Source organism: Paenibacillus graminis (assembly GCF_000758705.1).
Classification (GTDB): Bacteria; Bacillota; Bacilli; order Paenibacillales; family Paenibacillaceae; genus Paenibacillus_AQ; species Paenibacillus_AQ graminis.
Map to the genome: position 1 here is coordinate 4,724,392 of NZ_CP009287.1, position 230,686 is coordinate 4,955,077.

210 protein-coding genes, 1 pseudogene and 1 riboswitch (1 of these 212 cut by a window edge) are annotated in these 230,686 nt (G+C 52.0%); of the genes and pseudogenes, 45 read left to right on the forward strand and 166 right to left on the reverse strand.

Features of this window, described 5'->3' with window-relative positions; translation table 11 throughout:
• Positions 1–14: 14 nt before the first annotated feature.
• From PGRAT_RS20290 to PGRAT_RS20305, 4 genes are all read right to left on the reverse strand, one after another.
• Positions 15–1,532, reverse strand: coding sequence for a carboxylesterase/lipase family protein (locus PGRAT_RS20290; protein WP_025707414.1), 1,518 nt, complete (start codon positions 1,530–1,532; stop codon positions 15–17).
• Between the two features lie 19 nt (positions 1,533–1,551).
• Entirely contained in the window at positions 1,552–2,706 is a 1,155-nt protein-coding gene (locus tag PGRAT_RS20295) for an AI-2E family transporter (RefSeq protein WP_025707413.1), read from the reverse strand.
• A 159-nt stretch (positions 2,707–2,865) separates the two neighbouring features.
• On the reverse strand, positions 2,866–3,675 hold the full coding sequence (locus PGRAT_RS20300; protein ID WP_025707412.1) for a GNAT family N-acetyltransferase: 810 nt from the start codon (positions 3,673–3,675) through the stop codon (positions 2,866–2,868).
• A gap of 161 nt (positions 3,676–3,836) precedes the next feature.
• Positions 3,837–4,196, reverse strand: coding sequence for a (2Fe-2S) ferredoxin domain-containing protein (locus tag PGRAT_RS20305; RefSeq protein ID WP_036706045.1), 360 nt, complete (start codon positions 4,194–4,196; stop codon positions 3,837–3,839).
• A gap of 221 nt (positions 4,197–4,417) precedes the next feature.
• On the opposite strand from PGRAT_RS20305, the gene PGRAT_RS20310 reads away from it, so the two are divergent.
• Positions 4,418–4,648 (forward strand): YczF family membrane protein, encoded by a 231-nt coding sequence (locus PGRAT_RS20310; RefSeq protein ID WP_025707411.1) that lies wholly within the window; start codon positions 4,418–4,420, stop codon positions 4,646–4,648.
• A 2-nt stretch (positions 4,649–4,650) separates the two neighbouring features.
• On the opposite strand, the gene PGRAT_RS20315 is transcribed toward PGRAT_RS20310, so the two are convergent.
• From PGRAT_RS20315 to PGRAT_RS20360, 10 genes and pseudogenes are all read right to left on the reverse strand, one after another.
• The gene (locus PGRAT_RS20315) at positions 4,651–5,748 is read right to left on the reverse strand and encodes a GerAB/ArcD/ProY family transporter (RefSeq protein WP_025707410.1); all 1,098 of its coding nucleotides are present in this window, start codon (positions 5,746–5,748) and stop codon (positions 4,651–4,653) included.
• A gap of 35 nt (positions 5,749–5,783) precedes the next feature.
• A complete protein-coding gene (locus PGRAT_RS20320; RefSeq protein WP_025707409.1) occupies positions 5,784–6,986 on the reverse strand; it encodes a Ger(x)C family spore germination protein in 1,203 nt (400 codons plus the stop codon).
• Positions 6,983–8,542, reverse strand: coding sequence for a spore germination protein (locus tag PGRAT_RS20325; protein ID WP_025707408.1), 1,560 nt, complete (start codon positions 8,540–8,542; stop codon positions 6,983–6,985). Before PGRAT_RS20325 ends, PGRAT_RS20320 begins: the two co-directional genes overlap by 4 nt.
• Before the next feature lie 180 nt (positions 8,543–8,722).
• Positions 8,723–9,763, reverse strand: a complete 1,041-nt coding sequence (locus PGRAT_RS20330) for an NAD(P)/FAD-dependent oxidoreductase (RefSeq protein ID WP_025707407.1) — start codon at positions 9,761–9,763, stop codon at positions 8,723–8,725.
• Positions 9,764–10,036: 273 nt separating this feature from the next.
• The gene (locus PGRAT_RS20335; RefSeq protein ID WP_042267112.1) at positions 10,037–11,071 is read right to left on the reverse strand and encodes a FecCD family ABC transporter permease; all 1,035 of its coding nucleotides are present in this window, start codon (positions 11,069–11,071) and stop codon (positions 10,037–10,039) included.
• A 2-nt stretch (positions 11,072–11,073) separates the two neighbouring features.
• Entirely contained in the window at positions 11,074–12,132 is a 1,059-nt protein-coding gene (locus PGRAT_RS20340) for a FecCD family ABC transporter permease (protein ID WP_025707961.1), read from the reverse strand.
• Between the two features lie 272 nt (positions 12,133–12,404).
• Positions 12,405–12,749 (reverse strand): annotated as a pseudogene (locus PGRAT_RS20345) (TetR-like C-terminal domain-containing protein); the annotation flags it as partial.
• Between the two features lie 417 nt (positions 12,750–13,166).
• On the reverse strand, positions 13,167–13,376 hold the full coding sequence (locus tag PGRAT_RS20350) for a zinc ribbon domain-containing protein (RefSeq protein WP_020432362.1): 210 nt from the start codon (positions 13,374–13,376) through the stop codon (positions 13,167–13,169).
• Positions 13,377–13,942: 566 nt separating this feature from the next.
• The gene (locus PGRAT_RS20355; RefSeq protein ID WP_025707959.1) at positions 13,943–15,520 is read right to left on the reverse strand and encodes a sigma-70 family RNA polymerase sigma factor; all 1,578 of its coding nucleotides are present in this window, start codon (positions 15,518–15,520) and stop codon (positions 13,943–13,945) included.
• Between the two features lie 450 nt (positions 15,521–15,970).
• Positions 15,971–16,678, reverse strand: a complete 708-nt coding sequence (locus tag PGRAT_RS20360) for a MerR family DNA-binding transcriptional regulator (protein WP_025707958.1) — start codon at positions 16,676–16,678, stop codon at positions 15,971–15,973.
• A 143-nt stretch (positions 16,679–16,821) separates the two neighbouring features.
• Between PGRAT_RS20360 and PGRAT_RS20365 the strand changes: the two genes are divergently transcribed.
• Positions 16,822–17,193 (forward strand): hypothetical protein, encoded by a 372-nt coding sequence (locus tag PGRAT_RS20365; RefSeq protein WP_025707957.1) that lies wholly within the window; start codon positions 16,822–16,824, stop codon positions 17,191–17,193.
• A 63-nt stretch (positions 17,194–17,256) separates the two neighbouring features.
• Complete coding sequence (locus PGRAT_RS20370) at positions 17,257–18,153, forward strand: RCC1 domain-containing protein (protein ID WP_025707956.1); 897 nt, start codon at positions 17,257–17,259, stop codon at positions 18,151–18,153.
• Between the two features lie 182 nt (positions 18,154–18,335).
• Here the strand turns inward: PGRAT_RS20370 and PGRAT_RS20375 are convergent, their stop codons facing one another.
• From PGRAT_RS20375 to PGRAT_RS20385, 3 genes are all read right to left on the reverse strand, one after another.
• Positions 18,336–19,571 (reverse strand): IS110 family RNA-guided transposase, encoded by a 1,236-nt coding sequence (locus PGRAT_RS20375; protein ID WP_025707955.1) that lies wholly within the window; start codon positions 19,569–19,571, stop codon positions 18,336–18,338.
• A gap of 218 nt (positions 19,572–19,789) precedes the next feature.
• Positions 19,790–20,047 (reverse strand): hypothetical protein, encoded by a 258-nt coding sequence (locus tag PGRAT_RS20380; RefSeq protein ID WP_025707954.1) that lies wholly within the window; start codon positions 20,045–20,047, stop codon positions 19,790–19,792.
• Positions 20,044–20,841, reverse strand: coding sequence for a recombinase family protein (locus PGRAT_RS20385; protein ID WP_025707953.1), 798 nt, complete (start codon positions 20,839–20,841; stop codon positions 20,044–20,046). The genes PGRAT_RS20380 and PGRAT_RS20385 overlap by 4 nt, the downstream gene beginning before the upstream one ends.
• Positions 20,842–20,998: 157 nt before the next feature.
• Here PGRAT_RS20385 and PGRAT_RS20390 point away from each other — a divergent pair, with 157 nt between their 5' ends.
• Positions 20,999–21,208: a helix-turn-helix domain-containing protein gene (locus PGRAT_RS20390; RefSeq protein ID WP_025707952.1), complete on the forward strand. Its 210-nt coding sequence runs from the start codon at positions 20,999–21,001 to the stop codon at positions 21,206–21,208.
• 251 nt (positions 21,209–21,459) lie between these two features.
• On the opposite strand, the gene PGRAT_RS20395 is transcribed toward PGRAT_RS20390, so the two are convergent.
• The 25 genes from PGRAT_RS20395 to PGRAT_RS20525 all read right to left on the reverse strand — a co-directional run bounded on the left by PGRAT_RS20395 (position 21,460) and on the right by PGRAT_RS20525 (position 54,565).
• Entirely contained in the window at positions 21,460–22,365 is a 906-nt protein-coding gene (locus tag PGRAT_RS20395; protein ID WP_025707951.1) for a hypothetical protein, read from the reverse strand.
• Positions 22,366–22,498: 133 nt separating this feature from the next.
• A complete protein-coding gene (locus PGRAT_RS31760; RefSeq protein ID WP_025707950.1) occupies positions 22,499–23,107 on the reverse strand; it encodes a helix-turn-helix domain-containing protein in 609 nt (202 codons plus the stop codon).
• A 152-nt stretch (positions 23,108–23,259) separates the two neighbouring features.
• On the reverse strand, positions 23,260–23,547 hold the full coding sequence (locus PGRAT_RS33360) for a hypothetical protein (protein ID WP_155990512.1): 288 nt from the start codon (positions 23,545–23,547) through the stop codon (positions 23,260–23,262).
• A 404-nt stretch (positions 23,548–23,951) separates the two neighbouring features.
• On the reverse strand, positions 23,952–24,503 hold the full coding sequence (locus PGRAT_RS20405; RefSeq protein ID WP_025707949.1) for a hypothetical protein: 552 nt from the start codon (positions 24,501–24,503) through the stop codon (positions 23,952–23,954).
• A gap of 150 nt (positions 24,504–24,653) precedes the next feature.
• Complete coding sequence (locus PGRAT_RS20410) at positions 24,654–25,271, reverse strand: RHS repeat-associated core domain-containing protein (RefSeq protein ID WP_162165098.1); 618 nt, start codon at positions 25,269–25,271, stop codon at positions 24,654–24,656.
• 632 nt (positions 25,272–25,903) lie between these two features.
• A complete protein-coding gene (locus tag PGRAT_RS20420; protein WP_025707946.1) occupies positions 25,904–26,113 on the reverse strand; it encodes a hypothetical protein in 210 nt (69 codons plus the stop codon).
• Positions 26,114–26,224: 111 nt separating this feature from the next.
• Positions 26,225–26,431 (reverse strand): hypothetical protein, encoded by a 207-nt coding sequence (locus PGRAT_RS20425; RefSeq protein ID WP_025707945.1) that lies wholly within the window; start codon positions 26,429–26,431, stop codon positions 26,225–26,227.
• Positions 26,432–26,442: 11 nt separating this feature from the next.
• Positions 26,443–33,390: a DUF6531 domain-containing protein gene (locus PGRAT_RS20430; RefSeq protein WP_244884032.1), complete on the reverse strand. Its 6,948-nt coding sequence runs from the start codon at positions 33,388–33,390 to the stop codon at positions 26,443–26,445.
• A 25-nt stretch (positions 33,391–33,415) separates the two neighbouring features.
• The gene (locus PGRAT_RS20435) at positions 33,416–35,500 is read right to left on the reverse strand and encodes an S-layer homology domain-containing protein (protein WP_025704172.1); all 2,085 of its coding nucleotides are present in this window, start codon (positions 35,498–35,500) and stop codon (positions 33,416–33,418) included.
• Between the two features lie 51 nt (positions 35,501–35,551).
• A riboswitch (cyclic di-GMP riboswitch) is annotated at positions 35,552–35,644 on the reverse strand.
• A gap of 860 nt (positions 35,645–36,504) precedes the next feature.
• Positions 36,505–37,260 (reverse strand): RNA polymerase sporulation sigma factor SigF, encoded by a 756-nt coding sequence (gene sigF, locus PGRAT_RS20440; protein ID WP_025704171.1) that lies wholly within the window; start codon positions 37,258–37,260, stop codon positions 36,505–36,507.
• An 11-nt stretch (positions 37,261–37,271) separates the two neighbouring features.
• Positions 37,272–37,727, reverse strand: a complete 456-nt coding sequence (gene spoIIAB / locus PGRAT_RS20445) for an anti-sigma F factor (protein ID WP_025704170.1) — start codon at positions 37,725–37,727, stop codon at positions 37,272–37,274.
• Positions 37,724–38,077 (reverse strand): anti-sigma F factor antagonist, encoded by a 354-nt coding sequence (gene spoIIAA, locus PGRAT_RS20450; RefSeq protein ID WP_025704169.1) that lies wholly within the window; start codon positions 38,075–38,077, stop codon positions 37,724–37,726. The genes spoIIAB and spoIIAA overlap by 4 nt, the downstream gene beginning before the upstream one ends.
• A 174-nt stretch (positions 38,078–38,251) precedes the next feature.
• Positions 38,252–39,445, reverse strand: a complete 1,194-nt coding sequence (locus PGRAT_RS20455; protein WP_025704168.1) for a D-alanyl-D-alanine carboxypeptidase family protein — start codon at positions 39,443–39,445, stop codon at positions 38,252–38,254.
• A gap of 228 nt (positions 39,446–39,673) precedes the next feature.
• Positions 39,674–40,711, reverse strand: coding sequence for an acyltransferase family protein (locus tag PGRAT_RS20460; protein ID WP_167337234.1), 1,038 nt, complete (start codon positions 40,709–40,711; stop codon positions 39,674–39,676).
• 1,054 nt (positions 40,712–41,765) lie between these two features.
• Positions 41,766–42,728: an ABC transporter ATP-binding protein gene (locus PGRAT_RS20475; protein WP_025703225.1), complete on the reverse strand. Its 963-nt coding sequence runs from the start codon at positions 42,726–42,728 to the stop codon at positions 41,766–41,768.
• Positions 42,725–43,705, reverse strand: coding sequence for an ABC transporter ATP-binding protein (locus PGRAT_RS20480; protein ID WP_025703224.1), 981 nt, complete (start codon positions 43,703–43,705; stop codon positions 42,725–42,727). Before PGRAT_RS20480 ends, PGRAT_RS20475 begins: the two co-directional genes overlap by 4 nt.
• Positions 43,706–44,060: 355 nt before the next feature.
• Positions 44,061–45,344 (reverse strand): M20 family metallopeptidase, encoded by a 1,284-nt coding sequence (locus tag PGRAT_RS20485; protein ID WP_025703223.1) that lies wholly within the window; start codon positions 45,342–45,344, stop codon positions 44,061–44,063.
• A 108-nt stretch (positions 45,345–45,452) separates the two neighbouring features.
• Positions 45,453–47,054: an ABC transporter substrate-binding protein gene (locus tag PGRAT_RS20490; protein WP_042267123.1), complete on the reverse strand. Its 1,602-nt coding sequence runs from the start codon at positions 47,052–47,054 to the stop codon at positions 45,453–45,455.
• 110 nt (positions 47,055–47,164) lie between these two features.
• The gene (locus tag PGRAT_RS20495) at positions 47,165–48,064 is read right to left on the reverse strand and encodes an ABC transporter permease (RefSeq protein ID WP_025703805.1); all 900 of its coding nucleotides are present in this window, start codon (positions 48,062–48,064) and stop codon (positions 47,165–47,167) included.
• Positions 48,065–48,095: 31 nt separating this feature from the next.
• Positions 48,096–49,106 (reverse strand): ABC transporter permease, encoded by a 1,011-nt coding sequence (locus tag PGRAT_RS20500; protein WP_025703804.1) that lies wholly within the window; start codon positions 49,104–49,106, stop codon positions 48,096–48,098.
• Between the two features lie 255 nt (positions 49,107–49,361).
• Positions 49,362–50,888: a PucR family transcriptional regulator gene (locus PGRAT_RS20505; protein WP_025703803.1), complete on the reverse strand. Its 1,527-nt coding sequence runs from the start codon at positions 50,886–50,888 to the stop codon at positions 49,362–49,364.
• A 330-nt stretch (positions 50,889–51,218) separates the two neighbouring features.
• The gene (locus PGRAT_RS20510) at positions 51,219–51,875 is read right to left on the reverse strand and encodes an aspartate/glutamate racemase family protein (RefSeq protein ID WP_025703802.1); all 657 of its coding nucleotides are present in this window, start codon (positions 51,873–51,875) and stop codon (positions 51,219–51,221) included.
• Between the two features lie 50 nt (positions 51,876–51,925).
• Complete coding sequence (locus tag PGRAT_RS20515) at positions 51,926–52,870, reverse strand: aminopeptidase (RefSeq protein ID WP_025703801.1); 945 nt, start codon at positions 52,868–52,870, stop codon at positions 51,926–51,928.
• Positions 52,871–52,886: 16 nt separating this feature from the next.
• Positions 52,887–53,555 (reverse strand): AroM family protein, encoded by a 669-nt coding sequence (locus PGRAT_RS20520; protein WP_025703800.1) that lies wholly within the window; start codon positions 53,553–53,555, stop codon positions 52,887–52,889.
• 59 nt (positions 53,556–53,614) lie between these two features.
• A complete protein-coding gene (locus tag PGRAT_RS20525; RefSeq protein WP_025703799.1) occupies positions 53,615–54,565 on the reverse strand; it encodes a DUF1177 domain-containing protein in 951 nt (316 codons plus the stop codon).
• Between the two features lie 388 nt (positions 54,566–54,953).
• Between PGRAT_RS20525 and PGRAT_RS20530 the strand changes: the two genes are divergently transcribed.
• Both PGRAT_RS20530 and PGRAT_RS20535 read left to right on the forward strand, forming a co-directional pair.
• The gene (locus tag PGRAT_RS20530) at positions 54,954–55,991 is read left to right on the forward strand and encodes a serine hydrolase domain-containing protein (RefSeq protein ID WP_025703798.1); all 1,038 of its coding nucleotides are present in this window, start codon (positions 54,954–54,956) and stop codon (positions 55,989–55,991) included.
• 120 nt (positions 55,992–56,111) lie between these two features.
• A complete protein-coding gene (locus PGRAT_RS20535) occupies positions 56,112–56,567 on the forward strand; it encodes an AraC family transcriptional regulator (protein ID WP_025703797.1) in 456 nt (151 codons plus the stop codon).
• A 538-nt stretch (positions 56,568–57,105) separates the two neighbouring features.
• Here PGRAT_RS20535 and PGRAT_RS20540 read toward each other — a convergent pair.
• From PGRAT_RS20540 to PGRAT_RS20585, 10 genes are all read right to left on the reverse strand, one after another.
• The gene (locus tag PGRAT_RS20540) at positions 57,106–58,437 is read right to left on the reverse strand and encodes a pyrimidine-nucleoside phosphorylase (protein ID WP_025703796.1); all 1,332 of its coding nucleotides are present in this window, start codon (positions 58,435–58,437) and stop codon (positions 57,106–57,108) included.
• Complete coding sequence (locus PGRAT_RS20545; RefSeq protein ID WP_025703795.1) at positions 58,437–59,303, reverse strand: purine-nucleoside phosphorylase; 867 nt, start codon at positions 59,301–59,303, stop codon at positions 58,437–58,439. The genes PGRAT_RS20540 and PGRAT_RS20545 overlap by 1 nt, the downstream gene beginning before the upstream one ends.
• Before the next feature lie 63 nt (positions 59,304–59,366).
• Complete coding sequence (locus PGRAT_RS20550) at positions 59,367–60,191, reverse strand: purine-nucleoside phosphorylase (RefSeq protein ID WP_025703794.1); 825 nt, start codon at positions 60,189–60,191, stop codon at positions 59,367–59,369.
• Positions 60,192–60,229: 38 nt separating this feature from the next.
• A complete protein-coding gene (gene deoB / locus PGRAT_RS20555; protein ID WP_042267130.1) occupies positions 60,230–61,408 on the reverse strand; it encodes a phosphopentomutase in 1,179 nt (392 codons plus the stop codon).
• Positions 61,409–61,598: 190 nt separating this feature from the next.
• Complete coding sequence (gene xerD, locus PGRAT_RS20560; protein ID WP_025708482.1) at positions 61,599–62,492, reverse strand: site-specific tyrosine recombinase XerD; 894 nt, start codon at positions 62,490–62,492, stop codon at positions 61,599–61,601.
• A 153-nt stretch (positions 62,493–62,645) separates the two neighbouring features.
• Entirely contained in the window at positions 62,646–62,879 is a 234-nt protein-coding gene (locus PGRAT_RS20565) for a DUF4227 family protein (protein ID WP_025708481.1), read from the reverse strand.
• Positions 62,880–63,165: 286 nt separating this feature from the next.
• Positions 63,166–63,633 carry a ferric iron uptake transcriptional regulator gene (gene fur, locus PGRAT_RS20570; protein ID WP_025708480.1) on the reverse strand — a complete coding sequence of 156 codons (468 nt, stop codon included), beginning with the start codon at positions 63,631–63,633 and terminating at the stop codon, positions 63,166–63,168.
• Between the two features lie 129 nt (positions 63,634–63,762).
• Positions 63,763–64,395, reverse strand: a complete 633-nt coding sequence (spoIIM, locus tag PGRAT_RS20575) for a stage II sporulation protein M (protein WP_025708479.1) — start codon at positions 64,393–64,395, stop codon at positions 63,763–63,765.
• A 434-nt stretch (positions 64,396–64,829) separates the two neighbouring features.
• Positions 64,830–66,023: an endonuclease Q family protein gene (locus tag PGRAT_RS20580; protein WP_025708478.1), complete on the reverse strand. Its 1,194-nt coding sequence runs from the start codon at positions 66,021–66,023 to the stop codon at positions 64,830–64,832.
• Positions 66,014–66,586, reverse strand: a complete 573-nt coding sequence (locus PGRAT_RS20585) for an NUDIX domain-containing protein (protein WP_025708477.1) — start codon at positions 66,584–66,586, stop codon at positions 66,014–66,016. Before PGRAT_RS20585 ends, PGRAT_RS20580 begins: the two co-directional genes overlap by 10 nt.
• A 77-nt stretch (positions 66,587–66,663) precedes the next feature.
• Between PGRAT_RS20585 and PGRAT_RS33365 the strand changes: the two genes are divergently transcribed.
• Complete coding sequence (locus PGRAT_RS33365) at positions 66,664–66,837, forward strand: hypothetical protein (RefSeq protein ID WP_155990536.1); 174 nt, start codon at positions 66,664–66,666, stop codon at positions 66,835–66,837.
• A gap of 124 nt (positions 66,838–66,961) precedes the next feature.
• On the opposite strand, the gene PGRAT_RS20590 is transcribed toward PGRAT_RS33365, so the two are convergent.
• Positions 66,962–68,089, reverse strand: a complete 1,128-nt coding sequence (locus tag PGRAT_RS20590) for a M20/M25/M40 family metallo-hydrolase (RefSeq protein WP_025708476.1) — start codon at positions 68,087–68,089, stop codon at positions 66,962–66,964.
• A gap of 96 nt (positions 68,090–68,185) precedes the next feature.
• Between PGRAT_RS20590 and prli42 the strand changes: the two genes are divergently transcribed.
• On the forward strand, positions 68,186–68,287 hold the full coding sequence (prli42, locus tag PGRAT_RS33370) for a stressosome-associated protein Prli42 (protein ID WP_020429640.1): 102 nt from the start codon (positions 68,186–68,188) through the stop codon (positions 68,285–68,287).
• A 78-nt stretch (positions 68,288–68,365) separates the two neighbouring features.
• Here the strand turns inward: prli42 and lipB are convergent, their stop codons facing one another.
• From lipB to lpdA, 6 genes are all read right to left on the reverse strand, one after another.
• Complete coding sequence (gene lipB, locus PGRAT_RS20595) at positions 68,366–69,088, reverse strand: lipoyl(octanoyl) transferase LipB (protein WP_025708475.1); 723 nt, start codon at positions 69,086–69,088, stop codon at positions 68,366–68,368.
• Between the two features lie 53 nt (positions 69,089–69,141).
• Positions 69,142–70,584 carry a dihydrolipoamide acetyltransferase family protein gene (locus tag PGRAT_RS20600; protein ID WP_042267132.1) on the reverse strand — a complete coding sequence of 481 codons (1,443 nt, stop codon included), beginning with the start codon at positions 70,582–70,584 and terminating at the stop codon, positions 69,142–69,144.
• A 483-nt stretch (positions 70,585–71,067) separates the two neighbouring features.
• Entirely contained in the window at positions 71,068–71,193 is a 126-nt protein-coding gene (locus PGRAT_RS34680; protein WP_272945716.1) for a hypothetical protein, read from the reverse strand.
• Between the two features lie 28 nt (positions 71,194–71,221).
• Positions 71,222–72,208, reverse strand: a complete 987-nt coding sequence (locus tag PGRAT_RS20605) for an alpha-ketoacid dehydrogenase subunit beta (RefSeq protein WP_025706662.1) — start codon at positions 72,206–72,208, stop codon at positions 71,222–71,224.
• 3 nt (positions 72,209–72,211) lie between these two features.
• The gene (locus PGRAT_RS20610; RefSeq protein ID WP_025706661.1) at positions 72,212–73,243 is read right to left on the reverse strand and encodes a thiamine pyrophosphate-dependent dehydrogenase E1 component subunit alpha; all 1,032 of its coding nucleotides are present in this window, start codon (positions 73,241–73,243) and stop codon (positions 72,212–72,214) included.
• A gap of 238 nt (positions 73,244–73,481) precedes the next feature.
• Positions 73,482–74,903 carry a dihydrolipoyl dehydrogenase gene (lpdA, locus tag PGRAT_RS20615; RefSeq protein ID WP_042267136.1) on the reverse strand — a complete coding sequence of 474 codons (1,422 nt, stop codon included), beginning with the start codon at positions 74,901–74,903 and terminating at the stop codon, positions 73,482–73,484.
• A gap of 166 nt (positions 74,904–75,069) precedes the next feature.
• Here lpdA and PGRAT_RS20620 point away from each other — a divergent pair, with 166 nt between their 5' ends.
• Positions 75,070–75,375, forward strand: a complete 306-nt coding sequence (locus PGRAT_RS20620; protein WP_025706037.1) for a DUF2627 domain-containing protein — start codon at positions 75,070–75,072, stop codon at positions 75,373–75,375.
• Positions 75,376–76,286: 911 nt separating this feature from the next.
• On the opposite strand, the gene PGRAT_RS20625 is transcribed toward PGRAT_RS20620, so the two are convergent.
• The 3 genes from PGRAT_RS20625 to PGRAT_RS20635 are packed head-to-tail and all read right to left on the reverse strand — an operon-like array spanning position 76,287 to position 80,085.
• Positions 76,287–78,134 (reverse strand): ABC transporter ATP-binding protein, encoded by a 1,848-nt coding sequence (locus PGRAT_RS20625; RefSeq protein WP_042267138.1) that lies wholly within the window; start codon positions 78,132–78,134, stop codon positions 76,287–76,289.
• On the reverse strand, positions 78,115–79,860 hold the full coding sequence (locus PGRAT_RS20630) for an ABC transporter ATP-binding protein (protein WP_042267142.1): 1,746 nt from the start codon (positions 79,858–79,860) through the stop codon (positions 78,115–78,117). Before PGRAT_RS20630 ends, PGRAT_RS20625 begins: the two co-directional genes overlap by 20 nt.
• 18 nt (positions 79,861–79,878) lie before the next feature.
• Positions 79,879–80,085, reverse strand: a complete 207-nt coding sequence (locus tag PGRAT_RS20635; protein ID WP_025707379.1) for a hypothetical protein — start codon at positions 80,083–80,085, stop codon at positions 79,879–79,881.
• Between the two features lie 184 nt (positions 80,086–80,269).
• On the opposite strand from PGRAT_RS20635, the gene PGRAT_RS20640 reads away from it, so the two are divergent.
• Entirely contained in the window at positions 80,270–80,839 is a 570-nt protein-coding gene (locus PGRAT_RS20640) for a thymidine kinase (RefSeq protein WP_025707378.1), read from the forward strand.
• A 145-nt stretch (positions 80,840–80,984) separates the two neighbouring features.
• Here the strand turns inward: PGRAT_RS20640 and PGRAT_RS20645 are convergent, their stop codons facing one another.
• Positions 80,985–81,239: a hypothetical protein gene (locus PGRAT_RS20645; protein ID WP_025707377.1), complete on the reverse strand. Its 255-nt coding sequence runs from the start codon at positions 81,237–81,239 to the stop codon at positions 80,985–80,987.
• 47 nt (positions 81,240–81,286) lie between these two features.
• On the reverse strand, positions 81,287–81,805 hold the full coding sequence (locus tag PGRAT_RS20650; RefSeq protein WP_025707376.1) for a DinB family protein: 519 nt from the start codon (positions 81,803–81,805) through the stop codon (positions 81,287–81,289).
• A 133-nt stretch (positions 81,806–81,938) separates the two neighbouring features.
• Here PGRAT_RS20650 and PGRAT_RS20655 point away from each other — a divergent pair, with 133 nt between their 5' ends.
• The 4 genes from PGRAT_RS20655 (at position 81,939) to PGRAT_RS34950 (ending at position 83,981) form a co-directional block, all read left to right on the forward strand.
• Positions 81,939–82,604 (forward strand): hypothetical protein, encoded by a 666-nt coding sequence (locus tag PGRAT_RS20655; protein WP_025707375.1) that lies wholly within the window; start codon positions 81,939–81,941, stop codon positions 82,602–82,604.
• Complete coding sequence (locus PGRAT_RS32540; protein ID WP_081758915.1) at positions 82,585–83,109, forward strand: accessory gene regulator ArgB-like protein; 525 nt, start codon at positions 82,585–82,587, stop codon at positions 83,107–83,109. Before PGRAT_RS20655 ends, PGRAT_RS32540 begins: the two co-directional genes overlap by 20 nt.
• A 134-nt stretch (positions 83,110–83,243) precedes the next feature.
• Positions 83,244–83,579, forward strand: a complete 336-nt coding sequence (locus PGRAT_RS20670) for a LytTR family DNA-binding domain-containing protein (RefSeq protein ID WP_025707372.1) — start codon at positions 83,244–83,246, stop codon at positions 83,577–83,579.
• A gap of 222 nt (positions 83,580–83,801) precedes the next feature.
• Entirely contained in the window at positions 83,802–83,981 is a 180-nt protein-coding gene (locus PGRAT_RS34950; RefSeq protein WP_025707371.1) for a sporulation histidine kinase inhibitor Sda, read from the forward strand.
• Positions 83,982–84,328: 347 nt separating this feature from the next.
• On the opposite strand, the gene PGRAT_RS20680 is transcribed toward PGRAT_RS34950, so the two are convergent.
• The 8 genes from PGRAT_RS20680 to PGRAT_RS20715 all read right to left on the reverse strand — a co-directional run bounded on the left by PGRAT_RS20680 (position 84,329) and on the right by PGRAT_RS20715 (position 91,458).
• Positions 84,329–84,637, reverse strand: coding sequence for a hypothetical protein (locus PGRAT_RS20680; protein ID WP_025707370.1), 309 nt, complete (start codon positions 84,635–84,637; stop codon positions 84,329–84,331).
• Between the two features lie 115 nt (positions 84,638–84,752).
• Positions 84,753–85,412: a helix-turn-helix domain-containing protein gene (locus PGRAT_RS31765; RefSeq protein WP_025707369.1), complete on the reverse strand. Its 660-nt coding sequence runs from the start codon at positions 85,410–85,412 to the stop codon at positions 84,753–84,755.
• Between the two features lie 202 nt (positions 85,413–85,614).
• Positions 85,615–86,049, reverse strand: a complete 435-nt coding sequence (locus PGRAT_RS20690) for an ATP-binding protein (RefSeq protein ID WP_025707368.1) — start codon at positions 86,047–86,049, stop codon at positions 85,615–85,617.
• A 423-nt stretch (positions 86,050–86,472) separates the two neighbouring features.
• The gene (gene spo0A / locus PGRAT_RS20695) at positions 86,473–87,288 is read right to left on the reverse strand and encodes a sporulation transcription factor Spo0A (protein ID WP_025707367.1); all 816 of its coding nucleotides are present in this window, start codon (positions 87,286–87,288) and stop codon (positions 86,473–86,475) included.
• Positions 87,289–87,487: 199 nt separating this feature from the next.
• Positions 87,488–88,621, reverse strand: a complete 1,134-nt coding sequence (gene spoIVB, locus PGRAT_RS20700; RefSeq protein ID WP_025707366.1) for a SpoIVB peptidase — start codon at positions 88,619–88,621, stop codon at positions 87,488–87,490.
• Positions 88,622–88,735: 114 nt separating this feature from the next.
• Positions 88,736–90,463 (reverse strand): DNA repair protein RecN, encoded by a 1,728-nt coding sequence (gene recN / locus PGRAT_RS20705; protein ID WP_025707365.1) that lies wholly within the window; start codon positions 90,461–90,463, stop codon positions 88,736–88,738.
• Positions 90,464–90,507: 44 nt separating this feature from the next.
• Positions 90,508–90,957 (reverse strand): transcriptional regulator AhrC/ArgR, encoded by a 450-nt coding sequence (ahrC, locus tag PGRAT_RS20710; RefSeq protein ID WP_025707364.1) that lies wholly within the window; start codon positions 90,955–90,957, stop codon positions 90,508–90,510.
• Between the two features lie 30 nt (positions 90,958–90,987).
• Complete coding sequence (locus tag PGRAT_RS20715; protein WP_155990491.1) at positions 90,988–91,458, reverse strand: hypothetical protein; 471 nt, start codon at positions 91,456–91,458, stop codon at positions 90,988–90,990.
• A 700-nt stretch (positions 91,459–92,158) separates the two neighbouring features.
• Between PGRAT_RS20715 and PGRAT_RS33375 the strand changes: the two genes are divergently transcribed.
• The gene (locus PGRAT_RS33375; protein ID WP_042267146.1) at positions 92,159–93,889 is read left to right on the forward strand and encodes a hypothetical protein; all 1,731 of its coding nucleotides are present in this window, start codon (positions 92,159–92,161) and stop codon (positions 93,887–93,889) included.
• A 355-nt stretch (positions 93,890–94,244) separates the two neighbouring features.
• On the opposite strand, the gene PGRAT_RS20725 is transcribed toward PGRAT_RS33375, so the two are convergent.
• From PGRAT_RS20725 to PGRAT_RS20825, 21 genes are all read right to left on the reverse strand, one after another.
• Complete coding sequence (locus PGRAT_RS20725; RefSeq protein WP_025708376.1) at positions 94,245–95,123, reverse strand: TlyA family RNA methyltransferase; 879 nt, start codon at positions 95,121–95,123, stop codon at positions 94,245–94,247.
• 46 nt (positions 95,124–95,169) lie between these two features.
• Positions 95,170–97,074: a 1-deoxy-D-xylulose-5-phosphate synthase gene (dxs, locus tag PGRAT_RS20730; RefSeq protein WP_042267147.1), complete on the reverse strand. Its 1,905-nt coding sequence runs from the start codon at positions 97,072–97,074 to the stop codon at positions 95,170–95,172.
• A 98-nt stretch (positions 97,075–97,172) separates the two neighbouring features.
• Positions 97,173–98,120: a farnesyl diphosphate synthase gene (locus PGRAT_RS20735; RefSeq protein WP_042267149.1), complete on the reverse strand. Its 948-nt coding sequence runs from the start codon at positions 98,118–98,120 to the stop codon at positions 97,173–97,175.
• Entirely contained in the window at positions 98,107–98,370 is a 264-nt protein-coding gene (xseB, locus tag PGRAT_RS20740; protein ID WP_025707476.1) for an exodeoxyribonuclease VII small subunit, read from the reverse strand. Before xseB ends, PGRAT_RS20735 begins: the two co-directional genes overlap by 14 nt.
• Positions 98,354–99,727: an exodeoxyribonuclease VII large subunit gene (gene xseA, locus PGRAT_RS20745; protein WP_042267151.1), complete on the reverse strand. Its 1,374-nt coding sequence runs from the start codon at positions 99,725–99,727 to the stop codon at positions 98,354–98,356. Before xseA ends, xseB begins: the two co-directional genes overlap by 17 nt.
• Positions 99,728–99,736: 9 nt before the next feature.
• Positions 99,737–100,600, reverse strand: a complete 864-nt coding sequence (gene folD / locus PGRAT_RS20750) for a bifunctional methylenetetrahydrofolate dehydrogenase/methenyltetrahydrofolate cyclohydrolase FolD (RefSeq protein WP_025707026.1) — start codon at positions 100,598–100,600, stop codon at positions 99,737–99,739.
• 93 nt (positions 100,601–100,693) lie between these two features.
• Positions 100,694–101,143 carry a transcription antitermination factor NusB gene (gene nusB, locus PGRAT_RS20755; RefSeq protein ID WP_025707027.1) on the reverse strand — a complete coding sequence of 150 codons (450 nt, stop codon included), beginning with the start codon at positions 101,141–101,143 and terminating at the stop codon, positions 100,694–100,696.
• A gap of 435 nt (positions 101,144–101,578) precedes the next feature.
• Positions 101,579–101,812 carry a DUF2273 domain-containing protein gene (locus tag PGRAT_RS20760; RefSeq protein WP_042267153.1) on the reverse strand — a complete coding sequence of 78 codons (234 nt, stop codon included), beginning with the start codon at positions 101,810–101,812 and terminating at the stop codon, positions 101,579–101,581.
• Positions 101,813–101,827: 15 nt separating this feature from the next.
• A complete protein-coding gene (gene amaP / locus PGRAT_RS20765; protein ID WP_020426559.1) occupies positions 101,828–102,367 on the reverse strand; it encodes an alkaline shock response membrane anchor protein AmaP in 540 nt (179 codons plus the stop codon).
• Between the two features lie 74 nt (positions 102,368–102,441).
• Complete coding sequence (locus PGRAT_RS20770; RefSeq protein WP_025707934.1) at positions 102,442–102,858, reverse strand: Asp23/Gls24 family envelope stress response protein; 417 nt, start codon at positions 102,856–102,858, stop codon at positions 102,442–102,444.
• A gap of 117 nt (positions 102,859–102,975) precedes the next feature.
• Positions 102,976–104,319, reverse strand: a complete 1,344-nt coding sequence (accC, locus tag PGRAT_RS20775; protein ID WP_025707935.1) for an acetyl-CoA carboxylase biotin carboxylase subunit — start codon at positions 104,317–104,319, stop codon at positions 102,976–102,978.
• 61 nt (positions 104,320–104,380) lie between these two features.
• A complete protein-coding gene (gene accB, locus PGRAT_RS20780; protein WP_025707936.1) occupies positions 104,381–104,890 on the reverse strand; it encodes an acetyl-CoA carboxylase biotin carboxyl carrier protein in 510 nt (169 codons plus the stop codon).
• A 182-nt stretch (positions 104,891–105,072) separates the two neighbouring features.
• A complete protein-coding gene (locus PGRAT_RS20785) occupies positions 105,073–105,996 on the reverse strand; it encodes a SpoIIIAH-like family protein (RefSeq protein WP_025707937.1) in 924 nt (307 codons plus the stop codon).
• Positions 105,997–106,055: 59 nt separating this feature from the next.
• Positions 106,056–106,700, reverse strand: coding sequence for a stage III sporulation protein AG (gene spoIIIAG / locus PGRAT_RS20790; protein WP_025707938.1), 645 nt, complete (start codon positions 106,698–106,700; stop codon positions 106,056–106,058).
• A gap of 41 nt (positions 106,701–106,741) precedes the next feature.
• Positions 106,742–107,539 carry a stage III sporulation protein AF gene (gene spoIIIAF, locus PGRAT_RS31770; RefSeq protein WP_052415722.1) on the reverse strand — a complete coding sequence of 266 codons (798 nt, stop codon included), beginning with the start codon at positions 107,537–107,539 and terminating at the stop codon, positions 106,742–106,744.
• Positions 107,540–107,619: 80 nt separating this feature from the next.
• The gene (spoIIIAE, locus tag PGRAT_RS20800; RefSeq protein ID WP_025703760.1) at positions 107,620–108,870 is read right to left on the reverse strand and encodes a stage III sporulation protein AE; all 1,251 of its coding nucleotides are present in this window, start codon (positions 108,868–108,870) and stop codon (positions 107,620–107,622) included.
• A 49-nt stretch (positions 108,871–108,919) separates the two neighbouring features.
• Positions 108,920–109,309 (reverse strand): stage III sporulation protein AD, encoded by a 390-nt coding sequence (spoIIIAD, locus tag PGRAT_RS20805; RefSeq protein WP_025703761.1) that lies wholly within the window; start codon positions 109,307–109,309, stop codon positions 108,920–108,922.
• Between the two features lie 9 nt (positions 109,310–109,318).
• Positions 109,319–109,522 (reverse strand): stage III sporulation protein AC, encoded by a 204-nt coding sequence (gene spoIIIAC, locus PGRAT_RS20810; protein ID WP_020426549.1) that lies wholly within the window; start codon positions 109,520–109,522, stop codon positions 109,319–109,321.
• Between the two features lie 13 nt (positions 109,523–109,535).
• On the reverse strand, positions 109,536–110,054 hold the full coding sequence (spoIIIAB, locus tag PGRAT_RS20815; RefSeq protein ID WP_042267155.1) for a stage III sporulation protein SpoIIIAB: 519 nt from the start codon (positions 110,052–110,054) through the stop codon (positions 109,536–109,538).
• Entirely contained in the window at positions 110,047–111,051 is a 1,005-nt protein-coding gene (spoIIIAA, locus tag PGRAT_RS20820; RefSeq protein ID WP_025705503.1) for a stage III sporulation protein AA, read from the reverse strand. The genes spoIIIAB and spoIIIAA overlap by 8 nt, the downstream gene beginning before the upstream one ends.
• An 83-nt stretch (positions 111,052–111,134) precedes the next feature.
• On the reverse strand, positions 111,135–111,398 hold the full coding sequence (locus tag PGRAT_RS20825) for a YqhV family protein (RefSeq protein ID WP_025705504.1): 264 nt from the start codon (positions 111,396–111,398) through the stop codon (positions 111,135–111,137).
• 311 nt (positions 111,399–111,709) lie between these two features.
• On the opposite strand from PGRAT_RS20825, the gene PGRAT_RS20830 reads away from it, so the two are divergent.
• A complete protein-coding gene (locus PGRAT_RS20830; protein WP_025705505.1) occupies positions 111,710–112,576 on the forward strand; it encodes a YitT family protein in 867 nt (288 codons plus the stop codon).
• A gap of 510 nt (positions 112,577–113,086) precedes the next feature.
• Positions 113,087–113,524 carry a VOC family protein gene (locus PGRAT_RS20835; protein ID WP_025705506.1) on the forward strand — a complete coding sequence of 146 codons (438 nt, stop codon included), beginning with the start codon at positions 113,087–113,089 and terminating at the stop codon, positions 113,522–113,524.
• A 227-nt stretch (positions 113,525–113,751) separates the two neighbouring features.
• On the opposite strand, the gene PGRAT_RS20840 is transcribed toward PGRAT_RS20835, so the two are convergent.
• The 4 genes from PGRAT_RS20840 to PGRAT_RS20855 all read right to left on the reverse strand — a co-directional run bounded on the left by PGRAT_RS20840 (position 113,752) and on the right by PGRAT_RS20855 (position 117,764).
• Positions 113,752–115,005 carry an aspartate kinase gene (locus PGRAT_RS20840; RefSeq protein WP_025705507.1) on the reverse strand — a complete coding sequence of 418 codons (1,254 nt, stop codon included), beginning with the start codon at positions 115,003–115,005 and terminating at the stop codon, positions 113,752–113,754.
• Positions 115,006–115,530: 525 nt separating this feature from the next.
• The gene (efp, locus tag PGRAT_RS20845; RefSeq protein WP_025705508.1) at positions 115,531–116,088 is read right to left on the reverse strand and encodes an elongation factor P; all 558 of its coding nucleotides are present in this window, start codon (positions 116,086–116,088) and stop codon (positions 115,531–115,533) included.
• A gap of 42 nt (positions 116,089–116,130) precedes the next feature.
• A complete protein-coding gene (locus PGRAT_RS20850; protein ID WP_025705509.1) occupies positions 116,131–117,198 on the reverse strand; it encodes a M24 family metallopeptidase in 1,068 nt (355 codons plus the stop codon).
• A gap of 74 nt (positions 117,199–117,272) precedes the next feature.
• Positions 117,273–117,764: a YqhR family membrane protein gene (locus tag PGRAT_RS20855; RefSeq protein ID WP_025705510.1), complete on the reverse strand. Its 492-nt coding sequence runs from the start codon at positions 117,762–117,764 to the stop codon at positions 117,273–117,275.
• Between the two features lie 206 nt (positions 117,765–117,970).
• On the opposite strand from PGRAT_RS20855, the gene PGRAT_RS20860 reads away from it, so the two are divergent.
• Both PGRAT_RS20860 and PGRAT_RS20865 read left to right on the forward strand, forming a co-directional pair.
• A complete protein-coding gene (locus tag PGRAT_RS20860; RefSeq protein WP_154969167.1) occupies positions 117,971–118,918 on the forward strand; it encodes a DUF1385 domain-containing protein in 948 nt (315 codons plus the stop codon).
• 7 nt (positions 118,919–118,925) lie between these two features.
• The gene (locus PGRAT_RS20865) at positions 118,926–119,267 is read left to right on the forward strand and encodes a hypothetical protein (protein ID WP_025705512.1); all 342 of its coding nucleotides are present in this window, start codon (positions 118,926–118,928) and stop codon (positions 119,265–119,267) included.
• Positions 119,268–119,337: 70 nt separating this feature from the next.
• On the opposite strand, the gene PGRAT_RS20870 is transcribed toward PGRAT_RS20865, so the two are convergent.
• The 3 genes from PGRAT_RS20870 to mntR all read right to left on the reverse strand — a co-directional run bounded on the left by PGRAT_RS20870 (position 119,338) and on the right by mntR (position 122,635).
• Complete coding sequence (locus PGRAT_RS20870; RefSeq protein ID WP_025705513.1) at positions 119,338–120,285, reverse strand: patatin-like phospholipase family protein; 948 nt, start codon at positions 120,283–120,285, stop codon at positions 119,338–119,340.
• 57 nt (positions 120,286–120,342) lie between these two features.
• Entirely contained in the window at positions 120,343–122,031 is a 1,689-nt protein-coding gene (locus PGRAT_RS20875; protein WP_025705514.1) for a family 10 glycosylhydrolase, read from the reverse strand.
• A gap of 178 nt (positions 122,032–122,209) precedes the next feature.
• On the reverse strand, positions 122,210–122,635 hold the full coding sequence (gene mntR, locus PGRAT_RS20880) for a transcriptional regulator MntR (protein WP_019909637.1): 426 nt from the start codon (positions 122,633–122,635) through the stop codon (positions 122,210–122,212).
• Between the two features lie 192 nt (positions 122,636–122,827).
• Here mntR and splB point away from each other — a divergent pair, with 192 nt between their 5' ends.
• The gene (gene splB / locus PGRAT_RS20885; RefSeq protein WP_042267158.1) at positions 122,828–123,904 is read left to right on the forward strand and encodes a spore photoproduct lyase; all 1,077 of its coding nucleotides are present in this window, start codon (positions 122,828–122,830) and stop codon (positions 123,902–123,904) included.
• A gap of 25 nt (positions 123,905–123,929) precedes the next feature.
• On the opposite strand, the gene PGRAT_RS20890 is transcribed toward splB, so the two are convergent.
• From PGRAT_RS20890 to PGRAT_RS21010, 25 genes are all read right to left on the reverse strand, one after another.
• Positions 123,930–124,643 (reverse strand): cytochrome c biogenesis CcdA family protein, encoded by a 714-nt coding sequence (locus tag PGRAT_RS20890; protein WP_025706750.1) that lies wholly within the window; start codon positions 124,641–124,643, stop codon positions 123,930–123,932.
• Between the two features lie 109 nt (positions 124,644–124,752).
• Positions 124,753–125,556 (reverse strand): metal ABC transporter permease, encoded by an 804-nt coding sequence (locus PGRAT_RS20895; protein WP_025706751.1) that lies wholly within the window; start codon positions 125,554–125,556, stop codon positions 124,753–124,755.
• A 426-nt stretch (positions 125,557–125,982) separates the two neighbouring features.
• Positions 125,983–126,732, reverse strand: coding sequence for a metal ABC transporter ATP-binding protein (locus PGRAT_RS20900; protein ID WP_025706752.1), 750 nt, complete (start codon positions 126,730–126,732; stop codon positions 125,983–125,985).
• Positions 126,733–126,764: 32 nt separating this feature from the next.
• The gene (locus tag PGRAT_RS20905) at positions 126,765–127,745 is read right to left on the reverse strand and encodes a metal ABC transporter solute-binding protein, Zn/Mn family (RefSeq protein ID WP_025706753.1); all 981 of its coding nucleotides are present in this window, start codon (positions 127,743–127,745) and stop codon (positions 126,765–126,767) included.
• A 559-nt stretch (positions 127,746–128,304) separates the two neighbouring features.
• A complete protein-coding gene (metG, locus tag PGRAT_RS20910; RefSeq protein ID WP_042267163.1) occupies positions 128,305–130,329 on the reverse strand; it encodes a methionine--tRNA ligase in 2,025 nt (674 codons plus the stop codon).
• 346 nt (positions 130,330–130,675) lie between these two features.
• Positions 130,676–130,939: a membrane protein insertion efficiency factor YidD gene (yidD, locus tag PGRAT_RS20915; RefSeq protein WP_025707147.1), complete on the reverse strand. Its 264-nt coding sequence runs from the start codon at positions 130,937–130,939 to the stop codon at positions 130,676–130,678.
• A 1-nt stretch (position 130,940) separates the two neighbouring features.
• On the reverse strand, positions 130,941–131,402 hold the full coding sequence (locus PGRAT_RS20920; protein ID WP_025707148.1) for a Fur family transcriptional regulator: 462 nt from the start codon (positions 131,400–131,402) through the stop codon (positions 130,941–130,943).
• A 159-nt stretch (positions 131,403–131,561) separates the two neighbouring features.
• The gene (locus PGRAT_RS20925) at positions 131,562–133,859 is read right to left on the reverse strand and encodes a stalk domain-containing protein (RefSeq protein WP_025707149.1); all 2,298 of its coding nucleotides are present in this window, start codon (positions 133,857–133,859) and stop codon (positions 131,562–131,564) included.
• 376 nt (positions 133,860–134,235) lie between these two features.
• Positions 134,236–135,027 carry a response regulator transcription factor gene (locus PGRAT_RS20930; RefSeq protein WP_025707151.1) on the reverse strand — a complete coding sequence of 264 codons (792 nt, stop codon included), beginning with the start codon at positions 135,025–135,027 and terminating at the stop codon, positions 134,236–134,238.
• Entirely contained in the window at positions 135,005–136,873 is a 1,869-nt protein-coding gene (locus tag PGRAT_RS20935) for a cache domain-containing sensor histidine kinase (RefSeq protein ID WP_025707152.1), read from the reverse strand. The genes PGRAT_RS20930 and PGRAT_RS20935 overlap by 23 nt, the downstream gene beginning before the upstream one ends.
• 28 nt (positions 136,874–136,901) lie before the next feature.
• Entirely contained in the window at positions 136,902–137,732 is an 831-nt protein-coding gene (locus PGRAT_RS20940) for a carbohydrate ABC transporter permease (RefSeq protein ID WP_025707153.1), read from the reverse strand.
• Positions 137,732–138,616 carry a carbohydrate ABC transporter permease gene (locus tag PGRAT_RS20945; protein ID WP_025707154.1) on the reverse strand — a complete coding sequence of 295 codons (885 nt, stop codon included), beginning with the start codon at positions 138,614–138,616 and terminating at the stop codon, positions 137,732–137,734. Before PGRAT_RS20945 ends, PGRAT_RS20940 begins: the two co-directional genes overlap by 1 nt.
• Positions 138,617–138,812: 196 nt before the next feature.
• Entirely contained in the window at positions 138,813–140,222 is a 1,410-nt protein-coding gene (locus PGRAT_RS20950; protein WP_042267165.1) for an extracellular solute-binding protein, read from the reverse strand.
• A gap of 296 nt (positions 140,223–140,518) precedes the next feature.
• Positions 140,519–141,256, reverse strand: a complete 738-nt coding sequence (gene pflA, locus PGRAT_RS20955; protein ID WP_025705546.1) for a pyruvate formate-lyase-activating protein — start codon at positions 141,254–141,256, stop codon at positions 140,519–140,521.
• A gap of 132 nt (positions 141,257–141,388) precedes the next feature.
• On the reverse strand, positions 141,389–143,650 hold the full coding sequence (pflB, locus tag PGRAT_RS20960; protein ID WP_025705545.1) for a formate C-acetyltransferase: 2,262 nt from the start codon (positions 143,648–143,650) through the stop codon (positions 141,389–141,391).
• 262 nt (positions 143,651–143,912) lie between these two features.
• Positions 143,913–146,534, reverse strand: coding sequence for a bifunctional acetaldehyde-CoA/alcohol dehydrogenase (gene adhE / locus PGRAT_RS20965; RefSeq protein ID WP_042267167.1), 2,622 nt, complete (start codon positions 146,532–146,534; stop codon positions 143,913–143,915).
• A gap of 376 nt (positions 146,535–146,910) precedes the next feature.
• Complete coding sequence (locus tag PGRAT_RS20970; protein WP_025705402.1) at positions 146,911–148,374, reverse strand: ABC transporter substrate-binding protein; 1,464 nt, start codon at positions 148,372–148,374, stop codon at positions 146,911–146,913.
• Positions 148,375–148,507: 133 nt separating this feature from the next.
• Entirely contained in the window at positions 148,508–149,380 is an 873-nt protein-coding gene (locus PGRAT_RS20975) for a carbohydrate ABC transporter permease (RefSeq protein WP_025705403.1), read from the reverse strand.
• A gap of 1 nt (position 149,381) precedes the next feature.
• Complete coding sequence (locus PGRAT_RS20980) at positions 149,382–150,209, reverse strand: carbohydrate ABC transporter permease (protein ID WP_155990378.1); 828 nt, start codon at positions 150,207–150,209, stop codon at positions 149,382–149,384.
• A gap of 211 nt (positions 150,210–150,420) precedes the next feature.
• Positions 150,421–151,749 (reverse strand): response regulator, encoded by a 1,329-nt coding sequence (locus PGRAT_RS20985; RefSeq protein ID WP_025705405.1) that lies wholly within the window; start codon positions 151,747–151,749, stop codon positions 150,421–150,423.
• 16 nt (positions 151,750–151,765) lie between these two features.
• Complete coding sequence (locus PGRAT_RS20990; protein WP_042267170.1) at positions 151,766–153,559, reverse strand: cache domain-containing sensor histidine kinase; 1,794 nt, start codon at positions 153,557–153,559, stop codon at positions 151,766–151,768.
• Between the two features lie 784 nt (positions 153,560–154,343).
• Positions 154,344–155,141 (reverse strand): alpha/beta hydrolase, encoded by a 798-nt coding sequence (locus tag PGRAT_RS20995; RefSeq protein ID WP_025702925.1) that lies wholly within the window; start codon positions 155,139–155,141, stop codon positions 154,344–154,346.
• 84 nt (positions 155,142–155,225) lie between these two features.
• A complete protein-coding gene (pgmB, locus tag PGRAT_RS21000; RefSeq protein ID WP_025702927.1) occupies positions 155,226–155,855 on the reverse strand; it encodes a beta-phosphoglucomutase in 630 nt (209 codons plus the stop codon).
• 78 nt (positions 155,856–155,933) lie between these two features.
• On the reverse strand, positions 155,934–158,243 hold the full coding sequence (locus PGRAT_RS21005; protein ID WP_238326717.1) for a glycosyl hydrolase family 65 domain-containing protein: 2,310 nt from the start codon (positions 158,241–158,243) through the stop codon (positions 155,934–155,936).
• Positions 158,240–160,543, reverse strand: a complete 2,304-nt coding sequence (locus tag PGRAT_RS21010; RefSeq protein WP_025702932.1) for a glycoside hydrolase family 65 protein — start codon at positions 160,541–160,543, stop codon at positions 158,240–158,242. Before PGRAT_RS21010 ends, PGRAT_RS21005 begins: the two co-directional genes overlap by 4 nt.
• 364 nt (positions 160,544–160,907) lie before the next feature.
• Between PGRAT_RS21010 and PGRAT_RS21015 the strand changes: the two genes are divergently transcribed.
• Positions 160,908–161,627 carry a Crp/Fnr family transcriptional regulator gene (locus PGRAT_RS21015; RefSeq protein WP_379161824.1) on the forward strand — a complete coding sequence of 240 codons (720 nt, stop codon included), beginning with the start codon at positions 160,908–160,910 and terminating at the stop codon, positions 161,625–161,627.
• A gap of 263 nt (positions 161,628–161,890) precedes the next feature.
• Here the strand turns inward: PGRAT_RS21015 and PGRAT_RS21020 are convergent, their stop codons facing one another.
• From PGRAT_RS21020 to ric, 5 genes are all read right to left on the reverse strand, one after another.
• Complete coding sequence (locus PGRAT_RS21020) at positions 161,891–162,709, reverse strand: formate/nitrite transporter family protein (protein ID WP_025702934.1); 819 nt, start codon at positions 162,707–162,709, stop codon at positions 161,891–161,893.
• Between the two features lie 42 nt (positions 162,710–162,751).
• Positions 162,752–163,072, reverse strand: a complete 321-nt coding sequence (gene nirD, locus PGRAT_RS21025; protein WP_025702936.1) for a nitrite reductase small subunit NirD — start codon at positions 163,070–163,072, stop codon at positions 162,752–162,754.
• Between the two features lie 30 nt (positions 163,073–163,102).
• Complete coding sequence (gene nirB, locus PGRAT_RS21030) at positions 163,103–165,529, reverse strand: nitrite reductase large subunit NirB (protein WP_025702938.1); 2,427 nt, start codon at positions 165,527–165,529, stop codon at positions 163,103–163,105.
• 213 nt (positions 165,530–165,742) lie between these two features.
• Entirely contained in the window at positions 165,743–166,444 is a 702-nt protein-coding gene (locus PGRAT_RS21035; protein WP_025702940.1) for a hypothetical protein, read from the reverse strand.
• Positions 166,445–166,616: 172 nt separating this feature from the next.
• Positions 166,617–167,348 (reverse strand): iron-sulfur cluster repair di-iron protein, encoded by a 732-nt coding sequence (gene ric / locus PGRAT_RS21040; RefSeq protein WP_025702943.1) that lies wholly within the window; start codon positions 167,346–167,348, stop codon positions 166,617–166,619.
• Between the two features lie 221 nt (positions 167,349–167,569).
• Between ric and PGRAT_RS21045 the strand changes: the two genes are divergently transcribed.
• A complete protein-coding gene (locus tag PGRAT_RS21045; protein ID WP_025702944.1) occupies positions 167,570–167,818 on the forward strand; it encodes a hypothetical protein in 249 nt (82 codons plus the stop codon).
• Positions 167,819–167,838: 20 nt separating this feature from the next.
• The gene (locus PGRAT_RS21050) at positions 167,839–168,027 is read left to right on the forward strand and encodes an LPXTG cell wall anchor domain-containing protein (protein WP_025702946.1); all 189 of its coding nucleotides are present in this window, start codon (positions 167,839–167,841) and stop codon (positions 168,025–168,027) included.
• Positions 168,028–168,487: 460 nt separating this feature from the next.
• On the opposite strand, the gene PGRAT_RS21055 is transcribed toward PGRAT_RS21050, so the two are convergent.
• From PGRAT_RS21055 to PGRAT_RS21070, 4 genes are all read right to left on the reverse strand, one after another.
• Entirely contained in the window at positions 168,488–169,210 is a 723-nt protein-coding gene (locus tag PGRAT_RS21055) for a hypothetical protein (RefSeq protein WP_025702948.1), read from the reverse strand.
• A 242-nt stretch (positions 169,211–169,452) separates the two neighbouring features.
• Positions 169,453–169,770 (reverse strand): winged helix-turn-helix transcriptional regulator, encoded by a 318-nt coding sequence (locus PGRAT_RS21060; RefSeq protein WP_025702950.1) that lies wholly within the window; start codon positions 169,768–169,770, stop codon positions 169,453–169,455.
• Between the two features lie 101 nt (positions 169,771–169,871).
• Entirely contained in the window at positions 169,872–170,189 is a 318-nt protein-coding gene (locus tag PGRAT_RS21065; RefSeq protein ID WP_025702951.1) for a protein YxiS, read from the reverse strand.
• Positions 170,190–170,214: 25 nt separating this feature from the next.
• Complete coding sequence (locus PGRAT_RS21070) at positions 170,215–171,150, reverse strand: Gfo/Idh/MocA family protein (protein ID WP_042267174.1); 936 nt, start codon at positions 171,148–171,150, stop codon at positions 170,215–170,217.
• Between the two features lie 141 nt (positions 171,151–171,291).
• Here PGRAT_RS21070 and PGRAT_RS21075 point away from each other — a divergent pair, with 141 nt between their 5' ends.
• Positions 171,292–171,906: a TVP38/TMEM64 family protein gene (locus tag PGRAT_RS21075; protein ID WP_025704768.1), complete on the forward strand. Its 615-nt coding sequence runs from the start codon at positions 171,292–171,294 to the stop codon at positions 171,904–171,906.
• Between the two features lie 102 nt (positions 171,907–172,008).
• Positions 172,009–172,995 (forward strand): peptide-methionine (R)-S-oxide reductase MsrB, encoded by a 987-nt coding sequence (gene msrB / locus PGRAT_RS21080; protein WP_042267177.1) that lies wholly within the window; start codon positions 172,009–172,011, stop codon positions 172,993–172,995.
• 278 nt (positions 172,996–173,273) lie between these two features.
• On the opposite strand, the gene PGRAT_RS21085 is transcribed toward msrB, so the two are convergent.
• Positions 173,274–174,416, reverse strand: a complete 1,143-nt coding sequence (locus tag PGRAT_RS21085) for a DUF4349 domain-containing protein (RefSeq protein ID WP_025704770.1) — start codon at positions 174,414–174,416, stop codon at positions 173,274–173,276.
• 343 nt (positions 174,417–174,759) lie between these two features.
• On the opposite strand from PGRAT_RS21085, the gene PGRAT_RS32550 reads away from it, so the two are divergent.
• Positions 174,760–174,912 carry a DUF1540 domain-containing protein gene (locus PGRAT_RS32550; protein ID WP_081758705.1) on the forward strand — a complete coding sequence of 51 codons (153 nt, stop codon included), beginning with the start codon at positions 174,760–174,762 and terminating at the stop codon, positions 174,910–174,912.
• 71 nt (positions 174,913–174,983) lie between these two features.
• Here the strand turns inward: PGRAT_RS32550 and metE are convergent, their stop codons facing one another.
• The 5 genes from metE to PGRAT_RS21110 all read right to left on the reverse strand — a co-directional run bounded on the left by metE (position 174,984) and on the right by PGRAT_RS21110 (position 181,961).
• On the reverse strand, positions 174,984–177,272 hold the full coding sequence (gene metE / locus PGRAT_RS21090) for a 5-methyltetrahydropteroyltriglutamate--homocysteine S-methyltransferase (RefSeq protein ID WP_042268233.1): 2,289 nt from the start codon (positions 177,270–177,272) through the stop codon (positions 174,984–174,986).
• A 277-nt stretch (positions 177,273–177,549) separates the two neighbouring features.
• Entirely contained in the window at positions 177,550–178,410 is an 861-nt protein-coding gene (locus tag PGRAT_RS21095) for an undecaprenyl-diphosphate phosphatase (protein ID WP_025705270.1), read from the reverse strand.
• A 218-nt stretch (positions 178,411–178,628) separates the two neighbouring features.
• A complete protein-coding gene (locus tag PGRAT_RS21100; protein WP_025705271.1) occupies positions 178,629–179,252 on the reverse strand; it encodes a DedA family protein in 624 nt (207 codons plus the stop codon).
• Between the two features lie 14 nt (positions 179,253–179,266).
• On the reverse strand, positions 179,267–181,216 hold the full coding sequence (locus tag PGRAT_RS21105) for an ABC transporter permease (RefSeq protein ID WP_025705272.1): 1,950 nt from the start codon (positions 181,214–181,216) through the stop codon (positions 179,267–179,269).
• Positions 181,191–181,961 (reverse strand): ABC transporter ATP-binding protein, encoded by a 771-nt coding sequence (locus tag PGRAT_RS21110; protein WP_025705273.1) that lies wholly within the window; start codon positions 181,959–181,961, stop codon positions 181,191–181,193. The genes PGRAT_RS21105 and PGRAT_RS21110 overlap by 26 nt, the downstream gene beginning before the upstream one ends.
• A 220-nt stretch (positions 181,962–182,181) precedes the next feature.
• Between PGRAT_RS21110 and PGRAT_RS21115 the strand changes: the two genes are divergently transcribed.
• Both PGRAT_RS21115 and PGRAT_RS21120 read left to right on the forward strand, forming a co-directional pair.
• Positions 182,182–183,219 carry an NADH:flavin oxidoreductase/NADH oxidase gene (locus PGRAT_RS21115; protein ID WP_025705274.1) on the forward strand — a complete coding sequence of 346 codons (1,038 nt, stop codon included), beginning with the start codon at positions 182,182–182,184 and terminating at the stop codon, positions 183,217–183,219.
• Between the two features lie 339 nt (positions 183,220–183,558).
• A complete protein-coding gene (locus PGRAT_RS21120; RefSeq protein ID WP_025705275.1) occupies positions 183,559–183,993 on the forward strand; it encodes a MarR family winged helix-turn-helix transcriptional regulator in 435 nt (144 codons plus the stop codon).
• 199 nt (positions 183,994–184,192) lie between these two features.
• Here the strand turns inward: PGRAT_RS21120 and PGRAT_RS21125 are convergent, their stop codons facing one another.
• Both PGRAT_RS21125 and PGRAT_RS21130 read right to left on the reverse strand, forming a co-directional pair.
• A complete protein-coding gene (locus PGRAT_RS21125) occupies positions 184,193–185,167 on the reverse strand; it encodes a sensor histidine kinase (protein WP_025705276.1) in 975 nt (324 codons plus the stop codon).
• Position 185,168: 1 nt separating this feature from the next.
• Positions 185,169–185,867: a response regulator transcription factor gene (locus PGRAT_RS21130; protein ID WP_042267180.1), complete on the reverse strand. Its 699-nt coding sequence runs from the start codon at positions 185,865–185,867 to the stop codon at positions 185,169–185,171.
• A 510-nt stretch (positions 185,868–186,377) separates the two neighbouring features.
• Between PGRAT_RS21130 and PGRAT_RS21135 the strand changes: the two genes are divergently transcribed.
• The 3 genes from PGRAT_RS21135 (at position 186,378) to PGRAT_RS21145 (ending at position 189,674) form a co-directional block, all read left to right on the forward strand.
• On the forward strand, positions 186,378–187,112 hold the full coding sequence (locus PGRAT_RS21135) for a class I SAM-dependent methyltransferase (protein WP_025705279.1): 735 nt from the start codon (positions 186,378–186,380) through the stop codon (positions 187,110–187,112).
• A gap of 1,285 nt (positions 187,113–188,397) precedes the next feature.
• Positions 188,398–188,784, forward strand: a complete 387-nt coding sequence (locus PGRAT_RS21140; RefSeq protein WP_025705280.1) for a MerR family transcriptional regulator — start codon at positions 188,398–188,400, stop codon at positions 188,782–188,784.
• 65 nt (positions 188,785–188,849) lie between these two features.
• Complete coding sequence (locus PGRAT_RS21145) at positions 188,850–189,674, forward strand: NAD(P)-dependent oxidoreductase (RefSeq protein WP_025705281.1); 825 nt, start codon at positions 188,850–188,852, stop codon at positions 189,672–189,674.
• Positions 189,675–189,925: 251 nt separating this feature from the next.
• Here PGRAT_RS21145 and PGRAT_RS21150 read toward each other — a convergent pair whose 3' ends face one another.
• From PGRAT_RS21150 to PGRAT_RS21205, 12 genes are all read right to left on the reverse strand, one after another.
• Positions 189,926–190,717, reverse strand: a complete 792-nt coding sequence (locus PGRAT_RS21150; RefSeq protein ID WP_025705282.1) for a TIGR00266 family protein — start codon at positions 190,715–190,717, stop codon at positions 189,926–189,928.
• 229 nt (positions 190,718–190,946) lie between these two features.
• The gene (locus PGRAT_RS21155) at positions 190,947–191,618 is read right to left on the reverse strand and encodes a YitT family protein (RefSeq protein ID WP_025705283.1); all 672 of its coding nucleotides are present in this window, start codon (positions 191,616–191,618) and stop codon (positions 190,947–190,949) included.
• A 341-nt stretch (positions 191,619–191,959) separates the two neighbouring features.
• Positions 191,960–192,460, reverse strand: coding sequence for a Crp/Fnr family transcriptional regulator (locus tag PGRAT_RS21160; RefSeq protein ID WP_025706712.1), 501 nt, complete (start codon positions 192,458–192,460; stop codon positions 191,960–191,962).
• Between the two features lie 148 nt (positions 192,461–192,608).
• A complete protein-coding gene (gene cysC, locus PGRAT_RS21165) occupies positions 192,609–193,160 on the reverse strand; it encodes an adenylyl-sulfate kinase (protein ID WP_025706713.1) in 552 nt (183 codons plus the stop codon).
• A complete protein-coding gene (locus PGRAT_RS21170) occupies positions 193,157–194,029 on the reverse strand; it encodes an STM4011 family radical SAM protein (protein ID WP_025706714.1) in 873 nt (290 codons plus the stop codon). Before PGRAT_RS21170 ends, cysC begins: the two co-directional genes overlap by 4 nt.
• Positions 194,026–195,411, reverse strand: a complete 1,386-nt coding sequence (locus PGRAT_RS21175) for an STM4012 family radical SAM protein (RefSeq protein ID WP_025706715.1) — start codon at positions 195,409–195,411, stop codon at positions 194,026–194,028. Before PGRAT_RS21175 ends, PGRAT_RS21170 begins: the two co-directional genes overlap by 4 nt.
• A gap of 37 nt (positions 195,412–195,448) precedes the next feature.
• A complete protein-coding gene (locus PGRAT_RS21180) occupies positions 195,449–196,234 on the reverse strand; it encodes an STM4013/SEN3800 family hydrolase (RefSeq protein ID WP_025706716.1) in 786 nt (261 codons plus the stop codon).
• On the reverse strand, positions 196,231–197,475 hold the full coding sequence (locus tag PGRAT_RS21185) for an STM4014 family protein (protein WP_042267182.1): 1,245 nt from the start codon (positions 197,473–197,475) through the stop codon (positions 196,231–196,233). Before PGRAT_RS21185 ends, PGRAT_RS21180 begins: the two co-directional genes overlap by 4 nt.
• Positions 197,475–198,320: an STM4015 family protein gene (locus PGRAT_RS21190; RefSeq protein ID WP_042267184.1), complete on the reverse strand. Its 846-nt coding sequence runs from the start codon at positions 198,318–198,320 to the stop codon at positions 197,475–197,477. The genes PGRAT_RS21185 and PGRAT_RS21190 overlap by 1 nt, the downstream gene beginning before the upstream one ends.
• A gap of 602 nt (positions 198,321–198,922) precedes the next feature.
• Positions 198,923–200,854: a PTS fructose transporter subunit IIABC gene (locus PGRAT_RS21195; RefSeq protein WP_042267186.1), complete on the reverse strand. Its 1,932-nt coding sequence runs from the start codon at positions 200,852–200,854 to the stop codon at positions 198,923–198,925.
• Between the two features lie 39 nt (positions 200,855–200,893).
• Positions 200,894–201,805: a 1-phosphofructokinase gene (pfkB, locus tag PGRAT_RS21200; protein WP_025702911.1), complete on the reverse strand. Its 912-nt coding sequence runs from the start codon at positions 201,803–201,805 to the stop codon at positions 200,894–200,896.
• A gap of 32 nt (positions 201,806–201,837) precedes the next feature.
• The gene (locus PGRAT_RS21205; protein ID WP_025702914.1) at positions 201,838–202,599 is read right to left on the reverse strand and encodes a DeoR/GlpR family DNA-binding transcription regulator; all 762 of its coding nucleotides are present in this window, start codon (positions 202,597–202,599) and stop codon (positions 201,838–201,840) included.
• A gap of 406 nt (positions 202,600–203,005) precedes the next feature.
• Here PGRAT_RS21205 and PGRAT_RS21210 point away from each other — a divergent pair, with 406 nt between their 5' ends.
• Positions 203,006–203,302 carry a hypothetical protein gene (locus PGRAT_RS21210; RefSeq protein WP_025702916.1) on the forward strand — a complete coding sequence of 99 codons (297 nt, stop codon included), beginning with the start codon at positions 203,006–203,008 and terminating at the stop codon, positions 203,300–203,302.
• An 18-nt stretch (positions 203,303–203,320) separates the two neighbouring features.
• Here PGRAT_RS21210 and PGRAT_RS21215 read toward each other — a convergent pair whose 3' ends face one another.
• Entirely contained in the window at positions 203,321–203,794 is a 474-nt protein-coding gene (locus tag PGRAT_RS21215; RefSeq protein ID WP_042267189.1) for a general stress protein, read from the reverse strand.
• 163 nt (positions 203,795–203,957) lie between these two features.
• Here PGRAT_RS21215 and PGRAT_RS21220 point away from each other — a divergent pair, with 163 nt between their 5' ends.
• On the forward strand, positions 203,958–205,058 hold the full coding sequence (locus PGRAT_RS21220; protein WP_025703846.1) for an AI-2E family transporter: 1,101 nt from the start codon (positions 203,958–203,960) through the stop codon (positions 205,056–205,058).
• 90 nt (positions 205,059–205,148) lie between these two features.
• On the opposite strand, the gene PGRAT_RS21225 is transcribed toward PGRAT_RS21220, so the two are convergent.
• The 4 genes from PGRAT_RS21225 to PGRAT_RS21240 form a co-directional block, all read right to left on the reverse strand.
• On the reverse strand, positions 205,149–205,553 hold the full coding sequence (locus PGRAT_RS21225; RefSeq protein WP_025703847.1) for a hypothetical protein: 405 nt from the start codon (positions 205,551–205,553) through the stop codon (positions 205,149–205,151).
• 31 nt (positions 205,554–205,584) lie between these two features.
• Positions 205,585–206,253: a uracil-DNA glycosylase gene (gene ung, locus PGRAT_RS21230; RefSeq protein WP_025703848.1), complete on the reverse strand. Its 669-nt coding sequence runs from the start codon at positions 206,251–206,253 to the stop codon at positions 205,585–205,587.
• 80 nt (positions 206,254–206,333) lie between these two features.
• Entirely contained in the window at positions 206,334–206,996 is a 663-nt protein-coding gene (gene rnhA, locus PGRAT_RS21235) for a ribonuclease H (RefSeq protein ID WP_025703849.1), read from the reverse strand.
• A 153-nt stretch (positions 206,997–207,149) separates the two neighbouring features.
• A complete protein-coding gene (locus PGRAT_RS21240) occupies positions 207,150–207,731 on the reverse strand; it encodes a TetR/AcrR family transcriptional regulator (RefSeq protein ID WP_337588155.1) in 582 nt (193 codons plus the stop codon).
• 71 nt (positions 207,732–207,802) lie between these two features.
• On the opposite strand from PGRAT_RS21240, the gene PGRAT_RS21245 reads away from it, so the two are divergent.
• From PGRAT_RS21245 to PGRAT_RS21255, 3 genes are all read left to right on the forward strand, one after another.
• Entirely contained in the window at positions 207,803–208,366 is a 564-nt protein-coding gene (locus PGRAT_RS21245; RefSeq protein WP_025703851.1) for a hypothetical protein, read from the forward strand.
• A gap of 86 nt (positions 208,367–208,452) precedes the next feature.
• Positions 208,453–209,814: a metallophosphoesterase gene (locus PGRAT_RS21250; RefSeq protein ID WP_042267192.1), complete on the forward strand. Its 1,362-nt coding sequence runs from the start codon at positions 208,453–208,455 to the stop codon at positions 209,812–209,814.
• A gap of 420 nt (positions 209,815–210,234) precedes the next feature.
• Positions 210,235–211,137: a manganese catalase family protein gene (locus PGRAT_RS21255; RefSeq protein ID WP_025706622.1), complete on the forward strand. Its 903-nt coding sequence runs from the start codon at positions 210,235–210,237 to the stop codon at positions 211,135–211,137.
• 310 nt (positions 211,138–211,447) lie between these two features.
• On the opposite strand, the gene PGRAT_RS21260 is transcribed toward PGRAT_RS21255, so the two are convergent.
• From PGRAT_RS21260 to PGRAT_RS21275, 4 genes are all read right to left on the reverse strand, one after another.
• Positions 211,448–211,999 carry a hypothetical protein gene (locus tag PGRAT_RS21260; RefSeq protein ID WP_052415723.1) on the reverse strand — a complete coding sequence of 184 codons (552 nt, stop codon included), beginning with the start codon at positions 211,997–211,999 and terminating at the stop codon, positions 211,448–211,450.
• A 94-nt stretch (positions 212,000–212,093) separates the two neighbouring features.
• Positions 212,094–213,209 carry a DNA alkylation repair protein gene (locus PGRAT_RS21265; protein ID WP_025705678.1) on the reverse strand — a complete coding sequence of 372 codons (1,116 nt, stop codon included), beginning with the start codon at positions 213,207–213,209 and terminating at the stop codon, positions 212,094–212,096.
• 238 nt (positions 213,210–213,447) lie between these two features.
• A complete protein-coding gene (locus PGRAT_RS21270) occupies positions 213,448–214,008 on the reverse strand; it encodes a hypothetical protein (RefSeq protein WP_025705679.1) in 561 nt (186 codons plus the stop codon).
• A gap of 42 nt (positions 214,009–214,050) precedes the next feature.
• Positions 214,051–214,581 carry a hypothetical protein gene (locus tag PGRAT_RS21275; protein WP_025705680.1) on the reverse strand — a complete coding sequence of 177 codons (531 nt, stop codon included), beginning with the start codon at positions 214,579–214,581 and terminating at the stop codon, positions 214,051–214,053.
• A 227-nt stretch (positions 214,582–214,808) separates the two neighbouring features.
• On the opposite strand from PGRAT_RS21275, the gene PGRAT_RS21280 reads away from it, so the two are divergent.
• The 8 genes from PGRAT_RS21280 to PGRAT_RS21315 all read left to right on the forward strand — a co-directional run bounded on the left by PGRAT_RS21280 (position 214,809) and on the right by PGRAT_RS21315 (position 223,852).
• The gene (locus PGRAT_RS21280; RefSeq protein ID WP_020428986.1) at positions 214,809–215,027 is read left to right on the forward strand and encodes a hypothetical protein; all 219 of its coding nucleotides are present in this window, start codon (positions 214,809–214,811) and stop codon (positions 215,025–215,027) included.
• 205 nt (positions 215,028–215,232) lie between these two features.
• Positions 215,233–215,439, forward strand: a complete 207-nt coding sequence (locus PGRAT_RS21285; protein ID WP_025705682.1) for a hypothetical protein — start codon at positions 215,233–215,235, stop codon at positions 215,437–215,439.
• A gap of 415 nt (positions 215,440–215,854) precedes the next feature.
• Positions 215,855–216,856 (forward strand): LacI family DNA-binding transcriptional regulator, encoded by a 1,002-nt coding sequence (locus PGRAT_RS21290; RefSeq protein ID WP_081954760.1) that lies wholly within the window; start codon positions 215,855–215,857, stop codon positions 216,854–216,856.
• A gap of 841 nt (positions 216,857–217,697) precedes the next feature.
• A complete protein-coding gene (locus PGRAT_RS21295) occupies positions 217,698–219,119 on the forward strand; it encodes a tagaturonate reductase (protein WP_042267198.1) in 1,422 nt (473 codons plus the stop codon).
• Between the two features lie 27 nt (positions 219,120–219,146).
• Entirely contained in the window at positions 219,147–220,634 is a 1,488-nt protein-coding gene (locus tag PGRAT_RS21300; RefSeq protein WP_025703632.1) for a UxaA family hydrolase, read from the forward strand.
• Between the two features lie 33 nt (positions 220,635–220,667).
• Complete coding sequence (gene uxaC, locus PGRAT_RS21305; protein ID WP_025703631.1) at positions 220,668–222,092, forward strand: glucuronate isomerase; 1,425 nt, start codon at positions 220,668–220,670, stop codon at positions 222,090–222,092.
• Positions 222,093–222,164: 72 nt separating this feature from the next.
• Entirely contained in the window at positions 222,165–222,860 is a 696-nt protein-coding gene (locus PGRAT_RS21310; RefSeq protein WP_025703630.1) for a rhamnogalacturonan acetylesterase, read from the forward strand.
• Positions 222,861–223,009: 149 nt separating this feature from the next.
• On the forward strand, positions 223,010–223,852 hold the full coding sequence (locus PGRAT_RS21315; RefSeq protein WP_025703629.1) for a sugar phosphate isomerase/epimerase family protein: 843 nt from the start codon (positions 223,010–223,012) through the stop codon (positions 223,850–223,852).
• 187 nt (positions 223,853–224,039) lie between these two features.
• Here PGRAT_RS21315 and PGRAT_RS21320 read toward each other — a convergent pair whose 3' ends face one another.
• The 3 genes from PGRAT_RS21320 to PGRAT_RS33380 are packed head-to-tail and all read right to left on the reverse strand — an operon-like array spanning position 224,040 to position 228,649.
• Complete coding sequence (locus PGRAT_RS21320; protein ID WP_042267200.1) at positions 224,040–227,348, reverse strand: alpha-mannosidase; 3,309 nt, start codon at positions 227,346–227,348, stop codon at positions 224,040–224,042.
• A gap of 50 nt (positions 227,349–227,398) precedes the next feature.
• The gene (locus PGRAT_RS21325; protein WP_042267202.1) at positions 227,399–228,439 is read right to left on the reverse strand and encodes a LacI family DNA-binding transcriptional regulator; all 1,041 of its coding nucleotides are present in this window, start codon (positions 228,437–228,439) and stop codon (positions 227,399–227,401) included.
• A 36-nt stretch (positions 228,440–228,475) separates the two neighbouring features.
• A complete protein-coding gene (locus PGRAT_RS33380; protein WP_155990547.1) occupies positions 228,476–228,649 on the reverse strand; it encodes a hypothetical protein in 174 nt (57 codons plus the stop codon).
• A 163-nt stretch (positions 228,650–228,812) separates the two neighbouring features.
• Here PGRAT_RS33380 and PGRAT_RS21330 point away from each other — a divergent pair, with 163 nt between their 5' ends.
• Positions 228,813–230,686, forward strand: the 5' portion of a protein-coding gene (locus PGRAT_RS21330; RefSeq protein ID WP_042267204.1) for an NAD(+) synthase. It continues 64 nt past the right edge of the window; only the first 1,874 of its 1,938 coding nucleotides appear in the window; the start codon lies at positions 228,813–228,815; its stop codon lies off the right edge, out of view.

Genomic DNA, 230,686 nt, shown 5'->3' on the forward strand with positions numbered 1-230,686 from the left:
GCCCCTCTAACCAGTCATCCCCGTGAATCGCTGGCCCCGGCGGAAAAAACCTTAGGCCAGTTGGCCTGCGCAGAAAACAGACGCCGGCGTTTGTCTGCATCCGGGTCCTGCACTACCCGTGTCTCCCTGTCAAAAATAAGGGTCGCACGCGAGTCCCTTCTGTACTGCGGCCATTCCAGATTGGCAATGGAAGGATTTCCATGATGCGCGAATGCCGTCCAGGTCTTCTGCATCACCTCGGACAGCCTTTGCATTTCTGGAGTTACCGACAAGCCATATTGCTTCAGCAGATGCAGATTGCCGAACACGTACAGAATTTCAGCGCCGTGAACCGCCTTCTCCAGCAGCGGATGGCCTTCAACCGTCCAGTCGAAGCGGTACATCCATACAGGTGCTGCCGCAGACTGGCTCTCTGCGAAGGCAATCGAGCTGCCCCAGAAAAAAAGGTCGGTCAGGAACTCAGCCTGTCCCTCCCAGGACTTCGGGTAACCGTCGGCAAGCTCCGCCAGATCGTCAATGCCCATCAGCAGCTCCAGCGATTTCAGTGACTGCCCGAAGCTTTCACCGGGGCGTTCTTCCCGGAAGAACAGGTTCCCTTCATGGAGGTTGGTGCCAATCAGCAGCGGAATCCCCCGCGCTGCTCCGCCCGCTACAGCTTCAGCAGGATCGGCCGGCAAGGTGGCAGGCTCCACGACCGGCTGAAAAAACATGCTGAGCGCTTCACCGGACAGCTTATAGGTCATCCGCGCCGCCGCTTCCATAATCTGCTCCGCCGGAAGGTGGTCCAGGAGCTGGGGATCGCTGCCTGGGGTAAGCCCCAGCTCAGCGAGCAGCGCAGCGGCGATCTCTTGCGCCTGCTGCGGCGGCAGGCTCTGGGCGGCACCGCTCTCCATGATCGCGCCTGCGAACAGGCCGCTTGCAGCAGGCATCGCCAGCAGTGCAGCGATGCTCATACTGCCAGCGGATTCCCCAAAAACGGTAACGCGCTGCGGATCCCCGCCGAAGGCGGCAATATTGCCCTGTACCCATTCCAAGGCAGCAATCTGGTCCAGGAGGCCAGCATTGGAGGCAAAGTCCCCGCCAAACGGGGACAGATGCAGAAATCCGAATGGTCCCAGCCGGTAATTCACTGTAACCAGAACGACGTTGCCGTTACGGGCCATGCGGGCACCGTCGAACATCGGCTGGCTTCCAGCTCCGGTCACAAAGGTCCCCCCGTGTATCCAGACCATCACCGGCAGGCTCTCCCCGGCTTCAGCAGGCGACCAGACATTCAGGTAGAGACAGTCTTCAGAATATTCCGGAGATAAACCGCCAAACCGGGTGCTGCTGGTGCTCACAGGCTGATGGCTGACCGGACCGAACGAAAAGGCTTCTCTGACGGAATCCCACGGCTGCGGCGGCTGCGGTGCACGGAACCGCAGCTTCCCGACCGGCGGAGCGGCAAAAGGAACCCCGCGCCACACCTTCACGCCTTCCTCCTCTGTACCCTGCAGCTTTCCATATGGAGTGGTAACCAGTGTTGCTGTCATATCTATCTACCTCTTCCCGTTATTCCTTGGTTTCTTCAATTTGCTTATAGAGTCCGGAGCGGAATCGGAACCACTGGAAGACATGGGTAACGACCACTTTTAGCACAGCATAACCCGGTACGGCCAGAATGATTCCGAGCACTCCGAACATTTTACCGGCAAAAATAATGACAAAGATAATCGTAATCGGATGAATCTTCAGCGATTTGCCCATGATTTGCGGGGAGATGAACTTGCCTTCGATCAGTTGAACAGCGGTCCACACGAACACCATTTTCAGCAGCATGAACGGAGAGGTCACTAGCGCAACGATCAGGGCCGGAGTAATCGCAATTGCCGGACCCAGATAAGGCACAACCGCTGTACAGGCAGCGACAACCGCCAGCACCAGCGAATATTCGAGTCCGATAATCAAATACCCGATGTAGAGCAAGGCGCCGATACAGCAGCTTACAATAATCTGCCCGCGGATATAGGAAGCCACCTGGCTGTTCATCTCCGACATGACCATGCGGGTCTGCGGCCGCAGTGCGGTTGGGATGAACCGCATCAAATAGTCCGGCAGCCTTTTGCCGTCGCGCAGCAGATAGAACAGAATAAAGGGAGTGGTCACCAGTGCCAGCACAATTTCCGTCAGCGCGCCCACGAAATTCCCGACGCCGTTCACGGCATTGTTCAGGAAAGAGGTACCCCAGCTGGTTACCTTGCTGGTGATGTCTGTGAAATCCGTCCCTACATTCTCCTGAATTTGTCCGAACAGCTTACTGCCGGTCAAGTCGATAAATTCCTGTTGGATCTGGTCACTATATTTAGGGAAATTATCAATCAGTCCAACCAGCTGGGTGCGGATCATAGGTATTACCGTAAGCAGAATCAGCGTTATGATACCGGCGATAAGCAGAAAGAGAATGACGATGCCGTAAGGGCGTCTGATCTTGCTCCTTTTCTCCATCCGGTCAACCAGCGGATTCAACAGATAGTAGGCAATTCCTGACAGCAGCAGCGGTGCGGCCACGGTATGCAGCAGGACTGAAATCGGTTTGAAGATAAAAGGAATTTTGGCAAACACCAGAATATTTACTCCGATCAGCAGCACAATCAGCAGTGTTACCACAAATCTGTTATTAAGAAAAAACTTCTTGAACTTCTCCGGCCATACCTGCAGCCTCTCCATCACTCCCGTCCCCCTTAACACAAAAGCCTTTTTGTATGTGTGATTATTTGCACTTTGTATTAGCATAGTCAACATGGGGGCAGCAAGTCAAATTTACGGCAGGACAGTGAAACCTGGAATTCCCTGCTGTCCGGAACCTCCACTTAAGTGCGTGTAAGCTTAGTCGAACTTGAGATCTGCAATTTGTCCCGCGTGCTGAAAGCCGATCGACTGATAGACCTTGTTGGAGTCCGGATTCTTGCCGTCCGCATAGAGTACCGGCGTTAACCCTTCGTCCAGCAGCCTGCCGCACAGGGCAGCAACCAATGCGCTGGCATAGCCTTGCTTGCGGTGGCCGGAAGGGGTATATACATCATTTATCCGTGCATGTCTGGCGGAACGGTGGGTGATTTTGGCCATCGATACGGGAGTATGATCTGCCATCCACAAATACAGATTGCCGGACGCGGCATTCTCCTCTGCAATCGTCAAAAAATCCTCAGCCCGAAGCCTTTCGCCAAACGCATCTTTCATAAAACCGGCCAAAAACCCGGCAATTACCGGGACATGCCTGTCCTCGGCCTGCTCCAGGCCTCCCCTCACCCCAGCGGGCTTCCGCACCTTCTGGCACTGATAGGCCTCCAGCATCATATGCATATGGTAACGCTTGCCCCTGCCTCCGCAAAAAGCTTCCGCAAACGCCCTCGCCGTCTCCGGCCGTGCGGAAATCCCCGGAAATTCATAAGTCCGCACCCATTCCGCCAGCTGCTGCAACAGCTCGGTCTGCTGTCCTTCGTGAAGTTCTCCAGACACCCACAGCCAGGGGTTATGTCCCTGGGATTGCGTAAAGATCAGCTTGCGGTCTGCCGTGGTCAGACGGATCGCTTCGGGATATTCGGTAATCCGGTGGATCAGATTATACCGCACCTCCTCCTGCATGAACGCCCCGCTTTGCAGCACCCTATCCCCCGTCTCAAAGCTCTCAAACATCACAGTTCCCCCTTAATTTTCCTGTTTCTTTTATCATAGACCTCCCTTTTGCAAAAATAAATAGCCCGCCGCCAATGGATTTCTGGCAGCAGGCTGCATAGAACGGCGAATCCCTTACCCTGGACCAGAATCCGGCCGTTTCCCCCTTATTACTCCTTTTTTCATTTCTTCTTTTTACCCTTGGCGCCTTTTTCGGTCTTCGCCTGCAGCCCGCCATCGTAGGTATAGAGGATATGATCTTCAAGCTGCTTCCCTTTGAGAAGCTTCCGCACCAGTTTTTTACCTGCCTTGGGCGTCATCTCCCTATACCAGACGCCTTCCGGATAAGCGATAACAATACAGGCATCCGAACATCTTCCATTGCACTCGGTCACTGTGGTATGTATTTTGCTACCTGCCCCTTGCTTCTCAATTTCATCCTCAATGGCTTCTGCAACTTCTTCGCCGGTATTCTTCCTGCAGCTGCTGCCGCCGCAGATCAGCAGATGGTGGAGCGTTCCTTGCAAATTCCAGGTCGTCATGAATGCCATACCCCCTTCTGAACACTAATACCCCGCATACGGATCAATCTAAACTCTAGCGATTCCTTGGAGGACCGTCAAGAAGCGTGGTTATCTTTTCCGCCTTGAATCCTCATCCCGGAATCTTGGTTATCCGCCTCATTGGATGGGGATAATACCGTTAGCCCGCCAGATCTATAAGGGTTTATCTTTGATGAATAGGAAGAAGGAGAACAACACCCATGAAAATAAAAATCCTCTTGATTTACGCCGTGCTTGCCATACTGGGCTTGTCCATCGTGATTTCGATAGATTGGTTAACCGGAACCCCGTTTTCCCGGTCGTTCAGCTTCCTCACCTCAATCTTAGTCACTACAACCTTTCAGGAACTGGTGGTGATCATTGTATTTCTTTTTCTTCCAGTGATCCAAGTAGCGCTAGAGGCCCGCCAAAAGAAGAAACAACGCCAATAAGGCTACCTGTACCAGCCAAACCGCTTCCGTATGCGATGGACAAGGAACAAAAGAATCGGTACAACCGCACAAATAGCGGGGAGGAAGTACTTCAAAAACACTTTCCCCTCATTCAAATGGCTGGTGTAATTCTCCACACTGATAAACGAAATGAACAGTACAATGACTCCCATAGGCACAACCAGCCTCCGGTAATCTTTAACCTTGAACAGATCCGCTGTGATGACGGTCGCCGCAAAACAATAAATTGACATTTTGAAGAAAACCCCGATAATCAGGGTCAGGATCACAAACGCATCCAGACGTTGGATAAAATTAGCAACGTTAACCAGTGTTATAGTCGTATATATGGGAAAAGCTGCTCTGCTGTAAATGTCTACTCCGAGAACGGATATTTCAATCGCATGGGTGAAGCAGAGCAGAAATCCGCTTAGAATGATCGCGGCAACGCCTGTTTTTTTCGATTTTCCGGATTTCTTTAAATAGGGCAAAACCGTTGAGAAGCAAACCAGCTCGCCGAAGGGGAATATCCAGATGTTCGGATATGCGGAAGTCAAGGCATCCACCCAATCATTGTAGTGCAAGGGAAACAGATTTTTATAATCCACCAGACCCGCGATAATCACCACTCCATTGCATACCAGGCCCATGATTATCATTATCCAAAAATAAATCTCTGCGGTTCTGGCAAATACCTCAATTCCCTTGTTCAGAATATACATAACAGCAATGACCATAATGGAATTAATGATCAGGATCGGCGTTCTGTCGTAGGAGGCCGAGATTAGAAGATCTCCCGCCTCCCGCAAATTTCTGGAGCCGTTGAACATAAGCACCGGAATATACAGCAAGCTAAGCGGCCAGCCGATGAATTTGCCAAGTATTTTCCGGGTATAGCCGCTGATAATCAAATCCGGAAATTGGCGGTAGAGATCATTGTAGATCAGATACAGCATAACCCCACCGGGCAGTGCCATCAGAATTGACAGCCATACCGCATGGCCGCTTTCCAGTCCAATGGGAATAACTAATGCGGTTCCCAGTTCAAACAGCACAATCATAGCAAATAATTGACTGGGGCCGATGACCTCTTTTTTCATATAGCAGTCTCCCTATCCTATTCAATCAGCATCGGTTATTCCGGGGCCTTCAGCGGGGTCAGCCGCATCCCTGTAGCCCGGATATAAGCTTGAACCTGAACATCCAGTTTGCCTTTGGCAAAAATCTGATTCCAATCCTTCTCAACTTTTTTCCATTCCGCCGGATTAACGCGTTTGAATTCATTGGCAAAGTTGAAATAATCGCACTCTAACCTTTGTGCGGCTTGAAAAGCTTCCCGGACTTCCTTCTTCGTTAATTCCTCCATCTCTGCCTCCAGCTTTTTAATTTCCTGGTTTTTGCTCAAATCTACATCGCTTTCCGTCTCATTGAGATTCCCTTCCTCGCTGATGTAGACTTTAAATACAGGCAGCCCGTCACGCATTTCAACCTTGATCCTGGTATTGGAGTATACCACGTTTACGGCAACGGCCTTAGCTTGATCCCCGGAATCAATATTCAAATTAGTTTCGACAATTTTGTCGAGAATCCACTGGGTGCCCCTCGCTTCAGGCCCGTCGATCCAATTCTCAAGCTTTCCCTTTTTGAATACGGCCTGGCCGCTGATCAGGATTGAGGTTTCCGCCTTCGTTTGCTCCAGGCTTGCCTTTTTCTGTCCTTCCTCCACGTTGCCGCGCATCCGGACACCGCTGATCGTAAACCCTCCGCCGCCTGTAATTTCCTTGACCGTTTCAAACACACTGACCTGTGGTGTTTCCCCCCAGACCTTGGAGGTATTTTCTGCCTTTTTGCCCAACCCGATAGAGGGTACGCTCTCCTGAGGCAGCAACACCTTCATGATGGACTCTGCATCCGTGCCTCTTGATACCAGTACAGTTGTATTCAGCCGAAGCTCATGGGATCTTTCAAAAATATCAAGCACATCGTTCATACCGCTTTCTGCGAGCGATTCTCCTATCACCAGAAGCTGAGCATGGGCAAAAAAAAGCTGACGGGTCGCCTGCTTAGAAGCTCTGCGGAGCGCCCCAAATACTGTCCGGTCATTGACTGAGTAAATGGAGATTGGCGACTGGCTGGTGCTCGCTCCCTGGGTAGTGGCGGTAGCAGACGGATTCACCACCTGGAAGGTAACCCGAAGCTCACCCGTGTCCATAAGCCGGTCAACGCCAATCCCGCTTACGATCGCAAGCTCGTTCAGCTCCCTGCTGTTCCAGCATCCGGCCAGGTTAAGAGACAGAACGGCAAAGAGAATAAGAACAGACAGGCGTTTTGTCTTCATGCCTGGTTCCCCTGTTTTTCCTTGTCCGCTTTCTTGCGCACATTGCTTTTGTCTGCCAGACGCGGCCGTATCTTCATAAAATGGATCGGTGACCGGATCAGGGTATCCTTCTGGGCCTCAGGGTCAAAGGGTCCCAAAGGAGACATATACGGAACGCCGAGTGACCGCAGGCTGCATAAATGCGCGATCATCATCAAGGCCAGAATTACTATGCCGTACAGGCCCATGAACGCGGCCACAAACACTATAACAAAGCGCAAAAAACGTACGGAGAGCGCCATATTAAAAGCAGGTGTAGTAAAGCTGGAGATCCCCGTTAAAGAAACCACAATAACCATGGCAGGTGAAACAATGCCCGCCTGTACTGCGGCCTGCCCCAAAACCAGACCTCCAATAATCGAGACGGTCTGTCCGATTGGCGAAGGCAGGCGGATTCCCGCCTCACGGATAATTTCAAAGGTGACCTCCATCATCAACGCTTCAACAAAGGCGGGAAAAGGAACCCCTTCCCGTTGTGAAGCTAAATTAATGAGCAGCGGAGTAGGGATCATCTCCTGATGAAAATTAAGCGCGGCAACAAAGATAGCAGGGCCAAACATCGAAATAAGAAAACAGAGAAAACGCAATAAACGGATCAATGTAGCGATATCAAACCGCTGATAATAGTCCTCCACAGTATGAAAAAACATAAAGAAAGTTGCAGGGGCTATAAGTACAAAAGGGGTTCCATCCACAAAAACGGCAATTCTTCCATCCAGTAAATTCCCGGCCACGCTGTCCGGCCGTTCTGTGTTGTACAGTGTCGGAAAAGGGGTGTACCCGCTCTCTTCTATTAATTGCTCAATGTATCCCGATTCCAGAATGGAATCCACTCTGATCTCCTTCAGCTTCTCCTTCAGCTTCTGGAGCACATCTTTATCAGCTAACCCCTGGATATACATAATCGCAACATTAGTCTGCGTCACAGCACCCAGCTTCATCGGTTCTACCCAAAGATTCGGATTTTTAATTCTTCGCCGGACCAGAGAAATGTTGACACTTATCGTTTCGGTAAAGCTTTCCTTGGACCCCCGGATCGAAACCTGCGTCCCTGCCTCAGAGACTGGACGGACCTCGCCTCCGCTTGTATCGCCGCTGAGTGCTTCTGGTACACCTTCAACCAGTACAAGTGTGTTGCCGGACAAAAGGGCTTCATACAGCCCATTCCTGTCTGTGAGCGACTGGCTTTTGCCCGGAGTCAGTGCTTTTTCCTTGATATAGTTAAAAACCTCCTGGACGGTCGACAGCTTCCGCCCTTCCTCACCAACGGATTGATAGGACAATGCATGGGAGATGAAGTCATCTACTAACTCCTTATCCGTAAGGCCTTCCATATAAATAACAGCAACCTGGGGTGCCGGATTTATCATTTTGAAACGGCGAATGATCAGATCCATACTGTTCCCCAGACCTTGCCCGATGAGCTGTAAATCTTCTTCCAGGTTCCCGGAGAGCGGGGAGCTTAGATTGCTATCAGCCGATTGAGACTGTTTTTTTTCTTTTGTTTGAGCAGCCATCGCAAGCACCTCCTGCACATACTATTTGCCCGCTATCCTTTTTTTATGCAGGTTATGGAATAGCCGGACGCTTGCCCTGCCTTAGTGAAACCATCGGGTATATACAGCACAAAGAGGCTGGCCGCGCAGAATTTCTGCATAAGGCCAGCCTCTATTCGCTGATAATTCATTAATAGCCTGCTAGTGTTCATCCGCTACGCCAAGCGCCTTGTTCTTCTCCTTAAAACGTTCATTATGCGAGGAGACGTAAGCCACCTTCGGTGCATCAGGGTCTATATACAGCTTGGCGCTGTTCAGAGCCAGAACCGCATCGGTGAACGTTCCGGCGATCAGCCGGACCTTGCTGCTGTAATCCACGAAATCTCCGGCGGCAAAAACACCAGGAAGGTTGGTCTCCAGCCTGCTGCTGACATTGGCCCACCACTCGCCCATGTCCAGCCCCCAGTCCTTAAGCGGACCAAAATCACTCTTCAGCCCGTGGTTCACGATCACTGCATCGACCTCAAGCTGCTCGGATGCGCCGGATTCCATATGGCTAATCGTAACCTGGTCTATCTTCTCCCCGTCGCTGCTGTGCAGCTGGCTGACTGTATGCGGAACCCGCACTTGGACTGACGAAGCTTTCATGCGGGCAATGTTCTTCTCATGTCCGCCGAACTGCTCGCGCCGGTGCACGATTGTCACGCTTGCGGCAATCTGCTCCAGTTCGTTAGCCCAATCCACCGCCGAATCACCGCCGCCAGAGATCAGCACCCGCTTGCCGCGGAAAGGCTCCAGCTCCTGTACAGTATAATGAAGGTTTGTAACCTCATATCGGTCCGCTCCCTCTATTTCCAGCTTCGCCATTTGGAGAATGCCATACCCTATGGTCAGAATGATAGTACGTGTCCAGTGCCGTTCACCGGTCGCCGATGTCAGAATATATGTGCCGTCCTCCTGCCGCTCCTGGCCAATAATCTGTTGACCCAGCACGATGGCCGGATCAAAGGTCCGGGCCTGCTCGGCAAGCTGATCAATCAATTTACGGCAGAGAACCGGGGTGACTCCCCCCACATCCCAGATCATTTTCTCGGGATAAATGAGCATTCTGCCGCCCAGCTCTTCCTTAGCCTCTATCAGTTTGGTTTTGAGATCCCGCATTCCGCTATAAAAGGCTGTATACATGCCGGCAGGACCGCCGCCAATAATCGTCACATCGTATAATTCCAGCTCTTTGCTCATATTTTCCCCTCCAAGGTGTATTGGTATTTATAGCAGTATAAACTGAACTTTGTGTTTTCTATTTGGGGACTGGCAATGACTACAGAGAATCTTTCGATTTCCGGCCGCTGTTGTCTACAGATTTCTTGAATTGCTGTTCATAGTGGAAATCCGTAGACAAAGGCGGACGCTACCGCTCCGCTCCTACAGTTCCAGACTTCTCCTTCGTCACTTTTCCCTTATTTTTAATTTTTCAAGTACAATCTATATTCTCAAAAAATTTGTTTCTGCTCATCAAGATTTGGTACGGGCCAGCAAATACAGAAAATAAGGCGCACCGATTACAGCGACAACAATGCCCGTCGGTATTTCAGACGGCTGCAGAATCCAGCGGCCAATGGTATCCGCCGTTAGGACAAGCAAGGAGCCCAGCAGTGCCGAAGCGGGCAGCATCAGCTGATGCTTCGGCCCCACCAGGCGCCGGGCCAGATGAGGGCCGATCAAGCCCACGAACCCGATTCCGCCGCTTACGGCTACACTGGCCGCTGCCAATCCTACTGCAGCCCCGAGCAGACGGAATTGTTCCTTGGTTACTGCCGCCCCCAATCCGGTTGCAGTCTGATCGCCGAGATTCAATACATTCATCACTCTTGCCTTATAGATCACATAGGGCAGCAGAATGAGGATCCAGGGCAGCAGGGACAGCACGAACTTCCAGCTGGTTCCCCAGATACTGCCCGCCAGCCAGGTGGCAACAAATTGGTATTTATCCGGATCGAGGCGCAAGGTAAGCACAATCATCGCTGCACTCATCCCGGCAGCAACCGCTACACCGGTCAGCAGCAGGCGGATCGGCGAAATTCCCTGGTGCCGCTTATAGGCAAGTGCATAGATCATTGCCGCAGTACATGCAGCCCCCACAAAGGCCACCAGCGGAAGCATAAAGACCGGTGCCGCAGACGTTGCCGGATAAAAGGATATCAGCAGCATGACCATAAGTCCCGCTCCGGCATTGATCCCGAGAATGCCGGGGTCGGCCAGATCATTGCGGAAAACGCCTTGCATTACCGCTCCTGAAACCGCCAGACCGGCTCCAATCAGAATCGAAATCACAATCCGCGGCAGACGGAAATCGAAAAGAATGAGCTCTTGCTTATCCGTCCCCCGGCCAAGCAGGGTGTGCAGCAGCTCCAGCGGTGTCAAACGTATGTATCCTGTATTCACACTGATAATAAAAGCAGCAACAATCAAGACAGCAATGACTGCCAGCACCCGAAATCCGCGTTTGCGTCTAACTTCATCAAAACTTATGGCCGTTGTCTTGGACATACTCACAGCTCCCTTCTCTCTTTACGGGCCAGATACAGAAAGAAAGGCACACCAATCAGTGCAAGAACGGCACCGAGCGGTGTTTCATGCTGCGGAATGATGGTTCTGGCCGCCAGATCAGCGAGCACCACCAGCAGACTGCCAAGCACAGCAGAGCACGGAATAATCCACCTGTAATCCACACCGACAAGATACCGCGTCAAATGGGGGATGATCAGACCAATAAAACCGACAGCTCCTACTACAGATACCGATGAACCGGCAAGAACCAGGACAATCAGAGCACCTGCCAGCTTCACCAGGCCTGTACGCTGCCCAAGCCCTTTGGCAACATCGTCGCCCAGGCTGAGCATGGTAATGGAGCGGGACAACGCGATGGCCCCAAGAACCGCCGCAAAAACCCAGGGAAACATAATTTTCAGCTGGAACCATTTCGTTCCGGCTATGCCTCCTGCATACCAAAAGGCCAGATCTTGTCCGATTTTATAGTACAAAGCCACGCCTTCGCTTAACGCCGAGAGCAGCGCACTCAAAGCCGCACCGGCCAGCACCAGACGGGCTGGAGTCAATCCGCCTTTAGCCAAGGACCCGACACCATACACAATCGCCGCCCCCGCACCTGCACCCACAAAGGAATACAGGATCAAACTCATGAATGGCAGATTAGGCATAAATGCGAAACAAAGCGCCAGCGCAAATCCTGCCCCCGAATTAATGCCCATCAGCCCGGAATCCGCGAGCGGGTTGCGGGTCATCCCTTGCATAACCGCTCCTGCCACAGCAAAGCTGGCACCGATCATCACACCGCCAAGCACACGGGGCAGCCGAAGCTCCCGGATAATCTGGTGATCCGTAATATCCGGATTGAAATGAAAAATAGCGTTCCATACCACCGGCAGCTGAATATCCGCAGCCCCGAACGAGACCGATACTGCAATACCCAGCGCCAGGGCAACCAGACCGCCAACCAGGATCAGCGTAGCCGCCCAAGGCCGCGAACGAAGCTTCACCTCATCCAGCCGCCCTAGGGGACCTGTACCGGCTGCTGTCTGTTGACTCATATCTTCCACCTTTTTCTTATGAAATTGATAATCATTATCATTATCACATTGTAAAGGAAAAAGCCTTCTTTTGGCAATGGATAAATCTAATTCGTTACTTTAAAAAAAGCCAGAACCCCGGCAAGCATCCTGTAAAAGCGACGATTGCCGGGGTTCTGAAATAAGTGTTACGTATGAAATCAGATGCGGTAGTACGATCACCGCAATGGTCAGCTCCAGCAGCCTCACAGCGGTTACGCATCTGCGGAAGATTGGATCATGATAGCCTGATTTCATTTGAGCGAGGTGGTATGATAGTTGGCCAGCCCCCGGGAGATGCTTCCGTCCATAATCCGGGCAACCTTTGCCACAATCCGGGCCGGGTCAGAGTTCGCCCCTGCTTTTAGCCAATTAATCACCTGTCCAAGAATAGCCAATGTATAGAAATCAGCAATCTCCTGCTTGGCCTGCAAGCCCGCCCGTTCCGGTTCAAGCGCGTCCAGTTCTTCCACGACCTGGATCATTACTCCATAAACCACCCCGTACAAAAAGCTCTCCAAATGCTCCCGGCCCAGCGAATGGAAGGTATTCAGGCAGATGGTTTTATTGCTTTGTGTATAATATAGTACGCTCAGAAACCCCTGTTTCCAGCCTCCACCATCATCGTACGAATGTTACCATATCAGGCAGGGAGGAATTCGCTTGCATACCAGAAGGTACGGGAAAACGGGGATCCGACATTGTCTTTGAGGCGTGGCAGCGGGGGAACAACTGAGGATTGGGAAGCTACGGAGAATTCGTCCGCTATCCGGCTGGTGCATGACCGGCTATATCGATCCGGTGTGTTCATATTGTGAATATAAGCACAAGACTGGCGGGCAGAAGTTCAAGTATGTCCGCCAGACTACTCCACACTTGCAACAATAGCAAGTAACAGGCAAAAGGTCTCGCTTCAAGCATAATTTTCAACCGCTGGACGAATATTTTCATCCGTCAATGAACTCCGTTTTATATCCGGGATGGCCTGCAGATATGTAATTCAAGGGAATCTATTTCTAATTCATTAAGAAGTCCAATATATTCATGCCGCTTGCCGTATTGGACTTGTATAATTCAGTATAGCCGCATTCCCGGCAGCTGATGGTAATGAATTTTTTGTTCTGGACATCAAAAAGCTTAGCAAAGTTGCCGCCGGTTGCCTGAAACTGATCCACGGCATACTCTTTACATCCGCATTTACTGCAAATAAATTGTTTCTTAGCCATGGTACTCTCTCCTCCAAAGGTTTCTCTGGTTCATCTAAGGTTTCGTCTGTTACGTATTACATCGGTTAAACCGAGGCGGAAAATAAACTAATTGCGTACATTGATGCTTAAGGCGCAGAGCTATACTTGGATTCGCCCTCTGGTCTAGGCCGTTTTTCATGACCCGCTGAAAAAGGTATCCCCATCATACCACCCATAATTTTCCTTAACCAGCAAACCGGATAAATGAGTAAAAAAGACCCACTTGCAGATACAAGAAGGGCAGGGTATATATTTATTTTATTCCGAAATGTTACAGGAGTTCATTTATTTGTATCCAAACGTATAAAATGAGTCCGGTATCCGCTGGTTTCACTGATATCCAGACCCTTCCCTTTGTCTCATAATACAGCGGCTGCGAACTTCAAAATCCAGATGATGTTTGTATCGCAGCGGATCTTTTCGAGCTTTGCCCTTCAGCACATAAAGACCAGAACAATAATTATACGTCAAAAATCTTATTTTGTTATGGTCAGCGGCAAAAAACAATTTTTAAAACGTTCCCGGCAGCCATCTTTACTGTTAATTTATTCGCTGCGGACCAGTTGCCCAGCCTCAGTATCCCACCGCCACGGCACCTCATGCCCCTGCATGTGCAGGCCTCCATACCACTCATCTATTCCTTGGACCAGGACGCGGTCCGCCGCTCCTTCCTGTATCTGCTGCCCCAGCGCTGTCTCCGTAACCCTGCGGTTCAGGAACTCCGGAATCTGCCGGAAATCCGTGTACGCCTCAGCACCTTCGATGTGCAGCAGAGGCTGCTCCCCTGCCGTGAGCGCACGCAGAACCTTCCAATATTCGAGATCCCCCATTCCGAGCACATGCAGCGCGTCGGTCACCTGACGGAATAATTCCAGCGGCGTATTTGCCCCGGATGCAACAGCTTGAAGTGTGGTCTGTTCCACAATCCCAAGGCCATTCTGTACCGAAGGCAGGCGCATGAGATGCGTTCGGAAAGCATCAGAAGCATAAGGCAGGCCGGATGCTGCGAGTTCTGCCTTCTTTTGATCCAGTAAATCAGCCATTCGGGCGGGATCAGGAGAAGCATACGCCTGCCACACCTCACTTCCCAGCTCTATTTCTTGCCGCCCAATACTCCGCCAGGTCCCGGATAACGTTCCAAGCTGGGCCGGAGTGAGCTGTCCCAACCCATGAAACCGTTCAATTCCCGGAAACTCTCCAATGCACAGCAGACTAAGCTTGGTCCGGCCCAGCTTCCGCCCCTTGAACCAATGAAGCAGATAGGCAAGCATACTCTGGTCGAACAGATCATGCTCAAACCACAGTACGACTTCATCGTATTGGGTATATTCACAAAGTTTCCGCTCTTGTTCCTCACAGTTTGTGATATACTTATCGGCCGGAATTCCCAGTGCTGTTTCCAGCACCCGCGCGCGCTCGGCCCGTTCCCGGGACCCGGAGAGATTTGCAAATATAGGCCCGGAAGAGTATATCTCCCTCCACACCAAAACATCACCTTGAACAATGCCATGCTTCAGCATGTTACCCACAACATCTCCATTCACAATATGCAGCATATTTCTGCCTCCTTCATACAAATGATTGAACACGGATGCCAGATCGGCTACCGGAAGTGTGCCCTTGAGCTTTTGGCGGGCATCGTGAAGCCGCTTCTTAAGGGTCTGCACCGGAGTTCCCAGATATCCGGAAATCTCCTGAAGGGAATAGCCGTAGAAATAAAACAGCTGCACCGGAACTCTAAGCTTGGCGGATAATGCTGCCACTGAGCTTTGCAGCACCTGCTCTGCTTCCTTCCGTTCCAGGATGTCTGCTGCACCCGGCTCATTCTGCAAACCTTTCAGAGCTTCGTCCAGAGGGAGCAGGGTATGGCGCTTGCGCCGCAAGGCCCGCTGGCATTGCCTCACCACAATCGTCCTGAACCAGCCGGGAAAAGCGGCCGGCTCACTCAGCTTATGCAGATTCAGAAAAGCTTCAAGGAACGCCTCCTGAACCGCATCCTCCGCCAAATGGACATCCTTCAGCATGTCGCAAGACACTGCATACGCCATCCCCCGGCAATGCGCCATCAGCTGGGCGAACGCCTCCGTATCCCCCTGTCTCGCCTTCTCTACCCACTGCCGCATACGCCGCCAGCCTCTTTTCTCTCATGTTCTTAATCTATAGGTGCCATTGTTAAGGGAAAAGGTTACATCCATTGGATTTATTTCGCTCATTATGAAGTCTTCCAATCGTTTTTATAACACCTAATTCATCAAAACATACATAACAATGGCTTTACTCCTAAAAATTGAAGTTGTTTTTGGGCATAAAAATACCGCGGACAAGCAGCCTCCTAAGCAGGTGCTGTATCGCGGCGAAAAGCCAAAAAACCGGCTTATGTTCACAAAGGGGTACGACCTTCATCGTATCCCGCTAACAGCAGAATCACGAAACAGTTACTGTTTACGGCATAGCAAAAAACACGGGTGATAATCCTGTTTTCTCTCATTCCAAGTTAATCAAGGATGGGAATTTACTATGCCCGATATTCGGTTAAATTTTCGCAGAAGGTGCAACGGCGCAATTTGAACCAGTTACTCCATTTTGCAGAATTGTATATATCTCATCATTTCCGCTATGCCATTCATTTGCTTTTCCAATTGCTCATTCAGTTTTTGAAGAGCCACTTTGAAGGAGCGTTCAATTGTAGTTAGATCATGTATCTCTAAAGCTTCAAGCAACTGTTTCATGCTATCAATGAAAAAGACGGTTTTCCTTAAACTGCTCAGCACAATAATCTTTTTTAATTCACGGGATGTAAAGACTCTATACCCGTTTTCCGGATTCCGCTTGGCGCGGATAAGCCCCTCCTTTTCCCAATGGCGGATAGCGGACGGGTTTACACCAGTGATTGCGGCAACCTCCCCGATTTTCATCTCTTCCGTTACCTGCACATTCTTGTACTTGGAAAAGCCGGTTTTTTGAATTAAGCTCATGACCTCTTCAACCCGTTGTTTCTCCATCTGGATGTTGTACTGATGTGAATTGATTTTCCAAAGTGCCTGTTCGACGTGACCTTTTTTTAACAGACTCATGACATCGTAGCTGACAGGAATACCGAATCCTTGTATCAAGGTACGTAAAGCAATGAATGCTTGAACATGGACCGGTGCATAAAATCTTCTATTACTGGCTGTTCGAGGTACGTCAGGTACCAAATCGAGATCTTCATATCTTCGCAAGGTTGTAGTGCTGATCTGAAGTCTCATTGCCATCTGTTTCGGCGTAAAAGTTTTGTCCACCTGCGGCACCTTCCTTAAAGTCAAACTCTAAAGTATAGCAACAATATTATAAGAAACAATAGCCGTCCAGACAAGGATTCCTGGTAGATCAAACGAAATATTGCATGAATGTTGTATGATCGATGCAGGAGGGTGATTTGTTCATGGAAAATTTGACAGCAGAAGAAAAGCAGCAGTCGGTTGAAGCGTTTAAGTCGATTATTCGTAAATCGGAAAAGGCGCTCTCTCATATGAAAACAGATGCACCACAGACGAGGTTGCTCCAGAGGCGAATGAAGGCTGCCCAGATTGGCGCGGAAACGCTTCTTGCACGTTGGGAGGGCCGGGAAACGGATATCTGCAAAACAGACTTAATTGAAGCAAAAAAGGAGCTGGAGAGTTTGCTGCTGACACTTCCTTCTTTTCTTAAGAAATCCAAAGAGGGCAGTGGGCAGCAGACCTACATTACGAGAAGGATAGCGGCAATAAAAGTTGCCGTTTTTTATATGGGCTATTTGATTGAAAAGGTCGAATAAGCGTAATTGACAAGAGTTGTGGCTTATTTACTCGGCGTTATGATTGTGAATAGGAGGAAAGACATGGATTACATTACACCGAACCAGGCGGTCCTAAAGGCGAAACAGTACCCTAAAGATAGCATAGCGGCGGGTCGTCGTCATACCGCCCTGCTTAAATCTGACGGTACGGTAGCAGCTGTGGGTGATAATAAATCCGGCCAATGTGATGTGAGCGGCTGGTGCGATATGGTGGCGGTTGCGGCTGGTAATGTTCATATGGCGGCGAACACGGGTAATGCTCATACCATCGGTCTTAAATCTGACGGTACGGTAACCGCTGTGGGTTGGAATAAGCATAACCAATGCGATGTATACGACTGGCGCGATATTGTAGCGGTTGCAGCAGGCTGGTGCCGTACCATTGGGCTTAAATCGGATGGCACGGTGCTTGCTGTGGGCCGAAATCATGAAGGGGAATGCAATGTAAGCGGCTGGCATGATATTGTGGCGGTCACCGCCGGTGACTGGCATACCATCGGTCTTAAATCGGACGGCACGGTGACGGCTGCGGGAAATAACCGGTATCGCCAATGCGATGTAAACGGTTGGGGCGGCATAGTTGCGGTAGCTGCGGGTTACCTTCATACCGCCCTGCTTCAATCGGACGGCACGGTGGCAGCTGTGGGTTGGAATAAACATGACCAATGCGATGTAAGCGGCTGGCGCGGTATTGTGGCGATTGCGGCGGGCAGCAGTCATACCATCGGGCTTAAATCAGACGGTACCGTGGCGGCTGCGGGCTGGAATGAGTATGGCCAATGTAATGTAAGCGATTGGCGCGAGATTGTAGCGATTGCGGCGGGGTGTGCCCATACCGTGGGACTTAAAGCGGACGGCACGGTGGTCGCTGTGGGTGATAATAAATATGGCCAATGCGATGTAAGCGCCTGGCGCGGCATACGACTGCCTGCCAAATAGTTTTCAATTTAATATTACCGCTTGGTTCATTGAACATTAGAGGGTTGTTTTCTACGCAAGTATAAAGGTTCAAACTCAGCGGATCATTCAGCTGCCCTTCATACGTATCCTAGTTTATAAAGCGGAGCTTTGTAAAAATAAGGTGGCAACGGAGAAAGCACTCCCAATTACCACCCATTCTATCATCCTGCCTGCCGTACAGTTATATTCGGCATCACGTAGGCTGATTTTTTCTTCATCATGGCGTAGATGATGTTTACCAGCTTCCTCATTAAGCAGACAACCGCTTGTTGTTTGGTTTTCCCCTCTGCTATCTTGCGCTCATAATAAGAATGAAAATAAGCATTCTTTGGTTCTCTCTTGGTACGAGTGACACCAATCTGACGAATCGCAAGGCTCTTGATGATATCGTGCAATTCCCGATTGCCTTGTTTACTTTTGTAGTTTCGTGACTTGTTTCCTGAACCTACAGTTACAGGTGCAATACCAGCAAAACGAGCAAGCTTGTCGGGAGATGAAAATCGGTAGATGTCGCCAATCTCTGCCACAAGCTGTGCTGCTGTCACCACATCTATCCCAGTCATGGATTCAAGTTGGAAGCCAAGACGCTTCAATAAGAAATCAATTTCGTCCTCTATACTGACTAATTGTTCTTGAAAAAACCGAGCGGATTCCACTTGACTCACCACTACTGAATCTCGTGACTGCTGATAATCCCGATACGTTTCTCCGTCTGCGTCGATCAGAGTAAGAATTTGATTTGCCTTCTTATGAGACAATCCATTGTTGCTGTACTTTCGCAAGAATGCCGCAAGGGCTTCCTCTGACACGTCCTTCAAGGTATACGGTGATGGGTACGTTTCCCAGAAGGCGAGTGCCGTTTTCCCCTCCACTTCAGAGAAGAACTTTTTATAACTGGGATAAGAATAGCTAATTTGTTGGTGTAACTTCTTTACCGTTTCTGTTAAAATCTTAGCCAACCATCTTCGCTGCGTCACAAGCTGGCTAATCGCCCAATACAGATCAATGGGCTTGGCATCTGGCAGGCGCTCCAACTCGTCTCTAAGTACCTTGGCAACGCATTCCGCATCCCAGCTATCCGTTTTTTGAACGGTCACATGGCTCTGTCTTCTGGCGTTGGCGAGTTTTGCGTTCACTTCCTTCACCCAGCAATGATTGTCCTTGAGGTAGACAGCGAGTCCTCTGCCATATCCTCCGACATCCTCCAATCCATAGACAACGGACAAGCCTTTTTTGGTGTACTTCTTCAATTCCTTAAGCAGCAAAGGAAAGGCAGACGGCTTGTTATCGAATTTAACTTCTCCTAGCTTCTTACTCCAGCAGTCAATAATGACAGCTGTATGATGCTGTTTATGCAGGTCAACCCCTACATAGATTAGATTCTGCTGTTCAATCATGCTTCTGTTGCTCCCTCTGTATTTGAATTGTTACCAATGGATTCGATTCATTACGGTCAAGAATCCTTGCTGCCCTCATCGCTTGCTCTGTATGTATCCAGCCCATTAGTAACCACTCAAACGAGTGGCTAAAACATTATTGATAAACAAGTTTGCATCCTCAGTTCGAGCGGTCGGTGCCGCAAAGATACGTAAGCAATCTCTTGTTCACCTAATGCTTAGAAAGCTGTAAGTTTTAACATCCCAGCAACATGTGACTTCTCCAGCCGTACATAAAGTAGGTCTAGCCGCAGTTCTTCTGTGTACTCGTGAAACTTATCTATGATTTTTTCCGCTGTCGGCAAGTCAATCTCCACAGCTTGTTCATGTGTAATTTGAAATATGGCACTTTCATAAGCGGCAGTTGTTCGGAGACTTGTTAGAAGCTGATCTTCTTGCTCTACCAGTAACTCGTACTTTTCTTGTAATATCGTCACAAGCACATTCCCCCATAATTTAGGATGGCTTGATGTTTACCGTCTGCTTCAATCTGTCCGTAGCGATATGTTCCTTGGTAAAATGCTTTACGGTCTAGGATTCGTTTCACCTGTACTTTGGTGAACCTCTTCCCTTGTTCCGTTGTGAATCCTTCTTCATTTAACTTCTCGGCTAAAGCCGACAATGACCATCTAGGGTATTGCTCTTTCAATTCAAATAACCGTTGAACCGTAGATGCTTTCTGTTCGTCGATGAACATTTGCTTTGATCCCCGTTTCCCTTTGTAACCAAAAGGAATACCACCACCAGCAAACTTGCCTTCGGATGCTTTTTTGTTTCGTCCTCGTCCCAGTTTCATAGCAATTTCTAGCCGTTGATAAGCATCTAACAATTCCATCAAACCGTTAATTAAAAAGTCTGACGGGTCTTTCTTAAAAATGCTATAGGTTCGTTGTTCAATACTCCGAATGTCGATACTACGCTTTTTCAGTTCCCGATGGACAAGGACTTTGACAATATCACTTCTCCATAATCTGCTTGTGTTCAGGACAACAACGTAATCTACCTTGTGACTTGATACATAAGTCAGCATATCTTGGAAGCCCTCTCGTTCGACCTCTAAGGCCTCTTCATCCACTTTTGCTCCACTGATCCCCTCGTCTGTAAAGACGTGAACCAGATGCCATCCCTGATCCTCACAGTACGACTGAATCTCGTCCTGCTGGTAGGACAAACTGTAGCCATCCTTCACTTGACCTTGTGTACTGACCCGCACATATCCTATGACATTCATGTTTAAACCTCCATCGTTACGGGAATTGTAATTAGTGTAACTCTTAACCGTTCCACACTATGATTATATAACCTTTAAGAGTTACATTCAATGATTTTCCAGACAAGTTCATGGTATAATCTTTCTATATTTAGCTGCTGGAATGATGGAGGAAAACATGAAGATAAAGATTCGATTAAAAGATATATTAGATCAACGAGGAATGTCACAAAGAGAACTTGCCCGACAAATGAACTTACGTCCAAGTACCATTAATCATCTCTGTTCCGATTCAGTAGACAGAGTCTATATCCGAACGCTGGAAGCGATATGTGAAGCCCTAGACATCTCCATCAATGAGTTGATTGTTGAAGATACGGAGACTTAAGGTGTTGAAATGTAAGTCGGGTTGGTAGCTGGATGTGCTACGCTCTATTCCTCAACAATTATCATGGTTTTTGATTTAAACCACCCCCGGGTGTTTCCCTATCGTAATGGTGAACATTTCCTGGAAGGTAGGGGTTGAAATCTCTTTATTTTCAAGTACAATAGAGACAATGTTATTTTTATTTCATCCAGCATGTTGGACTTTTTATCGTTATCGGCAAAATAACGTGTCCATCGCCGAGGATGTGTTTTCTAGCTATTTATAGCAAGACGATCTAGGCAGTCCCCTTGGGGGATTGCTATTTTTTTTGCCAAGTTTTTGCGATTGGCATACGTAGATGATGTATAAAGCTGCCTTAATACGGACTCATCGAATATGCTTTGCAGTATTTGGAAGCCAAGAACAGTTTCGATCTTGGATATGTTCTCTCTGTTCTCCATTAGCCAAGACAACTCCAAATCGCTGACTTCCTCTGGATACTCTATCTGTGCAAGTGTCCTCTCAATCGTATAATTAAAGAATGGTTTTTCGAGTATTTCTACCGCTTTCCTCGTTGGCGAAAACTTTCTCAGATCATTGTCGCTAGGTCGGACTTCCAGTCGCAATACACCTTTGGAACGTTCAATAATCTCATTTGATTCTTCTTCCTTCCGGGTCTGCTTTTGCTTATCATAAAACATAATTCTGCTGCTATTGTTCCGATATTCAACGGTCTGATCTTGGTTATAAGCAATAGTGTTCTTGTAGGCAAGTTTCTGCCTGCTGAACATCCGTACATACTCACTAACCTTCTTGCCCACTTGAAAATTACAACAGACATCACATCTACTTAAAGTCCAGTCAGAATGTGGAATATGCACATCAAAGAGATGGAGTAGCCTTTCTTGCAATCGTTCAAAGAACAAGGGAATGTCTGCTTCTGTGAGCATAGTTACGTTGTCTCCGTATAGAAGCTTCGGTATAGATACTTGTACTGTGAGTGTTTGGCTGTTCTCGATATACTTCATGAATGGCAGCTTTTCGTCGTATATCTTATAGCTTGTATTCAATGCACCTGTTTCTTTGCTTAAGAATGTAGTTGAATGTTCGTTGTATTGATTCAATATATCTGGATCAATAGGAATAGGTCTTGCTTTCAGTACGATAGTGTCAAACATAAGGAACCTTCTTTCATTTCTAGTAATCTAAAATATTAGATGTAATTGGAGATGTTATAAGAATGGGAACCCACGGCTGGAGTCCAGCAATTGTTCAACTCGTGTCTATCTTGTTCATCGTATTCACCACCTATTAAGGTTTAATTCCAGTTTCCTCGAACAGCTTGTCAAGCTTCTCAAAGAACTGTTTCTGTTCGTATTTTGCGTAATCTGGATGTACTCCCCATTCGTTATCTCGGTGAACGAGATAATATAAGACCAATTCCAATACTGTCTTTTTATTACGATTCTGTTCTCGGAATACCGTAACTACATCTTCAAGCCGTTTAAAATCCTCATTTTCTTCATCATTGACCAATACTTCCAACAGTTCAATCAGCCGTTCCTTTTTTTGCTCTTCATGTATATACTCAATGAGCTGCCTATTATGCGAATAATGCTCTGTTGTTGTATATTCATATCCTTCATCATCAACACCTGTCAGCTCGATTTCTTCATGTTCATCTGTTCTGGTTAAGTAAATCATTAGAATTTCTGACTTTTCGGATGGAAGCAACTCCTTCTGGAACAATACCTGATCTTCGATTCCAAACAACTCGGATAACTGCTTCAGACGTGGTTTGGGAATCTTCCGTCTTTCTTTGATCCAATCCTGAAATGTTTGCTTGGAAACCCCGATTGCTTCTGCTACTGTTTTGTACTCCATGTGAAACGTGTCAGCTATAAATTGTAATCCAATCATCCCAATCACCGCCATACCTAGTATGCCTTACGAGATTGATTATATGATGCCATACCAAGAATGTCAATCACTTTTTCAAAAAGAAAAAGCCACATGAAGTCTTTGACTCACACGTGGCTAATTTGAATAAATGAATTGTTTCCATTTATAATCTAATCTTTAGAATGCTTTTTTAACCAATTAGGCATGAAAGCCTCACTAGTAGGAATTCCTTTGTAATATTCATGATATTCATCACTTTCCCATAACTTCTCAATTTCATCAGTCTGGGTTGATGGAAGTAATTGATTATTATTACGTTCAAAAATGTATCCGTTCTTGCATTCATTACACTTTACCGCAAACTTATTTGATGAAAATGTAGAATAAATAGAAAGTTCATGTCCACAGTTAGGGCAGTAAACGCCGTAACGACGTGTAATAATTCTTTTTAAATTCAAATTTAGTCACCTACACCAAATAATTTTTTTAATCATTTCTGCCTGTTCTGGTGTTGGTTGTGCCCAGTTTTTAGCCGCAGCATATCCCGAACCACGAACACCCCACTGTCCATCTTAATAGGATAGCCCAAATCCTAAGTCTCCTTTTGTAAGTCCCAACTGCTCATGACTTAAAACCCATTTTCTCTTAGAATACCAATTATCGGTCTATTACTACTAATGGCACTACTTGCCAAACTCTCCAGCTTAGGAACAGCTTTGATAATATTAGCAGCACCCATTGAAGCAAGCAAACTTGGCGCTTTTAGAATTAATTTAGTTACTCCTGCTGCAGTCCCCATAGCGCACTGAGTAAGATAAAGGAAAAGACCACATGGATTTTACTCGCATGTGGCCAAGCTTTGTTAAATTAATGACGCTCCTTGTAACAGCAACTTATGTTGATTGTTAAGATTTAACTTCACTCCTGCAAAATTTTCCTGATTAAACAAGAAATCCACATTATCCGAAACACGACTTACCGTATCAAATTCTATTGATCGCAAACTACAGACAATACAGTCATCGTAATAATCTATAAATATCCCTCCCTTCTCTTCAAAAGAAAATCCATCGCTCATTACATTAGAATTAATCAATTGAAACAAGGGAAAACCATTAAAAAATGGAATATCCTTGTGTTGCCTTTGAGATTCATTAAATCTATCAATAAAAAAAGTTAGTTCAGATGGAAGGAGCAGTTCTAGGTCCGAAATAATATCTCTTCTTTTATTGAAATAGAATGTTACAGGTTCTGCTTCATTATAAAATCTCCATTCACATCTGCCGTAATAGTCTTTAGGTTGCTCATATTGAAAATTTATTCTTACTAACGCGAACCCGTCTCCAATAACATCAATATCGAGCGAAGTTTCTTGTATGAAATTTCCTAGTAACTTATGCAATTTTAGTGTCATTGTTTATTTCCCCTTATATACTGCATGATATATAACTGATGATTTATCGGTAATATCGATTCCAATTTCCCATCCATCAATATTATACATATGTCTGCCATCCTTGATTGTTAAACTCTTGACAGCAGACTCAAAGCTTGCTAACATTGACTACTGAATCATCCGCTGAGCATCATTACTAAGCATAGAAATATTCTCGCTCCTCATATATTCTTCCATATGCTTCGTGGCATTTCCGTGAACCCAAAGTTTATTCCCGTTAACAGTGATATCTTCAAGAACGAATGAAGTTGGGATATAAGTTCCTTGACGGACACTTTGTGTTGCCGTAATTCTTCCCCATATAGTTGCTGTTAGATCCGCTGATTGCTTCTCAAATTTCCCTCCAGGCCAGAAATTCATCATCAATAATGCGGCACTAGCAAAATGCCTTACTGACCACGTGTCTTCTTGAGAGATACGAGCATATTCTTTGGTCTCGCTTAAAAGCCCTGCTGTCCAAAAATCTATGGCAGAGAACCATGAAGAGTGAGCTGCCTTTATTGCATTCCACTCTGATTCCCAAAAACCAGGAGCTCTTGTCTCCTTGACATCACACGAATTTGCATATATACATTGTCTATTTCCGGTAGGATCAATATATTTTAACGGATTATTGCTTACATACGTATACAAATTCAAACTCAGCGGATTATCAATCTGTCCCTCATACGTATCCTCATTTAAAAACTGTCCCATGCTCGGATCACAGTCTGTTTTCTGGACCATAGCTTTCTCCAGCATACTTGAAGGAGTAAAATCTCCTCTTTTTTAGAAGTAGTATTCCCAATCCATCGAACACATAATTTTTCTTAACCTCGCCGTTGGTATCAATAATCTGTATCACAGCACCGTGACCATTAAACAGATAATAATATGTTCACGAAGCGCTGGGGTGTAAGCAATCTCTGTACCCATAACTTTATTTACGGCACACAGAACAAGCACCGGATTGTAGACGACCATATGGTGAAGTGTGATCCAGGGAAAATCGTCCCCCTGCTTTTTTACCCTGCTGGGGACAGCATGGCCCATCAATAGCAGGACAGCTTACACCATCAACCTCCGGTCATTATGGGTTAGCAGTAACAAAACCCAAAAAAAAGTTATCATTAGTAATTATAAGTTATAAAGGGGCAGGAGAGTTGTGCTGAAACAGGATAACTTTAAGTACCTGAACAAACTCGTGGGTACATTCATGTTTAGACAAAAATTCATACGTAACTTACTAGGGTTAAATCCATTTGGACACAGCCGACCGATTCTTTAGGCACTGGATAGGGCTATAATTAACTAAAAAAAACCACATGGGGTATTCATCACATGTGGTTCTAGCTAATCTATCAATTCCAAACATCACATTAGTCAATCGGCCATGGCTCAATCGTTTTCACTGCGCTTAGCGGAATTAAAAGCCGTGTATCATCATGGTCTTCCTCAGGCATTATCACTATAGTATTGTTGAATGAATAATAACTAATATACATTCCTATTACATGTAAATTATCAAGAAATGTTATCTTAATATATTTATCTAAATAATTCTCCATAAAAACCTCTTGTTTTTCCATGATACCCCTCCTAATACTATAAGTAAGTAATTTCCATCTTGCCATATCCAAAATTAAAGTAAAGAGAGTTGTCAACTCTCTTATTAAAATTCTTCCTAGTAAGCATATTCATTAATGGAGCCAACGAGCTATAGTTTTTATTGCACTTAGCGGAATTAAAAGCCGTGCATCATCATGCCCGTCTTCAGGTACTAAAACTATGACATTATTAGAATAATAATAATCAACATACATTCCCGTTACATATAAGTTATCAAGAAATGTTATCTTGATAACTTTATTTATGTAACCCTTCATAAATATCTCCTGCTTTTCCATGAAAGCTCCTCCTAAATAATATCTGGTTTTCTATCGTCAAAAAAGTATATTCCCTCATTCGTCCAAACTTGAACATCATATCTGAATGGTTTGTCTTCAAAATAATTGTACAATTTAGAACTAAGATTGATGATATCCGTTAGTTCGAATTCAACATTGTCAAATGTTAGATCATATATAACAACATCTGCACCTTGCTCCTCTATCCCGTATTTAATTGCATCATATGCACTACCTAGTTTGAACTTACCTCCTTCAGGAAAAGCTGTCTTTAATTCAACCTTGTAATAACCGTTTACTATAAAATCATACTGTGGTGATTCACCTTTAGCTTCTGGGTTTAGATAAACATCCTTCCCCATTTCTAACAACAAATTAACAACATATTTTTCTTGTTCATGAAGTTTTTTCTTTGCTCTGTTACTTTCAGCAGTATATAAACCTCTACATACTGGAGTATTATCTGGATGATAATCTGAAAAAGTTATGCCAAAAAATTCAAGTGCGAGATTACCATCAACTCTCATTTTAATATTACCGCTTGGATCGTTGAACATTAGAGGGTTGTTTTCTACGTAAGTATAAAGGTTCAAACTCAGCGGATTATTAATCTGCCCCTCATACGTATCCTCGCTGATAAACCGTCCCACACTGGAGTCGAAATCCCGCGCCTGCGCATGGGAGTAGCCACTGTAGTAATCATAGCCCAGGCTGGTGTAGCCGAACAAGTTGTCCGGGCCAGGCCCGTTCAGGTCAAATTTCTCCGGGGCTTCGGCCACGCCGAATTCGTCGTAGCGGTACCGTGCGGACATGCTGCCGTCCTGGCCTTCCAGTCCGATGACGCTGCCCTGTGCATCACTCAGATAAAAGAGTGTCTTCGGCGCACCCGCCGCTGCGCTAGCTCCGCTGGCTCCGGCGGTCGGCTCCCAATCGTTGCTCTTGTCTCCGCTGACCAGATAGCTCATGCTGATCCGCTCTTCACCGGCTCCGTACACATAAGACTGCTTCCAGTTCTGTCCGGTAGCTCCAGTTGCGGTCAAAGGCTGCGGAATGCTCATGGTGGTGTCATTGGTAAAATAAATATCCAGCTGCCGCTTCTTATACTGCGGCTCCCAGCCGTCCCGGTTGCCAGCAGGGTTGCCGGACGGGTAGGCATCCTGAACCGCACCGTCACCGAGGATGGTCTGCATGCTGACCCGGTTGCCGTCACCGTCATACTGGTATGTGGTAATGTCGCCGTACGCATTGGTGTTTCCGACCAGGCGGTTTGATGCATCCCAGCGGTTGCTCTCCAGCACCTGCGGGCCTGCCGCCTGCGCGGCTTTCAAGAGCGCATCGGGATTAAGAGCCTTATCTGCCCCGTAGACATCCCCTGTTACTCCCGCTTTAACATTCGCATCCGGCAGACCGGATAATGAAGCTCCTTCATCACCGGTTGAAATCGTTCCGGCTGGACTTGAGGCCGGATCTGGAATCGATGACAACGGATCTAAAAGCTCAGTCAACGCATTTGCTCCTGTGGCTGCATCTGCAATTCCGTCAGCATCTGTAGTAGCGGCTGCACTTGCTCTTGCATCTGCGTTTACATCTGCATTCCCGCCCGCCTTCAGTCCGCTTGTCCCCGTCTCCGAATAGACACTGTCCGGCACCGAAATCTTCTGCGCACTCGCCTTCGCCGTGAACAGGTTCAGCGATGCTTGGCTGTCGATACCGCTCACTTTCAGCAAATTGCCGCGCTTGTCGTAGGTGTAGTCCTTGTAGTCGCTGCCTTTTTCAAAACGGGTCAGCTTGTTCGCCGCATCGTAGGTATACAATTCCTTGATAGTGGTTCCGGTTTCTGTGGTTTCTTTTCCCAGCCGGTTGCCCACAGTGTCATAAGAGTAGACGACCTTGGACCCGTTCTGCTTCTGCACTTGGACCAGCTGATTCAGCGCGTCATATGCATAATCCGAGATGTCCGCCGGACGCTGTGCTCCAGTCGGGTTATCTTCATCGCTGCCGCCTTCGTGGCGTTCACTGCGGATTTTATTCCCTGCCGGATCGTACACGTAGGTAAGTTGTTCCAACAGTGCACCGCCTGGTGCCGTATGTTTCATCTCCAGCAGTTGTCCAACGCCGTCATAGTGATAGGTGCTCCGGCCATTGTTTGGAAGCAGCTTCTCCGTCAGGCGTCCCGCTGGATCATATTGATAGCTGGTAATCCGGTTCTGCGCATCCGTTACTTGCTTGATGCGGTCAAGCTTGTCATAGTCATAGCTGACCACGGAGTTATCCGGGTAAATGATCCGGCTGCGCTGTCCGGTTGCCGTCCATTCATAACGCACGTTGTTGCCGCGCGGATCTATTACCGAGGTTGGACGGTTGAGTGCGTCATAGGTATACCGCGTGTCCCCGGTGCTGTCTGTCATCAGGGTACGGCGTCCCGCGAGATCATATTTATATTTTACCGTGAGATCATTACCGTACTGAATCTGTTCCACTTGATTGCCTTTATTGTAGGCATAGACGGTTGCATTGCTGTCCGGTTCTGTGACCTGACGCAGGTTCCCGTTCTCATCATAGGCAAGTGTAGTCTTCTCCTGCAGCGGATTCACCGATTCCGTCACCCGGTTCAGTGCATCGTAATGGTAGGAAGTCACTGCTCCAAGAGCATTGGTTTTGTCCAGCAGGTTGCCGGAGGCGTCGTAGGAGTACTTAGTGGTGCTGCCTTCCGCGTTCTTGACTTCCGTCAACCTGCCGAGCGGATCATACGTAAAAGCCGTCTCGTGATGATTCGCATCCACGATCTTTTCTACATTGCCCTGGGCGTCGTAAGCATAAGAGGTTTCATATCCGAGCGCATTGCGCACCCGTGTATTCCGTCCCAAAGCATCGTAATCGTAAGTAGTCTTCTGTCCCGCCGCATCCAGGAATTCGGTCATCTGGCCGCGGGGATTACGGGTTACTGTAGTTTCCTCATTCAGCGGATTAATAGTTCCCGCTTCCAGACCCCGGCTGTCGTATTTGGTCGTCCAGACTGAATGGTTAGGATCAATCATTGCGACCTGGCTGCCATTCTTGTCATACCGGTATTCGGTTACCGAACCAAGCGCATCCGTTACCTTCACCAGTTGTCCGAGTGCATTATAGTCATAGTAGGTGCTGTTGCCCAGCGCATCTGTCTCTTTAATGGTATTGCCTGCCGCATCGTAGCGGTAACGCGTCTTGGCTCCAAGCGGATTGGTTACGCTCAGCAGTTCATTCCGCTTGCTGTACGTGTAGGAGGTGATGTTGCCCTTCGCATCCTTTTGGGTAAGCATATTTCCATTATCGTCGTAGGTATACGTGCTGGACTGGCCTTTTGCATCTGTAACTTCTTTCAGATGTCCGGCACTGTCGTAGCTGTAAGAAGTAACTGCTCCCGCTTTGTCCTTCGCTTCTGTGACGCGGCCGAGGGCATCATAAGTGTTGCTTGTGCTGTTCTGAAGCGCATCCTCAGTCCCGCTTAGCCGGTACACATCATATTTACTCACTGTCTTGGTCCCGGCTTCATCTGTGTGCTCCACCGGGTTGCCATTGGCATCGTAGGTGACACCGCTCTTCTGGCCCAATGCATTGGTAACCTCAACCGCACGGTCTTTCAGGTCATAGCCGACTGCCTGCAGCTTGCCTTCCGCATCCTTGATCTGAGTGGTGCGGTGCAGAGAATCACGTTCAATAATTGTCGTGTAGCCGCTCGGGTCCTTGATTTCCTTGGCAAAACCGTCAGCATCATTGGTGTAGGCTGTAGTATGTCCTTCGGCATCCGTAACGGAGAGCGGAACCCCGGCACTGTCTCTGGCAATGGAGACAACGCCGCCGAGGGCGTCCGTGCTTTTGACAAGGTTGCCTGCTGTATCATATTCATAGGCGGCACGGTTGCCCAGAGCATCGATTTCTGCAACCGGGCGGTTCTTAGCATTATAGCGGGTGAGTGAAGAGTATCCGCTCTCGTCCGTCTTCTGCGTCAGATTCCCGCGCTCGTCATAGGCGAATTTGCCTTTGTTGCCGTTAGCGTCCGTAATTGCGGTTACGCGGTCGCTGCTGTCATAGCTGTATTTGACGATGGCGCCATTTGCTGCTTGCCGCTGAACAACCTGGAAATGATTATTCCATATATATGACGTATCCTGATGAAGAGCATTCGTCCATGTTGTCTTATTCGCGGTAGTGGCAATCGATGAGGCTAATCCGGCAGCAGTTACCACTGAAGTACTCCCAGAATTTGCACTGCTGGCATTCCCGGAACTTATACTGCCGGCATTCTCGGAACTTGCTCTGCTGGTACCGCTCTGCGGATAAGTCAGAATGGTTTTGCCTGAGCCAACCCCGGTTCGAACAACAGGTGTCTGGTTCGGAGTCATATCTCCGCCAAGAACAAATAGACCGCCTGTCTTCACATTCAGATTGTTATTGACACTGACGTTGTCGCGGACGAACAGATCGCCGCCGGTCACGGTCAGATTCGCCGTCTGGTTGTTGGACACAATTCCGCCAACGGTCATTTCCTGGGCAATGTTCATCTCTACGCGTGTATTGATCGACAAGTCTCCGGCAATCAGCATCCGCTGGGCATCCACGGTCAGCCCGCCGCTGTTGTAGGTCAGACTGCCTGTTTGCAGTGTATCCCCCACAGTTACAGAGGAATCATTGTTGAGATGTATCGTCCCCCCGGACCACAGATTTCCGTATTTGCCCTGAACCTTTTGCACATCGAGTGCAAGCTTGGTGTTGGCGTTAAGTCCCTGCTTCAGAATCAGCGTGCCGTATACGCGCACAGTGATATCCTTGTTCGTATTCATCCCGTCCACGATCAGGACGACAGGCTTGCCCGGCGATCCGAACGTTACGCTCTCTTCAACATTCAAATGGCCGGAACTCACAACAGCCGGTGATGCGCTGCTGGCCGCAATCGCGCTTTGAATATCGGCAATTCCGCCTGGAGCGGCGACCGCTGAAGCACTATAGGCATTCCGTTTGCTCTCGATTGTTCCTATGCTGCCCGCTAAGTAGTCGGCTATGAGCGGCTTCAGCCCTTCAACCTTCCGGTATGCTGGTGCGTGGGCCAGATTATTCATCGTCCCGGACAAAATCACCTCATCCGATTCCGGTATATCCCGGCCGTTCGCAGGATCAATCCCCGTCTCACCGCCTTCAGGCTCTTCTCCCCGGACTACCGGCGCCACGCGCCCCTCATAGGTGGAGGAACTCGTATTGCCATAGAAATCGGTGAAACTGGTCACGCGCTGATGGTCATCATAGGCAACACTCATCGCCGCAGTTCCTTTGGCGTCCGTTACGCTCAGTACGTGATGGTTGTCATCATAGGTAAGCTTGGTTGTGGTCCCATCCACATCAGTAATCGAGGTCATGTCTCCATTTGCCGGATCATAATGAAATGACATTTGGCGGCCGGCCCGATCACTTACAGAAATCAGCTTTCCTGCTCCGTCATAGCTTAAGCTTAGAGAAGCCCCGGCTGTGCTAACCACTTCCAGCTTCGTGCCCTCATAAGCAAAAGTGATCTGATTCCCGTTCAAATCCGTGACCGATTGCAGCAGCCCTTCCGCATTGAACCGGTAACCATCCCCTTGAGGTGATGTGAGGGTATAAGTCCCTGCAGATGGCGCACTTAGCGTCCAGTCGGTACCACGCGGTGTCAGATACTGGCCTCCCGCCAAAGGCACATATTCAAAAAGCGAACCGTCCGGGCTCATAACTTCCACCTTACCGCCGTTCAGCGGGTTCAGCTTCCATTCATAGCTGTGATGCCACCCCGGTCCATTGACTCCCTTATAAGGGTCACGGCTTAAATAGCCCAGTCCGAATTGAAGCGGCATCAGCGCCTGCAGACTAATCGATTCACTGGAGTAGACAAAATCCCCGCGGGCCGGATCAACCGGCGCCTGCCCTGACGGATTCACAATCCGCAGCCGGTCCTGGATGGCCGTTTCCGTAAATTGCGGCAGATCCCCGCTGGAAATCGCACGGGTAGTCTGTGGATCAGTCAACAAAATAGAGGTCAACCCGCTGATGGTTCCCGACGAGGCCGCAGACTGGTTCAATACAGCGATGTCCTGGGCTTTTTCCTTCATCGCCTGAGCAGAATCCAGCTTATAATAATAGGCAGCCAGAGCTTCCCAGCTCAGCGAAAAAGCGGGCATAGGCGCACGCAGCACCGCAAGCGGCTCCGAATACCCCGAAAACTTACCGTCCTTCTTCGCTCTCGCCGTGATATGGACAGATTCACTCAGCGTGATCCCAAGCTGCTGACTCCATTGTCCTGCGCTGTTGACTGCAATATTGGAGTACAGCTTGTCTTCCCCGCTGGACGGATAATAGAGCTCTACTTCCAGCAGGGTTCCGGGTTCAGCAGTCCCGGAAACTTCAGATTGTCCTGAGGCCGCAGGTCTAATCTGCAATGCTGCCGGAGGCTGCACTTCGCCGCCGCCAAGAATTTCGAAGCTGGCGATTTGGCCGTAATACACACCGGTACCGTTATATTCAGCAGGTGAAATGCAGATGTTATAGCGCCCTTCGTCCAGCGGCACGCCTCCGATAGTGCCATCCCACACATATTTATGAACGATATATTGCCCGTCCTGCTTCGTCGGATACACGCCGCTCGTAATCAGATCCCCTAAGATCGGGGCAGAACCGTCTTTTTGCGGAGTACACAGGCTGATGTTGGTTTCATGTTGGTCCTGGCCGTCATCCGCTGCGTTGAAGCTGAACGAAATTTCCACACTTTTCCCGGGTCCCGGGCTAAGCTCACCTGGTTCAATCCGCATATTGGTAGCCGCGTAGGCCGGCGATGCAAGCTTGGTAAGTCCCGGAAGAACAGGAAAATAAGATATGACCAGCAGCAGCACAAGCATGACGTTCAGACGTGCCTTCAGGCTGCCGCTGCGCCGCTTCCTTTGTAACGCTCGGAATTTCATAGATCGGTCTCCTATCCTTAATAAATTAGAGTAATTTCAGCTCAGCGAGCAGTTTGTACATGATAACTGCCGCTTCGGCTCTTGTGGATGAATCTTTGGGTTTCAAAAGCTGTCCGCTGCCCTGCACCAGTTTCTTGTCAACCGCCGCCGCTACGGATTCCCGTGCCCATCGGCTAATGCTACCGTTGTCCTTGAATCCGGAAAGTACAGCCTGAAGCTTGACCGAATCCGCAGCAGATGCCGGATTGCCAATAGCAGTGCTGTCAACCGCCCGCATCAGCATCACCATCATCTGTTCGCGGGTCAGCGGATCATTGCCATGGAAAAGCCCTGCGTCCCCGGTTACAATTCCTGCCGCCGCTGCCGCTTCTACATACGGGCAGGACCAGTTCGCAGCGGAAACATCACGGAAGGTTGGCTTATCCGTCCGCACCGGCTGCAGCCCAAGAGCTGCTGTCAGCAGCTTGGTGAATTCAGCCCGGGTCAGGATGGCTTTTGGCGCATACACGGTTCCGTTCATCCCGTTCACGATGCCTCTTGCTGCCAGCACCTCAACGGCTTGCTGGGCCCAGTGGCCTGATATATCTGTGAATTGTGCCTCGCGCAGCATGACCGCGTACAGTCCTGAGGCTGATATCTTAGCCTGAACAAAACCGTCTTCCGCCGCAGTCACTCCGCCGATATAGCTCCAGATGCCTTTGTCCGGATTGTAGCTGTAGATCCCAAGCTTCTCACGCTTCGACGTCCAAGGCTCTTCCTGCGGATACCGGACTGCCAGCTTAGCCGGGATCAGGAACGGAGCGCCCGCTTGGACTTGCCAGGCGGAACCGGCCTTCAGCAGAGTTTTGCCGCTTGCATCCAGCAGTTGCTTCGTTTCCAGTTCAGCCTGAGCCAGGCTTACGGTGGTATTGTCCGGGAAGGTTCCTGCGGAAATCTCCAGCCGTGCCCAGCCGTTCAGTGCAGTCAAGGTTCCGCCGGCACTGCCGATCGCCTGAGTAACTTTAGCTCCGGTAATTACAGGGGCCTTGGCCTCCGGTGCCGGACCCGGGTTAGAGTCTGTACCCGGATGTGGGGTTTCACCTGGCGATGGAGTCGTTCCCGGATCAGGAGTCGGGTTGGGATTTTCTTTTAAATCCACTGATTCTATGTAATCGTCCTTCTTACTGTACAGCAGCTTGTTCCCGCTAATTCCGATCAGCTTCACCCCGGCATCTATCGGCAGCGGTTTTACTGCATATGTAGTGAGGTCCACCTGCTTCAGGGTGACAGCGCCGTTATCCTCCTCTTGGAACACAGCTTGATCTTCACCTATGGACATAAAGGCATATTCAGTTCCCCCGGCTTTCATCCCGGTGAGATCCACAGGTTGTGCCGTCAGGTCTTTGATGTTCAGGAGCACATATTTGCTTCCTGTGGCACTGTTTTTCTGCTTGTACAGCACATGGCTGCCATTAAATACAAACCAGTCCACCGCATTCGCACCACCCAGACTAACCAGTGCGCGGGTTACGCCACTGCTCACATCCAGCAGGCTAAGCCCCCCGTCACGGGCATTCTTGTAGACGACATTTCCGCCGGCCAGTACCGGGAAACGTCCTTCGCCCAGATCCGCTTCAACACCCGTTGCCAGATCATGATAGATCATGCTGCCGTAATTTTTGCGTTCATACCAGACCACACCTACGCCGTCCGTTGTCGGATTGCCGTATGGGCCGGCCTGCTTGTTGAGCTTCATCTGCTTGCCTGTCTCCAGATCGGCAGTGTAGATATCCCAGTGGAGTGAAGCTTCCGGCTCACTTCCCTTGTCCGCCCATACCGCAACCGCTCCATTCACATACGGCGCGTCCTTGGTTGACTGACCGGCTGTAAGCACCGCATTTGCACCATTGCGCTGATTCAGCGCGTGCACCTGCTTAACTCCGTCTGCGTCCGGTTCCAGCCACACTAGCCTATCACCCGACACGCTATAGTCTGTTCTGCCCGGATTGGCCGCCGCAGCCGATGCTTGCCTTACGCCCAGACTACTGCTGACAAGCCCTCCAAGTAAAAACACCGCCGCACAAACAGTAATAACTGCCTGCGCAAACTTCCTTTTTTGTCCGAACCTCATTCACTTCTCTCCCCCAGCGCTATTTGTAGGCACGCCAAAAAACCAAGTGCCTTGAGCGGCCCGGCTGCCCTGACATCCCTTCCGGATGAAGTAGGCCCGTGGCTTTGCGTCTCCGACTTTCGTACGGATTTGCCTTTGTTCCAAACTCGGTTTTTCTATCCCTTTATGCTTATGTAATTGTGACTTTAGATGTACAGGACACTTTTATTATCGGAATTTATTCCTATAGAATTAAGATGTTCTATTTTTCCCTTTTTCAGGTTTTGATTTCAGGATTTACCTCCAGCGTCTCTTCAGCAAAAACAGTAACAGTACTGCCCAATTCGTTACATATTAGGCAGAAACATCATTCCGATTATTGTCTATGTGCGTATATTATCAGGCATCTAAAAAAAGGGAGGAATTGGAAATGGGATATAAAAAATCTAGACATTGCTGTGTTCCACCTGTTAAAAAATGCTTCGTGGAAAAAGAAGTGGTTAAAAAGTTTATAAAAGTTAAATATGAACCGGTAGTTGTTTGTGTTTCTAAAAAGAAAAAGATCTTAGATTGCAGAGAAGTACCTTGCAGACATGTACCACATCACAGTTGTAGACCCTGCCATTCACGCAATCCTTGGAAAACGAGTAAACACAGATATTATTAAAGTCATCTCATAGGGCTGACCCAAAAGCCATGAAATGACTGCTTGGTCCTGCCCTTGTTGCTTTGGAATGGGATATACGTAGGCACTGGGGTGTATACCACGTAAAAAAGCAGAGCAGCGATCCTCCAATAACAGGAGAATCGCTGCTCTGCCTACTTTTTCTTATCATTTCAATCTGGGTTGGCTGATATTCTTACAACTGTCTAACTCCATAGATAATTTTCCGGACAACAGAAACATTTATTTCACCCGTCACATTCACTGCTCATACTTACTTGTAAAAGCCGGCCACATGCTATTTCCTGCTTACCTTACTTGCCTCCGCTTGTACCCTGCTTACTCCTGCCAGCCTGCTGTGCTACTGTGCGATCTGCTCGCGGATGTTCGCGAGGATTTTCTTCTCCAGCCTCGACACCTGGACCTGCGAGATGCCGAGGCGGCTGGCGACTTCAGATTGGGTCTGGTCGCGGTAGTAGCGCAGGTAGACGATCAGGCGCTCGCGCTCAGTCAAGGCCCCGATGGCTTCATTCAGCGCGAGCTTGTCGAACCAGCGCTCCTGCGTCTCGTCGGCGATCTGGTCGATCAGCGTGATCGGATCGCCGTCATTCTCGAAGACGGTCTCGTGGATCGAGGTCGGCGGCTTATTAGCCTCCTGGGCGAACACGATTTCTTCGGGCGTGACCCCCAGCGCCTCCGCAACTTCCCCGATGGTCGGCAGACGGTCCAGTGTTTTGGACATTTCGTCCTTCATTTTGCGGACCCTGTTGGCCATTTCCTTGAGGGAACGGCTGACCTTGAGGGTGCCGTCGTCCCGGAGGAAACGCTGGATCTCGCCGATAATCATCGGCACGGCATAGGTGGAGAATTTGACCTCATAGCTGAGGTCGAATTTATCAACGGACTTCAGCAGTCCGATACAGCCGATCTGGAACAAATCGTCAGGCTCATACCCGCGGTTCATAAACCGCTGCACCACCGACCAGACGAGGCGAATATTGCAGTTGACCAGCGTATCGCGGGCCAGATTATCTCCGGCTTGACTGAGTGCGATCAGACGTTTGACCTCCGCATCGTCCAAATAGGTCGGCGGAGCTTTTTTTGACTCTGCATCCATGGCTCCAACCCCTAATTGTATAAAGCTTTTTTCGAGACGATGGTTTTCTTCATTGAAATGGAGGTACCGCGCCCCGGTTCACTTGTGACTTCGAATTCATCCATGAAATTTTCCATAATCGTAAAGCCCATACCCGAACGCTCCAGCTCCGGCTTGGAGGTATAGAGCGGCTGCTGGGCCAGCTCCAGATCCTCGATCCCCCTACCCTGATCTTCAATCGTGAGCTGCACGGTTTCATGCTCAATGGAGGCAGAGATGCTGACAATGCCTTCAGGATCGCTGTCATATCCGTGGATAATACAGTTGGTGACTGCCTCCGAGACAACCGTCTTCAGGTCATTCAGCTCCTCCATCGTTGGATCGAGCCGGGAGACAAAAGCCGCCACTACCACGCGCGCGAACGATTCGTTCTCCGACAGTGCGGCAAACTGGACGCTCATGAAGTTACCCGCTTCGCTTTTTGTCATAACGCAACCTCCAAATCCGAGAGTGCAGCGCTCTCGTCATCATATAGGGGCATGATTTTGAACAAGCCCGACATTTCCAGCAGCCTTTGTACAGGTGCGGTGGCATCACAGACGACCATTTTCCCGCCTTTGCTGCGGATCAGCTTATACCGCCCGAGAATGACGCCCAGTCCCGAGCTGTCCATAAACTGCAGTTCCTTCAGACTTAAGATCAGATGCTCCACCTGGCCCCGCATAATAGCTTCATCCATATCCATACGTACATATTCGGCTGCATGATGGTCCAGCTCTCCAGACAGCCGGACAATCAGCACACCCCGGTGATGCTCCATCTCCACATGAGAATTCATGCTTGCCACTCTCCTCTTCGTTGCTTTGAAAAACCGTCCTGCACATCAGTTCTTCCCCCTACAAGGACAAGGTTTTCTACGCGGGAAATCTATAATCCTGCCTCACGACAAAACTAGAAGAAAACCCCTACGAATCAACAGAAAGCCTGCAGCCAATCTACAAAAAACACGAAATTAATCCACCCCGAACATTGAGCCTGCGGTCCGTTTGAACAGCTTCCACCAGCCCGCCTTCGGCACATCCGTGTCTGCCTTCAGCTCATATTCCCTGATTTTGTCCGTGCCCTGATATACGACCAGCTTGCCGACGGTCTGCCCTGCCTTTACAGGAGCTTTTATGCTTTCAGGCAGAACCAGCTCATTGCGGATGCCTTCCTGGGTGATTCCTTTTTTCAAAAGCACACTATAGGTTTCCTTTGCAGTCAGCGGCAGCTGTTTCTTTACGCCCTTCTCAATTTTCACACTGCCGATGGCGTCTCCCGCTTTGTGGATCGTATGAACCTTGTACTGGGAAAAGAGGTAATCGAACATCCCCGATACTTCACTGTTGCGCGTTTTGGTGTTAGGTTCGCCTAATACAACCGCGACGGCACGCAGTCCATCTCTGGCCGCTGTAGCGGAGAGGCAGAACTTGGCTTCCGCCGTATAACCGGTTTTCAGACCATCCGCTCCTGTATAAAAACGCACCAGTTTGTTCGTATTCACCAGCCAGAACGGCTTGGCCGAATCCTTGCGCAGATAATCCTGATAGGAGCCGGTATACTTGATAATCCGTTCATGCTTCAGCAGCTCCCGGCTGATGACGGCAATGTCATGGGCGGAGGAATAATGATTCTCGGCCGGCAGACCGTTGCAGTTGGCAAAATGCGTGTCCTTCAGGCCAAGCTCCCCGGCCTTTTGATTCATAAGATCCACAAAAGCGCTCTCCGACCCGGCCAGCTTCTCGGCCATGGCCACAGAAGCGTCATTGCCCGAGGCCATCGCAATGCCTTTGAGCATTTCATCCACGGTCATTTCTTCGCCGGGCTCCAGAAAAATCTGCGAACCGCCCATCGACGCGGCATATTCGCTCGTCCGCACCTTGTCGGTCAATTGCAGCCTGCCTTCGTCCAGTGCTTCGACGGTAAGCAGCATGGTCATGATTTTGGTAATGCTTGCCGGCGGCAGCTTATCGTGGCTGTTCTTCTCATAGATCACGGTGCCCGTGTTCGCATCCATGAGGATCGCGGAGCGTGCTCCGGGTGCGAGATCTACAGCAGCGGCTTTTTTGCCGGTGTCCTTGGCCTTGGCCTTTTCCTCTGCATATGCGCCTGAAGCTGATCCCAGAACCGAAGCAGCAACACACAGCACGAGCAGTACATAACGCATTTTTCTCACAATGGTTCCCCTCCTGAACATTAACCTTCATTTCACAGGTACTGTGTTCCAGTCTGGTCAGAAAGGGTGAAAATTATTCCATTTGTACGTGAAAAATGCCTAATCCCTTTACTCTTCTAGCCGGATACCAAAGTTTATGGACCTGGAGCAGATCACTAAATTCTGCAGGGCAGCGGGCTGGTACAAATGAAACCTTCTATTGCATACTTGGCGCGGCAGTTAATCACCGGCAGAGAAGCGGCGCGATACAGCGGACCGTTCAATATAACTGACGGCAGGGCGGGCTCCGCTATGACCGAGATACCATCTGGACAGTAAAGGATAACGGCTAATCCACATTGCGGCGAGCAGCGGGATACCTACTCCGATTACAGTAAATGGCACCAGGCCGTAGTCTGCGCCGAGCAGATATTTCAGCGCGTAATTGACCGGCAGATGCAGATACATGATGGCGATCGTATTACGGCCCAAACTGCCCAGCCATAGCAGCGGAAGAATCCTGGTCAACCCGTACACCCCGGCGCAAATGGTCAAGGAGATCAGCAGCGGAATGAAGAGATCCAACACCACAGCATCATATTCCTTGTATTTCATGTTCAGGCTATAGCGGATCATTCCGGTGCGCTCCAGAGCGAAAACACCTGCACACTGCGGCAGCAGCAGCGGCAGGGTAAGCCGGTGGCGGATCAGCGCGGGAATCGCTTTTTTGCCATAATAGCCGACAGCGTAATAAGTCACAGCCAATAGGGAAACGTCAATGTTCCAGGGAAGGTTGAAGGTGCTCAGCGAAGTGAGGGAGATCAGATGGGAGAGAGAATAGGCAGCGGTGATTAGGAGGAGCTGTGTTCTCATCGGGTAGCGGACGATAAATCCGAACAGTAATTGTGTAAAAAGCAGGCAGGTGATGAACCAGAACACACCATATGGGCCGGTCAGCGACAATCCCCCATAGAGCAGCCTGGCGATATTCTCGGCAAAACCTCTAACATTGAAGCTGAAGAGCAGCAGCACCGTGGCAATCAGCATTCCGTAGGCTGCATAGGGTGTCATCAGACCTTTGGTCCGTTTGGCCGCCCAGCCCAGGTACCGGCAGGCATCTACCGGTTTGAAGACCAGTCCGCTGAGCATAAAGAACAATGGCATCCGGAACCAGGACAGATAATGGTTGGCTGCCGCATCGCCGGAGTGCCCCATGACCACAAAAATAATACTGAAACCCTTGGCTGCGTCAATCCACAGCTCACGTTGTTTATTCACCTTTCCTTCCATCTCCTCCCAGTTCAGATTTATATTTATTGTAATTATAGGGGAGTTTACTTTTCATTTCAAACCAAAAGTTACTTTTTTGTCATAATTGAATCAGAAGTCGCAGATGCAGCAGGGGTAGGACCCTTTGCAAAACAGCCGTTTCTGTGTGTTTCAGATGAAGGGGTTAGAAATAGGCCTGAAAGTGGTCTATATAGGAGCGTTGAACTAAGTTTTTCAAGTTGCGGGGAGTCTCGCGGGTAAGCTGTGTGGTACAGACGACGGGGTGTGTGGGAAGCAGCTGGTACCTGGCGCCTTTGCGGGGGAAATCCAAGGCCGTTTACCTTTGATTGGGTCCTGGGTATTGTCCAAAAGTTGTGTAAGTGAATTACGTACCTTCTTGGCGCTTCATAAGCTGGTTAAGTTAGCTAGTTAAGTGGAAAAAGTATCACTAATATGACCGAGCATCAAGTAACTCGGTAGCTAAGTGGAAAGTATCACTAATTCACCCTAATTCGCCCCAGATAAAGGAATAGCGCTGAATTAAGTGCCCTTTTTCCACCTAACCCTCGCAATTTCTTGATTTTCGAGAAATTTAAGTGCCTTTTTCCACTTGGCTTGCCACCGAGAGGCCCCCGTGCAGGGAAATCAAAGGTATTTCTACCTTTGATTTCGTCCCTGGCGCCACTACGGTGCATATCAAAGGTATTTTCCTTTGATTTCGTCCCTGGTGCCCCTACGGTGCAAATCAAAGGTATTTCTACCTTTGATTCTGTCCCTGATGTCCCTACGGCGCATATCAAAGGTATTTCTACCTTTGATTCTGTCCCTGATGTCCCTACGGTGCATATCAAAGGTATTTTTACCTTTGATTCTGTCTCTTGGCGCCCGCGAAAGGGAAATCAAAGGTATTCCTACCTTTGATTCCGTCCCTGGCGCCCCGGCGACGCATATCAAAGGTATTTCTACCTTTGATTTCCGCCAGGGAGGCCCTGCAGTGGATTCAACGGCAGTACGCCGTTGAATCCAAAGAGCCACCCGTCCCCGGGTGGCTCCAGCCTTACTGCTAATACAAATGACATGATACCTGATGTCCCGAGTCCAGCGGGCGCAGCACCGGCTCGTCCTTGCGGCATTTGTCCATGGCGAAGGGACAGCGGGGATGAAAAGCGCAGCCGGAGGGCGGCGTCTCCGGGTTCGGCACGTCGCCGGTCAGTACTATCCGCGACTTTTTGAGCCCCGGATTCGGCACCGGCACGGCAGACATCAGGGCCTGCGTGTACGGATGCAGCGGCTTCGCGAACAGCTCCTTAGTCGGAGCAAGCTCTACGATGCGGCCCAGGTACATCACCGCCACCCGGTCGCTGATAAACTTCACGACCGAGAGGTCATGGGAGATGAACATGTAGGTCAAACCATACTGCTCCTGCAGATCCTGCATCAGATTGAGCACCTGTGCCTGAATCGATACATCCAGCGCGGAGACCGGCTCATCGCAGACGATGAACTTTGGATTCAGCGCCAGCGCGCGGGCAATGCCGATCCGCTGCCGCTGGCCGCCTGAGAATTCATGCGGGAAGCGGTGGGCCTGATAAGGCGACAGGCCCACGACTTGCATCAGCTCCTCGACACGGCTTTTCAGCTCACGGTTCTTAGCGGCTGCATGCGTCCGCAGCGGCTCCTCCAGGATGCGCTGCACAGTCCAACGCGGGTCCAGTGAAGCATACGGGTCCTGGAATACCATCTGCATATCGGTGCGGAACCGCCGCAGCTGCTCGGTATCCAGACTGCGGACATCTGTGCCGTCAAACAGGATCTCGCCACCCGTCGGCTCAATCAGCCGCAGGATGGCCCGGCCCGTGGTGGACTTGCCGCAGCCGGATTCACCAACGACAGCAAGGGTTTCCCCCTTCTCGACGGAGAGGGTGATGCCGTCCACCGCTTTTACCGCTCCCACCTGCTTGGCGAAAAAGCCTTTGCGGATCGGATAATGCTTCTTCAAATTGCGGACTTCCAGAATGGCGCTCATGATACCTCCTCCTCCTGCTGCAGCAGACAACGGCAGCTGTGTCCTGGCCGGGTTTCAAGCAGCTCCGGGCGTTCCGCCCGGCAGCGGTCAACCGCCAGCGGACAGCGCGGTGCGAACCTGCAGCCGGATGGCAGATTGGCCGGATTCGGGACCTGCCCCGGAATTGAGGTCAAACGGTCATTCTCACCGGCAAGCTGGGGCAGCGAAGCCACCAGGCCTTGTGTGTAAGGATGCAGCGGCTTGTTAAAGAGCGTCGCCACATCCGCCTCCTCGACAATCTGGCCTGCGTACATGATCACAACCCGGTCGCACATTTCGGCAACGACGCCCAGATCATGGGTAATCATCAGAATGGACATCCCTTCGGTCTGCTGCAGCTCGCGCATCAGATCGAGAATTTGTGCCTGGATCGTTACGTCCAGGGCCGTCGTCGGCTCATCGGCAATCAGCAGCTGCGGGTTGCAGACCATTGCCATGGCAATCATGACCCTCTGGCGCATCCCGCCGGATAACTGGTGGGCATACTGCTGGGCAATTTTTTCGGGACGGGGAATTCCAACCTTGCGCAGCATTTCAACCGCACGCCCGTCCGCTTCCTTCTTGCTCAGCTTCAGATGAAACCGGGCGGATTCGGAAATCTGCCGGCCAATCTTGAACACCGGGTTCAGCGAGGTCATCGGCTCCTGAAAAATCATCGCAATCCGGTTGCCCCGGATCCCCCGCACTTCCTTCACCGGCATCTCCAGCATATCCTTGCCTTCAAAACGGATCTGCCCGGCGGCAATCCGGCTGATCCGCTTCGGCAGCAGCTGCATGATAGACAGCGAGGTGATGCTTTTGCCGCAGCCGGATTCGCCGACGATGCCCAGCGTCTCCCCTTTGCGCACGGACAGGCTGATGCCGTCAACCGCACGGATGGTTCCCGCGGCCGTTGTGAATTCGGTGCACAGCCCGGAGACTTCAAGCAGTTCTGTCATCTGTATCCCTCCCGGCGTTAGATTTATATAGTCTGTATTATCTGTATAAAATAAAATGATCCAGATTCCCCTTCTGCATTAGAACAGATTCCATTCAGGCTTAGGTCGAGACAAATTCCCGAGACACATTCTATTGTATTTTCTACAGCAGATGCCCCTTATCCAGCCGGAAAACTGATTCTATTGCACGCTGTACAAAAGAATGAAGCGAAAAATGCGTATTTCCTTATAAATCGAAAATTCTATTGCACGAAATACAATCAGGTACACACACAAATCCCTTAGCATTCTTATCGTAACATCAATCCCACGCAGACCTTTAGCGTAAAATTTGTCAGTAAGCTTCAGGTCCGCTTTACTTTCCGCTCTCCTCGACTCCAAGATACTTCAGGGCGGTCAACGCATATACCTTGGCGCACTGGATGATCTGCCAGACCGGTGCTTTTTCATTGAAATTATGAATGGTGGACAGCTCAGCCGGGCCGTATTGCAGCACCGGAATCTGATGGGTCCGGAAATGGCGGGCATCGCTGGAGGCCCATTGCAGCACCCCGTAGGCTTCTTCGCCGCTTACCTCACAAATGCTCTCTACCAGGTTGCTGACAATCGGCTCTTCCGTGGAAGTCCAGTTGGCATTGCCCTGGAAGCCGAAACCTTTGACCTCAGACTCAATGCCGGCTTCAAGCAGCAGCGAACGGGCACGGTCCAGCACATCCCGGTAATCAACGCCAAACGGAACCCGTGAATCTACCTGTACCGTACAACGGTCTGCAACCACATTCACTTTTGTCCCCCCCTGAATCGTTCCGATGTTGACCGTCACATGATCGAACACCTGGTAGGCGATGGAGCCGTCCTGCTCACGTTCCTTCACATAATCCTGGGAGATGCGGATGATCTCCTGGACCTCTTCAGGAATATCCGGCTTGATGTCCCATAGGCGCTGCAGGGCTTCAATCCCCTTGGCCGCTTTGACAATCGCGCTGTCGCCTACAACCGGAGCCAGACTTCCATGTCCCGGCGTACCTTCCACGGTGAATTCGAACCAGCAGCTGCCCTTTTGCCCAATGGTCGGATTCAGCGGGCCGGAAGGCTCCGCAATGACGGCAGCCGTTCCTGTAACCAGTCCGCGCTCAAGCACCCACGGCACGCCCAGGTGGCCGCCTGTTTCTTCGTCCGGCACGACCAGCAGCGCCAGATCGCCGCGCAGCGGTACGCCCAGTCTGGACAGCAGCCCCATGGCGAAGATCAGCCCGGCCAATCCGGCTTTCATATCCGAAGCGCCTCTTCCCAGCATATAGCCGTCGACGATGTCGCCGCAGAACGGATCGAAATCCCAGCGCGACAGGTCCCCGGCGGGCACCACATCCGTATGTCCGCAAAAGATCAGTTTTTTATCAGAAGGCTCTGCCGCCCCGGATTTCAATGTCGAGACAAGGTTCAGCATCGTTTCGGTGGCCGGATGCACCTCTGTGTCTATTCCTGACTGTTTCAGATACTCCATGATGAAGCTGCTGATATCCCGCGAATCGCCCGGAGGATTCTCAGAAGGAAAACGGATCAGCTGTGAACACAGCTCCAGCAACCGCTCCTGCTCCGCATCAATTGCACTCAGCACCTTGCTTTTCCAATCTGTCATGAGTTCTAATCTCCTTTTGGTCCGCTGTAATTTGGAAAAAGAGGGACCGCAGCCCCTAGGCCCGTCCGCTCTTTTGTCAACATGTAAGTCTTAGTCTGCTGTGGAGGATTACTCCTGAATCGACAGCGGGTAGAAGCGGATGACTTCATCCGGGTAGAACGCGTAGCCGCTGATCTTGTTGTTCATGCCGACAATGCGGTTGTATTCATACAGGTAAGCCCATGGTGCTTCGGTTGTAATGATCTCCTGAGCCTGCTTGTACAGTTCTGCGCGTTTGGTGGCATCAGTCTCCGTATTGGCCTGTTCCCACAGCTTGTCTACTTCGGCATTCTGGTAATTGTTGTAGTTGGAAGAGCCTTTGCCGTACATCAGGAACCCGAGGTGATAACCCGGATCGTTGACAAAAGAAGTCCATTTGGAGATATACGAAGTCAGGTTTTTCGTTTTCTGCTGCTCCAGGAACTGGGCCCGGGCCAGCTTGTTGATGTTCATGGTAACGCCGATTTTGGCCAGCTCCGCCTGAATCAGGACAGCATCATCTTCCCAGTCGTCAAAGCCGGAGCCTAGCGTGAAGTCAAAGGTAAAGCCTTTTTCATAACCGGCCTCCTTAAGCAGTTCCTTCGCTTTGTCCAGATTATGCTCATAGACATAACCTGCATCCGAGAAGCCCGGCGTATTGCTGGCAACCGAACTCTTCATCTGCTTGGCCTGCCCGTACATTACACCCGTCAGCAATTCGTCATAGGGAATCGCGTAGTTGATCGCCTGGCGGACCTTTTCGTTGTCAAAAGGCTTCACTTTGTTGTTCATTGCAAAAAAGAGAATCCGGTTGCTCGCATTGGAGGCTACAGTCAGATTGCTGTTGCTCTTTAAGGAATCCACATCCTTCGGCGGAATTTCAATCGCCATGTCAACATCGCCTTTGTTCAGCAGCAGCACACGGTTGGAGGCTTCCTTGGTGAACTTCATCGTCACCTTGCCGAGCTTCGGCGCACCCTGCCAGTAGTCTTCGTTCGGTGTAAAGACCGCCTCGGTGGCCGGGTCCCATTTCTCAAGAGTGAACGGTCCGGAGCCGGCCGCATGGGTCTTGAGATAGTCGGCGCCTTGGGCTTCAACACTCTTCTTGTCCACAATGGAGAAGGTGTACATCGCCAGAATCTGCAGGAAATTATGATTCGCATTCGTCAGGGCGATTTCAACGGTGGAATCATCTTTGGCGGTTACGGTTTTGATGGCCGCCATGCCGTAGAGAAAACTGCCGGAGCTGGACTTCGCCACACGGTCAAGGGAATACACCACCGAATCTGCATCTACAGGATTGCCGCTCTGGAATTTCACGCCGGGTTTCAGCTTGAAAGTATAGACGGTATTGTCGCCCGATGTTTCCCAGCTCTCGGCAAGCATGGGCTTGATGTCTTCGGTATTGGCGATATTTGCGCCATTGTCGGCCTTGATGCCGTAGGTGACGAGCTGGTCATATGCCGCCAGCACCAGGGTATCCGAGGTCAAATCGTTGGCTTCCGCCGGATCGAGCGTCGTGCCGCCTTCGGAATAAGCCACCGTCAGAAAAGGCTTGGCTGCAGCCGCCGGTGCTGCGGTGCCCTCAGCAGCCGAAGTGGCAGCAGGCGTCTGTGGATTGGCGCTGCTTGCACAGCCTGCCAGCATGATTGAAAAAGCGGTGAGTGTGGACAATAGTTTTACTTTTTTCATCAATAATTCCTCCCTTTTCTATACACTGGCTACTAACATGGTGCTGCTGATTTATCTATACCGGGCTGTGTATCCGGAGCAGCGGCGGACCCAGCCGCCAGCCGCCCCTTTTATTTGCCCGAACGCAACCGTGGATCAAGCACATCCCGGAACCCGTCGCCGAGCAGATTAAAACCAAGAATCGAGGTGGCAATCCCGAGGCCCGGGAAGGTGACCAGCCACCACTGGCCGGAGATAATATACTCCCGGCCTTCCGAGATCATCGCGCCCCACTCGGCAACCGGAGGTTTGACGCCAAGGCCGAGAAAGCTGAGGCTGGACGCAGTCAGGATCGCGAAGCCCATGCCCAGCGTGGCTTGTACCATCAGCGGGGCGAGGGCGTTCGGGAGAATATGCCGGTACAGAATGACCGAGTTCTTCACCCCGATAGCCCGGCTCGCTTCCACATATTCCTTCTCCCGGAGCGAGACGGTCTGGCCGAACATCAGCCGCGCAAACTCCGGAATGCCGACGATACCGACCGCGATCATCGCACTGGTCAGGCCCGCCCCGATGGAAGCGGCGATCGCCATGGACAGCACCAGCGACGGAAAGGAGAGCAGAACATCCATCAGGCGCATGATAATCGTTCCGGTCCGTCCGCCGTAATAGGCGGCTACCCCGCCAAGCGGAACCCCGATCAGAAACGAGATGGCTACGGCGATGAGGCCGGTCCAGATGCTGATCCGTGCCCCGTACAGCACCCTGCTGAAGATATCCCGTCCGAAGTTGTCCGTCCCGAACCAATGGCTGCCGGAAGGGGCCTGCAATTTGTTCGCCATGTCCGTCAGATAGGGATCATGCGGAGCCAACCAGGGCGCAATCAGGGCGGTCACGGTCCAGATCAGAATAAAGATCAGGCCGAGTGCGGCAAGCCGGTTATGCAGAAGCAGGTGGAGCAGTGTTTTGGGTTTGTGTACAGCTGCGGGTGCTGAAGGACTGCCCTGCGCTGAGTGTGCTGCCGTGCTCAATGTAATCTCCTCCTTGTTACGGAACGTCCGTTTATTCATAGCGGATTCGCGGATCAATCAGGCCGTAGATTAGGTCAACCGCCAGGTTAATGCCGCAGTAGAGTATGGCGCTGACCAGCGTAAAGGCTTGAATCGGCGCATAATCCGCAGCCAGAATGGAATCCGTAACATAGCCGCCGATCCCCGGCCAGGAAAAGATCGTCTCCGTGATCACCGCGCCCCCCATCAGATAACCAAACTGCAATCCGAGCACCGTCAGCGTTGGAATCAGAGCGTTAACCAGCGCGTGCTTATAAATAACGGCGGATTCCTTGAGTCCTTTGGCCCGGGCGGTACGGACGAAGTCCTGATCGACGACCTCCAGCATACTGGAACGGGTCATCCGGGCCACAATGGCCATCGTGCCTGTACTGAGGCATATCGCCGGAAGCACCAGGTGGACGATACTGCTTTTTAGAGCCATCATATCTCCCGATAAAAGACTGTCCAAAACATACAATCCGGTGATATGCGCCGGCGGATTCAGGTCCCCGCTGATTCGTCCCATTGGAGCAGGCGCCCAGCCCAGTATCGAATAAAAGATATAAATAAACATCAGTCCCAGCCAGAAGATGGGTACACAGGCGCCTATCAGTGAAAAGACACGTGAGATATGGTCCAGAATCGACTCCTTGCGGGTAGCAGCAATAATCCCTACAGGAACAGCCACCAGGATAGCGATCAGAATGCTCGCAATCGTCAGCTCCAGGGTCGCCGGGAACCGCGTAGCCAGATCACTTGCCACCGAATGCCCCGTATGATAGGCATAGCCGATATTCCCCTGGAACAGCTGTCCGAAGTAACTGAAGAATTGAATGTACAGCGGCTTGTCCAGTCCCATGTCCTGGCGGATTTTGTTGACTGTCTCCTCCGGGGCCTGTTCCCCGGCCAGCATGATTGCGGGATCGCCCGGCAATACTCTGGAGAGAATGAATGTGATCACGATAATCCCGAGCAAGGCCGGAATCATCTGCGCCAGTCTTTTTAATGTGTAAGCAAACAATGAATCAACCCCCTTAAGGCTCTGTTACCTTCTTGCTTGCAGCCGCACCTGTGCTGCTGCCGCAGAATTCCATGTCAGGTACCATGCGGTTTTTTGAGTCTCTGTAGTAGTTGTGCTAATTCTACATAGAATTTGAACCCCTCACTACGTCCCGTTCAGCTAAAAAAAAGCACAACCGTTTGTCGATTGTGCACTACAACCCTGCTTATATGTCACCTTTTCTAACGCGTTGATCCATAAAAATGTCAATCCATACTATTTTTCCTGCAGGTAGTAGTAGATCAGGCACAAATGGCAGACAAACTGCTCGCGCGGATCATTCAGATCAAAGCCCGTAATGTCGCGGATACGCTCCAGTCTGTATTTGACCGAATTGCGGTGGATATAGAGGCTGTTTGCCGTCTCAATCAGGCTCCCCCGACATTCCAGGTAATGATAAAAGGTCAGCAGCATATTGCTGTCATGCTCCTGGTCATACTGCCGCAGCTTGCCCAGCTTGCGCTCGAACAAGGCGGCAAAGCCCTCCCCGCTCAGTCCCTCCAGCAGATGGTACACCTCGATCTCTTCATAACGGGTCACTCCGCCTGTCCCCTGACCCAGGCGTTTGGCGACGGACAGCGCTTTGCGGGCTTCATTGTAGCTGGTCTGAATATCCCAGAGGTATTCCGAAGTCCCTACTCCCGTCCGGAAGCCGCCCAGTCCTTCTGCTTTGTCCGACAGCCAGCCTTCCAGTGTTACCCCCCAGGACGTCGCCTTGTCACCGGCAATGCCGATTTTGCGGCCTTCCGGCGTCGGCAGAAACAGCACCGCCCGGTTCGAACGGAATTCCGCATGGGGGGTAACGCCGCGTTTGCGCGCTTCCTGCTCCAGCAGCCGGTTCACCGTCTCTTCATTCGGCGCAGTTTCCCCTTCAATCACAGCTACCTCCCATTTGTGCTCGGGGTTCATCCCCAGCTGGCGCGCCCGCCGCTCCACTTCATGCCGGGACGGCAAAGGGGGCGTCAGCAGCTCATCAATGAAGTTGCCGCGCAGCTTGAACTCCGTATCCTCGGCTACTTTTTTCCGCATCAGCTCCAGGGCGAACACCAGCCGGGCCTGCTCAATCCCGACCTCCTCCATATCATCCAGCTGTTCTTTATCCACCAGCAGCCTCGCTACTGTCCGCCGGTCGACATGAATGTTCCAGCTCAGCGGCTGCACCGCCTGCGTCCAGTCGAACTGGGACGGCGAAGAAACGATGATGTTCCGCTCCGGATCAACCAGAGCGACGGGCGCTTTTAAGAAATCAGCCACATTGTCACTGACGGCCTGTATCCCGCTGTTTTCGAGCACCATCGTGGTCAGGGTCCGGTAGACTTCCTCCGCACGGCGCAGAAGCATGGCTTGGCGGCCCAGCAGCAGCTCCATAACTGGCTGTGTGATATCCGTATAGGGAATTTCGGGCGGAATCTCCACAATCGGCAGTCCGCAGTCATTGCTCGCCTCAATCGCCCCCTGCGGAATTTCCTTCAGGAACCGCGCCGGCTTAATTGCCAGCGCCGCTGCGCCTAATTGGTCCAAGGTGTAGATCAGCTCGGTCAGCAGTGAAGGATCATGGCGGATAGAATACGCTGTGGTCAGCAGCATCACGCCTTCGCTGATCCAGCCCTTCAGATCAGGAACCTCCATAACATCTACAAATCTCACCACCCGGTCCAGCCCCTGCACGCCGCTGATCACGGTCGCTTTGGACAGAATCGGAAGCTGCATCAGCTCTCTTAAGGTTATGCCCCGAGTATTCATTGATCCTCTCCCCCTTCTGCTGTCTTTAGCATTTCATGAATTTTCCTGAAGTATGCCAAACCTCAACTTCCGAATATTTTATCAGAATTTGTCGAATTACCACAACCAGAATCGGCTTTGCCCTTCCCCATCATTGTAGTTACATGGGAAAAGGAGAGATCCCGTGGAGGCCATTAGGAATTGGGACAACGGTACCCGTTTCAGCGAGAAATAGAAGGATAAAATGTAGAGTGTGAAGCATTTAGATTCTATCAAAAAAAAGCAGATACCCTCCTTAGACTAAGAAGGTATCTGCTTTTGCACATCATATCAAGACATTCCAGATTCCGGCTATTGCCGCCGGAGCAGCTCCGGCAGTATTGCCGCAGATGCAGCCATCGCGCCGAGCGACAGGATCGGGTCCAGCGCGCGGACACCGAGCTTCTCCTCCAGCTCTGCCGCCAGGCCGATGGTGGCGAAGCCGGTGCAGGCCAGGACAATGGCCTCCGCTCCGCGCTCCTTGAGCCGCGCTGCGGCAGTGAGTGCACCGGCCCGTCCGCCGGGCGTGTTCAGATCCAGCGTCGCCCGGACTCCGTCCGGACGGTCCATGCCCACGTAAGCCTCTCCGAGTATGCTACGGATCAAGGGTGGAACCTCTGTGAGGATGGTCAGCACCCCCACCCGTGTGGAATACGCCATCGCTGCATGAGCAGCACAGGAGCCGGCACCCAGCACGGGCACCCGGACCGCGGCTCTGGCCTCCTCCAGCGCGGGATCTGCCGCGCAGCTGATCCCGATAGCGGTGCAGCCGCTGCGCTCCAGCTCGCGGGCAAGGGCAATAATTTTGGGGACGGATCGTGCTTCCGTCTCCTCATCGAATACCCCCTGAGGCTGATCCTGAATGCAGCGGCTCATGACGGGCAGTCCGAAGCGGCGCTCAATCAGCGCTCCGTGCAAATGAACCGCAGCTTCCTCTTCCAGTGTAATGACGCGTATGATTCCCAGCATCCTTATCCCTCCTGTCCGGCAGCCGTACCTTGTTTGCCGCTATTTCAATCCTACAGCAGTTCTCCGCCACGCATAATCAGCTTGTCATCCAGGTAGACATCCGGCTTCATCACAACAGCATCGATGTGCACCCCTGCGGCCACCACTCCGCCGAAGGTATTGTTGCTGCCAAAAGCCACATGAATCGTCCCGTATACCTTCTCATCCTCCAGCACAACGCCGGTAATCCGCGCTTTATTGTTTGTGCCGATCCCGAATTCCCCGAGCAGCCGGCCATCACCTGCACCCAGCATCTCCAGCAGCCGGTCTCCGCCTTCACCTTCAGCTGCAGTCAGGCGGCCCTGCTCCACTGTAAGCACCATCGGACTGCGCAGCGCACCGATTCCGGCAACAGAGCCGTCTACCCTGATGCTCCCAGAAGCAGTGCCTTCCAGCGGTGCAATATAGCCTTCACCCGAAGGCAGATTGCCGGATTCCCCGGGATTCAGATAAAGACCGGTACTAAGGATGCCTTCCCGTCCCTCAGTGGAGAAAGATAAGCTTAATCCATCCTTCTCAATACGGACATTGCGGCTGCCGGACAAAAGTGCGGCTACCTGCTCGGTCAAGATTTTGACCTGCCCATAGTCCGCCGTAATCGCCCCTTGACTGAACATATCATCGGTCATCCCCGGCATTGTAGCTACCCGGGTACCAGCGGCTGCCGCCTTTTTGCGTGCTGCCGTATGGGTCATCGAATGAGTCGTAATGCATACCGCTACATCCGATTTGGCCATCGCTTCGGCAATAGCGGCCGGCGGTTCTTCACCGGACCGGGTCCGCTCTTTCATAATCATCAGCACTGTCTCGGCACCAAGACGTTTGCCTGCTTCGTAGACCGATTCTGCAAGCTCCCGCTTGTCGTCATCCGCTACTACAACCAGCTGTTCATGGCTGCCAAGCCCCAGACAGTCCTTCAGGACATTCATACTGATTGTGATCCGTTGTTCACTCATGTTAACTTCCTCCTGATTACACCATTTCGGCGATCAGCTTCCCCATCAGCGCATTGGACAGCACGACAGGGAGCCCGGCTGATGCCGCCCACTGTCTATGCTGCTCCAGATAGCCCATACAGTCAAGCACAATCATATCCGCCCGATCCTTCAGCTTCTCCGCTGCTGCACGAAAATCGGCTTCACTTCCGGTATACGGGGAGACGGCGGCAAAGGGCAAAGCGCTGCCTGATGCGGCAAACTTCTCGTTCAGGTTCTGCTCCTGCTCGGGCAAGGGACCGATCAGGCCCAGGCGGCGCTTGCCGGTCAAAGCCTGCACTACCGGAGGAATAATCCGGTCCGGCTCGATCAAATGCGCCCGGACTGTGCGCAGACCGGGGAACTCCCCGGTACAAAGCAGCAGAATCGTCTTAATTCCTGACGCTTCCATGGCATCAATTTTCCCTTGGAGAACGGACTTTATCCGTTCTCTGGAGACAACGGCGGCCGAGCCGTCGGCCATTCGGGAGGTCAGGACATATTCTCCCTCGCCCGGAGCGTAGTTCTCCCGCACCTGTGCCGGAGTGAAACCGTCCAGCACCCCGGACTGGACCAGTTCCGCACGTCCCTCCAGATATTTTTCCAGAATGGGTGCCACATCGGTCCTTGGGGCTTGCCCAATCGTAATCAGCCCTATTTGCTTCAACCTGGTTCCCTCCTCACGCCTCTCCGGCCCATCATGGCTCAGAATGGATGCGCACCACATCAGGCAGTTGGGACTGCCGGTTTGCCGGAAGTCTGCAGTACTTTCATTGAGCCGTACAGCTCTGTAATGCGCTTGAATTCGGCAGGATTATAGAACGAGCACAGGCCTTGGGTGAATTCCTTCGCCGTCTCAATGGCAAAACGGACCGCCGACGCGATGTCGACCTCATGGCTCGCACCGGTTCCGCATCCCGGAACCATGGACTGGGCGGTAACCGCCAGACCGACCACCGGAGCATCCGTAGCCACGGCGGGCTGAAGAATCGAATTAATATGGTAGAGGTCATTGCCGTATGGCGTGATGTCCTGGGTCGTCACCGGAAATGTCACCGGAAGCCGGCCGGTCGTCATTTCCAGAAGACGCAGCAGGTCTTCGCTCACCCGCAGGATGTAGCCTTCCTTGACGGTAGGCGAAATCGCAATTCCCTTATGATTGATCACGCGGTTGCCTTTGGTGGTGTCAATGGACAGAACCGCTTCCATCTCCGGGAGTACCTCATGCTCATTCATCTGCAGAATATCGACCGGAGAGTCCATGAAATCCACCGGCTCATGCGGCAGTGTCGGCGCATCCGGGCAGATATGGGTCGTGACCAGCACATCGCCCTTCAGAACATCTCCTTTGGACTGCATATCGGCCAGCTTCAGCGCTGAAGCTACGGCTGCCACCGCTCCGTCCGCATCCGAGACAATCCCGATCCGTCCGGGGCGCGCCCCGATCCCGCCCAGTCTGCCCACAATGCCAAACGTTGGCGCCTTGCCGCCTGCTCCCTTGCCGTCACTGCCCGGGATTGTCATTTTCACGAATTCTGTGCTGCCTTTATCGCCTTCCACCTTCTTCACTTCTACCTGAACCGCAGGATACGCAGCGAACAACTGCCTGATCTGCTCCCCATTTACATAAGCGCTGTCCATCGTGTTCAAAACCGTTATCGTCTGATGAAGTGCCATTTATAATTCCTCCCCGGATGTGCTTTCTCTCAATCTGTTAGAGTTATACTATCTTAAATTCCAAACGCTCCACAATGTACCGCCCTGCCAAAACTGCGCTGCTTTTCTTGTCCTTTGCAGATAAACCTTACGCGAGGCGTACGCTCTGCACCGGACAGCATGTGATTAGGAACAAACCGGGAGCATACGGGAAAACACAAGGAATAAACCATTCTAAAAGAAGTCGGCATATCCGCTCAGCAGGCATCATGTTATCGTGAATATGAAGCAAACGGACAACTCCTTTAATTCACTGAAATGACAATCTATTGCACTCTCTGCTGCAAATCATACAACCACGCCAACTTTGTCAGACAAGGAAGCGGAAGATTATCAGGAGGACAACATCATGACGCAGGAACAACTTCACACCACCATTCAATCTGAGGCTGAAGCAGCAGGCTTTTCGGGAACCGTACTTGTAAAAAGCGGTACCCAGGCTGCAGCCTCCGGCGCATATGGCTACGCCGACAAAGCAAACACAAGACCCAACCGTCCGGACACAAGGTATGGCAATGCTTCCGGCTCCAAGCTGTTCACAGCGATTGCCGTCTGCCAGTTGGTAGAGCAGGGCAGGCTTGCACTGGACAGCAAAGTCATGAATATTCTGGAGCAGTCAGAGTTTCCCCAGTTCAGCACTGACATCACTGTTCATCACCTGCTGACCCATAGCTCGGGCATTCCCGATTATTTTGATGAAGAGACGATGGATGATTTCGCCTCGCTGTGGGCAACACGGCCGATGTACCAGGTTCGGGAGCTTAAGGACTTCCTGCCGATGTTTCAAAAGCTGCCGATGAAATTCACGCCAGGGACCAGATTCCATTACAATAACGCGGGGTACATTCTGCTCGGGCTGCTTGTGGAGAAGCTAGGCGGGATGGCATTCACGGATGTTGTGGAACAGTATGTCTTTAAGGCTAGCGGGATGGCAGACTCGGGGTATTTTACACTGGATGCACTCCCTGCCAATACGGCCCATGGATACATAGTGAAAGAAGACGGAACCTGGACCACCAACATCTACTCTATTCCGGTAAAAGGAGGCGCCGACGGCGGCGCGTTCGTTACTGCTCCGGATATGCTGCTGCTGTGGGAAGGGCTGCTCCAGCATAAGCTGCTGGGACCGGAGCTGACTGCCCTGCTGCTTACCCCTCACATTCATGAGGACAAAGAAGAATATTACGGCTACGGGGTGTGGATTACAAAACGCGGCGGCGGGGTCTACAAATACCATGTGATGGGCTACGACCCCGGCGTATCCTTCCACTCTGCTTACTATCCGGCCAGCGGCATTGCCACTGCCGTTCTCTGCAACCACAGCCGGGGCGCATACCGGATGATGCGGGCGATTGAGGATTGCTTGGACTCATATACGGATATATAACACGGGCAGAATTCGAACACCGGTTTTACATTTAATTATAAAAGATGGGTTGTTTTTCATTTTAAAGCATCATAAGATGGGTTCAGGCATCGATGTACTCTAAATGAAAGAGAAGATAATATGAACGTAAACATTGAAGAAATACCATCCTGTAAAATTGTATATATGAGACAGACGGGTCCTTATGGAATGGCCAACTTACAGTTAATGGATAAATTTAAAGGCTGGGTAGAATCTGATTCAGTTACTAGTAGTCTGTCTGTTATCCTCGGGATTGCCCAAGACAATCCGGCATGGGTGAAACCGGAAAATTGCCGCTACGATGCATGTCTGGTAGTTCCAGAAGATTACTGTGTACATTCTGATGAAGTCAGCGTGGGTAATATTAGCGGAGGAAGCTACGCTGTATTTATGATCCCTCATACCGCAGAAGCTGTGCAAAAGGCTTGGGATGAAATATTCATGGAGGTTAAGCGCGGAGGGCTCAGTCTGGATGAGACAAGACCCATCCTGGAGCGGTACACCGTTGAACTTGTGAATCATCATTATTGCGAAATTTGCGTGCCTGTTCAATAAGAACCAAAGATACATGGCAGTTCAAGAACAAAGCAGCTGCGCCGTCCTTCACTGGACCTTCATGAATCCGGCGGCAATGCCAAGTGAAAAAAAGATCACTAATTCGCCACAGCACACTGCTCTCCGCAGTCTAAGTTGGAAAAAGGATCACTAACTCAGCTCATTCCGCTCCTGAAGAAGTATTATTGCCCAATTAAGTTTACTTTTTCCACTTAAATCTCTCATTTGGTGATTTTGGAGGGGAAATAAGTTCCCTTTTTCCAACTAGCGGTTGTTCATCTGCTTCTTCGCCAGCGAGAGGTGGCAAGAGGCAATTGAATCCGGCTGGATACGACCCTGCTGGGTGAATTCGCTGAATTCGCGTCTACTTAGCCCAAATTTCATGCATATGATATACACAGGCGAAAGAAATCATCATTTCCTAATCAATAAAAACAGCGGCAGTTCAGGACTTTTTCCCGTCCATGGCTGCCGCTGTTGCTTATTTTCGGGTCCGTCAATGACGGATCCCTTATGCTGCTTTACAAACCAAGTCTTATTAATACCGCGTTACCCCATCCTTGGTTACCAGCGCGAACACCAGCGGCTGCGGCGGCACCGGCTCGGCGGAAATCAGGTAGGCTTCCAGCACCTTGGCCTCCGCCTCCTGCACCTTGTCCGCTCCAGCGTCGTTCACATGCAGCACTGCTATCGTTTCACCTGCGACTACGGCGGCGCCGACTTTCTTGGACAACTGAATGCCTACAGCCAGATCGATGGCCGATTCCTTTGTTTCGCGTCCAGCCCCCAGCAGCATGGCCGCGATGCCGATTTTTTCGGCCTGGATGCTTTCCACGTACCCGGCAGTTACCGCCTTCACTTCAATGAAGGCCCGCGCAGTCGGCAGCGTACCGGGAGACTCCACCTGAGAGACATCTCCCCCCTGTGCCTCAACGATCTGCTTGAACTTAGCCAGCGCGCTGCCGTCCTCGATGTGGGACTTCAGAATCGCGCGTGCCTCCGTTTCGTCCTTTGCTTTGCCGCCGAGGACGAGCATCTGGCTGCCCAGAATCAGGCAGACTTCCTCCAGGTCAGCCGGCCCTTGTCCCTTCAAGGTTTCGATGCCTTCCTTGATTTCCAGGGCATTGCCGATGCCGTATCCAAGCGGCTGGTCCATGTCGCTGATGACGGCCACCGTGTTGCGGCCAAGATGCGTGCCGATATCGACCATGGCCTGCGCCAGCGCAATGGAATCGTCCAGCGTCTTCATGAACGCGCCGCTGCCGGTTTTGACATCGAGCACAATGGCGTCCGCACCAGCAGCGATTTTTTTGCTCATGACGGAGCTTGCGATCAGCGGAATCGATTCCACTGTAGCCGTCACATCGCGCAGCGCGTACAGCTTTTTGTCCGCAGGTGTAATGTTGCCCGATTGTCCGATCACCGCTGCCCCGATTTCGCCGACCTGGGTGAAGAAGCGTTCCCGGTCCATCTCAATGGAGAAGCCGCTGATGGATTCCAGCTTGTCGAGTGTGCCTCCGGTATGCCCCAGTCCGCGGCCGGACATTTTGGCGACCGGGACGCCGGCGGAGGCAACAAGCGGTGCAAGCACAACTGTCGTTTTATCGCCCACACCACCGGTAGAGTGTTTATCCACCTTAATGCCCGCAATCGGGCTAAGGTCAACCTGATCGCCGGACATTGCCATTTCCAGCGTCAGGTCGCCGGTTTCGCGTGCGTTCATCCCCTGGAAGTAGACTGCCATCGCCCAAGCGGAGATCTGATAATCCGGAATTTCGCCCTTGCTGTAGCCCTGGATCAGGTAGGCAATTTCTTCACGGCTTAATTCTCCGCCGTCTCTCTTTTTCTGAATCAGGTCAACTGCCCGCATTACGCCTCTACCTCACGCACAAATGCACGCACCAGGCCGATAAATTTCGGCTTCGTGAGGTTGGCTACCTTCACCACCTGCTCATGCGTCAGCGGCTCCAGCTCATCTCCAATCGCCATATCGGTAATGCAGGTAATGCCGAGCACACGCAATCTGCTGTGGCTGGCCACAATGACTTCCGGCACGGTGGACATCCCAACAGCATCTCCGCCGAGGTAGGCGAGCATTTTCAGCTCAGCCGGTGTTTCGTAGGTTGGGCCGCTGATTCCGGCATAGACGCCTTCCTGCAGCACCAGCGTTTCGCCGTTCACTCCTTTTACTTCACCTGCCAGCTTCTTGGCCAGAGCAATATATTCAGGGTCATACGCACGGGACATGTCCGGGAACCGCACACCCAGCTCCGGATCATTGGGTCCGATCAGCGGGTTGTCGCCGGTCATGTTGAGATGGTCGGTAATCAGCATCAGGTCACCGGCCTTGAACGAACGGTTCATGCCGCCGCCCGCATTGGTAATCACCAGCGTACCGATGCCGAGCTTGGCCATTACATATACAGGCAATACAACCTTGCGCATAGCGTAGCCTTCATAGTAGTGGAAACGGCCCTGCATAATCATAACGTCCTTGCCTTCCAGCTTCCCGATCACGAACCGCCCGGCATGGCCTTCCACCGTCGAACGCGGAAAGTGGGGAATCTCCTCATAGGGCAAGTAAACCGCATCTTCAATCTGATCGCCCAGATCGCCAAGTCCCGAACCCAGAATCAGCCCGATTTTTGGAGCGTAGGCTCCCAGTTTGGCTTGAATATACTCAGCAGCTTCTTTAACCTGCATGCCATAAGGGCTACTAGCGTGTTGTTGTGTCATCAGTAACATCCTCCCGGATTCAATTGTGTATGGTTAAAAGTTAGTTCAGCCGAATGCTCTGGCCTACATCTTCGGGATCAACGCCAGCACCAGCTTCAAAAAGTGCTCACGCACACGATCCGCCGTCTCCATAACCTCTGCATGGTTCAGCGGCTGATCCAGAATCCCGGCAGCCATGTTGGTGATGCAGGAGATCCCCAGCACTTCAATACCGGCATGACGGGCAACAATCGTCTCCGAAACCGTAGACATCCCCACCGCGTCCGCTCCCTGGCGGCGCAGCATTACGATCTCAGCCGGTGTTTCATAGCAAGGGCCAAGCAGACCGGCATAGACACCTTCCTTGAACTCAAAACCCTGCGCTGCCGCAGCTTCCTTGGCTACCGCAATCAGACGGGGGCTGTAGGCGGTAGACATGTCAGGGAACCGCACGCCCAGCGCATTGTCATTAGGTCCGGTCAGCGGATTGCGTCCGGTGAGGTTCAGATGATCGGTAATCAGCATCAGATCGCCGGGTGTGAAGTCCGTATTCACGCCGCCGGCGGCATTGGTGACCAGCAGGCTGGCTACGCCCAGCTCCTTCATCACGCGAACCGGAAAAGCCGTTGTCTCCGGTCCATAGCCTTCATACATGTGGAAGCGGCCTTTCATCATCACCACACGGCGCCCCTCGATCATGCCGATCAGCAGTTCCCCCTCATGCCCTTCTACCGTGGACACAGGGAAATGCGGGATTTCGTGATAAGGAATGACCACCTCATCCGTGATCAGATCCGCCAGGACACCAAGGCCCGAACCGAGAATCAGGCCGATCTCCGGGGCGACGGGACATTTATCTTTGATATAGATGGCTGCTTCCTGAATGTTGCTCTGGGTTACTGCGTTCATGGTTATATTGCCTCCTAAAGAGTTTGTCAGGGACTTCATTACTTCAATTCCGCCAAAAAGCTTGTCCCGTACTGCGGTGCCTTCGCCCCGAAGTTATCGGCAATCGTCGCGGCCACATCGGAAAAGGTCTGGCGGATGCCCAGGCTGTCCGGATGCTTGAATCTTGGACTGTAGACCAGCAGCGGTACATATTCACGCGTATGATCCGTTCCGCTGTGGATCGGGTCGTTCCCATGGTCTGCCGAGATAATCAGAAGATCATCTTCCGTCAGCGTGGAGAGCAGCTCTGGCAGCGCCTGATCAAACACCTCCAGCGCGTGTCCATAACCCTCGGGGTCGCGGCGGTGGCCGTACAGGGAGTCGAAGTCTACCAGATTGGTGAACAAAAAGCCGTCAAACGGCTTGCGCAGCTCCGCAATCGTAATTTCGATACCATGCTCATTGCTTTTGGTCGGGTAGGTTGCCGTAACCCCTTCCCCCGTAAAAATATCGTTAATCTTGCCGACGGCAATCACGTCCTTGCCGATATCCTTCAGCGCGTTCATGATCGTTGGCTCCGGCGGCTTCACGGCGTAGTCATGACGGTTCGGCGTACGTACGAATTTCCCCGGTTCGCCGATATAAGGGCGGGCAATCACGCGGCCTACCGAAAATTCGGGAGCCATCGTCAGCTCGCGGGCGATTTTGCAGGCGCGGTACAGCTCTTCCAGCGGGATAATATCTTCATGCGCAGCAAGCTGGAACACGCTGTCTGCGGAAGTATAGACAATCCAGGCTCCGGTCTTCATCTGCTCCTCACCATATTCCACCAGAATCTCGGTGCCGGAGGCCGGCTTGTTGCCAATCACCTTGCGGCCGGTAGCCGCTTCAAATTTCCCGATCAGTTCAGTCGGGAAGCCGTCCGGGTAGGTATTGAAGGGAATCTCAATTTTGAGTCCCATCAGCTCCCAGTGGCCGGTCATCGTATCCTTGCCGACAGAGACCTCCTGCATTTTACCGTAATATCCGGTTGGGGCAGCGACTGGCTCAAGCGGCGGCAGCGGTGCGATATTCGCAAGGCCGAGCTGCTGCAGATTAGGAAGCTTAAGACCCGGCACCCGCTCTAATATATGACCCAGGGTATGGGCCCCTTTATCTCCAAACCCCTCAGCATCCGGCGCTTCGCCGATACCTACACTGTCCAGTACAATAAATCCGATTCGTTTAAATGAGGACATTGCCGTCTTCACTCCTTTGATAGTATGCAAGTCTTTGGGGCACAGATCAAACAAGAGAGCTCCACCAAGTGGAGCCTTAGGTTTCAGTATGATTCCATCATAGCGATCTTACTCACAAAAAGCATCTTTTGCACCTGCTAAGCATGTATAGGGTTAGCGGTATGTTTTTCTATCCGGCCACTGAAACCGGCTATCTTGCCCGCGGATGATGGTTCTCATAGACTTCCTTCATATTCTTGCGGGCAATTCCGCTATAAATCTGGGTAGTCGAAATGTCGGAATGTCCAAGCATCTGCTGCACGGAACGCAGATCTGCTCCGCCCTCCAGCAAGTGCGCCGCAAACGAATGTCTTAAAGTATGCGGTGTAATATCCTGCTCAATCTGGGCTTCCCGGGCGTATTTCTTAATAATCTTCCAGAACCCCTGGCGGGTCAGCCTTCCGCCCAGACTGTTCAGGAATAAGGCCGATTCCTTCTGATTGCCGCGCAGCAGCTTCTCCCGCATGCCAGCGGCATACTGGGCTACACTTTCAGCCGCCATCGCGCCAATGGGAACGATCCGCTCCTTGCCGGAAGCTCCGGTGCAGCGGACATACTTCATTTCCGTGTGCACATCCTCCACGTTCAGCGAGATCAGCTCGGAGACACGGATGCCCGTAGCATAGAGCAGCTCCAGCATCGCCTTATCGCGTCTGCCCTGGGGAGTGTCGTCGCCCGGTGCATTCAGCAGCCGCTCCATCTCTTCCACACTCAGCACCATAGGCGGCTTGCTGCTTGGTTTGATTTTGTCCATATCCAGCGTCGGGTCCTGCCCGATCAAGCGTTCCCTCAGCAAATAATGAAAAAAAGCCCGGAGTGACACCGTATTGCGGTTCACCGTTGCGGCTGCGCGCCCTGCTCCGCGCTGTGCCGCGAGATAGAGCATAATATGTGATCTTTTGATGTCTTCCGGAGAGGACAACCCCCGCTCATCGGCAAAATCCATAAACTGCGAGATATCCCGCCCGTAGGACTCAAGTGTGCTTGGCGATAAGCCTTTGTCCTCGGACAAATACTGCATAAACGGCTGCAAATGTGACCTCATCAATCCACGCTCCTGTCTTACTCAGGCTGCTCGGCATTCTGCTGCATATTAATGTGGGGGCCTAGGCCGTACTTATGTAAAAGCAGGCCATGCCGGGTCCCGTCTTAGCATTTTCGACAGACTCACAGCCATTTCCTGCTTGCGGCACATTCCTCACTCTCCGTACCAGTAATAAAACCGCAGCCTCTCCCCAGAACTCAGCCCTTCGGGGGAATGCGGAACCTCCTGGAATGCCCGGATTGCCGTGCCTTCGGGGATTTCACTCTGTTCATAAGGATTGATCCAGCTGCCGATCCAGCTCATCGCATAATAAGCAAGACAGCTCAAGGTCACCAGCATTGTCATAAAATACAGCCGGCGCATGGTTTTGGGCACAGAGACGATCATGGGAATTCCTCCTAAAAAAAGTGGGAATCAATAACGGCATTAGGCTGCTCCGTACTCTTAGACAAGCAACTGCAAAAAAACGCAGCCGTCCGCTCCGCTGACTCGTCCTACACTGTATGCGCCGGGGGCTCCCTTTATGTATAAAGCCTCTGTAAATCATTTAAAAAGCCCCCTCCGGCAAATCGTACCGGGGAGAGCTTATGCGGTAATCCTCATCTACACAAGATGAACTTCAGAATGAAGAAGTGAAGTATGTAGCATTCTTAAGTTCACGCTCTATATAAGCTTATTCGGAAGCATTGCTGTCTGTGTTGTTCTTGTCCTTGCAGCGGTAGCAGATTCCGTGAAAATCAAGTCTATGATCAAGTACCGTAAAATTATATTCCTTCTCAAGCCGTTCTTCCAGCGGTCCAAGCCAATCCTCGCGGATCTCATCCATCGTGCCGCATTGCACGCAGATCAAATGATGATGATGATGTTTCGCTGTATCTGTCCGCAGATCGTAACGGGCCACGCCGTCTCCGAAATTGATCTTCTCCACAACATGAAGCTCGCTGAGCAGCTCCAAGGTACGATAAACAGTAGCAAGACCGATCTCCGGAGCTTTCTCCTTCACCAGCATGAAGACGTCTTCTGCGCTCAAATGATCTTCCTCATTCTCCAGCAGTACTCTTAAAGTGGCTTCCCGTTGGGGTGTGAGCTTATATCCTTGGGATTGTAGCTGTTGCTTAATCTTATCTATCCGGGCTTCCATTGTCTGCCTCCCCCTTGGAAAATTACCGCACCGGGCTTCAAATCACTTCTTCCATTATAGGGTGAGTGCCTTTGAGAAGTCAAACGCTTTTAGAACAGGGCTTACACGGATAGAAATTGGGCAAACCGCTTATCCTTTTGGAACCAGCATGGGTGTAACCCAGCGCATCATCGTTGGTGAAACCCAGGCCTCGAAGCCGGAAATCCCCAGTACAAGCACTGCCAGCCCAAATGATAACATCGTATACATAACAAAAGGGCGGGTAACCGGAGAACGCCGCTGGCCCAGTACCCGGCTGCGGATCATCAGCAGGGAAAAGGCTATCGCTGCAGCGCTGCCTACCAGGAGTACAGGAATCAGCACGAGATTATGCGGGGCAACTGAGACCAGCGCGAACAGCATGCCATGCCAGGAATATTCGCTGACCATACAGCCGACGGTAAAGCCGATTAGCACGCCTTTGAGAAAATCAAGGATCAGAATGCCCGGCAGGCCGATCACAGACAGTCCCAAAATCCAAATCAGGCCAATCCATTTCAGATTCAACGCAGCAATTTCCCAGTAGGAATCCGGCGCTGCAGGCAGACCCTGCTGATCCACGGTGACGAAGAAATTCCCCAGGTAATCGCTAAGCTCCTGCTGCTGATCCAGCGTCAGCGCACTTACGATCAAGGCCCCGAAAACGACCCCAACCAAAAATAATACCGCGACAAAAATATAAAGAGGCGTCTGTTCCTTCATCATCAGCCGCAAACTGCGCATCGGGACGTTCTCCTTTCCGGTCATATGTTACACCATATGAGGAAACCTCCCGCTCTATGACTTGTCCTTGCTGGCCTGAACCACAGTCCAGGTTAATGCAGGAGTGCAACGGCGGTTCTGCCGATGCTTCGTGGCCGCCAGTGCAGGCTAACCGTCTGCCGGCCGAAATCAGAGGTGTTTTTACCTCTTATTTCCTCCTATAACCCACTTCACGCCAAATCAGAGGTATTTTTACCTCTCATTCCCTCCTATAGCCCACTTCATGCCAAATGAGAGGTACTTTTACCTCTCATTTCCTCCTATAGCCCACTTCATGCCAAATGAGAGGTACTTTTACCTCTCATTTCCTCCTACAGCTCGCTTCCCGCCAGTTGAGAGGTACTTTTACCTCTCATTCCCACTTACAGCCCACCTGCTCATAAGACAGCTCCGTCCTACCCTTTTACTACCTTGCCATAAGTCCCGCCACCACCGGACGACAGCTCCAGCGTGCCGGAGCGGGCTTTTACGATTTGAGCAGCCAGCTCCGCTCCGGCAACAGCAGCCAGCTCCGCCTCACCGGCAGCGTGCAGGATTCTCATCTCCGTACCAAAAGCCGCCAGCAGCGCCTCCAGCTTACGCTTGCCTAGCCCCGGAATAAATTCCAGCGGCACCTGGTAGTGGTACGGTGGCCGGTGTGCCGGAATCAAAGGCTGCTCGCGGTCGGCGATGGCCAGAATCCGGTCGAATACACCCTGGACCAGCTTCTGGCTGCCGCAATACGGGCAGCGCTCCGATGTAGCATACGCTTCATCGGCTATGCTGCCGCAGCCCGCACAATAGGTGCGGTGATATTTGCCCAGCCGGGGATTCAGCCCGAAGTTGCCGCTGACCCTGCGTCCTTCCTGCCTCGCGAGGGCGAGCTTCAGCTCATGGAACGAAGGTTGTGCCATTTCGAGCACATTATACTCACGGCCGATCTTGCCAAGCGAATGAGCATCGGAGTTCGTCAAGAAGGTAAAGGGATCAAGCTCTGAGATATACCCGGCCATTTCCGAATCGGAGCTCAGTCCAAGTTCAACCGCAGCAATCCGCGCCAGATCAAACAAATCGGCCATCCGCTCGGCTGCACAGCCGTACAGTCCTTTGTGTGGCGTAAAAATATGTGCCGGAATCAGAATCCCGCCCCGGCCGCAGATCTCATCCTGCAGCTCCCGGGCCGGAACATACAGCCGCTGGGAGCTCAGATTAATATTCCGCATATGCTTGCCCATCCAGCTGCTGAAATCCTCCATGGCCGCAAGGTCCGGCAGGAAGGCCAGGACATGGCACTCTTTTCGTCCTGGCTCGCGGATTTCAATCTCTGTCCCCAGCACAATAGTCGTTCCCTGGTAGGCAATTCCGCCACCCTCCGCTTCGCTCATCTCGCCGGAGGCGAGCAGGGCGCGGATATCCGCCAGCACTCCCGGGGCGTGGCTGTCGATGATGCCGATCAGCTCCATCCCTTTGCGCTGCGCGGCCTCTTTGGCGATTCCGGCGAAGGTGAGGCTGCTGCTGCCGCTGATTTTGACAGTTTGTCCTGCCGATGTCCGCCCGATATGCACATGCAGATCACAATAATAACTCCGCAGCTTAGCCCCTAGTGCCATTGGCCTGTAAGCGTATATAGGTGCCAGGCGTAGACCGCCATCATTGTTTTGGCGTCGGCAATGCGCCCATCCGCAATATATTGATACGCTTCCTCCAGGGTAAGCTCGGAAACCTCCAGGAACTCATCCTCATCCAGCGCCATATCCCCAGACTGGGCATTATCTGTCACATATAAGTGAATGATTTCATCGGCAAAGCCGGGAGAGGTGTAGAATGACTTCAGCAGCTTCAGCTCCCCGCTGTGAAAACCGGTCTCTTCCTGAAGCTCGCGCCCGGCCGCAGCCAGCGGGTCTTCGCCCGGGTCCAGCTTGCCAGCGGGAATCTCCACTTCCGTGCGGTGCATCGGCTGGCGGTACTGCTCAACAACCAGCATTTTGCCCTGGTTCAGCGCTAATACGGCCACAGCCCCCGGATGCTTCACGACCTCGCGTGTTGCCGTATTGCCGTCAGGCAGCTTGACCGTATCCACCTGCAGCGAAATAATTTTGCCCTCAAAAATGTGCTGTGTGGACAAGGTTTCTTCATCCAGTGCGGGGTTGCGGTTAATTTCATCTTTTTTCATAGGTTTATGGTCTCCTTTAGCTTCGGTATGCATAGGGTGTATTATAGCAAACTTAAGAGGAAAGAAGGAATGCAGGCATGAATAACATCCTTGTCCATACAGGCTCATCCGCCGTCACAATGGTAGGCAAACCGGAAGAAATAAGGGCCGTCATCGCCGGGTGGATCAAGCAATATGGACGTGATATGCCTCTGGCCTACATCCTGATGCTGCACTCCGAATCGCGGAACAGTGCCACTAAAGCCGGATAGTCTACCGCTTGGCACCCGCCTTGATATTCTTCAAGCCGCGTAAACATAAGGAGCTGTTCCCGGGAATCTACCGGAGACAGCTCCTTCATACATTTTACAGCAGCAGCATAGGCCGCCTACAGGGTTAGCCTTTTACACTTTCTTTTACAATCGCTACAACGAGTTCGGCTACCTTGACGATATCCCCGGCCTTGATCCGTTCTTTGGTAGTATGAATATTCTCATAGCCGACCGCCAGATTTACCGTTGGCACCTTCAACCCGTTGAACACGTTGGCATCACTGCCGCCGCCGGACGGAAATAGCCGCGGGGTCAGCCCCAGAGAGGTAATCGCTCGTTCCGCCAGCTGCACCACGGGATCATGCTCGTTAAAACTGAACGCCGGATAGATGATCTCACTGCGGAATTCACTCTCTGCGCCGTAGTCACGGGCCGTAGTCTCCAGCGCTTCACGCATGGAAGCGATCTGCAGCTCCACCTTCTCCTGCACAATGCTCCGTGCTTCCGCATCCAGCTGCACATGGTCACAGACCACATTCGTCGGGCCGCCGCCGGCAAATTTGCCGATATTGGCTGTCGTTTCATTGTCGATGCGTCCAAGCTTCATCGCCGAAATCGCCTTGCTGGCGACTTGAATAGCGCTGATTCCATCCTCGGGATTGACACCCGCATGAGCGGATTTACCAAAAATCTGCATCGTCACCTTCGCCTGAGTCGGCGCAGCTACAGCAATGGCGCCTACCTCGCCGTTGGAATCCAACGCAAAACCAAACTCGGCATCCAGATGGGACGGGTCCATGTTCCGGGCACCCAGCAGCCCCGACTCTTCTCCTGCGGTAATGACAAACTGAATTTGTCCGTGCGCCAGCTTCTGCTCCTGAATTACACGGATGGCTTCGAACAGGGCTGCGAGTCCCGCCTTGTCATCCGAGCCGAGAATCGTGCTGCCGTCACTGGTAATCCAGCCGTCTTCACCAAGGGAAGGCTGAATATTTTTGCCGGGAACAACGGTATCCATATGGCAAGTGAAGAGCAGCTTAGGCGCAGCCGTTCCTCCTTCGGCAGGCCAGGTCACAAACAGATTGCCCGCCCCATGTCCCGTGCGTTCCTTGGAATCATCTTCAATGGCGGTAAGGCCCAGGGCGCTGAATTTTGCGATTAGCACGTCGGCAATCTGCCGTTCGTTCCCTGTTTCGCTATCTACACGGACAAGCTCCATGAATTCCTGAATCAAGCGTTCTTGTGAGATCATCGGACTTCCCTCTCTTTCACGGATACGTTACAATGGTAGTATTGTGCTAAACATTCTATATGCCTTTAACTTAAACTAATTTCAAAGGAGTCACTCATGCAACGTCAAAAATGGTTCCGCATCGTTATTTATGTTATGCTGCTCGCCATGATCGCCTCTACCGTGCTCTTCGTCCTGGAGCCCTTCCTGGCCGGTTAATTGCCGCCTGGGCCCGTTAATAATAGCGTCCGGATGCTCCGGGCGCTATTTGACTTGAGCGTACTTGCGGGAGCAGGCTTAATCGGTCTGCTGCACGTCCGTCTGCTCCACAGCAGCAGCCGTTTGGTAAGGAAAATGCTTAAGAAAATAAGGCACCAGCTCGCTGGCTACATCCCCCAGCTCAAAGGAACGCCCGGTACATTCCTCCAGCGAGGTAACCCCGTACTCGGCAATCCCGCAAGGAATAATCCCCTGGAATCCCTGTTCTCCGATCCCCGCGGTGACATTGAACGCGAACCCGTGGCTGGTAATGAAGCCTCTGCGGAATTTGCTCTTGTTGAACTTAACCCCAATGGCACAGATTTTCTGATCACCGACCCAGACTCCGGTATACTCCGGTTTCCGGCTGCCCTCTATGCCATAACCTGCCAAAAAGTCAATAATGACAGCTTCCAGACGACGCAGGTAGCCATGCAAATCCACCTTGCCGTCCACCCCCAGCTTCAGCAGCGGGTAGCCAACCAGCTGACCGGGCCCATGATATGTAATATCTCCTCCCCGGTCAATTTCAAACAGCGCAATACCTTTTTCCTTAAGCTGCCCGGCGCTGAGGAGAAGATGCTCGGGATGATGCTGCGAGCCGATGGTATAGGTTGGCGGATGCTGCAAAAGAATCAGCCGCTCCGGCTCCGTGCCGGCATCAATTGCCTGAACTGCCGCCTTTTGCAGCTCCCAGGCAGCTCCATATTCGATGAGAGGCAGATATGAAACTTCCAATAAGCTTAATTCTGTGCTGTTCATGCTTACAGGTCCCCTTTGTATTACAGTCTCCTGTTACAGGGTTATACCATTCCTTAATACAGTTTCGTATCCGGCGTATAGCCTTCCACATTATCCTTGATGCGCTGCAAAAAGCGGCCGCAAATCACGCCGTCCAGAATCCGGTGGTCCAGCGACAGACAGATATTGGCCATGGAACGCACGGCGATCATATCGTTGATGACTACAGGCTTTTTGACGATGGATTCAAAGGTCAGAATAGCTGCCTGAGGATAGTTAATAATCGGGTAAGACAGAATCGAGCCAAAAGAGCCGGTGTTGTTCACCGTAAAGGTTCCGCCCTGCATATCCTCCAGGCGCAGCTTGCCTTCGCGGGTCTTCATAGCCAACTCGTCGATTTCGCGGGCCAGCCCCGCGACATTCTTCTGGTCCGCCTTTTTGATGACCGGCGTCATAACCGAATCCTCGGTGCCGACTGCCAGGGATATGTTGATTTCGCGTTTGACGATAATCTTATCAACAGCCCAGACCGAGTTCATGATCGGATAATCCTTAATGGCACTGACGACAGCTTTCATCAGAAAAGCCAGATATGTCAGGTTAATGCCTTCCTTGCGCTTGAACTCATCCTTCAGCTTGTTGCGCAGGATAACCAGATTGGTCACATCGACTTCAATCATCGTCCAGGCATGCGGAATTTCCGAGACACTCTGGCGCATCCTTGTCGCAATGGTGTTGCGGATTGGCGTTACGTCTATCAGATATTCCGAGCTGCTTCCCCGCCCGCCCTCTACTTCTATTGTAGGGATACGCGGAGTTTCGCTGAGGTGCAGGCCGGAATGGCGAACCGGCTCCAGCGCTTCCTGCACTTCTTCCTGAATCGCCTGGACAGCAGGCTGCTGCAAAGCTTCCGGTGCCTGCTGTCCGGCTGCACGAGCCGGTGCTGCGGTGGCTCCGGCTGCTGCGCCGCCGTTGTCGAGGTACGTCAGCACGTCCTTGCGTGTGATACGGCCGCCCAGACCAGTCCCCGGCACAGCCGTGAGATCGATGCCATGCTCCGCGGCAAGCGTCTGCACCGCCGGGGAATACCGGGAGCGCATCGGTGCCGATGCGTCAAAGGCGGCGGCAGGTGCTGCCGGTCTGCCCGCTGCCGGAGCTTGGGCAGGCACAGCCGGGCGGGACACAGCCTGCGCCGCAGGCACAGTGTCCGCCGCTGGCGCGCCAGCGGCTGTTTGAGCGGACGGCGCGCTTGGCGCAGCCGGAGCCGCTACGGCAATGCGGGCGATCACTTCGCCCACGCTGACAGTCTGGCCTTCTTCGGCCAGCAGTTCTACCAGTGTGCCGTCCACAGTGGCCGGCAGCTCCGCATTCACTTTATCCGTAATCAGATCACAGAGCGGTTCGTACTGCTCGATGGAATCTCCGGGCTGCTTCAGCCATTTGCCGATCGTTGCCGACACCAGCGACTCTGCCAGCTGGGGCATGATCACATCAGTCAGCTTTGTGTTGTCAGACATAATGTCACTCCTTAAAGTTTTGTAAGCGATGCTTACAGTATTACTTTCGTACAAAACTTGCTTCGGAAGCATACGCTTGAGTTTTGTAAGCAATGCTTATCTATATTGAGTCATCAGGAACTGAAACTAGGTGGAAAAAGTATAACTAATCCGCCGAAATCCTGGCCGTAAAAGGATTTAGTGGGATTTTGTACACTTAATTCCTGCATATTCATCCCATATACCTATTTCCAGCCGAAATAGTGGTACTTTTTCCAACATAGAGTATTCCTTAAGCAAAATAAGCTCGATTAAAGATACTTTTTCCAACATAAGCTTCTTCATAAGCCGAATGAGCTCGGTTAGTGGTCCTTTTTCCACTATATAAACTGAGATTTAGCGGGTTGGGACTGACCGTGACTACGGAGAGTATTTGGATTTCCGGCCGCTGCCCGTCTCGCAGATTGCCTGGCAGATTCCCGGATTGTATACGCTGTTCGCGGTTTAAATCCGCAGACTGCCGCTGCTTCCGGTGCAGTTTTCCTGCGGAAAGCATTCGGGGGGACGCCCCCGCTCCTGCCGTTCCAGCCGCTCCACCGCTCCTGCCGTTCCAGACTTCTCCTCGGCCATTCCCCCCCTTATTCTGGCCCAAGTAAAATCAGTACTGCGCCAGACGCAGCATTTCGGCTTTCACTTTATCCTTGCTCAGCATAAAAAATTTCTCCATCGGCGGGCTGATCGGCATCGCGGGCACATCGGGACCACAGAGGCGGAAGATGGGCGCATCCAGCTCAAACAGGCAATGTTCAGCAATGATCGCTGCCACTTCGCCGCCAATGCCTCCGGTCTTGTTGTCCTCGTGGACAATCAGCACCTTGCCGGTCTGGCGGGCGGCGGCAATGATAGCCTCGCGGTCCAGCGGCTGCAGGGTGCGCAAATCAAGGATATGCGCAGTAATGCCTTCCTCGCGCTCCAGCTCCTCCGCTGCCTGCATGGCAAAATGCAGAGGCAGACTGTACCCGATCACTGTAATATCGCTGCCTTCCCGCAGCAGATTCGCTTCGCCAATCGGAACCGTGTAGTCCCCTTCCGGGACATCCTCCTTGATCAGCTTATAGCATTTTTTGTTCTCGAAGAAGAGGACCGGATCAGGGTCACGCACGGCTGCCTTCAGCAGCCCTTTGGCATCATAGGCCGAATACGGAGCTACAATCTTCAGTCCCGGCGTGCCAAAAAAAATCGATTCCGGGCACTGGGAGTGATACAGCCCGCCGAAGATCCCCCCGCCGATCGGCGCGCGGATCACCACCGGACAGCTCCAGTCGTTATTGGAGCGGTAACGGATTTTGGCTGCTTCGCTGATAATCTGGTTAGTCGCCGGAAGCATGAAATCCGAGTACTGCATTTCGGCAATCGGCTTCATGCCATACATGGCTGCACCGATAGCCACCCCGGCTATCGCAGACTCCGCCAGCGGCGTATCCATCACACGTTCTTCCCCGAACTGCTCCTGCAGCCCTTTGGTGGTGGTGAAGACACCGCCCTTGACGCCAACATCCTCTCCTAGCACGAATACCGATTCATCGCGCTCCATTTCTTCCTTCATTGCCAGCCGGATGGCATCGATATATTCCATAATGGCCATGGGTTAGGCTCCTCCCTTGAGGTCAGATTCACTGTATACATGCAGCAGCGTATCTTCCGGTTTCGGAAACGGCGCATTTTCAGCGTATTCAATCGCAGCCTTGAGCTCCAGATTGTATTCTGCAGCCAGATCGCGTTCCTGCTCGTCGCTCCAAAGCCCGAGTTCAATCAGGTAGGTGCGGAAAGCGGCAATGCCGTCTTTTGCCCAATTGGCATCGACTTCTTCCTTCGTCCGGTAAGCCAGATCATTATCCGAGGTGGAGTGGGGCGACAGGCGGTACATCATCGCTTCAATCAGGGTCGGCCCTTCACCGGCGAGTGCACGCTCCCGTGCTTCCTTCACCACGCGGTATACCTCCAGCGGATCATTCCCGTCTACCCGGACGCCCGGGAAGCCGTAGCCCAGGGCACGGTCACTGACTTTGCCTCCAAGCTGCTTATGGGCTGGTACAGAAATCGCATATTGGTTGTTCTGGCAGAAAATAATGACCGGCAGCTTATTCACACCGGCGAAATTGCACGCTTCATGGAAATCCCCCTGGTTGCTGGAGCCTTCCCCGAACGTGACGAAGGAAACAAATTTCTTCTTCTGCATTTTGGCTGCCAGGGCAAAACCCACGGCATGCGGAACCTGCGTTGTCACCGGACTGGACCCGGTCACGATCCGCAGACGTTTGCTTCCGAAATGGCCTGGCATCTGCCGCCCGCCGCTGTTGGGGTCTTCCGCCTTGGCGAAGACAGAGAGCATCAGCTCACGCGTAGTCATGCCCACAGTCAGCACAAAGGCATAGTCGCGGTAATACGGTAAAAAATAATCGTTCTCCCGGTCCAGCGCAAAAGCCGCCCCCACCTGGGCTGCCTCCTGTCCAATGCCCGAGACATGGAAGTTGATCTTCCCGGCCCGCTGCAGCAGCAGGCTGCGCTCATCGTATTTCCGTCCGAGCTGCATATATCTGTACATATCGATGACCTGGCCGTCACTAAGTCCAAGCGGCTTGTGTCTGTTAACGGTTTCTACAGTACCTTGCGATTCCATATGAGGTACCTCCTAAAAGTTTTGTCAGTATACGCTTCCTTAAATCACTTCGAACAAAACCCGCATTAAAAGCGTATTCTTGCCCTGATCTTAAAACCAGGTACTAAATCGTGCTCCAATTCATTATAATCCCTTTCCCGTGAAAAAGAAAAGCCACGAAAAGCCGGTATGCAGCTGTTTTGACGCCTAAGGCGCCTTCAGCTCCGCCCGGCATTCCCGTGGAGGCTTTCAACGTTAACTAGAATCCGATTGCTCTTCCGTCCACGGCGAGCATCGCTTCGCCGATGATCTCGGATAGCGTCGGATGAGCGTGAACCGCTTCCCCGATCTCCCAGGGAGTGGCATCCAGCAGCTGTGCCAGCGCCGCCTCCCCGATCAGATCCGTAACATGGGGGCCGATCATCTGCACACCGAGAATATCGCCGCTGCTGCGGTCGGCAACCACTTTGACGAAACCGTCCTTCATCCCGTAGACAATCGCTTTGCCGATGGCTGAAAAAGGAAATTTACCCGTAACCACATCCGCGCCAAGCGCCTTGGCTTCTTTCTCGGTATATCCTACACTCGCTACCTCCGGCCGTGTGTAGACGCAGCGCGGCACCAGATGCGGGTGGTAGGGATGGAGCGTCTCACCTGCCAGATGGTTCACCGCCCGGATGCCTTCGTGGCTCGCGGCGTGAGCCAGCTGCAGCCCGCCGATGCAGTCGCCAATCGCATAAATATGCGGCTCATTCGTCTGCATATTCCCATTGACCTCAATAACACCCTTGTCAAAATGAATATCAGTATTTTCAAGTCCGATGTTCTCTATATTGGCTACTCTGCCTACGGATACCAGCAGCTTCTGGGCAGACAGGCTCTGGCTCTGTTCGCCCTTGCGGGCTTCGATAGTCACTCCAGATTCCGTAATCGCACAGGTCTCTGCATCTACGGTTGTCCCTGTCAGAACCTTGACGCCGCGCTTCTTCAGCAGCCGCAGCAGCTCGCGGGCAATCTCTTCGTCCTCAAGCGGCAGCAGCTGGCTTGCGGCTTCTACCACCGTAACCTGCACGCCGAAGTCCGCCAGCATGGAGGCCCATTCCACACCAATGACCCCGCCGCCCACAATAATAATAGAAGCCGGCAGCTCTTCCAGCGTCAACGCTTCCTCACTGCTCAGAATCACCTTGCCATCCGGCTTCAGGCCGGGCAGCACACGGGGGCGCGATCCGGTTGCCACAATGAGATGCCCGGAGACCACGGTCTCCATCTCGCCATTGTCCAGCTCTACAGCCACCGCGCCGCTGCGCGGAGAGAAAATCGAAGGGCCGATGATGCGCCCTTTTCCCTTCAGCACCTGGATTTTATTTTTGCGCATCAGAAACTGTACGCCCTGATGAAGCTGCTCGACTACCGCCTCCTTGCGGGCCTGCACCTTCGGGAACACCAGCTGCACCCCAGTAGTTTCAATGCCGTAACTCTCGCTCTCTTGTATTTCAGCGTATACCTCCGCACTGCGCAGCAGCGATTTGCTCGGAATGCAGCCGCGGTGCAGACAGGTTCCGCCCAGCTTGTCCATTTCTATGACAACAACAGATTTCCCCAGTTGGGCCGCGCGGATCGCCGCCACGTACCCCCCGGTACCTCCGCCAAGTATGGCAACGTCACATGAAATTGTCATGTATGTATCCTCCAGTCATTACTCTTGTTCTGAATTAACCTATTACATTGTACTCTCTTTTATGTGTATTACAAAACTTACAAACGTCATATATCCATGGACTTTTCCCCGTTGAAGCGTTATCATATGGGTGAATTCAAAGGGATTATGGACAAGGGGGACACTCATGAAACTGTTGACCACACGCTTCATTGCCATCCTGATTCTGGTTGTGCCCGGCCTCCTGGCGATGAATGGCTTCCTGATGATGAAAGATGATATCTTCAATTATATTTCCATGCATGGCGACGAGACGGCCACTCCGGTTTTTGCCTGGCTGCATTTTGGCGGGGGGCTGCTCCTGTTCCTGGCAGGCATGACTTTTCTTGGCGGCTGGATTCTGACCCGTGACCGGAAGCGCAATTATGTGGGACCCAGATTCAGAGAGAAGCACAAGACCCAGCAGCCTCCCTCGCCGGATGCCTCCAGCTAACCGGTTAATCTCCAGCGGGATGGTCTTAATCACTCCACCTTTCAAGCAGAAACGGCTGCGCAGTCCTTCACCGGACAACGTAGCCGTTTTGGATTTCAGCGTCGTGTCACCTGGAGAACGCCTTTGGTCATTCCAAGCGGAAAAAGGATAACTATTTCGCCGCATTCCCCCCTATCCACCGCATGCGAAGTGGAAAAAGGGAAACTAATTCAGCTCATTTCACTCCTGACGAGGGAATATGGCCCTATTAAGTTTCCTTTTTCCACTCCAATCCACAAATTGCTGATTTCGGGAGAAATAAGCTCCCTTTTTCCAACTATATAAACTGAACTTGAGCTTTTTCGATTTTGGGATGGGCCGTGGCTACAGAGAATGTTTGGACTTCCAGCCGCTGCCGTCTGCAGATTTCCTGATGGTGTCTGGCGCTGTTTGCAGTTGAAATCCGCAGACTGCCTATGCTTCCTGATGCGGGCTTTCCTGCCGAAAGCCTTCAGGCAGACGCTACCGCTCCGTAAGTATCCAAACTTCTCCTCCGCCGCTTTTCCCTTTATTCTTAATTGTTCAGGTTCAATCTATATAGCTACCCTCACTTGCTTCTTCGAATGACGCGATTTGGAAAAAGGCTTAATAAGGGCTATCAAATTCGACGGCCCCCTTTTGCGTAAAACCACTGAATTCACTTCTACTTATCCCAACTTTGTGCACATCATCTCCATAAGAAACGGAAATCATCATTTTCGCAACAATCAAATAACCCCACAATGCGGGGGCATGAGCTGGAAACTGATTCTGGTACTTTACGGGGATCTCCTGTGGCATCCTTAGCAGGGAAGCCGACTCAGGTACATTGCGTGGACTCCAGTATCGAACAATAGCAGCTCCGAAGCTGCTCGGGGCTGCCTTTACTAATGCTATCCTGCCGCTGAATCCGAAGAACCCCGCACCAGTTCGCTGTACAATCCGCCCTCCTGCAGCAGCTCTTCATGTGATCCCTGCTGCACCAGCCGCCCGCCCTGGAGCACCAGAATGCGGTCTGCCGCGCGGATGGTGCCCAGCCGGTGGGCGATCACGAAGCTGGTCCGGCCTTTCATCAGCGCCTGCAGCCCCTCCTGGATCTTGATCTCTGTCACGGTATCTATGCTGCTGGTCGCTTCATCCAGCACCAGCATGGACGGATCCGCAAGGATGGCGCGCGCGATGGCGAGCAGCTGCTTCTGCCCCTGGCTGATGCCGCTGCCGTCAACCGACAGCATCCGCCCGTAGCCGCCCTTCATCCGCATAATAAATGAATGGGCGTTAGCCAGCTTCGCTGCCGCCTCCACTTCCTCGTCGCTGGCATCCAGCCTTCCGTAGCGGATATTGTCGCGGATTGTTCCCTTGAACAGGAATGAATCCTGGAGCACAAAGGCCATATGGCTGCGCAGGCTCTCCCGGCGGATCGAAGACAGGTCCCTGCCATCCAGCGTAATGCTGCCCTTGCCGGGATCGTAGAAGCGGGACAGCAGCCCGATCAGAGTGGTTTTGCCTGCTCCGGTAGGTCCGACCAGCGCGATCATCTCGCCGGGCTTAGCCTCAAAGCTGATATCCTGCAGTGTGTCCGCCCCGCCGTCATACGAGAAGGACACTCCGAGGAACTTCACCGTGCCTTCCACATGATCCAGCGGCACCGCAGCCTCTTCATCCTTCGCCTCCGCTCCCTCATCCAGCACCTCGAATACCCTCTCCGCACCGGCAATCGCCGACAGCAGCGTATTCCACTGGTTCGCGAGATCGTTCAGCGGCCGCGTGAACTGGCGCGTATATTCCACGAATGCGATAATTACACCTACCGTGACCAACCCCCGGATCGCCAGCAGACCGCCGACACCGGCAACAATTGCAAAGCTCAGATTGTTCAAGCCGTTCATCAGCTTCGGGATGAAGCCGGAGATCGCCTGGGCCCAGTAGCCCGACAGCATGATCCGCGTATTGCGCTCCCGGAAGCCGTTAATAACCCGTTCCTCCTGTGAAAAAGCCTTGATGATCCGCTGGCCGGACAACGTCTCCTCAATGAAGCCGTTCAGTTCGCCCATGTTGCGCTGGCGTTCCTTGAACAGCGGTCCGGTACGCCGTGTAATCCAGCGCATGCCGAGGATCATCAGCGGAACCACAATGAAGGTTAACAGTGTGAGCAGCGGGCTGAGCCACAGCATCACCCCCACGGTGCCCAGCAGGGTCAGCACACTGGAGAAAATCTGGATCGCCGAACTGTTCAGCGTAGAACTGATATTCTCAATATCATTCGTCAGACGGCTCATAATTTCACCTTGCTGCCTGCGGTTGAAGAACGATATCGGCAGCCGGTGAAGGTGCGTGAACAGGTCCGTGCGCATCCGGTATACCGTCTCCTGGGCAATTTCGATCATCCAGATGTTCTGCAGCCAGGAAGTCAGGGAATTCAGCACATAGACAACGGCAAGCGTGACCAGGAAGATTGCCCAGGTTCTGCCCCCGTCCCCCTCCAGATAATGGTCCACTGCCCTGCTGATCAGATAAGGTCCAAGCAGCGCAAGCCCGGAGCTGAGAAGCACCATGACCAGCACAAGAACCAGCTTCGCCTTGCGTTTCGCCAGATAACTCCAGATTCGGCGGAGCGTGGCGGACCAGTCCTTGGCCTTAGCCTTCGGCTTGCGCCCTCCCGGCGAGCCGAAGCTAGCCGGGACTCCAAGCCCTACATTCAGCTTCGGATGGCGAAAAGGCTCAAGTAATGCTTTGAACATGCTGCACCCCCTCCCTGTGCTGAGATTCATTGATTTTGCGGTACAGCTCCGAACTTTCCATAAGCTCTTCATGTGTACCCTGTGCAATCAGTCTGCCCTCATCCAGCAGCAGGATAAGGTCGGCGGATACGGTCGAGCTGATTTTTTGCGTGATTAGAAAAGTAGTGCAGGACATCCGTTTCAGCTCCGCCAGCAGCCGGCCTTCGGTAACAGCATCCAGCGCACTGGTGCTGTCATCCAGAATCAGAATAGCAGGCTTTCTTACCAGTGCTCTGGCTATCGTCAGCCGCTGCTTCTGTCCACCGGACAGATTGACTCCCCGCTGTCCCAGCATGGTGTCGTAGCCATGCGGCAGCTCTTTTACCGTCTCATGAATTTGCGCGGCCATGGCCGCCTGTTCGATCTCCTCCTGGGTCGCCAGCGGATTGCCCCAGGCAATGTTCTCCCGCACAGTGCCGCTAAACAGCAGAACCTCTTGAGGCACATAACCAATAGCTCCGCGCAGCCTGGATATTTCCATTTCCGCGCTTGGCCTTCCGTCGACCAGGATAACACCGCTGCTCTGCTCATATAGACGGGGGATCAGTCCCACCAGCGAGGATTTGCCTGAGCCGGTTGCCCCCATAACCGCTACCCGTTCTCCGGGCTGCACCGCAAAGGTAATGTCCTCGAGCACGGCAATGTCACTCTGCGGATAACGGAAGCTGACCTGCTGAAAATCAACCCTGCCCCGGACCGGAGCAACCTTCCTTGCAGTAACCGCTGCCATTTCCTTGGCTTCCAGTTCATCTGCCGACATTACTTCCTGAATCCGCTGTGAAGAAGCCCGGGCCCGGGAAAAGGTCGCCATAATCCAGGACAGCGCCGACAAAGCTCCGATCGTACGCAGGGAATAATTAATGACTGCGACCGTCTGCCCCAGTGTGGCATTACCGGTTGAAATTTCGATACGCCCAAACCACAGCACTAGCATAATTCCGGCATTTACAATCAGCATAATGAGCGGGGCAGAGGTTTCTGTGAGCCGCAAGGCACCGACCGTAGACTTCATCAGCTCCCCGCTGGATGCGGCGAACCGGGCAATCTCATGGTTCATGCGCACAAACACCCGAATCAGCCGGATGCCGGTGAGATTCTCCTGAATCACACTGTTGACTCCGTCCAGACGGATCTGCACACTGCGGAATAACACCGCTGCCTTTTTCATCACCCAGAGGAGAAATACAATAAGTACCGGAAGGGTCAGCGCCAGCAGCAGTCCCAGCTTCACATGTACAACCAGCGCCATAATCACACTGCCCGCTACCACGAGCGGCACACGGGTCATAAAGCGGAGCCCCATGAAGATCGTATCCTGCAGCTGCGACACATCCGCGGTAAGGCGGGTGATTAAGGAAGAGGTCGGAAAACGGCTGAACACGGCATAGGCGAAGGACTGGACCTTTTCATACAACTGATCCCGCAGATCAAAAGCAAACCCCTGGCTCGCATGGGACGCAAAAAAAGAGCTTAGCACGCCCGCAATAAACGCTATAGCCGCGCTTACCACCAGCACACCGCCCCACAGCCAGACGATCCGGTTGTCTTGTTCCCTGATTCCGTCATCAATAATTTTGGAGATCAGCAGAGGCTGGGACAGCTCCACCGCAAGTTCGATCACCATCATCAGAAGTGCAGCGATTGCTGCGGTCCTATATGTTTTGAGATAGGAAAAAATGATGTTCATCAGCGTTACCCCATTTGTCTATTCGTAGAGCGCATCCCGTAAGCGGGTGGACATCGACGAGGATTGCCCCTTCAAAATCACCCGGCGCAGCGCTTTGTTGCTGCGGTTCATTTCCGCCATTTCGTCCAGCATTTCCATCAGGAGACTCAACGTTTCCGCAGTAAGCTCCCCCTTTTCCTGCAGAGCCGCAATTTTTTCCTTGTAGTCTTCCATCTTGTCCGTCAACTGTAAGCCTTCTTTCTGTAAACGTTCTCCTGTATAAATACACATAACCGCGTTAATTATAACATTCTTTCTCCCTTACCCGAAATGTTTTCACTGGCTACTTTTACTGAGTATATGCTACTCTAATAAAGTCGCATTTTTCGGAAAGAACTCATCAGGCTGATTAACGAAAGGATAGATGGACGTGGCACAGTTGTTTTTCAAATACGGGGCAATGAACAGCGGCAAATCCATTGAGATACTCAAGGTTGCGCATAATTACGAGGAGCAGGGCAAGTCCGTGCTCATTTTCACTCCTTCCCTTGACGACAGGGACGAAGTGGGATATATTTCCTCCCGCATCGGACTGCGCAAGCAGGCCATCCCTATCGATGAGAATACAGATATCTTCAGCATTGTCAGCAGCAACCTGCCGAAGCCTCATTGTGTGCTGATTGATGAATGCCAATTCTTAAGCAAGGACTGCATTCTCCAGCTGGTGCGGATCGTCGACGAGCTGAACATTCCGGTGATGGCCTTTGGGCTCAAAAATGATTTTCAGAACAATCTGTTCGAAGGCAGCAAATATATGCTGATCTATGCAGATAAAATTGAAGAAATGAAGACGATCTGCTGGTTCTGCGAACGGAAAGCCACGATGGCGCTCCGCGTCGAGAACGGCAAGCCCGTCTACAGCGGCAAGCAGATCCAGATCGGCGGCAATGAAGCCTACTACCCGGTATGCCGCAAATGCCATAAGAATCCGCCGCTCTAAAAGAGAAGAACAGCTTCACCCCACTGAAGTAATCCCACTGCTCCTGCACGGCCAACAACGGATTCGGTCACAAAAAAAGCACACATTGCGGAATCGCAGATTGCGCGTTAATGTGTGCTTTTGTCTGCAAGAATAAACGTTTCCTCTAATGAATCACCTTCGCTGCACGGTACTCATCTTCCTTGCGCACGTAGAGATCATGCTGAACAGAAGCTTTTCCGCCATATTGGGCACGCTGCCCCAGGGCTTTCATGCCCCCGTTGATTTTGGAACGGTGAGGAATTCCTGCGGCACTTAGGCGGCTTTTTATTTTGAAATACTGGGTCTGGTCAAATGTTGTGTATATCAGCGTGCGTTCTCCAGGAATGAAAAAGCGCAGTATGCCTTTTAAAAAACCCATCCGCGGACCTCCCCCTTTAATAGAAGTTCCAATAATTGCTGCAGAAGCTACTTCAAATAACGTTCCTTCAAGACACCCAGATGATGCAGCTCATGTCCAATAATTACACAGGCTATGGCTCTTACGGAAATCGGATTATCGCTGGCTGTGCCCATCCGGGTCCAAGCCTCCTCCGGCAGACTCTCCAGCAGAGCAATCGTAGATTGGCGTACCAGCTTATAATGCTGCACCATTTCACTGAGCGTAAACCGCTCGAACTTTCCTGCCTCCGCATAGTCATTCTCCTCATATCCGGGCAGCGGAGCTTTCTCCCCTCTGGCAATAGCAAGCAATCGGTAGGACATAATGCGGTCATTATCCGTGAGGTGTCCAAGCAACTGCTTGATGCTCCATTTGCCTTCTGCATAGCGGTAACTTCCCTGCTCCTCGCTCAGCCCGTCCAACAGTTCATACATCAGACTGGATTGTTCCCTAAGCACAGCCGCAAGCTCCCCTTCAGGGGGGACCAAAGAAATGTAACGGGCCGGAAATTCACTATACTCTCCTGGTTGTGGACGCTGGTTCATAAGACTGCCCCTTTCAACTGTTTTTTCAAAAAATTGCCGAATAGTGTAAAATGCTGTTGTTGTATTTTAGTACATTATGTATAATATTTGCAAGAATACAAGTTTGGTGATCCTGAGCTTCGGGAGTGTAAGCATGCTGGAATTTGTGCTGTTTATGGTGTTTTCGGTACTGGAGACCTATGCCATGTTTTATTTGGCTTTCAAGGTATTCAAGATTGATTTTTACCACAAAGAGATGATATTTGCAGGTTGTATAATGGGCTTTTTCTCATATGTCATACGTGTGGAATATCACCTGGTGGAAATAGATATTATCGTTCAGTATCTCTTAATTTTCTGTTTCTTTTGGATGCTTTTCCGAATTCACTTTTTCTACGCAGCTATTCTTACAGGAATGACTTACCAAGCTTACACGTTCATTCAACTGATGTATATTGTTATCCTGGATAAAGCCGGCTTATTCTCAGCCCAAGCCTTTTACGGAATAGACATCGACACTAATCTGCTACAAATCCTATCATCTACTACTGCCTTAGGTATTGGTTACTACAGTGGACGTAGACGCAAAGGTTTCGATTTTATTCCAGACAAACCCAATGGCTTAATTAAGACAACAAAGCGTGAGAAATTCCTCTTTGTTCTTAACCTGCCTACTGCCGGGCTTATAATCTTTATCATGCATCTTTTTAACTCCAATTACTTTTTAGCTGCACCGCTAATATACGCTTTTCTATTGTTTTGTTACATATATTTAGCCTATTCAAAGGATAGAAGCGGACATGAATATATTAAGTTATAAGATCGCATCTAGGATTAAGCAATCCAACCCTCAAGAGACTAGCTCTATTGAGATTATGCAATATGCCTTGAATATTATACTTAACAGTCTGTTGATTATCTCAGCATCATTTTTAATTGGCTGGTTGACCGGGAGTTTCGCAGATACTGCTGTCTCATTATTCAGCTTCGCAATTCTGAGATTTTTCTCTGGTGGCAAACATCTAAAAACTGCTACTGCCTGCAATATCTTTTCCATTCTGTTATGCTCATCCATTCCGCATCTATCCTTTTTAATCAAAGATCATCTTTTGATCATTAATGGATTATGCATAGTTATAATGTTGTTGTTCGCACCTAATCCAGATGTGAATGCACAAGTTTCAATACGCTGGTATCCTTGGATGAAAGCCACTTCTGTAACCTTAGTAGCTCTTAATTTTTTTATTCACTCGCCTGTCCTTGGATTAGCTTTTTTAGCTCAATCCTTAACAGTAATTTCCAAGCAAGGGAGGAACTCCTTATGAAAAAGAACATTGCCCGTATTACCTCAAAGGCTTTGACTTCATCCGCTCGTCTATTCGCAGCTGTACTGAAACCTTGGGCCCACAGCCCAGAAGTACCAAAAGAATTGCGGAAGTAATTAAAGGATGGGGAGAACATGCGAGTCTTGCTAAATGACGGGTCCTCCCGGAATATTGGGGAAGAAGATATATTGTATTTCTCCAGTTATAAGAATACAATATTCGTCCATACCAAAGAAGGCGAGTTTGTTCTCCCTACCACGCTTTCCGATCTGTTTGCAGCTTATAAGTGCAAAAACTTCGAACGCCTGGACCGCAGCAATGTAGTAAGTCTCAACCAAGTTGAAAGTTATGATTCCGAACGTAAGATTGTTACGTTTCAAGAGGGAGAACAATTCGCTACAGTATCAGAACCCAATGAAACCAGGCTAAGAAGATATTTAGCTTCAAGGAAAAACAATTCCGAATCCTAACTTTTATCCAAAAAAACAACCATCCCCAAGCTTTACAGCTAGCGGGTGGTTGTTTTTATTTAATCCAGTATTTAGTAAACAAATATTATCCCATATGTTGCCTTTCTTGTAAAGAATATTTCACCCGGCGAATGACAGGAGACGGGTTACCTTCCAAATGGTACCATTTAAATAGACTTGTAGTATTATTACAACCTACTAAATAACCGATGGAGGAATCTAATGGATTATTACTTTCATCCTTCTCCGCGCCCCTCATCCTTAGAACTATTGTCTGACGAACAATTGTTGAACATCTACGATTTAGCGGTGGAGGCTAAAGCTTCACCCGATTTCATTGAGATTATTCAAACTGTTCTGACCGAGAGAAACATAAGCAGTCCTAACCGTTCTGAGAATTGATCTCGTTATTATTTCAGCCATTCAACATATAAAACCGGCTACAAAAATAAAGAAGCCACCTCCACTAATATGAGGTCGGCTTCTTATTTTTATTCATTTTATATTAGAGTATGGCCGGCTGGTTAGCCAGAATGCTTTTTCCAGTCAAATCATAGAGCGACCAGGAATTAGCGAACACATCCTTAACATAAAGTTGTGAACCATAAAGCTCACTTTCCCAGCCGGAAGCTGTGCCGTAATTTTCTTCAAACTTACCGTTCAACATGACCTTAGAAGTCGCAGTGGATAAATCAATCAGGCTGAGCAGCGGCTGCGTCCTGGTGGAGTCCGAGACAATGAAGAACTAACTACTCAATAAACTCCGTCTTAAAGACATTCTCCAGCTTGCCGCCCAGTCTTTTTTTGAGGGGAACCTTGATGTCCCGGCTCAGTTCCTTAAAAAAAGTATCCACATCACATTTCACATTCTGTGCCATCGCAACAACGGTTCCGTCGTTCACGATATTCTGGTTCACTTCAAGAGGGACATCCACTTCAATGTCGTATTTCTTGGTCAATGTTTTGATGTATCTAGCAAAGATTTCCAGTAATTCTTCGTTGTTGAAATTCTCAATTGCGGCTTTGCCCTTGGCGGTAAATTTCATGTTAACTCTCATTGTAGATTTCCCCTTTTCTGTCATACCATTTGGTTGTTGGTTTATGGTTCAAGATGAATAGATGGCTGCAAGAAAAGGCAACATTATTCATTGTTGAAAACAGATGAAGCCGGTGCTATTTAAATGCTCCCTTAACCTGTAACACTTTAAACTGGACAAATTCCTTAAGGGCTTGAATGACCTGATCCTGATCGTCGTCTTTCAGTTCGTAGATACATTCCTGCAGCCACTCTCCGAACAGATATGCCTGCCTGCCTTGGCGGGGCTGCTTGCGGAGGGAATCCAGACTGCCTTCAAATTTATCGTTCAGTACATCGCTAAGGTTATATTTCTCAATTTTCTCTATTACCATTCCTGCCCCATATTCCGTTTCATAAACGATTACCTCGTTTGCATCAAAAGAAACATAGGAGGTTTCTTTACCTTCTTTCGCCCGGAACGCCTTCAGCTTATTGAACGCCGTCCCGTAGATATAGTCCTGCGACTGATTATGCTGCGGTCGCTTATATCCCTGCTTGAGTGTCTTAATATATTCTAGATCAGGCATATAATCTGCCAGATCATACATCCGGTTCTTGAGGTCCGTTCCAAGCGCCTCGATAATCTTATCCAGATTGTCTTTTAGCGGAATGCTCTCTCCCCGTTCAATCTTGCTAAGCTGGGAATAGCTGATACCGCTCTTCTCTTCCAGCCCTCTTAAGGTCAACCCGCGCGCTTTTCTGATGTGCCGGATAAAGTTCCCCAGCTCATCTGGGTAGTTACCAGAATCGTTCATAGGAGTCACCTCTGTTATATCATAACACAACATAACAATTTGTGTTTCATTATAACAATTAATACCGGAAATAGTTTGGCTGAAGGTGGCGAATGACTTATTTTCCTTACGCTCATGCCGATATATAACTTTGTATGGAAACTGATCAACCAGAAAAGGAACGTGTACAAGACCGTCGAATGATGTTGGGGTTAACATTGAACTACACCCTTTCCACCACAAACTTCTCTTCTGCCGTTCTCACTACAAACAAATCGTCAAATCCTTCAGAATAGGAAGGGCGCTGCAGCTTTTTCATGGTGCTTTTGATGCCAGTCTCCGGCACCTTTTCTCTACCCGTTCGCTTCTCATTTCTCGCTATCGACAATTCAAAATCAGGCTCGAAGAAATAACCGATAACCTTGAATTTATGCTTTTTAGCCAGATCAATATACTTGCGCCTGTCTTCTATGGATGGATTCGTATTGTCAACCACGAACGGCTGCAATGCTGTGATCGAAGCCGCCAGGAACAGATCCTTCCGATGCCTTGTCCTCAGCATATCCAGGTTAATGCGCATATGGGTTTTCAAGAAGGTTTGCTGATAAAATGTCGTCTTCCCCGAACCCTGTATCCCAATAAAAATTACACATTCCATCTTACTCATCCTTTTGCGGCAATAATAATTGTGTGCTGCTAGTACACATAACAAATCACTCCTCCATTGGATTGTTCTTACCCAACAAAGGAGTGAAGTATATAATATATAAGTTGATCTAAGCCTCTGAAAGTTTGGGGAACCCAACAAAGCTCATCAGGAACTGAAGCTAAGTGGAAAAAGTAAAACTAATTCGCAGAAATCCGGGCTACAGCAGGTTTTAGTTGGATTGTGTACACCTAATTGGTGCATATTCATCCCAAATGGCCATTTTCAGCCGGATTAGTGATACTTTTTCCAACATAAGCTACTTGACATGCCGATTGAGTTCGATTAGTGGTACTTTTTCCACTAACGATAGCTGCCCCTTCGACTTTTGCATGAATTTATAATCACATATCACGTATCCTAATCCTTACCCCTTCAAGAAACCTTATGCTCAATCCGCAGCTTGTCAGCTACCATGGCAATAAATTCTGAGTTAGTCGGCTTGGATTTGGAGATATTAATGGTATAGCCGAACAGGTGGCTGATGCTGTCAATGTTGCCACGGGTCCAGGCGACTTCGATAGCGTGGCGGATAGCCCGCTCTACACGTGATGGTGTTGTCTTGAATTTCTCGGCGATGGCCTGATACAGGGTCTTGGTGATGGCGCCCAGGATCTCGATGTTGTTATACACCATCGTAATGGCTTCCCGCAGATATTGATAACCCTTGATATGTGCAGGTACACCGATTTCATGAATGATTGAGGTGATATTGGCATCCAGGTTTTTGCCCTTGGACAGCGGCACTACATTGTTCGATCTGGAACCCGAATAATTGGACATGCTTGAGGAAGTGCTCATACTGCCCTGTGTTCCAACGAGCTGACGCACGCGGTTGGCCAGAACCTCCATATCGAATGGCTTCAAAATATAATAAGAGGCGCCAAGCTGCACAGCACGCTGAGTGATGTTCTCCTGGCCAAAAGCGGTTAGCATGATGATCTTGGGTTCAGGCTTCAGATCCATATCGCGGAGGCGCTCCAGGACACCCAAACCGTCCAGGTGCGGCATAATGATATCAAGAATAAGTACATCGGGAATTTTGCGGGCTTCGCTCAGCATTTGAAGCACCTCTTCCCCATTGTAGGCGATGCCCGTTACTGTCATATCTTCTTGTTCCGTAATGTACTCGGCAAGCAAATTCGTAAACTCCCTGTTGTCATCGGCCAACAACACTTCAATATTCTGCACTGGCTGCTTCCTCCTTATTTATATCTGCTATTCGAAAATAATCATTTATCTTCGCTCCTTTACAGTTTCGACATCCCAATTCAATATCCTTCTGTCGAAAATTATTTTTCTTTATTTTTTTTCGGTGTTGGCTTATAATTAAATATTTTATTTCAAGGTTCGATGTTTCTCGTTATGCTTCGACAAAAAAATCTTAAGGCTAAACCGCCTTAAGATTATAGGGGAAGATATGCTGTTGCCCGACCACGCCGGAATCCCTAAGCATCCATTCGATAAAACAGCCATACCCGGACTTGGGATCATTGACAAATACATGGGTTACCGCACCGATCAAACGGCCATTCTGAACAATCGGACTGCCGCTCATGCCCTGGACAATGCCGCCGGTCTTATCGATCAGACGGGGGTCCGTAATACGCAGCACCATCCCTTTGGTCGCCGGTGTATCCTGATGAGCTACATGAATAATGTCTACGTCGAAACGTTCCACCCGCTGCCCGTCAACAACCGTCAGTATTTGCGCCGGACCTTCCTTCACTTCATCGCTCATGGCAACCGGAATCGGCTTCTGGTAGAGGCTGTGTTCCGGGTTGCGGGTCATTTTGCCGAAGATTCCGAAATCCGTATTGCTTTCCACATTCCCCAGAACCTGGCTCTCTTTATAAAAGCTTGCCCGCTTCTCGCCGGGATCGCCGTCCTGGCTTTTGGAAATAGAGGTTACGCTGGATTGCACAATGTGTCCACTGCCGACAACGATAGGTGTACCGGTGTTCATGTCAGTGATGACATGACCAAGTGCGCCATATACTCCCTGCTCCGGCGCATAGAAGGTTAAGGTGCCTACACCCGCAGCAGAATCGCGGATATACAGCCCTAGCCGCCATACTTTGTCATTGCGGTCGTAGGCCGGCGTCAGCTTGGCTGTATGCTCTTTGCCGCCGCGTTTGAACACAATGGTCAGCGGTTCGCGGGCTTTGCCTGCACGCTCCACCAGCCTAGCCACCTTGGATACCTCGTCCAGCTTCACTCCATCGATCGAGATCATCAAATCTCCAGGGAGGAGTCCGCTTTTCTCGCCGGGTGAAAGCTTGGACTGCTGCGATACTTCAATCAGATGATGGCCAACAACAAGCACGCCTGCGGACTTCACTTTTACACCAATCGTCTGGCCCCCCGGTATTACCTTGAGATCCCGGTTTTCTCCCTGAACGGCCTGGTCAGGCGGGTTATCCTGAGGCGAGGCATAGCTCTGAGAAGGTCCCGTTATGCCCGATAAGCTGAGAAAAAAGGCAAATAAAAGGCCGGGCATTAACTTCCTGAGGTTCGGCTTCAATGGCTGTCACGCTCCCTTTTGCTTCTTTCGCTTGACGAAAAAGGTGGTCGCCAATTGCGTACCTATAAGATAACCTTGCCCCCAGGCTTTTATTACTGTTAATCATTGTTCCGCTTACCCTGCAGCCGCCTTGCTGGCCTCGGCCAGACCGAGCATTTCCTGTGCGTGGTGCAAGGTTTTTTCGGTTATTTCCACACCGCCCAGCATTCGGGCCAGCTCCATGACCCGGCCTTCGGCGGTCAGTGACTCCACTTCAGTCATCGTTCGCCCGTCTTCAACCTTTTTACGGATAAGGTACTGGTGATCGGCCATGCAGGCCACCTGCGGCAGGTGGGTAATGGAGAACACCTGACAGGTGGACGAAAGCTTGTACAGCTTGTCTGCAATCGACTGGGCGGCCCGTCCGCTGACGCCGGTATCCACCTCATCGAAGATCAGAACAGGGATCGCGTCATGGCGGGCAAAAATGCTCTTCATCGCCAGCATAAGCCGCGACAGCTCGCCGCCGGAGGCGATTTTGCCGAGCGGACGCAGCGGCTCACCGGGATTCGGGGAGATCATGAACTCCGCACTGTCGATTCCCTGCCGGGTCAGCCGGTAACGGCGGTCCTGATATTCAACGCCGCGCGGGTCCTCAAGAATGTCCATCTTGACTTGAAGCGAGGTCCGTTCCATCTGCAGGTCCTTCAGCTCACCCTCTACCTGAGTGGCCAGTTCAGCCGCACACTGCCGCCGGGCCTGGCTCAGCGCTTCTGCCGCTTGCATAAGAATGCTCAGCAGACCATCGCGTTTTACCGTCAGCTTCTCGATGTATTCATCCTTATTCTCCAGCAAATCCGTCTCATGGCTAATTTGTTCATAATAAGCAAGGATCTGCTCTACACTCTCGCCATATTTGCGCCGAAGCCCGGAAATCAGGTCCAGACGGTTCTCAATATCCTCCAGCCTGGCCGGGTTGAATTCAATCTCCTCACGGTAATCGCGAAGCTGAAATGCGGCATCCTCCAGCTGGTAATACGAGGACTGCAGCTGGTCGAGCACGCCTTTCAGACCTTTTTCGTCATATCGCACCGCATCCTCCAGCCGGGAAATTACATTGCCGATGGATTCCAGCCCCTGTCTGTCATAGAGCAGCTCGTATGCGCCGGATACGGAATCCATCATTTTCTCGCTGTGGGATAGTTTGACCCTTTCTTCGGCAAGTAATTCATCTTCGCCCGGTTTTAGTCCTGCAGAAGAAATTTCCTCTAGTTGGAAGCGGTATAAATCCAGCATTTGATAAGCCTTTTGGCTCGTTTCCTGCAGCTCGCGGAGTTCTTTTTCCACCTTGGCAAACGCGGTATATTTCTCTTGATAATCGGCCTTGAGCGGACCAATCACAGCTTCGCCGTAAGTATCCAGCAAGCCCAGGTGCCGCTCTGCCTTCAGCAGATTCTGATGTTCATGCTGGCCATGAATATTCACCAGCTGCTCGCCGATTTCCCGCAGCATGCTGAGATTGACCATTTGCCCGTTGACGCGGGACGTGCTTTTGCCCTGGGAGGTGATCTCACGGCGGATAATCAGATGCTCCTCCGGATCTGCCGTGATGCCAAGGCGCTCCAGTGTCTCCCATACCGGATGCGAAACGGGCAGACTGAAGAGCGCTTCCATCTCGGCTTTGTCCGTACCATAACGGATGGAATCTGCTGAGCCCCGGCCTCCGACTACCAGCCCAAGAGCATCAATAATAATTGATTTGCCTGCACCGGTTTCCCCTGTAAGCACATGAAAACCGGGATAAAAATGCACATCCACCGCTTCAACCACGGCAAGATTGCGGATCGACAACGTTTCTAACACGGATACAGCACCTCCGAAAAGATGATTGCTTAGGAATCTATGCTCTAGGATATATATCCCATAATTTGCGAAATGACGTCTTTGCTGTCTTCCGGCTGCCGGCAGATAATCAGGATCGTATCATCACCGGAAATGGTGCCCATAATCTGCGGCCAATCAATATTGTCGATCAGAGCAGCTACAGAGTTAGCAGTCCCCGGGAGACATTTCATGACCACAAGGTTGGCGGAGGAATCAATATGCACAAAATTGTCCACCAGCACACGCTTCAGCTTCTGGGTCGGATTGTAACGCTGATCTGTAGGAAGGGAATATTTATATCTGCCGTCGTCCATAGGGACTTTAATAAGTAAAAGCTCCTTAATATCCCGTGACACGGTGGCCTGGGTGACCTGAAAACCAGCCTCGCGCAGCGCCTCGACCAAATCATCCTGTGTCTCAATTTCCTGCTGTGTTATGATTTCACGTATCTTAATGTGTCTGTGACCTTTCATTGTTGCCTCCCAAATTTGTAAGTATACTTCTTAAGTAGATTCCCCGTCGTCCTTGCCCAGCCGGATCTCATGAATGGCAGACGTGACGGTGTTGACATACAGCACCCCGCTGCATTCCGGATAAATCAGCAAATAGGGCAGAAGTGTATCCCGGAGGCTGCTTCCGGTGAATTCCAGCGTTTTGCGGGGGCGGGAGAGGATCACCAAATAGAACGAGTCCTCTTCCTTGCTCGCGACATAATCGATGAACAGCCTGCTGTACATGGAAGACCCATCGACTGTAAAGGCCAACGGTATCTTCAGCTTGCCGCCGATCACCTCATAACCTGCCTCTTCCAGCAAATCGATGGAGGGGTGAGGCAAAATGACTGTATTGAGCGGCAGCTTGTCCTTGATGAACGAACGCGGGGAGTTTTGCAGCCATATGTAAATCCGGTAAATGACAAATATTGCGGCTGCCAGTCCAATTAACGCCATAACGGCCTTATCAGAGCTCGCCAATTCCATCACCTCGGTGAATAATTCGCGCGCAGCCCCGTGAAATCCTGCTTTTGCCGCCGAAATCCAGCCGAACCTGACAGTTACGAATGGCTTCTGGAGGAAGTTAAGGATAGACTAACTTATTCCTTGTGATTTTGCAAAAAAGGACGCAAACCCTCTATGATAACAGAATGAAACCGCTGCGCCGTCTCTCGCCGGACAGTCCAGCCGTCTTAAGAATCGAACTTGGTGTTATAGTGAACCCTTTGGCTCACAAGGTTGTCACCGGTCATCCTGGCACCATTCTTAAGTTCAGCATGCCCATGCAACGACTCCCCATGTCCTGCAGCAACTCCAAGTGGAAAAAGGGTAACTCACTTGCTCATGCGCGCAGTTCTCCGCAGGTCAAGGGAAAAAGGGTAACAGTTGGTTTGCACCCTAATCTCTGCTGGTTTAGTGGAAAAAGGGTAACTCAGTTGGCTTGCACCCTATTCTCTGAAGGTTAAGTGGAAAAAGAGTAACTAATCTGCTCGGATCCCCTGTTCTCCGCAGACAAGGCGGAAAAAGATACACTAATTCAGCTCATTTCGCCATTAGAAGTGGAAAATAACCCAATTAAGTTTTCTTTTTCCACTTAAATCCCATTATTTTGAATTTTCGGTAAAATAAGCTCCCTTTTTCCAATTAACAACCTGCAATGGAGCTCGTAAGCAGGCGTTCGTTGAAATATGGGCACCACACGGCCTCCAATGCTCTAACATCAGCATTTCTGCCGTTGTTTCCAGACAAAACGGCCTCCAATGCTCTAACAACAGCAATTCTGCCGTTGTTTCCAGACAAAACGGCCTCCAATGCTCTAACAACAGCAATTCTGCCGTTGTTTGCAGGCAAAGCGGCCTCCGACGCTCCAACAACAGCAATTCTGCCGTTGTTTGCAGGCAAAGCGGCCTCCGACGCTCCAACAACAGCAATTCTGCCGTTGTTTGCAGGCAAAGCGGCCTCCGACGCTCCAACAACAGCAATTCTGCCGTTGTTTGCAGGCAAAGCGGCCTCCGACGCTCCAACAACAGCAATTCTGCCGTTGTTTCCAGACCAAACGGCCTCCAATGCTCTAACAGCAGCAATTCTGCCGTTGTTTGCAGGCAAAGCGGCCTCCGACGCTCCAACAACAGCAATTCTGCCGTTGTTTGCAGGCAAAGCGGCCTCCGACGCTCCAACATCAGCAATTCTGCCGTTGTTTGCAGGCAAAGCGGCCTCCGACGCTCCAACAACAGCAATTCTGCCGTTGTTTGCAGGCAAAGCGGCCTCCGATGCTCTAACAACAGCAATTCTGCCGTTGTTTGCAGGCAAAGCGGCCTCCGACGCTCCAACAACAGCAATTCTGCCGTTGTTTCCAGACAAAACGGCCTCCAATGCTCTAACAACAGCAATTCTGCCGTTGTTTGCAGGCAAAGCGGCCTCCGACGCTCCAACAACAGCAATTCTGCCGTTGTTTGCAGGCAAAGCGGCCTCCGACGCTCCAACAACAGCAATTCTGCCGTTGTTTCCAGACCAAACGGGCTTCAATGCTCTAACAGCAGCAATTCTGCCGTTGTTTGCAGGCAAAGCGGCCTCCGACGCTCCAACAACAGCAATTCTGCCGTTGTTTGCAGGCAAAGCGGCCTCCGACGCTCCAACATCAGCAATTCTGCCGTTGTTTGCAGGCAAAGCGGCCTCCGACGCTCCAACAACAGCAATTCTGCCGTTGTTTCCAGACCAAACGGCCTCCGACGCTCCAACAACAGCAATTCTGCCGTTGTTTCCAGACCAAACGGCCTCCAATGCTCTAACAACAGCAATTCTGCCGTTGTTTGCAGGCAAAGCGGCCTCCGACGCTCCAACATCAGCAATTCTGCCGTTGTTTGCAGGCAAAGCGGCCTCCGACGCTCCAACAACAGCAATTCTGCCGTTGTTTGCAGGCAAAGCGGCCTCCGACGCTCCAACAACAGCAATTCTGCCGTTGTTTCCAGACCAAACGGCCTCCGACGCTCCAACAACAGCAATTCTGCCGTTGTTTCCAGACAAAACGGCCTCCAATGCTCTAACAACAGCAATTCTGCCGTTGTTTGCAGGCAAAGCGGCCTCCGACGCTCCAACAACAGCAATTCTGCCGTTGTTTGCAGGCAAAGCGGCCTCCGACGCTCCAACAACAGCAATTCTGCCGTTGTTTCCAGACCAAACGGCCTCCGACGCTCCAACAACAGCAATTCTGCCGTTGTTTCCAGACCAAACGGCCTCTGCACGCTTGCCTGCATTGCGCATGGTTAGAACATCCATTGTTGCCTGTGCGATTTCACGCTGGTTCATTCTGTCGGACTCGATAAGCGCCCTTCACGTCGCTCTGCTGCTTATGCGGACAGGAAAGACGTTATTCAGGAAGGATTTGTCCATTCCGCAGGACAAACCGGACTGAAGCTCCCTATTTGTCCTTTCCCCCTTATTCCAGGCTGGAAACAAACGAGATAACGGCTCCAAGTTTGAATTCGTCAGGAATGCAAGCGCCTTTTCGCAAAATGATTGCTTCTCTGTCCGCTTCAGTCTGCTGGTGAAGCCAATGCTCCTGCACCGCCTATATCAGCCTATATCAGTTCAAACTTCTAAATTGCCCACTAAGATAACAGAAAAAGTGTACTTGCACATCACAGAATCGAGAAGAAAAGAGCACGTCGAAAAGTTAGACAACCTAATGGATGGATTACTATAATGCTATTTGTGGGAAGCGTTTGGGAAGGCACCCAGTAATACCGCTACCTATAAGCAAAAGAAACTCATCGCTTCGATGAGTTTCCAGGGTTACTGACTTTAAAGGTCGCTGCCGCTTCCTTAATCACGGTATCGGCGAGCGCCGCGAAATCTTCGGCCTTAGGCGGTTCAGGCTGGGATGCGCCGGTCTCCGCAGCTTCAGGAAGCAGCTTCCAGTGCGCCAAAAACTCGATGTTCCCTTCACCCCCGGTAATCGGGGAGAAGGTTAAGCCTTCCAGCCGGTAGCCCAGCCCGGAAGCCATGCCAAGCACACTCACCAGCACCTCTTTGTGGACAGCAGGTTCACGGACCACACCGGACTTTCCCACCTTTTCCCGCCCAGCTTCGAACTGCGGTTTGATCAGTGCAGCGATATCGGCGGGACGTTCAAGCAGGGCGATAAGCGGCGGCAGAATAATCTTCAATGATATAAAAGACACATCAATGCTGGCAAAGTCGGGAACCGGCCCCTGCAAGTCCGGCGGGGTCATATAACGGAAATTCGTCTGCTCCATCACGCTTACCCGCTCATCCTTGCGCAGTCTCCAGTCCAGCTGGTTGTAGCCGACATCAATCGCGTAGACATGGCTTGCTCCGTTCTGGAGGGCGCAATCGGTGAAGCCTCCTGTAGAAGAGCCTATATCCAGCATCACGCGCCCGTTCAGATCAATGCCGAACTGCCGCAGCGCCTTCTCCAGCTTCAGGCCGCCCCGGCTGACATAAGGGTGCACAGCGCCTTTTACCCTCAAAACCGCGCTGCGCGGCACCTTCATGCCTGCCTTCTCGATCCGTTCCTCATCCGCAAGCACCAGCCCGGCCATAATGGCCGCCTTGGCCTTCTCGCGGCTCTCAAAAAATCCTTGTTCCACTAACAGTACATCGATCCGTTCCTTAGGGTGTTCCATGGTCATCTCCCGATTGTTCTTAGGGTTACCGCTCCGACTATCCTGTTCAGGAGGTTGAAGTCGTCTTGTAGGCAAAAGCGCTCGATGCCTTCATCGCTTTGACGCGGCTGATTACCGCTTCAACGGTCAGTCCGGTTTGCTGGCGCTGCTCTTTGATCGAGCCATGCTCCACAAAGATATCCGGCACGCCCATCAAATGGACCCTGGCGTCATAAATTTCATGCTCCGCATAATATTCAAGCACTGCGCTGCCCAAACTTCCGGCCTCACAGGCTTCCTCCAGCACAATCATCCCTGTTCCCGCATGGGCCAGGTCCAGCAGCATGGAGCTGTCCAGCGGCTTCAGGAACCGGGCGTTGACAACCCCTACCTGAATGCCTTCACGCTTCAGCAGCTCCGCCGCTTCTTCAGCCACCTGAACCATCGGCCCGCAGGCCAGCACAGCGTAATCATCGCCTGAACGCAGCCGCTCCCAGGAGCCGATAGGCAGGGATTTCAGCTCGGCGTCCAGTGCCACGCCAGTGCCGTCAATGCGCGGATACCGGTAGGCAATCGGCCCGTCATTATATTCAAGCGCCGTCTTCATCATGTGGCGCAGCTCATTCTCATCCTTCGGCATCATCATTACCATATTCGGGATGTGGCGCATAAAAGCAATATCGTATACCCCTTGATGCGTTTCACCGTCAGCACCCACAAAGCCTGCACGGTCTATGGCGAACATGACATTAGCATTATGGCGGCAAATATCATGCACAATCTGATCGTATGCCCGCTGCATAAAGGTGGAGTAGACGGCATAGACCGGCTTCATTCCCTCCATGGCCAGCGCTGCGCAGAGCGTTGCCGCATGCTGCTCAGCAATGCCGACATCGATCATCCGGTCGGGAAACTCCTTAGCGAACGGGAACAAGCCTGATCCGCCGGGCATTGCCGGTGTAACGGCGATCAGCCGTTTGTCCTCACGGCCCAGCTCAATCAGCGTCTCGCCGAACACTTCGGTGTACATCGGATTGCCGACAGCCTTCAGAGACTGGCCGGACTCAATTTTGTAGGGTGAAATGGCATGTGACTTATAGAAATCGGTTTCAGCCGGTTTATACCCTTTGCCTTTGGTAGTCAGAACATGCACAAATACAGGTCCGGACACATTATCCGCCTGATGGAAGGTATCGATCAGCTTCTCTACGTCATGGCCGTCAACCGGGCCAAGGTAAGTAAAGCCAAGCTCTTCGAACAGCACACCGGGCACCATCATATATTTGAGGCTGTCCTTTACATTCTGTGCTGTCTTGGCGAGTCTTCCGCCGATGGCCGGAATCTTCTTGAGCAGCCCCTCCACTTCATCCTTGGCGCGCAGATAATGGCGGTCCGAGCGGATTTTGCTCAGATAATTATGCATTGCCCCTACGTTCGGAGCGATGGACATTTCGTTATCATTGAGGATAACCATCAGCTTGCGGCGTTCATGGCCGATATGGTTAAGCGCTTCAAACGCCATCCCGCCGGTAAGCGCTCCGTCCCCGATTACAGCGATAACCTTGTTGTCTTCGCCTTTGAGATCACGGGCCACCGCCATTCCCATGGCCGCAGACAGGGAGGTGCTGCTGTGTCCGGCTTCCCAGACATCATGCTCGCTCTCCGCACGTTTCACAAAACCGCACAACCCGTCCTTCTTGCGCAGTGTGTCAAAACGGTCCTGGCGGCCGGTAAGGATTTTGTGGACATATGCCTGATGCCCTACGTCGTATATCATTTTGTCCCGGGGACTGTCATAACAGTAGTGCAGGGCCAGCGTGAGCTCCACTACCCCCAGATTGGAGCCGAGGTGCCCGCCGGTAACCGTAAGCTTTTCGATCAGAAACCGGCGGATCTCCTCCGCAAGGGTAGCCAGCTCCTCGACTGACAAAGCTTTAAGTTGCTGAGGATCATTTATTTGTGGAAGCAGCACGAGTATTCCCCGCTTTCCTAGATGTTGTAAAATATATATAAACCCCATTATAACACAAACGAAACGGCTGTCGAAACACAGCCGCTCCAGAATTTGCTCTAATGATCTCGCTTCATCAGGTAGTCCGCAATGTCTAACAAACGCGTATTGTCCTGAAAACCGCCTTCAAGGACAGCGCTGCGGGCAGCTTCCGTCAGCCGCTTCACCTCATCGCGGGAGGCGTCCAGCCCGATAAAATACGGGTAAGTGACCTTTTGCTGCTTGAGGTCGCTGCCTGTTTTTTTGCCGAGCTTGCCTTCGTCCCCGACCAGATCCAGGATATCATCCTGAATCTGAAAGGCCAGGCCGATATGCGTACCGAAATCGCGCAGCGCCTCCAGCTGCCTGCTGTCCGCCCCGGCAATACGTCCCCCGGCCACCAGGGAGAAAATAATCAGATCCCCCGTCTTGTGGCGGTGGATGTATTGAAGCTGCTCCAGATTGGTAAGTCCCTGCTCGCCTTCCATATCGGCGATCTGCCCGCCGACCATCCCTCTCGGGCCTGCCATTTCCGCCAGGTCCTCCACCACGGAGAGCGCGTGTTCTGCGGGCACGCCATGCTTCCGCGAAGCCTGAACAACACTGTAGAACGCATGGGTGAGCAGCGCATCTCCGGCCAGTATGGCCGTAGCCTCGCCGTATACCTTGTGATTGGTAAGTTTGCCGCGCCGGTAATCATCATTATCCATAGCGGGCAGATCATCGTGGATCAGCGAGTAGGTATGTACCATTTCAATGGCAGCCGCTACCGGCAGCGCCGCCTGGCGGCTGCCGCCCAGCGCTTCGCAGGCGGCGATGACCAGCAGCGGGCGCAGACGTTTGCCGCCCGCCTGCAGCGAGTAGTTCATCGCGTCCTTAAGGTTGCCGGGAACGCTCCAATCTCCGGGCAAGGCCGCCTCCAGCTCACTCATGACCAGGCTGCTGATCTCCGCTATATATTCGTTCAGCGGCTGACGCAAAGATGTCCCGGCAGGCTCCGTTTCCTGCTTCGGATCAAACGGGCTCATCACTGTCACCTTCCAGCCGGGCACCGAACGGTTTCTTGCGCAGCTCGCCGTCCATCTCGGTGATCATTTCGATTTTGCGTTCTACCTGTTCCAGCTTGCTCCCGCACAGCTGGGAGAGCTTCATGCCCTGCTGAAACAAATCGATTGCCTTCTCCAGGGGAACGTCGCCGTGCTCCAGCTCCCGCACGATTTCTTCCAGCCGCTCCATAGCTCCTTCAAAATCCAATTCCAATTCAGCTTCCTTCGCCATTCGTTATGCCATCCTCCTTCATTCCCCACACCTGGCAGCTTAGCTGTCCGTCATTCAGCTTGATGTTGACCACATCGCCGAGTTCTACTTCCTTCAGCGATTTGATTAAATGCTCTTCCTTCTCATCGTAGACGAGGCTGTAGCCCCGCGACATGACCTTAAGCGGGCTGAGCGCATCGAGATGGCGCAGCTCGGCGGCGAAGCGCGAGCGCTTCTCCTGCAGGCGCACCTGCATGGCACCCGCGAGTTCGCGGGTGATGCTCTCGGTGCGCCGCCGCGCAGCGCTGACACTCGCCTGCGGGTGGAAGCGCTGCAGGCTGTGGTGCAGCACGGCCCGCTGCTCCCGCGCGCGGCCGTGCCGGTCCCTCGCTGCGCGGAGCAGCCCGGCGCGCAGCATGTCCAGCCGCTGCGTGTGCTGGGCCAGCTGGCGGCGCGGGCCGACCAGCGCCAGCGAGCGCTGCAGCGAGGCCAGGCGCTCGCCCCCGCGCTGCGAGCGGCGCAGCAGCCCTTGGTGCAGGCGCTGCTGCGCCGTGCGGAGCTGCGCCGCCAGCTCGGCGGCGTGCGGCACGGCCAGCTCGGCCGCCGCCGTCGGGGTCGCCGCCCGAAGATCGGCGGCGAAGTCGGCGATCGTGAAGTCGGTCTCGTGGCCCACGGCCGAGATGACCGGGATTCCGGAGGCCGCGATCGCCCGGGCGACGGCCTCCTCGTTGAAGGCCCACAGCTCCTCCAGGGAGCCGCCTCCGCGGCCGACGATAAGCACATCGGCTTCGCCCATCGCGTTCAGATTCTCAATGGCCTTCACAATGGACGGCCCTGCACCTTTGCCTTGCACCAGGACAGGATACAGCACCACCGCCACCTGCGGAAACCGCCGCTGCAGCGTGATGATAATATCACGCACCGCCGCGCCGGTCGGGGAGGTGACGACCCCGATGCAGCGCGGGAACCGCGGAAGCGGCCGCTTGCGCGCCGCCGCGAACAGCCCTTCCAGCTCCAGCTTGTTCTTCAGCTGTTCATACGCCAGGTACAGGCTGCCTATTCCGTCAGGCTGCATATGCGTAGCATAGAACTGGTACTGCCCGTCCCGTTCGTAGACGGTCACATTGCCTCTGGCGATGACCTTCGTGCCTTCCTTCGGAACAAAAGGCAGCCGCTGGTTATGCGAGGCGAACATGATCGACTTGATCCGGCTGCTCTCATCCTTCAGCGTAAAATACATATGACCGCTGCCATGGTGGGTGAAATTGGAGATTTCCCCGCGAACCCATACATCGGAGAGTACCACATCCGAATCCAGCTTCATGCGGATATAACGGTTAAGCTCCTTTATCGAGTAGACCTGCCGTTCTGCCGCCATGAACGCTGCCTATTCCTTTTCCAGGCCGCGGCGGCGTTTGGCGGCAATCAGCGTGTTGCCCATCAGCATGGTAATAGTCATCGGTCCGACGCCACCCGGTACAGGGGTGATATATCCGGCAACTTCCTTCGCGCTTTCATAATCCACGTCCCCGGCCAGCTTGCCGTTATCGAGGCGGTTCATTCCGACATCGATCACCACCGCGCCCGGCTTCACAAAAGAGCCGTCAATAAAGTTGGCCCGGCCAATCGCCACCACCAGAATATCCGCCTGGCGGCTAAGCTCGGCGATATTTGCGGTCCGTGAATGACACATAGTCACTGTTGCGTTTTCGCGCTGGAGCAGCAGAGATACCGGTTTGCCGACAATGTTGCTGCGTCCGATAACGACTGCGTGCTTGCCGGACATACCGGTACCTGTGCGTTTGATCAGCTCGATGACACCTGCAGGCGTGCAGGGCAGTAGACTGTCATCCCCGATGACCAGGTTCCCCACATTGATCGGATGGAAGCCGTCCACATCTTTTTCTACAGCAATGGCATTAATTACAGCCTTCTCGTCAATGTGCTTCGGAAGCGGTAGCTGAACCAGGATTCCATCAATTTCATCCCGGCGGTTCAGTTCGGCCACGAGCGCCAGCAAATCCTCCTGGCTAGTTGCAGCATCCAGTCTGTGCACTTCGGAATGGAACCCGAGCTCAGTACTGGATTTCTCTTTGTTGCGCACATAGACCTGAGAAGCCGGATCTTCACCGACCAGCACAACAGCAAGCCCAGGCTTTACACCCCGTTCGGCCAGTTGGGCAACTTCCCGGGCAATGTCGATACGAATTTCGTCAGATACTTGTTTACCGCTGATGATTGCTGCTGTCATGTCATTGTCTCCCCTTTGATCTGCTTTGAAAGTTGGACTAAAGATGGTACTTCATATCTTGGTCATGCATAAACACATACTTCGGCTGCTCTGTTACTGTTCTGTCTTAAGCGTATCAAGCTCCTGAATCATCTTGCCAAGCACACCGTTGACGAACTTGCCGGAATCATCGGTACCAAAATGTTTGGCCAGGTCGATGGCTTCATTGACGGCAACCTTGGCCGGCACATCATCCGCAAAGACCATCTCGAAGGTGGCAAGACGGAGAATCTGGCGGTCCACCCGTGAGAGGCGGCTCATCTGCCAGCCCTTCAGGTAATGCTCCAGCATATCGTCAATCGCCGTCTTATGCTCCCACACGCCGTTGACATGTGCCACTACATAAGCCTTCAACTCGATTTCGTCTGTAATCACATGCTCGGATTCATTCTCATCTGCCGCTTCGGCAATGAGCATCTCCACCGCATCCGCGCTTTCCACATCATTCATTTCCATCTGATACAGGCTTTGGACAATAATTTCTCTTGCTAAACGTCTTTTCATATATTTCCTCCTACAATCTTATCTCGCATACTTTATCAGGTGTATCATTGTTTCCTAGGATCAGGCAAAAGCCGCTAATTGTATTTCATGCAATTATTTTCAGCTTAAAGGAGCAAGTTCTATCCCTAATTGTATTCCGTACATTTAAAAATCTTAATTGCACAAACTGCAGCTACAACACATTCGCTCCGTAATACAAGCTGTATTACCGGACTCCGCACTGCACTTAACGAAATATTTGCCCAGCAAAGCTGGCGTTCTATCGCATTTTGGCAGCGTAGAGAACCGGCAATTCAGGTTTGTACACTCAAAAGCGAAAGTTTCAGAAACCCGTACAATATAGCGGACAGCAGCAAAAAACCGCGCAGCCCTTCTCCAGGCATTAGGAAACTCATAAGTATGGGTTCCAGGCTCCGGGAGAAAAGCTATCGCGGTTCATTTGAAGGGACGCCAGCGCCCGGACAGCCGCTGGACCAGCTCCTGCCACTGGAACAGCGGCGGCTGGGCGGTATCCTTTCTTTGGCCAAGCGTATATCCTATGAACACAACCAGTGCAAAGAACAGCATATCCCAAAAACCGCTAATCAGATAAATCAACCCGAGAACGACACCGAAGGTGACTCCGGCAATCCTACCTCCGTGACTTTCCCATATTGCTTTCCAGAACATAAGGGAAACTCACCTCTATTCCACTCGACTTTTGAAGCTTGGAGACTGTGTGAGGTTAGCAATGTATACAGAGACGTCCGCTACAGGAATTCCGGTCGTTTCCTGCACAAATTCATGCACCTGGCGCTGAACCTCGGTCGTCAGCAGCGGCAGGGAATGCTCCCCGTCGACAACGGCCCGGATCATAATCTCAAGACCTGCCTGGGAGACGCGGATACGCGACTTGAGATCCCGGATGCCTTTGACTTTGCCGGCAGCCTTCAGGCTCAGATTCTCAATCGTTTCCATGGAGATTTGAATGTCTCCATATTCTGTTCGCTGATCGACCGAAGGCAGGGAAGCTCGGTCACGGCGCAGCGAAATGTAGAAGAAACGGATGCTGAGCAGGAACAGGATAACGGCCACAGCAATCGCAGCTATATACGCCTCTGGTCTGTCCAGCGCTTCATAGGAGTCCGGAATGGCACCGCTTAACAGGAGGATGGCAATTACAGATAATATTCCGATGCATAAGCTGTAGAGGAACAGCAAAAGCCTGTCCAAAATTTTGGCCACGAGTCTCATAACCTCCTTAAATTAGAGTAAACCCTCGACGGTGCTGTCGGGGGTTTATGGATGAACTGCTCGCTTTATTTCACGCGGAGAACCGCATCCGTCTCTTCGGTCTTCTCTACAGTATTGTTGCTGCGGAACTGCACATCATGGATATGCACGTTCACTTCAACAACAGTCAAGCCCGTCATCGTTTCGATCGAACGCTTCACGTTGCGCTGAATTTCAGCCGCCACTTCCGGGAGACGGTTGCCGTATTCGATGATCACAGACACATCCACCGCTGCCTCGCGTTGTCCAACCTCTACCTTTACGCCTTTGGACAGGTTCTTGCGGCCAAGAAGCTCAACGATGCCGCCGGCGAATCCGCCGCTCATTCCTGCCACGCCCTTAACTTCCACGGTTGCCAAACCTGCGATAACCTCAATCACCTCTGGAGCGATCTGGATTTCACCGATTTCCGTACGTTCATATTCTGTCGGCAATGTACTCATTGTGGTCCTCACACCTTTCAAAGAAAAAGTTGTTCAATAATTCAAGCGCAAAGCACGTCTCTTATTAAACATACTATATCATTTGGCGAACTTTATGACAAACAAAGCAAAGTCGTCCTAAATTTCATACTCTTCCAGGAATTTAATGTCAAAATTGCCATTTAAAAACACCGGATGCTCCAGCAATTTCTGGTGGAATGAAATCGTGGTATGTATGCCTTCCACAGCAAATTCGGAGAGCGCCCGCTTCATTTTGGCGATAGCTTCCTGGCGGGTAGGAGCCCATACAATCAGCTTGGCAATCATGGAGTCATAAAAAGGAGAGATCGTGTATCCCGGATATGCCGCGCTGTCCACCCGCACCCCGAGTCCTCCCGGCGGCAGATAAAAGCCGATTTTGCCCGGTGAAGGCATGAAATTCCGCTCCGGATCTTCCGCATTGATGCGGCATTCAATCGACCAGCCATTGATCGTGATGTCTTCCTGGGTAAACGACAACGGATTGCCTTCCGCCACGGAAATCATTTCTTTGATCAGATCAACGCCGGTGACCATCTCTGTTACCGGATGCTCGACCTGAATCCGGGTATTCATTTCCATAAAATAAAATTGACCGTCCGGTCCAAGCAAAAATTCAAGCGTCCCTGCGCCAGAGTAATTCACAGCCTGCGCGGCACGAACGGCAGCTTGGCCCATCGCTTCGCGGATCTCCGGGGTCAGCACGGAGCAGGGTGCTTCTTCAATGAGCTTCTGGCGGCGGCGCTGCACGGAGCAGTCCCGTTCTCCCAGATGAACCACATTGCCGTGATTGTCAGCAATAATCTGTATCTCCACATGCTTCATGCCGGTCAGGAATTTCTCCAGGTATACCCCGGCATTGCCGAAGGCTTTTTGCGCCTCCTGCTGCGCAGCGGTAATCTGCTTCACCAGGGATTCCTCATCCTCGGCAATGCGGATTCCCTTGCCTCCGCCGCCTGCTGTAGCCTTGACGATTATCGGGTAGCCGATATCTCGGCCCAGCATGACAGCCTCCTCCACATCGCCTACAAGCCCGTCAGAGCCTGGAATGATCGGGACCCCAGCCAGCTTCATCGTTTCCTTCGCCACAGCCTTGTCGCCCATTCGGGTGATGGCATCCGGCGACGGTCCGATAAAGGTAATGTTGCAGGATTCGCAGATCTCCGCGAAATCTGCATTCTCAGCCAGAAATCCGTAGCCGGGATGCACGGCATCGCATTCGGTCAATGTAGCAACGCTCATAATATTAGTAAAGTTCAGATAGCTGTCCTTGGACGGCATCGGGCCGATGCAATACGCTTCATCAGCCAGCCGGACATGCAGTGAATCCCGGTCAGGCTCTGAGTATACCGCAACGGTGGATATGCCCAGTTCACGGCAGGCTCTGATAATGCGGACTGCAATTTCGCCGCGGTTGGCAATCAACACTTTTTGAATGTTCATGCGTTTCCTCCCAAAGTTTTACGAAGCTTGCTAGCTCCTCATCTCATGATTCTCGCGGCTGTTATTCCGGTTTCACCAGAAACAGCGGCTGGCCGTACTCCACCAGCTGGCCATTCTCTGCAAGTACGGAGACGATTTCGCCTCTCACTTCCGCTTCCAGCTCATTCATCAGCTTCATCGCTTCAATGATGCAGACTGTTGATTTTTCGCTGACCCGGTCCCCTACATTGACAAAGGAAGGGGTTTCCGGAGAAGCGGCACTATAGAAGGTCCCAACCATGGGAGAAACAATTTTATGCAATGCGCCTTCATTGGACGCCGGCTGCTGCGAGGCTGCCGGAATTTCGGTAACAACCACCGGTGCAGCATGCTGCTGCGGGGTTTGCGGCTGCGGGGCTGGCGTAAAGGGATAGGCATAAGGAGTCGCCTGAATTGCCATACCGTCAGCCTCGGCGCGATCCGGTTTGCGGATAGCCAGCTTCATTCCTTCGCTTTCAATCTCCAGTTCATGTACGGAGGAGGTTTGGTCCAGCAATTTAATCAATTCCTTAATCTCGCTTAACTTGAACATTTAATAGTTCACTCCTTCAGCTTTCTCTCGAAGCCACAAGCAAAAAAGGCTTCTCCGTTCTTCTCAGGAAGCGTATTCCAAGATAACTTTATGTATTATATCATAAACGCTAGAAATGGAAAGAGCCCGGGACAACCCGAGCTCTTTCGTCATTTTCTGCTATTTTTCTCTTATCGCAGATATTACTGCTCGGAAACATATTGAACTCTGATCTTATCCTGAGTCACGCTGAGTTCCTTCATGACGAGGTCCACAATGCCAACCGCCTGCTTCACATCCAGCTTGTCGCTGAGGACAACAACGGTATAGTTTTCGCCGGCTTCCTCTTTCACAATCGCTTCACCGTACTTTTGCTGCAGCTGTTCTTCGATGCCTGTGATTTTCGATTCCTTCTCCTCCAGCTTGCTCAGCTGCTCTTTGGCTACTGCATTCTCGGCAGGAGTCTTATCCATATCATTGATTAATGCGAGCAGATCGTTCTGGTCTTTCAGGTTCTTCTGCTCACGTTCATAAAGATAGTTGGTGAACAGGCTGCTGGCCGATACACTCTGTGACGCGACTTCATCCAGAATGGCAGCATCGTCTTTGGCCGGAGTTTTCTCTGTGATGGCTGCTGCAGTGTCTTTGTCTGCCTTCGTGTCGTCTTTGGCCGCTTTGGACGCATCAGCAGTTTGGTCTGCATCGCTGCCGGTTTCTGCTGTAACCTTATTGGCTGCGGCATCGCCGGTACCAGCGGCGGAGCTGTCTTCGCTTGTACCTGCAGCGGCAGTCTTGTCTTCTGTTTCCGCTTTTTTATCGTCCGTTCCTGCCTTGCCCTTGTCGCTGTCTGCTGTAACGGCAGCTGCACTGCTGTCCTCATTCACAGCGGCTTTGCCGGAGTCCGCAGCAATGTCTTGTGTAGAGACTTCGTTAATGACAAGTCCGCTGTCCAGAGCGGGGGATTGTGCCCCGTCAGCTCCGCTTTTTATATTGTCCACCTGAACACTGCCCGCTGTTTCCTTAGGAATAGACGCTCCCGAGTCTTCAGTAAATAAATAGTAAGCGGAAAGGACCACCATCAAGCTGAGCATGGAAACCAACCAAATCGTTTGTCTTTTGCCCTTCATTTTTAATTCCTCCTAAAGTTTTATTACATACCCTTCTTAAAAAAAAGAATCTGAGTCTGCTATTCCTGCTTGCGCGGAACCACGGAAATGCGGTAACCCGGCACGTTCAAGCCTTTTTCGATCGCTTCTTCAATGAGCCCCCGGACGATTTTGTTCTCCGCCCCTTTGGCGACAACCAGCACCCCGCGCACCTGCGGTTTGATCCGCTTGGTTATGATCGGGGTTTCATCGCCCGACTGGCTGTAGGTAACGATTTCGCCATCCCTTGTGTACTGTGTGGTATGACGCTTGCCGCCGCTGGCATCGGTTTCTTCGCTCTGCTGCTGGGAGTCGTTCATATTGCGCTGCACAACGATTTCCTCTGTAGAATCCACTGTGACCATGATATCCACCGTGCCGACACCGACGATTTTCTCCAGAATCTCTTTGGTCCGGTCTTCCAGTGCCTGCTCAATGCCGTCAAAAGAATTCGGGGCAGCCTCATTTCCCTGCTGCAGGGCTGCCTGCGAGCTTTCCGCCTGAGGCGGCTCACGCCCCGTATTCTCGCTGTCCAGCTTCTTCACATTCACAAAGGAGTTGAACAGCATGATCGCTGCGCCGAGCAGCCCGAGTATGATCAGCCAGCGGAAGGTATGACTCCGCTTCGGGCTGCCCGAACCTCCGCCCCCGGCCCATTGCTCCAGCTTTTTCAGCCAGTTGCCCATCTCTTATCCCTCCCGCTGTTTTGAATTCCACTTCTGGATTTCTATAATTTCTCTGCTCCGGCACCGCTAGTCTGTACCTGAATGACCTCCCGGCTCAGATTCCAGTTCTGCTCCAGCAGCCTGATGACCGATTCCACAACCTCTTTATCTGCCCCTTTTCCCGCATCGGACCTGCTGCCATCGGGTGTTCCGGGCGCAGCTGCCGCAGTTCCGGCTGCCGCAGCCTCTTCCTGGCCGGTACCCAGGCTAACCTGCACCGGTTCCACAGGTGTAATTACAATCGGCTCCGAAGCCGTGCCGGCGGCTGTCCCCGCCGCCGGGTTGGCTCCGCTGCCTGCTCCTGCAGCCGGGGCAGCCGCCGGGAGGGCAACCGTCACCGAGGAAATCACAGGCACTGCCCCGTCCCCAGGACTCCCGGAGGCACTGCCCATGCCCAGCTTCACGGTAACCTTGGCTCCCTGCAGACCGGTGCTGCCGGCGATCTGGTCACGCATCTGTCCGGCCACCTCCCCGGCAGCGAGCTTCAGGCTCTGCTCCTGTGCCCCTGCGGCCAACATCCGGCCGTCTGCCAGAATCTTCTCCAGAGAGCCGGCCCCTTTTCCTGCTCCTGTGAGTACACTGCCATCCTGCTCCTGCTGATCCATGGCCAGGCTAAGCGCCCCGGTCGCATCACCCTTCAGCATGGACACGATCGGACTCAGCATGGTCAGCAGGACCAACAGGCTGAGCACCAGCCTGGCATACCGCTCCATGGATTTGCTCGGCAGGAGCATTTCCACAAAAGCGGCGAGCAGCACCACCAGAATGAGCTCCCGCAGCCAATCCCCCAACCAGGTCATCGCTTACCTCCTAAAAGTTTTGTGAGACATGCTGCTCTGAGTTCACTTCAGGCAAAGCCTGCTTTGGAAGCATAGGCGCCTTACCTCATCATGACGGTGACGTTTCCGGCGGTCAGCATAATTGTGACAGCCAGAAAGAACATCAGCGATACGGCGGCCAGAGCCGCGAATACGTAGATCATGCTTTTACCGACCGTCTGCAGGCAGACTACAATCGGTGTCTCGCCCAAGGGCTGCATTACGGCGGCAGCCACGTTGTAGATCAGGGCAAGGACGAGTATTTTAATCGCCGGAAATGCGCAGAGGAACAAGATGATAATGACACCCGATAACCCGATGGCGTTCTTCACCAGGAGCGATGCAGAAATCACCGTATCCGTGGCATCCGCGAACATTTTCCCGATCACCGGCACGAAATTCCCTGTAATGTATTTCGCGGCGCGGAGGGTCACTCCGTCCGTCACAGAGCTGGTTATTCCCCTGACAGAGATCACGCCAAGAAACACAGTCAGCAGCACGCCCAGCAGTCCGGCACCCACATTCCGCAGCAGGTTTGCCAGTTGGGTCAGCTTGTATTTGTCCGACATGGCGCTCACCAGATGCAGCACCGCCGAGAAGAAAAACAACGGGAAAACGACCGTATGAATGATCGTGCTCACCGTATGGATCATGAACACGATCAGCGGATGGGTGACGGAGACCGTCACAATGTTTCCCATTGAAGCCAGCAATGCGAACAGCAGAGGAATCATGGCCATCATGAAGTCGGTCATGCGGTCGATGGCATCCTTCGCATAGCCGATGGCTACATTGAAACTATTGACGGCAATAACCAGTACAACCATGTAACAGAGCATATAGGCGATTTTACTGACGGATTTCCGTTCAAAAGCGGTCTGCAGCGTCTCCAGAATCATGCTGAGCACACTGATCATCACAATCGTAACCAGCAGCTTGCCGTTGAACATCACCTCATGCCACATAAAAGAAGTGAGTCCGGACAACACGCTTTTGAAGCTTAGGCCATTCTCGCCCGGCAGCAGCATATCCATCAGCGACGGAGTCTTGCCTTCGGGGAAAAATCCGCCATAGTCTTTCATCAGCTTATTCCAGTACGATTCCACTTCGCCTGTAGGCAGGTCCTGCACCTGCCCCTTCACCCAATGGTCTACCGCGGAAGAGGAGCCTCCCTGGGGAGTAGACTGCGGTGGCGGAGAGGGGACTGCTCCGGCTGCGAAGGCGGTGCCTGAACACCACAGCAGCAGCAGGCAGGGCAGGAGCAGCAGAATGATTTTTAATTTTGGTGGCCGGAACACACTTCTTGCCCGCATACCCTTCCCCCCCGCCCGCTTTTAACATCGCCTCATGCCCCTATGCTTGTCAGGTTGGCAATAGCTTCATCACCGTCTCGATAATAATGCTGATAATCGGCACGGCCAGCACCATGATCAGCACCTTGCCGGCCAGTTCAATCTTGGAGGCAATCGATTCCTGTCCGGCATCGCGCACGATCTGCGCCCCGAACTCTGCGATATAGGAAATTCCGATAATTTTGAACACCGTTTTGATATAGATCATTTCCATGCCCGAGGACTCGGCCACCCGCTCCAGCGTCCCCAGAATCGTTCCGATCTTGCCGATCAGGAACAGGAAGATCAGAATGCCTGCGGCCGTGGTCAGCAGGAAGGCGAACATCGGCTTTTGTTCCTTCAGTACGAGTATCAGGACCGTCGACAAGAGCCCAATTCCTACCACTTGAATGATTTCCATAACCTTGGCCTATTGAAAAAGAAAAATCGTTTTGATTTCCTGGAGCAGGCCGTCCAGCATGCGGATGACCATAAACAGCACGATGATAAAGCCGACAATCGTTACCCAGTGGGCGATGTCTTCCTTGCCCATCTGCTTAAGCACCGTGTGGATCATGGCGATAATAATGCCGATGCCGGCAATCTGGAAGATCGCGTTGACTTCAATATTCATTCCTGGCACCTCGCTAAAAGATCAATATGACGATCAATGCTCCAAGCAGCAGACCCAGGCTTTTGCTCATTTTTTCATATTTGCCCTGATCTTCTCTGGCCACTGTCTCCTCCTGCTTCAACTGCTGCAAAGCCAGCGCGATGTGAGTGCTCTGATTCGAACGGTCGCTGGTACCCAGCGTGCAGCTTAGCTGCCGGAGTATTTCCTTCTCCGCCCCTTTCAGGGAAGCCGCCTTCCAGTGCTCCTCCATGGCCTTCGAAATGGCATCTTCGGCGCTGCGGTCCAGCGGCGGGCTCATCTCCTCGGCCGCTGTGGTGAAAAATGCCTTCAGCGGCTCCTTCGACTGCATCCCGATCCGGCGCAGCGCTTCCGGCAGCGGGGTGTAGCCATACTGGATCTCCGTCTCCAGCCGCTGCAGGGCTGCGATCAGGCCTCTGATGTGCCTGGGCCTGTCAGCATACTGGGCGGCCCGCTTGAACCCGGCCAGCGCGCCTGCCAGGACGATCAGCACCGCTCCGAAGAGCTTAAGCATGGCGCTCACCGCCCCGCCGTTCTTCGGGAGCGGCCAGCAGCAGGCTGCGCCTCTGCCCGTCCAATATGCGGAAGGACAGCCCCGCATCTGTCCGGTGGAGGATCACATAGCGCTCAAACATCGGGTGCTCCAGCAGTCCGCCGAGTCCGGGCCGCCGGGCCAGCTCAGACACTTCCTTGCCGTGTGCCGAAGCAATAACCGTGATCCCTGCATGCAGCGCTTCGGTGACGGCTTCGGCATCCTCCAGCCGGCCGATCTCGTCGGCGATCAGCACATCGGGCGAGAGCGAGCGGATCATCATCATCATGCCCTCCGCTTTGGGACATCCGTCGAGGATGTCTGTCCGTGGGCCGACATCAAAAGCGGGAATCCCGCGGCGGCTGCCGGCGATTTCGGAGCGCTCATCGACGATGCCGACCTTCAGGCCCGGACGGCTGCCCTCGCGCCCGCTTCTTGCACCGGCCGAGATCTGCCGGGCAAGATCACGCAGCAGGGTGGTTTTGCCGTGCTGCGGAGGCGAGAGAATCAGCGTATGCATGATCCGCTGCCGCCCCTTGTCGAGCAGGTACGGCAGCACGCCGTCGGCGATGCCCGGCAGCTCACGGGCGATCCGTACATTGAAGCCGGTGATGTCGCGCAGATGCTCCACTCCTCCGCCGCTCAGCACGGTCCGGCCTGCAAGTCCAATCCTGTGCCCGCCGGGGATTGTAATGAATCCCTTGCGGAGCTCCTCCTCCATCGTATAGAGCGAATGATTGCTGATCAGGTCCAGCAGCCGGTGCGTAACCTCCCGTTCAGGCTTGTACGCTTCTTCGGGACTCAGAGTCAGGCTGCCGCCTGCACCGAGAAAATGGTATTTACCTCCGGAATAATTGATCTCCAGCGGGCGGCCTTCGCGGATACGGATCTCTTCCACCTTGTCGAGCAGGGGAGCGGGCAAGCCTCCCAGCAGTGCTCTTATTTGTTCAGGAAACAACAGCAGCCAGTCATTAGCCATACAGAGTACCCCCAAGTTGTCCTCTACTTAAATAGCTTTAATCCATACTTATGCTTGTACGTGTGCTTTATGACTATCATCTATCATTTTTTTAGAATCCCGATTAAGAGAAAGGCAACCCCGCAGCCAATCCAGCCCAGCTTCCCCCAGGACAGATCCTGTGCCATCCCCGTCAGCCCAACCGCTGTGGTCAGAATCAGAATGGTCGGCCCGACAAGGGCCAATCCGGAATTGACTGCCAGCGCCTTATCCACCTGGTTCAGCTTCAGCATAATCAGAGCTGCCGCTATTTCCACACTCCCGGACAGCAGCCGCAGCGCCGCCATCCAGCTCACATACTTGTCCAACCCGTTCACTCCTTTTACAAATCTATTTCCGGGAATCCCGTGTTTTTCTTGCTGTTATCCATGGATATGCGGGACGGGCTTACTTTAGACAAGAAGAAAAAAGGGAATATACCATGGAGTGTGAAAGAAATCATAGTGAACCCCTCTATAAAAAAATATCATCGGTATGATAAAATATATTTTGCGCGTTTTAAACAGGCTGCTCTGGAAAATATAAGTGCAGGCTCTTGGATAAACTAAGGGCTCCTTATCTTTTCAGGCAGCATCCTAAAATGCAGATACAGACATCGGAAGAAGAGGGGATTTATGTCATGCAAGTTCGTAATGTTGTAATGCCGCTCGTTACAGGGCCGGTTGCCAAGCAAGTGAAAGAAGTCGCCATCATTATTTTTTCGGCCTTTCTGGTCGCGAGCGGGCTGCGCCTGTTCCTCATTCCGCATCAGCTGCTCAGCGGCGGGGTTGCAGGAGCGGCATCTGTCATCGGCTATCTAACCAATCCTAAGTACATTTCGCTGTATTATTTCTCCATTAATCTGCCTATCCTGATTTGGGGTTTTGTGGCCGTGGGCAAAAAATACATCTGCTATAGCCTGCTGTCGGTCGTAACCACGACCTGGTTCTTGAATATCATTCCGCTGATCAAGCTGACCAAAGACCCGATTCTGGCCAGTATTTTCGGGGGAGTCATCATCGCCGGGGGTGTGGGCTTCTCTCTTCGGGCCGGAGGCTCCTCCGGGGGCTTCGATATTCTGGGCTCCATCATTACACGCAAGCGTGATATTCCGATGGGCACCGTTCTGTTTGTGCTGGATGGGCTGGTCATTCTGAGTCTGGGTTTTTTCAAAAGCTGGGATTCCGCCCTGTACGCCATGCTCTGTATTTTCGTCAAAAGCCGTGTGGTCGATATGATCCATATCCGCCACATCAAGCTGACCTGCTTCATTATCACCAAGGAGCGTGAAAAGATGCTGAACCGCCTCACCTGCCTGCCCCATGGCATCACTGTGGTTAATGCGGAAGGCGGGTACAGCCACGAGGGGAACACCATGCTCATGACCGTAACCACCCGTTACGAGCTGGCGGAGCTGCGCAAAACGATCCTCGAAACCGACCCCAAATCGTTCGTCAACGTGCTTGAGACGGTAGAGATCGTCGGCCGGTTCAGACGGCTGGGGTAGTGTCCGCACAAAGTACCGAAATCCATACCCATACCCAACAGTCCCATCCCCTGCGGCAAGCGGAGGATGGGACTGTTTTGTTCCTATCAAGGGATTGGGACGTCCATGAGACACCACGCGCTATAAATTGATTGAACTTAAATATTTTTTGAACAGAGCTCGTCCTCCTTAGCGGAAAAAACCGAAAAGGTTCACTAATCGATGTTCGTTACGCTCATGAAGTAGCCTATGTTGGAAAAAGTACCACTAATCAGGCTGAAAGCGGCCGCATAGGCTGAATAGAGATGGATTAGGTGTACAAAATTCCACTAAAACCTTCTGTAGCGAGAATTTCAGCGATTTCGTTTTACTTTTTCCACATAGCCATCTAATGGACATAATTAGGACAGCAAGTTCACGGTTCCCGGAACAGCCGCTGATGATGTACAGGGCGGCGATTTAACTTTGACGGTCGTCATAACGGGAACGGTCTCCCCTGATCAAAAAACAGGACCATAGGAGGTGAGAGATTTGAAGATCCATAGAATAGATCATGCGGGTATAGTCGTAAATGACCTCTCTGCGGCTAAAGCGTTTTTTCTCGATTTTGGCCTTGAGGTGCACGGGGAATGGGAAGCGGAAGGAGAGTCGTTGGACCGGATAGTGGGGCTTAATGGCGCTAAAACAGCCTGTGTAGGATTGGGAACGCCAGACGGTCAAACATGGATAGAGTTAATCCAATATATTTTGCCGTCAGATGAGCGGGGAATTCAGTTACCTTTTGCAAATACCCCCGGTATCCGGCATCTGGCATTTATTGTGGAAGCTATTGAAGCCATTGTCGCCAAATTGAAAAATAAAGGGATGGAAATCTTCAGTGAGATCCAACATTATGAAAAAAGTTATAAATTATGCTGCTGTCGCGGACCAGAGGGAATGATTATAGAGCTGGGGGAACGAATCAGATAATTGCGATTGCGCTAGGCTTAACCTCTTAAATATCCATCATTTCCGGTGACTTTGGCAGTTATACAATTGCAACGCAGCGAGTGAAGCTGCATAGAAGGCGATGTGGGGGAGACGATTTTGCTGCATACCTTCATTTCATAATTCCCGCAAAAAAAAAGCCCCGCCGCCCTATAGGCAGCGGGACATTTCGACTAAGGCGAGTAAGGTGAGACCGAAACCCCCGGCTTCTAGCGGCGGTCCTTCGGTCCTCCGACAAACGCCTGCTCTTCTGTATCCAAATTGTAGGCGGTGTGAAGCGCCTGGATAATTTTTTGCAGATTGCCGGACTCAATTACGCATGACACTTTGATCTCGGAAGTGCTGACCATCTTGATGCTCACGCCTTCTTTGGAGATCACCTCGAACATTTGCGCCGCTACACCGGGATGGCTGACCATACCCGCGCCGACAATCGATACCTTGACCAGATTATCCTCGGAAGTGACTTCGCGGTAAGGAAGCTCGCTGTGAAGCCCCTCGATAACCTTTTTGGCATGCGCCAGCTCGCTCAGTGCAATGGTGAAGGAGAAGTCGGCTTTCTCGTTCTGCACACCGCTCTGCACGATGATATCAACGTCCACACCCTCCTCTGCAAGCTTGCCGAATACCTGGGCGAGGACGCCCGGCACATCCGGCACTCCCAGTATACTGATCCGCGCCACGTTTTTGTCATATGCAATTCCGCTAACTACCACACCCTGCTCCATGCTTGCTTCCTCCTTCACAACAGTACCTTCATTATGGTTAAAGCTTGATCTGACGACCAGCTTCACTTGATATCGTTTGGCGTATTCCACAGCCCGCGGATGCAGCACCGCTGCCCCCAGGTTAGCCAGCTCCAGCATTTCATCATAGGAGATCTCATTGAGCTTGCGCGCAGTCTTCACGATACGCGGGTCCGTGGAATAAATACCGTCCACGTCCGTATAGATTTCGCAGACGTCCGCTTGGATGGCTGCAGCCAATGCTACGGCTGTAGTGTCCGATCCCCCACGGCCCAGTGTAGTAATCTCTCCGTCTACAGTCATCCCCTGAAAACCGGCTACGATAACAATTTGATCGCGCTCCAGCGACTCCAGAACCCGGCGGGGATCAATTTCATTGATCCGTGCCCGGCCATGTGTCTCATCGGTCCGGAATCCCGCCTGCCAGCCTGTATAAGATACAGCGCTGCGGCCCATCCCATTCAGGGCGATGGACAGAAGCGCGACGGAGATCTGCTCCCCGGTCGTCATGAGCATATCCATTTCGCGTGCGGGGGGCTGCCCGTTCAACTGTATGGCCTGATCGATCAATTCATCCGTGGTATCTCCCATGGCGGATACAACCACAACACAGCGGTGACCCTCATCCTGCTTATCTGCGATGCGCCCCGCAACACGCTTCATTCGTTCAATGTCGCCAACGGAGCTGCCTCCGAATTTCATGACATAAAGTGACAAAGTCCATTTCACTCCCTATTTCGGTCTATGTAACAGCTTATAATGGTTTCGTGCTTTAAACCAGTATAATACGAAAAACGCCTCATGCGGTAATAGTTTCACAAAAAAAACCGCTTATTTTCCGGACACCAAATTTTTCCTGTCCAGAATAAACAACTCTGCCGGACTTGGAGTTACCTGAAGGGCCTTCCATGATTCCTGCGCAATCCCTAGTGGAAAAAGAAAGGTCAACTAATTCGCCCAGGCACCATGTTTCTCCACCCAATAGGTGGAAAAAGGTTAACTAATTCAGCCCATTTGGCCCCCGATGGAGTAATTTTGCCCTATTAAGTTTCCTTTTTCCACTTACGTCTTACGATTACTGCCTTTGTGGAGAATTAAGTTCCCTTTTTCCATCTAGAGCTATGACGCTTCTTCAACTGCCTCTTCTCACCTTCATTCCCCAGAAAAAACATATAGTTCCCTACAAAAAAAACCCCCGCCGCAAGCGCGGGGAGGCTGATAAACATCACTTCTCTGATAATCCTACGCGCGGGAAATGTATTTGCCTTCGCGGGTATCGATCAGCAGAACGTCGTTCTCATTGATGAAGAGCGGGACTTGTACCGTGAGGCCTGTTTCCAGAGTTGCTGCTTTGGTTGCACCCTGCGCTGTGTTGCCTTTAACGCCAGGCTCAGTTTCCGTAACCTTCAGCTCCACGCTGGTTGGCAGGTTGATCCCGAGGATTTCACCCTGGTAGCTGACAATATTCACGGTCATGTTTTCTTGCAGGAAGTTAAGCTCCCATTCCAATTGCTTGGCGGACAGCTCGAACTGGTCGTAAGTTTCGTTGTCCATGAATACATGGTCCGATCCGCTTGCATACAAATATTGCACACCGCGGTTTTCGATGATGGCGCGGCCGATGGTTTCACCGGCACGAAAGGTGCGCTCAACAGTGTTGCCGTTGCGCAGGTTTTTAAGCTTGGAGCGCACGAATGCGGCACCTTTACCCGGCTTGACATGCTGGAAATCGAGGACGGTAAAAATATCCCCATCCACCTCTACGGTCAAGCCTGTTTTGAAATCGTTAACTGAAATCACTAAAAATCCCTCCTGGAATCAATTTACCTGATTACAAACACCTTACAATACCAAATAATCCTTTGAAGAATGGGTCAGCAGCATTGTGCCGCTTTCGGTGATTACGATATCATCTTCGATCCGCACACCGCCCAGACCCGGCAAATAAATGCCTGGCTCTACAGTTACAACCATCCCCGGTTCCATAATTTCATCCGCCAGCTTGGACAACCGCGGGTTTTCATGAACCTCCATACCCAAACCGTGTCCTGTGCTGTGTCCGAAATATTCACCGTAGCCGTAACGGGTGATGACGTCACGCGCCAGAGCGTCGCATTCCCTTCCGGTCATGCCCGGCTTGATATTGGCCAGCGTGTGGAGCTGCGCTTCAAGCACAATATCGTAAATTTCTTTGAGCTTAGGGTCCGGAGTGCCCAATGCGATCGTACGTGTTACATCCGAGCAGTAGCCATCCAGCAGCGCACCGAAATCGAAGGTCACGAATTCATTGTTCTGAATGACCTTGCTGCTTGCCACGCCATGCGGCATCGCTGACCGTTCACCGGAAGCCACAATCGTATCGAACGAAGATGAGGTTGCGCCGTGGGTGCGCATGTAGAATTCCATTTCCAGATCCACGTCACGTTCGGTCATGCCGGGCTTAATCACATTCAGGATGTGGCTGAACGTGGCATCCGCCAGATCTGCAGCACGCTGCATCACAGCAAGTTCGCCTTCATCCTTAAATGCCCGCAGATTCTCAACAGCCTTGGAGACCGGCACCAGCACCGCAGGCTGCAGCGCAGCCGCATATGCACTATAGGCACTGAAAGTCACGTCATCCTGTTCGAAGCCGATGCGGACATTCGCGCCCTGCAGCAGCTCCCGGACAGTATCAATAAATTTCGGACCATGCTGTACCACCTTCAGGCCTGTTACCTGTTCCGCCGCCTGTGTCATATACCTGAAGTCAGTCAGCAGATAGCTGTCATCGCCGGTGACCAGAACAAAACCGGAAGAACCGGTGAATCCGCTTAAATAGCGGCGGTTAATGCCGCTGGTTATTAAGATCGCATCCAATCCCTGTTCCTGCAAAACCTTGCGCAGCTTGGAGACACGCTTGTTGCCCATTTTCATTCTCCTCTCGAAATAGCCACATTGTATTTTAACATAGGGTCATGCCCTTGAGAAGTTTTTTCGGGCTGTCAGGCAAGCTTTGTCTGCTGTTCGCGTTTCCGTTCATCCGTATACTCGATAGCTGCCGTATACCCGATGAATAATCCCCAGAGCAAAAAAATGCAAAATTCACTGACCACTGAGTTCCACGGCAGCCTGAACATCTTCTGCTGCAGGAATTGCCATGATCCGGCAAGGAAGATCGCCGACCAGCACAGCACACCGAAGATCATCCCCGGCCATGGCCCCTTCAGCTTGCGCAAGATCAGCACATACAGCAGGGCCGCTACCACCGAAAAAGCAATAAAAGACAGATATCCTAACAGATGACCCGCCGGTGTCATCAAGAACTTATGCTTAAAAAAGGGCTCGGCCAGAAATCCCGGAATCACCTTGGTAAAATGCAGGGCATACGTCAGCCAGCGTACCCCTCCCCAGATTAATCCGGCGAAAAAGCCCAGCTCCATGCCGAAAGCCCAGGGGTTGGTACGTTCCGTTTTTTGCTTATGGGATTTGCTCATTATGCTGCCTCTCTTTCAATTGATGGAATAGCTTGCACGCTCTCTGCTCCCAGTTCCTAGTATGTACAGGAAAAGGCAATCCAACTAGCAATGTCGCCATAAATTAGTTACAATGTATTATATAAATCACATTAATACACGGGAAGGTGAATTGGTTGTCCCAAGAAACTCCAAGTTACGGCGGCCAAGCCGTCATTGAAGGCGTTATGTTCGGCGGCAAGCATATCAATGTAACTGCCGTAAGAAGGAAGAACCAGGAAATTACATTTTTGGAGGTGCCGAGAAGCGATAAGAGCTGGGTCGTTAAACTGCGCAGGATACCGTTTCTTCGCGGCCTTGTCAGTATTATAGATTCCAGCGCCAAAGGCTCCAAGCATTTGAATTATTCAGCAGAATCCTATGCCGAGGATGAGACCGAGCCGGAAGATTTGGCTAAACAGCAGGAGAAAGCCAAGAAAAAGGAAGAGGGCTGGAGCCTGGGGATGATTTTTGGCGTAGCGATCATGGGTATTTTATCTTTTCTTTTCGGCAAGCTGATCTTTACCCTTGTCCCTGTCTTTGTTGAAAATTATCTGTTCAAGAATGCATTTGATAACTACATTCTGCACAACCTCGTAGAAGGCGGAATTAAACTGGTTCTCTTGCTCGTCTATCTGTGGGCCATCTCTCAGACCCCTGTAGTGAAGCGGCTGTTCCAGTACCATGGCGCCGAGCATAAGGTCATCAGCGCATTTGAAGCCGGTGAAGAGCTGACCGTAGCGAACGTGCAGAAGTACAGCCGTCTGCATTACCGCTGCGGAAGCAGCTTCATGATGCTGACAATTATCCTTGGCGTCATTATCTACTCCGTGTTTCCTTGGGATAACCTGGTTGAACGTGTAGTGCAGCGGATTGTGCTGCTGCCGGTCGTCATCGGTATCTCCTTTGAGGTTCTGAAGGGAACCAATGCCGTAAGAGACATTCCGGGACTGAAGTATCTGGGCTACCCTGGACTGTGGCTGCAGCTGCTTACCACCAAGGAACCCAAAGATGAAATGGTCGAAGTCTCCATCGCCTCATTTAACCGGATGCGGGAGCTGGATGCCGCAATCGAAGCAGGGGCATATACTGAAGCAAGTGTGTCAGGCGGAATATTGGATCCTGCGAAAGGATGAGTGGTCTATGATCAAGCATGCTTTGATTTTTTGGATAACGGTCTCACTGGCGGTACTGGGTCTGGTAACACAGTTTATGCTGATTGGCTTCCGGGCATTGACTTCTTTAATTATTCCGTTGCTGCTTCTGGGGATTGTGTTTTATGCCTACCGGTCAGCTAAGCTTGGCAATGGTCAGGGTTCCGGCAAATCCAAAACCAAAGTAATACCTTCCCAAAAAACGATGGCCAAGGTTGCTGGTCTGCGTAAAACACAGTCAGCAGCTCCCGGCAAACGCAAAACCTATCCGTTTCAGGTCATCGAAGGCAGCAAGGGCAAGAACGATGAGCAGCTGCCCAAATATCATTAAAAAAGCCTTCCCGCGCAGCAATGTGCGGGAGGGCTTTTTTAATATATGATTTTATATGCTTTACGCAATCTTAGAAAATTGTAGGCTTCGGAAGCGGCCGCCAATTTTTGAAAAATGCCTCCCCCGCCTTGTATCCTGCCGTATACAGCTCGTCACTTCTCTCCGGCGCGAGATTGAACTCAGTCATCGAGATGCCCAAAGTGGGAATTTTAACCGTCCGGATAAATTTTTCCGTTTCAATGTAACGTTCATCATGGGCAGACAGCATGGTGCCCACCATAGCCTGCAGCATACTGAAAGGACCGGTAATTCTGTGCGGCTGCGGTTGTGTTTTTCCGATCATCTGATAACCTACCGTGGGGATTCTGCGGCCCGGGCTTTTGAAGCCCTCTTCCTTCTCGTCGAAGAGCCACAACGGAAAATTGCTCAACAGGCCCCCATCGACCATATAGACAAACTGCTCAGCAAAAGACTTTCCTTTAGCCGCTTCATTACTCATTCTCAGCATTACCGGATCAAAAAAATACGGGATGCTGCAGCTCATCCGCACCGCTTTGGCCACCTCGAAGCTGTCCGGGGAAATCCCATACTGCTTCAAGTCGTCGGGCAGCACAACCAGACGGCCGTTCGTAATATCGGAGGCGATAATGGACAGCTTGCCGCGGGGCAGATCTCCAAAGGTGACAATTCCTTTTTCTTTCAAAATCCCGCGTATCCACGACTCCAGCGCCTCCCCGGAATACAGCCCTTTTTTGATCAACACACGTAATGCCGGTCCCACATAAGCCGTATTATAGAGAAAGCCCCTTTTTAGAAAAGAGGTAAAAACAGTTGCCTGGATAATCCTGCTCATCGCTTCACCGTCATACCCCGCGGCAAGCAGCGAGGCGATGATGGAGCCCGAAGAGGTTCCCGCCATCCGCTTAAACACCGCCCCCGCCTGCTCTGAAGCCTGAACCGCGCCCGCGAGCGAAATCCCCTTCACACCCCCGCCTTCAAATACGGCATTGATCTCCATAGACAGTCATCCCCCGTTCCATAGACCTAATGCTTATCTATGAGCACGGGGGAAGTTTCATGACTTGAAATAAAAGGTCAGCAAGCTGGCAAGTCCGAATGGATCGCGGCTTACAATATCATTCGCTCTGAACATGATGCTGCCGGCTACTTCATTGTACTTCTCATTATATTTCAACTGGTTGATGATCTGTTCGCCGCTCTGCCACTCTGCGCTTTTGTCAGTTCCTACCTTGTAGGTGGCCTGTCCTATGTAGAGCTTGACTCCGGTACCCTTCACCTCGTTCACCCACCAGTCCACCAGCTTGTCGTACCGGGCCGCATTGAAGGAGAGGCTCCAATAAATCTGCGGGGCAATATAGTCGATCCAGCCGCTGCGTATCCAGGTCCGCGTATCAGCGTACATATCGTCATATGCAGATACACCTGCAGTGGTATCGGAACCCGTGCTGTCCGCCTTCTTGTTGCGCCAGACGCCAAACGGGCTGACACCGAAGGAGACATCCGATTTCACGCCATGAATGGACTGGCCGAGACGGCTGATGAAATCATTGATATTGTCCCGCCGCCAATCCCCCTTGGAGCTGATGGACTTGGAATTATAGGTCTTAAACGCCTCATCATCGGCAAAAGTACCGGATGGATAGAAATAATCATCCAGATGGACACCGTCAATGTCATAGCCCTTCACTACTTCCATAACGGTATCGATGATATGCTGGCGCGCTTCCGGAATGCCCGGATTAATATAGAGCTTGTTGTCCGCCTTGACGATCCATTCCGGATGGGCTTTTGCCACGTGATTGCTCGCCAGATTGGCCGTGCTGGCATCCGTAGTCGCACGGAACGGATTGAACCAGGCATGGAACTGCATGCCCCGGCTGTGAGCGGCTGTGATCATATAGTCCAGCGGGTCATAACCCGGATTCTTGCCCTGCGTGCCGGTTAATATCTTGGACCAGGGAACCAGCACCGAAGGATACAGGCTGTCGCCGGAGGGTCTGACCTGCACGAATACGGCATTGAAGCCGGTTCTTTGCAGCTTATCGAGCAAAGTGTTGAATTCCTGTTTCTGCTTGGCCTCATTTCCTGTTGAAGAAGTAGAAGGCCAGTCCAGATTGAACACGGTTGAGATCCAGGCCCCTTTCATTTCTTTCGAGACCTTCGCTCCAGGGACCGATGGAACCGTAGGCGCAGGCACCGTTGGTGCCGGCACGCTTGTTGCCGGTACATTTGGTGTAGGTACAGGCGTCGGTGTCGGTACGCTTGTCGGTGCAGGTACCGTCGGCGCGGATGGCCCGACAATCTCGGCGTTTGAATACAACGCGATGTGCTTGGTTGCCTGATCCCACACGACCTGAAGTCCGAGCTGTTCACTCACAAAACGCAATGGCACCGTCACCCGGCCCTGAACAATCTGCACAGAGGTATCCAATGCTACAGGTGTTCCTCCTACGTCGGCTGTCTTTTTGCCGCTGGTGAGCTTCAGCACGTTCTCGCCTTTGCTGATTGTCGCAGTCTTACTGCTTTGATTCCACTCGACCGCTGCACCCAGCCCTTTGCTGACTACACCTACAGGAACCATAGTCACGCCTGAAGCGGTGATAAACGGCGGTACGTCACTGCTCAAGGCCTCGCCATCAAGCTCAATGGTTATCGGTATAGCCGCCGCCCGAACGCCGGTCATACCGAACGGGAGACATAACAGCAGCACCAATAATCCTAACATCCATTTACGGTAATTCATAATTCCTCCCCGATATACAGTGAAATTTGCGCGGACACCAAAAAACGGCCTTCTCGTCCTTATAAAAAGGGAGACGGCCGTTTCTCTTGCCAAACGGAGTCCTGAACAAAAAAGAACGATACCGTTATGACGTAAAAAAACTGGAAAGGTTGCGGTAAACACCCAAAAACAACATCATTTATGAGTCGCTGACCAGTTCAAGATGAATATCGTATAAGGTCTGCAGACGCGCTTCATCACGGCGAAAATACTCCACTAGCGTCTCAATGCGCGTAATGGAGTCCCAGCTCAAATGATGCTCGATTCCTTCCACATCCTTATAAATATGCTCCTGCTGTACTCCGATCAGGCCGAGGAATTCCTCCAGCAGCTGGTGACGGTCAACGAGACGTTTCCCCACTTTTTTCCCTTTGCTTGTTAGGACAAGCCCACGATATTTCTCATAGATGAGATATTCGTCCTTATCCAGTTTTTGGATCATCTTGGTCACAGAGGAGGGGTGGACTTCCAGTCCCTCGGCAATATCCGAGACCCGCGCATAACCCTTCTCATCGATGAGCTTGTATATGCGCTCCAAATAATCCTCCATGCTGGGTGTTGGCATTAAACTTTACCTCTTTTCTATAATGAGCGTGGCGCCGGGGCCGACCTTGCTCTAACAATGATACATGTTTCTGCCGCTCCTTGGCAAGTCCTGCAGCATAGTTCCCACAGTTCCTAGCGATGTTTTCCATGGTTTTCGTCGGCCCAATATCGGCACAATAGCCATATCCTCATTCATAAGGAGCGTGAATTCATGGCCACGGCAGTAACTGAACGCCCTTCCGCAAAAAAACACCGCAAGCCGACCGGTCTGTTTATTCCTGAACTTGTTTTTTTTGAGCCGGAGGCGCTGAAATATCCCAAAGGTGTGCGGATTATGGAATGGGTTAAGGCGCAGAATATCCCTTACCGCATGACCACTTCACACAATCGGATCACCAATCTGCCGGGAGAAACGGAACTGGAGCAATATAAAATTGCCAAACGCACCCTTGTAGTGGGCATCCGCAAAACCTTGACCTTTGACCAGTCCAAGCCCTCTGCAGACTATGCCATACCGATTGCCACCGGCTGCATGGGCCACTGCCATTACTGCTACCTGCAGACAACACTTGGCGCTAAACCGTATATCCGTGTGTATGTCAATACAGGCGATGTGATCGATGCGGCCAAAAAATATATCGAAGAACGGGCCCCGGAAATCACCTCCTTCGAAGCGGCATGCACCTCTGATCCGCTGGGACTTGAACATATCACCGGTTCTCTTGCCGAGCTGATCAATTTCATTGCTGGCGAGCCGCTGGGGCGGCTGCGTTTTGTAACCAAATACCAGCATGTGGAGCCGCTGCTCCATCTGAAGCATAACGGCCACACCCGGATCCGGTTCAGCGTGAACGCTGATTATGTGATCCGGAATTTCGAGCCGGCGACCGCACGCTTCGAGGAACGGATTGAAGCTGCGGGACAAATCGCCCGGGCCGGCTACCCGCTTGGCTTCATTATCGCCCCGATCATCTGGCATGAGGGCTGGCAGGAAGGATACGCTGAGCTGCTGGCGAAGCTGGCCCAGGCGCTGCCGCCGGAGGCGGGCAAAGGCCTTACTTTTGAAATGATCCAGCACCGGTTCACCAAGACGGCCAAAACAGTCATCGAGAAACGTTATCCGAAATCCAAACTGGAAATGGACATCGAGAAGCGCAAAAAGAAATGGGGCCGCTGGGGCCAGCACAAATACGTCTATCCCGATGAACAGCAAACCGCCCTGCGGGAATTCATCACAGAGCGGATCTTCGAACATTTCCCGGAAGCGGGAATTGATTATTTTACCTGAATAGAAGGGGGAATTGGGATCGATACTAGAACTTCAGCCAATCCGGCGTAATCCCCTGAAGCCATATGGTGATGCGGAACATCTGGTCCGTAAACAGCAGGAGTCCCATGAAAATCATAAGTCCGCCGCCCACCTTCATCAGCAGATTGGAATATTTGAGGATGCGCCGGGCTCCGCCGAGGAAGAAGGCCAGAACGAAGAAGGGCAGTGCAAAGCCGATGCAGTAGGCCGTAATCAGCGTAAACCAGGCCCCTTGGTCGCTGGCCGACAACGCAATGATCGGAGTCAGGATCGGCCCGATGCAAGGAGACCAGCCTGCCGAGAAACCGATACCCAGAATGAACGAGCCCAGATAACCCGCCGGCTTCCATCTCATATGGAGCTTATGTTCACGGAGCAGAAACCTGGGTTGAAAAATCCCCAGCAGGAACAGTCCCATCGCCATCACAAGGATGGCCGATAATTGCCGGATCAAATCCCGCTGCTCCTGAAATACTTCTCCGAACAGCCCGGCTCCGAAGCCAATCGTATAGAACACTGCAGATAATCCTAGAATAAAGGCCAGCGTATGGCTGATGGTCCGGAAACGGGCCTTTTTGGTATTGCTGCCCGCCTTTAATTCCTGAACAGACAGACCGGTGATATAGCTTAGATAGGACGGGTAAAGCGGCAGACAGCAAGGTGAGATAAAAGACGCAACTCCGGCAGCAAAAGCAATTCCTGCATTCAGATTGGACAAAGTGGCTTCTCTCCTTCCGGGTCACTTCGTGTATAGCGGAATATATTGCCTTTTCCTATAACCGTTCCACTCTTTCGTTTTCCGATAACCGTCCACTCTTTCGTTCACTTTATGCAGGCAGTCCCTTTTTGCCAATCAAGGTCAGGGCCAGCAGTGTAATCAGCAGCAGAACAATCGTGGCGCCAGGGGCCAGATTCCAAATGCCTGCAACCACCAGCCCGCCGACCACCGCAATCTCTGCAATGATGACAGACAGCACCACCGAGGACTTGAAGCTGCGCGACAGCAGCAGACTGATCGCCACGGGAATCGTGAGCAGCGCCGATACCAGCAGCGAGCCGACGATCTTGATCGCCGTACTGATGACAAGCGCCGTCAGCACCGTAATCAGCATATTCAGCAGCTTCACAGGGAGGCCGCTCACGCTGGCAGCATCCTCTTCAAAGCTGAGCAGAAAAAATTCTTTGAAAAACAGGGTCACCACGACCACCACCGCCAGGGTAACGATACCCACTACGATAAGATCAGTATTATCCAGTGTATAAATGCTGCCGAACAAGTAGCTCATCACATCCGCATTATACCCTTTGCCCAGAGTGAAAAAAAGCGAGGCCAGGGCCACACCGCCCGACATAATGATGGCGATAGACAACTCAGCATAGCTCTTGTACGCCTTGCGCAGCTTCTCAATAGCGAAGGACGCCACCACCGCGAAGATCAGCCCCGCCCCCAGCGGATAAAAGCCGGTCAGAAAGCCTAGTGCTACCCCGGCAATCGTCACATGCGCCAGCGTATCGCCGATCATGGACAGACGGCGCAGGACCAGAAACACGCCGATGAGCGGCGCGGTAATGCCAATCATCAGCCCGCCCGCAAGCGCCCGCTGAAAAAAATCACTGAATAGAATTTCCAAGATTACAATCTCCTTTATATTCGATCCAACCTTTTTCGATCCCTCCCAAACCCTCCCTTCCAAGGGAGGGCCCCAAGGGCTCCGCCCTCTGGACACCCGGCAAGGGCAACTTGCGTGAGAGAATCGGTAGATGGTGCTTAGAGACGGGGATGAAGGATCGCTTTCCGTCCCTTCGGGACACGCTTAACGGATGCGGGATTTAGATACTGATACTTAAGAACCCCTGTCTTTATCGTATGACCAATCGCAACTCGCATTTACGCAGCAGAGCCGATGCCAATAGAAACGATGCCAGCAGAGTCGATGCCGGCAGGGAAGCGGGAGCATGACTTCCACCCGGAGGCGAAATTTAGACAAGTGCTTTCACCTCTAAACCAACTTTAACATGCCGCTGCTCATCTCCCGCCCAAATGAACTGGAGTCTATTTATGAGATTGTATGCTGCAGGTTGTCTACAGCGCAATCCTGGGCGTCATGGGAATGGCGGCAGTAAAAATTGATTTTGCCGTTCTTTTGCACCGGCTCCTCGCCCAGATAGTTCTTGATCATATCAATGTCATGCGACACCATCAGGAACGTCATGTGGTGATGCGCATGCATATGTAGGATCAATTCGAAGAATCCGGCCTGCGTCTCGGCATCAATCCCGACCGTAGGTTCGTCCAATATCAGCAGATCCGGATGATTGATCAGCGCCCGGGCCAGAAAGACACGCTGCTGCTGGCCGCCGGACAGCTGGCCGACTCTTTTATCCGCTATATCCTGTATCCGCATTACTTCCAGCGCATCGTCGCATTTCTGCTGCTGCGCTTTGGATACTCTGCGGATCAGGTTTTTGTTATTGTATAATCCGGACATTACGACCTCGCGCACTGTTGCCGGGAATAATGGGTTAAAAGCGTTTTTCTGCGGCACATAGCCGATCCGCTCCCAATCCTTGAATTTTCTGACGGGTTGTCCAAACAGCTTGATTTCACCGCTGGTTGCAGGGAGCAGGCCGACAATCATTTTCAGAAGCGTGGTTTTCCCGGCCCCGTTGGAGCCGATAATGCCGAGAAAATCCCGTTCCTTCACAATATAGTTTAGGTCCGTTATTACCTTCTGTTCGCCGTAGGAGAAGGACAGATCCTGTATTTCAATCATATGCTGATGGCAGTCCAGGGATACCGGTTGCATAAGAGTACCGCCTTTCACTTATACTTTCCTTATTATTGTAAGGCCAGAATCAGATTTTGCAAATTTTTCTCCATCAGGGTAAAGTAATTATCCCCATTCTTCTCCTGTGCTTCCGTCAACCCTTCTACCGGATTAAGTACCATAGTGGACACTCCGGCTTCACCCGCAAGGGTTTTTGCCAGCTTGTCAGATACCAGCTCTTCGAAGAAAATGTAGCGGATGCCTTCCTTCTTCACCAGCTCGGCAAGCTTCAGCAGGTCCTGGCTGCGCGGTTCCGCATCGGCGGACAGTCCCATAATGGCATGCTGGGTCAACCCGTAATCACGGGCCAAATAAGCAAAAGCCTGGTGTGATACCACAATCTCATGATTAGGCAGCTTGGCAAGCTCTGCAGCAAATTTACTGTCCAGCGCCCTCAAACGCTCGGCAAGCTTATTGTAGCGTTCTTCGTAGCCATCCTTATGCGCAGGGTCAACAGACTGCAGGCTCTCTTTTATATTCTCAGCCATAATAAGTGCTGATTTGGGGCTTACCCAGGTGTGGGGGTCGGTATGCAGACTTTCCGTGTGGCCTTCTGCTTCTCCTTCCCCTTCTCCTTCTCCTCCATGATCATGCCCATCTTCCTCGTCAGTCATGATATAATCAACGCCTTTGCTGACCTCGACCGCTTTGGCTTCGCTGCCAGCATCCAGGCTCTTCAGGAAATTTGGCACCCAGCCTTCCAGCCCCGCTCCATTGTACAGGAATAGCTGAGCTTTGGAGGTATTGATAATATCCTGGCTGCGCGGTGTCCAATCATGCGGCTCTACACCCACCGGCAGGAGATTGATGGCATGGATATCCTCCCCGCCAATCTCACTGGCAAATTCATATATGGGATAAAAAGTAGTAATTACGTTGACTTTCCCCTCTACGATACTTCCGCTGCTCTTCGGACCACATGCTGCAAGCAGCAAAAATACCAGCAAAGTCAGCGTAAGCAGCACGCTCCTGTGCAGGCTCTTGGTTAACATTTGATTGATCGACTCCTCAAATCGTAAATTTTACTATTTGAATTATAATAGTAACGGTTACGATAAGTCAACAAGCCCGCTTACAACATATCAAGAACCAACCAGCTGCGCCTTCCTTCACTGGACAGTGCAGCCGTCTTGGATTCAGTCTAGCATTACCTGGAGAACAACTCTCCATAAATTCTACGGCAACTCCAAGTGGAAAAAGGGTAACTAATTTGCTTGGCTACCCTGTTCTCCACCGATTAGGTGGAAAAAGGTACACTAATTTAGCTCATTTCACTCCTACCGAGGGAATATGGCCCAATTAAGTTTCCTTTTTCCACTTAAATCTCATAATTCTTGATTATGGTGAGAAATAAGCTCCCTTCTTCCAACTAAAGCTTGAAGAGGCCGCTGATGCCCCCCCTTCCTCCCTCACCTCTTATATTATCTGATGCTTCCAAGATATCCACATGGTTTGGTATTGCATAATTTCCCATGCAATAAAAAAAGGACAACTGCGCCATGTTCCGCAGATTGTCCCTTTCTATAAAAGCCAAGGCCGGATCAGCCCGGCCTACTTCACAATCGCACCGTTCGGCATGCTGTCCGGCACGGTGGCAATGGTCAGCTGGTCGCCCTTGGAGGCGGCCAGGATCATGCCCTGTGACAGTTCGCCGCGCAGCTTCACCGGCTTCAGGTTCACGATGCAGATCACCTTGCGCCCCACCAGTTCCTCCGGTGTGTAGAACTTGGCAATGCCAGAGACCACCTGGCGCTGCTCATAGCCGAGATCCAGCTGCAGCTTCAGCAGCTTATCCGCCTTCTTCACCGGTTCGGCCGCGATGACCTGGGCCACCCGCAGCTCGGCTTTGGCGAAATCGTCGATGCCGATTTCTTCCTTATGCTCCTCCTCCGGCTCGGCTGCGGCAGCTTGTGCAGCTCCGGCTTCAGGAGCCGCCTCCGCCTCCGCTGCTGCCGGTTTCCCGGCGCCCATCGCTTCTGCGATGTAGGCCACTTCGTGCGCCACATCCAGGCGCGGGAAGATCGGGTCGCCCTTCGCAAGCTTGGTGCCGGCCGGAATCAGGCCGAAGGTCTTACCGCCGTCCCAGGAAGTCAGCTCACCCGGCTCAATGCCGAGCTGCTGCCAGATTTTGGCCGGTGCCTCGGTCAGGAACGGCTGCAGCAGGATCGATGCGGTGCGCAGCCCTTCCACGAGATGTCTCATCACAGAAGCCAGCTCACCCTTTCGGCTCTCGTCCTTCGCGAGTACCCAAGGCTGAGTCTCATCGATATATTTATTCGTCCGGCTGATGAACGCGCCAATCGCGGTGAGCGCCACAGAGAACTCCATTTTTTCCATAGCTTCTTCCACTTTGACATAAGTGTTCTTAGCGGCAGCTTCAAGCTCTCCGTCAAAAGCAGTCACATTGCCCGCATAAGCCGGAAGCACTCCAGCAAAATACTTCTCTACCATTGCACCTGTGCGGTTCAGCAGGTTGCCGAGATCGTTCGCCAGGTCGTAGTTGACACGGTCCACAAAGCTCTCCGGGGTAAAGGTACCGTCCGAACCGAATGGAACCTCGCGCAGGAGGTAGTACCGCAGCGCGTCAAGACCATAACGGTCAATCAGAGTCACCGGGTCTACTACATTGCCTTTGGATTTAGACATTTTACCGTCCTTCATCAGCAGCCAGCCATGTGCAAATACCTTCTTCGGCAGCGGTTCGCCAAGCGCCATCAGAATGATCGGCCAATAAATCGTATGGAAACGCACAATCTCCTTACTCATGAGATGAACATCCGCCGGCCAGAATTTATCGTACAGGCTGCGGTCCTCGGAGCCATAGCCCAGGGCTGTTATATAATTGGTCAGCGCATCGATCCATACATAGACCACATGCTTGTCATCGCCTTTGACCTTGACGCCCCAGTCAAACGTTGTCCGGGATACGGCCAGGTCCTCCAGCCCCGGCTTAATGAAATTGTTGATCATTTCATTCTTGCGCGATTCCGGTTGAATAAAATCCGGGTTCTCCTCATAATACGCCAGCAGCCGGTCCACATATTTGCTCATCCGGAAGAAATAACTTTCTTCCTTCACCAGCTGGACGGGATGACCGCTATCCGGGCTTTTGCCCCCGGTCACTTTGCCGTCCGCATCACGCTCAATATCCACCAATTGAGTTTCTGTATAGAAGGTTTCATCCGATATACAGTACCAGCCTTCATATTCCCCTTTGTAAATATCGCCCTGCTTCAGCAGCCGGTCAAAAATATCCGCCACCACTTGTTTATGGCGCTCCTCCGTGGTACGGATGAAGTCGTCATTGGAGATATCCAGCTTGTGCCACAGCTCTTTAATTCCCGCTACGATGTCGTCAACGAACGCCTGCGGCGTCTTGCCGGCCTTTGCAGCCTTCTCCTCAATCTTCTGTCCATGCTCATCGGTACCCGTCAGATAACGGACTTCATAGCCGCGAAGCCGCTTGTAGCGGGCCATTGCGTCCCCGGCCACCGTCGAGTAGGCATGCCCGATATGCAGCTTGTCACTGGGATAATAGATCGGGGTTGTCAGATAAAATGTTTTCTTGTCGCTCATTTCCTGGTCATCCTTTCGTCTTGGCAAACACAAAAAACTCCCGCCCCGATATGGGGCGAGAGATTACTCACGCGATACCACCCAAAATTCCCCGGCTCCTCGCAGAGCACAGGCTTCGCCAGTTCCCGCCTGGGAACTGTCCATTAACGCTGGATCACGCCATGGACTTACGCCGCCGCCTTGCACGGCCTGCCGCTCGCCCACAGTTCCTCCCGGACCATCTTCGACCTGCGTACCATACCGGTTCCCAGCACTTCCGGCTCTCTGTAATGGTCGTCCTGGTCTACTTATCCGTTCTTTGGAAATCATCGTATTATTCAAAATATACCCATCAGCAGGCGTCATGTCAAGTTGGCTTAACTGATTCTTCCCCGGACAAGCGTTCATCCCGCGGCGGCACCGGGTCAAGCCCTCCGGGATGGAAGGGATGGCATCTGGCGATCCGCTTGGCGGCAAGCCATGCCCCCTTCACCGGACCGTGGACCTCGATCGCCTCCAGGGCATAGGCTGAGCACGTCGGGTAGAAGCGGCAGGTTGCCGGTTTGATGGGGGAGATATACTTGCGGTATACACGGATTGGCGCCTGAATGGCTCTGCGTCCGGCACTCATGTCAGTGGCCTTCTTTGCCGTGTGCCGCCAGGGCCGTCTCTTCTTCACGGTTCTGTTCACATTCCTTGCAGTAGCCGAACACCTCGAATTTATGCTTAACCACCCGGAACTGGTCGGGCGTATCCGTCAGATTCATCGGGCAGAAATGAATCGGGTAAGTCTTCATGCATTGAAGACAAATCATATGGTGATGGTGATGGTCCTGATTGCAGCTGCCTTTGAACTTCACCCCGTCCTCAAACACCACCTGCTCCAAAACTCCCAGCTCCTCCATCACCCGCAGATTGCGGTACACGGTATCGAAGCTGAGTCCGCTGTATTTGCGGCCCATATGCTCATAAACATCCTTCGCGGATAAATAGCCCGTATTCTCGCCGAATAGCTTGGCAAGCGTTTTGCGCTGATCGGTGATTCGCAGTCCCTGCCCCGACATGGCTTCCAGTATTTGATCTGTCGACAGCATTCGCTCATCTCCCATAACATGGTCTTTGTTTTGCACTCTCTTTATAATGCCCCAAAACCAAAGCCCCGTCAATGAAGCTCCACTGCTCCGGCTGCAAAAAGACCCGGCAGCCATTCCCAATAGGGAAATGCTGACGGGCCTGCTGCCGGTACTGCCGGGTTATTTAGGAGCCGGAATCGGTGTGAAGACAAAGTTCACCGGAAGATTGCTGCCGGAGGCTACCGAGAATACGATATCCACCGGACCCTCGTAGTTCCCCGAGCGGTAGACCACGGCATTCATGTCGGAGCTGTCCAAGCTCCCTTTGTTCGGCAGATTGACAATCGTACCGTTGACCATCAGCGAGCCCAGATAAATGCCTCCGCGCGGATTGAACGTAATCAGCGTATTCTTAGCGACACTCTCCAGTCTGATTTTGTAGAGCACACCGAAGTTACCTGCGTTCGATGCTTCTGTTCCGCTCATCGGATCCGTACCAACCAGATTCTTGTCTTTGTCGTTGTCGCCAAGCACCAGCTTGGATTGTGTGGCCCCAACCTGATCGAACACACTGATGACACGGGTCGAATCCGGGTAAGTTCCCCGGTTGTGCACTCCATCCCGGTCCAGCAGAGGAAGCGTTGGCAGCAGCGCTACCGGATCTTTACTCTGCTCAACCATCACAACATCATACTGCACAGCTAAATCACTGAACAAATCCGCGCTCAGCGAGAGCACTTCACCGGGCTTCATGGCGATTTTGCTCACGTCAGTCATAATGGGAATACTTTGTCCCGGCTGAAGCGTGATGGTTCCATAGCTGGAGTTGGTGAGCATGGAATTAAAATACTTCTGGATCGAAATTTTGCCTGTATATCCCGGCGATACGGCTGGACCGGCAATCCCCAGATACTGGGTTGTAATTGTCGTTGGATACAGATTGTGGTTCGTTGCAATAACATACAGCTTCTGTCTGGTAGACATATTGTTCAAGTGATGGACCAGAAAACGGGTGGAGCCAAGTGAAGTTTCGCGGTACAGCACGCCCTCGGCGTTAACCGTTTCCGGACTGTTGCTGCGAATCAGCGTATAAGGCTCAGAAGACAAATTGTATGCCAGGTTAGGCAGTCCCGGAATCATTCCGCCGTCCATAGAGATAATGTCTCCCGGAACAGTGAACAGCTTCGCTACCTCATCCTGGGTATACAGTTGTTCGTTTGTAATGTTGATGGTTTTCTCGAATGTACTGCTCAATCCGTGTTTGTCGGTTACTTTGAGCTGAAGCGAAACAGGTCCCGGATTAAAATAAGCCAGTGCGCGGTTCGTCCACTCAACCGTCAGCTCTTCCCCTTCAGGATCCGTACTAAGATCGGTAAGAGTAACCGGCTCACCCATTTTGTATTCATCTTTATCCGTTGAGAAATTCGCCACTGGCGGCTGGTTCGGCTGCAGCACTTGAATGGTCGCGGTATACGGATCACTCCATAGTCCGGATGCATCCTGGACCGAATAAGTTATCGTATAATAGCCCGGCTGATCATACATGTCTTTTTTATTTTCATTCCAGACCTCTTGTGCAATTGGACTGCCGTTCGGAGATGAGTATTTGGTTACAAAAGTCACCGGTGTTACTCCGGCATAGATTTCTGTGGGCTGTACCGTAAAGGAAGCCGTTGGCTTTGTGTTCAGCTCAAGAATGACACGTTTCCCCACATTATCTACAGAATATTTTAGTGAAAGTGCTTTGGTAATTGAGGTCAAAGGAATCATGAACGTGCCCTTGAACTGGTATGCTGGCCCTTTCATGGTCTCCTTGCTGCCATTTACCGTATAAATCTTGCTGTCCGTCTTAAAGCGCATGACGCTGTCGCCTTTGGTTACAATAACTTCCTTTGTTTTGTAATCATAGGTATATTTCACCTTAACCATATCCACCATGGCACGGATCGAAACGTAGGACACCCCATTTTTGACGGCCATCGGCTGGTTGGCCAAATACTCTTTGCCGTTCATGTACATTTTGTTGCTGTTCATCATGAGGATGAGCTGGTTTGCTCCTGCAGTAGGGATAATCTGTCCTCCGGTAGCAAGCGGTGTAATCACGCCCGGAGTTTCAGCAGGCAGTGCTGACGCTCCAGGGAGCGGAGTCATTGCCGGACCTGCCGTCGCAGCTGGAAGTGCAGAACTAGACGGCACCGGTGTCGCATTTGGCAAAGATGTTGTTACCGGTGTCGGTGTTGGTATAGATGTTGGTATCGGCGTAGGCGTAGGCGTTGCACTACCCGGTGACGCCAGAGGAGGCAGCGGATCAGTGGATTCAGGCATCAGGGTCGCCGCAGGCGTCGGGATAGCCTCGGCCGCTTGAACTACTGTGCCGGATATAGTTGTAGTGCTTACAGGGGCGGCAAAAGCCGGCACTGCCGCTGCAACCTGCGATACAGCCAGGATTGCAACTAAAGATAGTTTTTTCAAATTCATGGTATGACTCCTTCTGCTCCCATTTGTAGTATATAAGGAAATTAAGACTCTCTGTACATGCCTTATATCCCCGCAAAAACACAGCATCCAAACGGATCAGCTGCTGCGGTTTTTGCCACGTTCATTTTACAAAACATAGTATTAGACGCATGACACCCCAAAAAGTTTCATTAAATATTAAGAAAAGATCAAAATTGTAATCCCGTTTTCACACATTTCCCGGGCTTTCTGCCCATGCATTCATTTTTGAACTCTGCTGCTTATTATCGCCAAATAGCCATTTTCATTTTCATACTCCGTGTATAACTCATCAAAAAAAAGACGATTACCCTAAATATAAGGTAAATCGCCACTTTAGAGCCATCTCCATAATTCTTTACCGCGTCTCCGGCAGTTTATGAAGATCCCTGTAATCTTTAGGAGTCATTCCGGTCTGCTTTTGAAACACTTTTGTAAAATACCGGCGCTCCTGATAACCCACCCCTATACTGATTGCCGCAATGCTCTTGTCGCTGCTGGCCAGCATGAACTTCGCCGCCTCCATCCGCTGGAGGGTTACATACTCCACAAAGGTCATCGCAAACCGGTTCTTGAACAGCAGGCAAAAATAGCTGCTGCTGATCCCGATCTTATGGGCCACCTCCTCAATTCCGAGATCAAAACTGAGCCGCTCCGAAATATATTGAGCTGCCTGATTCATCAGCTGATCCGGCGTTTTTTTGGCTGAATCCTCTGCCGGGGGAAGTTCCTGAAACAGGGGGATACTGTTATACAGCTTATCCTTGTACTGTTTGCTGCGGATGCGAGTGCCGATTTCCCGCACCTTGTTGCCCAGCTCCTCATAATGAATCGGCTTGCAGATATATTCCTTCACGCCCAGCCGGATGGCTTCCCGCGCGTAATCGAATTCCTGATAGCCGCTGAGCAGCAGAACCTCGCTGTCCAGCCCCATCTCGCGCAGCTTGCCGACGAACGTCAACCCGTCCATGACGGGCATGCGGATATCGCACAGCACCAGGTCCGGGGCCTGCTCCTCGGCAATGCGCAGTGCCTCCATCCCGCTGCGGGCCATGCCATAGATTTCCATCCCCATCTCCTGCCATGGCAGCACCCGCCGCAGATTGCCCAGAATTGGGGCTTCATCGTCAACCAATAATACTTTTAGCATAATGATCTTCCCCCTGCCCGTATTTAGGTATGACGCATTGGATGATGGTGCCTTCCCCAGGGCTTGCGCAGATAAAAATCCCATACCTGTCGCCATATTCAATCCGGATGCGGTCAGCTACGCTGCGTACGCCAAGCCCGCGCCGCTCCAGATGAATGCCGTGGCCCGGTTTGTTTTCATCAGTGTCCGGCGATGCTGACTCCCCTGACTCACTCACCATGTACTGGAACATCCCCAGCTGGGCTGAAGTCATCCCGATCCCATTATCCTGGATTTGCAGAATCAGATTGCCCCGCTCCTCCCAGCCTTTTACCCGGACCACGCCTTTGTAGTCGATGCCTTCGAACCCGTGCTGGATGCTGTTCTCGACAAGGGGCTGCAAGGTAAGCTTAAGGATTCCGCAGCCTAGCAGCTCCTGAGGAATCTCAATCTCATAATCGAATACATCCTCAAAGCGGAATTTCTGGATATCCAGATAATTGCGCAGATGTGTGACTTCCTCTTCCAGCGTAATTTCATCCCTGTCCTGGATGCTGATCCGCAGAATACTGGCTAGCCTGTATACCATCTCGCTGACCTTTCGCCCTTCATTCTGCACGGCGAGCACATTGATCGACTCTAACGTGTTGAACAGAAAATGCGGCTTAATCTGCGCCTGCAGCACCCGCATTTCAGCCTGGTTTTTACGGCGCTGCTCCACATGGACTCTATTGAACAAACTATTGATTTTGTCCATCAGATCATTGAAGCCCCTGGCAAGCAGGGTCATTTCGTCGCTGCCCTTCTCTTCCACGCGCGTAGTGAGATCTCCATCCTCTACCCGGCGCATAAAACGGACAATCACAGCAATGCCGCCTGTAATCCGGTTCATAAAAAACAGATTGAAGATCACTGCGCCCAGCAGGCACAGAAAAATAACGACTACGAACCAGCGGGCGAACACGGTCACCTCACGGGACAAGGAATCCCACGAAGTCACAGAAACCAGACTCCAGGGATAATCCTTAAGATGATAGACCGACAGAATGCTTTTCTCCCCATCAAATTCTGTTTTGAAGCTTTGGAATCCTTTTTGAAAAGTAAAATTCTTCTTCGAGGTAAACGAATGGAAGTCCTGGCCATCCAGCTTGCGGTCGGGGTCGAACAGAATCATCCCGTCGTCATTGACCAGCATAAAGGAAACCTTCTGGCCGGTGTCCCCGATTTTCAGATTGCGGAAGATCGATTCGAACTCCCAGTTCTTGATCTGCACTACCAGAATGCCGATATTCTGAAAAAAGCTGAGTTCCTTCACCAGACGGATCTGTGTAAATACAGGCTCCGTTCCCGTCAGTTCCGGATACTCATGCGGTGCGAGCCATTTGGGCACACCGTTAAGCGCCATGACTTCCTGGTACAGCTCACTTCCCTTGAACTTGTCATAGGGCAGCGTACGGAAATTCTCCTTGTTGAACACCGAAACAATCTCCGAGCTGCCTTTACCATTGAAATTGTAGAGAAAAGCATAGCTGATCGAAGGATGGTTGTACAGCAGGCTGCGGAAATTGCGCTGGCTGGCGTTCAGGCTGAGCTGCTCGGCATCTGTCAAATCCTGTTTGGACGGGTCCTCTGCGCTTAGGGCCATATGAAATACCGAGGTAGCTATTCCGTTGTCTGTGACATTGTCCATGTCCTTGAAGACGCTGGAGATGCTGTAGCTGATCGCTTTGAGTGAATACTCGGATTGCTGGCTGTACTTCTTCTCAATGGAATTATAAGTCACGAAAAACATAATCATACCTAGAATAAACAGAGGAATGATAATCAGGCCCAGAAACGCCGTAAATAACTTGTAGCGCAAATTCATCGGCTAATGCCCCTGACTGTGAATAGGATTATCCTTTTACGCTGCCCGCTGTAACCCCTTCAATAATCTTCTCCTGCAAAATGGCGTAAATAATCACTACCGGAAGCACACTGTAGACAATGCCTGCGGACATCTGCGCATAATTCATCTGATACTGATCACGGAATTGGACCATCCCCACCGGAAGCGTGCGCAGCTCGTCATTCGAAAGAAAATAATTGGCCAGCAAAAACTCATTCCAATTTCCCAGGAAATTAACAATGAATACTGTAACCATGGCGGGAACCGTCAAAGGTACAATAATTCTAGCAAAGATACCTGGTGCCTTCAAGCCATCCACAACCGCCGCTTCCTCAATTTCTCCGGGCAGAGAACGCATAAACGCCGCCAAAATAATGATCGTAAACGGAATTGCATTGGCAATATAAGGGATTATCAGCGCCCAGTGCGTATTCAGGATATGCAGCTTGCGCACAATCGTATAAATCGGAAGCATCAGCGCATTGTTCGGAATCAGCATTCCGATAAGCACAAGCGAGAACAATATCTTATTCCACTTGCCCTGACGCATCCGCGTAACTGCAAAGGCGAACATCGAAGCGAGCAGAATGGATACCACCGAAGATAATACCGAAATGTATAAGCTGTTAAAAAAGTACGTGCTGATCTTGGCATTTACCCAGGCTTCAACATAATTGTTAAACACAAATTCCTTCGGAATGCCGAACGGGTTCAGCGCAATCGCATTATTGTCCTTCTTGACAGAAGAGAACAAGACAAACAAGAACGGAAACAGCACCACTACAAGATAACCCAGCAATGCGACATGAGGAATGCCTTTTTTCAATGAGCGCGCCATTAGTATTCAATCCTTTCATTACGCCGGGCGAACAGCAGCTGGTACAGCGCCGTGACCACAAGCGTGAACATAAAGATCAGAACGGCTATGGCGTTCCCGTATCCGTATTTGAAGTTGGTAATTGCGTACTTAATCATGTAGGTGGCCATTACCTCAGTTGAGCCTGCCGGTCCGCCCTTCGTCATGACGATAACAATATCCGCAGCCTTCATGGCACCGGCGATGGACAGCATAATCACAACAGAAATGATCGGTACGATCAGCGGCAAAGTGATGCGTGTAGCCCGCTGGAAGCCCGTAGCGCCGTCGATGGCTGCGGCCTCATCCAGTTCTCCGGGGATGGATAGAATCGCTGCCAGCACCATTACAATGTAGAATCCGGTCCACTGCCAGGCATTGGTGATCAGAATGGACAGCATAGCGAACCTTTCGTCCGACAGCCAATATACCGGTTCGATTCCCACGACCCCCAGCACTTTATTAAACAACCCGATATTGGGCTCATAGATGAACCCCCACAGGATGCCAATTACCGCTGTAGACATAATAGAGGGCATGAACACTGCTGTTTTATAGAGTCCCTTCAGCTTTTTGACATTAGCAATCAGCAGCGAGAACAGAACAATCAGGGGGACTTGAATGAATACAGAGAATAAAATAAACCAGCCGTTATTTTTGACAGAAATCCAGAAACGGTCATCGCCAAGAGCTTTTTCGAAGTTGTTCAACCCTGTAAATTTAACAGTGTCTGAAACACCGTTCCAACTGGTCAGGCTGTAGTAAAGCGAGCTGAAAATCGGATATATAAAGAATATCAAAAACAGGAGTAATGCAGGCAGTATAAACAAGGTGAACACCAGCGGATTTCTGAGTGATTTGTTCATGGACTTTCCTCCGATTGCTTGAGAATCAGGGTGCTGTTTTATTTTTCACAAGCGGAAGCGGCTTCGCCGTCCCCTGCAAGAGGCGGCTTCCGTTTCAGCGAGAAATATAAGCATTTATAGCGCGAAGCGTATAAATGCTTATATTTTAAAAATGTACCCTGGAGCAAGCACCAGGGTACATTCCGTGTACCGTTCCTTATTCCACTGCTGCGTTGGCTTCTTCTTGAACCTTTTGCAGGGCCTCGCCCATTTTTTCCGGGGTCGTCTGTCCGCCAATCAGCTTTTGAATCTGAATATTGCTGATTTCAGTAGTCACATCCGCCTGTACCAGTGAATCGAAGGCCGGGAATGAAGATTCGGAGTTGTTCAGCACAGCCACAATTTCACTCATCAAATCGTCGGTTATATTTTTATTCAGTACAGCCTGATCAATTTTCATGGCCGGCAGCACGCCATCTTCAACCAATCCGCGAATCTGCATTTCCTCGTTGTACATATTCTTAATGAAAGACTTCACTGCAGCAAGCTGGCGTTCATCTTCCCCTGCAGAAGCCGAGAAGCCATATCCATTGTTCACGTCGCGCATCAAAGCTGTCTGATCGCCAACTCCCCCTTCGACCGGGGGAATGTTGAAGAATCCAACCTTGCCGATCAGGCCTTCACCGGATTGACCTGCCTTGAATACGGAAGACTTCCAGGTGCCGTCATACATTAGAATCGCTTCACCGCTGGTGAACTGGGTAGTGTACTCAGCATATTCAAAACCAAGCTCACCTTTTTTGAAGTAGCCTTTGTCTTCCCATTCCTTATACTTGGCAAAACCTTTAACCACATTTGGATCGCTCCATTTGGCCTCTCCGGTGGCGAATTTAGCCGTCACATCCGGCCCGGCATAACGCGACCAGAGATGGTTAGCCAACATCAAAGGCACCCATCCTGCTTTGGAGGCTCCAGCCAGCGGCACTTTGCCGTCAGCTTTGATATCTGCAAGCTGCTGTTCCAATTCCGCAAAGGTTGTGGGCGCCTTCCAGCCTTTGCTGGTGTAGTATTCTTTATTATAGAAGAAACCTTCACCGGAGCCGCCGATCGGCAGTCCGTAGATCTTACCTTCGTACGTAAACGGATCAAGATTGGAGAACTTGTCTTTGATGCCCAGCTCTTCCAGAATCGGTGTCAGGTCAAGCAATTTCCCTTCCTTGGCATATATTTTGGAGTCAGGGCTGCCGAAGAGGTCAAATATCTCCGGAGGGTTGCCGGCTGCCATTTCACCGCGCAGCTTCTCCTTGCGGTTGACATCCGAGTCCACACCGTCCAGCTTAAAAGTGAGCCCAGGTACTTCAGCCTGCACTTTCCCTACAACATCTTCCAGGATCGCGAGCCGCTTCTGTTTGTCGGCCCCCACCTGCGTATGCCGAATGGTCATTTCAAAAGGCTCGCTGCTGGCCGGCTCTTCCGTAGCAGGTGCATTCGTAGCATTCCCAGCATTGGCGCCTTTGGTTGCGGCTGCCTCACCATTATTGCCATTGGAATTGCTGCCGCCGCAGCCAGCCAATACTGCAGAACTTACGAACAGCAGGGACAAGAGCAATGTTACACTTTTCTTCATTTTGGGTGACCCTCCCTATATGTTGATTTCCCTTACATCTCTTATTATAGAAAACAAGTTTTATTACCGTAAGGTTAAAATTCATCCACAGCAGGGATAAAAACCTCTAATGTAAGCGGAGTCATATGTATTGTCCACCTTTTTATGTTATATAATATAACATGACCTTGCTTTCGTCATATCCTTTTCCCTCGCCCCGAAGAACCGTGTGATTACTAGGGCACAAAAGCTTTTTACAAAAAAAGCCGTCCCAACAGTAGTTTCACTATTGGAACGGCTTTGATATAACAAGTATTTTAGACTAATGCAGTTTGCTTCCGGCCTTCTTCAATCAGCCGGTACGCACGCTGGACCTCTTCTTCGGTTGGTGAAGGGACCCCTTCAAGCTCATAAGGTCTTCCGAGGACTTCCCATTTATAGATACCCATCTGATGATAAGGAAGGATTTCAAATTTTTCAACACCGTTCAATGTGCCGATGAAGCGTCCCAAGTTCAGAAGGTCCTCTTCACGGTCATGAATCCCCGGCACGTACACATGACGTATCCACATCTTGCGGTCATGGTCAGACAGCCAACGGGCCAGCTTCAACGTACGCTCATTGGATTTACCGGTAAGCTTGATATGCGCTTCATCATCAATGTGCTTCAGATCAAGCAGCACGAGATCTGTCAATTCAAGCAGATCATTGATTTTGTCGCCTTCATTATAACCGTTGGTGTCAAGTGTAGTATGCAAGTTCCAGCGTTTTTTCACTTCGGCAAACAGCTGTTTTACAAAATGCGCCTGCAAGGTTGGTTCGCCGCCGGAAACGGTCAACCCGCCACCGGAGGAGCGGTAATAATTTAGATACGGCTCAATTTCAGCGAGTACATCTTCAATACTCATTTCTCTGCCTTCATTCAATCCCCAGGTATCAGGATTATGGCAGTATTGGCATTTCAAGAGACAGCCCTGCATGAACAAAACAAAACGAATACCTGGTCCGTCAACGGTTCCAAAGGTTTCTAAGGAATGTATATGTCCGTTAGCCATAGGAGGTCATCCTTTCGAAAATTTAAAATTTTAAACAATTTTAAACAAGATTTTACCGCCCTTGAGGTCAAGAGCGGTATCACCTTGCAGCTATTTCACTGTATACCTAGAACCCAAGCTACTGCTTGTGTATTACATTGCACCGTGGAATGTACGGTTGATAACATCCATTTGTTGTTCACGAGTCAGCTTGATGAAGTTAACAGCATAGCCGGAAACGCGAATGGTCAATTGTGGGTAGTTCTCTGGGTGTTCCATAGCATCCAGCAATTGTTCGCGGGCAAATACGTTAACATTCAGGTGGTGACCTTTGCTTGCGAAGTATCCATCAAGCATCGATACCAGGTTGGATTTACGTCCTTCTTCTTCCTTACCCAGTGCTTTTGGCACAATAGAGAAGGTGTTGGAGATACCATCCAAGCTATCTTCGTACGGCAGTTTGGCAACGGAGCTCAGGGAAGCCAAAGCACCCTTCTTGTCGCGTCCGTGCATAGGGTTCGCACCTGGAGCGAAAGGTTCGCCTTTTTTACGTCCGTCAGGAGTAGTACCAGTTTTCTTGCCATATACTACGTTGGAAGTAATCGTCAGGATCGATTGAGTCGGCAGCGCATCACGGTAAGCGTGGTGTTTGCGGATCATCGTCATGAAGGATTCAACCAGTTCTACTGCGATGCTGTCGACGGCATCGTCATTGTTACCATAGCAAGGGAATTCGCCTTCAGTTTCGAAGTCTACCGCGATACCTTGTTCGTTACGGATTACTTTTACCTTAGCGTGTTTGATGGCGCTCAGGGAGTCAGCTGCTACAGACAGACCTGCAATACCGCAAGCCATAGTCCGCAGAATATCGCGGTCATGCAGAGCCATTTCGATACGTTCGTAAGAATATTTATCGTGCATGTAGTGGATAACATTCAGCGTGTTCATGTAAGTCTTAGCCAGCCACTCCATCATCGGTTTGAAGCGTTTCATTACTTCATCATAGTCAAGATATTCGGAAGTGATGGCCGGATACTCAGGACCTACCTGCACGCCGGATTTTTCATCCACACCGCCGTTGATTGCATACAGCAGAGCTTTGGCCAGGTTAGCGCGGGCTCCGAAGAACTGCATTTGTTTACCGATGCGCATTGCGGATACGCAGCAAGCAATACCATAGTCGTCTCCGTAGATCGGACGCATCAAATCGTCATTCTCATATTGAATCGAGCTGGTTTCGATGGAAACCTTCGCACAGAATTTCTTGAAGCCTTCAGGCAATTTTTCCGACCACAGTACAGTAAGGTTTGGCTCTGGAGCTGGTCCCAGATTGTACAGGGTGTGGAGGAAACGGAAGCTGTTCTTGGTAACGCGTGTTGTTCCGTCTACAGACATACCGCCGATGGATTCAGTAACCCATGTAGGGTCTCCACTGAACAATTCGTTATAGTCAGGAGTACGCAGGAACTTCACGATACGCAGTTTCATGATGAAGTGGTCAGCCAGTTCTTGTGCTTGTTCTTCAGTCAAAGTGCCTTCTGCAAGGTCACGTTCTACATAGATATCAAGGAAAGAGGATACGCGTCCAAGGGACATAGCCGCACCGTTCTGTTCTTTAATAGCTGCGAGGTAACCGAAGTATACCCACTGGAAAGCTTCTTTGGCATTGTTTGCAGGTTTGGAGATGTCCATTCCATGCATTTGAGCCATTTGTTTCAGTTCGCCGAGTGCACGAATCTGTTCGGAAAGTTCTTCACGAAGACGGATAACGCTATCGGACATGGAATCCACTTCAAGATTCGCAAGATCTTGTTTCTTTTCTTTGATCAGGAAGTCAACGCCGTAAAGAGCTACACGACGGTAGTCACCGATGATGCGGCCGCGGCCGTAAGCATCAGGAAGACCTGTGATGATACCGGCTTTACGAACAGCTCTCATTTCGGAAGTATATGCATCAAATACGCCTTGGTTATGCGTTTTGCGGATGTTCGTGAACATGTCAACAATGCCTTGCGGAAGTTCGAAGCCATAAGCCTTGGTGGCATCGATCATCATCTTGATTCCGCCAAACGGTTGAATGGAACGTTTGAAAGGCGCATCAGTCTGAACGCCGACAATTTGTTCCTTGTCTTTGTCAATGTAGCCAGGCTGGTGAGATACAATAGTGGATACGGTGTTAACATCCACATCCAGTACGCCGCCATTAGCAATTTCTTGCTTGGTCATTTCGGAAATAATCTTCCAAAGTTCAGTAGTGTTGTTAGTAGGACCTGCAAGGAAGTCTTCCTTGCCAAGATAAGGTTTGATGTTCTTTTCAATAAAATCATTCACATTTACTTTTCTGGACCATTTTCCTTTTACAAAACCGCGCCATCCAGCCTTAACTTCTTGTACATCTTTTTCAATCACCGACATGCTAAATCCCTCCATTTATATTTAATATATTTGTAGAGATCGCGGGCTTGAAGGTTAATCCCGTGTCTCGTGATCCCCAAAAGATCTGATTGTTATAAAATTCACAATTACATCTCCATAACCGGGACCGTTGTTTATATAAACATTTTAGTTTATTTTCTGAAAAAGGACTGTGACAAATATCACTATTTCGGTGATATTTGTCACTTCCATCCAGTTCCATATTAACCTTTAACCTTATTTTTTGCCATACAACCGTTAATTAGTTGTCGAATCTGCCGTAGAAAGCATTACGATATACATCAGCAAGTTCAGAAACCAGCGGGAGTTTAGGGTTGGCAGTTGTACATTGGTCTTCAAATGCACGGTCAGCCAGATAATCTACGCGGGATTCGAAATCCTTAGGATCGAAACCAAGCGCCTGGAACGACTCTTCGATACCGAGTTTCTTGTTCATGTCGCGGATAGCGTTGATCAAGCTTGTTACGCCTTCTTCAGTGGTACGGGCAGGCAATCCCAGAATGCGGGCGATTTCGGCATAACGTTCGTCAGCTACAAAGTGCGAATATTTAGGGAACGAAGCGAACTTCGTAGGTTTCTTGGCGTTGTAGCGGATAACATGCGGCATCAGAATGGCATTGGTGCGGCCATGGGCAGTGTGGTACTGTCCGCCCCATTTGTGCGCCAAGCTGTGGTTAATGCCCAGGAATGCATTGGCAAAAGCCATACCAGCCAGCGTAGATGCGTTGTGCATTTTTTCGCGGGCAAGCTTGTCGCCTTGCAGTGCCGATTTTTCAAGGTATTGGAATACCAGTTGGATAGCTTTGATAGCCAGACCGTCCGTATAGTCGCTTGCCATAACCGAAACGTAAGCTTCGATGGCATGTGTCAGAACGTCCATACCTGTATCGGCAACAGCTGTTTTTGGCAAGCTGTATACAAACTCAGGATCGATGATCGCTACGTCTGGAGTCAGCTCGTAGTCAGCCAATGGGTATTTCGTATTGTTGGCAGTAGTTTTGTCAGTAATAACCGCGAAAGATGTTACTTCAGAACCTGTACCCGAAGTCGTTGGAATCGCTACGAATTTCGCTTTGTTTCCAAGCTTAGGGAATTTGTATACGCGTTTGCGGATATCCATGAACTTCTGTTTCAGACCGTTAAAGTCAGCGTCCGGATGTTCGTAGAACAGCCACATGCCTTTGGCAGCATCCATTGGGGAACCGCCGCCGAGTGCGATGATGCAGTCCGGCTGGAATCTGTTCATCATAGCAGTACCTTTTTCTACAGTTGTAGTCGATGGATCCGGTTCAACTTCCGAGAACACTTCGATCGCTACTGGAGTCTGGCGTTGACGCAGGTAGTGCTCAACTCTTTCTACATAACCCAGTTTAACCATCATAGGGTCAGTGATAATAGCAACGCGTGTGATGTCAGGCATTTTGGCCAGGTACTGAGTGGCTCCTTTTTCGAAGTAAATCTTGTCAGGTACTTTAAACCATTGCATATTCACGGTACGACGGTTCACCCTTTTCACGTTGATCAGATTGATGGCAGTTACGTTCTGCGATACAGAGTTGCGGCCGTATGATCCGCAGCCCAGAGTAAGTGAAGGGATATTCGTATTGTAGATATCGCCGATTGCGCCATGTGTGGAAGGCGAGTTGACGAGAATACGTCCGGTCTGCAGACGGTTCGAGAACTTCATGATCACTTCTTCGTTATTGGAGTGGATGGCCGAGCTGTGGCCCATACCGCCAAATTCAACAATTTGTGCTGCGCGTTCGATACCCTGGTCAGCATTTTTAACCTTGTAGCAAGCAAGAACCGGGCTCAATTTTTCAGCGGACAGCGGATATTTGGTGCCTACGCCTTCAAGCTCTGCTACCAGAATCTTAGTGCCGGCAGGAACCTGAATTCCGCACATTTCAGCGATTTTCACAGCGGATTGGCCTACGATTGCAGGGTTTACTGCGCATTTTTCCACGTTCATAGCGCCGCTTGTCAGCTTGGCAGCTTCTTCTTTATTTACAAAGTAGCAGCCGTTGGCGATCATTTTCTTCTTCACTTGGTCGAAGATGGCTTCTTCAATGATAACCGCTTGTTCAGAAGCGCAGATCATACCATTGTCGAATGTTTTGGAAAGGATGAGATCTGTTACTGCCTGATCGATATCGGCGCTCTTTTCAATGAAGGCAGGCACGTTACCAGGGCCTACGCCAAGAGCCGGTTTGCCGCAGCTGTAAGCTGCCTTAACCATTGCCGAACCGCCTGTTGCCAGGATCAGCGCAACGTCCGGATTGTTCATAAGTGCGTTTGTTTTGTCCATCGTAGGCAACTCGATCCACTGGATGCAGTTCTCAGGAGCGCCAGCTTTTACAGCTGCATCATGCAGAATCTTAGCTGCTGCGGCACTACATTCTTGCGCAGATGGATGGAAGCCGAATATAATAGGATTACGTGTCTTAGCGGCGATCAGCGCCTTAAACATCGTGGTGGATGTTGGGTTGGTTACCGGTGTGATACCCATAACGATCCCGACCGGTTCGGCGATCTTTTGGAAACTATCATATTGATTGTCTTCTACTACGCCTACTGTCTTGTCATACTTAATGCCGTGCCAGATATATTCTGTTGCGAAGATGTTCTTCGTAATTTTGTCTTCATAAACGCCGCGGCCTGTTTCTTCTACGGCGAGCTTTGCCAGGTACATGTGCTTGTCGAGTCCTGCCAGAGCCATTGCATGAACGATTGTGTTAACCTGCTCTTGATCCAGCTGCATGTAAGCTTCTTGAGCTTTCTTTGCTTTATCCACCAAAGTCTGAATATACTCTTCAGCAGTGGTTTGTTTCACTTGGGCGGCGACTTCGTTCTTAACTGCCATCTCCCTCGTCCTCCTGTCAATTTTTAGGTTGTTTTTCTCTACACATTTATCTTATCACATCGCATCGGGGTTGTATAGTGAAATCTTTCACAAAGTATAAAGTTTTTTTTGATTTGTTTTCAAAGCGCTTTCATTCGCTCTTAATCAGGGTTTTATTCCATTTTGTGTATTTATTTATCGATATTTTTGTCTTTTTTTCGAACGTGAATTTTTTCACTTGACAAACTTCGCTTTTAAATAGCCTCTTCATCTTGAAAACATATCCAGCTGCGACGTTACCAAATCGCTATCTAAATATGGAAAAGACCGGGAAACCTCCCGGCCTTCTACCCTCTCAACCATTTACTTGTCTTCACGGACTACTCTATTCTCCGCACTACTCTACCTTAATCGTATCAAAGAACTTTTCCTGTACGGTCTTTGCTGCGGCGTCAAGCTGGGTTTTGGAGTCCGTGCCTTTTTTGGAGAAAAGCTCCTGAATCACATTGGACATCGTTGCATAGTAATCCTGTGTATTGTATTGTGCCTCAGGCTTGCCATCCAGCAGAGCCATAATATCCGGATTGTACTGGTAGACTATGTCATACTTATCATAGATAGCTTTGGTTTTCTTGCCAAAATCAGAATCAGCGGCATAGTAGTCCAGAAGCGGCGGGATGAAGTATTTGCCGTCCGCTTTACGCTGCTGCAGAATAGCATCCAGTGCTTCCAGGCCTTTGTCAGAGAAGTAATCAAAAGTGATATAGCGGAAAGCCATCTCCTGCTCATCCGGGGTGGCGTTCGGATTGATGACCAGATAGTCGCCGCCGAGTACACCCGTATGCTTGCCGCCCTTTTCCGCAGCAGGCATTGGATAAGTGAGCACATCCTCCGGCTTCAAACCGCCCTGATTCAGGGCTTGCTCGATCACACCGTCGGAACCGGCCATCACCATCGCCGTGCGTCCTTGCTGGAATGCGCCTACAGCATCGCCCCAGCCCAGTGCCCAGTCCTGAGGAATAGCATTGGCTTCCCATCTCAGCTTCTTATAGAAATCCAGTGCCTTCACACCCGCATCGGTATTGAAGGCTGCCACCACTTTGCCGCCGTCAATCTTCTGAATCTCACCCCCGGCTTCGAACAGGAAGTTGGTCCAGTTCCAGCCGGCTTCATTGCCCTTACCCATTGGCGCAATACCGGAGATGCCTTTTTTGGCGTCGGCCGCTCCTTTGGCCGTGTTCAGCATATCCTCCCAGGTCCAATCCATGGCCGGAACTGCCACACCTTTGTCATCCAGCATCTTTTTATTAATCATCGTAGTGGTTACATAGCCTTTTTGGGTGATCCCATACACCTTGCCGTCAATGATGAACTGGTTTTGCAGGACGGGATTGATCTGGTCCTTGTACTCATATTTGTTCCACAGATCGGTAATATCCGCCACCCAGCCTTTTTCGACGAGAAATTTCGCTTCCGTGGCATACGTATTGAAGAAGGTCGGGGCTTCATTGGCAGCCATTTTCACGCCGATTTCACTAACGTTGTACTGCCAGTCATCTTTGACGATCTCTACATTCGGGTATTCCGCCTGGAACCGCTTGATTTTGTCATCCTCCTGGGCCCGCACTTCCGTCAGGTCCGGTGTAGGATAGTGGATCTTAATGGTGATCTTACGCTGAGTAATATCATCTGCCGGCGCATTGGCGGCTGCACTGTTGTCTGCGGCTTTGTCCGTGGCAGCCGGTGATGCTTCTCCCCCATTTGTTCCCTTGGCGCTATTGTTGTTATTGTTGCCGCTGCAGGCGGATAACAACGATCCCGTCACTAGGAGACAGGCTAGGACGCTGGAAAATTTACGCATTGAAACTCCCCTTTTCCATTCATAGTTAGCTTACAGATTCATCTTAAGAGAGAACCCGTGACCGCACGAGGTGTATTTATATTCCTTTCATGTGCAGGTTTACGATCTAATCAGCCGAACGCACACCCCCGTACTACCCCTTCACTGCCGACAAAGCCACGCCGCGCATAATAAATTTCTGGAACAGCAGGAAGACCAGGATCGGCGGCAGAGAGACCAGAAAGAGGATGGCAAACTTGATATTGGTGTTGAGCGCCTTTACGGCGATTACATATTTATAAATCGCTGTGGCGAGAGTGTACTTATCCTCACTGTGCATGACAAGGGACGGCCAGAACCAGTTATTCCAGGCGGTTGAGAAAATAAAGATCGCCAGTGTGGCAAAAATGGGAATGGACAGCGGCACAGCAATCGAGAAAAAGCTGCGCGGCTCCGAGGCCCCGTCAATGCGCGCGGCTTCAAATATCTCCGGATGGATTCCGTCAAAAAAGTTCTTCAGGAGCAGGAAGTAAAACGTATTCGCTCCCGCCGGCAGCCAGAACGCCGCATACTGGTTCAGCAGCCCAAGCTCCTTCAGATTGACGAAGTTCGGAATCATATAGCTGGTCGCCGGGATAAATAGAGTCATCAGGAAGAAGAAATAAAACACCTTGCGGTAAGGCACATTCATCCGGGAAATACTGAAGGAAGCAAGGCCAAGTACAATAAGGGTCACAACCATATTTCCTACGAAAATGTACAGAGTGTTCCTGAGGAACATCAGCAGATCGATATAATTCAGCGCATCCTTCAAATTGCCGAAATGCCACTCCTGCGGAAAAAAATGCGGCGGAAAGGAATTGACCTCCGTGTTGGATTTGAGGCCGTTGAACATCGTCATGAGGATGGGATAGAGCATGGTGAAGACCATGACCAGGATGAAGAACACCATAATCCCGTAGACGATTTTATTGCTTGTTTTTTTCAGATCATGTTCAGAGAGGATGCCCCGGTCTGCGCTCTTCATGTTAGTTGTCCTCCTTGTTCAGCTTGAACTGCACAATGCCCAAACCGCCGAGGACGATAAACATCAGCATGCCAAGCGCCGTCGCCGTTCCGTAATCCAGCCGGGTAAAGGCATATTTCACAATCAGCAGCGCATAGGTAAGCGTGGTATTATTCGGTCCGCCATCGAGCAAAGCAAGCTGTGACTGGTACCCCTGCGAGGTGGCGATAATCTGCAGGATCAGCATCAGGACAATCAGATTGCGCAAAGAGGGCAGTGTGATATGGCGGATACGGGCCCATACCCCGGCACCGTCAATTTCAGCGGCTTCGTACCAATCGCGCGGAATACTGAGCACAGCCGCCAGATAAATAAGCATCCCCGAGCCAAACTGCTGCCACGTTTCCATAAAGACAAGCGAGATCATCGACCACCTGCTGTCCGTCAAAAAGGGGATTTGGTCCGCTCCCATTGTGCCCAGCAGCGCATTGATGGGTCCGACCGGATCATACAGCCATCTCCACAGGCCGTACAGCACGACAGCCGGCAATACAAATGGCAAATAAGCCGCCACTCGGACAAAGCCGCCGAATTTCCGCAGCTCGGAAATGGCGATGGCAAAGGCAATCGGCACCCAAAAGCCGATCAACAGGCAGAGCACCATGTAATACAGCGTATTTTTCACAGCAATCAATACATCCGGGTCCGTAAGCGCTCTGGCATAATTATCGAGGCCGGCAAAGGTATTGCCCTTTACAAAGTCCACCGTATAGAAGCTGTACATAAAACCTTTAAAAATGGGCACCCACATAAACAAAACAAAAATAATAATGGCGGGTACAAGAAACATATATCCCCAAAAGTTTTTTCTCCAGCGGTTCTGTTTATACGGTTTGCCCTCCAGCTTCACGGGTATCTTCTCGTGGATTGTAGCAGTTTGGTTCATCTGGCTCCCTCATTCCTTTTGTCTTTCAGCACTTTCACCAAGCGCTGCCTACATTAATTGTAGAAAAGGAGCCGAAGCCTGAACATGTCTATATCTACCGCAATCGTAAGCGTTCTTACTTCTTCAGTTCGCTGGGGCTGATGCCGTAATATTTTTTGAAAATCTTGCTGAAATGCTCCGGGGACTCATAGCCTACCCGCTCCGCGATCTCATAACGGCGCAAATCGGTATGCAGAATCATCTCGCGGCTGTCCTCCATCCGCAGCTTGATGACATATTCCCAGAGATTATGGCCTGTATTTTTTTTGAACAGATAGCTCAGGTAATTGGGGCTGACGTGATTTTTTTTGGCCACCTCATGGATCGTCAAGCCCTTCTGGGCATAATTCTCGTCGATATACGCCTTAGCCTTCTGCACGATCAGGTTGTTATGCGTATACAGCTCCTCAGCCGATGGATCGGCAGCATAGCTGCTCCAGTTGAAATCCCCATAGTAGAATACATAGTAATCGGAGTGCTCCTTGTTCCACTGAATGGCTTTGGAGGCTTGCCGGTTCAGCACATCCATAAAGGACAGGCCTTTGAGGATCTGGCTGATGCCAATCACGGCGTTCAGATGCAGGTACTTCTGGATATTTAAATGCAGACTGCGGCCAAGCACATCCAGCCTGTTGATCTGGCCCGCCGCCGATTCCTCATAGGTCCTCTCATCCCACTGGATAATGACGGTAATCTCCTCCTCCGGAGAATAAAAGGCCACTGTGCACCACTCCTGGTCAAGCAGCTCTTTGGCAATATTAAGCGCGGCATATCGCAGCAGTTCCCGGTCGCGGGAGGTGTACTTCTTCTCTCCGGCGGCTTCCGGCGGCGGCAGTTTGATCTTGATTACGGAAAAAAAAGGCCCCTGCAGCTTCAGTTCATCCAGCTTCCGCAGCTTCTCCTCTTCGCCCATCACAGAGGCAGGCTCTTCAATGAGGGCATTCAGCAGCTTGCTGTATTCGGGCAGCGGCTCCTCCAGGCGGAAGCTCTCGCCGATCCCGGCCATAAAGGTGGCCAGCTCCGGGGAAGGTTTATCCATTTTGAGCAGCACATTCCGTACCGAATCGAGAAAATGCTCACTGTTCAGCGGCTTGATCAGATAATCCTTCGCCCCTAGCCGGACGGCCATCTGGGCATACTGAAACGTTTCATGGGCGGAGATGACTATGGTTTGCACCCAAGGTTTGGCCAGCTTGGCGTGCTGCATCAGCTCAATGCCGCTCATGGCCCCCATCTGAATATCCGTCACCAGCAGATCAACTTCCTCCATGCGGATGCAGTCCAACGCTTCAAAGCCGCTGTTCGCGGTATAAATATGGCCGATCTCCAGTCCCGAGGAAGCCAGCAGGCTGCTCAGCCCTTTGCAAATCAGCGGCTCATCGTCTACAACCAGTACATTAAACATCTAAGAGACCACCTTTCTATTGTTGATTCTCCGACTTGGGAAGTTTAACTGTTACGATAGTCCCTCCACCCTGGCGGGGGGCGTAGCTGATTCCATAATGCGGGCCAAAATGCAGATGCACACGCTGATTGATGTTGCGGATGCCATAGCCGCTTACCGGATTAGGACTTTCGTCATTCAGCACCTGCTCAATGGCCTGGTAATCCACCTGTTTGTACCCATTATCTACTATAGTAATTAGAATGGTATCGTCCTGCAGAACCGAGGTGATGATGATCTCCCCGTCCTCATCCATATTTTTGACACCGTGGATGATGGCATTTTCGATTAGGGGCTGGAGGGTGATCTTGGGAATGAGATTCGCTTTGGTCTCCGGTGCGATGTTCCAGATGACCGTGAACACATAATCATACCGGTGCTGCTGCAGCTTGATATAGGCACTCGCATGCTCCAGCTCCTCCTCCAGCGTAATCAGCTCCCGGCCCCGGCTTAAGCTGATCTTCATCAGCTTCGATAATTCCTTGATCATTTCCGCGGATTCGACATTGCCTTCCAGCGAGCTTTTCCAATAAATGCTCTCCAGCGTGTTATAGAGCAGATGCGGATTGATCTGCTGATAGAGCAGCTGCAGCTGTGATTCCTTCTGCTTCAGCTCCATCTGATATTTGTACATGATGAGACTATTCAGCCTGCGGGCCATATCATAAGTAGAAGCGATCAGCACACTGACTTCATCGTTGGTCCCTCTTTGCGGTGTCTCGGGAACACGGTTGCCCGGCTCATATTTGCGCACAAAAAAAGCCAGCTTCTGCAGAGGAGTCATGAGAGAACGCCAGAAATAAGTGATAATGATCAGTCCGAAAAGCGCGTAAGCAACCGTTATGTATTGAATCACCCGCTTCATTTCCTTCTGCTGCTGGAGCAGCGCTTTGACCGGAACCTTGTAGACCAGCTTCTGGGCAAAGGCATGATTGTTGTTCACCACATAGATGAAGTCATCCGTGATAATGTCCTCTGTTCCTTCCGGATCACCAGTCTCAGCTCCCTCCGGCAGGTCAATTACTTCCCCTGTAGCATTAGTGGTCGAAGCCAGCACCCGGTTGTTCATATCGGTCAAATAGATTTCGCCTTCCGGCAGAGAAATGGATTTCAGCGACTCGCCGATTTTGGACTCCATCTTGGTGACCACCAGCACGCCGATGGTTCCCGCCCCCCTGTAAATGTTGTTGACCGCCCTGACATAAGTCAGTGTCTTGAGGTTCTCAGCCTGCGGGCTAAGCTTCTCTGCGAGCATTAAATAACCTCTGCCCTTCTGCTGCACGACCTGGTCAAACCAGTAGGGCTTCTCGCCTTTTGAGAAAAAATACACGCCCGCCTTCTTCACCTGCGGAAAATTGGGGGCAAAAAAATAATAATTGTCGGGGTCGTACACATACAGTGAATAATAAATCCCGTCGCCCCGTCCGGCGCCCTGCGAGTAGCTGCCCAGCAGCTTTTCTATGGTTTCATAGTGTTCCACCCGCTCCATCACAGGCTCGCCGCCGCTGACATGCAGCTGCTGCAAAACCGGATTCTGAATAACGGTTGTAGTAATTTTATTTACCGTATCAATGTCTCTATTGATGATCGCAAAGTTCTGTTTGTTCAGCTCCACATAGGCATTGGTGACATGTCGCTTCAGAATTTCCTCCGCCTTGTAATTGCCGTAGCTGTTCAGGATCAGTATGGGCGAAATCATAATCAGAAACAGCAGAATCAGCTGCTGCTTGACGTTCAGCCTGACGACTGGCTTGATAAAGGCAGACAACATCTGGATACACCTCCAGTTTCAATAATATATCAAACGGATAAGCGCTTACACAGGTTTATTTTGATGGAAATGATGTTCATTTATATGTATTTTTACAGCTAGCAGCGGATTGGAGAGGCAAAGTGGAGTCACTCCGTGGAAGATTTGGACCTCCGGCCGTTGTTGTCTCCAGATTTTTTTATTTTTACCGCTGGGCGGATAAAATCCGGAGACAAAGGCAGGCACTACCGTTCCTCCGGTTCCAAATTTCCACTACACGACTCCTTCACCTCTCCAAAAACCCGAAAACTGAAAAAAATTTCGGCGCAGAGGGGTGGGAAAATATGAAACATAACGGCTGCGTTGTCCAGTGAAGGACGCGCAGCCGTTATGGATTTAAGTTTCGCGTTGCCTGGAGAACCTTTATGATACCTTCGGCCACTCCAAGTGGAAATAGGGCAACTAATTCAGCTCGAAGCCCTTATTGACCTCAGGTGAAGTGGAAAAAGGGCAACTAATCCAGCTGATTTCGCAGTTCTTGAGGGAATATGACCCAATTAAGCTCTCTTTTTCCACTTAAAATTCATAATTGTTAATTTTGGGAAAAAATAAACTCCCTTTTTCCAACTAGCACTGCTCAGCTCTTCTTCAACAGACGCTATTTAGAAAAAGACTATCAAATTCAGCCGGCACAAAAAGGAACTGTCATCAGACAGTCCCCTGGCATGATCATCTAGGAACGATGATATTTGGATGATTCATTCGATGATTCATTCGAACATAATTGGTGTAAATTCCTAATTCATCACTTCGTATAGCCGTTCAACGCCAGCCAGGAAGCACAGGCTTCGGTCCAGCTTCGGGTGTGCGGCTCCCCGCCGGCCAGACCAAGCCCGTGCTCGCCATGCGCATAGACATGAAGATCGAATGGTATATGATGACGGCTTAATGCAGCAGCGAATTGCAGGCTGTTCTCCACAGGCACCGCTCCGTCATCCGAGGTATGCCACAAGAAAGCAGGCGGGGTAGCTGCCGTTACCTGAAGCTCGCTGCTGAGACGCTTCACCAGCTCCGGATCAGGTTCTATCCCCAGCTGATTCTCCTTGGACCCCTGATGGGTCACTCCTTCAGCCATGGATATTACCGGATAACATAGAATTAATAAATCTGGACGGCAGGACTTCCGTTCCAAAGGCTCTGAAGCTTCTTCATCACCCTCATCGAACAGAACTCCGGCAGCAGAAGCTAAATGTCCGCCTGCCGAAAATCCCAGGATGCCCAGTCTGTCAGGATCTACCCCATACTCTTCAGCGCGGTAACGGATCGTGCGGAGCGCACGCTGAGCATCCCGCAGCGCATGGGGATAACCATAAGGGGCTACGCGGTAACGCAGCACAAAAGCCGAGATTCCCAGTGTATTCAGCCATTCCGCCACCGGTCCTCCTTCATGGTCTGCACGCATGGCATATCCGCCGCCCGGACAGACAAGCACAGCGGCGTTCTTATCACCTTCCACCAGATAAGGCGTAATCGCCGGGCAATCCTCATTGCTTGATCCAAGTGCGCCTGGCGCCCCTTCCGGCCATAACAACATTGTTTTCATGTTCATCCCTCAAGCTTTCTTCCATTGGATAGAATTATCATACAGGAAATCGCTTTCTTTCCCTGCTATAAGTCTATCAAGCTCTTACAATTCATGCAATCCGGTTACGACGAAATCGGCTGCCGCCAGCAGTTCCCGCTTTCCGATCCCAACCACCCGCATCCCTGCCGCTTTGGCGGCCGCAATCCCCGCTTCCGCATCCTCAAAAACCACACAGTCCGCAGGCTGCAGCCCGAGTCTGCGGCAGGCGGTCTGAAAGACCTCGGGGTCCGGTTTGGCACGGGATACGGTGTTGCCGTCAACAACCGCATCGAACAGCCCGGATATCTTCAGCCTATCCAGGATGAATGCGGCGTTTTTGCTGGCAGAACCTAGAGCAATGCCTACTCCCCGCTTCTTAAGGCTGCCGAGATATTCGCGGACGCCAGGCAGCAGTTCCGAATCATCCAGGCGCGAAATATAGTCAACATATACCCGGTTCTTCCTTTCGGCCATGGCAGCCTTATCCGCTTCATTGAACTCCAGGCCGCCGGTCTCCAGCAGAATATCAAGTGAGCGCATACGGCTAACCCCTTTCAGCCTTTCGTTATGCGCCTCCGTGAATTCGAACCCGAGGTCTGCGGCAAGTGAATGCCAGGCCAGATAATGATATTTGGCCGTGTCTACAATCACACCGTCCAAATCAAAGATTGCACCCTTCATATGTTCCAGCATGTATCTTCTTTCCTTTCAATTTATATAAACTGTAGACGCGTCCGCTCCGTAATTATCCAAGCTTCCCCTCAGCGCTTCTTACCTTTTATCACTACTCTGCCGAGCAGCCGGCTCCACCAAGCGCAGCCGCAGCTGTGTACCTGGTCCGCACAGCTCAGCCGGGCCTCCGGATACGGAAAAAGCCAGAGCCTCACAGTTGCCCGCTGCCGCTGTAATCATGACTTCGTCACGAGTGACATGCAGCCTGTATTGGCCTCCGCGCAGCGTGACCGGCAGTTCGATCGACTGCCAATGCTCCGGCAGCGCCGGCTTCAGGCAGACGGTTTCACCGCTGAATTGCACACCCGCGAAGCCAAGCACTGCAGCCATCCACGCCCCGCCATTCGCTGCCGGATGCGTGCCTCCGATATAGAGATCCCCTACATACTGCTTCGATTCCCCGGTCAGATCAACGGTAGCCGTCCGCATAAAATAAGGATAACCCCAATCAGGTGAGCCGATCTCAGCAGCCACCAGCGCGTAGATGCATGGGCTAAGGCTGGAGCCATGCTCGGTACGCGGTTCATAAAACTCCCAGTTCGCCTGCTTTACTTCCTTGGAAAATGCAGATTTGAACAGGTTCAGCATCAGCACAACATCCGCTTGCTTCAAGATTCTGGTGGTGGTGGCGAGCCCGTTGCCGCCGCCCCAATATTCGTTTTTGTCAATCACCCGTGACCTCAGCTCCGGCAAAGTGACCTCTTCGAGCTGAAAATAACGGTCAAATTGTTCGATCAGGAGCGTATCCGGGTCCGGCTGGGGAAGATACAGCCCCTCCAGCAGAGTCTTGAATTCTGTCAGGAACGGACCTCCTGTAAATTGCCTGTACCATTCGCGGTAAGCTTCCGGGTACCTGCTCTCCAGCAATTCTGCACTGCGCATGGCAATCTCCAGAGTTTCTTTAACCAAGGCATTGGTAAAAGCGTTATTGTTCACGCGCTCGTGATATTCATCCGGACCGGTAACATCCAGAATTTCATAGCGCTCTTTTACCGGATTATAATAGGCATAGGAATAGAAGAAACGCGCACATTCCCAAATGACCTCGGCCCCGCCGTCCAGCAGCAGGCTGTCGTCACCTGTAAACTGAATGTACTGCCAAATTCCATGCACTACATCCGCACTGATATGGACCTGCTTATCACGGAAATACGTCCGCATAGGGCGGCCCGTAAAAACATCATTCACATTGAAAAGGGTGCAGGCATCATCTCCCGAGTCCTGGCTCTCCCAGGCGTAGAACGCCCCAAGATACCCGTATTCAGCCGCCTTGCGCCGCGCGCCATCCAGCGTGTGAATCCGGTACATCATCAGATTGCGGGCAACTCCGGGATCACTGTGCAGAAAAAAAGGCAGCATGAACATCTCTGTATCCCAGAATACCGCGCCCTTGTAGACCTGGCCGGATAAGCCCCGAGCCGGGATGGACACCTTTTCCGACGCCGTAGGTGCGATAATCATCAGCTGATACATGCTGTACCTTAGCGCAAACTGCGCGGCTTCGTCTCCTGCAATGAGGCAATCGCAGCGGGACCAGCGCTCCGCCCACACCCTGCGGTGAGCCTGCAGCAGCTCCCGGTACCCTTGCTCCGCTGCAGCCTGAACCGCTTGCTCTGCCAATATCTCTGGATCGCCTTCCCTGTCCAGACCGGTATATACCGCTGCGTATTTGAACCATTCATAAATTTCTCCAGCGTTGGCGTCAAAAGTAATCCTCCGCAGTGTTCCCGCCTTGGAGAGCTTCAACCCGCCAAATTCAGACACTGACAGTTCAGCTACAGCCACCTGAAGCTGCAGCTCCCCCGTGGTTGCGGAAGACAGCAGCAGCCCATCCCTGAACAATTCCTGCTTATCCTGCAGATGGGGACCGTTAATATCCCACACTTCACTGTCGATGCCCGTCTCAATCGTGATCCGGCAGTCCGCTGTACATTGAACAGTCTGCCTGCTGGCCAGCACATGCAGTTGATCCATACTGGCAAACCGTTCAGCCGTGTAGATCAGCTCGCCGCCCTCCGGTATGCGGTAAATCGTCTCTCTCCGGTGAACTGCACTGCGGATATCAAGCTCCTGCTTGTGATCAAGCGGTTCAGTCTCCAGAACACTGAGGTGCTGCCCGTTACAGACTAATGCCGTGTACAACCCGTTGGGAGCATTAACCGGCTCCCGCCACCGCTCTCCGGCCTGATCGTACACCCCTGCGAGCGTGACAGCAGCCAGTTGATCCTTGCCGAACTCCTCCAAGGTGCCGCGATAGCCCATATAGCCATTTCCCGTCATGTATTTGTTTCCGTTTGTTATGATCCGGGCCTTGTCAAAACTTGAATCGCGAACGGTCCAGCTCATCATGCCATCATCCCTTCACCCAGCGGAAGCACTGTACCTGCGGCATCCACCTTAGTCTGCTGTCCATACACCAGAATGCTGGCAGTTCCGCCTCGTAAAGCTTTGAAACTTACATGCCCACTGTTCACTGTAATACCCAGCAGCACACCTTCGTACGTCACCTGGAAGCTGTAAGAAGTCCAGCGCTGCGGCAGCGTCGGGCGGAAGGAGAGACGCTCGCCGTCTGAACGCATGCCGCCGAAGCCGTACACGATATTCATCCAGGCCGCAGCAATTGAAGTGATATGCAGGCCTTCGCGGGTGTTCCGGTTGTAATTGTCCAGATCAAGCCGGGTAGCGAACTCGAAGAATTGGTAGGCCTCCTCTTCTTTGCCGATCTCACTGGCCAGAATGGAGTGGATCGACGGCGAAAGTGAGGATTCATGAATACATCTCGGCTCGTAATAATCGTAATTGGCCCGTTTGGCTTCCCGGGAGAACTCCCCATTATATAAGAACATAAACATCAGCACATCCGGCTGCTTGATCATGTCATAGCGGTATATCCGGTCGTAGGACCAGTTGGAATACAGCGGAAAATCCGTTACTGGAATGGAATGAATATCGATGTGCGGCAGATCAAAATAACCGTCATGCTCCTCGTACACCCCGCTATCCGGCTCAAGAGGTATCCGCATATGCTCCGCTTTGCTGCTCCAATCGGTTAATTCCTCTGTCCGGAGTCCTGTCTTCCTGATTAGTTCAGCGTAGGCATCCGGCACCTGTGTCTCCATCCCGGCTAGAGTCTCCAGCGTAAATTCGAACATTTTCTTCGCCATTAGGTTAATGTAGCAGTTATTATTCACCATCAGCTGGAATTCGTCAGGACCCATCACGCCAAAATAGCCATATTCCCCGCTGCGCTGGCCCCACTGCCCGCGGGTGGCATAGAAACGGCTGATCTGAATCAGCATTTCAGCACCTTTGCTGTACAGGAACTCCCTGTCGCCTGTGTTCTTCACATAGTGCCAGATGCCGTAGGAGACCGCCGTGCCGACATGAAGCTGGAGGTTGGAGTGCTGCCACAGGTCGCAGCTTTCGGTTCCGTCTATCGTTGCAATCGGGTAACAAGCCCCCTCGCAGTCAACCTCCTTCGCGCGTTCCATTGCCTCCGGCAGCGTTTTGTAGCGGAATTCCAGCAGGCTTTTAGCCGCTTTGGGGTTGTTGAAGATATAGAACGGCAGACAATACGATTCCGTGTCCCAGAAAGCCAGCCCCCGGTAGGCTTCACCTGTCAGCCCTTTGGCTCCGATATTGTAGCCGGGATGATCGCCGTGATACGTCTGATAGAGCTGAAAAATACAGAAACGGATGCCTTGCTGGTTCTCGGGATCACCTTCAATAAGGATGTCGCTCGTCTCCCATATTCCGCTCCAATATGCGGATTGATCCGCGAACACCTCGGCTTCATTGCGTTTTGAGACAGCTGCCGCCAGCTCCAGCCCCTCATTCCAGAGCGCATCCTCATGACGGGAAGCCTCATGATCTCTACAATGGACAGCAAGCTTCGTATAGGAATCCTGTTTACCCTGGGTTAATTGCAGCCTAAAGGTCTGCCCGATAAAACGTTCGCGTTCTACCTTTGTGGGATGCAGTTCCTGGGAGGATTGCAGAACAAAGCCGGAAAACTGCTTGTTGCCCGTGTTCAGAGTGCTCCCCATAATGGCGGTAACACCGTCTTGTACTCCACTGCGCAGACTTCTCCACATGCTCTGGCCGCGTTCCTCATGGATGCTGCCGAAATCAAGTCCGGTGCATATCTCCACATCTCCTGAGAAATTCAGCGGTTCGAGCACAACCTGCTGCAAGCCCAGGTGGGAGTCCGTCATACTGACCAGCCGTGTAAAAGTGAGCCTCAGCTTCTTGCCGCTCCCCAGCAGCCAAATGAATTGGCGGCTATAGGTGCCGGTGCGGAAATCCAGCCTGCGGCTGTAATCCGATATCTGGCTGTAGGCCAGATCCAGCTGTTCCCCCTCTACCGTAAGGCGCGTATGCAGCCAGTCCACCGCATTTACCATATAGCGCAGCGAACGGATCATTCCCTTGTAATGATTGCCGATCTCCAGCTGCTCATGAAGACCATTGAAGTAGCTGCCCGGCAGGGAATCACCGCTATACCCCTCCTCGGCATAGCCGCGCACCCCCATATACTCGTTGCCTACGGAAAAAACCGACTCCGAGGTCCGGTTCCGCAATGGATCAAAACCTTCCTCGATAACAGCCCAGGGATCAACCTTCAGATATTTGTCAGCTACTTTTGCCATGTATGAACTCTCCTTCTCCCGAGTTGTGTCCTCCGGCTTCGTGAATTAGAAACCGCGGGACGCTCACTTCCAGCGTAGCTCTCAGGAGAAAGAAGGCCAATGTCAGACGTTAACAGAGTTATGTGCATTTTTACGGAGTTGAAAGAAACCAGCAGATTGCGTTATGATCAAAAAAGCCAAAAAAGACTTTGACCCCGATTTCAGGCCAAAATCATATTAAATCTCACACCTTTGAAGTGAAAATTATCACAATGTTAAAAATTCGACACTTTTTCGGGAAAATATTCACCCATAAAGAGGAATTTCAATGTATAATTAATTTAAAATTTACTGAAAAACTGAGGGAATAAAGGGGATGTCGATTATGATAAAGGAACATTATAATGTTATCGAAGCCCACGGAAATACAAACTGTTTCTCCGAACAGAACTTTAACCGGCTTCTGGTCACAATGAAAGAGCGCATGGTGCCGGAAGGCTCTCACCTGTTTTGGGAGGGCGACTACTCGGATAAATTGTTTTATATCAAACGTGGACGTGTGAAATTAACCAAATCTACTGACGAAGGCAAAGAACTTATTCTGTATATGTATCAGGCAGGCGATATGGTAGGTCAGGCAGACCCATTCTTCAGCACCAAGCACAGCTTCACCGCCGAAGTGATTGAAGAAAGCGAAGTTGGCGTTATCGAGCAGAAGGATCTGGAGATTCTGATCTGCCAGCATTGTGATTTTGCCATTGACTTTATGAAATGGATGGGTATCCATCACCGTCTCACACAGACAAAATTCCGTGATCTGATGATGTACGGCAAGCCTGGCGCACTCTGCTCCACGCTGATTCGGCTGGGGAATACCTATGGCGAGAAGACCGGAGACAGCATTCTGATCAACAAAAAAATTACGCATACGGATCTCTCCAACATGATCGGTGCTACCCGTGAGAGCGTCAACCGCATGCTGAGCGATCTGCGTAAAAAAGATGCTGTGGAATATGAGAACGGCATGATCGTCATCAAGGATCTTTCGATGCTTCAGGACATCTGCCACTGTGAATTATGTCCGAACGAAATTTGCCGCATTTAATTTCCTAATACTAATACCCTCTATTCTCCTCAATGAATCATATATGACCCGGAATTACCACATCAAATTAATAGAGTGGTCAAGGCGCCTTGTCCGGCGTCTTTTTTTATATGCATACCACTGAACTGTCTCTGGCTCAGCTATTAACAAGTCCCAGGCCATGCTCATGCACGCAGAAACGGTACCGTCCTTGTAAAAGTACGGTACCGTTTCTATTTCAAAAAAGCTCTGGGATCGAATCGATCCCAGAGCTTTGAAAAGAGCTAGCTTACATGTTTTTCGGTCCTGCTGATCACGCCTGTGCGTGCTGTCCGCACCGGAGAAATCAGCCAATATGCCATGCCGACAAACACGCCTCCGCCAATAATATTGCCTAAGGTAACAGGAATCATGTTATGAAACCATCCGGCCAGGCTGACCGTTTCCGGATGATTAGGCAGCAGCACTGCTACGCTCAGCAGCGTCATATTGGCTACACTGTGCTCATAGCCGCTCGCGATGAAGGCGAACAGACACCACCAGATCAGCACCAGCTTGGCAGTTTCGCTTTTGGCACGCGAGGACATCCACAGCGCCAGACAGACCAGCCAGTTACAGAGAATTCCGCGGAAGAACAGCTCTGAGAAAGGCAAGCTCATTTTTTTGGCGGATGCGGTGAAGATCAGATGTTCCGCCGGAGCAGCGCTAAACAATCCCGTGCCCCGGATCAGCAGAGCCAGAACTACCGCACCGGCTACATTCCCGATAAAGACGATGATCCAATTCTTCACCGTATCCCACACGCTGGTCCGTCCGGCAAGGGTGCTTACGGTGAAAAACATATTGTTCCCGGTGAACAGCTCCGAGCCGGCGAAGACCACCAGCGTCAGGGCAATCCCGAAGGATGTCCCCATAATCAGCGGCTGAAAAGGTGATTTAACCGCCGCCAGCGGTGCTCCCAGCGAAAAAATCAGAATAATACCGATACCCACATAAGCTCCGGCCAACAATGCGGCAAGAAAATACTTTGGCAGACTTTCATTCATTTTGTCACGTTTGGATGCTGCCGTCTCTACGATATTTTCCACACTTTGCGTAAACACCCGTCCACCCCGCCATTCCTAATTATAATTAATGATGCCAGCCTACAAGCTAACCGTTACACTATCTCCGTCCAGGACTACCGGGTAAACCTTCACCTTGCCGTGATCCGGGGCCTGCACTTCGCCGCTGCGCAGATCGATCTTCCAGTCATACAGCGGATCATACAGATAACTGCCGGAGATGATACCCTCGGCCAGCGGACCGCCTTTTGGATGCGGACTGCGGTTCTCTATAGCATGAATATCTCCGTCAGAGGTGCGGAATATTGCCAGCTCCACCCCTCCCGCAACGACAACCCGGCCAATCTGCAGCAGGAAGTCCTGCACTTTGCCTACAGCATATTCTTGTGTCGCAGTTTTCATCGTGCTCTCTCCTCCTTAAGTCGGTATGGGTCAGACTCTTGTCTGCTCGAACAATGCGGTACGCGTCTCTTGGTCATCCAGCATTTTTTTCCATGGATCAGAAACCTGTGCCAGGGCAAAATCAATCCGGGCCGCCAGCTCCTTGCGGTTGTCTTCGTTGTCCAGAATCACCTGCTGAATCTGCACAAGTCCCATGCGTTCCACCCACTCGGAGGTCCGCTCCAGATAATTGCCGGTCTCACGGTAATACTGCATGACGGCTGAGCAGACCTCAATCAGCTCTTCATCGGTTTTCACTTTGCAGAAGGAGTCCGCGATCCGCGGCTTGATTCCGCCGTTACCGCCAATGAAGATTTCCCAGCCCCCATCGTTGCCGACGATGCCGATATCCTTAGTACAGGATTCTGCACAGTTGCGCGGGCAGCCGTTAACCGCCATTTTGAACTTGGCCGGAAAATCAAGACGTTCGTATTTACGCTCAAGCAGCGCCCCCATACCCATAGAATCCTGAGTGCCAAACCGGCAGAACTGGGAACCTACACAGGTTTTTACAGTACGGAGCGATTTCGCGTAAGCATAACCCGACGGCATATCAAGCTCTTCCCATACCTTGGGCACATCCTCTTTTTTGACTCCAATCAGGTCCAGACGCTGTCCTCCGGTTACCTTCACTACTTTTACATCATATTTCAAGGAAACATCGGCAATCCGCTTCAAATCCTCCGGTGTTGTTACCCCGCCATACATGCGCGGCACAACCGTGAAGGTGCCATCCTTCTGAATATTCGCACTCATCCGTTCATTGACGAAGCGCGATTCCTTCTCATCCTCATGCGTATCCGGGTAGAGCATACCGAGATAATAGTTCACGGCCGGACGGCATTTCGAGCAGCCCTCAGCCTGCTTCCAGTCCAGCACATGCATGACCTCTTTGGTCGTTTTCAGGCCTTTCGCGGTGATTTCGGCCACAATTTCGTCCCGGCTCAAGGTGGTGCAGGCGCAGATTCCCTGTTTGGCACTCTGCTGGAAGCTGTCTCCGAGGACAAACTGCAGGATCTGCTCTACGACAGGCTTGCAGCCGCCGCAGGAACGGGTAGCTCCGGTGCAGGCCTTGATCTCATCCACAGTCGTGAAGCCATTCTCCGTTACGGCATCGACAATGGCTTTTTTGGTCACGCCGTTGCAGCCGCAGACAATCTCTTCATCCGCCATCGTCTCTACCGACATGCCTTTCTTCGCTCCGCCTCCGCCGCAGCAGCCGGTGCCCATAACCTCGCTGTATATCTCGTCGGTCATCTCTGCACCCTGCTTCACCAGCTTCTGCAGATTGGCCGATTCTGTGACATCACCGAACAGAACTGCTCCGACAATCGTGTTGTTTTTGAGCAAAATCTTCTTATAGGTCCGCTTCCATTCATCTTTGGACGAGATGACCGTATGCTCAGCGGTTTCCGTGAACTCACCGGCTGAGAAAACATCCACTCCGGAGATTTTCAGCTTGGTGGCAACAACCGAACCTTCATAAGGCTGAGTCGGTACGCCGCAGAGGTGCTTCGCGAGTACACTTCCCTGCTCGAACAGCGGTGCTACCAGTCCGTAGCAGGTCCCTCTGTGTTCCGTACATTCGCCAACAGAATATACACCCGGCATCGAGGTTTGCAGATAATCATCAACTACAATCCCGCGGTTAACCGTAATGCCGCTCTCATGGGCCAGTAGCGTGTTGGGCTTAATCCCAACGGCCATAACCACAAAATCCGCTGCCAGCTCCGTTCCGTCACTGAAACGCAGGCCGTTCACACGCTCATCACCAGTCAGTTCAACCGTCTGTTTGCCCATAGCAAATTTCACGCCCTGTCGCGCAAGCTCCGCCTGAAGCATCGAGGAAGCATTGTGGTCCAGCTGCCGTTCCATCAGATCTTCCAGAAGGTGGACTACCGTTACGTCCATCCCGAGGTTCACAAGTCCTTTGGCTGCTTCCAGTCCGAGCAGTCCGCCGCCGATCACTGCCGCCGTACGGTATTGCTTGGCTGCCGCAATCATAGCATCGCAATCCGCAATATCGCGGAAGCCCACTACCCCTTCTTTGCCGCTGCCCGGCACAGGAAGAATGAACGAATTCGAGCCTGTAGCAATGATCGCCTTGTCATAAGGAACTGACATCCCGTTATCTGTGATAATCTGCCGCGCCGCTTCATCGATTCGGACCACGGTCGTTCCTGTGTGCAGCGTAATATTGTGATCCGCATACCACTGGCGGTCATTCAGCACGATCTCCTCTATGGTTTTACTTCCTTCAAGCACGTAGGACAGCATAATCCGATTGTAATTGGGGTGCGGCTCACTGCCGAATACAGTAATATCATAAGCGCCGCCGAGCTTCAAAATCTGCTCTACCGTCCCTACACCTGCCATGCCGTTACCAATGAGTACTAGCTTTTCTCTCTCCACTGTCATTGTTGTGCCCCTCCTTAAACCGTCTGCATTTCATCACAACACATCTGATAGTGAAATTATACTGTTGATTTTCGAAAAGACTTTGTGATTGCAATCACATTAAATGTGAAGGTTTTCACATATTTCAGCAAGTGAACTATTCAACCTTTTGGACAAAAAAATGCCAGATTCCTAAGCAAGTGAGCAATAGAAATCTGGCACTGGACTCCTCAACTAACGCAACACAAGCGCTACCTCCAAGGTATCCTGGGGTCTAAGCTTCATATCAATTCCACTGTCCAGCAGCTGCTTGCCATTGACCTTCAGCCTCCAGGCCTCATTGCTGAGCGGTTTGTAATCCATAATGCTTATCACTGTCTTATTGTCCTCGGCCAATTGAACCATACCGCTGCCCTTCAGCACACCCCGGACAGACAAATCCTCGGAATACGGCAGCACATACGAATGAGTCATTTCCGGCTGCTCGCTTCCGCCGTTCACGGTAAAAATGACCGGCTGCAGCTCAGACCCGGCTGCAGCGGGTTCTGCCGCAATAAGTATGCTGTCGCTGCGGTCAACACTGCTGTTCCAATCCATTATTTTTTTGCCGTTCAATTGTATTTCCCAAATCCACTCGGGACTCAGAGATACTTTGTTGACCGTCAAGAGACTGTACCCGTCATCGGCAAATGTAGCTACCCCACTTTTTTTAAGCAGTTCAATAAGCGGCATGCCATCCTTATAGGCCTCGCTTATCTGTCCCCCCGAGCTTCCGGCCAGCTCGCTGTCACCGACACGCAGCGAAAACGCAGGTCCTGCATTTCCGGCTCCGCCATCGTTCCCCTCGTTCTGGGCGCCAAGAACCGAAGAACAGCCGCCCAATATTCCGAGTACTAATATTCCCAGACAAATGCGCCACACCCATTTCGCGGACATTTCCGGCACCGCCTTCTTCCGCCCGCTCTCAGTCTCTGCTGCTGCTCAGGCATGTCTTGATGATGTACATAGTCTTTTTAAGAATAACGTAAACGGATGCTATTCTCAAATATTCCTGCCGCCATGCCTATAAAAAAAGTCCCCTAAGGGACTTGTGAAACTGCTCAAGATTCTATTGGTAGCGCAGGAACAGGATATTATTCTCCAGATGGACATGCTCAAAGGTCATTCCCTCCAGCTCTTCAAGCCGGGCATAGGTTAGACGGTAGGTTGTGCAGGCATGCTCCGGCGGTGTGAAGTCACCGGTAACTCTCCGCAGCTCGCGCAAAATATCGCCCGCCCCGTCATGCTCCTCTTCCAGCGTACGCAGAAGTCCACGCAGCTCAGTCAGGCTGTCCTCTGTAGGATTCTTTTCATAAGCCAGCATTTTGGGGAACTCGCTTTCTTCTTCCTTGGCCGTATGCTCCAGCAATTCCTCCCGCAGTGTATGGAACAGCCGGTACACTTCCGCCAAGTGCGGAGAGTCCTCACCATGTACACGGAAGACCTTCGTCACATTCTGGGCAATCAGCGGCAGCTCCTCGCGCAAATATCTGTGATGCTTATTGATAATGTATTCGACCAGCTCTTCTGACGAAGCTTCATTCCAAGCCGTATCTTCTTCCAGCACCGGATGTTCGGCCCGCAGCTTGTTCAGGTCCTGGAGCACTGCTCCTGTATCAAGCCCTTTTTCTGCTGCAGCCTCTGCCAGAGGTTTCGCACCTCCGCAGCAGAAATCAATCCGCTGTGCCTTGAAATAATCCGCCGCTTTGGGGAATTGAAGGACGATATCTCTAACCATCGCTTCACCGGAAAAATGGACGGAGGTTTCCGTCACTGTATTGTTAAATTGTTTGGCCGTCATGCTGGCCCCTCCCTTACGTTGTTGGTCTAGGTTTCTTTTACCCTTTTACCTTAACGCGGGCTGGGGTGGCCGCTTGTGATTGTACGCACTAAATATAAAAAATTTTAATGAACGTCAGGATCTCAAGCATAGTTTAGGAAATTAATATCAAAAGCTGTGTATTGAGATTTGCTTAACCTTAGGGAAGACACTGGATCAACTTTTTTGGGAGGGTGCTGAGCATGGGGAGAACTAATCTGGATGAAAGACAATTGCAAAAAAAGCACAAAGCGGGGAATCAGGCGTTTATCCTGCTGGCTTTCTTGCAGCTCGCGGATATGGGGCTGCAAAATTACGGAATTCACTGGCTTGAATATCCCCTGAGCAATTACGTTATATTTCTTGTTGGGGTGGGCTCCTACCTGGTACGGATTATCTGGTACGGATTATCTGGAACGGATCCTATGCAGGACCGGGCAGCGGAAATCTGACGGCTAATGGCAGAAGTTTATTGAGTGGGGTTCTGGCGATTCTTGTCGCGCTATGCGTCATTACCGCCGCCTGGATGGGCCCATCCGGCAAAACATCTGAGGGTACCGGCACCGGACCGGCGGTTCTGATGATTTCTACAGCAGTTGGACTGGTCATCCTGGGTGCGGTGTTCTGGATCAGAAGAAGAAACAACCGGGATGAAGCATAGTATTACCATTGGGTTCCAAACATAACCCTGTGATCAAAGTTGAGAGTGCTGCCAGTTCGAATCATCTACCGTCCGGCAGCGCTCTTCCTTCAGCTTTTCAAATTCCCGGCTATGATGCGGACTGGAGATCCGTTATTGACGCGAATCAGGCGATTCGGCAGTACTAACGGACAAGGCTTCCGTTATTTGACCAATAACTCTTCATTCCGGGCCAGAAATGACGAAATAAGGGCTCCTGAGTCCGATTCAAGAGAAAAAGCAGACTTTTTCATAAAATAACGTCTTCTCTGTCCGCATCACTCAGAAAATAGCCCTGGCTCCCCCTCTTGCGCAGCCTGCAACCTATCTTTATTCAGCTGCCAAGCCCATCCCCTAAACACAACAAATACACACGAAATGTATACCAAAAAACACCCCTTAATCGAGGTGTTTTCATTATGATATCCCCTTATTCATGACTCTATTTCACATTGGCCCGCATATACGTCCGCTTGCCCTGCGCATCCTTCAAATAAGGCCCCAGCCCGGCAAAACGCGAGTGGTCGACATAAACGCCAGTCATCCAGCGGCCTTCGGTCAGGCCTCCGTTCCACTGCAGCACCAGATCGGGAGCAGCGATCCATTCCTGATACACCCGGATGTTCGTTTCCTGATATTCTTTGCAGCGCTTGCCGTTTTCAATCAGACGCTGTTTGCTCAGATAGGTAGGGACGAAGTATGTCGAGATTGTATCCAGATCGGCCTCATCCAGAAAAGCTTCCTCACCCAAATAGGGCTGGAAGAGCACGGTATTTTCATACATCGACCAAATCACGGCTTGCAGCACCATGCTCTGCCGGATGCCATTATGAAAGGTGAATCTGCGCTGATTCCCTGAGGATGGAAAAGCCGGACCTGCCGAAGGTTCCAGGCAATGACGCTCACAACCGATGTTTTTCCAGCCCGCCTGGCTCTGAATCCATTTTTGAAAAACACTGCCGGTAGCGTTATCCCCTTTATATAAGGAAGAGATGATTTCATAAGGTACCCCAATCCAGTCGTTCCACAAGGAATCGGGAAGGTGGCTGTGAAGCATGAACAGCACTTTGTCATAAATTAGCTGCACCCTGATTGAAGCACTCTCCAGTTCGGCAACATCTTTTTTTCCATAGGTTATTTCCCGGGAAAACAAGGTGGTTGTCATCTTCCTCGCCTCCTAAAAGTTTTGTTGATTATAAAATATATACTTTTTTTGCTAGTGTCACCATGTTCAACTATATCCGCATTATCATGTGCCATTCGCCATACGACAGAGATAGGCAGCAACTTTTTTCTATTATATTATATTCTGACATGTTATGTGCATTTTTATTTTGCGGCTGTTTGAAAAAAGCCCCGCTCTCCACATTCCGGAAAGGGGGCTATCTACAGGACATTTAAGCAGGGTTATTCGACCCAGCTCTCCGCCCAAGACTGAATCTGCTGCATAACCGGCTCAAGCGCACGGCCTTTGGTTGTCAGTTCATACTCGATGCGTACGGGTGTTTCCGGGTACACATGGCGTACCAGAATTCCTTCACACTCCAGGTCCTTCATTCGTTCGGACAACATCTTATCGCTCATCGACGGGATTAGACCGGAAATATCCTTGAACCGTTTGGGTCCGCTCATCAATGTCTGAATAATAAGTCCATTCCAACGTTTACCTAAGAAGGAGAAGGCCGATTCGAATCGAGGGCACATCGTCAATTGATGTTCTTCCATTATTCTCACCTCTCACTTTCGAAACTTACTATAAGTTAGTATATATAATTTTAACACATTTATAACACAATGAACATCGTTTGGCAAAAAAAAGTTCAATCCTATAAGTCTTGCCGCGGTTTCCTCCCCGCTATCGCCTCAGACACAACATAGGCAAGATCATCATTGCTGTACAGGGACAGCACCCCAAGCACAGTATCGTCGGAAATAAACCCGGCCTCTTCAATCGGCACAGTCAGGGACAGCGCATGGCTCAGCGCCGCATTTCCTTCCTGCTGCGGATAGGCTTGAAGATACAGAGCATGCGGGTCCAGCTTGTTGTTCACACACCACTGGGCAAAAACCAGGATCATCATTTCCTCATCCCGCTTATAGCTCTCGATGATTTGTTCTTCCGTTGATTTGCGGTAATCATCCATGTTGTTTCCTCCTTTCTGGTCCCCATTAATCAGCTAATTTCGCTGCCAGCTCATGGCTGGGCAGGATGGATGAAGCAGATATGCCGCATTGCGCTGGTGTGTCCATGCTGCTCAAAAAATGATTCACCGCACCACTGAAACCCCTGCGTTCAAGCACGGTATCCCAGCTCCCGAAATTCTGAATGCGCGGCAGTGAACCTTTCTCGTACAGCGTGGCCCGTTCCATATCCACAACCTCTACAGACCTGCCATTGCCGTGCAGCTCCAGCTTCTCCAGGTCTGCACCCGCATCCCGTACCATGCTGTACACACCGGTCGCACCCTGATTCCAGCCCAGCATCCCGGAAGACTGCAGCAGCCGGCCTGCAGCATCAGCTTTCAGACTGCTGTGCAGCAGTTCAGCGTCTTCCCCGCATAACCAGAGCAGCAGATCCAGCATATGGATCAGGTCGTCATGGACAGTCTCACGGCTGCTGCCGGATTGCAGCCTGGTCCGGTGCTTGAACGCCTGGCAGGCGCTGATGCCGCCTGTTGTATCCAGCCAGGCTTTGGCGGCCGTATACATGGGCGCGTAGCGGCGGTTGAAGCCCACACCCAGAAGCAGCCCCTTCTCTTCAGCGAAGCCGGCCATCCGGCGCGATTCTTCCAGATCATAAGACAGCGGCTTGTCCACATATACTGATATTCCATGATTTAAACATTTCATAACAATATCATAATGTGTCGGGGTTGGGCTATGCACAAATACCGCATCCGGCCCCCAGGACAACAGCTCATTCAAATCCGTAGTGCCTCTGGGAAAACGGTAAGAATGGACTGCCCCCTGCACAGTAGACGGCGAATGGCTGAGCACACCCACCACTTCTACCTGATCATGGCGGGAGAGCAGCGGCAGATAGACTTTGCGGGCGATGTCGCCGAGGCCAACCATCGCCACCTTAGTGCGTTCGGTAATTTCCATAAGAATATCTCCTTGGCTGTCTGTAGTTCCTTTTAGACGTATTATACCGTGACAAGCCGCAGCGACAAATGATCTTTGCTTCATTAAATGCTTTTTTTTCAGTATGATGAGATGAATGAGGGACAGAAAGGGCATAGTAGAATGAGAAAATGGCTGACGGTATTGCTGTATGTTTCGGGGATTATCCTCGCGTTTATCTACAGATATGACATCCTGGCCTGGCTGCGTCAGGACCACAATGCGCTTCTGGGGCTAAGTGCCGCCGCTTTACTGGCGCTCTTCCCTGTGGTGCCTTATAAGCTGATCATCGGGATATACGGTTATGCCTACGGAAGTCTGACCGCTGCGGTGATCTGCTGGAGTGCCTCCACCCTGGCCGGGGCGGTTATCTATGGCATTGTTAAATACATGTTCCAGGAAAAAGCCAGTAAATATCTGGCTTCTGTGCCTGCCCTGGGCAAATTCACATCTGCCGTGCAGCGGAGGCCGTTTGCCGCTGTAGTCCTCGCCCGGCTGGCTCCTGTCATCCCGCAGATGGCGGTCAACATTTACGCAGGGGCTGCCGGTTTACCCTTTTGGAGCTATCTCGCCGCATCTGGGCTCGGCAAAATCCCCGGCATCGCCTTATATGCTTTTCTTGGAGGCCAGCTCTTCAGCCATCCGCGAAGCGGGCTGATGGCAATCCTGGTATATGTGGTTGTGCTCGCTCTGGCTGTATTAGCGCTCCGCCCGCGGTCGCTTTGGACCAAGGAATGACTAAATAGGCTTGGAATGGCGGCCCGCTGGCAGGCTGCGCCTTTTTGTTTTATAATTACATTGTGATCTATTTAATTGCAATCTATGAATGGAGGGATATTCATGAGTGATGTTCAATCTGACAATATAAGCAGTAATACGGAAAAAGCCACATTTGCCGGGGGCTGCTTCTGGTGCATGGTATCTCCTTTTGAAGAACTGCCGGGGATTGTCGAGATCGTATCCGGGTATACCGGCGGACATACCGTTAACCCGACCTATGAGGAGGTTTGCTCAGAAACCACGGGACATGTGGAAGCGGTGCAGATCACCTTTAATCCCGATATTTTCCCATATACCAAGCTGCTGGAGCTGTTCTGGCAGCAGATTGATCCAACCGATGCCGGCGGGCAGTTCTATGACCGCGGAACTTCATACGGTACCGCTATTTTTACCCATTCCGAAGCGCAGCGGCAACAGGCGGAAGCCTCAAAGGCGGCACTCCAGGCCAGCGGGCATTTCTCCGCTCCGATTGTGACGCCCATTCTGCCGGCCAAGCCGTTTTACCGTGCAGAAGAGTACCACCAGGGTTATCATCACAAGAATCCCGGCCACTATAAACGGTACCGCCAGGGCTCCGGCCGGGACGCCTTTATTGAGGAGCACTGGAAGCACAAGGAAGATAAGGCCAGTCTGAAGGATCGGCTGACCCCGCTGCAATATGAAGTCACTCAGAACAATGCGACCGAATCCCCTTTCCGCAACGAATTCTGGGACCATCACGGGGATGGCATCTATGTGGACATTGTATCCGGAGAGCCGCTGTTCAGCTCCCGGGACAAATTTGATTCCGGCTGCGGCTGGCCCAGCTTCACCCGTCCGATCCGTGATTATTCGGTCAAAGAGAAAACAGATCTCAGCCATCTGATGATCCGCACCGAAGTCCGCAGCAAAACAGCCGATTCCCATCTTGGGCATGTCTTCAACGACGGCCCCGGCCCAAATGGCCTGCGATACTGCATTAACTCAGCGGCATTGCGTTTTGTTCCAAAAGAAGACTTGGAGAAAGAAGGCTACGGCGAATACCGCGCGCTGTTCCAACATGCTTAATTAACCGTATCAACGTACACGGCTGAATCTTAAAACGGCTGCACCGTCCTCCAGAGGACAGTGCAGCCGTTTTTGATTTGAGGACTATCCCCCTTCCAGTGTTCCGATTCCCAGCCTTACCGCCGAGATTGCTTATATTAACTCTACTTTTTCCCGCTATTCGCTCTTCAGTAAGCTGTTTGCGTCTATTTAAGTGTACTAATTCCAACTCGCTTTCCTGCCACAACCCGTGGCCCTGTCCATGGTTTCCAGGTTTCCGGCCTCCTCCTGCACACATATTACTCCGGCTTTTGATCGTCAAACTCATCTTCAACCTGCGCAGGTGCAGGCTGTTCATCCGCCTTTTGCGGCTTCGGCTGATGCGGCTCCCGGTTGGCCATCCGCGTGCGCTCCACCTTTTCATGATCCCGCGGCTTGGCTTTTCTGCGGAGCCAGAGCACAACCAACACCACAATGGCAGCTATAATCAATACCGGGAATGCGGCCGCCAGGAAGATGAAGATCCACTGAAACATTACGGATAACGCGTGCAGACTGCCCTGAAGCGCATCCGAAGCCCGGTTCATCAGCGGGCCTTGTTCTTTTGTCTTTGTAATATTCAAGCTTTCATCGGTCTGATACAAGCGAAGCTCAACTGTTGAAAATGAGACATTCTGGTCAATATAGCGCATTCTGCCCTTGATCGTCTCAATCTCTTCCTGAATGGCGCCGAGCTGGTTCGCAAACGCTACGAGGTCGGCGGATTTGGTTGCCTTTTTCATAAACTCGATGTACTGGCTCTCCATCAGCTGCTTGGCTTTGAGGCGCGACTCCAAATCCACATATTCCTCTGAAACATCCTGACCCTGAATCTGACGCTGAAGCTTTTCGTTTTTGATTTTTTCCAGGCTGCTTAGAAAGGGGGAAAACCCGGACGCCGGCACCTTAAGAATAAAGGTTCCGCCCCGCTCATACTCGGATGTGCTTTCCGAAAATTCAATTATATAGCCATTGGCAAGGGTCACCATATTCCGGACCTCTGTCTGCGCCGCAGCGTAATCCTTCACTTCCATGGTGAGATTGGCGTGATAGATCAGTTTTTTGTTCAGTCCTGCCACAACGTCGCTTCCTGTAAAACCAGCCGTTCCCTTTGACGTCTGCGCTGCGTCCATGCTGTCGGCAGCTGAATTTCCACCCCCGCCCTTGGTCCCTTTGGCGGCAGGTGCCTCAGCTTCAGAGCTCATAGACTGCTCTGCAACGTCTGCTGATGCGTTCTGCGCCGCACCGCCGTCTACGCTGGCCTCCGTACTGGCAGTATCCGCCTTCATAAGCGAATTCCCCGCAGCATCGTTGTTTTCTCCAGACCCGCACCCTGCCACAACCACAGCAAACATCAATAATCCCAATAGATAAAACAGATAATGCAGACCCCTTTTTTGCATCCTCATTCCTCCAAAAGTGTAGTGGAAACTCCGCTTCTGTTGTGCAGATTGCTGACGCGTAAGCTTTTTGTCTCTTGGCTTTCCGCGTTATACTCTTTGACGATCCAAAAGCTGGAAGGTTGCAGAAAAGCAGTAAATTTCCCAGTTTGGCAGTCCCGGTTCCCCCGTTTGCTAGCGTTTGCATGATTTGCTAAAATAAGGTGTCTGTAAAGACGGGAAACACCAATAACCCTATATCCGCAAGGAATAAGGGTTAGGTTCTGCCCGGACAAGCTCCACCTTGCCGGTCAGATCATGCTGGTTCGGCTGCTGCCCTTCCACGACAAGGGGAGGTGAGGCCCTCATGGCAAAAGACGTACAATGCGCAGTGAATTCCTGCACCTACTGGGCAGAGGAAAACAGATGCAATGCCGAATCCATCTTTGTGGCCTACCACAGTTCAAAACAGCCTTCAAATGCTGAGGAAACAGACTGCCAAACCTTTGAAAGAAAATAAGCCCAGGTTAGAAGGGACCCTCCACGGTCCCTTCTTGCTTATTCCCATTCTAGCAAGATTGAGAATGATTATCAAGCGTTATTCTTCCGCACATTTGCCGCTGCCAGCACCATGTTGCGCAGCGCCGCTTCTGTCTCCTCCCACCCCCGTGTCTTCAGCCCGCAGTCCGGATTAATCCAGAATTGTCCGGCATCCAGCACACGCAGGGCGCGCTCAATATTTTGAGTCATCTCCTCTACTTCCGGTACACGGGGGCTGTGAATATCATAGACGCCCAGGCCAATTCCTTTATCATAGTCATCATTTTCAAAAGCAGCGATCAGCTCCCCATGGCTGCGCGAGGTTTCAATAGAGATGACATCGGCATCCATGGCCGAAATGGCCCCGATCATATCGTTGAACTCGCTGTAGCACATATGGGTGTGCACCTGCGTGGTATCTTTTACATGATTGGTTGCCACCCGGAAGGACCGCACCGCCCAATTGAGATAATGCTCATGGTCCTCTGCCTTCAGCGGCAGCCCTTCACGGATCGCCGGCTCATCCACCTGGATCATCTCGATGCCGGCATCCTCCAGCGCCTGCACTTCATGACGCAGGGCCAGCGCGATTTGCTTGGCGACCTCTTCACGGCTGAGATCATCGCGGACGAACGACCAGTTCAGGATCGTTACCGGACCGGTCAGCATCCCTTTTACCGGGAGCCTTGTCAGCGACTGGGCATAGACGCTCTCCTTGACGGTCATGGGCTGAATAAAAGCGACATCCGCATAGATGACCGGAGGCTTCACACAGCGGGAGCCGTAGGACTGCACCCAGCCATTCTGGGTGAACAGATAACCGGCCAGCTTCTCACCGAAGAATTCGACCATATCTGTCCGCTCGAACTCCCCGTGGACCAGCACATCCAGGCCCAGCTCCTCCTGAAGGGTAATCGCCTCCGCGATTTGGCGGCGGACGAACGCGTCATAGCGCTCCTCGTTCCATACGCCTTTGCGCCATTTGAGACGCGCCTGCCGCACCTCTGCCGTCTGCGGAAAGCTGCCGATGGTTGTCGTGGGCAGCAGCGGCAGCTTCCACTTCGCCTGCTGCAGCTTCACGCGCTCTGCAAAAGGCAGGCTGCGGCTGTCCGGAAGCGCGTCCAGCCTGCGGACCTGCTCCGCTACATCCTGGCGTCCGCGTTCAGGAAGGGCGCGGAAGGCGGCCAGCGCTTCACGGCTCTCCGCAAGCTGCGCCGCAGCGTTACCGTTCCCGCCGCCGGCGGCTGCAGCGAGCAGGCCAAGCTCTGCCAGCTTCTCGTCAGCGAAGGCCAGTGCCTGCTTCACGGCAGGTTTCAGCTTGCTTTCGCTCTGCACGGTTACCGGCACGTGCAGCAGGCTTGAGGATGGCTGGAGAATCAGCCGGTCCAGCGGGACATGGGCGGCCAGCTTCTGGATCAGGCCGAGCTTGGCATCAGGGTCGGCGCGCCAGATGCTGCGCCCGTCAATAATGCCGGCACCCAGCCATTTATCAGCCGGCCAGCCAAGGCGTTCAACCGCTTCCAGATTGGCGCCGCCATCATGGACGAAGTCGAGGCCAATGGCTTGTACCGGCAGCTCCAGCAAGGCTTCCAGCGGTTCCGCCGCTTCAAAATAGGTCTGCAGGATCAGCTTCAGCCCGGGAACTGCTGCGGAAATCGCACCATATATGGTCTTCAGCAGCTCTATATCTTCCGGAGCCAGCCCGGTAACGACCGCCGGTTCGTCGATCTGCACCCAGGCAACACCCTCCTGCTCCAGCTCTTGCAGCAGCTGAATATAAACCGGCAGGAACCGCGCAGCAACTTCTCCGGTTTCCGCTGCCGGGAACCCCTTGGACAGCTTCAGGAAGGTATAAAGTCCAACTATAACCGGCTTGCCTTCAATGCCAGCCTGCGTTTTAGCGAAGCGGTAGGCGGCCAGCGGTTTGTTCTCTGTAAGCTGCGGGGTTAGGCTGCCGATTTCAGGCACGATGTAGTGGTAATTGGTATTGAACCATTTGGTCATCTCACAGGCCGGGGCGGATGCGCTGCCGCGGGCCATGGCGAAATACAGATCGAGCGGAACGGCCCCGCCGTTATAAGCATAACGCTGTGGAACAACGCCGAACATTACAGCGGTGTCCAGCACATGATCGTAGTAGGTAAAATCATTCACCGGAATCAGATCGATACCGGCTTTTTGCTGCGACTGCAGATGCTGAAGCTGAATTCCAGCCATTTGGGCAAGGAAATCCTGCTCACTCACTTTGCCGGACCAGTAGGCCTCCAGCGCTTTTTTCCACTCGCGGTTTTTACCGATTCTCGGGTACCCCAGATTGCTGGTAGTAATCTTGTTTGTCATGATATTCTGCTCCTCATCTATCCCTTTTTGTTCATTCAAATCCAAAGTGTTCTGCACTTCATCCCTTAATCTGATGCCATCATACTGTACCCCTTTCGCCATCCGCAACAGATTCCGGTGTCTGGGCGTTATACACATTGGCTATAGCAAAACAGCAGCTGGCCGGATATTGCACTTGAACCTGGATAGAACTCATGCCAAAAGAACCCCGATAAGCCCTTGTCCAAAAAAGGCGGTACCCTTCAACGAGGGCACCGCCTTTTTATTCTTTTCTATTCTAGAACCACACCAGGTAAACCACCGCAGCCAGAATAATCCGGTAGATAGCGAACGGCATCAGCTTGATCCGGTTGATCAGCTTCAGGAAGAAGCGCATGGACAGCAGCGCGAACAGAAAGGCGCTGATGAACCCGGCAATGAAGAACGGCAAGGCATCCAGCGTGAAATACTGCCAGTTCTTCAGCAGTGAAATCAGGCTGGCACCGGCCATGATCGGCACCGCCATAATAAAGGTGAAATCGGCAGCGGCCCGGTGGCTCATGCCGAGCAGAACGCCGCCGGAGATCGTTGATCCGGACCGCGAGAAGCCCGGCCAGAGCGACAAGCACTGGATCAGTCCGACCGATAGCGCCTGCCTATATGTAATTTGATCGACACTCTCCGCTTTGATCTTTTTGGGGGCGAACAGGTCCGCACAGATCATCAGAATAGCTCCAACGACCAGGCCGATCAGCACCGTAGCCGTTGAGAATAAATGCTCATCAATATAATCCTCGAACAGAAATCCCAGCACGCCGGCAGGAATGAGGCCTACAATGACCTGCGCCAGCTTCAGCCGTCCCGCAGTTTCAACGGCCGGCTGGCCTTCCGGCACCGCTGTCAGCTCCTTGCGGCTGAAGCGCTTCAGGCCCAGCAGATCAATGAACCGGTTGCGGAAGATCACCACTACGGCCAGGATTGAACCCAACTGGATCACGACTTTGAAGGTGTTAGCCGTATATTTTCCGAGAAAATCCATCGATTTCAGCCACATATCATCGACAATAATCATATGGCCGGTGGAGGATACCGGAGCAAATTCGGTCAACCCTTCTACAATTCCGAGAATGATAGCTTTAATAATAGTCAGCAGCTCCATGATTCTCCTCCTAAAAGTTTTGTGAGCATTGCTTCCTGAATTTTCTTCGTACAAAACTCGCTTCGGAAGCATTTACTTAAGTTTTGTGAGCATTGCACCCTGAATTTTTTTCGTACAAAACTCGCTTCGGAAGCATTTACTTAAGTTTTGTGAGCATTGCACCCTGAATTTTCTTCGTACAAAACTCGCTTCGAAAGCGTGACCTTGATTGGTATTTGCTAGCTGCGCGCCTTCCCTGCGGTACGGCGTTTGCGGAGATACAGCAGACCCAGCACGAGAATTCCTCCGGCAAGCAGGACATATACAACACTGGAATACGTGTCGATATAGCCTCCAATGTCCTCCCACGACTCGCCGAGTGCAGCCCCCAGGAGGATCAGAAGAGTATTCCAGCCCAGCGTGCCGATCGCCGTAAACAGCATGAAGAGTCCAAACTTCATTCCCGACATGCCTGCCGGAATCGAGATCAGGCTGCGCACCAGCGGCACCATCCGGCAGAACAGCACTGTCCAGTAGCCGTATTTGTCAAACCAGGCATCCGCTTTGCGGATATCGCTTTTGTTGATCCGGATCCATTTGCCGTAGCGGTCCACGATCCGCTCCATTCTGCTGACATCCAGCAGCCGGCCAATCCAGTACAGAATCACCGCTCCAAGCAGCGAGCCTGCCGTTGAGGCGATCAGCACACCGGGAATCGTAAGCCCGGAAGTCGTGGTCATAAATCCGCCAAACGGCAGGATGACCTCCGAGGGAATCGGCGGGAATATATTTTCCAAGGCCAGCATCAGAAAAATTCCGGCATATCCGAACTGCTCCATGATATCTGTAATCCATGTTTTCATTCGTGTCCCTCCGTCTAGATGAGATTTTTCTTGAGGTTGCGCAAATAGCGGCTGCGGATGAAGAAGAAGTACAGCGTCTGGGCAGCCAGATAACCGGTCAGTACTGCCCCGGTCTCGGCAGCGATGGATAGATAGAACAGCCGCTGCAGCGCAATAAAGGCAAACAAGCTGTGCAGAACCGCCAGCAGCACCGGAACAAAAAACATAAGTGCCAGCTGCAGCGTGGCAATGCGGTCCAGCTCCCGGTCGGTCAGGCCCATTTTGGACAGGGTCGAATACTGCAGACGGTCATGGTCCAGGTCCATATAAAGACGGAAATAGAGAAAGCTGCCTGCCGCAATGAAGAACACTGTCCCGACCAGCAGTGAAGCGAACAGCATCGTGCTGTACAGCGTGCGTTGAATTTCGAACAAGGTGCCGCTGATTACGACAGCAAAAGGGGACTTTGCTTCATAGGGCACTTTTCCTGTGGCGGCCAGCTCTGAGGCTACCCCTGTTGTCCGGGGAAAATCCTCCATATAGAACCCGGTATACCAGTCCTGGTGCACCGGGACAATTCCGTTGTACAGGCTGTCGCTGACCACGAGTCCGCTGAAGTCCCCGCCGCCTCTGCCGTCCAGCTCCGGAAGCAGATATTCCGCAATGGGCACATGCTGCGTATAGCCAATCTCTTGAATCTGGATTCCTTGCTTAAGCGAGTAGGTTGCCTTGAACCGCGCAGCGGTCAGGCTGCGGTCACGCTGGGAACCAATCATCACCAGTCCTTTATTCCCCTCAAGAGGAGGCTCGTCTGAGATGAAGCCTGCATGCCGCAAGGCAAGCTTGTAATTACTGTATGACATCAGCGGGAGCTGTTTTGTATGGTCAGGACCGGTCTGTGAGACTATAGCCGCGTATTTGAGCGGAATCCGCAGGGTTTCGTAAGGCAGGTCTAACCGTTCCAGCTCTGCGGTAATCCCCTGCAGGTCCTGCTTTTCCGAGGAAACGTACCCGCCTCCCTTAGCCACATAACCGACAGCCGCAGGATAATCCAGCTTCAGCTCCCGTGACAAGGTGTGGATCGAGGCAAACACCCCGACCGAGGTAAAGGAGACCGCAGATACAATGGTGACCATAAAAAACATCCGGCCATTATCCTTCCAGCGGTACGAAAGCCCCGAGAATGTTAGGATATGCGTGTGCTTCCAATAGAAGCGCCGGAGCTTCCGCAGCACCCCCACAATATACAAGCTGAGCTGTGTGTAAAAAAGATAGGTACCAGAAACCGTGATCAGCACAACAGGAAACATCATGATTTCTACAGTTGCGGCTGTTGTTGCAGCTGCCAGAGCATAACCGGCCAGCAGCAGCAGACCCGATAATAACGCAAGCCCGCCCGATACCTTAGGCTCTGTTTCCCCTCTGCCTCCGCCCCGGAACAAGCCGTGCGGCGATTCACTGCCGATGAAGGCAAAGGTCAGCAGCGAGATCAGCATAAACAGCAGGACAAAGCTGCAGATCGTCAGCACCGGTGCCTGCCAGGACAGATGGAATTCCAAAGGTTCGATACCCAGGAAGCCGGACCCGATCATCAAAAACAGCTTGCCCAGCAGCAGTCCAAGCAGCGTGCCGGTGAGGATGGCTAAGCTGCCGATCATCATATTTTCCAGAAAAACCATCAGCTTCAGCTGCCGCTTGGTCATGCCGTGCATCAGCAGAATGCCGAATTCCAGCTTGCGCGATTGCAGGAAGGAGCCAACCGACACAAGCACGAACAGGGAACAAAAAAGATAGATGATTGCTTCGGCCGCCATCATGGTTCTGGCCGCTGCACCGAGAATCATATCCTGCGAAATGGCCGGATGGTAGATAAACAGTGCACACAGAAAAAAGACCATGACCGAAAAAGCACTGCTGACGAAATACGCGGCATATTTCCGCTTGTTCCGTGCTACATTCCTATAGGCGAACTGCCGGAAGTTCATGGCCCGCGCCTCCCAGCAGCGACAGCATGTCGATAATGTTCTGGAAGAAGGCCGCTCTGCTGCTGCCCCGGTACATCTCGCTGTGAAAGCGCCCGTCTTTGATGAAGATTACCCGGTGGCAAAAGCTCGCGGCTACGGCGTCATGTGTGACCATAAGTACCGTCGTTCCTTCTGCTCCATTCACTTCTGCAAGCAGGTTCATGACTTCGCCGGCGGCTTTCGAGTCCAGGCTTCCTGTAGGCTCATCGGCCAAAATCAGCGAGGGCCGGTGGATCATTGCCCGGGCGATGGCCACCCGCTGCATCTGTCCGCCGGAAATTTCGCAGGTCCGCTTGTCCAAAAGTGCACGGATGCCGAGCCGGTCAGCCACCTCCCCAAGCCGTTTCTCCATTTCCTTCACTGTGAACCCGGCCAGCGTCAGCGGCAGCACAACATTCTCCTCCACGGTTAGTGTGTCAAGCAGGTTGAAATGCTGGAAGACAAACCCCAGCTCCTTACGGCGGAACAATGCCTTGTCCTTGCTCCCCAGCTCCCCCGGGTTCCGGCCATTGACCATCACTTCCCCTGAGGTCGGCTCATCAATTGTGGCGATTACGTTAAGCAGTGTGGTTTTACCGCTGCCCGAAGGTCCCATAATGCCCACGAACTCGCCTTTCTCCACAGCAAAGCGAATATGGTTCAAGGCGTGAGTCGAAACCTTGCCTTCATATATTTTGGATAAATTGTGGACGTCTAATATGGGCAAGTGCTTCCGCTCCTTCGATCGCCTGGATTACCTTTATTATAAAAACTGTAAACTGCAGCTGCCATTTCTGAAACTTACAACCACCTTACAGTATTGTAAGCCGGGAACATTATGGTCACATTCAAGCTGTCGAGGAAAGTGGTTGACATTCCGCCGCAGAACGCTTATATTTACATGCATGAGCATGCATTTAATATTACACGAGGAGAGATTAATTATGATGAAGGACTTATTCACCCCCTATGAGCTGCAGGATTTGAAATTGAAAAACCGTGTCGTTATGCCCCCCATGTGCCAATATTCCGTTGCCAATAAGGATGGCATCGCCACGGATTGGCACTACAATCACTATGTAAGCCGTGCGGTCGGCGGTACAGGACTTATTATTATGGAGATGACCGATGTCGATCCGGATGGCCGGATTACCGATTATGACCTTGGAATCTGGTCAGATGATCATATTCCCGCATTGGCAAGAATCGTTGAAGCGTGCCACTCTTATGGCGCCAAGGTAGGCGTACAGATTGCCCATGCCGGACGTAAAGCCGAGGATGCTCCGCTACCTGTAGCCCCTTCCGCCATTCCTTTTAGTGCCGAGTATAAAACTCCGCGCGAGCTGACCACTGAAGAAGTAAAGGCAATGGTTCAGAAATTCCAGGCTGGCGTTGAGCGGGCCGTTCAGGCCGGTTTTGATGTCATTGAGCTGCACGGGGCACACGGTTATCTGATCCACCAGTTCCATTCCCCTTTGACCAATAAACGGACGGATGAATATGGTAAGGACCTGACGCGGTTCGGCAGAGAAGTCATCCAGGCGGCCAAAAAGGTAATGCCGGAGGGAATGCCTCTAATTATGCGTATTTCCGCACAGGAATATGTGGAAGGCGGCTACGGCCTCCGCGAGAGTGTGGAGATCGGCAGAGCGTATAAGGAAGCCGGAGCTGATATTTTCCATGTCAGTGCCGGTGGTGAAGGTGCTATTGCTGCTGAAGGCAAACCGGGAACTCACGCTGCCTATCAGGTTCCGCTTGCCCGTGCGTTCAAGCACGAGCTGAATGTTCCGGTGATTGCCGTCGGACGTTTGGATGAGGCTGTGCTGGCTAACGCGGTTATCGGCAACGATGAAGCCGATCTGGTCGCTGTGGGACGGGGCATGCTGAGAAACCCGTACTGGACCCTGGAAGCCGGTGTACAGCTCGGCAAGGACGCGGGTCTGCCCAAGCAATACGAGCTTGGCTTCCCCCGTTCCCGAAGATAAGACTTACGCCCGTAAGGTATGTTCTAACGCCATTTCTTATACAAAACGGGACCCGGAGTGTTATAATAGACAAAAATTTATTATATAAATTGAACTTAAAAAATTAAGATAAGAGAGGGAAAGTGGCGGAGGAGAAGTTTGGAACTGTAGAGCGTTAGCGTTCGCCTTTGTATCCGGATACCATCCGCTAAAAGCGGAATGAATGAAGAAATCTGGATATTGGCAGCGGCCGGAAGTCCAAACCTCCTCTGGGGTCACGACCCATCCTAAAATACAAAAATCATAAGTTCAGTTTATATAGGCATCCTTTGGCATACATCCGGGAGAGGAATGGTATAAATGAAAAATCCCCTTGAAGGCGGGCTGATCACCAGTTGGCTAAGCTTAACTCATATACAAATGAAGGTTGCGGGTGAACTGGAAGCGAAATTGCAGGAGAACTTTGGATGGTCGCTCAACGAATTCTATCTGATGTTCTTCCTGTCCGAAGCGCCGGAGAAGAAGCTCCGCCTGCAGCAGCTGGAGGCGATGGTCGGGCTCAGCCAGAGTGCCGTCTCCAGGCTGGTCAGCCGCTTTGAAGCGAAGGGCTGCGGGGCACTGCAAAGAACGGTATGCGACGACGACCGCAGAAGTATCTATACCTCCCTGACCCCTCTCGGCCAGGAAAAGGTAGACCGTGCACAAGTGACGGTGAACGAGGTGCTTCATGAAGCTTTTCCCCGTGCGGAAACCAAGCTGTTGCTGGAGCAAATGCTGCAGCTCCCGCAGCAATAATGCCCAAGCCGGGCTTCCCCTTATAAAAACCTGCTGTCTCATACACGAGGCGGCAGGTTTTTGTATAATTACTTTTCACCTATCCTGGGGTTGCGGTATCCGCTGTGGTCAGCCGGTTAAATGGATGAGTCGACCTGGTCGACGGCCTCAGCCTGCTGGATAGTCTTGATTTTCCCTTTTGCCACAAACAAAAGTTATCTCAAAACATAATCCGCACCGTAGTCCCCTTTTCCACCTCCGAGGAAATTCCCACCTCATGCCCCAGCTTGCCGCAGATCTGCTTCACCAAATAGAGGCCCATCCCAGTGGATTCCTGGAAGCTGCGCCCGTTGACTCCCGTAAAATAAGCATCGAACACACGCGGCAAATCGCCGGGCGGAATACCCACTCCTTCATCACGCACCTCCAGTACTGGCCTGCCCTGCTCCCCCGTATATCCGTAAAAATGCACAAACCGCCCTTCCTCCACCGTATACCGCAGCGCATTGGTAATGAGCTGGGTCAGCACAAAGGACAGCCATTTTTCGTCTGAGGTAATGAGCAGGCCGTTCTCTACCGTAATGGCCGGGAATACGCGTTTGCGGATAAACAGCCGTTTCTGCTCCGAGGTCACGCCCCGCACAACCGCCGCAAGCTCCAGCCGCTCCACATAGAAATCATGTTCGAAGGTATCCAGGCGGGCTGTGTAAAGCACGGTATCCAGCCCTTTCTTGAGCCGGTCCAGCTCATCCCCGATGGCCGTAAAAGGAGGCCCGTCCTTGCCCTGGATGATGAGGTGGATGACCGACAGCGGGGTCTTCATGCCATGCACCCACTGGTTAATGAAGTGAATATGCTCCTCCAGCTTGTGGCGGTAGCTGTGCAGATCGTTCTGGTACAGGCGGAACTGGTGGGCCAGCAGTCTGCGCAGGCTCTCCGCCAGCGGAGAGCTCTGGGCAGGTCCGCCGGAGTCATCCAGCGAGGCGGGGAGATTCAGCAGACGTTCGTAAAAGGAACGGTTGGAGAAATAGCGGTACGCCAGATAAGCCAGCAGCAGACAGGTGCTGAGCAGGCCTGCATACAGGCTTACGTTCACTCCGCTGCTTCCGTCCAGACGGTACACCAGGGTGATCATCAGGAGCTGAGCCAGATAGATGACAATCAGAGGCGACTGTTCACGCAAAAAGAGCTTCATGCTACGCCTCCCCCCAGTTCTCGCACAGCCTGTAGCCTTGACCGCGGACAGTCTGCAGACCGTCCGCAATATCCAGGGCCGAGAGCTTTTTGCGCACCCGGGTTACGTACACATTCAGCGTATTGTCATCGACAAAAGCCTGGTCATCCCAGATTTTCTCCAGCAGCCGGTCGCGGGTGACGACAGTGCCCGCTTTTTGCATCAGCTCGTCGAGAATTTTGGCTTCGGTGTGGCTGAGATCAATTTTGGCACTCCCGCGGGACAGAACCAGCCGTTCAACATCCAGCATCAACCCCGCTACCGTAAGGCTGCGCTCCGTGCCTCCTCCGGCATAGGAGCCGTAGGCCCGGCGGAGATGGCTTTTGATTTTGGCGAGGGCAATCTCATAATCAAACGGCTTCGTGATGTAATCATCGGCTCCGTTTTCCAGCGCCATCACCTGATCCATTTTGCCCTCACGGGCAGAGATGAACAAGATCGGGCAGGTGGAGAGACCGCGGATTTGGCGGCACCAGTAATACCCGTCGAATTTCGGCAGATTCACATCCAGCAGCACCAGATGGGGGGCAAACTGCTCGAACTCCATCCGGACTGCTTCAAAATCATGCACTGCCTGCGTCTCATAGCCGAATTTATGTAAATAATCCTGAAGCAGCATTACCAGTCCACGGTCGTCTTCGATAATAAAAATTTTGAACATATCAGGCCTCCGGTTTGCAGCATAAGCCCGTTTAGGGGTTTGCCCCATAATATATACAGTCCCTTGCGAGTAGTCAAATTAGGGGGATGATGATTGATGGCGTGGAATATATAAATCCTTATAGTTTAAAATAGTATTGCCCACATGAAATCTGTGGTGTTCCAGCCAGCTCCTGTTGAAGATATTCATATGATTCCGGTATGATTGTAGTTTGTGCAACAGAATTGTTCCTCTATGGGATTAAAACGCAATCTGCTGTATTTCCTGCAATTGGTTTCTGTGATTTCGGCTTTATGGGTGCAATTCAGGAGATTTTGCTGCACAACCTGCAATAGATTCTATTTTCGCTTAAACTTGGGGGCAATCAGCTGCAGATATTGCAATAGATCAGGTCTCGGGTATACATTTTAAGCAGCTATTTGGCAGCTATCCCCTAACCATTTCAATTTTCGCTGGATAGGCGACAATCTTACACTGCGTTAATTCATTTACGCCAGGAGGTACTTTAGGATGAAGCAGAACAAATACGACGAGGCCGGTTTTTTTGCCAAATATAGCGCAATGCCCCGCTCCACCGGGGGACTGGAGGCTGCCGGAGAATGGAGCACCTTCCGCTCCCTGCTTCCTGATTTACACGGTAAAAGAGTACTGGATCTCGGCTGCGGTTTCGGCTGGCATTGCCGGTATGCCCGCGGGCAGCATGCGGAATCTGTGGTGGGCATCGACCTGTCCGAAAAAATGCTAGAGCGGGCCAGGGTGATGACAGATGACCCCGGGATCGAATACCGCCGGGGCGCGATTGAGGACATCCGGTTCGCTGCGGGCGAATTTGATGTGGTGATCAGCTCACTCGCCATCCACTATGTCGAGCGGTTCGATCTACTCTGCCGCGAGGTTCAGCATTGCCTTCGGCCGGGCGGCAGCTTTGTGCTCTCCGTGGAGCATCCCATCTATACTGCGCTCGCCGCGCAGGACTGGCACTACGGTCCGGATGGCGCGAAGCTCCATTGGCCGCTGGACCATTATCATGATGAAGGCCCGCGCGAAGCCAGATTCCTTGAGGATGATGTGATTAAATATCACCGCAATATAGCGACTTATCTCAATACGCTGATCAACTCCGGCTTCACAGTCACGAAGCTCTCCGAGCTTCAGCCGACCCCGGAGATGCTGGAGCAGTACGCCGCCTGGCATGAGGAGCTGCGCCGCCCCATGTTCCTGCTGCTCTCGGCAGTGCGAAATTAGCAGGGCTGCTGATGTGGTTGCAGGTGCGGGTGCAGACATAGGTGGAGACATAGCTGGAGAAGACTGACGCAGACATAGTCGCAGTTGCGGTTGCAAACATTGTTGGAGAAGACAAACGCAGACATAGTCGCAGTTGCAGTTGCAAACGTAGTTGGAGAAGACTGACGCAGACATAGTCGCAGTTGCAAACGTAGTTGGAAAAGACTGACGCAGACATAGTCGCAGTTGCAAACGTAGTTGGAAAAGACTGACGCAGACATAGTCGCAGTTGCAAACGTAGTTGGAAAAGACTGACGCAGACATAGTCGCAGTTGCAAATGTAGTTGGAAAAGACTGACGCAGACATAGTCGCAGTTGCGGTTGCAAACATTGTTGGAGAAGACTGACGCAGACATAGTCGCAGTTGCAAACGCAGTTGGAAAAGACTGGCAGACATAGTCGCAGTTGCGGTTGCAAACGTAAGTCTGAGAAGGAACAAAGCGGCTTCGCCGTCCTTTAGCTTCACTGGACTCTGGTGCTCTTTGATTTCAGTATAGCGTTACCTGGAGAACGACTTCTATGAATCTACGGCAACTCCAGTTGGAACCCATTTCACCAAGTTGCCCACTTCTGGTCTAATCAAAGGTATTCATATCTCTCATTTCACCCAGTCACCCACTTCTGGTCTAATCAAAGGTATTTATACCTCTCATTCCACCCAGTCACCCACTTCTGGTCTAATCAAAGGTATTCATACCTCTCATTTCACCCAGTCACCCACTTCTGGTCTAATCAAAGGTATTTATACCTCTCATTTCACCTAGTCGCCCACTTCTGATCTAATCAAAGGTATTTATACCTCTCATTCCACCCAGTCATTCACATCTGGTCAAATCAAGGGTATTTATACCTCTCATTTCACCCAGCCACCCTTTGCCGCTACAACAACGGTACTTCTGCCGTTGTTGTAGCGGCGAATCGGACTCCGGCATTCTCACCGCATGGCATCGTTAGGAAACCATTATTGACCGCGGAATTTGTGTGGTTTCCTGCCGGAAACGATGAGTTCCCTTCGCGATCTTTCTGCGGCTAATGCCGACCAGATAACCGTTATTGGGGAGGATTGTCCATTCCGCCATTCCGCCATTCCGCCATTCCGCCCTTTCGCCCTTCCGCAGGACAAACGGACGGAGGTTCCGCGAATTGTCGCTGGAATATCCTGTTCGCCTTTACATCGTGCAATCAAAGTGCTACGATACAAACATGACGTTAACGTTATATTCTATTGTGAAAGGAGTGATCAATCATGGACCGCATGCGTATCGGCGAGTTGACAGAGCGGGCAGGGGTTACTCAGCGCACGGTCCGCTACTATGAGAGCATCGGATTGCTTCCTTCAGGGGAGCGCGAGGGCAACGGTCATCACTACTACACGGAAGAGACGGTCGCCCGTCTGCGGAAGATCGATCAGTTGAAGACGCTGGGCCTAAGCCTTGAGGAGATCCGGGACGTAATCGGGCTCTACTTCACGGACCCTAGCGGGATACAGCCGAAACGAAAGGTTCTCGGCCTGCTGCACCAGCATCTGGCCGACACAGATAAGAAGCTCGAAGCACTGGGGCAGTTCCGTGCCGATCTGCAATCCCATATCGAACGCTTCGAGCGGTGGCTCGAGACCAATGATCGAGCCTAAATTTTTTTACTCAAAACATGACGTTAACGTTATGTTTCTAAAATTTCGAAGGAGGAATTATATTCATGAGCGAAAACATTGGATTTATCGGACTCGGTCTGCTCGGGCTGCCCATCGCAGCTAATCTGCTGCAAGCGCGGTATGCGCTGACCGTATACAACCGCACCGCGGACAAAGCGAAGCCGCTCGTGGCCCAGGGCGCGTTGCAGGCAGCCCGTCCCGCCGACACCGTGACGGCCGGAGGCATTGTCGTTACCCTGGTGTGGGACGATGAAGCACTGGAAAGCATCGTCGGAAGCGAGGATTTCCTGGAGCGGCTCGGACCAGGCGGCATTCACGTATCGATGAGCACGGTGTCGCCGGATACGGGCAGGAAGCTGGCGGACTTGCACGCGCGGCATGGCTCCGTCTATGTCGAGGCGCCCGTCTTCGGGCGGCCCGAGGCGGCCGCTGCCAAGCAGCTGTGGATTCCCGTAGCGGGTCCGCAGGAAGCGAAGGAGCGGGTGCGGCCAGTGCTGGAGGCGATGGGAGCCAAAGGGATCTTTGACTTCGGTGAAGAAGCAGGGACGGCCGTGCTCGTCAAGCTGATCGGTAACTTCCTCATCGTCTCCGCCGGACGCTCGCTGGAGGAAGCACTAGGCATGGCCGAGCGCGGCGGAGCCGATCCCAAAGCGGTGGCCGAGATGCTTACGAGCACGCTGTTTCCCGCCCCCATCTATCAATCCTACGGTAAAATGATCGCCGAGAAGACAGCAAATCTCTCCGAAAGCAAAATTCCGCAGAAGGATGTCGGCCTCTTTCTGGCGGCGGCGCAAAACGCGCATTTCCCCGCTCCGCTCGCCGGTCAGCTGCTTGATATGCTGGAGGGCGGAGATCGGAGCAGACAATAAATTGAGCCGATTCGCAAAATAAGAAGGGGCTGTCCCAAGGTCACGAACGTGACCTGAGGGACAACCCCTTCTTTGTAAAACAAAATCAAACCATCCTTTGGAAAATGGAAGGGACGAGCAACCCTCAAAAGGTGAGGGTTCCTTGTACCTCCCTATTCCCAAGCCAGGCTTATAAGGTGCAGATCGGAACGTGTCAGCGTCACGCCAAGCAGTCCGGTAACAGGGCCGGATGCTCCACTAGGTGCAAAGCTTTATCTGCCGTCCAGCAGATTGCCGAGGCCGCCGAGGATGCTGCCTTCTTCCTTGCGGCCGGAGTTGCCCGCAGCCGACAGAATACGGTCTGCCATCCGGCTGAACGGCAGTGACTGCACCCATACCTTGCCCGGCCCGCGCAAGGTGGCGAAGAACAGGCCCTCGCCGCCGAACAGCGCGGTTTTTACGCCTTTTACAAACTCAATGTTGTAATCGACCGAAGAGGTCATCGCCACGAGACAGCCGGTATCGAGCTTAATCGTCTCGCCTGCCTGCAAGGTACGCTCCATGACATAGCCGCCCGAGTGGACGAAGGAAAGTCCGTCCCCTTCAAGCTTTTGCATAATGAAGCCTTCACCGCCGAAGAAGCCCGCGCCCAGCTTGCGCTGGAATTCAATCCCGATCGAGACGCCCTTGGCTGCACAGAGAAAAGAATCCTTCTGGCAGATGATTTTGCCGCCGTGCTGCTGAAGATCCAGGGGAATGATTTTGCCCGGATACGGGGCGGCAAAGGTTACACTTTTACGGCCGTAGGCTCCGCTGTGCGTGAAGATTGTCATGAACAAGCTTTCACCGGTCAGCAGGCGTTTGCCCGCGCCCATCAGCTTGCCCATCAGCCCGCCTCCGCGTGAGCCGGTGCCGTCGCCGAAGATTGTCTCCATGGTAATCTCCGGGTCCATCATCATGAAGCTGCCCGCCTCGGCAATCACGCTCTCGCCTGGATCAAGCTGGACCTCAACACACTGAATTTCCTCTCCCATAATCACATAATCAATCTCATGTGCGCTCAATAGTATTCCTCCTAAATTTTTGGTGTCAGTGCTTCATCAGCTTATTCTCATTTTACTATGTAACCCTATGAATGTATGGCTGAGATATATACGCGCCCCATTCTTTGCTGGTTTCAGGATGAGTCCAAAAATATTCCCCCACCAAAATCTGATACAAAAAAGGCCAGCCTGTTGTTCATTTGGCTGACCTTTTCGCTTATCCCTGAAACAGGGGCTGATTCTGAAATTGTCACATTACGGTACCATCGTGCGGCTTGCTAAGTGTGGGCTGAATGGTGGGTGCTTTGCTCAGCTTAGGTCTGCCAAGTGAGGTTGTAAACGTAATAACGTAGCCGGCTACGACTACTGCGATTACTGTGTACAGCGTTTCCTTGAGAGGCATGTAGAAAAGCGATAATGCCAGAACGATTACATCCATCAGGATAAATACGGTTCCTACCTTAATCCCCTTCCATTCACTGATCAGCAGCGACAAAATGTCGTCACCGCCGCTTGCCCCGCCGCCGCGCAGGACCATTCCCGCTCCTAGACCTGTCAGTACACCGGACAACAACGCCGCGAGCGGCAGGTTATCCTGCAGATTGATCACCCATCCGGAATAACGCTCCATCAGACTGTAGAATACCGTGAAGGCTCCTACGGAGATGAAGGTGTTCAGTACGAACGCTCTTCCTTTGAAGATCATCGCAATTAAGAGTACTGGTATGTCTAAGATTAGAATAGATAAAGAAGGCGAAATGCCCAGCACATATTTGCCGAGCAGCGACAAGCCTACAAATCCGCCCTCGGTCAAATGATTCTGATAATTAATGTGATAATAAGTAAATGCAAGCAGCAATGTTCCGGACAATATGACTGTGAGTCGTAGCGGCATTCCCATGCCACTGTCTTGTTTCCTCATACAGGTCTCCCCTTATCGTATATAGCGGCTAGACGTTTGCCAAGCCTCTACGACGGGTCTGACCGGAGGAAGTGTTACTCCTTCGCATACAATGATACTCCCTTCCCTCGCAGAGGCGGCTAACGTCAATGAACAACGGTTCGCGCACTTTCTACAGGGAAGCTAAGTATAAGACAGATCATAACGTTTCCAAATCGTCCTTTGGGGAATCGTCCTTCGGGGACACATGGTATCCTGATCCTTTCTCTAATTTGATGTGTTCTGAATAGATTATACCACGCAGAAGTGACTCTCTAAACACTTTTCCATTAAAAAGCATAAAGAACACTGTAAAATCTCTGTCAACCCGGATTGCGCAGCAGACGGTTGACCGTCTCCCGCCGCACGCCAATCAGCTGTCCGATCTCCTCCTGTGTCAATAAATCCGTCAGCTCTGCGCCATGGGAATATTCAAGAAGCCAGCGTTTCAGCAGATCCAGCCGCTCTCCGGGAGTGCCCACTGTAAGATGGTCCAGGCGGGTCTGCATGAAACGCACCTTCTCTTGAAGCAGCAAGGCGATCTCCATCACTTTATCCGGATCTTCGCGCAGCTCACGGTACCATTCCGCTGCCGGGACAAGCTCCACTTCACTTTTCATCATCGCTACAGCCGTTCCATGCGCCTCCTTCGGTGAAATGAGTGAATGATGGGGGACGGTCTCCCCGGGGTACAAGAGATTGAACAGCACCATGTTCCCATTCTCATGCAGCCGGGTTACCTTGAAGAGTCCGCTCTTCACCTGAAACAGATTCTGGCAGGCATCCCCCTGGCGGAACAGGACCTCTCCTTTGTGCAAAATCATCCCGCTCTCTCCTTTATATTCTCAGTATGTATTACTCTATTCTACAAAATGTAAAGAAACCCTGTACCAAAATGCAGGCAGAGTACGATTTGGCCAATTTTACCAGGAATTAGACTTTATTAAGCCGAACTTCACTCCTGCCCTTTTATTAGTTGCCTGTCCGACTCAATAAAGCGCTGTACCGGTTCTCCAGCCAAGCCAGCAGTTCATCAGCACAATCTTCCGGCGGATGTTTTGCCGTGTACAGCGTAAGTTCAGGGCTTGCAGGGACTTCATAAGGATCGGAAATGCCGGTAAAAGAGGGAAGCCCGCCACATCGGGCTTTGGCATACAGGCCTTTGACATCCCGTGCTTCGCAAATCTCCAGCGGACAATTCACATACACTTCTACGAACTCATGCAGCTGCTGCCGGGCATAGCTGCGCATTTCTGCATAAGGACTGATCAGCGAAATCACCGTTATCACACCATGCCGGTTCAGCAGTTCCGCAACATAGACAGCCCGGCGGATGTTCTCGAAGCGGTCCTCCCGGCTGAATCCGAGCCCGTGTCCGATGCTGCGCCGCAGCTCATCCCCATCCAGCCATTCCACGGCCTGCCCGGCTGCCCGCAGCCTGTCTGTAATCAGCGCCGCAACCGTAGATTTGCCGGCCCCGGACAGCCCGGTAAGCCATAGGGTAATTCCCCGTTGGACACTCATTCTCTTCCCTCCCGTACCCCGTAGGGGATCCGTTCCAGCAGCCCGGCTCCATACACTTGCTGCAGCTTCAGTTCAGGCATATGGATATAGCCGATATAGCAGTCACAGACCATCATCCGGCAGCTACGTTCCACCGATAAGCCTTCCAGCCCGTCCCGGTATAGATTGCCGATAACTCCCCTGTCCTTATAACAGCGTTTGACCTGGCCGGGACCTTGCACATAGAAAACATTGCTGCCAGCATTGCAGGCTTTGCCTAAACTTTCGTAGTCCCGGGTATTGAGCACGAAATGAGGATCTATTCCGCTTAAGAAGGCTATATCCTCCCCGGTATAGTAATTGGGCTTATCCTTGTAGGCATTCACCCACAAATAGACCTCTTCCGGCAGAGCCGCACGAAGGGAAGCAATCGCCTCAAAGCTGCTTCTAATCCCGACGCTGCCCACACTGAAAGGAATCCCCTGTTCATATACAGCCATACATTGAGCAAGAAACCGCTGCTCCGCTACCTGGCCCGGATGATAGGTTGCCCAGAAGGCGGCCTTGTGCGGGTTCAGCCTGGCAGTGAAATCAAGCCCCGCCGACAGATTGGTCTGGATGGCCACCTTGTCTACATGGTCCAGATTGGACAGTGTAATCATAGCTTCTCTGTACCAGCGGTGAATCAGTGCCTCGCCGTAGGGATTGAAGAAAATAGACAGGCGGTGCCCTCCGGCTCCCTGGTCGGAAACCCAGCGGACAAACGTCTCCAGCTCCGCCCGGTCCTTGGCGAGGCGCTCCGCACTGTCTCTAGTCTTGCCAAAGGGACAATAAGGGCAATCATAGTTGCAGGAGGTAAGGGCACCCCGGTAGTAAAGAACAGCCTTCATGGCAAAACAAACCTTTCCATCTGCTTCCGGATCTCGCCTGAAATAAACCAGTCGCCGATTGAATCGGAGTAGCCGAGGCCTTCCGGGGTCAGGCGCAGTATGCCGTCCTCTTCCCTGCCCAGGCCGCTTTGCAGCAGCAGCCCCAGCTCCGGGTAATCCCTCCACAGAGAAGAGGCAAACCGCCCGCTGTAGTCCGCCAGCTTCAGTCCTTCGCTGTGCAGAACCGCCTTCAGAATAAACCGCCGCTTCTGCTCTTCAAGGCTCAGCATAATGCCGTAGTCTGCAGTGTCATAGCGTTCAGCCGAAACATAATCGGCGATAATACTCTCCGTAGCCTTGCGGCTGACCCCGTAACGGGACGCATAATGTACATTCCGGGTATAGGATCTGGCTCCGCAGCCCAAGCCCACCATTCCTTCCTCCTGGCAGCTGTAATCCAGAATGGGTTTGTGCGTTCCGGCGGTTTCCTTGGCAAAACGGCGCATGGAATATTGGGTGTAGCCATGCCCCGTCAAAAGCAGCTGCGCTGCCTGATAACATTCATGGCGGATGTCCGGCTGGCGCTGAATATCCTCTGGCTTCACGATTGTGTGGTGGCGCGTATATAACGGATAAATGAAAATTTCCTCCGGCCCTTGGTTGACCGCCTGCTGCAGGGAAAACAGCCAGGATTCCACAGTCTGGCCCGGGAGGCCGTAGATCAGATCCAGATTCAGAATTGGAAAATCATACTGTTTCAGCAGCTCCAGCGCCCGGTATACCACATCCGGATTCTGCGGGCGGTATATGGCGGCCGACTCCGCAGCGACAAAGCTCTGAATGCCCATGCTGACCCGGTCGACGGTATGTTCCTTCAGGATATTCAGCTTCTCTTCCGTTAGCGTCTCCGGAGACGTTTCTACCGAGATAGAGGCTGTGGCAGCGTCCAGGCCCATAATATCCTCAGCAATCCCGAACAGCCGGCGGAGCTGTGCAGGGGCAAGCAGGCTGGGGGTGCCGCCCCCTATAGCGAACCTTGCGAACGGCTTGCTGCCGGTGAATGCCGCCCACTGCCTGGCCTGGCGCTCCAGGGCATTTACATACACGGTATGCACCTCGGCCCGCTTGTCAGGCAGGGTGAACAGGTTGCAGAAGCCGCAGCGCGCGCCGCAGAAGGGAATATGCATATAGAGAAAAAAGCTCTCCGCAGGCTCCTCCCGCCAGAGCGGCTCCAGCGGAACCGGCGGATTTAGGTCGCGGTAAGCGGTTTTGTGCGGATAGGAATATAGATAATTTCGGTAAGCCTCAGCGGTAATGCGTTCTCTCCACTGCGTAACGTCCTCCGAAGGGAATGGTGTTCTTCCGTCATCGCGGAGATGCAGGGGAGGCTGTGTTGACGTCATACGGTCTCCATCCTTTCGGGTAAAATCCGGTGCTGGGCTATAGGAAAAACTCCCGGTAAGGGACATTCCACACGGTTTCATGCGCCAGCCTGTGTCCATGGTAGCCCTCTTCGCCGAAAGCCTCGCCATGATCTGAAAAAGCCAGGCAAAAGACCGGATTGCCGCGTTCACGAAATGCATCGAACAGCCGGCCCAGTTCGCCGTCCACATAGCGCAGCGCAGCGCGCTGGGTGTCTATGGAATCTTTGCGGGCACCCGGTACAAAATAGTGATTCGGCCCGTGGATCGCCGAGACATTCAGAAACAGGAACAGCCTCTGATCCAGCGGGGTGTCCTTCAGCAGCTTCAGGGCATGGTTCACCTGATGTTCTGTGGACCGGGGGTTCGTGACCCCGAACGTCATCCGCCAGTAGCTGTGCTGGAAATAGCCCGGCAGGACCCGGGCGAGCGGTACTTTTTTGCTAAAAAAAATCACTCCCCCTATACAAAGGGTCCGATAGCCTTCGGCGGCAAGCCCTGACACAACATCCGGCGTATCAAACAGCCAGGTGTGGGGGTGGGTCTTCATGCCGGTATTCCGCGAGTGGAACAGCCTCACATGCCGGGATTTGTCCGTGGTAGCCGGGGTAGGCAGAAAACCGCCGAAAAAGGCATGATGCGCGGCATAGGTGAAGCTCCCGGGGGTATGCCTTTTTTCCCAGGAACCGGTCCCGCACAGATTGGGGCAGTTCGCTTCCTCCAGAACCGCTGCGTCATAGCGCAGGGTGTCGAGTGTGATCATCAGCAGATCGTGGCTGCCGATAACAGCATTCATGTCTGTCATAAGTGTCCTTCCTTTATGAGCTGCTTCATTTCCCATTCATAAGTGCCGAATCCCTGATACTCTACGTCATAGAGCAAGTCGCCAAAAGGATTGACATCTGCGGCATAGGTTAGTTGAGAGCCGGCGGATACCAGCACATCTATCCCTGCAACACTTGATCCCGGAAAAGCCGCCAGCGCATGGACTGCAGTATTCCTGACCTGTTCCTGAGTCTCCCCGGAAAGTCCCGCCGCTTCCGGGGACATCCGGCGGCTGCGCAGATGAAGGTTGGTGATCGGCGTGGTGCTTACCCGGGCAATGGAGTGGCAGGCTTCGCCCAGTACCACCAGCTGGCGGATGTCAAGCGAAGTCCCTCCTGCACCGGATTTGGGAATCCACTGCTCAGCATAAGCCCCGTGGCGGCATAGCCAATTGATCAATCCGGCAATCGTGCGGCTGTCGGTATAACGCCGCAGCTTGCCGGAATTATAATAAACAGGGGGACGGGTAATATAATTCTCTACCCCTACGGTGGTCACCGCAATCTCCGCCCCTGTAGACGGGTTCACCTGGTAGGCAATGACACCGGAAGCAGCAGACCCGCAGGCCAGCTTAATAAAAACCCGGTGCATGCGCTGCCGGATCATCTGTTCACGGATGGAGCTGTAGTCCTCAAGTGCCTGCTCTGCGCTGAGCGGACGCGGGATTCTGACATCCGCAGCGGCCAGAAGCTGCTGCGTACGCCGCTTGTCGGTCATATCCGCGATATCCTGCGGATCATTCAGCCACCGGGAATCCGGCAGAAGGAGGGCCGCTTCCTCCCGAAGCCTGGCCAGCAGGCGGCAATAGCCGCGAAACCACTGGGAAGGATGATGCAGCACACCGGGCATGTCCCGAAGCTTTCCGGCGGTTCTACAGCTTAGCGGATAAGGATCAGGCTTCTGCCCGAAGGGATGCAGGGCATCGCTGGAGGCACCGGCATCCGGCGCACCCAGCATAATTAAGGCCCGCTCCACCTCAAAGCTGCCACCTGGCGAGTCCAGCCGGAGCAGCGGCGCGGGAGTGCCGGGGGCTGGTCCGTTTGCAAGATCCAGGCAGCCCTCTGCTGCCAGGAGGCCGGCCAGCGTTTGGCCAGCCAGCAGGCCAGTATACGGTAAAATAATGGCCGGCGGCAGCCCCAGACGGCTTCTCGCCTGTTGAATTCCGCCAGTCCGCTTGTCACCGGGGATGCCGATGACGATCAGCGGCCGCGTCTTCTTCATCACTCTGTGATGGAAGGATACCGCCAGTCTTCGTCATCATCGCTGGTCTGGCGGTCGCTGACATCCGCTGGCAAGCCGCTGCGCTGCCAGCGGGCAAGCATCTCTTCAGACATATAATGATGGCTCAGGTTCAGCGCCTTCAAGCCTTTGATCCGTTCGCTGGCCAAAAGCACCTCCGCACCTTTGTCACTAAGCGTTCCCAGAGACAGGTCAAGTGTATCCAGCTGGTCCAGGATTGGGGCATCTGCAACCGCTATGGCGATTTCATCCTGGATTTCGCTGTTTTTCAGGCCAAGGTATGTAAGCTTTGGAAATTTACCCGGCTCCATAAGCGGAATAATATCTTCAAGGCTGCCGTCAAAACCATAATTATCGACACCCAGGTATAGCTCCAGCTTGCGCAGATTCGGGAGCTCAGCAGCCGCGATTTGGGCCAGAACGCCCTTGCCCAGACCGCCGGTAATAATAATTAGCTCTTCCAGCTTGTCATGCTGCAGCTTACTCAGGCTCAGATCGTTCCCGCCCTGAATCGTCAGCGATTGAAGCTCCGGGAAAGCCGGCAGCAGCGGAGAAAGATCACTTTGCGTAATCCACGAAATCTCACACTCCTCATACCCCATCTCGCCGATGAACAGCTTGCGGAGGGCCGGGAAGCTTGCGCTGTGTTTTACGAGCGCTTCTACAACGTCCTCCGAGCTGTTCTCATAAGCCTGCCCCCAGTCTCCGATAACAAGACTGTTCAGCGATGCGGCTTCGGGACTTGCGCTTAAGCTTTCAATCGCTGCTCCTATCCGCTGGCCATCTTCAAATTCATCGTACCCAACCGTAAGTTTAACTTCTGACATGAGTAATCCCTCCCGGCAAATTTTGGCTATAAATTACCCTAACATCTTCGGGGAGGGTTGGTCAAATGAATCCATGTGCTGACGGTGATGTCCACTCTGTCAAACCGGGAGACACTGGTTGTTAAGTAGCTTTTCAGTGAAAAGAGCATCTGTTAACCGGCTTCGTCAGCTGGTTAGGTGGAAAAATATCACTAATTTGTTTAAGTATCAGCAACTCGGCAAGCTAAGTGGAAAAAGGCGCACTAATTCAGCCTATTTCGATCCACATAAGGAAATATCGGTGAATCCAGTTCCCTTTTTCCACTTAATCCTCGCAGTAGTTGATTTCTGAGGAATTTAAGTTTCCTTTTTCCACTTGGCTGGCCACGGGATCGCCCAAAAACGGCATTTTCGCTTTTGCTCTTACACCTCAAGCGGAGCGCCTCACTCCTTATCCATAAAATAACCCTACTAAGCGGGGCTTTTATATGGATATGGAGGCTGATTCAGATACTTTGAAAGGGCCGATAAATCCTTTCAGACATGCAAAAGGGCTGCCCTCACCCGCAGAATAAAATCTGCATAAAGATGACGTTGGGCAGCCCCTTTAAATTCTATTATACTCAGCCGGTCTTGAGCGGCTTCTTCCAGAGGCCGAGCGTCAAGCCGGAAATGACAGAGCCGATCAGCACGGCTAGGATAAACAACAAGGCATTGCTGGAGAGCGCAGCCACGAAAATACCGCCATGCGGTGCGGGAACGTTGAGGTTCCACAGCTGGGTCAGGCCGCCAGCAACGGCTGATCCTATGATGCAGGAGGTCAGGACACGCAGCGGGTCTGCGGCGGCAAAGGGAATCGCCCCTTCGGTAATAAACGACAATCCGAGCACATAGTTAGTCAGGCCTGATTTGCGTTCCGTTTCGGTGAACTTATGCTTGAAGAACGTAGTAGCCAGTGCAATAGCCAGCGGAGGAACCATCCCTCCGGCCATCACTGCCGCCATCATCAGCCCGTTGGTGTTGCCGCTGGAGGTAAATACGCCAATGGCAAACGTGTAGGCGGCTTTGTTGAACGGCCCGCCCATATCAATAGCCATCATTCCTCCAAGAATCAGTCCCAGTAAAACTGCATTGCCTGTTCCCAGATGATTTAGTCCGTCGATCAGACCTTCATTAATCCAGCTGAACACCGGATCGAACAGGTAGAACATAATCCCGCCGGTAATCAGCAGGCTGAATACGGGATAGAGCAGGATCGGCTTCAGTCCGTCCAGCGTTTTGGGCAGTCCGGCAAACGTTTTGCGGAGCAGGATGACCACATAACCGGCCAGGAACCCGGCAGCCAGACCGCCAAGGAAGCCGGCGTTGGAATTGAGGGCCATGTAGCCGCCGACCATCCCCGGCATCAGGGCCGGACGGTCACCAATGCTGAGCGCGATGAAGCCGGCCAGGATCGGGATCAGGAAATGGAAGGCGCCATCGCCGCCGCCAATGGTCTGCAGCAGCTTGACGATTGGATTATCAACACTTGCCACCTGTTCAATCAGGAAGGAGATCGCGAGCAAGATCCCGCCGCCGACTACGAACGGCAGCATATGCGAGATGCCGTTCATCAGATCCTTGTAGATTCTGCTGCCGATGCTGCCCGATTTGGCTGCCGGAGCCTCATCGCCCCCGCGTCCTTCGCTGCGGTAGATAGGCGCTTCACCTTTCACCGCTTTGGTTATCAGCTCTTCAGGCTTGCGGATGCCGTCGCTTACCGGTCTTTGCAGCACCGGCTTGCCGTTGAAGCGGGCCATCTCCACGTTCTTATCGGCAGCGATGATCACGCCGCTGGCCCGGGCGATCTCGTCCGCGGTCAGCACATTCTGGGCGCCTTCCGAACCATTGGTCTCGACGCGGATGTTCACGCCCATTTCCTTGGCTTTTTTCTTCAGCGCATCTTCCGCCATAAAGGTATGGGCTATCCCTGTAGGACAAGCAGTTACGGCAACAACGAAGCTCTGTGATGCCGGGTTGCCCACAATCATACGTTCAGGTGCCCCCTGTTTGGTTCCGCCAGTGCTGGCTGCTTCGTCTGCCTTCGCCTCGGCTTCAGCTTCGGCCTGTTTGGCATCGAACAAAGCCGCTACCTCATCCGGTGTCCGGGCATTCATCAACGCTTCAATGAATTCGCTTTCAATGAGCAGCCTCGACAATGCTGCCAATGTGCGCATGTGCATATTCCCCGCTCCCTCAGGTGCGGCAATCATGAAGAACAGCTTTGCAGGCTCTTCATCCAGAGAGGCAAAGTCTACGCCCGCCGCGCTTTTGGCAAATACAACGGTTGGTTCGTTGACAGCTCTGGTTTTGGCATGCGGCATGGCGATTCCCCCGCCGATGCCGGTACTGGACTGCGCTTCGCGCTCCAGAATTTTTTTCTTGAATAAAACGGGATCATTAATCCGGCCGCTGGCCGCAAGGCTGGCGATCAGTTCATCAATCGCCGCTTCCTTGGACACCGCCTGAAGGTTCATGATCATCGTTTCTTTTACCATCAGATCTGTAATTTTCATTACAATCCACTCCCTTTAATCACAAGTGTGCTGCTTGACTTATAGCTGTTCAATCTGAATCTGTGTCTTAAGCTGCTCGATAAGCGCTCTGTCCGCTAGATCATCCGAGAAGGCCGTTGCGCTGCCTGAAGCCACGCCTGTCCGGAAGGCCTCCAGCACATCTCCAGTAAGAGACAGCGTGCCGACGAATCCGGCAATCATGGAGTCCCCCGCTCCTACCGAGTTCTTCACCTTACCCTTCGGTGCATTGGCAAAGTACACCCCTTGATCCGAAATGAAGAGCGCACCCTCACCTGCCATAGACACCAGAACATTCCGTGCACCTGATTCCAGCAATCTGCGGCCGTAGGTAATAATCTCATCTCTGGAGCCGATGCTCACGCCGAACAATTCTGCCAGCTCATGATGATTGGGCTTTACCAGCAGCGGCTCCTGCGCCAGCGCATCCTTCAAGGCCTGACCTGTTGTGTCGATTACAAACTCAGCCTTTTTGCTTTTGCATTCCGCAATCAGCCTGCTGTAGAAACTTCCTCCCAGCGAAGGTGGAGCGCTTCCTGACAAAACCAGAATATCTCCGGCCTGCAGCGCTTCGAGCTTAAGCAGTAAAGCCTCTGCCTCCTCCTCACGGATCGCAGGTCCGGTCCCGTTAATTTCTGTTTCCTCAGCAGCCTTCAGCTTGATGTTAATCCGGGTGTCCTCGGCTACTGTTACGAAGTCACTGGAGATATGCTCTTCACCCAGCCATTGCCCGATATATCTTCCCGTAAAGCCCCCCAGAAAACCGGTTGCCGTATTGCCCACTCCAAGCTGGTTCAGCACACGGGAGACATTGATTCCTTTGCCGCCCGGAAGCTTGAGATCCCGTTTCATCCGGTTCAATCCGCCGAGCGTCAAATCTTCAACTTCCACGATATAATCGATGGAAGGGTTAAGCGTCACAGTATAGATCATGGTTATCCCTCTTTATTATGGTTTTCCGGCCCTCACACTAAAGTATAGTCGAGTTCCAGGCCTTCCAGCCCGCGAATGAAGCCTTCAGGTGCCCCTGTATCCAGAATGCAGTGATCGATTTCCTGCAGGTCAGCCACTTTGCAAAAGGATACCTGGCCAATCTTGCTGTGGTCAGCCAGCAGGATAGCCTGCTTGGCCACGGAAATCATTTTGCGTTTGGTAGCGGCTTCCAGCATATTCGGCGTGGTGATGCCTTCATGCATATCCAGCCCGTTCGTCCCGAGAAAAGCTTTGTCTACCCGGACCATTTCCAGCGAACGCTCCGTCATCGGTCCGACAAAAGCGAGCGTATCCGGCCGCAGCATCCCTCCGGTGATCGAAACTTCGATGTTGCGGCAATCCTTCAGCTCATTGAGCGCAATCATGGAATTGGTAATGACCTTAAGGTTCGAGAACGTCTTCAATGCTCTGGCGATTTGCAGCGTCGTGGTTCCTCCATCCAGGAGGATGGCGTCGCCTTCCTGAATCATCTCTACAGCCTTGCGGGCAATCCGCTGCTTCTCTTCAAGGAACCGGTCTGCTTTGTCCGGAAACGCCGCTTCAAAATTCACACTCTGCAGCGAAACCGCTCCGCCGTGCGTGCGTTTCAGCAGCCGCGCTTCTTCAAGCTCCTTCAAATCACGGCGGACGGTGGATTCGGACACGCCCAGATCCTGGCTAAGCTCCTGTACGGACGCCCGGGTATGCCTTTCAACAAACTGGACGATGCTTCTTTTGCGTTCTTCTTCGAACATGGTGCCCACTCCTTGTGAACAGCGCAGAATAGGAAAACAACGGTTCTGCTATCTATGAATCGATGATCAAAATGATCAATATCACGCTCACTCCGTGATCATTATTGACCATTTATGCTCATTTATGATTGTAACAGCGTTTACATCTGGTGTAAAGTGATTTTTCATTGGCTTATTTTCTCTTTAGGCCGCACAAATATACCCTGCCCCCAAGGTTTTGTTTGTCAGGAACACTGACACTTTTCCCGAAAAATACCATGCTGCTCATTTCCGCTTATTTTTGCTCAATTTCCCGGCCGGCAGTATAGGAAAACACTATTCAGAAATATCCTCTCATTCGCCTATTCCTCCCGGCGCTGTTTGACATATTTTATATTACATATGGGAAAAAGCAGGTGAACAGGAGATGGCCCACAACAACAATAACTTTGGATACGGTAATACGGGGAATGGCCGCACTAACGGCAAGAGTAGCAAGGACGGCAACGGTGCCCCCCTCGAAACCGAGGAGCTGGATGCCGAAGATTACGCCATTATTGCAGCCGGACTGACAGCACTGGGCGACATCTTTGCCTTTTTATCTCTAGTGAAAGCCAAGCAGGTAACCAAAGAAACCGGAGGCCAGGCCGGCGTAGATCCGATTCTGTTCATACAATCGAGAAAAAAAAAAGCAGCGAAACGTAAAAACCGTCCACTGCGTTGACCTTCTATTCATCTGTGCTCATGGAGAGCCTAGCGGAATGGCATGATGCTGTTCAAATAAGGTGCTTACCGCTTGCTGGTTCTGCTCCTCCTCCAGGGTTACAATGACAATAATATGTTCCTTGGCGGCATGGCGGGCGTAGACTTCCGCATCCTCCTGCGGAATTCCGATGCTGATCAGACTGACGGCAAGTCCATCCCCATCCAGTTCCGCTCCCGCCAGCTTCCGGGCTGCCGGACCGGCGGCTACCGCTGTATCAGGCAGCATCTCCAGCCCGACACCCAGCGCTTTGGCGGTTCCGAACAAGCCTTCATTCCCCTCGCCGGATTCTGTCCGGCCAATCCCCGTATCGTGGCTGATCACATTCAGCGTATTCTTTTGCTTCGTCACCACCGAGATTTGCTTCGGCTTGATGCCCTGTTCCTTGGCAGCCTCAATCGCCAGAGAAGCATCGCCCGGATGTCCAAAAATCCCCATAACCAGTATCGTCATCTCTCATTCCTCCTGTTAAAGCGATATTAACCTCAGCTTCCTGCCGCTAACCAGAGTAATCCTAAGTTCCGGGCAAGCGATATCTGAATCATTCTTCCGGAATTCGGTTATAAAGATAGAATCGATACATATTGCTATAATTGAGAAATCAGGGGGTGCTGCTATGCTGCAAAGCAAATATTTTAGGACATGTCTGGCCATTATCGCTTTTTTAACGATTCTGTATCTGGGCTCCAAAGTCGTTTTTCTGATCACACCATTGGTAGCTATCTTCAATCTGCTGCTTGTGCCGATGATGCTGTCGGGTTTTATGTATTATTTGTTGCGTCCGCTCGTCAATTTCCTGGAGAGCAGGAAGCTGAACCGCATGCTGTCAATTCTGCTCATCTATGTCGTGTCCATAGGACTGTTTGTACTCTTCTGGGTACTGGTCTGGCCGACACTGCGCGAGCAGATCCAGAATTTCATCGACAATACTCCTTATCTGGTGCAGGGGATGCAGGATCAGTTCAACAAGCTGCAAAACGACCCTTACTTTTCCCGCTTCTTCAAGGGGGATGCCGATCTGTCAGCACGGATATCGGGTTACTTGAGCGATGTCATCACCTGGGTGACCAATTCTATGTCCAACCTGATCGGCGTGGTATCAAGCATTGTAGTGGTCATTGCTACTCTGCCTATTATTCTCTACTACATGCTGAAGGATGGACATAAGCTCTCCCCCATTCTGCTCAGCCTGGTCCCAAGAAAGTTCCGCAAGGAAGGACAGGACATGCTGCAGGATATCGACAGTGCGCTCAGCGGATTCATTGTTACAAGAGTGCTGCTGAACGTGGTGCTGGGGGCCATGCTCTATGTGGGTTTTCTGATTATCGGGCTGCCTTATTCACTGATGCTTGCCATCATTTCTATCCCGCTTAATTTCATTCCGTATGTCGGCTCGCTGCTGGCGGCTGTTCCCGTTGTGATCGTGGGCTTCATTGAATCCCCTACGATGGCTATCTGGTCGCTGGTGATCATCGTCATCGCCCAGCAGATTCAGGACAATGTGCTTTCTCCAATTATATACGGCAAATCCCTGGATGTGCATCCGCTGACTACGGTAGTACTCGTACTCGTGGGGGGCGATTTCTACGGCATCATCGGCGTATTGATTGCACTTCCGGTGTATATGATCCTCAAAATCATTTTTCTGCGGATCTATGAGATTATCATTGCTGAGCGTGTGGAAGACGTGGTAGTAGCCAAAGAAGAGCAGCTCTGACCCACAGACCTGTCAGGCTTAGATTATCGCCAAAAAAGACGCAGGACTCTCCAGCGGAGAAGCCTGCGTCTTTTTTTGTACCGGTACCGTTCAGCCCCGGAGGGAGCGTACTACAAAGATATGGCTGCCTTTCAGCAGATTCTGTCCATCCTTCAGCGTAACCGAACCCTTGGTATGTGAAACAATCGTTGTATTGTATGCAATCAGCTGATCGCCCTTCCAGACGGTTACCGCTGACTTAAAATAGACTGCATTGTCGAACTGCTGGCGTTCTCTCATGACGTATCCGACAGCATGAAGCGTCGGGGCCAGGGCTCTCTCCTTGGGGGCCAGGGCCTTGATGAATACAATGTCACGAAAAGGCACCGCGATTTCCTGATGGCCAATCACAGCCACTGAAGCCGCCGGGTCCCATTTGCGCAAAACACCCTTCATGATCGTGTAAGGCTCTTCGCCGCAGTACATAATAACGGGCCTGCCTACCCAATGCTTCATGGCCCCACCCCCTTCGCTGTATCTGAGCTGACTATATATTCGGTATGGACCAATCTATTCCCTGTAAGCCATGCGACTCCAGATACTGGTTGGCCCGGGAGAACGGCCGGCTGCCCAGAAATCCCCGATGCGCCGAGAATGGGCTGGGGTGCGGAGACTGGATCACAAGGTGGCGGCTCCGGTCGATATATGCCCCTTTTTGCTGGGCATGGCTGCCCCACAGGATAAAAACCAGAGGCTCCTGCCGCTCATTCAGCTTCTCCATCACCGCATCGGTGAAAGTCTCCCAACCGAGCCCTTTATGGGAGTTCGGCTGGCCTTCCCGGACCGTCAGCACAGCATTCAGCAGCAGAACCCCTTCCTCCGCCCAGTGCAGCAGCGAGCCGTGGTCCGGAACGGAAACACCCATGTCTTCATGCAGCTCTGTGTAGATATTGCGCAGGGATGGCGGTATCCGCACTCCCGGTTTGACCGAAAAGCTGAGCCCATGTGCCTGTCCTGCTCCATGATAGGGGTCCTGCCCCAGAATAACTACCCTTGTTCTGTTGTAGGGTGTCAGCTTAAGCGCCGAGAACAGTTCCTCTTTGGGCGGATAGACTGTGTATTGCTTGTATTCCCGTGCCAGCGCATAGCGCAGCTCCTGAAAATAGGGCTTCTGCGTTTCTTCCTCCAGAATCTCATCCCAATCGTTGCCGAACATTTTCCTTTCTCCTTCCGCTCCCATGCGTGTTATTCATTCATTACCTGTTATTACCCAAAATATAGCCGGCTCCGGGCAGATTATTTCCGTCCGTAATCCGCCTTGATCTCTCCCCATTCCCTGGTTTGCCACTTCAAGATCTTATTGGTATATGTATTTGTCTGCAGCCAGCGCTCCGCACGGTCGATCAGCGTCCAGATTTCCTCTGTGGAAGCATCGCGCGGCAGTGTGGTAGCTACCTTCTTCTGCTTGACCCATTTCATGGCATTCACAGAATCGCTGTAAATGGTCCGGCTGCTGCCCTCTTTCTTCAGCAGGGCCAGCGCATGGACGATCGCCAGGAACTCGCCAAGATTATTGGTGCCTTTTGAAATTGGCCCGCAGGAAAAAATAATGTCACCAGTCTGCGTATCCACACCCTTATATTCCACAGGCCCGGGATTGCCCCGCGTCCCCACATCCACGGAAATACTGTCATACTCAATTTCTGCCGGTGCTTCTGCGGGTGCGCTGCGCTTAAAAGAGCTTGCCGCTTTGCTTTTGCCTGCTCCGGTTGCTGCTGCGCCGCTTCCCCAGTTGCCCTTCCAGCCAGCCTTGTAGGCGGCATCTGCCGCAGCCCTGGATTCATAGGATTTATATTTTGCACCCGTATAATGATCCGTCTGTGCCTGGCATTCCGCCCATGTTCCGTATACACCGGGCTTCTTGCCTTCCCAGACCACATAATATTTCTGCTTAGCCATTGTGATCTTCCCCTTCCAGCCGCAATTGCGGGGTCAAAAGAATATTGTAATCCAAACGGCGGCGAGTTTGAAGTCCTAAATAACGAAACCCGCAGCCGCCGCATATTCAGCGGATAATAACCCGGCTGCAGGTTCATAATATACCCATGGAAATTAGTCCAGGACCGCAAGTGTAATATCGGCAATCCTCTGCAGCTTGCCTGGGTCCGGGCTGGTTTTGACCATGACCCGGAGTCCCACCAGCGCATTATGCAGGAATGCCGCAAGGTCAGCCGCCCGGTGATGTTCAGGTATTTCTCCGCTCGCCTGCCCGCGGGTGATCAATTGTTCCAGCAGCCGCTCCGTATTCAGAAATGCATCGTTAACCTTGGAGGTGGCCTCCGGGTCATGATTGGCCAGCTCAACGGCAGTGTTCACAAGCAGACAGCCGGATGGCTCCGTCTCCTGCTTATAGATAACCGATTCGAACAGCAGCCGGATGGCTTCTTTGGCGGACTTCACGCCTTCTACGCGCCCTTCCATTCTACTGGCGGTCATCTCTGCAAAACGTTCGATGGATTTTATATATAAAGTATGCTTATCACCAAAAGTATCGTACATGCTCCGCTTATGAATGCCCATACCGGCCACCAGATCCTGCATCGAGGTTTTCTCATAGCCCTGCTGCCAAAAAACATTCATCGCCTTGCCCAGTACGTTGTCGACATCAAATTCTTTGCTTCTTGCCATCATCATGCTCCTTTCTGCCTCTATAGTTTATCATTTATAGAACGTTCGGTAAATATTAACACAAGGAGGATGTTCACATGAAAAAGCTTACAGCTTTAACGGCCATATTCGTTCTGGCCCTGCTTGCCGGATGCGGCAACTCAGCGGACAACAATAACACGGCAGGCACCAATCCCCCGGCGAACAACGGGAACGCTACCAATGCCACCGCTGCACCGGATGCTGTAACCTCGGCTTCCGTGGTTGACAACGGCGAGGATTTCAAAAAGGCAATCAGCAAAGAGGGGACCTGGATTGCCGCCACACTGAAGGATCTGACCTTTACGGAGGATCTTGTCGTCGAAGGGGAGTTCAGCAACAAAGGTGAACCCGCACGCAAGATCGCGCTGTACACGCAGGATGCGGATCACAATATCACCAACTCTTTTAGACTGACGGCTCCCAAAATTACAATCAAAAGTGAGAATACCCAGATTCAAGGCGGCACTTTTGTTGGTGACGTCTATGTGCAAGCGAACGGCTTCAAAGTGGTGAATGCCACTATCGAGGGCAATGTCTATTTCTCCGATGATAAATACCAGGCCACCTACAGTGCGTCGGACCAGGGCAAAGTAACCGGTGTAACCGAAGTCCAAAAATAATTACGGATTACCGCAAAGGTGCTTCCATGAAGGCTTGAATGCCGAGGGAGCACCTCTTTGCGGGTTATGGGAGAAGAGAGGCTGTCATGCATATTTCATTCCGCAGGCTTATGCTTGTAACTCCGCTGCTTGCCCTGGTTTCGTGCAGTTGGCCGGGGGCTAAGACCCAGCTGCCGCAGTACCGGATTCAGTCCGGACAGGATCTGGCCATTCTGACTACAACAGACACACACTACTTGTCCAAAAGCCTGACCGACTATGGCCCGGCCTTCACTCAATTTCTCGCCGCCGGGGACGGGAAGCAGCTAGGCTACAGCGAAGAACTTATCGGTGCACTCGCCAACGATATTGCCATCCGGAAACCGGATGCCGTTATCATCAGCGGGGACCTCAGCAATAACGGCGAGAAACGCAGCCATCAGGATCTGGCGAAGCATCTGAAAGCCATGGAGCAGGATACGGGGACACGGGTCTACGTCATCCCCGGCAATCACGACATCCTGAATCCATGGGCCCGCAAATTCAAGGGCCAACGGCAGTACCGGGCGGATAATGTTAGTCCGCAGAAATTCCGCAACCTCTATCAAGATTTCGGGTATGACGAAGCTTTGCTGGAGGATCGGGATTCCCTGAGTTATCTGGCCGCCCCTTCCGGCGACTTGTGGCTTCTCATGCTGGATACCAGCCAATACGCCAATAACAAGGAGCTTGGACACCCTCAGCTGGACGGAAGAGTAGCAGCCTCGACGCTGGAGTGGATCGATGAATGCGGCAAGCTGGCGGCAGACAGCGGAGCGCAGATTGTGGCGGTCATGCATCACAATCTGCTGGATCACAGTGAGTTCATTCAGAAAGGCTTCACGGTCAATGACAATGCCGGGGTGATTGAAGCACTGGCAAGAAACGGTATTAACACTGCCCTCAGCGGCCATATCCATATCCAGGACATCAGCAAAATCAGCAGGAACGATAGCAGCATGTACGACATTGCAGGCAGCGCCCTATCCGTATATCCCCATCAGTACGGCATGCTGCACTATTCCTCTGCGGATCATGCCTTGGACTACAGCACCTTCAAGCTGGGCATGGAGATGTGGGCAGCAGCGGCGGGCAGCCCAGATGAGAATCTGCTGAATTGGGGGACCTACAGCAAGCAGAATTTTAGTAAGCGTTCCGCTGCGCGGAGCTTTGCGCAGCTATCTGAGGATACAGCGTATGCCGGGTATTCAGAAGGTGAGCTGCAGGCTATGGCGGATCTGGCGGGACGGCTTAATGAAATTTATTTGGCGGGATCAGCCAAGTCTGACCTCTTAGCGGCAGTTGCTTCCGATGCCTTCCGGCTGTGGCAGAATGCCCCCCCAAGCGGTCTAAAGAGCTATGTACTGGGAATAGCCAGACTCGATCCCAAAGATAATCAGCACCTGCATATAGAGCTTGCTGAGCATTAGCAGAGCATCGGTTCTAATTCTCCCAACACCGCTATCCATCGCTTTCACTGGCTGGTTTCAAGTTTGTGATGTCAGTTCTGCTGATCCTTACGGACCGTAACGCCGCTATTTACTCCAAAGGGATACTTATGCCGGGGCTAACGGACCGCAGCGCACTTATAGCTTCACAAGTAGCCGTAAATGGGGTGATTGCCCGCGAATAAGTGCGCCTCAGTCCGTTACTTTGCGAAAAAATGATTTTTGATAGGGATATGAGCCGCTCAGTCCGATAACCATTTCGATCCCGGTGAGAACGGTTTGATCTCACCATTTAAGATCTTCTGGTCTGCTAGGCTTTATGTTTAAGAACAGCAAATTGCGTTTAAGTTAGGGCGGTAGGATACAAACTTCTGCTGAAGCGCTAAGGAGGATGAGGATTCAATGTTCAAACGCATGGATGAGATCATGATCGAGATTCCCGATGTCGAGAAGCCGGACCCTAATGCCGCAGCCGCCGTACAAGAACTGCTTGGAGGAAAATTCGGCGAGATGTCCACACTTAACAATTATCTCTATCAATCTTTTAACTTCCGTTCCAAAGACAAGCTGAAGCCCTTCTACGATCTGGTAATGAGTATAACAGCTGAAGAGCTGGGCCACGTCGAGCTGGTATCGCATGCAGTGAATAAATGCCTTAGAGGTTCAACAGCGTACAAACAACCGGATGCCACCCCACTGGATGCTGTAAAAGATGCCCGGCTGTCCTATCACTTCCTGGCCGGAGCCCAGGGGGCGATGCCGTTCGATTCCATGGGCAATCCATGGACCGGGGCCAACGTGTTCAACAGCGGCAACCTGGTAGAGGATCTGCTGCATAACTTCTTCCTGGAATGCGGAGCAAGAACACACAAAATGAAGGTCTATGAAATGACCGATCATCCGGCTGCGCGAGCGGTTGTCGGTTTCCTGCTTGTCCGCGGCGGAGTCCATGTAGTGGCTTATGCCAAAGCGCTGGAGATTGCAACCGGCGTCAACGTAACCAAGCTGGTGCCCATCCCGTCCCTCAGCAACAAATCATTTACCGAAGCTGCCAAATATGAAGAAAAAGGGGTCCACACCAAGCTATACACTTGGAGCGACAAAGACTTCAGCTCCATTGACCAGATCTGGAAGGGCACCCATCCTGAGGACGGCCTTCCACTGGAAGTGATTCAGGGGGTACCTGAAGGCGTGCCTATCCCTGAAGCGCCGGAATCCAAGGAAGAGTTCGCACCGGGCATTTCCGCCGAGGAATTCAAGGAAATTGCCAAACGCCTCAAGATGGCAGGCAATATAAAAGATTAGGCCGGCAGGAGTAAAAAGGTGAGTCTGGTGCGGACAAGCAAGGTACACAGATAAAAGCGGAACCCTTAACTGAAGGTAGTAAAGTGGAATTAGTGAATTTAAATGGGCTACCCAGGCGTTGTTACGGGGTGTTAATTGGAATTAGTAGTGTTAATTTTAAGCTAGTTCACTTGTAGGAGTGTGGATGTGCCGTTTTAAGTTTACTACTAAAGCTAGACAGCTGCGCTATCCAGTTACGGACGGCGCAGCCGTTTCCACTGGCTGAACCAGTGCCGTTCTTTTAAATGACTGCGAAGCTGCACCTTCCCGATTAATCATACCCGCCAACCGCTTCAGGAAGCGCCTGATATTCGGACTTGCTCTGGACCAGCTTCACAATCCTGGTCCGCAGCTCCTTGAGCTTTTTGGCATCCGGAGGGATTTGGCAGTACTCTTCGCTCCAAGCTAATTCCTTCTGCTCACCGTTGACCCGAATGATCCAGTGTTCTTCCTCATAAGGGGCCTGCCTGCAGCTCTTGTCCGCAATCTCCAGCTCCATATCACCCAGTACATTCATCTCACGCATCTGCTGGTAAATCCCGCTGATTTCAGCATCCGTCAGCCTGAGCTTGGCTGCTGCTGAACCCTTGGAAATCAAATCCTTCGTTACCCTGCCCTTGAATGTATTAATCTCATTCTTAGCAGTAATCCCATAGCGCACAGAAAATGCAAAATCCCCGGGCATCTGTTCCGGCATGGCGGCAGCAGCCGCAGGCGACTCCAACGGCTCTTCGGGATCAGAGCCTTCTGCAGCTCCGCAACCCGCAAATATAACCGCCAGCAGGGACAGCAGCAGTACAGGATAGACCAACCGTTGGTTCATAGTCTCCCTCTTTCAGGACTTCAGAATAGAGAAAATTTGATTATCACAAAGTAGTCTACGAACCCCTCCGCTTCTTCCAGGGGTATCAGCTCTCTTAGTCTAAGTCTTGAGGCTTCAGTATAAGCACTGCAGATGCGGCTTCCCGGCCGTTCACCAGCAGGGTGATCTTATGTTCCCCTGCATAATGGCGGCGGGTGGTCAGATCCGCCCAGCGGTGGGTCCGTTTGCCGGATAGGCGGGTGCCTCCCGGAACCGTTTTATCCGAGAGCAGGAACAGCTTGCGCGAGGTTTTGCCCCCGGCTTTAACGAAATCAATTCCGTATTCTATACGTATACGGGCCTCATCCCCGTCGCGGACGTTAAGGGCATAAGCCAGCTCACAGCTCCCGCCTATCTGCAGTTCCGCAGGCTCCACAGTCAGGAGGGCATTGATTGCAAGCGGAGTTTCCTCCTCCTGGCCTGCATAGCCAAAAAGCGCCAGAACCTCAGGGTTCGCCTGGCGGATCAGCGTGCGGCAGCCATGCCGCACGATCCAGTCCGTGTGCGCATTCATGCCTTTCCAGCGCCGGACAACATCAATCACGACACCGGGATGGTCCTTGGCGATATCGTTCAGATTATTCGCCACACTCTTGCGCACGTACAGCGAAGAGTCCGCCTTCAGCTGCTCCAGCACCGGGAGTACCGGCGACGGGTCACGCTTGAACATAGGCAGCGCCTGGCCCCAGGGAAGGCGGGGCCGGCTGCCCTCGCTCGACAGCCGCCGCACATGCTCGTCCGGGTGCTGCGACCAGCGCAGCATCTGCGCCATCATCCGCTGCGGGTCCCGCAGCAGAAACGGCCGGACGGCAAATTCCGCCGACGATTTAGGAGTGAAGCGTTCCAGCGCCGACATGGACAGTTCCCAGTGCTCTTCGCTTCCCCCGAACACTTCAACAAAATCGGGGAAGATCAGATACGGGAAGCCCACACATTCTTTATCTATTGCAAATAGTATTTCCAGAGCATCCTCATACCGCCGGGGCAAAAATGTTCCGAGTGTCTCCGTGATCCGCCGCATCCGGCCCTTTAGCTCCAGCTCCTCCCAGGGGTCCTTCTTCGCCGCAGTTACGAATCCTTCCAGATCAAACCCGCTGTATACGGACCGGAGCTTCTTGCCGAAGCTGCGCAGAAATCCCTCGTTGTACATTGCTTTTAACGGTTCCACCATTTCTGTCTCCTCCTGCCGGTTACTGCCTGTGCAGTGTTTTACACTTCTGGTTACAAGTGTTGCCAGAACAGCATAACATAAGTAACCGGACAGCTTAATGTCATATTCGATCCCCAGGATTATGCATAATGTTTATACCCGGCTGAATATTCTCTGTCTGGTGCGGTATATGTAGCCTTTCTCAGTCTGGTTAAACAGCACAGGCATCGCGGCACCTCTTTCCCGAATTTATAGCCAATCACTTTGGCTGTCCTCTTACGATACCGGCGGGACCTGTTCCCTTTTCAGCAATCACAACCGTACCGCTTTTCAAATCCACAATGCGGCTTCGTGTGTCAGCGTGTGAAATGTACAGCGGTTGCCCGTTTGCCTTTATACAGTAGGATATAGGGCCTATCGGATGGGCAATAAAATCTAAGGTTCCAGCATGTCCTTCCAGCCCGCTCAGCCCCTGCAAAATCTCCACACACAGGAGATAACCTATCTTTATATCACCAGCCTCAACTACCGAAGGAGTATACAGCTCTCCTTGCATCGGAGACTTCGCCCGTTCCAATACAATCTCTCCGTCCGGGCCGATCATTAGCGCCCTGTCTTTGCCGTTACCATCTTTGTAACTGGTCATCATCAGCTTCCTATAATGCCTGGCAAGGCTCCGGAGTGTCTGCACACTGCCGGTATCAGCTACATACCCTTCAGGGTAGAGCACTGCATCACAGTAAGCGGACCACAACCTCAGTTCTTCTTGCAGCTTTAACATATCAGCTTCATGATCGGGCTGAGAGACCAGCAAGTTCATCGGGATTCCTCCATACATCTTTTCTCTGTCGTCTAAAATTCTTCAATTTAGCAGCGTTTCCACCTCATCGATGCTCTTCTTAGCCCTGCTGTTCAGCCCCCGCTTATCTTTGAGGCCAAGCTGCTGCAGCTCATGACCCGGATCAATGACCAGCGGCTGTTCCATGACAGATTGCAGCAGCTCTGCGGCGGCACGGCAGGCACTGAACAGCTGCTCACGGGACAGTACTTTTTTATGGGAGCGGATAATGTCCACCAGTTTTTCGGCGAACCGCAGTCTGACGATGCTGTCAGCGCTCATAAGGTTGCGGGTTGCGAACGAAGCTGTCTTTTCGACCATAACAATGTCCTGATACTGCCTGGAAAGTGCCTCCAGTGCGGCAACCGCCTCCCAATCGCGGATCGACAGCTGCTTCAGATACCCGGCGAACATTTCGTCAACCCACTGTTTTTCTGTTTCTTTGGCGATTGCAGACTGCTTATACTGCTCCAGCACACCTTCACGGTGCATTTGGATAGGACTGCCCAGACATCGGGTGAACAGCTCCCGGGCTTGTTCTGTGTTTTTTTCCATACTGTGATCCCCTTGTCCAAACCTTTCTGTGAAAGGTCATGGCTGAATTGTACAACTCCATCCTGCGCAAAATAAATGAATTCTATCTTTGGATGCAACAAAAAAGCGTTATTTTCACATATTTTGCACATTAAATCTTGTTTTCAAAATGCAATGCCTGTCGTATTATAGATAAAAAGCTTTTGTAGACACCCGAGCTAAAGCGAAAGAACGGAGGAATGTCAGCCATGCCGCAGACACTTGTTAAAAATGTTGATTTTTTTGTCGCCGCCCTATCGCAGACCTATGTGTCCGCGCTGCAGCTCGATCCGGATGGAATGTACTCCCAGGTAGGCATCGGAATCGTCGAGAAATTTGCGGAAGATTATGTGCGCCTCAAAAGATTCGACGGCAGCGTCTCCCATTACGACCGGGAAATCACAAAATTCCAGCATAACAAAGCCTAACCCTTCCCTAAATTACATTCCGCCCTGAGCATAATTTTCCTGCTTACTCCAGCTGAAAGGCTGTAAATCCTTAGTATTACGGCACAGCCCTGATACCTTTCTCCTCCTGTTTAGTGGTTCAGTTCCCCCCATTTGGTTAATCGTTACATAAGATGGGTGTTTGGGACATATCCTAACTTTTGCAGGACAGAAAGGAATGAGAGGCATGAGCGACAAAGAGAAATTCACGGACGAGCGCAGCCCCGGCTTTAACCAGATTCCCGATGCCAGCAGACCTGGACAGACGGCATCAACGGACAAGCTGGACGATATCGTGGGAGGTATTATGGATAATGTGCAGGAAACCCTGACCGGTGATACCCCTAACGAACCTGGCAAGCATCCGGCAAACGATACAACCACAGACAAATAAGAAACCCCTAGAGTAAGAACCTGATGCTAGCCAGACTGTATAAAAATGGACTTCGTGCATAAGGTGCAATTTCCCGGCACAAATTTAACAAAAAGGCGGACACACGGCTTGAGCGTGTCTGCCTTTTTGGCATACGATTCAACCGGTACAATGCCGGCAAACCGGCGTTATCCCTTCATTTAGCTTCAAATTCATACAAAGCCTCGGGGCCAGCAATTCTTCGAACGTACCGGGGTCACCTGCGGCATCACTTGTTGTGCGATGGATTTGAACATACTCAACTCACAGCAACCAGCGAGAAAGGCAACATTCCGGCACAAAATTTTAACGTGTGCATTTTAATAATTCCTTGACTTGACAGTGTCAAGGCCGTAAACTGAAATCGTTAACAATTCTATTTTTCCGGAGAGATATTATGATCACCATCAAAGACATTGCACGTGTCGCGGGCGTCTCCCATACAACTGTTTCCCGGGCGCTGAACGGCAGCCCGCTGATCAAGAAGGTTACCCGGGACAAAATAGAAAAAATCGCCGAAGAAATGAACTACGTCCCCAATTACAGCGCCAAGAGCCTGGTGTCCAAAAGGTCCTTCACCATTGGCCTGTTTTTTTCCAGCATTGAGCAAGGAACCTCGGCCAGTTTCCTGGTGGATGCCATCAAGGGAATCAGCCACATCCTGGATGAGAACTTTAACTTGACGGTCAACGGCATAGACGGCGTGCATCATTTTGGCACTATTCAGCCGCAGCGCTTTGACGGTATCCTGGTCATGAGCCAGAGCGATGAGGATAATGCCTTTATCTATCATGTGAAGAAGATGGGCATCCCACTGGTCGTGCTGAACCGCCAGCTTGAAGATCCCGGCATTATGAATGTGGTGGCTAATGACCGTGAAGGCGTGAAGGAAGCCATCGACTATGCCGTCCGGCAGGGACACCGGAAATTTGCCATTATCGAAGGCAAACCCGGCTTCAAGTCGTCGAGCGAGCGCAAGCAGGGCTTCATGGACAGCCTGATTGCCCATCGTCTTCCGCTGAACTCCGAATATTTTGCGGCCGGAGACTACAGTATTGAGAGCGGTTATGCAGCTATGGCTGCTCTGCTCCTGCTGCAAGATCCGCCGACAGCTGTATTTTGCTCCAATGACGATATGGCGATTGGTGCGATGAATGCCTGCTACGCCCATAAAGCCGATGTTCCAGGGCAGATTTCCCTGATTGGATTCGATGATATCATGTTCTCCCGGTACACGAATCCCGCCCTGACTACGGTCCGCAAGCCGATTACAGAAATCAGCGAGCTTGGCACTAAAATGCTGGTCCAGCTGCTTCAGCAGCCGGAGACCCAACCCCAGCAGCTGTTCGTGAAGACATCGTTAGTCATCCGCCAGACAGTAGCTGAATTACAGCAGTAATGAGGGGTCGAGCGGCGCGGCGTGCGCGTCTGCGGGGCGCCAGGGCTTCGGCACGAGTGAATCGTGGCGCGCAGCGGCTGGGGCACGAGTGGGTTGCGGCGCGCGGGGGCTGCGGCACGAGGGGATTGCGGCGCGCGAGGGCTGCGGCACGAGGGGATTGCGGCGCGCGAGGGCTGCGGCACGAGTGGATTGCGGCGCGCGAGGGCTGCGGCACGAGGGGATTGCGGCGCGCGGCGGCTGCGGCACGAGGGGATTGCGGCGCGCGAGGGCTGCAGCGCGCGGAGTAGCGCTCAAGAGGTTTGGCAGCAAGGCTTGTCCGGACTTCTCTCCGGTACCTATAAACGTATAAATCACTCTACTAAATTAAAGTGGAAAAAGTACAACTAAATTAGCCAATTTAGAGGGTTTGAAGCACAATAGTGGGAAAAAGTAGAGTTAATTCGGACAAATTAGGCCATTTATGGCGATTCCGCCCGAATTAAGTATACTAATTCCAACTAGCCTCTGCATTTGGGCATTGACCTGCGAATTAGTTCTACTAATTCCACTTAAGCTTATGACTAAGTGTGTCTAGCTTCGCTATTTGCTGCCAATACCAGTTTGGGTAACTATATATATTGAACTTTAGTTTTACGTTGTGAGGTATGGTCGTAACTGCGAAGAATGTTTGGACTTACAGCCGCTGCCGATCCCCAAACGTTTAGGGTTTTCCCTCTTTCAGATTTGGCAACTCTAATTGTTTCAACTGAATCCGGTTAAAAAAAGAGCCTCTCTTTTTTTAAATAAAATGTTCACGTGTGCATTATTCCAATACACTATAAAAGGAGATTATCGAACACTTATGACACAGCGCTTATCCAGAACCACTCAGCCCGGCCTGCCGCAATATCCGGAACGGATGATTCAATTTGGGGAAGGGAATTTCATGCGTGCTTTTGTTGACTGGCAGCTGCAGCAGATGAACAAGCAAGGCCTGTTCAACGGAAGCGCAGCGGTTATCGTGCCCATCGGCCAGGGACTCGGCGGGCTGATGGCCGAGCAGGATAATCTCTACACGGTGCTGCTGAACGGCATCATGCAGGAGCAGCCAGTCAATTCGCGCGAGATTATCACCAGTGTCAGCCGGGTCATCAATCCCTACAGCGACTATGAAGCGTATCTGGCCCTGGCTGAAAATGATGAGCTGGAGTTTATCACCTCCAATACCACCGAAGCAGGCATCGCCTATCAGCCGGGAGACCGTTTGGAGGATACGCCTCCCTCAAGCTTTCCTGCCAAACTGACCGTCCTTCTCCACAGACGGTTTGAGCTGGGCAAAAAAGGTTTCGTCATCATCCCCTGCGAGCTGATCGACCGCAATGGGGAAAAGCTGCAGGAAATTGTGCGGCAATACGCCGCAGAATGGAAGCTGGGGGATGCCTTCCTGCAGTGGCTGGACGCGGAGAATACCTTCTGCTGCAGTCTGGTTGACCGGATTGTTCCGGGTTATCCGCGCGACAAAGCCGCTGAGCTGGAAGCCGGGCTGGGCTACCTCGATAAGCTGATGGTAACTGCAGAGCCGTTCCTGTTCTGGGTCATTGAAGGCCCGGCGTGGCTGTCCGAACGGCTGCCGCTAGCGAAAGCCGGACTTAACGTAGCCGTTACAGATGACATGACCCTCTACCGCGAGCGCAAGGTTCACCTGCTGAATGGGCCTCATACCGCCATGGTTCCCCTCGCCTTGATGGCAGGCCTCGAAACTGTAGAGGATGTGATGAACGATGAAACGTTCTACCGCTTTGTGCGGGAGCTTTTGGATGAAGAGCTTATTCCGATGCTGGATCTGCCGCAAGAAGAGCTTCTCTCCTACGCGGATGCTGTGCTGGAGCGCTTCAGGAATCCGTTCATCCGCCACGAGCTGGCTTCGATTTCACTGAACAGCATTTCCAAGTTTAGAACCCGGCTACTCCCTGTGCTCCTCCGGTATCAGCAGGAACGCGGCCAGCTGCCGCCGCTGATTACACTGGCTTTTGCCGCGCTGCTGCTCAGTTACCGGGGAGACCTCGTGAAACGTCAGGACAGTGCTGAAGTGCTGGCGGTCTTTGATCAGGCCTGGAGCAATCCTTCCACCTTCGCTGCTTCGATTCTTAAGGAAGTCAGCCTGTGGGGACAGGATCTGTCACAGGTGCCAGGCCTTACTGAAGCCATTGACGCCCGGCTGCATCAGCTCCAAAACTCCGGCAGCCGTGCCGCACTGCAGCAGTTGGTCCGTTCAGAAGCCTAATTCATTATTTTCTATAGGAGGGACAGCATGAAACGATTAATGAAAATGAATCCCCGGGATACAGTAGCCGTCGCGCTGCGTCCGGTTGCTTCCGGTGAAGTACTTTCCTTTGAAGGGCTTAGTCTCACAGCCGCCCAGGATATTCCGCAGGGCCATAAAATCGCCTTAACCAGTTTTGCGGAGGGCGATGTCATTACCAAATACGGATACCCTATCGGCCATGCGGTGGAAGCAATCCGGGCGGGTGACTGGATTCATACGCATAATATCAAAACCAACCTGTCCGGAGAAGAGGAATATGAATATCTTCCCGACCTGCATCCGGTCACCTATCCGAAACGCGGCCTGACCTTCCAGGGCTACCGCAGGGCGAACGGCAAGGTTGGCATCCGCAACGATCTGTTCATCATCCCTACGGTTGGCTGCGTGAACGGCATCGCCGAGCAGATGCTGCAGGAGTTCAAGGCAGAGCACCCCGACCCGGGCGGTTTCGACAACTTCACTGTGCTTAAGCATCCTTACGGCTGCTCGCAGCTCGGCGACGACCACCGCATGACCCGCAGCATCCTGCTGGATGCCGTAAATCATCCCAACGCCGGGGGCGTGCTTGTCTTCGGCCTGGGCTGCGAGAATAATATCGTCTCCGAATTCCGCAGCATGCTGGGCGGCTATGACGAGAGCCGGGTCAAATTCCTCGTTGCCCAGGAGGTAGGCAATGAGGTGGAAGCGGGGCTTGCACTTCTTGAAGAGCTGTATGAAGCAGCGAAAAATGATGTCCGCGAGCCGGTTCCGCTCAGCGAGCTGAACATCGGACTGAAATGCGGCGGCTCCGATGGTTTCTCCGGCATTACTGCCAACCCGCTGCTGGGCGCTTTTTCCGACTTCATTATCTCCCAGGGCGGAACCTCCGTGTTGACCGAGGTCCCTGAAATGTTCGGGGCGGAGAAGATGCTCATGGCACGTGCGGAGAACCGCGAGGTCTTTGAAGACATCGTTTCGCTGATCAATAACTTCAAGCAGTATTTCCTCTCATACGGTGAACCGGTGTACGAGAATCCCTCTCCCGGCAACAAAGCCGGAGGCATCAGCACACTGGAGGACAAATCGCTGGGCTGTACGCAGAAGGCCGGCAGCTCGCCCGTTGTGGATGTGCTGGATTACGGGGTGAAGCTGCGCCGCAAAGGCCTCAGTCTCCTGCAGGCTCCGGGCAACGATCTGGTGGCGGCCTCCGCCCTCGCCGCATCGGATTGCCAGCTCGTGCTTTTTACGACCGGACGGGGCACACCGTTCGGCAGCTTTGTGCCAACGGTCAAGGTGGCGACCAACAATGATCTTTTTGCCAAAAAGGGCCACTGGATGGACTTCAATGCCGGACCGCTGCTGGAGCGGCCGATGGCCGAGGTGCTTGAGGAATTTATCGCCTACATTATCGGTGTGGCCAGCGGCCAAAAAACGCGCAACGAGCAGAACGAAGTGCGTGAGCTGGCGATTTTCAAAACCGGAGTAACGCTCTAATCCTAATCAAATCCAAGCAAAGGGAGAATTGCAATGTTTTTAAATGACGATTTTCTGTTGACCAGCGAAACGGCGCGCAGGCTCTTTCATAATCATGCCAAAACCATGCCGGTTATCGATTACCACTGCCACCTCGACCCGAAGGAAATCTATGAAGACAAGGCGTTCCGCAACCTGACCGAGGCCTGGCTGGCCGGGGATCATTACAAATGGCGGCTGATGCGGGCCAACGGGATTCCGGAATCCCATATTACCGGAGAGGCTTCCGATTATGACAAGTTCCTGGCATGGGCCCGTACGCTCCCCAAGGCTGTCGGGAACCCGCTGTACAGCTGGACCCACCTGGAACTGCGCCGTTTCTTCGGGATTAACGAGACGCTGAACGAGGCTTCCGCTCCTGCGATCTGGGAGGAAGTGAACCGTAAGCTTGCTGAGCCTGCGTATACCCGGCGGAGCCTGATCCGGAATTCGAATGTCACAATGATCTGCACCACGGATGACCCGGCAGATTCGCTGGAATATCACCGGCTGCTGAAGGAGTCCGAGCCTGAGTTTCAGGTCTTCCCTACCTTCCGCCCCGACAAAGCGCTCAATATCGGTGCCGAAGGATTTCCGGCTTGGCTGGCCCGGCTGGAGGAGGCATCCGGTATATCGGTAACCTCTTATGCTTCCCTCGTCGCAGCCTTGCGGAGCCGTGTGGATTTCTTCCATCAGAACGGCTGCCGGCTGTCCGACCATGCGCTGGATGTGCTGCGTTATCAGGCCGCTAACGAAGCATCACAGCTGGAACAGATTTTCGCCAAACGTCTGGGAAGCGCGGAGTTGTCAGCGGAAGAAATTACAGTCTACCGGACTGAGCTGCTGTCGGAGCTGATTGGAATGTACCATGATAACAATTGGACCATGCAGCTGCACCTGCACGCGTTCCGCAACAATAATACGCCGATGTTCCAGCGCCTTGGGCCGGATACCGGCTACGACGGAATTAACGACCTGTCTTTGGCCGAGGCGCTCTCGCAGTTGCTGGACCGGGCCGAATGCGGCAAGGGGTTGCCGAAGACCATCCTGTATTCTCTGAATCCTGGAGATTACCCCGCCCTGCTTGCGCTCATGGGCTGCTATCAAAAGGACACCGCAGGCAAGCTCCAGCTCGGCTCCGGCTGGTGGTACAACGATACCCGCGACGGGATGCGCCGCCAGCTGACCCTGCTTGCCGACAACAGCCTGCTGGGCAACTTTGTCGGCATGCTGACCGACTCGCGCAGCTTCCTCTCGTACACCCGCCACGAGTATTTCCGCCGCGTGCTCTGTGAGCTGCTGGGCGAATTGGCCGGGCGCGGTGAAGCGCCGGACGACCAGGCCCTGCTCGGACAGCTGGTGGAGGATATTGCCTACAACAATGCAGCCGGCTACTTTGGCTTTGAATCACGCAGTGCAGCCAAGATGCAGCACAGCTAGACAGAAGCGTGGACGCCGTCCTTTTATAAGATAACAATTAAAGACACCAAGTATCAGGAAAGGAAGTATATTATGCCTACCCTGTATATCGCGGGTGACTCCACCGCCGCACAGAAGGGCGGAGGCGAAAAGCCGATGGCCGGCTGGGGAGAATTCCTTCAGGAGCATTTCAGCCCTGATATTGCTGTAGATAACCGGGCGATTAATGGACGCAGCTCCCGTTCCTTCCTGGCGGAAGGACGGCTTGAGGATATCGGCAAGGACTTCCGGCGCGGCGACTACCTGCTGATCCAGTTCGGACACAATGACCAGAAGGTAGAGGACCCTGCCCGTTATACTGATCCCGCTACGGAGTACCGCCGGAATCTGCTCACGTTCATTGAATTCGCCCGCAGCCGCTGCGGATACCCTGTTCTGCTGACTTCGGTCAGCCGCCGCCGGTTCACCGCAGGCGGCGAACCTGACCCGCTCGCGGTCGGGCTGTACCCGGAAGCGGTGCGCGAGGTCGCAGCGCAGACCGGTACACCGCTGCTTGATATTTTTGCCTCCTCCCAGCAGCTGTACCGCGTGCTGGGAGTGGATGGTTCGCGGCAGCTGTTCATGCATCTGCCTGCAAACGGGCATCCCAATTATCCACAGGGCATTACGGATGACACGCATTTCTGCAAAGAAGGCGCCGCCCGCATAGCTAACCTGACCGCCGTGGCGATCTCGCAGTCGGCAGAGCTGGCTGCTTTGCAGGCATACTTGCGCTGGCCGGGGCTTTGACCCGCAGAGCGCCTGCCGGCAACGTAAGGCTCCCGTGGACTCCGCCGATCATCAGAGGAGAGAAACATCGCATTTCGCGTTGGCTGCCCTAGTTACTCTATACAACTTAGCATATAGAATCCTTATTAGGTTACAAGGAGGTTTTTATCATGGCTGCCCCGCTTCATTTAGGTGTACGCGCCCATGATTTTGGCCGGCTGCCTTTGCCGGAGCTGACCGCCAAGCTTAGCAGGTATCGTTTTTCGCATATTCAGCTCGCTGTACATAAATCCTTTCCCGAAAGTGTCCCTGCGCTGACTGCATTAAGCCCAGGAACCGCTGCCTATTTTGGCGAAGCCTTCCGCCAGGCAGGAGTCCGGATTGCTGTGCTTGGCTGCTATGTAAATATCGTCGATCCTGACCCCGCCGCAAGACAGGCGGCCTTGAACGCATTCGGCACCCATCTTCGCCTGGCCCGCGATTTTGGCACCAGTCTGGTTGGTACCGAAACAGGCAGTGTAGGCAAAGGGTATACTGCGGAGAATTTTACCGGGGAAGCCTTTCGTCAGGCAGCAATGTCTGTACAGGCCTTGGTGACGGAGGCGGAGCGATTCGGTGTAACGGTAGGCATTGAAGCAGGGATCAATCACCCGCTGCATACCGCACAGCTGGCACACCGGCTGCTCACGCTGATTCCCTCCAACAATCTGCAGATTATTTTCGACTGTGCCAATCTAATGACCGCGGACAATTACCGGCAGCAGGATGCCGTGATTGAGGAGGCGCTGGAGCTGCTGGGGGACCGGATTGCTGTCCTGCACCTGAAGGACTTCACGGTCAATAACGGACAGATCGAGATTGTGCCTGTCGGCCAAGGGCTGCTTCACTTTGCTCCGCTGCTCCAATACATGAAATATAAGCGGCCGCATATTCAAGGCATTCTGGAGAGTACCCCCGAGGACTACATGCAGGGCAGTATAGATTTTCTGCAGCGGCTGTATGATGAAGTCTGACCTGCTGAAGGAAACTGGGGGCGGAAAGAAGCAGTAGTTAAAAAACTGTGCCGCAGACCGCGCAACCCGACTCCGGCTCATTGTGCCTCTGCGGCATACCAAACGGGCATCCCCTCGCATCTAACGCGAGAATAGGATGCCCGTTGCTGCTGTATGTGTTAATTCTTCCAGCTTCTCTGCCCCAGAGCTAACTGGAGAATTTCACAATAAAAGTACTGATTTCATACGGCTTGATTTCACAGGTAACCGCCCCGCCGGGCTTCACTTCACCCACCGGCCGTTCCATCAGGTCACACTCCTGCCAGGAATGAACAGGATAATCGCTGCTGAGCGTTACGGTGCTGCGGGTGCCTGTATACTCATGCAGGCGGACGATAAAGCCTTCGCCGTTCTCCGCCATTTTGAGAGCGTCAACGGCAATGCTGCCGCAGTCCGTCTTAATCAGCGATTTGCCGGCACCGGCAGAATAACCCCCTTTGACCACACGCAGCGGATTGTTCAGTGACCAGGCTTCCTGAACCGTACTTGCCGCTGCCCAGTCGCCCTTGTGGGGCAGCAGGGCATAGGTGAACCGGTGCTCCCCCTGGTCCGCCTGCCAGTCAGGCTCGGTTGCCGACTTAATTAGTGACAGCCGCATCACATGGTCCTTAATGTCATAACCGTATTTGCAATCATTCAGCAGGCTGACGCCATAACCCCGCTCGGACAGATCTGCCCACTGATGGCCGACACTTTCGAACCGCGCATAATCCCAGCTTGTATTCCAGTGCGTCGGCCGCTTCACGTTCCCGAACTGGATGTCATAGGTAGCCTCCGTAGCCCGCACCGCTACCGGAAAAGCGGTCTTCAGCAGCTGATGCTGCTCATGCCAATCGGCCAGCGTCTCAAAGTCAATCCGGGCGCTTCTGCTGTACACCTTGACTTTCTGAACAATGGAGGAGTCCATATATTTCCATGTGAATTCCAGCACTGCCGTAAGCGGGCCGCATTCGGTCAGCTCTACCGAGCGCAGGTCAGTGATTTCTCTCTTTTTCTCCTGATAAAACAGGTCAATATCCCAGGCATCGAACATCTTCGGTTTATCTTCAAAAACCTGAAGCACGTTGCCGTTCTCGCCTGGAGCCAGCACTTCCCTCTGTTCCCTGCGGTCATAGATGCGGCTCAGCTGCCCCGCTTCGTTCCATTCCAGCATATAAAACGGTGTCGTAAGCCGGGAATCCTGCCATTCGAACGGAATAGGACAGCCGGACGTTAAGGAGTTGCCTTCCGGTACCTCAATCTTGCCCACGGCAGAATCGGCAAAATCAGCAGAACCCGCCTGTACCGCCATGGCCGCCGCAGTTCCAGCCTTTATAACTGTGCTGCCGAGCATCGGAACCGCCGGGACCTCGATCAGCCACTCCCCGCCAACAAGCTGGGAAGATAACTGTTGGCCGTCCGCAGTGGTCCACGCCGTGTCTTCTCCTACTGCTTCAAAAGGAATGGCCGCGAGCTCTGTCCGCTCAAAAAATGCTCCATTGAAGACAGTGTACACAGTCTCCTGCCGGGAATCAGCCCCGTCAGCTAGTCCTTCAGTCAGCTCTTTAGCCAGTCCTTCAACCGGCTCTCCAATCAGCTCTTCAGCCGGCCCATTAACCAGCCTTTCGGTCAGCCCCTCTGCCGCTGCCTCCGCCGCCGCGCTGCCGATCCGCTCCGCTTCTGCATACTCCAGTCTTGAATCCTCGTACACCTCGCGGATGGAGGAGCCGGGAATAATATCGTGGAACTGGTTGCGAAGGATAGTCTGCCAGCCTTCCAGCAGCGGCTGCGCAGGATAGGCGCTGAAGCTGCCTTTTTCCACAGCGAGGAGAACCTGCAGCCATTCCGCTTCACGGTACAGCAGCTCCAGCTTCCGGTTCATCCGTTTGTTATAGGCCTGGCTGGTGTACGTTCCCCGGTGGTATTCCAGATACAGCTCCCCGTCCCAAGTATGAACATACTGGTCCGTGCTGCGGACCGTTTCATTCAGGCGTTCAAAATACTCATCCGCCCGCCCCGTCCGGACCGCAGGAATCCCAGGCATCTTATCAAGGCGGCGGCGCATTTCCAGCATTTCGCGGTTAACTCCCCCGCCTCCATCGCCGTATCCGTAGGAGAGCAGCAGCTCGCGGTTCAGATTCTTATCCCGGTACTGATCCCAGATGCCCTGAACGGAGAAGGCTTCAATCAGACCGTTGTAGGTGTAATACCAAGCGCCGGAGTCTGGCCCCTCAGGTGTGGTGATAAAATGGGTCAGCACTTCGCTGCCGTCAATGCCTCTCCAGCGAAACGTATCATGGGGCATACGGTTATATTGGCTCCAGCTGATTTTGGTCGTCATGAAGGTATCAATGCCTGATTTGCGTAAAATCTGCGGCAGCGCCCAGCTGTAGCCAAAGACATCGGGGAGCCACAAATATTTGCAGTCCGCACCGAATTCCTCCCGGAAGAACTTCGTCCCGTACAAGATCTGGCGCACCAGTGATTCCCCGCTGGTCAGATTACAGTCCGCCTCCAGCCACATCGCGCCTCCGGCTTCCCAGCGGCCCTCTTCCACCCGCTTGCGGATTTCGGCATAGATTTCCGGGTAATCCTCTTTGATGTAAGCATACAGCTGAGGCTGGGTCTGCAAAAAGATATATTCCGGGTACTGCTTCATCAGGCGGAGCACCGTCGAGAAGGAGCGCGCCGCTTTTTCCCGCGTATGGGTAAGCCGCCACAGCCAGGCAACGTCGATATGGGTATGGCCGATTGCGGTTACGGTTACCGGATGCTTCGACTCAAGCATTGCCAGCTGCTCCAGCAGCAATGATTCTGCCGCCTGGACGGAAACGTAAAAGCCTGCACTGCCCGGTTTCGACCAGTCCAGCTTGTTAAAAGCCCGGTTGAGCGCCATCAGCAGCCCCTGCTTCTCCGGCTGATTGTCGGCAAGCTGCTTGTAGGCGGATAGCGCAGCACGGCCTGTATAATACAAATTATCCGCCGCCTCATCCAGCCAGGCCAGCTCTGCCCGCTTGATCCGGTGCTCCTGCGGAACCGGGCGGCCTCCGCCCTCCAGCCCTGACCACAAGCGGAAGGTAAAGTCCAGCGCACGGCCCGCCGCATCCTCCTCCAGAAATACCTCCTGATGATTGGAATCCACCCCTTGATAAGGTTTGCCGTCAAGATACAGCAGCGACTCAAAGCCGCTGTTGTTGCCTCCGCCGGTCCGGCCGAAGTCAAAAAGTCCGACCACACGTTTCCCCTTCCACTCAGCAGGCACTTCAACAGTGCGATGCAGCCAGATGTACACATCCCGGCCGGTCCAGCAATCCCCCTGCTGAAGCCTGCTGTCTCCTTCAGGCTGCGGAGGGTACATTCCGTTCGCTCCATCCTTATCCTCTACTGCCAGCCAGTCATTCAGCTTAGCAATTTCACGGTAACGGTACCCTTCCAGCTCCCGCAGCCGCGCCCCCAGCTTCTCCTCGGTCCAAAACATTTGCCCTTCCTCCTCTTATAACACGTGTTATGTTGCCGGAAAAAGCGCGGTTACGCGCTTTCTCCTGCCCTTAATACTGCAGGCAGCCATATTTTACCGCCCGCCTCCGATGTTGTTCCGCCTTCAATCTGCTTCAGCACCCGCCGTACCGCTTCTTCCCCCATGCCTACATAGGGTATTTCCACACAGCTTAATGCCGGAAGGCTAAGCCGGTGGCCCTGGATCGTGTTGTCCGCCGCCATCACCCGCAGCTCTTCGCCGATCTGCAGGCCCAGCTTATGGGCGGCCCGGTATAAATCCGGGACCCCGCTGGACCAGTTCACCAGCAGCGGCGGCGGCGGCTTGCTGATATCCGCCAGCTTCAGGAGCCATTCCTCCCAGTCCACCCGCCCTTCCCGTTCAGGAAGGCGGAAGGAAAAGGGATTCATGCCCCGGCCGCTGCACCAGCGGGTATAGGCGTCCCGGCGCGTCCGCTCCGCCCAGCTCCGGATAACGCCATGATATACCTCAGCATATACCGGAGTCTGGAGCTGCGGCGTTCCCGGCCGCAGCAAATAATCCAGCGCCAGCTCCACACTGCCCTTGTAGTCGGCCAGCACAGAGCATACCCCCTCCGCCTCGGCATAGCCCTCCACGGATACGTAAGGAACCCCCGCCTCGCCAACCTTGGCGGCCCATGCTTCATCGCGGTAGCTGGTATCATCCAGCGTCACGATGCCGTCGATCTTCCGCTGGTGGTAGAGATCCACCAGCTCATCCCTGGCTTCGCCGTCCGGCCGCTGGCCCGGCGAGCAGAGCAGAATGTGATAGCCGTGCGCCTCACATTCCCGCTGCATGCCCTCCAGCAGCCGCATGAACAGCGGGTGCCGTGTGTCGCCGAACGCAGCCAGACTCATGGTGCGGCCCGTCTTCATGCTCCGCGCCTGGGCGTCCACATGGTAGTTCAGCTCGCGGATCGCTGCCAGCACATTCTCACGCGTTTCCCCGCTGACGCCGATGCCCGGTGTACCGTTCAGCACAGCAGAGACTACGCTGCGGGACACACCGGCCAGCTTGGCGACGTCGTGGCTGGTCACTCTTTTTTTGCCCATATCAGCACCTCGGCAAAAGTATAACACGTGTTATTTCTATTGTATACCCTTTTTATGGAAAGGGGCTGCAAGGGGATGGTCAAGAATTCCGGCTTCCTGAAGCTGCTGCTTGCTCTCCTCCACTTGGGCGTGGACCCCGTCGAACAGCGTCTTGGCCTCTTCCTCTTTACCAAGGGCTTGTCCAAAGGAGACCCGTTCTTCAGCAGTCATTGTTAGCCCTGCCGCCTCTTTCTCTTGAGGTTCTCTCCTTGGTCCCCAGCGTAAAATAGAAGGCTTAATGCCCTATCCGGCCTTTTCTACTTGTTACGGGCACCAAATCATGGGTACAATTAATTATTAGTACGTGTCATCATACAAAGGATAGGTGAAACAAATGCAGAATTTCGGATTTGCAAGAGTCGCCGCCGCATCCCCTGAACTGCGGGTTGCTGACTGCGGGTATAATGCAGCACAAATTATGGATGTGATCGGACAAGCGGATGAGAAGCAGGTAGAATATCTGGTGCTGCCGGAGCTGTCCATTACCGGCTATACCTGCGGGGATTTATTCCTGCAGCCGGTGCTGCAGGAAGCCGCACTGGCTGCCTTGCAGAAGATCGCCGCCGCTACCAAAGGGCGGAATCTGATCGTCATTGCCGGCTTGCCCGTTTCCATAAAAAGCAGGCTGTTCAACTGCGCTGCCGTATTGCAGCAAGGTACAATTCTGGGTCTTGTAGTGAAGACCTGCATCCCCGGCTACAGTGAATTCTATGAGCCCCGCTGGTTTGCCGGGGCCGAAGAGCTGGAGGTATCAGAGCTGCGGATTGGTGAAACCGCTGTGCCAATCGGCAATGATCTGATCTTCACCAGTGAAGGCGGCAGCGGAATCTCCTTCGGCGTGGAAATCTGCGAGGATCTCTGGGTTCCGGTTCCTCCGAGCAGCCTGCTCGCCCAGGCCGGAGCTGCATTGCTGTTCAATCCCTCGGCCAGCAATGAGCTGGTGGGCAAAGCGGACTACCGCCGCCAGCTCGTCTCCAGCCAATCCGCCTCCTGTGTGGCAGGTTATGTCTATGCCGGCTGTAATACCGGCGAATCGACAACGGATGTCGTGTTCGGCGGCCACTCGCTAATCGCCGAGAATGGGCAGATGCTCGCGGAATCCGAGCGCTTTACCCATGAGAGCCGCCTCATCATCGCCGACATCGATGTGCCGAGAATCCAGTATTCCCGCACGGTGATGGGCACCTTCCGGGCCGGCAAGGGCGGCCGGAACTACCGTGAGGTGCTCTATGCGGCACCGGGCGCCCTGCTTGAAGGACGGGAGCTGGTCCGCACCCTCGCCGTGAATCCGTTCGTTCCCGGCAACCCGCAGCAGCGGGACGACCGCTGCCGGGAGATTCTCTCCATCCAGACCTCCGGCCTGATGAAGCGCATCCGCCACATCGGCACCAAGCAGGCGGTAATCGGCATCTCCGGCGGTCTGGATTCCACGCTGGCGCTGCTCGTCGCCGTGCGGGCGATGGAGCTGCTCGGCCGCCCGGCCAGCGATGTGCTGGCGGTCACCATGCCGGGGTTCGGCACGACGAACCGTACCTACGACAACGCCGTCGGCCTGATCAAGGCACTTGGCGCTTCGCTCAAGGTAGTGGATATCAAAGCGGCCTGCCTGCAGCATTTCGAGGATATAGGCCATGACAAGGATGTTCACGATCTGACCTATGAGAACGTTCAGGCCCGGGAACGAACGCAGATCCTGATGGATCTGGCCAACAAGAATGGCGGCATTGTGATCGGCACCGGCGATCTGTCGGAGCTTGCCCTCGGATGGTGCACCTATAACGGTGACCATATGTCTATGTACGGTGTCAATTCGGGCATTCCGAAGACGCTCATCCAATATGTCGTCGCCTGGTATGCCGATCACGAGGCCGACGAGACTGTGAATAAGCTGCTCTATGACATCATCGACACAGGAATCAGCCCTGAGCTTCTGCCGCCATCCGCCACGGGCGAGATTGTCCAGCTTACGGAGAATATACTGGGGCCTTATATAGTGCATGATTTCTTCCTGTATTACATGCTGCGGACAGGCGCTTCGCCCGCCAAAATGTTCTACCTTGCCCGGCATGCTTTTGGCGACGCCTATCCCAAAGAGCAGCTCGTGAGCTGGCTCCGGGTATTCGTCACCCGCTTTTTCACCCAGCAGTTCAAGCGCTCCTGCCTCCCGGACGGACCTAAGGTCGGAACGGTCAGCCTCTCGCCGCGCGG

What these genes read in the sequence shown, in the direction of transcription:
- PGRAT_RS20290 (WP_025707414.1), bottom strand. Translation starts at nt 1,532, where the DNA reads ATGACAGCAACACTGGTTACCACTCCATATGGAAAGCTGCAGGGTACA.
- PGRAT_RS20295 (WP_025707413.1), bottom strand. Translation starts at nt 2,706, where the DNA reads ATGGAGAGGCTGCAGGTATGGCCGGAGAAGTTCAAGAAGTTTTTTCTT.
- PGRAT_RS20300 (WP_025707412.1), bottom strand. Translation starts at nt 3,675, where the DNA reads ATGTTTGAGAGCTTTGAGACGGGGGATAGGGTGCTGCAAAGCGGGGCG.
- PGRAT_RS20305 (WP_036706045.1), bottom strand. Translation starts at nt 4,196, where the DNA reads ATGACGACCTGGAATTTGCAAGGAACGCTCCACCATCTGCTGATCTGC.
- PGRAT_RS20310 (WP_025707411.1), top strand. Translation starts at nt 4,418, where the DNA reads ATGAAAATAAAAATCCTCTTGATTTACGCCGTGCTTGCCATACTGGGC.
- PGRAT_RS20315 (WP_025707410.1), bottom strand. Translation starts at nt 5,748, where the DNA reads ATGAAAAAAGAGGTCATCGGCCCCAGTCAATTATTTGCTATGATTGTG.
- PGRAT_RS20320 (WP_025707409.1), bottom strand. Translation starts at nt 6,986, where the DNA reads ATGAAGACAAAACGCCTGTCTGTTCTTATTCTCTTTGCCGTTCTGTCT.
- PGRAT_RS20325 (WP_025707408.1), bottom strand. Translation starts at nt 8,542, where the DNA reads ATGGCTGCTCAAACAAAAGAAAAAAAACAGTCTCAATCGGCTGATAGC.
- PGRAT_RS20330 (WP_025707407.1), bottom strand. Translation starts at nt 9,763, where the DNA reads ATGAGCAAAGAGCTGGAATTATACGATGTGACGATTATTGGCGGCGGT.
- PGRAT_RS20335 (WP_042267112.1), bottom strand. Translation starts at nt 11,071, where the DNA reads ATGTCCAAGACAACGGCCATAAGTTTTGATGAAGTTAGACGCAAACGC.
- PGRAT_RS20340 (WP_025707961.1), bottom strand. Translation starts at nt 12,132, where the DNA reads ATGAGTCAACAGACAGCAGCCGGTACAGGTCCCCTAGGGCGGCTGGAT.
- PGRAT_RS20350 (WP_020432362.1), bottom strand. Translation starts at nt 13,376, where the DNA reads ATGGCTAAGAAACAATTTATTTGCAGTAAATGCGGATGTAAAGAGTAT.
- PGRAT_RS20355 (WP_025707959.1), bottom strand. Translation starts at nt 15,520, where the DNA reads ATGCGGCAGTGGGTAGAGAAGGCGAGACAGGGGGATACGGAGGCGTTC.
- PGRAT_RS20365 (WP_025707957.1), top strand. Translation starts at nt 16,822, where the DNA reads ATGGAAAATTTGACAGCAGAAGAAAAGCAGCAGTCGGTTGAAGCGTTT.
- PGRAT_RS20370 (WP_025707956.1), top strand. Translation starts at nt 17,257, where the DNA reads ATGGATTACATTACACCGAACCAGGCGGTCCTAAAGGCGAAACAGTAC.
- PGRAT_RS20375 (WP_025707955.1), bottom strand. Translation starts at nt 19,571, where the DNA reads ATGATTGAACAGCAGAATCTAATCTATGTAGGGGTTGACCTGCATAAA.
- PGRAT_RS20385 (WP_025707953.1), bottom strand. Translation starts at nt 20,841, where the DNA reads ATGAATGTCATAGGATATGTGCGGGTCAGTACACAAGGTCAAGTGAAG.
- PGRAT_RS20390 (WP_025707952.1), top strand. Translation starts at nt 20,999, where the DNA reads ATGAAGATAAAGATTCGATTAAAAGATATATTAGATCAACGAGGAATG.
- PGRAT_RS20395 (WP_025707951.1), bottom strand. Translation starts at nt 22,365, where the DNA reads ATGTTTGACACTATCGTACTGAAAGCAAGACCTATTCCTATTGATCCA.
- PGRAT_RS31760 (WP_025707950.1), bottom strand. Translation starts at nt 23,107, where the DNA reads ATGATTGGATTACAATTTATAGCTGACACGTTTCACATGGAGTACAAA.
- PGRAT_RS20405 (WP_025707949.1), bottom strand. Translation starts at nt 24,503, where the DNA reads ATGACACTAAAATTGCATAAGTTACTAGGAAATTTCATACAAGAAACT.
- PGRAT_RS20410 (WP_162165098.1), bottom strand. Translation starts at nt 25,271, where the DNA reads ATGGTCCAGAAAACAGACTGTGATCCGAGCATGGGACAGTTTTTAAAT.
- PGRAT_RS20420 (WP_025707946.1), bottom strand. Translation starts at nt 26,113, where the DNA reads ATGGAAAAACAAGAGGTTTTTATGGAGAATTATTTAGATAAATATATT.
- PGRAT_RS20425 (WP_025707945.1), bottom strand. Translation starts at nt 26,431, where the DNA reads ATGGAAAAGCAGGAGATATTTATGAAGGGTTACATAAATAAAGTTATC.
- PGRAT_RS20430 (WP_244884032.1), bottom strand. Translation starts at nt 33,390, where the DNA reads ATGAAATTCCGAGCGTTACAAAGGAAGCGGCGCAGCGGCAGCCTGAAG.
- PGRAT_RS20435 (WP_025704172.1), bottom strand. Translation starts at nt 35,500, where the DNA reads ATGAGGTTCGGACAAAAAAGGAAGTTTGCGCAGGCAGTTATTACTGTT.
- sigF (WP_025704171.1), bottom strand. Translation starts at nt 37,260, where the DNA reads ATGGATGCAGAGTCAAAAAAAGCTCCGCCGACCTATTTGGACGATGCG.
- spoIIAB (WP_025704170.1), bottom strand. Translation starts at nt 37,727, where the DNA reads ATGACAAAAAGCGAAGCGGGTAACTTCATGAGCGTCCAGTTTGCCGCA.
- spoIIAA (WP_025704169.1), bottom strand. Translation starts at nt 38,077, where the DNA reads ATGAATTCTCATGTGGAGATGGAGCATCACCGGGGTGTGCTGATTGTC.
- PGRAT_RS20455 (WP_025704168.1), bottom strand. Translation starts at nt 39,445, where the DNA reads ATGCGTTATGTACTGCTCGTGCTGTGTGTTGCTGCTTCGGTTCTGGGA.
- PGRAT_RS20475 (WP_025703225.1), bottom strand. Translation starts at nt 42,728, where the DNA reads ATGAGCGCCATTCTGGAAGTCCGCAATTTGAAGAAGCATTATCCGATC.
- PGRAT_RS20480 (WP_025703224.1), bottom strand. Translation starts at nt 43,705, where the DNA reads ATGACAGAACTGCTTGAAGTCTCCGGGCTGTGCACCGAATTCACAACG.
- PGRAT_RS20485 (WP_025703223.1), bottom strand. Translation starts at nt 45,344, where the DNA reads ATGACAGATTGGAAAAGCAAGGTGCTGAGTGCAATTGATGCGGAGCAG.
- PGRAT_RS20490 (WP_042267123.1), bottom strand. Translation starts at nt 47,054, where the DNA reads ATGAAAAAAGTAAAACTATTGTCCACACTCACCGCTTTTTCAATCATG.
- PGRAT_RS20505 (WP_025703803.1), bottom strand. Translation starts at nt 50,888, where the DNA reads ATGAATACTCGGGGCATAACCTTAAGAGAGCTGATGCAGCTTCCGATT.
- PGRAT_RS20510 (WP_025703802.1), bottom strand. Translation starts at nt 51,875, where the DNA reads ATGCTGGGAATCATACGCGTCATTACACTGGAAGAGGAAGCTGCGGTT.
- PGRAT_RS20515 (WP_025703801.1), bottom strand. Translation starts at nt 52,870, where the DNA reads ATGAGTGAACAACGGATCACAATCAGTATGAATGTCCTGAAGGACTGT.
- PGRAT_RS20525 (WP_025703799.1), bottom strand. Translation starts at nt 54,565, where the DNA reads ATGGCACTTCATCAGACGATAACGGTTTTGAACACGATGGACAGCGCT.
- PGRAT_RS20530 (WP_025703798.1), top strand. Translation starts at nt 54,954, where the DNA reads ATGACGCAGGAACAACTTCACACCACCATTCAATCTGAGGCTGAAGCA.
- PGRAT_RS20535 (WP_025703797.1), top strand. Translation starts at nt 56,112, where the DNA reads ATGAACGTAAACATTGAAGAAATACCATCCTGTAAAATTGTATATATG.
- PGRAT_RS20540 (WP_025703796.1), bottom strand. Translation starts at nt 58,437, where the DNA reads ATGCGGGCAGTTGACCTGATTCAGAAAAAGAGAGACGGCGGAGAATTA.
- PGRAT_RS20545 (WP_025703795.1), bottom strand. Translation starts at nt 59,303, where the DNA reads ATGACACAACAACACGCTAGTAGCCCTTATGGCATGCAGGTTAAAGAA.
- PGRAT_RS20550 (WP_025703794.1), bottom strand. Translation starts at nt 60,191, where the DNA reads ATGAACGCAGTAACCCAGAGCAACATTCAGGAAGCAGCCATCTATATC.
- deoB (WP_042267130.1), bottom strand. Translation starts at nt 61,408, where the DNA reads ATGTCCTCATTTAAACGAATCGGATTTATTGTACTGGACAGTGTAGGT.
- xerD (WP_025708482.1), bottom strand. Translation starts at nt 62,492, where the DNA reads ATGAGGTCACATTTGCAGCCGTTTATGCAGTATTTGTCCGAGGACAAA.
- PGRAT_RS20565 (WP_025708481.1), bottom strand. Translation starts at nt 62,879, where the DNA reads ATGATCGTCTCTGTGCCCAAAACCATGCGCCGGCTGTATTTTATGACA.
- fur (WP_025708480.1), bottom strand. Translation starts at nt 63,633, where the DNA reads ATGGAAGCCCGGATAGATAAGATTAAGCAACAGCTACAATCCCAAGGA.
- spoIIM (WP_025708479.1), bottom strand. Translation starts at nt 64,395, where the DNA reads ATGCGCAGTTTGCGGCTGATGATGAAGGAACAGACGCCTCTTTATATT.
- PGRAT_RS20580 (WP_025708478.1), bottom strand. Translation starts at nt 66,023, where the DNA reads ATGGCACTAGGGGCTAAGCTGCGGAGTTATTATTGTGATCTGCATGTG.
- PGRAT_RS20585 (WP_025708477.1), bottom strand. Translation starts at nt 66,586, where the DNA reads ATGAAAAAAGATGAAATTAACCGCAACCCCGCACTGGATGAAGAAACC.
- PGRAT_RS33365 (WP_155990536.1), top strand. Translation starts at nt 66,664, where the DNA reads ATGAATAACATCCTTGTCCATACAGGCTCATCCGCCGTCACAATGGTA.
- PGRAT_RS20590 (WP_025708476.1), bottom strand. Translation starts at nt 68,089, where the DNA reads ATGATCTCACAAGAACGCTTGATTCAGGAATTCATGGAGCTTGTCCGT.
- prli42 (WP_020429640.1), top strand. Translation starts at nt 68,186, where the DNA reads ATGCAACGTCAAAAATGGTTCCGCATCGTTATTTATGTTATGCTGCTC.
- lipB (WP_025708475.1), bottom strand. Translation starts at nt 69,088, where the DNA reads ATGAACAGCACAGAATTAAGCTTATTGGAAGTTTCATATCTGCCTCTC.
- PGRAT_RS20600 (WP_042267132.1), bottom strand. Translation starts at nt 70,584, where the DNA reads ATGTCTGACAACACAAAGCTGACTGATGTGATCATGCCCCAGCTGGCA.
- PGRAT_RS34680 (WP_272945716.1), bottom strand. Translation starts at nt 71,193, where the DNA reads ATGGCCGAGGAGAAGTCTGGAACGGCAGGAGCGGTGGAGCGGCTGGAA.
- PGRAT_RS20605 (WP_025706662.1), bottom strand. Translation starts at nt 72,208, where the DNA reads ATGGCCATTATGGAATATATCGATGCCATCCGGCTGGCAATGAAGGAA.
- PGRAT_RS20610 (WP_025706661.1), bottom strand. Translation starts at nt 73,243, where the DNA reads ATGGAATCGCAAGGTACTGTAGAAACCGTTAACAGACACAAGCCGCTT.
- lpdA (WP_042267136.1), bottom strand. Translation starts at nt 74,903, where the DNA reads ATGACAATTTCATGTGACGTTGCCATACTTGGCGGAGGTACCGGGGGG.
- PGRAT_RS20620 (WP_025706037.1), top strand. Translation starts at nt 75,070, where the DNA reads ATGAAACTGTTGACCACACGCTTCATTGCCATCCTGATTCTGGTTGTG.
- PGRAT_RS20625 (WP_042267138.1), bottom strand. Translation starts at nt 78,134, where the DNA reads ATGTTCAAAGCATTACTTGAGCCTTTTCGCCATCCGAAGCTGAATGTA.
- PGRAT_RS20630 (WP_042267142.1), bottom strand. Translation starts at nt 79,860, where the DNA reads ATGAACATCATTTTTTCCTATCTCAAAACATATAGGACCGCAGCAATC.
- PGRAT_RS20645 (WP_025707377.1), bottom strand. Translation starts at nt 81,239, where the DNA reads ATGGGTTTTTTAAAAGGCATACTGCGCTTTTTCATTCCTGGAGAACGC.
- PGRAT_RS20650 (WP_025707376.1), bottom strand. Translation starts at nt 81,805, where the DNA reads ATGAACCAGCGTCCACAACCAGGAGAGTATAGTGAATTTCCGGCCCGT.
- PGRAT_RS20655 (WP_025707375.1), top strand. Translation starts at nt 81,939, where the DNA reads ATGCTGGAATTTGTGCTGTTTATGGTGTTTTCGGTACTGGAGACCTAT.
- PGRAT_RS32540 (WP_081758915.1), top strand. Translation starts at nt 82,585, where the DNA reads ATGAATATATTAAGTTATAAGATCGCATCTAGGATTAAGCAATCCAAC.
- PGRAT_RS20670 (WP_025707372.1), top strand. Translation starts at nt 83,244, where the DNA reads ATGCGAGTCTTGCTAAATGACGGGTCCTCCCGGAATATTGGGGAAGAA.
- PGRAT_RS34950 (WP_025707371.1), top strand. Translation starts at nt 83,802, where the DNA reads ATGGATTATTACTTTCATCCTTCTCCGCGCCCCTCATCCTTAGAACTA.
- PGRAT_RS20680 (WP_025707370.1), bottom strand. Translation starts at nt 84,637, where the DNA reads ATGAGAGTTAACATGAAATTTACCGCCAAGGGCAAAGCCGCAATTGAG.
- PGRAT_RS31765 (WP_025707369.1), bottom strand. Translation starts at nt 85,412, where the DNA reads ATGAACGATTCTGGTAACTACCCAGATGAGCTGGGGAACTTTATCCGG.
- PGRAT_RS20690 (WP_025707368.1), bottom strand. Translation starts at nt 86,049, where the DNA reads ATGGAATGTGTAATTTTTATTGGGATACAGGGTTCGGGGAAGACGACA.
- ahrC (WP_025707364.1), bottom strand. Translation starts at nt 90,957, where the DNA reads ATGAAAGGTCACAGACACATTAAGATACGTGAAATCATAACACAGCAG.
- PGRAT_RS20725 (WP_025708376.1), bottom strand. Translation starts at nt 95,123, where the DNA reads ATGGAACACCCTAAGGAACGGATCGATGTACTGTTAGTGGAACAAGGA.
- PGRAT_RS20735 (WP_042267149.1), bottom strand. Translation starts at nt 98,120, where the DNA reads ATGAGCCCGTTTGATCCGAAGCAGGAAACGGAGCCTGCCGGGACATCT.
- xseB (WP_025707476.1), bottom strand. Translation starts at nt 98,370, where the DNA reads ATGGCGAAGGAAGCTGAATTGGAATTGGATTTTGAAGGAGCTATGGAG.
- xseA (WP_042267151.1), bottom strand. Translation starts at nt 99,727, where the DNA reads ATGGCGGCAGAACGGCAGGTCTACTCGATAAAGGAGCTTAACCGTTAT.
- folD (WP_025707026.1), bottom strand. Translation starts at nt 100,600, where the DNA reads ATGACAGCAGCAATCATCAGCGGTAAACAAGTATCTGACGAAATTCGT.
- nusB (WP_025707027.1), bottom strand. Translation starts at nt 101,143, where the DNA reads ATGAAAAGACGTTTAGCAAGAGAAATTATTGTCCAAAGCCTGTATCAG.
- PGRAT_RS20760 (WP_042267153.1), bottom strand. Translation starts at nt 101,812, where the DNA reads ATGTTCTGGAAAGCAATATGGGAAAGTCACGGAGGTAGGATTGCCGGA.
- PGRAT_RS20770 (WP_025707934.1), bottom strand. Translation starts at nt 102,858, where the DNA reads ATGAGTACATTGCCGACAGAATATGAACGTACGGAAATCGGTGAAATC.
- accC (WP_025707935.1), bottom strand. Translation starts at nt 104,319, where the DNA reads ATGAACATTCAAAAAGTGTTGATTGCCAACCGCGGCGAAATTGCAGTC.
- accB (WP_025707936.1), bottom strand. Translation starts at nt 104,890, where the DNA reads ATGTTCAAGTTAAGCGAGATTAAGGAATTGATTAAATTGCTGGACCAA.
- PGRAT_RS20785 (WP_025707937.1), bottom strand. Translation starts at nt 105,996, where the DNA reads ATGAAGGGCAAAAGACAAACGATTTGGTTGGTTTCCATGCTCAGCTTG.
- spoIIIAG (WP_025707938.1), bottom strand. Translation starts at nt 106,700, where the DNA reads ATGGGCAACTGGCTGAAAAAGCTGGAGCAATGGGCCGGGGGCGGAGGT.
- spoIIIAF (WP_052415722.1), bottom strand. Translation starts at nt 107,539, where the DNA reads ATGACCTGGTTGGGGGATTGGCTGCGGGAGCTCATTCTGGTGGTGCTG.
- spoIIIAE (WP_025703760.1), bottom strand. Translation starts at nt 108,870, where the DNA reads ATGCGGGCAAGAAGTGTGTTCCGGCCACCAAAATTAAAAATCATTCTG.
- spoIIIAD (WP_025703761.1), bottom strand. Translation starts at nt 109,309, where the DNA reads ATGGAAATCATTCAAGTGGTAGGAATTGGGCTCTTGTCGACGGTCCTG.
- spoIIIAC (WP_020426549.1), bottom strand. Translation starts at nt 109,522, where the DNA reads ATGAATATTGAAGTCAACGCGATCTTCCAGATTGCCGGCATCGGCATT.
- spoIIIAB (WP_042267155.1), bottom strand. Translation starts at nt 110,054, where the DNA reads ATGCTTAAGCTCTTCGGAGCGGTGCTGATCGTCCTGGCAGGCGCGCTG.
- spoIIIAA (WP_025705503.1), bottom strand. Translation starts at nt 111,051, where the DNA reads ATGGCTAATGACTGGCTGCTGTTGTTTCCTGAACAAATAAGAGCACTG.
- PGRAT_RS20830 (WP_025705505.1), top strand. Translation starts at nt 111,710, where the DNA reads ATGCAAGTTCGTAATGTTGTAATGCCGCTCGTTACAGGGCCGGTTGCC.
- PGRAT_RS20850 (WP_025705509.1), bottom strand. Translation starts at nt 117,198, where the DNA reads ATGGGCAACAAGCGTGTCTCCAAGCTGCGCAAGGTTTTGCAGGAACAG.
- PGRAT_RS20855 (WP_025705510.1), bottom strand. Translation starts at nt 117,764, where the DNA reads ATGAGCAAATCCCATAAGCAAAAAACGGAACGTACCAACCCCTGGGCT.
- PGRAT_RS20860 (WP_154969167.1), top strand. Translation starts at nt 117,971, where the DNA reads ATGTTCGGCGGCAAGCATATCAATGTAACTGCCGTAAGAAGGAAGAAC.
- PGRAT_RS20865 (WP_025705512.1), top strand. Translation starts at nt 118,926, where the DNA reads ATGATCAAGCATGCTTTGATTTTTTGGATAACGGTCTCACTGGCGGTA.
- PGRAT_RS20870 (WP_025705513.1), bottom strand. Translation starts at nt 120,285, where the DNA reads ATGGAGATCAATGCCGTATTTGAAGGCGGGGGTGTGAAGGGGATTTCG.
- PGRAT_RS20875 (WP_025705514.1), bottom strand. Translation starts at nt 122,031, where the DNA reads ATGAATTACCGTAAATGGATGTTAGGATTATTGGTGCTGCTGTTATGT.
- mntR (WP_019909637.1), bottom strand. Translation starts at nt 122,635, where the DNA reads ATGCCAACACCCAGCATGGAGGATTATTTGGAGCGCATATACAAGCTC.
- splB (WP_042267158.1), top strand. Translation starts at nt 122,828, where the DNA reads ATGGCCACGGCAGTAACTGAACGCCCTTCCGCAAAAAAACACCGCAAG.
- PGRAT_RS20900 (WP_025706752.1), bottom strand. Translation starts at nt 126,732, where the DNA reads ATGCAACCGGTATCCCTGGACTGCCATCAGCATATGATTGAAATACAG.
- PGRAT_RS20905 (WP_025706753.1), bottom strand. Translation starts at nt 127,745, where the DNA reads ATGTTAACCAAGAGCCTGCACAGGAGCGTGCTGCTTACGCTGACTTTG.
- metG (WP_042267163.1), bottom strand. Translation starts at nt 130,329, where the DNA reads ATGAGCGACAAGAAAACATTTTATCTGACAACCCCGATCTATTATCCC.
- yidD (WP_025707147.1), bottom strand. Translation starts at nt 130,939, where the DNA reads ATGAGTGCCGGACGCAGAGCCATTCAGGCGCCAATCCGTGTATACCGC.
- PGRAT_RS20920 (WP_025707148.1), bottom strand. Translation starts at nt 131,402, where the DNA reads ATGCTGTCGACAGATCAAATACTGGAAGCCATGTCGGGGCAGGGACTG.
- PGRAT_RS20925 (WP_025707149.1), bottom strand. Translation starts at nt 133,859, where the DNA reads ATGAATTTGAAAAAACTATCTTTAGTTGCAATCCTGGCTGTATCGCAG.
- PGRAT_RS20930 (WP_025707151.1), bottom strand. Translation starts at nt 135,027, where the DNA reads ATGCTAAAAGTATTATTGGTTGACGATGAAGCCCCAATTCTGGGCAAT.
- PGRAT_RS20935 (WP_025707152.1), bottom strand. Translation starts at nt 136,873, where the DNA reads ATGAATTTGCGCTACAAGTTATTTACGGCGTTTCTGGGCCTGATTATC.
- PGRAT_RS20940 (WP_025707153.1), bottom strand. Translation starts at nt 137,732, where the DNA reads ATGGCGCGCTCATTGAAAAAAGGCATTCCTCATGTCGCATTGCTGGGT.
- PGRAT_RS20945 (WP_025707154.1), bottom strand. Translation starts at nt 138,616, where the DNA reads ATGAACAAATCACTCAGAAATCCGCTGGTGTTCACCTTGTTTATACTG.
- PGRAT_RS20950 (WP_042267165.1), bottom strand. Translation starts at nt 140,222, where the DNA reads ATGAAGAAAAGTGTAACATTGCTCTTGTCCCTGCTGTTCGTAAGTTCT.
- pflA (WP_025705546.1), bottom strand. Translation starts at nt 141,256, where the DNA reads ATGGCTAACGGACATATACATTCCTTAGAAACCTTTGGAACCGTTGAC.
- pflB (WP_025705545.1), bottom strand. Translation starts at nt 143,650, where the DNA reads ATGTCGGTGATTGAAAAAGATGTACAAGAAGTTAAGGCTGGATGGCGC.
- adhE (WP_042267167.1), bottom strand. Translation starts at nt 146,534, where the DNA reads ATGGCAGTTAAGAACGAAGTCGCCGCCCAAGTGAAACAAACCACTGCT.
- PGRAT_RS20970 (WP_025705402.1), bottom strand. Translation starts at nt 148,374, where the DNA reads ATGCGTAAATTTTCCAGCGTCCTAGCCTGTCTCCTAGTGACGGGATCG.
- PGRAT_RS20975 (WP_025705403.1), bottom strand. Translation starts at nt 149,380, where the DNA reads ATGAAGAGCGCAGACCGGGGCATCCTCTCTGAACATGATCTGAAAAAA.
- PGRAT_RS20980 (WP_155990378.1), bottom strand. Translation starts at nt 150,209, where the DNA reads ATGTTTCTTGTACCCGCCATTATTATTTTTGTTTTGTTTATGTGGGTG.
- PGRAT_RS20985 (WP_025705405.1), bottom strand. Translation starts at nt 151,749, where the DNA reads ATGTTTAATGTACTGGTTGTAGACGATGAGCCGCTGATTTGCAAAGGG.
- PGRAT_RS20990 (WP_042267170.1), bottom strand. Translation starts at nt 153,559, where the DNA reads ATGTTGTCTGCCTTTATCAAGCCAGTCGTCAGGCTGAACGTCAAGCAG.
- PGRAT_RS20995 (WP_025702925.1), bottom strand. Translation starts at nt 155,141, where the DNA reads ATGAAAACAATGTTGTTATGGCCGGAAGGGGCGCCAGGCGCACTTGGA.
- pgmB (WP_025702927.1), bottom strand. Translation starts at nt 155,855, where the DNA reads ATGCTGGAACATATGAAGGGTGCAATCTTTGATTTGGACGGTGTGATT.
- PGRAT_RS21005 (WP_238326717.1), bottom strand. Translation starts at nt 158,243, where the DNA reads ATGATGAGCTGGACCGTTCGCGATTCAAGTTTTGACAAGGCCCGGATC.
- PGRAT_RS21010 (WP_025702932.1), bottom strand. Translation starts at nt 160,543, where the DNA reads ATGGCAAAAGTAGCTGACAAATATCTGAAGGTTGATCCCTGGGCTGTT.
- PGRAT_RS21015 (WP_379161824.1), top strand. Translation starts at nt 160,908, where the DNA reads ATGATAAAGGAACATTATAATGTTATCGAAGCCCACGGAAATACAAAC.
- nirD (WP_025702936.1), bottom strand. Translation starts at nt 163,072, where the DNA reads ATGAAAACTGCGACACAAGAATATGCTGTAGGCAAAGTGCAGGACTTC.
- nirB (WP_025702938.1), bottom strand. Translation starts at nt 165,529, where the DNA reads ATGACAGTGGAGAGAGAAAAGCTAGTACTCATTGGTAACGGCATGGCA.
- PGRAT_RS21035 (WP_025702940.1), bottom strand. Translation starts at nt 166,444, where the DNA reads ATGTCCGCGAAATGGGTGTGGCGCATTTGTCTGGGAATATTAGTACTC.
- ric (WP_025702943.1), bottom strand. Translation starts at nt 167,348, where the DNA reads ATGACGGCCAAACAATTTAACAATACAGTGACGGAAACCTCCGTCCAT.
- PGRAT_RS21045 (WP_025702944.1), top strand. Translation starts at nt 167,570, where the DNA reads ATGGGGAGAACTAATCTGGATGAAAGACAATTGCAAAAAAAGCACAAA.
- PGRAT_RS21055 (WP_025702948.1), bottom strand. Translation starts at nt 169,210, where the DNA reads ATGACAACCACCTTGTTTTCCCGGGAAATAACCTATGGAAAAAAAGAT.
- PGRAT_RS21060 (WP_025702950.1), bottom strand. Translation starts at nt 169,770, where the DNA reads ATGGAAGAACATCAATTGACGATGTGCCCTCGATTCGAATCGGCCTTC.
- PGRAT_RS21065 (WP_025702951.1), bottom strand. Translation starts at nt 170,189, where the DNA reads ATGGATGATTACCGCAAATCAACGGAAGAACAAATCATCGAGAGCTAT.
- PGRAT_RS21070 (WP_042267174.1), bottom strand. Translation starts at nt 171,150, where the DNA reads ATGGAAATTACCGAACGCACTAAGGTGGCGATGGTTGGCCTCGGCGAC.
- PGRAT_RS21075 (WP_025704768.1), top strand. Translation starts at nt 171,292, where the DNA reads ATGAGAAAATGGCTGACGGTATTGCTGTATGTTTCGGGGATTATCCTC.
- msrB (WP_042267177.1), top strand. Translation starts at nt 172,009, where the DNA reads ATGAGTGATGTTCAATCTGACAATATAAGCAGTAATACGGAAAAAGCC.
- PGRAT_RS21085 (WP_025704770.1), bottom strand. Translation starts at nt 174,416, where the DNA reads ATGCAAAAAAGGGGTCTGCATTATCTGTTTTATCTATTGGGATTATTG.
- PGRAT_RS32550 (WP_081758705.1), top strand. Translation starts at nt 174,760, where the DNA reads ATGGCAAAAGACGTACAATGCGCAGTGAATTCCTGCACCTACTGGGCA.
- metE (WP_042268233.1), bottom strand. Translation starts at nt 177,272, where the DNA reads ATGACAAACAAGATTACTACCAGCAATCTGGGGTACCCGAGAATCGGT.
- PGRAT_RS21095 (WP_025705270.1), bottom strand. Translation starts at nt 178,410, where the DNA reads ATGGAGCTGCTGACTATTATTAAAGCTATCATTCTCGGAATTGTAGAA.
- PGRAT_RS21100 (WP_025705271.1), bottom strand. Translation starts at nt 179,252, where the DNA reads ATGAAAACATGGATTACAGATATCATGGAGCAGTTCGGATATGCCGGA.
- PGRAT_RS21105 (WP_025705272.1), bottom strand. Translation starts at nt 181,216, where the DNA reads ATGAACTTCCGGCAGTTCGCCTATAGGAATGTAGCACGGAACAAGCGG.
- PGRAT_RS21115 (WP_025705274.1), top strand. Translation starts at nt 182,182, where the DNA reads ATGAAGGACTTATTCACCCCCTATGAGCTGCAGGATTTGAAATTGAAA.
- PGRAT_RS21120 (WP_025705275.1), top strand. Translation starts at nt 183,559, where the DNA reads ATGAAAAATCCCCTTGAAGGCGGGCTGATCACCAGTTGGCTAAGCTTA.
- PGRAT_RS21125 (WP_025705276.1), bottom strand. Translation starts at nt 185,167, where the DNA reads ATGAAGCTCTTTTTGCGTGAACAGTCGCCTCTGATTGTCATCTATCTG.
- PGRAT_RS21130 (WP_042267180.1), bottom strand. Translation starts at nt 185,867, where the DNA reads ATGTTCAAAATTTTTATTATCGAAGACGACCGTGGACTGGTAATGCTG.
- PGRAT_RS21135 (WP_025705279.1), top strand. Translation starts at nt 186,378, where the DNA reads ATGAAGCAGAACAAATACGACGAGGCCGGTTTTTTTGCCAAATATAGC.
- PGRAT_RS21140 (WP_025705280.1), top strand. Translation starts at nt 188,398, where the DNA reads ATGGACCGCATGCGTATCGGCGAGTTGACAGAGCGGGCAGGGGTTACT.
- PGRAT_RS21145 (WP_025705281.1), top strand. Translation starts at nt 188,850, where the DNA reads ATGAGCGAAAACATTGGATTTATCGGACTCGGTCTGCTCGGGCTGCCC.
- PGRAT_RS21155 (WP_025705283.1), bottom strand. Translation starts at nt 191,618, where the DNA reads ATGAGGAAACAAGACAGTGGCATGGGAATGCCGCTACGACTCACAGTC.
- PGRAT_RS21160 (WP_025706712.1), bottom strand. Translation starts at nt 192,460, where the DNA reads ATGATTTTGCACAAAGGAGAGGTCCTGTTCCGCCAGGGGGATGCCTGC.
- cysC (WP_025706713.1), bottom strand. Translation starts at nt 193,160, where the DNA reads ATGAGTGTCCAACGGGGAATTACCCTATGGCTTACCGGGCTGTCCGGG.
- PGRAT_RS21170 (WP_025706714.1), bottom strand. Translation starts at nt 194,029, where the DNA reads ATGAAGGCTGTTCTTTACTACCGGGGTGCCCTTACCTCCTGCAACTAT.
- PGRAT_RS21175 (WP_025706715.1), bottom strand. Translation starts at nt 195,411, where the DNA reads ATGACGTCAACACAGCCTCCCCTGCATCTCCGCGATGACGGAAGAACA.
- PGRAT_RS21180 (WP_025706716.1), bottom strand. Translation starts at nt 196,234, where the DNA reads ATGACAGACATGAATGCTGTTATCGGCAGCCACGATCTGCTGATGATC.
- PGRAT_RS21185 (WP_042267182.1), bottom strand. Translation starts at nt 197,475, where the DNA reads ATGAAGAAGACGCGGCCGCTGATCGTCATCGGCATCCCCGGTGACAAG.
- PGRAT_RS21190 (WP_042267184.1), bottom strand. Translation starts at nt 198,320, where the DNA reads ATGTCAGAAGTTAAACTTACGGTTGGGTACGATGAATTTGAAGATGGC.
- PGRAT_RS21195 (WP_042267186.1), bottom strand. Translation starts at nt 200,854, where the DNA reads ATGAAAATTACAGATCTGATGGTAAAAGAAACGATGATCATGAACCTT.
- pfkB (WP_025702911.1), bottom strand. Translation starts at nt 201,805, where the DNA reads ATGATCTATACTGTGACGCTTAACCCTTCCATCGATTATATCGTGGAA.
- PGRAT_RS21205 (WP_025702914.1), bottom strand. Translation starts at nt 202,599, where the DNA reads ATGTTCGAAGAAGAACGCAAAAGAAGCATCGTCCAGTTTGTTGAAAGG.
- PGRAT_RS21210 (WP_025702916.1), top strand. Translation starts at nt 203,006, where the DNA reads ATGGCCCACAACAACAATAACTTTGGATACGGTAATACGGGGAATGGC.
- PGRAT_RS21215 (WP_042267189.1), bottom strand. Translation starts at nt 203,794, where the DNA reads ATGACGATACTGGTTATGGGGATTTTTGGACATCCGGGCGATGCTTCT.
- PGRAT_RS21220 (WP_025703846.1), top strand. Translation starts at nt 203,958, where the DNA reads ATGCTGCAAAGCAAATATTTTAGGACATGTCTGGCCATTATCGCTTTT.
- PGRAT_RS21225 (WP_025703847.1), bottom strand. Translation starts at nt 205,553, where the DNA reads ATGAAGCATTGGGTAGGCAGGCCCGTTATTATGTACTGCGGCGAAGAG.
- ung (WP_025703848.1), bottom strand. Translation starts at nt 206,253, where the DNA reads ATGTTCGGCAACGATTGGGATGAGATTCTGGAGGAAGAAACGCAGAAG.
- rnhA (WP_025703849.1), bottom strand. Translation starts at nt 206,996, where the DNA reads ATGGCTAAGCAGAAATATTATGTGGTCTGGGAAGGCAAGAAGCCCGGT.
- PGRAT_RS21240 (WP_337588155.1), bottom strand. Translation starts at nt 207,731, where the DNA reads ATGATGATGGCAAGAAGCAAAGAATTTGATGTCGACAACGTACTGGGC.
- PGRAT_RS21245 (WP_025703851.1), top strand. Translation starts at nt 207,803, where the DNA reads ATGAAAAAGCTTACAGCTTTAACGGCCATATTCGTTCTGGCCCTGCTT.
- PGRAT_RS21250 (WP_042267192.1), top strand. Translation starts at nt 208,453, where the DNA reads ATGCATATTTCATTCCGCAGGCTTATGCTTGTAACTCCGCTGCTTGCC.
- PGRAT_RS21255 (WP_025706622.1), top strand. Translation starts at nt 210,235, where the DNA reads ATGTTCAAACGCATGGATGAGATCATGATCGAGATTCCCGATGTCGAG.
- PGRAT_RS21260 (WP_052415723.1), bottom strand. Translation starts at nt 211,999, where the DNA reads ATGAACCAACGGTTGGTCTATCCTGTACTGCTGCTGTCCCTGCTGGCG.
- PGRAT_RS21265 (WP_025705678.1), bottom strand. Translation starts at nt 213,209, where the DNA reads ATGGTGGAACCGTTAAAAGCAATGTACAACGAGGGATTTCTGCGCAGC.
- PGRAT_RS21270 (WP_025705679.1), bottom strand. Translation starts at nt 214,008, where the DNA reads ATGAACTTGCTGGTCTCTCAGCCCGATCATGAAGCTGATATGTTAAAG.
- PGRAT_RS21275 (WP_025705680.1), bottom strand. Translation starts at nt 214,581, where the DNA reads ATGGAAAAAAACACAGAACAAGCCCGGGAGCTGTTCACCCGATGTCTG.
- PGRAT_RS21280 (WP_020428986.1), top strand. Translation starts at nt 214,809, where the DNA reads ATGCCGCAGACACTTGTTAAAAATGTTGATTTTTTTGTCGCCGCCCTA.
- PGRAT_RS21285 (WP_025705682.1), top strand. Translation starts at nt 215,233, where the DNA reads ATGAGCGACAAAGAGAAATTCACGGACGAGCGCAGCCCCGGCTTTAAC.
- PGRAT_RS21290 (WP_081954760.1), top strand. Translation starts at nt 215,855, where the DNA reads ATGATCACCATCAAAGACATTGCACGTGTCGCGGGCGTCTCCCATACA.
- PGRAT_RS21295 (WP_042267198.1), top strand. Translation starts at nt 217,698, where the DNA reads ATGACACAGCGCTTATCCAGAACCACTCAGCCCGGCCTGCCGCAATAT.
- PGRAT_RS21300 (WP_025703632.1), top strand. Translation starts at nt 219,147, where the DNA reads ATGAAACGATTAATGAAAATGAATCCCCGGGATACAGTAGCCGTCGCG.
- uxaC (WP_025703631.1), top strand. Translation starts at nt 220,668, where the DNA reads ATGTTTTTAAATGACGATTTTCTGTTGACCAGCGAAACGGCGCGCAGG.
- PGRAT_RS21310 (WP_025703630.1), top strand. Translation starts at nt 222,165, where the DNA reads ATGCCTACCCTGTATATCGCGGGTGACTCCACCGCCGCACAGAAGGGC.
- PGRAT_RS21315 (WP_025703629.1), top strand. Translation starts at nt 223,010, where the DNA reads ATGGCTGCCCCGCTTCATTTAGGTGTACGCGCCCATGATTTTGGCCGG.
- PGRAT_RS21320 (WP_042267200.1), bottom strand. Translation starts at nt 227,348, where the DNA reads ATGTTTTGGACCGAGGAGAAGCTGGGGGCGCGGCTGCGGGAGCTGGAA.
- PGRAT_RS21325 (WP_042267202.1), bottom strand. Translation starts at nt 228,439, where the DNA reads ATGGGCAAAAAAAGAGTGACCAGCCACGACGTCGCCAAGCTGGCCGGT.
- PGRAT_RS33380 (WP_155990547.1), bottom strand. Translation starts at nt 228,649, where the DNA reads ATGACTGCTGAAGAACGGGTCTCCTTTGGACAAGCCCTTGGTAAAGAG.